Genomic DNA, 218943 nt, shown 5'->3' with positions numbered 1-218943 from the left:
AGATAAGGTATCATCGAGTCGTGGTAGACCACCACGTTGATAGGCCGGGTGTGGAAGTGCGGTAACGCATGAAGCTAACCGGTCCTAATCACTCTTATCATGCTTGTAGAATCCACACCCTCACCACCAACCCTGCACAACATGCAGCGGCCAACGGTGACAATCGGACGATCCTCAAGCCAGATCCCAACATCATCGATCTAAACCCCTCATGTGCGCCCGCTCCATTGCCTGGTGACCATAGCGTCTGTGTCCCACCCGATCCCTTCTCGAACTCGGCCGTGAAACCAGTCCGCGCCAATGGTACTAACGCTCAAGCGTTGGAAGAGTAGGTCGTCGCCAGGCATTGAAGCTGGCGCACACGAATAAAACCCATTCACAAAGTCTCTCCTGCGGCCCCGTCGTCATAAACGACGGGGCCGCAGCGCATCGCGGGGTGGAGCAGCCCGGTAGCTCGTCAGGCTCATAACCTGAAGGTCGCAGGTTCAAATCCTGCCCCCGCAACCATATCCGATCATACCATACCGCCTCAGGACGTCCCGAGGCGGCTTTTTTATGCCTGTTTTCCGTGGCTTACCGCCGATTCGCGCCATCTCAAGTCGCCTCTCAAGAAGCCACCAAACGCCAGGACGTCGATTTGCATTTGGGGGTATTTTGTGGGGTAATCGCTGCAATTCCAGCGGAGTACCCCCACATGGCGCTCAAGGAACTCGAAGTCCGCTACGCAACCAAGCGGCAAAAGGACTATAAGCTCGCCGATGGCGAGGGCCTGTACCTTCTCGTTCGGCCCAATGGCTCGAAGCTGTGGCGAATGAAGTATCGGTTCGACGGCAAGGAGAAGCTGCTCTCCTTCGGCCGCTATCCCGATCTCAGCCTTGCCGAGGCGCGGCTGCGCCGCGCGGAGGCCAGGGTGGCGCTGGGGCAGGGCAGGGACCCTGGCGCCAGCAACAGGTCGCCAGCCGGCAAGACGTTCGAGCAGGCGGCACGGGCCTGGCACGAAAACCGCGAGGGCAATCTCGATGAAGGCCATGCCAGGCGGCTGATGACGCGGCTCGAGCGCGATGCCTTCCCAGTGCTCGGCAATCGGCCGCTGCGGTCCATCACCAGCGCCGACGTGCTGGCCATGGTTCGGACGGTGGAAGCGCGCGGGGCGCTCGACGTCAGCCGGCGCATCAAGCAGCATGTGAGTCAAATCTATCGCTTCGCGATCCCGCAAGGCTGGGCTGATCAGGATCCGGCGGCATATCTGTCTGACTTGTTGAAGCCGAAACCGCGGGTTCGCCACATGGCGCGGGTCGGTCTGCAGGAACTGCCCGCGCTGGTTCGGGCAATCGACAGCTACGACGGCGAGGAGAATCCGCGCCGTCGCGCGGTGACGCGTGCGGCGTTGCTGTTCACGCTGCTGACCTGGGCACGGACCAACGAGACCCGCCTTGCTCGCTGGGACGAGTTCGAGCAACTCGATGGGCCCGAGCCGCTTTGGCGCGTGCCAGCTGCGCGGATGAAGATGGAACGCGAGCACCTTGTGCCGCTATCGCGCCAAGTCGTGTCGCTGCTCGGCGACGTCAGAGCCTATTCGACGGGCGCTTACGTGTTTGGCGGTGACAAGCTCGGGCAGCCGATTTCTCAGAACACCATGATCTATGGTTGCTACCGCATGGGATATCGCGGTCGACAGACAGTCCATGGCTTCCGCGGTCTGGCCTCCACCTGGGCCAACGAAGCCGAGTGCTATCGCGCCGATTGGATCGAGATGGCACTTGCCCACGTCGACCGCGACGACGTCCGCAGCGCCTATAACAGCGCGCTGTACTTGTCGCCGCGCCGACGTATGCTCCAGGACTGGGCGGATCACGTGTTCGGCTTGCTGACGCCAATTAGCGACACCCCTCACCTTGAAGGTCTCGAGCTGGCTCGCACGGCCTGACATACGCTTACTGGCAAACTGTGGATCAGCGGTAGGCTACTATACCCGAACATGCCGAAAGGGCGCGGCGGCGCCCGCTGGCCTGCTTCCGCCCCAATAGCCGACGTTTAGGCATCCATGTGCACCCCACGAAAGCCGGCGTTCATTCATGAGCGGGGCGGTGTAGGGCCCAGATGGTGGCGAAGGGTCGGGCTGTTTTCTGGTGGCAAGATGACGGTATCTGTCATCTTACAAGGAATTCTGCACACAGACTGTCCCATGCAGACCGTTTCGGACATCGAACGCGTCAGTTCGACATTCTATTTTTCTGCAAAGTGGTCTTCTTTGGCAAGCAAGTGCCGATCTTTGGCGATCAAGTCAGGCCGGCTCGAACCCGACATGAGATAGGTCCGCCAGAAGTCGGTGGTGAAACGGGCGACGGCATCGACGATATGCGCAGTGGCGCGCATGACAGGCATCCGTTTCGACTGGCCACCCAGCATCATGTGGTTGGCATCTTCGAGAACGAGCAGATACTTGCTCCCGGTCGGCATGGCCGCAAACGGCCGGGTACGATCCTGGGGCGCCACACTGTTGAGGAATGGCAGTTCGTCGCGTGTGCCGGTGATCGAGAAGAAGGGAATGGCGATCCCTCCGAAAGCCGAACGGTCGTCCTGCCCCAGTGCTGGTTGCGGACTGAGCGCAATCGCCGCCTTGATACGCGGGTCGTGCATGATCGCCGCGCCGCCGTAGCGCGCGCCCGACACGGCCAACACCGTCTGGGCGCCAAAGCTGTGGCCCGCCATGCCGACGCGGTCCATATCGAGCCGTCCGAGATCGCATGCCCCTTCACGCCCGCCCTTTGCCAGCCGGTCGAGCACGAAATGGACATCGTCAACGCGCGCTTGTAGCTGCTGGCCATTCATGGCGCTGCGCAGACCCTGCATGGGCCGCATTCTGCCCTTCCAGATCGCTGCATCGCTCCCGGCATGCTCAATATTGACGGTTGCGAAGCCTGCCTCGGCCCAGACCGTCACCCAATTCGTTCCGGCGTCAAGGCTGCCGCCCAGGCCATGGCTGAAAAGAATGACAGGGACTTGGGCGCGTCCTTCGGGCATCCGTATTCGCACCGGAACGGGACGACCGCTTCGTGTCGCGTCGGTCCAAATCGCATTGCAGATGGCGGGCGCGGCGAAGGCCTGAGCCGGAGAAAAAGCGGCGGCGCCTATTGCCACGGCGGCCGCAGCGAAAAGCGGTTTCGTGGCGCCAAATCCTGGGTCTTCCGGTGCTGTAGGACAGTGCCCGGCGGCGAGAGCGCGATGCGCACGGCGTAGCGCAACCCTTGCGCGGTTTTCATATCCTGCAACAGGTCGCGCCATTCGCGAACGGCCAAGCGCACGGGATTGGTTTCAAGCCCCCTGCCCTTGAGCCCGAACACCACCGGTTCCTCGGCTCGCTCGGCACGGAACGTCCCGAACAGGCGGTCGAAGACGATGACCACGCCGCCGTAATTGCAGTCGAGATAAGCATCGTTACAGCCGTGGTGCGCGCGGTGGTGGGACGGCGTGTTGAGCAGCCATTCGAGCGGCCCGAATGACAGCTTCGCCTCGGTATGGAGGAAGAACTGGTAGCGCAGATCCAGCGCCAACAGCAGCACCACGAGCCGGGGATCGAACCCGGCGAACACCAGCGGCACATAGCATACCCATCCCGCCGACAGGAGGTTGGTCCAACCGAGCCGGAGTGAGGAAAGCAGGGTCATCTCCCCGGGTGAATGGTGAACGGCATGCGTCGCCCATAGCCAGCGGACCCGATGGCTGGCGCGGTGGAACCAGTAATAGGCGAACTCGACCGCCAAGAACCCGGCTACCCAAGTCTTCCAGTCGTCGAGCGAAAGATGGACGGGGGCAATCTTCCACGCGGCATCGAATACTGCCCCGATGACCACGCCATTGAGGATGGCGGTCGGAATGTTGCCGACGGCAAGGCCAAGCGTGGTCAGCGCATTGCCGCGATCGTAGCCGCGCCCGCTGCGCAAGCGCCAGACGATCTCGGCGAACACCAGCCCGACCACGACTGCCAACCAAGCCGGTGAACGGGTGAGCAGTGCGTCCACGTCACATCCCTCCCCGCATCGCCCGCGCGTTGGCGCGGAAGGCGGTGAGTTCGGACTGATCGACGAATCCATCGTGGTTGGCATCGGCCTTGTCGAACATCGTGGTCGGCGCATGCGCCAGTTCCTGTCGCGTCACCCTGCCGTCATGATCGGCGTCGGCGCTCGTGATGAGTGCATCCATCTTCGCTTTCGCTGCGGCAAAGGCCGCCAGACGGGGAAAATCGGCGGCACTGATCACGCCGTCGTGGTTGCGATCCAGTTCGGCGAACCGGGCGCTCCGGCCCGCCATGAATTCATCGCGGCTAATGCGGCCATCGTGGTTGGCGTCCGCGCCGGCGAACATGTCGGCAAAGCGGCCACCCCTTTGCGCATGGGCCGTGCCGGCGATGGCAAGGGTGGCGGTCGCGGCGATGAAGAGGGACATTCTCATGATGCTATCCTTGTGAAAGTCGGCCCGGCCTTCTGGGGGGAGAGGGCGAGATGGCCGGGCCGCGTGGCGGGGCGGGCTCAGTTCTGGGGCGGGGTCGAGCTCACCGTTCCCGACACGGTGCCGGTGCGGCCATTCGGGCCGGTCACAGTCGATGAGACGCTGCCTGTACCATTGCCGTTAGCAGTCACACTGGTCGAGCGGCCCCAGGTCTGGCCGTTATTGGTGGTGTGCGTGGCGCCGCCCGAATAGGTGCCATTGACCCAGCTACCACCGCGCGTCGTCGTGGCGCCCATACCCGAATTGGTCTGGATGCCGCGGGTCACACTTGTGTTGCCAGGCTGGCGGTCGACGCTACGCGACAGGGTGCCGCCACGGCCGCCAGTACCCTGGACCGAAACCGCGCCGCCACGCGGCCGCGCTTGCACAGGAACAGCGGCAAGGCTGGCGGCGACGGTAGCGCCGGCAACGAGAGCGATAGCAAATTTCTTCATGGCAAATCTCCAAAAAGTGGATCGGCCGTTCTCGTCCGATACCGTCAATCTGGAATGTCGGTGTAACCCCTTTGCGAGCGGCGGATGAGCGTGTGTGAAGAAATGTAATCATGCCGATCGTCACTTTTCCTCGCCGCGTCCCACAAGCATGATGGGCCTATGGACAGCCAGACCGTCATTGCCGTCGTCGAGGACGATCCCGAGATCGGCCCCCTAGTTGCAGCCCTTTTGCGACGGGAGGGGTTCGAGGCGGAATTGTGCCCGACGGGCGAAGCATTCGACCGCCTGCGCGCGCGACGGCGGGTCGATCTCGTCGTGCTCGACGTCATGCTGCCGGGCGAGGACGGGCTTTCGATCTGCCGCCGGCTCCAGGCGGAGGGCGAAGTGCCCGTGCTGATGGTTACTGCGCGCGGCGATGACATCGACCGCATCGTCGGGCTGGAGATCGGCGCCGACGACTATCTGCCCAAGCCGTTCAACCCGCGCGAGCTGGTGGCCAGGGTCCGCGCGATCCTGCGCCGCACCCGAGACAGGCATCGGGTTGCCCCCATGCCAGCCGCCGAGGAACGCTGGCGTTTCGAAGGGTTCGAGCTCGATCTGGCGCGACGGACGCTGATCGATCCTGCAAGTAGGGAAATCGAGCTCACTGGGGGTGAATTCGACCTGCTTGCGGCCTTCGTGCGCCATCCACGGCGGGTGCTTTCGCGCGATCAATTGCTAGACTGGACGCGCGGGCGCGATGCGCAGCCCTTCGACCGCGCGATCGACGTGCAAGTGGGCAAACTGCGTCGGAAGCTGGAAGCTCATCCGGTTGGAGCAGGCCTGATCAAGACGGTGCGCGGCGGGGGCTATTCTCTTGCCGCACAAGTAGAGCGTGGTTGAGCACCATGCAGCGCGGCACGCTCTCCTTCCGCATCACGGTGTTGCTGGTCGGCAGCTTCGTCCTGCTGCAGCTTGCGGTGTTCGCGCTGACTTGGACGCCAGGAAGGGATGAGCCTTCGGGCGGCGGCGGGCTCCCCAGCGTCGCGCAAGTACGCGCGATGGTCGATCTGATTGCGGCCGTGCCTCCGCCACGCCGCGTCGCGGTCGCGAAGGCGTTCGACGGCGCCCTCTATCACGTGCTGGTGGAAGGCGGGCCGCTACCACCCACGGCTCAAAGCGCGCAGGCCATGAACATCGGTCGCGTCTACAGCAGGGGACTGCCCGGATATCGCCTGTCCGTAACCGGACGTGCGGCACGGTTTCGCAGGCTGGCGCGATTAAACCCCTGGCCTGGATGGATGTCCGATCCGCTTGCCATCCATGTCACACTGGGCGGCGACCAGCCCGCCATGCTGACGATCGAGAGTCAGCCGTCACAGCCGGTTCGCACCCTGCTTCGCCAGCGCGCGGCGCTACTCGGGGTTGGCGGAATCGCGGCGCTGGTGGCGCTTGCCTTCGCGGTGCGCGCGACCACGCAGCCAATGGCACGGCTGGCCCGCGATATCCGCACCTATCGCGGCGAACCGGATTCCCCCGATCTCGCCGTCGCAGGTTCTCCCGAACTGCGCGAGCTGGCGCAGGCCTATAACGAGATGAAGGGCCGTATTACCGAGCTGATGGCCGAGCGCACCCGTGTCCTTGCCGCAATCGCGCACGACATGCGCACCTATATCACTCGCATCCGCCTGCGAGCCGAGTTCATCGACGACGCGGAGCAGCGTGAACGCGCCGCGCGCGACCTCGACGAGATGGCGGCCCTGCTCGAAGACACGTTGCTCCTCGCTCGGGCCGAGGCCAGCAGGGCCGGGATGCGACGGTCCTTGGATCTCGCCGCCGAGTTGCGCCGCGCCGTGGAAATTCACCAGGAAATGGGCGATGCCGTAGTTTTGTCGCTTTCGGTCGAGCGGGCAAGCGTTGTCGCCGCGCCGCTTGCGGTACGCCGTACATTGACCAACCTGATCGACAACGGCCTGCGCCATGGCACGCAGGTTGTCCTGTCGCTGTGCGAGGATCGAGGGCGGTGGCGGATCGACATAAGCGATGATGGGCCGGGCATAGCGGCCGATAAGCTCTCCGGATTGGGCCAGCCGTTCGGCAGGATCGATCCCTCGCGCGATAGGAGTGCCGGTGGCGGAGCAGGGCTTGGGCTGGCGATTGTCCGTGCGCTGATCACCGCCCAGGACGGCGAGATCGCATTCGCCAATCGGGACAAAGGAGGCTTTCTGGTCAGCATTTGGCTTCCGGCCAGCCTTTAGCATCCCTGCTAGACCACCCCACTCACGCCAACATCGGCCAATGGCGTCTCAGCGGCAGAGCCTGTCCCCTCCATAGCCTGAGAACCAATATCTACCGGTCGGAGGCGTGCAGATGAGCCAAGTCGATGTAGGGCAGCTCTGTAGGCATAAGCCTCGCCATCGCGGGCTCCGACCGATCGACCGATAGTCGGCCCTTGGAAAGCATCGATTGATCCCGCATCGACGTGAAATGGTCGCCTGCCCTCGCGTCGATTCATGAGGTTCAAACAGCTGTTCCTTCCAGCTCCCCGTCGTTCGGGCGAGCCCACACGCGAACGTCTTGGTCTGGTCAGAGCTAGCGCTTTTGACCAGTTGCGGGATTGGGGCGCAAACCGCCCTCATAGCGGCTGTTCAGGCGCCTGAGCCCGTACGCCGAAAGCCGTCGTTTATTCATCAATGTCGCTGACCCCATGAACAGCCTGGGTTGGTGGCAAGCGGACGTAGCGACGACGTCTAAGCGAGGTCGTCCCTTACCTTTGTCAAAATAAGTCCGAGCAGATTCTGGCCCCGCCACATTGCCGGCGAGTGACCGGCCGGATTCTCGATTGCAAGTCCACTACCCCAAACCCAATCACGCGGATTTGCTTCTACCAGCAGCGTCTCCGCGGTGTTGCGGAGTTGACGCAGCGCACCATCGTTCTGCGCAAACTTGGCAATATTGCCGCGATAGACGACGTCGATCTTCCAATGATCCCAAGCGCCTTGTTCAAAACTTGTGACTGTTTGCCCCAGACGTTTCTGGGTCGCTGGGTCCTCAGTAGCGATAATTTTATTGGCTGCCGCTTTGTCGCCAAAGAGCATAGCCTTGCAGTACATCATCCATTGCTCTGCAGTAACGAAATTGATCCCCTCGAGACAGAACGGTGTATGATGCCACTGACTGAATACACCCTTTATGAATGGTGTGAACACAGTGAACGCGGATGGGTCCGGTAGGTTTTCAACGCCCAAGCTTGGCACAGAGTGGGGTTCAAAAATGAGCATGCCCCAAAAATACCTGCGGCTGCGAATGTCCGCAAGTAGGCGCGAGCTGTCATTTTGACCATGGCCTCGTCCTCCGCCACGATCGCCCCAGTTGCAGACGTTCGATACTTGGCGCAGAAACGCCCAATGCGCAGAAACCTAGACCTTCAAATGATCCAAATCGTCCTGCATTGGGCTTGGGATCCGATCGGCGTGCGCGGTATCGAGAACGCCGCGGACGAATACGACATGTACGCGCCTCAAGTGCTGAAATTGCTCGAGGCCGATGCGCCGACGGATGAAATTGCCACCTATTTGACAAGGGTAGTCCGCGATCGGATCGAGCTTCCCAGTAATCCGGATCGAGATCACGACGTCGCAGCCATGCTACGACAACTTTACGCCATCGATCGATAGCTGCGAATGACGGCAATACACCAGTTTGTCGCCCAAACCGGCTGTTCCGGACACGAGCGCATGCCCCACGCCATGCGCATCCGACGACGAACTGTCGAACACGTATTCGGCACGATCAAGGACTGGATGGGAAGAAGTCACTTCAAGACCAGGACCCTGGAGAAGGTCAGCACCGAAATGAGCCTCCACGTCCTCGCTTACAATTTAAAGCGCGCCATCAACATGCTCGGCGCCCCGAAAATGATCGCAGCGATGAAAGGCTGAGCCGAAGTAGCCATCATGCGCCTGCTCCTTCAAAACAGCCAAAGCGTTTTTACACAGCCTCGGTGGAAAGCGGACGTTGCGACGAAAGCTGCCGGTGATAGAGTGCCGAGCCTCGAAGTGGGGAATTTATGTCGCTGGAGCGATTTGCCGAACTGTGGGCGTCTAGTAGCTACCCTCCTGATCCAGTCACCGAGGCGGACATCCGCATCGTCGAACAACGCTTCGGCTTTTGCCTTCCTAACGAATATCGCCATGCCGTTCTGCAGGTAGGCCTACCACGCCCAACTATTGCGCTACTTGATGCAATCGTTGATCGAGAACTTTACTTAAGAGACCTTAGCAATTTCCTTAATCCGTCTGAGATTGTATCTGTTACAGACGATTGGCGATATTTGGGCTTGCCTGAGGATCTTGTCGCTTTCGCCACCGACTGCATGGGAAACCTATTCTGTTTTTGCAATGCGAACGATGGTGAGGAAGCGGCACCGGTGTTCTTCTTTGATCACGACGACCAGACCGTGGACGTGATCGCCCCCTCATTCAACCAATGGATCGACGAGTTCTGCGGAGTAGCGCCGCACTGATCAATAGTCGCATTTTGGGCGCGTGCTGCCGGTACCAGCGGCACCCAATCGGGCGCCGTGACCCGCCCTCATAGCGGCCGTTCAGGCCCCTGAGCTCGTACGCCGGAAGCGATAGTTTGTTTATCGATTGTTCGGCGTTAGCGCCTATGGCCGAGAAATGGGGTTGCGGATATATCATCTCGTGGAAGCTGTGCTCCACGATGACGGCGGGCGACGTGACCGACACGCTGGATCTGGCGCTGGCCACCTCAGGTTGTGGCAGCGCCACCGTGCTGCACAAGCCGCGCCTGCTGTCGGACGATGATCCCAGCTATGTTGTGGGCGAATTGGCCGCCTATATCGAGGCGCAGGCCATGAGCCATGTGCGCGTTGCGCCCTTCCATTCCCAGACACAGGCCAAGATTGAGCGCTGGCACCAGACCTTGAAAAACCGCATCCTATTGGAAAACTACTATCTGCCCGGCGACCTTGAAGCCCAGATCGAAGCCTTCATCTAGCACTACAACCACCAGCGCTATCACGAGAGTCTGGGCAATGTGATGCCCGCCGACGCCTACTTCGCCCGCGATCAGCAGATCCATGCCCAGCGCGCCGCCATTAAGAAGCAGACCATCGAACATCGGCGCTTGCAGCACCGCAAACTTGCCGCCTGACAGCTATCCCCAGACGAGGCCTGCTCTCCGTTACCGCGCCACCAACTTTGCGCCAAATGTTTCGACGACGGACACCGACACCTCAATCATAATCAGGATCGGCTGAATTGAACGCGGCAACGAGGGCCTGCGCGCGCGCCGCCAGCGGGCCACCGCCAGCACCAAGCGTCGCAGTCCGCGCGCGAGCCTCGTCGAAGTCCAGGAAACTCTCAAGATTGTTGCGCTTCAGGACCGAGTACCTTCCCCGATCGCTGCTCATGACATACGTGGTCAGCTTTTCCAGCGTATCGATCAAGCCTTCATCCTCTGCAATGCACCCTGCGATGAGTTTTCTCGGGCCGTCTGCGTCACAGCCCTGTGACCATGCAAACAGCACGTCGAGCGGATCAACCAACGCAAACAGGTCATCTTTCGTGAGCGCTTGATAGCGCTGGAGCATGATAGCCGTAACCTGATCCAATTCCGCGTCACTCAAAATCCAATCTTGTTCCGGTCTCCTGCGGTCGCCATAGCGCCCGTGTCCGAAGGTCTCCCTGCGGAACAGTTTGGACAGCCAACTGATGGCGTTGCCTTGCTCGAACATAGTGGTGATCGTCGCCTGACGCTGCTCGGGACTGAGCTTTTCTAAGAGGATGGGAACTAAGCGATCCGCCCGATCCCAAAGCGAACTCATCCACACTATATCGAACGGCCGGGCGCGATAGGCATCATCGAGAACATTGGAAAACGCCAATAGCAGGTGCTGGCTTTGGTTCGCCGAAAGCCCTTCGTGTGCGGTTTTGAAGCGTTCCAGCAGAACGTCCGCCTGTCCCATGGCGCTCGTGCCGATGCGCTGCTTATGTAACTCTACGAGAATATGACCGATCTCGGCGCTGCTCGCTTCCGCCGCCGCCGCAATTTCATCCGCACTGAAGCCTGTCACGGTATGGGCTGGAGCCGCCAAGGCAAAATAGAGTCGGTAATGGTCGGGGCTGGCAAGACGGCGGTCACGGATGGCCGCTGCCCGAACATCCTCACCGTCCCGCTGAAAAAGCTCGAACGTGCCATTTTCGTCAATGTCAGCCTCCATTCCCGGGAGGTGCTCCGCGAAATAGAAGCGATAGATCGAATCTGCGAAGAAGTCATCACCAGCCGCATCGAGTAGCTTGGTGAGCTGTTGAGCCTTTTCACCATCGCTAATGGTCCCCGTACCAAGCGCGAGTACGGTTACTTCAGTCGAATAGTTTTCGATCCAACGATAAAGCGTAGGATTTCCGTCCTTAATGAGTTGCAGCCAAACCAAATCAGCAAGATCGCCGCCTGCCTCGCGCAGCGGCGGCCAAAAGAAACGGATGGAATCGAGGGCGCGCACTACGGCGCGGGGCGTCTTGAGCAGACGACCGCCTTCGTAATCGATTACGGACCGTAACCGCGAAAGCTCATCCTCGCTTTTGGGTGTTGCAATTGCATGCAAGTCATCCGTGAACCACTGGCGCAACTCGAAGGCTTCAGGTGTCGGCACCATGACAGTGAGTTGGACGATCTTCTCCAGATAGGCCTGTCCGCTCTTAACTTTGGCCGCCTTCTTGATGCTGTGAGCGAGAATCTGGCTGTCATAGCAGAGCAGGTAAACGACGTTCGGGAAGTCCGCGACCGAGCGGACGAGGCGCAGCACCTCAATCACTTCGGACGGTTCAAGGCGATCCACATCGTCAATGGTGACAATGAAGCGGTGCCCGAGATCGTTTAGCGCCCGAACGAGTTTGTCCTTCAATTCAGGCAACGATCGAGCTTCAGATTTTTTACCTATTCCTTTGACGGCTTTCAGCCCTTTGCCAGCCCACGTTGCCCAAACAAACCCACTTGCATCACCGGCGAACTCGACAAAGGACCCAACCCGGCTCAGCCCCTCGGTGAACATGCGAAGCGCGTCGGCGGCAGCCTTTGCCTTTGCGACCGATACTCCTGTGACGTTACCCGCTTCGGCGGCGACGTTATTGATTTGCGTGGATAGCGTGCTGAACAAACTGGCGAGCAGCGTGTCACGCTGGCCGACCAACCAGGGGCGAAAGTTGATGACGGTAGGACGCTGTTTAGTGTCAAGCTTGCTCAGTTCATCCTCGATGAGGAAAAGCAGGCTCGATTTTCCCGTGCCCCATGCACCGTCGATGCCGATGACGAGGCCACCATCCGATGCGTGGTCAACCAGTGATGTGGCGATACGTGCCGCGATCTGTCTGAAACCCAGACGATCTTCGTCGCCCGGCTGTAGCGCGCGATCTCCCTTGATCCCACTCTGCTGGCTCTGACTCATATTAGAGCTGCCTTCTAGAAGGGCCGCCTTCGACATGCCCCGGCACGTCAAAGGCCAGTACGGTAAGCTTCAGCTTGCGGCTCGCGTCGTCGGCGCGCGCGAACGTGAACGTAAACTCCGTTTCACCGCGCTGACCATCGAAGCTGGTACATTGCGGGTGCTTTTCCATCGTCGGTCGAATCTTCGCCAGCACATCCGAGAAAGAACGGTTGCGGTTGAATAGCAGGATCGCCGCCTTAGTATCCCGCCAGCTAAGATAGCCCAGCACCTGATCGATGGCCTCGGACAAGGCTTTCTCGCCTTTCCAGATTTTGCATTCGCCGATGAATATGTTGCGCCCTTGCGAGGTAATCAGGATGTCCGTCTTGCCGCCATAATTGAAGGCCTCGCCGCGTGCCTCGCCCTCGAATTTTGCATTGAGCGGCACGAGGAACTGGAAGCGCAGCGTTTCCTCATCCATGTCGGCATAAGCATGAGGGCTGCGCTCCATGACTTCTGCCATTTGCTGCAAGGTGTCGAGAATATCACGGTAGATGGCATCACTCAGGGCTGGCTCCGGCGGTGCGGCCGGCCGTGCCGCCGGAAGCTGCGGCGCGATCTTCTTGCGTGCAGCAACTGGTGCACTGAAGGTTGCAGCGCGGTCAGTACGTGGTTTCAAAGCGAATTTGAGGCCAGATGCGACGGCCCCGGCCTGGTCGGCGCGCGCGCGCCTCGCCTGCACATGGCCACCGACGACCTCAGCGATGGACTCGTTCCAACGCACCACATCGGGGCGCAACCAGCCAACATGATCGTCGAGATCCTTCAGGAACCGCTCAAACGTCGCATTGATCTGGTCTGCGGTAGGCTGGCGTTCCACGAGTGTGGTCGAAATTGTTTGGCCGCTGACGGTCCCGCTCGGCGGATTCATGTTGTAGGTCGAACCCCGGCAAAAAAACAACCCCTTGTCCCCGGAGAAGGGTATTTCGAGGGTGTAGCGCTGGGCATCCACAGAAACGGAGCCGCCATCATCGTAGCCACTAGGGAAGCCGCCATAGCGTCCGACCTGCATCTTCGTGCGCCCCTCATCGACGCTGGGCTCCCCCAACTCGATCATCTCCAATTGGTATTTTTGCAGAGCGTAGGCCTGAAGCTCGGCCAGATCGGTATTGAGCAGGCGGCTGTCCGCCATTGCATCAAGTTCCTTCAGCAGTTTCGTCCGCTGGTTCTCGATCACCCGCGACAAGTCAAATTTACGAAACAGTAGTTCGTCGGCCATTACTTATTGCCTCCTACCTGGACAATATCAGACCATGTAGAAAACACGAAGTGCATAGATTGAGCGGATGCCTAAGTTTGCGATCTGAGATGTCTGCTATTCCGATCTGCCACCCTAAGAGGAGACTTTCCGGTCAGTCCGCCGAATCTGCGTATGGCGACTACACCAAAAGGGCGCATTTACAGGTTTAGACCACCACGCCCCGCGTAGGAAACACCGGCCCCCGCACAGCCATAGCCGCAACGTCATAAGGTCGCTGCAGCGCGACGATCTCTTCATAGCTCCCCCGCAGCCAGGTGTCATGGTCCTCGGGCCGCAGGATCGTGACCATCGCCTTGGGGTGGATGGGCGCAACCAGCCCATTGGGATCGCAGGTCACCATGGTAAAACCATAGCCCTCGGCTGTCGCCTGCCAAAAACCAGCCACGGCAAAGATCGGCTGATCCGTAACCGAGAACCACATCTCGCCCTTGAGCGGCGGCTTGCCGTCGCCCAGATCATGCTTGTCGGGCGTGAACTCCGCGAACTCGGTTAGCGGAACGAGACAACGGTTGGCTTGCTTCTCGGCGAGCTTGCGCCACTGCGGTAGACCAAGCTGACGCACATTGGTCATCGGCCAGGCCGCCTTGCCGCCCCGAACATCCCAGGTCATCACGTCCCAACCACGCTCACCATTATCGCGCTCACGGATCACATAATTGCGGCTCTTGGGTCGAAGCTCCTGGGGATTGAAGCGATTGTCGCGCGGTCGCTCGCCAAACAGCTTATTGGCGGCCCCGAACAGGGCTTCCGGCTCACCAGCGAAACGGGCACGATTACACATGGGCCAATCCTATCAGCGGGCAGGGAAGGACAAGCACCCCACCTCATCGAAAGTCACGCGTTCTCACCTTGATCCCCTCGGTCGGCTGCCCCGGGATGATCCCGGAGCCAAGAGCAAGGTCGGGATCAAACATATTCCGGGCGGGGCGCCCAAGCGGTCGTTCCTCGGGATCGCGGCGATCTGGCCCGCTACCATGTTTGACCACATCGGCGCGGCCTACGGGATAGATCCCGCCAGCGTCTCCACGCCCGCCAACGCTTGCGAGCAGCGGGGAGAGATCATCGAGCCGCTGCGCCACGACATGGATGACATCGCCCTCGCGCTGCACCTGGCCGCGCACGCCGATCATGCTGGCACCCAGCACGACCTGGCGGTGCTTTTCGAAGAGGCTAGGCCAGACGACGAGATTGGCCACGCCCGTCTCGTCCTCCAAGGTGATAAACATGACGCCCTTGGCCGAGCCGGGCTTCTGACGGATCAGAACGATGCCAGCGAGATTGATCCAGCGCCCGTCTTTCAGATGGACAAGATCTCCGCAGCCTACCATCTTAAGCGCCTGAAGGTCGGCGCGCAGGAAGGAAACCGGATGGGCTTTGAGCGACAGGTTGGTGGTGCGATAGTCTTCCACCACTTCTTCCCCCTCCCGCATCGCCACTAGCTTAACCTCAGGCTCGATCGCTTCCCCGCGTAGCTTGCCCGCCCGTTCATCACTGGCCACAAAGAGGGGGAGGGGCGCATCACCCAGCCCCTTGACCGACCACAGGCCTTTGCGCCGTGAGAGGTCGAGCGAGCCGAAACCGTCGGCCTGCCCGATGCGCTCCAGCGCCCGCCCGCTGACCAGCGCCCGGCGCTGAATTTCCTCGACCGAGCCATAGGGCTCATCGCGCCGCGCCAGCACGATGGCCGCCCCATCGGCGTTCTTGAGGTCACGCACCATGCACAGACCGAGGCGAACGGCCAGATAGCGCTTGCCGGTGGGCTCCAACGTGCAGTCCCATCGGCTGTGGTTCACATCGACAGGCCGGACCTCGACGCCATGCTCGCGCGCGTCGCGCACGATCTGGGCCGGGGCATAGAAGCCCATGGGCTGGGCATTGAGCAGCGCTGCGCAGAACACATCGGGATGGTGGCATTTCATCCAGGCGCTGGCATAGGCGATGAGCGCGAAAGAGGCGGCATGGCTTTCGGGAAAGCCGTAGGAGCCAAAGCCCTCGATCTGGGTAAAGGTCTTTTCCGCGAAATCGGCGGTGTAACCGCGCGCCACCATCCCGTCGATCAGCTTGTCCCGGAAATGCGAGACCCCGCCCGTCAGTTTGAAGGTCGCCATCGCCCGGCGCAACAGGTCGGCCTCGCTGGCGGTAAAGCCCGCACATTCGATGGCAACGCGCATCGCCTGTTCCTGAAACAGCGGCACGCCCAGCGTCTTTTCCAGCACCCGGCGCAGTTCCTCGGTAGGATAGGTGATCGTCTCCTTGCCTTCCCTACGCCGCAGATAGGGATGGACCATATCGCCCTGGATCGGGCCGGGCCGGACGATGGCGACCTGCACCACCAGATCGTAGAAGGTGGTCGGCTTGATCCGGGGCAGCATCGCCATCTGCGCCCGGCTCTCGATCTGGAAGGTGCCCAGCGTATCGGCCTTGCGGATCATGGCATAGGTCCTGGGGTCTTCCCGTGGGATGGTGGCAAGATCCAGCGTGATGCCCTTGCTGTCCTCAAGCAGCACGAAAGCCCGGCGCATACAGCCCAGCATGCCGAGGCCGAGCACGTCGACCTTCATCAGACCCAGCGCGTCGATGTCATCCTTGTCCCATTCGATGATCTGCCGGTTTTCCATGGCGGCAGGCTCGATGGGCACCAGCTCGTCGAGCCGGTCATGGCTCAGGACAAATCCGCCGGGATGCTGGGAGGTATGGCGCGGCGTGTTGATGAGCGCGCTGGCAAGCTCAAGCGTGAGTTGAAGCCGCCGGTCCTCAAGATCGAGATTGAGCGCCTGCGCGTGCTTCTCCTCCACGCCATCCCGACTCCAGCCCCACACCTGGCCTGAGAGGGCGGTGCAGATGTCTTCGCTCAGGCCCAGCGCCTTGCCCACGTCGCGCACCGCGCCCCTGGCCCGGAAACGGGTGATGACGGCGGTGAGGGCAGCCCGATCACGGCCATAGGTCTCATAGATCCACTGGATGACCTCCTCGCGCCGCTCATGCTCGAAATCCACATCGATGTCGGGCGGCTCGCGCCGCTCGGCGCTGACGAAGCGCTCAAAGAGCAATTCGGACTGCACCGGGTCGATCGAAGTGATGCCCAACACGAAGCACACCGCCGAATTGGCGGCGCTGCCGCGCCCCTGACACAGGATGCCCCGGCTGCGCGCGAAACGGACGATCGAGTGGACGGTGAGGAAGTAGGGGGCATAGGCTAGTTCGGCGATAAGCTTCAGCTCATGCAGCAATTGCCCGCGCACCTTGTCGGACACGCCCTGCGGATAGCGCTCCGGGGCCTTTTTCCAGGTCAGCCGCTCCAACTCCTGCTGCGGCGTCAGACCCTGATCGCCCACCTCGTCGGGATAGGTGTAGGTCAGTTCACCCAGATCGAAGCTGCAGCGCCGGGCGATCTCGACGCTGCGATGCACCGGGGTAACATCGCCCAGATAGCGGCGGAAGAGTCGCTCCATCTCATCGGCCGTCTTGAAATCACGATCAGCGAAGCGCTCGCGCCGCTTGCCCAGTGTGTCGATCGTACAGCCCTCGCGGATGCACGTCACCACGTCCTGCAACATGCGCCGGTCCGGGCTGTGATAAAGCACGTCGCCGGTCGCCACCGTGGGCACGCGCGCGGCGGCGGCCTGCGCCGCCAGATCGCGCAGGCGAATGGCATCCTTCGGGCGTCGCCGCAGCGTCAACGCCATATAGGCCCGGTTTCCGAAAAGCCGGGCCAGGCGCTGGAGCGCCTGCTCATTGGCAGCATCGGCGCCATCGGGCACTAGGATGGCGATCAGCCCTTCGTGCCAGTCCTCCAGATCCGCCCAATGGAGATGGCAGGCGCCCTTGCCGGCACGACGCTTGCCGATCGTCAGCAGCCGCGAGAGGCGGGCATAGGCCGGCTTGTCCGTCGGATAGATCAACAGGGAGGTGCCGCAGACCAGATCGAGCCGGGCGCCCGGCATCGTGCGGATGCCAGTCACCTTCTGCGCATCCCAAGCCCGCACCAGTCCGCCAAAACTGTTGCGGTCGGTGATGCCGATCGCAGGCAGGCCGAGATTGGCTGCGGCGGTGGCCAATTCCTCGGGCGAGGAGGCGCCGCGCAGGAAGCTGAAATGGGTGGTGACCTGCAACTCGACATAGCGGGCGTCGGCCAATGGATCGGCACCTTCGCTCATGCGAAGGCGCCATGGATGAACCAGCTCATAGGACCTGTGACGGCCTGGGTGCCGTCACCGAGGCGATAGATCCAGTACCGACCGCCCTCGGTGGTCTCGACCTGGAAATAGTCGCGCACCGACAGCGGCGTCTCGACCTCCAGTCCGCCCGCCTGCCACCACTCGCCATGCAGGCGCTCGGGGCCATCGGCGCGGGCGACGCGGTAACGCTTGCCGCGCCAGATGAACATGGCGGGCGGATGATCGGGCAGCATGGCCGTGACCTCAACCCGCTCGGGCGGCACGATCATGCGCGAAGGGCGGGGCAAGGCGGCATCCCAGCCTTCGGGCGCGGCGCGACTGAGCGGCGGCACAAGGTCGATCTCGCGCTCGGGCATGCTGCTGGCGCGCGCGGTGGCCTGATAAAGCTGGCGGGCGCCAAAGCGATTGGCCAGCGCATCGATCAGCGCCGGAAGGTCGGGGCCGCGCCGGGCCGACAGCGCATCGGCCTGCGCCCCCGCCAGCGGCTCGGTCAGCGGCGCCACCAGCGTCATGGCCTCGACCCCCAAGCCGGGCTCAATGGTGTCGATCTTCTGGCCGAGCAGCTTGGCCAGATGCTCTGGATCGCGAGAGGGCTTGGCCGTGCCGATGCGGATCGCTTGCCAATGGCCATCGACCCGCTCGCAGAGCAGATCGAGATGGCGCGCGCCGAGCCCGGCGCGCAGCAACACGGCGGCAAGATCACGGCTCAAGTCGCCCATGACATGGGCAAAGGCGTCGGCGGTGCCGATGGGTTCGAGCAACGAGCGCCGCACGCGCGGGACGCTGGGTGCGAAAATCGGTTCGATCGGCTCGGGCAGATGGCCCAGCGCCTGATCGAGTCGCTTGTGGAGCTGAAGCCCGAAGCGTTTGGCCAGCGGCGCGCGGGCCGCCGCGATCAGCTGTTCGATCCGCTCGAACCCCATGCGCCGCAGCTCATCGGCCACACCGCGCTCAAGCCGCAGCGCATGGACGGGCAGGATCGCCAGCACCGCGCGAGTCTTGCCCCGCTCCACAATCGTCGGACGCCCTGATGGGACCTGTCGCGCCACGGCGTGAGCGCAGCCAGCAGTGTCCGCGACCGCAAGCTGAGCATGCAGGCCTGAGGCGAGCACCCGGCGATAAAGGTGCTTCACCAGCAACGCTTCGCCGCCAAAGCGCTCGGCGCAGCCGGTGATGTCGATCCAGATGCCATCGGGCGGATCGGACGCGGCAACTGGCGAGTAATGCCGCGTTGCCCAAAGCGCCAGGCGCTTGAGCCCTGCGAAATCGCCTTCCAGATCGGCGTCGACCACGACCAGCTCGGGCGCAAAGCCGCGTGCTTTGGTCAAAGTCATGCCGGGACGGATACCCAGCGCCAGCGCAGCCGCGTCAACCGCTGCAATCACGCGGCGGCCATGATCGGGGAGCGCGGTAACGAGCGGGGCTGTTGCCAAAGACGTGGGCTGGTCAGGCTGCTGCCTGAGCTTCCTGACGATCCGATCGGTCGACCAGTTCGGCAGGAAGAGCGAGACGACCCGTCGCATCGCAGCCCTCCATGATCCAAAGATGGGGTTCGCCGCCGCGTACCCGTTCCAGCGCCACTTCCCAGCGCGGGCGGGCAAGGCTCGGAATGTCCAGCGCTTCGCTGGGATGGGCGCGCACGCGCCAGCGCGTGACAGCGGCTGAGCCGGAAGCCGGGGCATCGAGCGGGAGCGCGCGGCGAAACACAAAGGCGGGGACGCCCGACTTTTCGGCAGCGAGCTGGAGACGTTTCGAAGCCGTGGTCGAGAGGGCTTTGACCTCGCCTACGACGCCGCCGAGGCCCGAATGGCGCAGGCATTCCTCCATGGCGGTGAGCACATTCACATCGCTGCCCGCCTCGACATAGATCACCCTGTCCGGGGTCAAGCCCGCCAGATCGAGGGCTGGGGCGAAGAGATCGCGCCAGCGCAGGCACCAGAAGACCGGCCCCTGCACACGCGCAAGGATTCCTGCGAGAAAGACAGTCGCCGCAGCGTCATCAGCAAGGGCATGGCTGCCCGCCATTTCGTGCAGCGCACCGCTGGACAGCCCGCCGCCCGGCAGGTGACGGTCAATGGTATCGAGTCCAAACGGCAACACCGTTCCGGCCACTGCTTTGCCCTCGATTGTGGCGATTTGTTCGCGCAATTGGTCAAGGATTGTGGACGGACGCATGGCACGATGAAGACTCTGAAGCGTGACGTTGTTCCTCTAATGTTCTATTCGGCGCCGACGTAAGTCAAGGCCCGCAACGTCGGCCTTGTTCTATTTATGTTCCAATGCTAGGCAAGCCGCTCCCAAAGCGTGGCAACGGGCTTAGGCAACTCCTGACTATCCTGTTGATTTCTTCGGAGGCTTGGTGATCAGCGGGGAGGTGATGTGAGATGGCAGACTTATCCACGGATCTCTTCGGGTTGCCGCTGCTGCCGGGCCTCACCGCCGCCAATGCCTTCATCTCGGCTGAGGAAGAACGCGCGCTGATCGATCACATCGATGGCCTGAGCCTCACGCCTTTCCGGTTTCAGGGTTGGGAAGGCAAGCGCCTTACCACCTCGTTTGGCTGGAGCTACGATTTCGACAAAGGCATGGCTGCCGCTGCCCCGCCGATGCCCGACTGGTTGCTGGCCATCAGGGAGCGGGCGGGCGACTTTGCGGGTCTTCCTCCAGAGGATCTCGTGCAGGCCCTGCTGATCCGCTACGATCCGGGAGCCGGCATTGGCTGGCATCGCGATCGCCCGATCTTCGAGCACGTCATCGGCATTTCGCTCGGCGAGCCGGCCGTGATGCGGTTTCGTAAGCGTCTCGAAAAGGCCTTTGGCCGGGTGTCCGCCCCGCTGGCGCCGCGCTCGATTTATCATCTGAGCGGGGAAGCGCGCCATGGCTGGGAGCACAGCATCGCCGAGATGGAAAAGACGCGCTGGTCGATCACCTTGCGCAGCCTATCGGAGAAAGGTCGACGGGAACTCTCCCTGCGGCCCTGATCCGTCCTGCCAGATCGCGGCTGTTCAGGTGTTCTGCGGCCCAGCCCACGGACCGGCGCCTGGTTCACGCGGTGCGTGCGTCGCGCCGACCGGCGGATTGGCATCCAAGCAGCGTTTGAATTGTTTAGTCCCTATGGTCAACAAACGCGCACTGAAGGTTTTCCGTACCTCTGCGGGCTTCGAGGACGTCTATATTGCCGCCCCCAGTCAAAAGGCGGCGCTCGAGGCGTGGGGCGCCAGGCGCAACCTCTTTGCGCAGGGGGCGGCCGAGATTGTGACGGACCCTGAACTGGCGAAGGCGGCGCTGGCTCATCCAGGCCAAGTGCTGCGCGTCTCACGCGGCACAACCGCCGAACATCTGGCGGCGGCAAGAACGTCCAGCTCAACTAAGGCTAAAGCAACTCCGCCGGAGAGGGCGAAGGAAAAGCAGAGCCCGCCCAAGCCAAAGCCTCGGCCCAATCGCGAAAAGCTGGACGCGGCCCGCGCCGGGTTGGAGCGCAGGCAGAAGGAGTTTGAAACTGCAGAGACGAAGCTGGTGAAGGAAATTGAGGTGCTCAAAGCGCAGTTGGCTGAACGGAAACGCGAGAACGGCAAGGAGCTTGCTCGCCTGTGTGAAGGCGTCGAGGAACAAGAGCGCCTTTACCGCAGGGCCTTGGCGGACTGGGAGAGATAGGCCAGTTGTGGACGTTCAGCGCGTCACGGCCTCGTATGTCAGACGAACGCCGTCGATTTGGTCAGCTCTTTCGAATACGCGAGATTTGCCGGCGTATCTGACATGCAGGTGGTCTGCTGCCAACCACTTCATCTCAGCCCAAGGGCTGCCCCATTTGCCCGCTGCGGCTGCCCCATGATCATCATCTGCACGGAATGCATTGCCAGCGCTGCTGGGCTGATTTCCGGAAGCAGATACGGAAATCTGTGTCGAAAAGTCGGTCGTCGCTCCGCAGTCACGTTGGAATAATGCAGCGCTGTGTCGCCCATCCGGAGCGATTGCCCTTGTGACAAGGGTGCTTGTGCATGATTCCGAGCATCCGCCAACTAGCAGTGGCAGCGCAATGAGGAACAATTTCATCTGGCTAAGCTACTCGAAGGCACTCCTCCGTCAACGACCGTTTTCCACCCAAATCGAGCCATTGCTGGCCCGCAGGGCCTGCGATGGCGGCTCGCGCCCAAAAGCAGCGGGCTTGGCGCATCCTCAACGCAAACCCTCGGCGCGCTATTCGTCGGATGGATCGCCTTCGTAATCGGCAAGAGCTGCCTCCACCATCGCCCGCCAGACCACGGCATTGCCGGCATTGGCCATCACGATATCGGGCTCGCGCAGCGTTTTGAGGATGGCGACCGCCTGGCCGATGTAGAGATGCCATTCCCTTTCGACCTCATCGCCCGCAGAGGCTTCGTAGCCTTCCCCGTTCACGCTGAGGCGCTCGGCGGCAAGAACCCGGGCAATCCGTTCCACCGCGCTCAATTTCGAAATGGGCATGTCACCTTCCTTTGCGCTGTCGACCTTCTGCGGCCGGTCCCGATGAAATGGTCAAAGCGTCGCCTTGTTTCCCTGTCGATTGAGGGACGCAGACGTTGTGACATGGCCGTGGGGGCTGGTCCAGGACCACGCAGCGGCCGCGTGAGCGGGGCGTGGGGGGCCGAAATCCACAGGATTTTGGGGGAACCGCGCATCCTTGACGCGATCGGCCGAACCCATGTCATCCTGAAAAGACCCGAGTAAGCAGGACCCCGCAATGCCGCCTAAGAAGGCTCGAGCCGGGCTCGATGCCCGGTTTGGGCCTCGCGGCGGGCGGCGCGCGGCCATCGTCTATTCGCTGATCCAGACCTGCAAGCTCAACGATGTCGATCCGCAAGCCTGGCTCGCCGATGTGCTGGCCCGCATCGCGGAATGTCCGGTTAGCAGACTGCCGGACCTGCTTCCGTGGAACTGGCAGCCACAGAGGGCCTGACTTCGCCTTTGTAAGCCGTCCTGTCAGCAAGATCCGTACTGGAACAGACATCCTTGCGGACATAGCAGAGTTCGATCAGATTGATCTCATGAAACTGCCACAACATCGCGACGACGAACCCGAATGGATTCAGGTCCAACGTCGTCGCATGTTCAATGATTCTGGACGAGAAATCTGGTTCGCACGGGTTATGTGGAGCTACATGCCCGCGCATTGGAAGGGAGTGGTTTATCCCGTCGCATCGATCGCAACTGTAGCGCCGCTGTGCATTTTTTTGTCAAAGCAATACGGCGACTTCGGCTTCGTCCCGTTGATCTTGGCATGGGCCTATTTGATGTGGTTTTGCGAACGTCATTCTCCCACGCGACATTAGGCCACCGAGGCGAGTACAGCCAAAGCGGCCTTCACCGTATGGCTACCTATCGGACGTCGTCGACCCGATAGAACATGGGATTGCGCATCCATTCACGGATGGCGGATTCGCGCCAGCCTGTGCAGCGCGTGGCGATGCGGACCTGCTTAGGAAAAGTACCCGCCTGGATCTTGCGGTAGAGAGTGGCGCGGGTCAGGCCGGTGCGATCGAGCACGGCGTTGAGACGCAGGATGCGGTCCGGGGGCTGTTCAGTCATGGCTTGGTCTTCCTGTGCTGTGGTTGGTTTTCTTGCTCCTTCCTCGTGAGATTTGCTGGTCTGCGGTTTGCGTCAAGAGTGCCGAAAACGGTGCCAATGCGCCGATTTTACGCCAGTTGACCCCGGGGTGTCCGTTCCTACCCCAGGCTGCGAAAAAGAAATTTTGGGGCTCGTGCAGATTATGTCTCAGGCCGTCTCGGCCTGATCGCGCTCTCCTTCCGCTGCGCTCCAGCCGAGCCGGCTGCGCCGTCTCGTCGGCAGAGCCGGTACGATCGCTGACACCTGGCTCGGCCTTTGCTGGCCGTGCCTGTCGGTCCGCTTTTGCGGCCCTCCGATCGTCGCCGCGCTTTGGTTGCGCGGCGGTGTCTGCCTCGGCTCCGAGGTGACGGGGGGCGTCACGGCCCTGTAGCCCCGCCGCGACGGGGTGCAACCCGGCCCGCTGCGCGGCTCCGGGTGCTCCACGCTGTTGCGCCCTTCGGTGCACCCCGCCGCCTGATGCGGGGCTCTTGGTCCGCTCCTGCCGCCCCCCGCCACCCCGGCGCCGGGCCATGGCGGTTTAAGGAGCTTGAAGATCATGAGCACCGTGAACACGAGCGAACGCCAGTCCCTCTATGTCGAGGTGACCTACCGCATCATTGCCGAACTCGAAGCCGGGCGCCTGCCCTGGGTGCAGCCGTGGGACGCCAGCCGCTGTCCTTGCACGCTGCCCCACAATGCCGGTTCGGGCCGGACCTATTCAGGCATAAACATTCTCATTCTCTGGACCTCTGCCATTGAGCAGGGCTTTTCCTCGCAGCGCTGGCTGACCTATCGCCAGGCCGAAGCGGCCGGGGGCCATGTCCGGCGCGGCGAGAAGGGCACGGTGGTCTGCTATGCCGATCGCTTCACCCCGCGCGAGGAAGCCGCCAAGGCCAGGGACGAAGACCGCGAAGCGCGCACGGTGGCCTTTCTCAAGCGCTTTACCGTGTTCAACCTCGACCAGTGCGAGGGCTTGCCCGACGATATGATTGCCCCGGTGGCGCCGATCGCGCCCGAGCTGGCGATTGCCGGCACGGATCGCGTGATCCAGAACAGCGGGGTAACCTTTCGCATCGGTGGCGGGGAGGCGTTCTATTCCCCCACGCATGACGTGGTGCAGGTGCCGCCCCAGGCTGCCTTCCTCGAGCCGATCAACTGGTTCCGCACGGCATTGCACGAACTCGGTCACGCGACAGGCCACAAGAGTCGGCTGGATCGGGACCAGACCGGCGAGTTCGGTTCCGCGTCCTACGCAAAAGAGGAACTTGTCGCGGAAATGGCCAGTGCCTTTGCCTGCGCGGCGCTGGGCATTGTGCCGACCGTGCGGCACGCCGACTATATTGGCGCATGGCTGGAAGTGCTGTGCGCCGACGAGAAGGCGATCTTCCGGGCTGCCAGTGCGGCCAGCAAGGCGGCCGACTTCCTCCTGGCCTGTGGGGAGGACCGGCCATGAGCCGGCCTCTCCCGCCAGAATGGGGCACGCCCGTCCTGCCGACCCTGTCGCCGCGCGCGTTCTGGCGCCGAGGGCAACGCGGTCTGCGTCGGATGACCAAGCGGCAGCGGGATATTTCCCGAGCCGTGCGCTTCGAGGGCGCCAGCTATGCCGAACTGGCCACGCGCCATGGCATCAGTGTCGAGGCGGTGCAGGCCGAGCTGGCCAAGGCCCTCTCCACGCTGGCCCGCGCGGTCTATGGGCACTGGTGGCAGCGCTGGTGGCCATGGTGAAAAATTCAGGCCGCCCGATGACTTGCCATCGGGCGGCCATCGCGACAGGGTGCCACGTCATGCGCAGCGATCTCGACCATCTTCCCGCCAACAAGCAGCGCGAGCTGGAACGCGTGGTGCAGATCGTCTTCGAGGAATTCGAGGACGCGCTGGCCCTGGCTTCGCACGAGTGGAAGAAGAAGGGCCGCATTCTCAAGGTCATTCTCTACGGCAGCTACGCGCGCGGCGGCTGGGTCGACGAGCCGCACACCGCCAAGGGCTACCAGTCGGACTATGACCTGCTGATCATCGTCAACGACAAGCGGCTGACCGACCGGGTCAAGTACTGGGCCAAGGTCGATGACCGGCTGATGCGCGAGTACGGCATTGCCGGCACGATCAAGACGCCGGTCAACTTCATCGTCCACACCCTGCAGGAGGTGAACGATGGGCTGGCCCATGGGCGCTACTTCTTCATGGACGTGGCCCGCGATGGCATCGCGCTCTACCAGAGCGATGATACCGAATTGCATCAGCCCAAGCCCAAGACGCCGCATGCGGCGCTAGCCATGGCCCAGGAGTATTTTGAGGAGTGGTACCCAACGGGCGGCGAGTTTTTCGATAACTTCAGGTTCAATCTTGAGCAGCAGCGCGTTAACAACGCCGCGTTCCAGCTGCATCAAGCGACTGAACGTCTTTATCATACGGTTCTGCTGGTTGTGACCTTCTACACCCCGCACGTCCACAATCTGGCGTTCCTGCGCACCCAGGCCGAGCGGCTGGACGTCCGGCTTGTCCACGTCTGGCCCAGCGACAACCGCAAGCAGCGGGCGATGTTCGAGAAACTCAAGGAAGCCTACGTCAAGGCACGCTATTCCAAGCACTACCGGATCACCGAAGAGGAACTGGCTTGGCTGGGCGAGCAGGTCGAGGAACTCGGCCGCGTGGTTCACGCCATCTGTTCGGAACGCATCGCCCAGTTGGAGGCGACGGCGCGGCAGGCGGGCTAGCGGCCGGCATTTGAAATCGGCGGTCTTGTTGCGGGCGCATCTAAACAAGCGGGGTGAACGATGGAGCAGGCCCTTGTCGCGTCACTCGAAGCGGTGGCGGATGTCATGGAGAACGCCCAGGATCCCTGGTGGATTATCGCGAGTGCGGCGGTCGCGTTGCATGGCGCCGATCCCGGGCCTGTCGGGGACGTCGATGTCCTTCTCAGTCTTCGCGATGCACGGCGCATAATACCCACGTTGGGACTTGCCCTGCATCAGGGCTCTCATCATGCCGAATTCCGCTCGACCATTTTTGCAACGTGGCGCGAGCCGCCACTGCCGGTTGAATTCATGGCCGGCTTCCATCACTGCCAGGGTGGTCGCTGGCGCGCCATCGTTCCGGCAACGTGCCAGCGGATCGCGTTGGACGGCAAGACTTTGTTCGTTCCCGATCGCGCCGAGCTGGGGAGTATCTTGCAGTCGTTCGGCCGCCCCAAGGACCTCGCACGGGCAGCTCGTCTCGCTGCGCTTTCTGCGTGAGGCCTGCCGTCCGCAGTTGCACCGGCAGTCACAAGACGTGTCGCGTAACCTGTGACTGCCGGTACAGCAAAAGCTATAGCAGATCGTGCGCGTCTGTGAATTGGTTTCCTCCGAAATGGCGATACCGGGAAGAGGCTTGCCGAGCTGTCTATTACAGCAATCCATTTAACGCCCAATCGAATGACGACGTCCCATATGCCCGTCTTGTCTGTTGATCAGAATTGGTTCGACGCCCCTTTATAAGTCGGCGAAGAGTTACGGTACGTGATGGTGATTTGAGCGGGCGAGGTTCTGCCTGATCTCGGGCTGACATTCAGCAAGCCGTGCGGTCGTCAGCACTGCTATCCGCCGCCACCGTCGCTGCCTTATAGGATGTGCCGATGCGGGGTGGCTGCTTGGTTGGCGCTGCTATTCAGTCGTCCGCCGCCTGACTTACTCCGATTGCATCGACCAGCATTGCGGCCAGCGCTTCTTCTGCGCGGGCGCGTGCCGCCGGATCCTTGGCCGCCAGATCGTTGCGAAGCCACTGCGGTGCGCGTTCGATCACGCCGAGAATGCGGGTCTTGGTCTTGTCGTCCATGCATGTCCCTATGGCGACGCGGCTGGCGCGGGGCAATGCGCTGGAGACGGGTTGTGGAACGCGCGTTGCCGGCTGCTCAGTCTTGGTTCTCGGTATCGGCAAACGCCCGCTGTCCGCGCCGCCGCCACAGCGTCAGTTGGTTGCCGGTCTCGTCGGTTCGCAGCTTCGCCGCTGCCTCGACCAGCAGGCCGAAGATGACGGCGCGATCATCATCGGTCAGTTCGACGAGGCCCGCCTTGGCGATCAGCCCGCCCAGCTCAATTAATTGCCGCGTGCGCTCGCGGCGCTTCATCTGCCACGCCCTTGTGTCATGTCGCGCCTGTTTCAGGGTCAGGCGATGGTGGGCGCTGGTCGTGCGGCGCTGCTGGTTGCGCGTTGCCACCAGCGCGTTGGCCAGTCGCCTGTTCGGCCCGCTCGCCAGAAAAGAACGCGGCGCCGCGTTTGCGCCATGCCTCCCGTCGTTGCGGATCAGTGATGGCGGCGATCGACAGCAGCGCGCCGGCCAGTTCCTCGATGGTGAGGTTGTCGGCGCCGGTCGCCTCGACCAGTTCGCCAAGCTGGCTCTGCTTGCGAGCCTTGAGTTGCTTGGCCTTGGCCGTGAGCGCCTTGAGGTCCTCGTCATAGTTGCGGGGCTTGCGCATGTCTGGTGTCCTGTGACGGCGATCTGTTGCACCGCGAGGCCCTCCAGTTATCGGTCTTGACGATCAATGCCAATTCCCTGAAACCTCATGGGATTCCGCCGTCCCGAGAATGATGAAATCTTTTGAGGGCGCGCTTATACGTCGTGCCGACGTGCGCTTTTAGGCGTATCTGGTGTGTCGCCATGGCGATCTACCACTTCTCGGCCAAAGTTGTTTCGCGCGGTGGCGGCTCGAGCGCCGTGGCCGCCGCTGCCTATCGCTCGGCCGATCGGCTCTATGATGCGCGGCTCGATCGGCACCACGATTTCTCCAACAAGACCGGCGTCGTGCACAGCGAAGTCATGCTGCCCGACGGCGCGCCCGAGGAATGGCGCGACCGGGCGAAGCTGTGGAACGACGTCGAAGCGGTGGAAGTGCGCAAGGACGCGCAACTGGCGCGCGAGATCGAGTTCGCCATTCCCCGCGAGATGAGCCAGGCCGATGGCATCGCGCTGGCGCGGAACTTTGTGCAAAAGGAGTTTGTCGACCGGGGCATGGTTGCCGATCTCAATGTGCACTGGGATGTCGGACCGGACGGCCTCGCCAAGCCGCATGCCCATGTGATGCTGTCGATGCGCGAAGTTGGATCGGATGGCTTCGGCGCCAAGGTGCGCGAGTGGAACAAGACCGAGCTCTTGACCCACTGGCGCGAAGCCTGGGCCGAACACGTCAACGAACGGCTGGCCCAGCTCGATATCGACGCGCGGATCGATCACCGGAGTCTGGAGGCGCAGGGCATCGACCTGGAGCCGCAGAACAAGATCGGCCCGGCCGCTGCGCGCATGGCGCAGGAAGGCCTGGTGCGCGAGCGGCTGGAAGAGCATTTTGCCATCGCCAGGAGCAATGGCGAGAAGATCCTCGAAAACCCCGGCATCGCGCTCGATGCCATCACCCACCAACAGGCCACGTTTACCGATCGCGATCTCGCCAAGTTCGTGCACCGGCACAGCGAGGGCAAAGACCAGTTCGACGCCGTGCTGGCGGCGGTGCGGGGCTCGCCCGATCTGGTGCGCTTGGGGCCAGATGGACGCGGCGAGGAGCGCTTCACTTCGCGCGCCATGCTCGAGACCGAACAGCGGCTCGAGGTGGCCACGGCGAGGCTCGACGCTGAGCGCTATCATGGCGTGCCGGCGCGTCATCTGAATGCCGCGCTGGATCGCGCTGAAGCGCGCGGCCTGGTGCTGTCGGTCGAGCAGCACCATGCGCTCAAGCATGTCACCGGCGGTAGCGGTATTGCCAACGTGATCGGCTATGCCGGCACCGGCAAAAGCGCGATGCTGGGCGTTGCGCGCGAGGCCTGGGAGAAAGCCGGCTACGATGTACGTGGCATTGCCCTCTCCGGTATTGCCGCCGAGAACCTGGAAAACGGCTCGGGCATTGCCTCGCGCACCATTGCCAGTCTCGAGCACCAGTGGGCGCAGGGACGCGAGACCCTTGAACCCAATTCTATCCTGGTGATCGACGAAGCCGGGATGATCGGCACGCGCCAGATGGAACGTGTGATCAGCACGGCCCAGCAACAGGGCGCCAAGGTCGTGCTGGTCGGCGATCCTCAGCAACTCCAGGCCATCGAAGCCGGCGCGGCCTTCCGTAGCTTGGCCGAGCGGCATGGCGCCGTCGAGATCACCGAAGTGCGGCGGCAGGCCGAGGAATGGCAGCGCGATGCCACGCGGCAGCTGGCAACCGGAAGAACTGGTGAGGCGATCGAAGCCTATCACGCCGCCGGTCTGGTGGTGGAATCACGCACCCGCGAATCGGCGCGCGATGCGCTGATCGAGCGCTGGGATGCCGATCGGCAGGCCCATCCCGAGGCCAGCCGGCTTATTCTCACCCATACCAATGCAGAATGCGATGAACTGAATGCGCAGGCCCGGGACCGCCTGCGCGATCATGGCACGCTGGGTACCGATGTCGCGGTCGAGACCACCCGTGGCACGCGCTTGTTTGCCGAGCAGGACCGCATCATGTTCCTGCGCAACGAACGCGAACTGGGTGTGAAGAATGGCATGTTGGGCACCATCGAGCGGGTTGATCGCACCGGCATGGCGGTGCGGCTCGACGATGGCCGCGCCGTGGCGTTCGACCACAAGGACTATGCTGACCTCACCCACGGCTACGCGGCCACGGTGCACAAGGCGCAAGGGGCCACGCTTGACCGGGTCCATGTCCTGGCCACGCCAGGGCTCGATCGCCATGGCGCCTATGTCGCGCTCTCGCGGCATCGTGATCATGTCGAGCTCCATTACGCCAGGACCGACTTTGCTTATCGCGAGCGGCTGGCCGCGCTGCTGTCGCGCGACCGGTCCAAGGACATGGTGCGGGATTATGCCGGCAAGGAACAAGAACAACGAGCACGCAAAGCCGAGCCGGCGCTACAGCCACCCGCCAGCACGGAGCAAGCCGAACGCAAGCAGGGTCGCTTTGCCGGGCTGCGGCTCAGCGTGCCCAGTTTTGCCAGGCCGCTTGCCCAGGACCAGCAGGCACAGCGCGATCCAACGAAGCCGGCCCTGGCAGCAGCGCAGCAGATCGATCCGAAGCCCAGCCTCGAGCAGGCGGTCGAGCGCTATGCCCGCGCCACGGCGGAGATCGACCGCATGACCAGACAGCAGCTCCCCGCGCTCGAATACCAGAAGACCGCGCAGGTCCGCGCCGCCCAGGCGCTGGATGCACTGCACGGCGGCAGTGCGCGCGATCTCGACACGGCCTTCCAGCGTAATCCGAGCCTCATGGTCGAGGCCTCGTCGGCCGCACCGGCAGTGCCGTTCGCGCCATGCAGCTCGAAGCCGAGATTCGCGCCAATCCCGAACTGCGCGCCGATCGCTTCGTTCAGTCCTGGCAGCAGTTGCAGGACCAGCGCGGCCGTCTCACCGGCAGCAGCAACCACGAGGCGCGCCAGCAGGTGGAAGGCCAGATGCGCGCCATGGCCAAGGGCCTGGAGAAGGACCATGAACTGGGCAATGCCCTCAGCAAGCGCGGGAACCAGCTGATCGGCAGGCAATGGTCGCGGGAATGGTCGCCAGGCGTCAGTGGCCATGACATCAGCGAGGCCGCTCGGACCAGGTCGATCGCCCAGCAACTGACCCACTCGCTTGACCGTGGGCGTGATCGGGGGATGGGGCTATGACCGACAATTCTGCCAACCACGCAAACGCCCAGGTCGGCCTCGACCGTCCCGAAGTCGCGTTCGAGGAGAATTCCTGTACTTGTAATGAGGAAGCTAAGTTGAGTCGTTTTTTAAAAATTTCAAAGCAGAATTATTCTGAGGCCCCGATGCCCGTTCCGCTACATGAGTAAAAATACCTTCTTAAAGGAGAATCAGCAGATCCCGGAATCCGAGTAGCGCCATCCACACTTGAACGGGCTCAGAGTGCTCGTCTTTTGAAGTTAAGGTGGCTTGGTGAGGACGCAAAACTGTCGTAGATCTGTATCGCTGGGATGACGCGGATCTCGACGACCAGGCTAGAGCCGAATGGCATCAGCTTATGCCACGGTTCATTCCCACATTTGGCAAGCCGAGCCTGAACTGCAACGTACTGGTATCACTATGCGAATTTCGGATCGGGATCTGAGGTTAAAACGTTGACCACTTACGCGCATTCGAGACAGGGCGAGCCAGATGCAAACTGGGAGCCTCTGGAGCATCATCTCTCGGCCGTCGGACAGCGAGCCGAGCGTTTCGCGGCGTGGTTTGGCGGCGGCGTCTTGGCCCGGGCCATGGGATTGCTACATGACATCGGCAAGTCTTCGGCGGCCTATCAGGCCTATATCCGGCGGCCTGCCGATGCGGGTGGGGCCAAAGGTCCGGATCACAGCACGGCCGGCGCGCAGCAGGCATGCGCGCTATACGGGCCTGCCTATGGGCGGTTGCTCGCGTTCGGGATTGCCGGCCATCACGCCGGGCTGATGAATGGCAGCGGATATGAAGGGGTAACCTTATCCACCCGGCTCGCCAAGACAGTTGAGAATTACGCTGGCTGGCAGGATCACATTATCGGCTTGCCCTCTGCCGAGGAACTGAAGCAGTCATTCGTGGCGCCGCGCGAGAACGGCATCGACAAGGGGTTTTCCGCCCCGTTTCTGGCGCGCATGCTGTTTTCCAGCCTGGTCGATGCCGACTTTCTGGAAACAGAGGCCTTTTACGCCAATGGCCAACCGCCGCAGCGGGGCGGGTGCTTGCAACCGGCGCATCTCGCCACGCTGCGCGCCTATCTGGCCGGGCATCGCCGCGACGATAGCGAAGTCAACCGGCTGCGCTCGCGCATTCTCGACCATGCCAATGCCAAGGCCGAACTGGCGCCAGGCCTGTTTACCCTGACCGTGCCGACCGGCGGCGGCAAGACGCTCACCTCGCTCAGCTTTGCCATGGAGCATGCCGCGCGGCATGGTCTGCGCCGGATCGTTTATGTCATTCCCTTCACCTCGATCATCGAGCAGACCGCCGCGATCTTTCGCGATGACGTGGGCCTTGGCGATGCCGTGCTTGAGCATCACGCCAGCTTCGACTGGGACCAGCGCCGCCCGCCCAGCGATGACGAGGACGGCGAAGGCGCGGGCGGCCTCGCCAAGTTGCGCCTGGACGCGGAAAACTGGGATGCGCCGGTGGTGGTGACCACGGCGGTGCAGTTCTTTGAAAGCCTGTTTGCCGCGCGCACCAGCCAGGCGCGCAAGCTGCACAATCTGGCCCACAGCGTGATCGTGCTGGACGAGGCGCAATCCATCCCCGTTCATCTGTTGCGCCCGTGCATGGCCGCGATCGAGGAACTGGCCCGCAATTATGGTGCCAGCGTGATCCTGTGCACGGCCACGCAGCCTGCGTTGCGGGTGCAGGATGGCGCTTTGCCGTTGCGCGACGATAAATCCCTTGATGGCCTGGATATTCCCGAAGACCGCGAACTCGCGCCCGATCCGGCCGATCTCTATCGCCGCTTGCGCCGCGTGGCGGTGGACTGGCGCCAGGCTCCCGTGGCCGACGAGGAAATCGCCGCCCGCTTTGCCCAGGCGCCGCAGATGCTCTGCGTGGTCAACAGCCGCGCCCATGCGCAGGCCCTGTTCGCCCGCTTGCGCGCGGAAGAGCAGGAGGGGGCCGCGCACCTGACCACGCTGATGTGTGCGCGCCATCGGCGGAAAGTGCTGGCCCGTCTGCGCGAGGATTTGCGGCTGGGCAAGCCGGTGCGGCTGGTTTCGACCAGTCTGATCGAGGCAGGGGTGGACATCAGCTTTCCCGAAGTGTGGCGCGGGGCAGCCGGGCTGTTCAGCGTGGCGCAGGCCGCCGGCCGCTGCAACCGCAGCGGCGAACTGGGCGCTTTGGGCGAAGCGTTCGGCAAAGTGGTGCTGTTCGAATCCGCTGACCATGCCACGCCCCGGATGATCGAGGCATTCTATGCCCCGGCGCGCATGGTGCTGCGCCGGGGGCCGGACGATCCGCTCGGCCTTGATGCGGTGCGCGCCTATTACGAGGAACTGTATTTTCGGAAGGGCCATGCTGCGCTTGATGCCGCGCTGCTGGATGGGGCCGCGTATCCCATTGTCGAAAAGCTCCGGCTGGGCGGGCGTGGGCAGACTTGGCCATTTGCTGATGTAGCCCGGGCCTTTCGCATGATCGACGATGCGATGGACCCCATCATCGTTCGGTTCGATGATGCTGCCAAGCAGGCTGTTGACTCCCTCTATCATGCTCCGGTGCCCCCAGCGGGCGTGTCGCGGTTGTTGCAGCAATATGTCGTGCCTGTTCCCGCGCGAGTTCGAGCCGCTATGATCGCGCTGGGCGCGGTGCAATGCATCCGGCCGGAAGACTATGGCGACCGCTTTGCCGTGCTGGAAAACCGCGCGCTTTATGATGATGAGCACACAGGGCTGCGGCTGGATGATCCGACCTGGCGGGATGCAGAGGTGAATATCATGTAAAGTTCCAAAATGGATGTTTTATCAGGCCTAAAATTCAACTATATCCAATCAAGTCATTTGGTTGCATTGATGGGATGGGTATAGTCGCTCTGTCATCTTCAAAATGAAGATATTCCGGCGCGAAGGGGGCACATGGGAATTCGGCTGCATGTCTGGGGCGAGCGGGCCTGTTTCACGCGCCCGGAACTCAAGGTTGAGCGTGTCAGCTATGACGTGATCACCCCTTCGGCGGCGCGCGGCATTCTCGAAGCCATACACTGGAAGCCGGCGATCCGCTGGCATGTCGATCGCATTCACGTGCTGCGACCGATCCGGTTCCAGTCGTTCCGGCGCAACGAGGTGGGCGCCAAGATCAGCGCCCGCAACGCCGCCAGCGCGATGGAGCGGGGCACCACGCAGGGGCTGGGCCTGGCCGTGGATGAAAACCGCCAGCAGCGCGCCACGCTGGCGCTGATCGATGTGGCCTATGTGATCGAGGCGCATTTCACCCTCACCGACCGCGCCGGGCCGGAAGACAGCGCGGCCAAGCACATCTCCATGTTCAACCGCCGGGCCGAGCAGGGGCAGTGCTTTCACCGCCCGTGCTTGGGCACGCGCGAATTCGCGGCAGACTTTGCGCTGGTGCCTGAGGGGGGCGCTTTGCCGGTGTGCGAACTGGCGTCGGACAAGCGGGATCAGGACTTCGGCTGGATGCTGCACGATATCGATTTCGACCACGGCAACACCTCGCGCTTTTACCGCGCGATGATGCGCGATGGCGTGATCGACGTGAACGCCTGCCTGGCAGAAGGATCGGCGCGATGACCATGCTTCAGGCGCTGGATGGCTATTACCATCGCCTGGCCGCCCGCAACCTGGTGACGGCACCGGGGTGGAGCGCGGAAAAATTCGGCTGGTGCATCGTGATCGATGCCGATGGCGAGCCGGTGGATGTTTACGATCTTCACGACGTTTCGGGCAAGAAAGCGCGACCGACGCTGCATTCGGTACCCGCCGCGATCAAGCGCACGGTAGGCATCGCGCCCAATTTCCTGTGGGACAAGACCGCCTATGTCTTGGGCTGCACGGCGGGGGAGGGCAAGCGCACCGCGCAGGAACACGCTGCGTTCGTGCAGCATCACCGCGAACGACTGACCGAGCAGACGGACGAAGGCCTGGTGGCGCTGCTGCGCTTTCTGGAGCGGTGGACGCCCGAGCGGTTTGATGCTGCGCCGTTCAAGGCCGGTATGCTGGATGCCAACGTGTTGTTCCGCTTGCAGGATGACACGGATTACATCCATCAGCGCCCGGCGGCGCGGGCCTTAGTGGGCACCGGTGCGGCAGCGGCTGACGAGGGGGACGGCATTGTCTGCCTCGTCACAGGCGAGCAGGGCGCGCTGGCCCGGCTGCACCCCACCATCAAAGGCGTGGAGGGCGCGCAAACCGCTGGTGCGTCGCTCGTCTCGTTCAATCTTGATGCCTTCACGTCGATGGGCAAGGACCAAGGGGCCAATGCGCCGACCAGCGAGGCGGCGGCGTTCCGCTATGGCACCGCGCTAAACCACTTGCTCACGCGCGATGGCCCCAACCGGGTCAAGCGCCCGATCGGCGATGCCACCGTGGTGTTCTGGGCCGATGCCAGCGATGCAAGGGTGGCCGAGGATGCCGAAACGCTATTCGGCGGTGCGCTCGATCCGCCCGAGGATGCCGTAGAGGCCGAGAAGATCGGCAGGACAATGGCCGCTGTTGCCCAGGGACGCGCCATAGCCGAATTGCGCCCCGAACTGTTGGAAGGCACCCGGTTCCATGTGCTGGGCCTGTCGCCGAATGCCGCGCGGCTGTCTGTGCGGTTTTGGTTGGCCGACGATTTTTCGTTCTTTGCCGAAAACCTCGCTCGGCATTTTGCTGACCTACGGATCGAACCCTTGCCCCATGGCTGGAACGGGGCGCCGGCTGTCAACCGCTTGCTGGCGCAGACCACCGCCTTGCAGAGCAAGTTCGAGAATATCCCGCCCCTCCTGGCCGGCGAAGTCATGCGCGCGGTGCTGACTGGCACGCGCTATCCGCAAAGCCTGCTTGCCGCGGTGATCACGCGGCTGCGCGCTGGGGAGGCGGCCAACATCGGCTGGCACGCGGCCGTGCTTCGGGCCGTCCTCGTCCGCGCGCGGCGCTTATCCCACCCCCATCGTGCCATTTCCGCAAAAGGAGAAGTGCCTGTGGCGCTCGATCGAGAGCATCGCAACATCGGCTATCTGTTGGGCCGATTGTTTGCCGTCTATGAACTGGCGCAAGTCGCCGCGCTGGGGCGCGGGGTCAAGGCGACGATGCGCGACAAGTATTTCGCCAGCGCCGCCGCCACGCCCGCCACGGTGTTTCCGATGGTGATCGCCCATGGCCAAAACCACCTGTCCAAGGCGCGCAAGACGCCCAAATCGGCGGGCTGGGCCTATCTGATCGAGCAGGAACTGAACGCGATCATCAATCAGATTGAACCCGCCCAGCCGCACAGCCTGCCCCGGTCGCTGCGGCTGGAGGACCAGGCCGAATTCGCCATCGGCTATTACCACCAGCGCAGCGCCAAGCTGAAGAGCGACAAGGGCGAGGAAATCAGCCTAGCGGACGCGGACTCCGCTGCCGGCGAAGAGGGGGATGAAGGATGAGCACACCCGTTACCAACCGCTATGAATTCGTCCTGTTCTTCGATGTGACGAACGGCAATCCCAATGGCGATCCCGATGCCGGGAACATGCCCCGGCTCGATCCGGAAACCAACCAGGGGCTGGTGTCGGACGTGGCGCTTAAGCGCAAGGTGCGCAACTATGTGGCGCTAGCCTCTGGCAATCGGATCTACATGACCGAAGGATCGACGCTCAATCTGCACCATGATGAAGCGTGGAAGGCGGTCATGCCCGAGGTAACCAAGGCAGACGAGAAGAAGAAGCTGCCCAAGGAAGAGGCAAAGGCGCGGGCATTGACGCAATGGATGTGCGCCAATTTCTGGGATATCCGCACGTTCGGCGCGGTCATGTCCACCGGGGTTAATGCCGGGCAGGTGCGCGGGCCGGTGCAGTTTTCGTTCGCGCGCTCGGTGGAGCCGATCCTGCCGCTGGAAGTGTCGATCACGCGCATGGCCGCCACGACCGAGGCCGATGCCGAGGCCAAGGGCGGACGCACCATGGGGCGCAAGCATATCGTGCCCTATGGCCTCTATCGCGCGCATGGCTATGTCTCGGCGCCCCTGGCTTCGCACCCCAGCAAGGGCACGGGCTTTTCCGAGGATGACCTCGAATTGCTGTGGCAGGCGCTCGACCAGATGTTCGACCATGATCGCTCTGCCGCGCGCGGGGAAATGGCCACGCGCAAGCTGATCTTGTTCCGCCACGACAGCGCCCTGGGCAATGCCCGTGCGCAAAGCCTGTTCGACCGGGTGAGCGTGGAACGGATCTATCAGGGGCAGCCTTATGTGATCGGCAGCGAGGGCACCGGAAACTTGCCGCCCGCGCGCCACTGGTCCGACTATCGCGTGTCGATCGATCGCGCCGATCTGCCGCAGGGCGTGGAAATCATCGAGCGGTGAAAAATGGGCTTCGGATCAATGATCCGGAGCCCATAAGCTCTTTCAAAGGAGCAATAAGATTTCAATCCACACCCACAAATCGTGGGCGACAAGAGAAGCTATGGAGGTTCCCACTCCACTTTTACAACAAAGCTTCCGATCGAGATGCTCAGCCTCCAAGCTCGCTTGTGCATTTTGCTGCCCTGTTCCGCCCTCGTGGGGGAGCTATAAGGAAGGGGATGATGGGAGTCAACGCTCGGCTTGATCCGGCGGCGGAAGACCGCCTGATACCGCTTTCGGCCTTGCAGCACTATCTGTTCTGCCCGCGCCAATGCGCGCTGATCCATGTGGAGCAGATGTGGGCGGAGGACGGCGCCACGGCGGAAGGGCGACTGATGCACGAGCGCGTGGACAGCGGTGGGCCAGACCGGCGCGCCGGCGTGCGCACGGTACGCGGGCTGGCGATCCGCTCGTTCGCGCTGGGCGTGGCGGGCAAGGCCGATGCGGTGGAGTTTCACGGCACGGGGCCGGATGCGGCGATTTTCCCGGTGGAATACAAGCGCGGCCGCCCCAAAGCCCATCGCGCCGATGAAGTGCAGCTTTGCGCCCAGGCCATCTGCCTTGAGGAAATGCTCGGCCGCCCGGTGCCCGAAGGCGCCTTGTTCTATGGCGAGACCCGGCGGCGCCTGGTGGTGGATTTCGATCCAGACCTGCGCGCCCTGACCGCCGATGTGGCGCGCCAGGCGCAGACCATGATCGATGCGGGCATAACCCCGCCGCCGCATCTTCAACCCGGATGCCGCAAGTGCTCGTTGCAGGATCTGTGCGCGCCGAATGCCCTGGAAAAGCCGCGCAAGGTTGCCGCGTGGCTGGCGGCGCAGATCAACACCAGCCTGGGTCAGGAGTGAACCATGCGACGGCTGCTCAACACGATCTATGTCACCAGCGAGGATGCCTGGCTGCGCAAGGACCGCGAGAATCTCGTGATCGAGATCGACGGGGCAGAGAAGGGCCGCGTGCCGCTGCACATGGTGGAAGGGCTGGTGTGCTTCAACCGCGCCGGGGTTTCGCCCGGCGCCATGGCGGCTTGCGCGGAAAAGGGCATCGCGCTGTCGTTTCTTCAGCCCAACGGGCGTTTCCTGGCGCGGGTGGAGGGGCAGCGCAGCGGCAACGTCCTGCTGCGGCGGGCGCAATACCGGATCGCGGATGATCCGGCGCGTGCCTTGCCGGTGGTGCGAGGGATCGTGGCGGGCAAGGCCGCCAACCAGCGCACCGTGATCATGCGGGCCCTGCGCGACCATGGGACAACGGCTTCGGCACCGGCCAGGGACGCGCTTCAGGCCGCTGCCCTGCAACTGTCCCACGCCGCTCGGCGCACGCTGGCGGCGGCCGACGTGGCCGAATTGCGTGGGGTGGAAGGGGATTGCGCGCGAATCTATTTCGCCGCCCTGCCGCATCTGATCCGCCACGACGATCCGGCCTTTGCCTTCACCGGCCGTTCGCGCCGGCCACCACTTGACCGGGTCAATGCCTTGCTCTCGTTCCTCTACGCAATGCTGGGGCACGATTGCCGATCGGCGCTGGAAGGCGTGGGGCTCGATCCGCAAGTCGGCCTGCTCCATGCCGATCGTCCGGGGCGGGCCAGCCTGGCGCTCGACCTGATGGAAGAGATACGCCCGGTTCTGGCCGATCGCCTGGCGCTCAGCCTGATCAATCGCCGCCAGCTCGCCCCGCGCGATTTCATCGTGGAGGAAAGCGGCGCGGTGCGCATGACGGACGATGCGCGCAAGGCCGTGCTGGTCGCCTGGCAGGAACGCAAGAAGGAAGAATTGCGCCACCCCTTCCTGGGCGAAGCCGTGTCGATCGGGCTGATCGCGCATGTCCAGGCGCAATTGCTGGCCCGCCACTTACGCGGCGATCTGGATGGCTATCCGCCCTTCATCTGGAAATAGGCGATGCTGGTTTTGATCACCTATGACGTGAATACCCAAGACACGGCCGGCAAGCGCCGCTTGCGCCGCGTTGCCAAGGCATGCCAGGATTTTGGCCAGCGGGTGCAGAATTCGGTGTTCGAATGCGAAGTGAACCCGGCGCAATGGGCTGGTCTGAAAGCGGCGCTGGCCCGCGAAATCGCGCCGGAAAAAGACAGCCTGCGCTTCTACCAACTCGGCGCGGCTGGCAAGCGCCGGGTGGAACATATCGGCGCCAAGCCAGCACTCGACCTGGATGGGCCGCTGCTGTTTTGAAAGGCGGACGGGACAAGCTTGGGCATCGGCGCGAACCTCTAGCTGCCCGCAAAACACTGGCATGTTCGCGGAAGCGTAACTGCATGAAATATAGGAATGCGCCCGGTTTCCGCCAGTAGCAGGCTGTTTCGACGCTCCTGCGGTCGAGTGGTTCGCGGAACACGGGCATTTTCCTGTTCTTTGTCATCGTGTAACGCAAACCCAGTCGCCCCCTGCGCGGGGGCGTGGGTCGAAACACCACGATCTCGGCCAGCGAGTGGGAGTCGAGCCGTCGCCCCCTGCGCGGGGGCGTGGGTCGAAACGTGGCTCCAGCGCCGCCAGAACGCCGCCAAGCGCGGTCGCCCCCTGCGCGGGGGCGTGGGTCGAAACCCTGCTGGCCTGGGCGTCGTCGTCGGCGCTGTGTCGTCGCCCCCTGCGCGGGGGCGTGGGTCGAAACATCATCAGTGAGACGGGCCATAATCAGGCGTGTGGGTCGCCCCCTGCGCGGGGGCGTGGGTCGAAACAGCCCCTGACCCTAACAACCTTGCCTTGCACCCCGTCGCCCCCTGCGCGGGGGCGTGGGTCGAAACGTCTATGTGGCGCTCGCCGCAAACCGGACAGGTAGTCGCCCCCTGCGCGGGGGCGTGGGTCGAAACGGCGCACAGGCGGTGGATCCAGTCACCCATGGCGTCGCCCCCTGCGCGGGGGCGTGGGTCGAAACCTCAACCCGCCCGCCACCGAAGAGGTCGCGGGCGTGTCGCCCCCTGCGCGGGGGCGTGGGTCGAAACGTCACGCCGTGCTGGCCGTTCCCACGCTACGACTTGTCGCCCCCTGCGCGGGGGCGTGGGTCGAAACCGGCTGGATCCGGGGTGCAGAAAGTGGGCGGCCTCGTCGCCCCCTGCGCGGGGGCGTGGGTCGAAACGGTGAACTGGGTGCCGACATAGCCGACCTGCACGGTCGCCCCCTGCGCGGGGGCGTGGGTCGAAACCCGTTCTACACGCTGCCGTTGTCTGCCCAGGTGAGTCGCCCCCTGCGCGGGGGCGTGGGTCGAAACGATTACGAAGCGCCCGAAACCACCACCATGACGGTCGCCCCCTGCGCGGGGGCGTGGGTCGAAACCGCGACCTGGCGACATGCCGCGCACCAGACGGCCCGTCGCCCCCTGCGCGGGGGCGTGGGTCGAAACATAGAGCATGGCAATCGCCCCGTCGGCATCTTCGTGTCGCCCCCTGCGCGGGGGCGTGGGTCGAAACACCTCGTCAATCACCGCGCTATAGTCGTCGTCGTGTCGCCCCCTGCGCGGGGGCGTGGGTCGAAACTTCAAGGCGTTGCCCAACTATATGTTCGACCCCCGTCGCCCCCTGCGCGGGGGCGTGGGTCGAAACGTGTCCGGGATCGTGGACGCTGCCGCCGCGCGAGGTCGCCCCCTGCGCGGGGGCGTGGGTCGAAACGTTGCGGGGGAGCTGGGGCAACCTTCCCCACCCCGTCGCCCCCTGCGCGGGGGCGTGGGTCGAAACCTGGTGTCGGGCAGCATCGGAATCGAGGCCAAGGTGTCGCCCCCTGCGCGGGGGCGTGGGTCGAAACGAGGGCAAATGCGCCTATTGCCCAAACGATGCCAGTCGCCCCCTGCGCGGGGGCGTGGGTCGAAACACGACATAACTGGGGGAGACCAGGCCTATCGTTTTGTCGCCCCCTGCGCGGGGGCGTGGGTCGAAACAGCTTTCAGCCCGACCGCTGGCTGGGCGACGTGGCCGTCGCCCCCTGCGCGGGGGCGTGGGTCGAAACACTTGCGAGGCAAAAGGTTCTGCGCGCGTCACCTTGTCGCCCCCTGCGCGGGGGCGTGGGTCGAAACCACTTTTGATGGGGCTGCGTTTCGGCAAGCGGCAGTCGCCCCCTGCGCGGGGGCGTGGGTCGAAACGGATAAAGGGACAAGGCGGCGTTTGGCCGTCATCGTCGCCCCCTGCGCGGGGGCGTGGGTCGAAACAAGAACAATATGCGGTTTAGCGGCATCCTCTCGAGTCGCCCCCTGCGCGGGGGCGTGGGTCGAAACGACGATCAGCGCATGCGCGGCGATGTGATCGAGTGTCGCCCCCTGCGCGGGGGCGTGGGTCGAAACTGGGAGAAGCGGGCCGATCCGGTCATCACCCTGGAGTCGCCCCCTGCGCGGGGGCGTGGGTCGAAACTGCGATTACCCAGCGCGTGGAGAATTTCGAGCAGCGTCGCCCCCTGCGCGGGGGCGTGGGTCGAAACTTCATTGGCTTGGGCGTCGGCCACGATGCGCTCAGTCGCCCCCTGCGCGGGGGCGTGGGTCGAAACATCGAAATCGACGAGGACAACAACGTCTCGATAAAGTCGCCCCCTGCGCGGGGGCGTGGGTCGAAACGGCAAGACCGTCGCGATCACGTCTGGCCTGACGCCGTCGCCCCCTGCGCGGGGGCGTGGGTCGAAACTTGGCGTCCTGCGTGATCGCGGGGCGGCCGGCGCGTCGCCCCCTGCGCGGGGGCGTGGGTCGAAACACGCGCAGTGATTGCAGGGATACGGCGCGATGGCGGTCGCCCCCTGCGCGGGGGCGTGGGTCGAAACACGGCGTGGTGTTGCGCGGGCCTGGTCTGCGCGGGTCGCCCCCTGCGCGGGGGCGTGGGTCGAAACAGCGCGTCGTCAATGCGCTGCCACAGATCGGGGCGGTCGCCCCCTGCGCGGGGGCGTGGGTCGAAACCTGTTGCTCACACCCGCACCCCCGACCCCCTGCTGTCGCCCCCTGCGCGGGGGCGTGGGTCGAAACATCGTCGGGTTGGCGATCAGGAATGCCACGAAGGCAGTCGCCCCCTGCGCGGGGGCGTGGGTCGAAACTCCCGCTCCGCGTAGGCCTGTGTGAGGGACGCCATGTCGCCCCCTGCGCGGGGGCGTGGGTCGAAACCTGTGCAGGAAAAAGGTGGGAATAGTCGGGGTAAGTCGCCCCCTGCGCGGGGGCGTGGGTCGAAACGTCACGCCGTGCTGGCCGTTCCCACGCTACGACTTGTCGCCCCCTGCGCGGGGGCGTGGGTCGAAACCCGCTGGATCCGGCGTGCAGCAAGTGGGCGCCCTCGTCGCCCCCTGCGCGGGGGCGTGGGTCGAAACGGTGAACTGGGTGCCGACATAGCCGACCTGCACGGTCGCCCCCTGCGCGGGGGCGTGGGTCGAAACCCGTTCTACACGCTGCCGTTGTCTGCCCAGGTGAGTCGCCCCCTGCGCGGGGGCGTGGGTCGAAACGATTACGAAGCGCCCGAAACCACCACCATGACGGTCGCCCCCTGCGCGGGGGCGTGGGTCGAAACCGCGACCTGGCGACATGCCGCGCACCAGACGGCCCGTCGCCCCCTGCGCGGGGGCGTGGGTCGAAACATAGAGCATGGCAATCGCCCCGTCGGCATCTTCGTGTCGCCCCCTGCGCGGGGGCGTGGGTCGAAACACCTCGTCAATCACCGCGCTATAGTCGTCGTCGTGTCGCCCCCTGCGCGGGGGCGTGGGTCGAAACTTCAAGGCGTTGCCCAACTATATGTTCGACCCGCGTCGCCCCCTGCGCGGGGGCGTGGGTCGAAACGTGTCCGGGATCGTGGACGCTGCCGCCGCGCGAGGTCGCCCCCTGCGCGGGGGCGTGGGTCGAAACTCGTACATCGTAAAGCCCCCAGCCCAGCAGGATCGTCGCCCCCTGCGCGGGGGCGTGGGTCGAAACGCGCCCGAAAGGCTGCGCAAGTGGAGCGAGAACAAGTCGCCCCCTGCGCGGGGGCGTGGGTCGAAACTACCGCGTGCAGGTGGAAGACTTGACGATTACCGGGTCGCCCCCTGCGCGGGGGCGTGGGTCGAAACCGCCACATGATTGCCGCCGCGCCCCGCGCCCGGCGTCGCCCCCTGCGCGGGGGCGTGGGTCGAAACAAATTGAGTTGCAGCGCTCACTGCTGGGGGAAGTGTCGCCCCCTGCGCGGGGGCGTGGGTCGAAACGTGGCCAGGGGCTGAACGATCTCGAAATCAATCGTCGCCCCCTGCGCGGGGGCGTGGGTCGAAACTTCGGACAAGACGCCGCGAACCGCAGCATCAATTGGTCGCCCCCTGCGCGGGGGCGTGGGTCGAAACACGCTCAACACGGGCGTGGTTGATCCCCTCACGCAGTCGCCCCCTGCGCGGGGGCGTGGGTCGAAACCATTTTCGACGATCGGCATAATTGGGTGAGGGCGTCGCCCCCTGCGCGGGGGCGTGGGTCGAAACTGCAACTCAACTGGTTGCTGAAAAGTTGGCAAGGTCGCCCCCTGCGCGGGGGCGTGGGTCGAAACTGATCCGATTGCACGGCGCCTTGTATCACGTCCGGTCGCCCCCTGCGCGGGGGCGTGGGTCGAAACACGCAATTTGTGGCGGCGTTTGAAATGGTGGGGAGGTCGCCCCCTGCGCGGGGGCGTGGGTCGAAACTTACTATCCGGGGTTATGCGGGTCCGAACGATACGTCGCCCCCTGCGCGGGGGCGTGGGTCGAAACGTCAGCCAGCGTTGTGCGCGCGGCCTGAGTGGCTGTCGCCCCCTGCGCGGGGGCGTGGGTCGAAACAGAAATGGGTTCGTCCGCTGCCGCGTGCCAAAGTGTCGCCCCCTGCGCGGGGGCGTGGGTCGAAACAACGGCAACGGAGAAGTTGCACACTTGATCGTCGTGTCGCCCCCTGCGCGGGGGCGTGGGTCGAAACTGCGCCCAATGCAGGCGAGCGTTCGGGCTCAGTCGTCGCCCCCTGCGCGGGGGCGTGGGTCGAAACGGGATGTGGAGCATTTAGGCCTCCACCGGTTCGGGTCGCCCCCTGCGCGGGGGCGTGGGTCGAAACTCACACCTCAAACGCCCAACGAGGCAGCATGACCGGTCGCCCCCTGCGCGGGGGCGTGGGTCGAAACGAGCGACTGGCGCGCGCCAAACGTGCGCTGATGCGTCGCCCCCTGCGCGGGGGCGTGGGTCGAAACTGCCTGATGCTGAGCCCGAGGGCGTCAAGCCCAGTCGCCCCCTGCGCGGGGGCGTGGGTCGAAACCACATCCTGCGTGGCCTGGCCGAAGTGTTCTGCGGTCGCCCCCTGCGCGGGGGCGTGGGTCGAAACACCGCGCCCGATCGCGGGCTTACCATCCGCAAGTGTCGCCCCCTACCGACAATGCCCTGGCGAGCCTCGTCGCCCCCTGCGCGGGGGCGTGGGTCGAAACCCGCAACGGCGTCTCGTCGTGCTCAAGGACTACGTCGCCCCCTGCGCGGGGGCGTGGGTCGAAACCAGCGCCTCGACGTGGTTGCGCAGGCGATCATCAGTCGCCCCCTGCGCGGGGGCGTGGGTCGAAACATTTGCAAGACCGTAGCGAATTTGCCGGCCATAATGTCGCCCCCTGCGCGGGGGCGTGGGTCGAAACGCGCGGGAGTATCAACGCCTGCATGCCAATTTCGCGTCGCCCCCTGCGCGGGGGCGTGGGTCGAAACATGCGCTTGATGCCGGCAACGAACCGGCTGATGCCGTCGCCCCCTGCGCGGGGGCGTGGGTCGAAACCAGACCTGTGTCGAGGTGATCGATCCCGACCGGCTGGTCGCCCCCTGCGCGGGGGCGTGGGTCGAAACGAGCAGTGGCAGCGCAGCCTTCTCAGCCTGCGCGCCGTCGCCCCCTGCGCGGGGGCGTGGGTCGAAACACAGGCTCGATCAGCGGGACGACCTTGACCGTCACGTCGCCCCCTGCGCGGGGGCGTGGGTCGAAACTGCGCATAGGCCAGCGCCCGGGCAGGGCCTTCATGTCGCCCCCTGCGCGGGGGCGTGGGTCGAAACTCCTCGGGTGGCGCTAGTAAGGGGATCGACCACCGTCGCTCGTCAAGGAGGTGGCCGCAACCGGCTGACCGGTCGTCTTTTGTGTGGGGCGCGAATCGAAACCGGTTCGTCTGCTGAAAACCACACCAGGGTAGAGCAGTCAGCCAGTCGTCGCCGCACCACTGCCGATGAGGCAGAGCGCAACAAGGCGGTCATCGACGAAAACTGACCCGTAATAGGAGCAAGTAGCCAAGAGCCTGCCCGGCGCCATTGGTTTTGCTACCCCGTTGATATCGTCGACTGCTGCATCGCATCAAGCCGCTGCGAAACGGAGGTGCCCTGTTTTTACTGTCAACCGCAAGCAGTTCGTCGTGAATCTCGAGCGTCACATCGATCTAAGGAATATTGGGGGTACAATTAGGGGTGTCACTAAACTGTCTATAAAAATTACAAATAAATTTAATTGTTTAAGTGGTTCTGAATTGCTACCCAGATCCTGCCCCCGCAACCATCTCTCAACACAGCCTAACACACAACAGCCCCGGCCAAACAAGGCACGGGGCCTTCCTGCGTTCAGCTCACGCAGCCCGGCTGATGCCCGCGCAAGACACGCCAGTGCAGAGTAAGCGGGGTCGCGGCCCCACCTTGCGTGCATGAAGCGCAGCGCCGAGTCTTCGCGCCCTAATCGGGCTGGAGTGCGCTGCTACTATGATAATCTCGGGTGACGATCCTGTGAGCAAGGGAGCGCAGCGGTTCGAGGTATTCACGGGCGCGGGCAAGCGGCGCGAGTGGCCACCAGAGGTGAAGGCGTCGATTGTTGCCGAGTGCTATTCGGGCGGTGAAGGTGTCAGTGCCGTTGCTCGCCGGCATGGACTTGATCCTTCACAAATCTATGCCTGGCGTAAAAGCCTGCACCAACAACTGGTGGATCAGGGATTGGCGCCGCCGGTAGCAGCGCCGGTCGCTGTCGCGTTCGTACCGGCCGTCATCGAGCCGAGCGCTCCGCCGGCCCCCACGGTTGCGCCCGCGCCGGTACGCAAGGTCAAGCGGCGACGACGCCCGCCAGCGGCGGCCATGGAACTGGAGATCGATGGCGTTGCGGTGAAGATCGCGCGTGGTGCCGATGCCGGGATGATCGCGGCCGTGATCGAAGCGCTCAAGGGGGCGCGATGATCGGACCTGGCGCCGGCGCGCGGGTGATGGTCGCCACGCGCCCGGTCTCCGCAAAGGACCGGACGCTTTGGCCGCGCTGGTCGGTGCCGAATATGGCGGGGATGCCTATTCCGGCGTGATCTATGTGTTCCGGGCCAAGCGCTCCGATCGGGTCAAGCTGGTCTGGTGGGACGGCACAGGCCTGTGCCTGATGGCGAAGAAACTCGAACAAGGCGGTTTCAAGTGGCCCGGGATCCAGGACGGCGTCATGCGCCTGACAGCAGCACAGCTTGGTGCTTTGCTAGAAGGGCTGGACTGGCGCCGGGTGCATGGCGGGCGCCGCCCGATCGCCCCGAAAATCGCCGGTTGACGGGACTTTGCCTGGCTGATTCACTATCCCCATGTTGATGGAAACGGATCTGCCCGAAGACATGGACGCGCTGCGCGCACTGGTCATCGAGCAGTCCCGCAAGCTGGCCGAGATAGCCGCCGCCAAAGGCGAAGCCGATGCCGAGATCGAGCGCCTGCAGTCGATCATCGATGCCTTCATGCGGCATCGTTATGGCGCTCGTTCCGAACAGCTCGATCCCGACCAATTGCAACTGGGCCTCGAAGATGTCGAGACAGCGCTCGGCCAGGCCCGTGCCGCGCGCGAGGCCGCGGCAGGACATGCCGGGTCCGACCGGCCGCGCAAGACCAACCGGGGTTCGCTGCCCGCGCATCTCGAACGGATCGAGCAGATCGTGGATGTCGAGAGCGTCGATGGCATCCGGCCATGCCCATGCTGCGGCGGCACACTCCACCAGATCGGCGAGGACGTGTCCGAACGCCTGGACGTCGTGCCGACCACGTTCCGCGTGCTGGTTACGCGCCGGCCGCGTTATGGTTGCCGCTCATGCGAGGGCGCGGTCGTGCAGGCTCTGGCGCCGGCCCGGATCGTCGAAGGCGGTATCCCCACCGAAGCCCTGATCGCGCAAGTGCTGGTCGCCAAGTACGCCGATCACCTGCCATTGTACCGCCAGGCGCAGATCTACGCCCGGCAGGGCATAGATCTCGATCGCTCGACCCTGGCCGACTGGGTCGGGAGGGCCGCCTGGTATCTGCGACCTTTACGCGATCATACCCTCGAACGACTGCGACGATCCGAGCGGCTGTTTGCCGACGAATCGACAGCACCGGTGCTCGATCCCGGGCGCGGTCGGACCAAGACCGGCCAGCTATGGACCTATGCCCGCGACGATCGGCCATGGGGCGGCGGCGATCCGCCAATGGTCGCCTATGTCTATGCCGCCGACCGCAAAAGCGAGCGAGCCGAAGCCCATCTTGGCGACTTCGCCGGCATCCTGCAGGTCGATGGCTATGGCGGTTATGCCGCACTCGCCAAGCGTCGCCAACAGGTGAGCCTGGCGTTCTGCTGGGCACACGTGAGACGCAAATTCTTCGAACTGGCCGACACGTCCCCGGTCGCGACCGAAGTGCTGCGCCGCATCACCCTGCTCTATCTCGTTGAGAAGGAAGTGCGCGGCCAATCGGCCCACCAGCGCCGAGACGTTCGCAACGAGCGCAGTCGCGTCATCATCGACGATCTACACCGACACCTCGAGGCCCGCGCCTGCCAGGTCAGCGCCAAGGCCAAGCTCGGCGAGGCAATCCGCTATGCGCTCACCCGTTGGGAGGGCTTGTCCCGCTTTCTCGACGACGGCCGTATCGACCTCGACAGCAACTCTGTGGAACGCAGCATCAGGCCCCTGGCCCTCAATCGCAAGAACGCCCTGTTCGCCGGCTCCGATGAGGGCGGCGACAATTGGGCCGTCATCGCCACGCTCATCGAGAACTGCAAGCTCTCCGGCATAAATCCTCACACCTGGCTGACCAAAACCCTCACCAAGCTGGCCAACGGCCATCCCGCAAACAGCGTCGGCCAACTCATGCCATGGACCGACGTGGGCTGAGAACACCGCTTACCGATTGCCGACCACTCCATGATATCGTATACGATCTGGTAGCTAAGCAGGATCAGGACGACGATAGATGGCAATCGGTTGGAAGGGCGTGTTCCCGGCAGTCACCACGCAGGTTCGCGAAGACCTGTCGATCGATTTGGCCGACACCCAGCGCGTGGTGGACGACCTGATCCGCGACGGGGTTACCGGGGTGATCGCGCTGGGCACCGTGGGGGAAAACAACTCTCTCGAATTCGACGAGAAGGTCCAGGTTCTTTCCGCCATCGTGGAAGTGGTCGATGGCCGCGTGCCGGTGATCACCGGCTGTTCGGAATACGACACCCGCCGCGCCGTGCGCTATGCGCGGGCTGCGCAGAAGGCTGGGGCGGATGGCGTGATGCTGCTGCCGCCGATGGTCTATGTGCCCAAGCCGCACGAACTGGTCGCCCATTTCCGGGGCGTTGCGCAAAGCATGGATCTGCCGATCATGCTCTACAACAACCCCCCGGCCTATCGCACCGTGATCGACAAGGACGTTCTGGCGGCCCTGGTCGAGGTGGACAACATCGTGGCGGTGAAGGAATCGGCGCCCGATACCCGTCGGTTCACCGATTTTCGCAATGCCTTCGGCGATCGCTACGTGCTGTTTGCTGGCTTGGACGACGTGGCGCTGGAAGGCCTGTTCCTGGGCGCGCAGGGCTGGGTTTCTGGCCTGACCAATGCCTTTCCCAAGGAATCGGTCGAACTGGTCAATGCCTTTCAGCGTGGCGACCATGCCAAGGCCTTGGAAATCTATCGCTGGTTCATGCCGTTGCTGCATCTCGATGCCGAACATGACCTGGTCCAGTCGATCAAGCTGGCCGAGCAGGTGATGGGCCGTGGTTCGGAACGGGTGCTGCCGCCGCGCTATGTGCTCGAGGGTGCACGCCGCGCCGAAGTGATCGCCATGGTCGAAAAGGCGGCCGCCACCCGGCCCGATCTGACCCCGACGCGCGCCGAACCCGTGCTGGCCTGAGCGGGCGACGATGCGCCACACGTTCTTTTGCATCGATGGGCACACGGCCGGCAATCCCGTGCGCCTGGTGGCGGGCGGGGCGCCGTTGCTCAAAGGCGCGTCCATGTCGGAACGGCGGCAGGATTTCCTCGCCCGGTTCGACTGGGTCCGTACCGGGCTGTGCTTTGAACCGCGCGGGCATGACATGATGTCGGGCGGGTTTCTCTATCCGCCGGTCGATCCGGCCAACGATATCGGTATCCTGTTCATCGAAACCAGCGGATGCCTGCCGATGTGCGGCCATGGCACGATCGGCATCATCACGTTCGGACTGGAACATGGCCTGATCCAGCCGGCAGTGCCCGGCCGCCTCAAGGTGGAAGTGCCAGCCGGCACGATCGAGATCGCCTACCAGACACAAGGCGCCAAGGTCACGTCGGTGCGGATCACCAATGTGCCATCCTATGTGGCGGCGCGGGGCATTGCCGTGGAGGTGGAGGATATCGGCGCGCTATCGGTCGATGTGGCCTATGGCGGCAACTATTACGCCATTGTCGAGCCGCAGGGCGCCTATACCGGCCTGGACGACCTGGGCGCGGCGCGGATCGTGGCGCTGTCGCAACGCGTGCGCGAGGCCGTGCGCGCGCAGTTCGAGCCGGTGCATCCGCTCGATCCCACCATTCGCGGTGTCAGCCACGTGTTGTGGACCGACCAGCCCAAGCATGACGGCGCCGATGGGCGCAATGCCGTGTTCTATGGCGACAAGGCGATCGACCGCAGCCCCTGCGGCACCGGCACCTCGGCGCGCCTGGCGCACCTGGCGGGGCAGGGCAAGCTGGGCGTGGGTGACACTTTCGTGCACGAAAGCTATATCTGTTCGCGTTTTACCGGCCGGGTGGAGCAGGCAGTGACATTGGGCGATCAGCCCGCGATCATCCCCTCGATCGAGGGATCGGCCGTGGCGACGGGCTTCAATACGATCTGGATTGACCGCGATGATCCGTTCTGGGCTGGTTTCCAGGTTACCTGAGTGAATGTGCCTGGCGCGGGATGCGCGCAAGGGGGAGTGGCGTCGTCGTGGCAGCGATCGGAATTGTCGGTGGCGGCGTGGTCGGCCTCTGTGCGGGGATCGCGCTGGTCGAGGCCGGGCACAGCGTCACCATCATCGATAACGATCGCCTGGGCCAAGCCGCATCGTGGGGCAACGCCGGGCATATCGCGACCGAACAGGTCGAGCCACTTGCGTCGCCTGTCACCATCCGCGCCTTGCCCGGCCGGCTGTTTTCCCGGGGCGGGCCGCTGGCCTTTCCGCCGGGCGCCATCGGGCGATGGCTGCCGTTCGGCCTGCGGCTGATGGCAGCGGCGCGCTCGGCGCGCTTTCATGCCGGCTGCGCGGCCATGGCGCCGCTGATGGCGCAGGCCCTGCCGGCCTGGCGTGACCTGGTGGCGCGCCTTGGCGCCCCGGACCTGCTGCGCGAAGAAGGGCATCTTGTCGCCTGGCATGATGCCCACGCTGCCGCTGCCGGCCGTGCCGCATGGCAGGCGGCCCAGACTGGCACGGCAAGGGTGGCGCGAGCCACCTACGAGGATGTCGCGCGCCTTTCCGCCCTGTGTGGGCAGCCGGTGGCGGGCGCTGTGCGCTTTGCCGGTACGGCGCAGATTGCCGATCTCGATGCGCTGCGCCAGGCGCTGCGCCATGCCTTTGTGGCGCGCGGCGGACGCCTGCACGCCGAGCGCGCGCAAGTGACGATCGCGCATGGTCGGGCAGACATACCGGGGCTGGGGGCTGACACCGTGCTGGTTTGCGCTGGCGTGCGTGCCGCGCCCATCTTGCAAGGCTTGGGCCACGCGGTGCCGATGATTGCCGAGCGCGGCTATCACATCCGCGCCGACGCGCGCGCTTGGCCGGCCGATCTGCCGCCGGTGGTGTTCGAACAGCGCGCGATGATCGTCACGCGGTATCGCGACAGCGTGCAGGCGGCGAGCTTTGTCGAACTGGGCGACCCCGATGCCCCGGCCGATCCGCGCAAGTGGGAAAGGCTGGAGCGTCATGTGGCGGAACTCGGCCTGCCGATGGCCGGGCCGTTCCGGCGCTGGATGGGCTGCCGGCCGACGCTGCCCGATTACCTGCCGGCGATCGGCCGTTCAGCGCGCGCGGCCAATCTGTTTTATGCCTTTGGCCACCAGCACCTGGGGCTGACGCTGGCGCCGGCCACCGCGCACCTGATCACGGCGCTGATCGACAAAACGGCGCCAGCTGTGTCGCTGGCGCCGTTCGATCTTTCCCGTTTTGGCTGAGGATCAGGCGCGCCTGGCTCAGCTCAACGTGCCGATGGGCAGGGTGCGCACGCGCTGGCCGCGCAGGCGCGACACGGCATTGGCCACCGCCGGTGGCACCGCGGGCAGGCCGGGTTCGCCGATGCCGCCCATCTTCTCCCCGCTTTCGACAATGCGCACGTGCACGCGCGGCATGCGATCGGGGGTGAGGATAGGATAGCCATCGAAATTGCGGGCGACGCGTTCGCCGTTCTTGTAGGCGGCTTCCTCGATCAGGGCTTGCGACAGGCCGAGCGCCACGGCGGAATTGACCTGCGCGGTGATGATGGCGGGGTTGACGATGCTGCCCGGATCGATCGCCTGCCACACATCGTGCACCTTGACCTGGCCATCGGCGATCGAGACTTCGGCAATGGCCGCCGTCTGCGTGCCGAAGGGCGAGGCCATGGCCATGCCGCGGGCGCGGGTGGTGCCATCGGGCGCGGTGAACGGGCCGCGCTTCCAGCCGCCGGAAAGATCGACCACCGCCTTGAGCAGGGTGGTCAAGCGGGCGTTGCCCGAGAGCAGGTGCAAGCGCACGGCATAGGGATCCTGCCCGCCCTTGTCGGCCAGTTCATCGAGGAAGGCTTCATAGAAGAAGTCATTCATCGAATTGCCGACCGACCGCCAATAGGCCACGGTGGTGGGGCTTTTGACGAAGATCTGGGCAATGCGCTTGTTGGGCAGGGCGTAGCTCTTGCCCGCCAGCCCTTCGAGCGCGGTGGGATCGATTTCTCCGCTGCGCTTGTCGGCAATGCCCTCCCTCGGGCCTTCGGTGGCGCTCACCGCCTCGACAGCCAGGGGCATGCCATTGGCATCGACCGCGCCGTGAAACCGCACGGCGGCCATCGGCCGCAGCGGATCGCGCAGGAATTCCTCTTCGCGCGTCCAGATCAGCTTGACCGGGGCGTTGACCCGCTTGGCCAGTTCGATCGCCTGGGGATAGGGATTGCCCTTGGGATAGAGGAAGTGGCGGCCAAAGAACCCGCCGAGCAGGGGCGAGTGGATGCGGATTTTTTCCGGCGGCAGCCCGGATACCTTGGCCACTTCGGCCAGGAACATGTCGGGCGCCTGGTTGGGGAACCACATGTCGAGCGTGCCATCGGCGTTGAACCGCGCCAGGGCCGAGGGCGGCTCAAGCTGGGCATGGTTCAGGTATTGGCTGTGATAGGTGGCGCTGAGCGTGCCCTTGGCGCCGGCCTCGGCAAAGGCTTTGGCAACATCGCCGGCGGTTTCGGCCACTTCTTGCGTGCCCTGCACCGTAGCGAGGTGGGCGGCGTGGTCTGCCGTGGAGAAGGTGGCCGGCATTGGGCGATAGCTGGCCCCGGTGGGCTCAACCCAATCGACCTGGGCGGCTTCCACCGCGCGGCGGGCGTGCCAGAAACGCAGCGCGACAACGGCGACCGCGCCATCGAGGACATGCACCGAATGCACGCCCTTCATCGCCTTGACCGCAGCCTCGTTGCGGATCTCGCCCACGGTCATGCCCAGGCGCGGGGCATGCTGGACGGCGGCGTGGAGCATGCCGTCGACCTTGCTGTCGATGGCGAACTGCGCCTTGCCGGTCGATTTGGCGCGCACGTCGAGTCGGGCCTGCGGCTTGCCGATCCAGCGGAAATCCTTGGGGTCCTTGAGCGCGGGCGGCGTGGTCGGCGCCGGCAGGTCTAGCGCATGGGGTGCCAGTTCGGCATAGCTCAGGCTGCGGCCCGAGGCCTGGTGCACGACGCGACCGGGCTGGGTGCTGAGCGCGCTGGCCGGCACCGACAGGCGTTGCGCGGCGGCCTGGATCAACATGGCGCGGGCCGATGCGCCAAGGCGGCGCATGGTGTCGTAGCTGCTGCGCACCGACATCGATCCGCCGGTGATCCGCATCTTGCCATTGATGACCTGGTAATCCGGCCCGGTGGGCGCGTTTTCCACCACGAAGGTGGCGGGATCGGCATCGAGTTCTTCGCCCACGATCTGGGCCATGGCGGTCCACACCCCCTGGCCGCCTTCGGCGAAGGGGCTTTGCAGGCGGATCGTGCCATCGGGGTTGATCGCCAGGAATGCCGGCACGCGGGTGCCGGGCACCACCGCCGGGGCAGCGCCGGCTGCCTGCGCGCGGGCTGCGCCCACCGGCAGGCCAAAGCCGATCACCAGGGCGCCGGCGCTGGCGCCGCCGAGGAAGCCACGGCGCGACACATTCACCGGTTCGCCGGTGGGCAGCACCTTGGCCAGCGCGGGATCAAGCGGGGTCCATTCGGTCATGCGCCGTGCTCCTGCGTGGCAGCCAGGCCAGCGACATCGCGCACCGCCGCCTTGATCGCGTTGTAGGTGCCGCAGCGGCACAGGTTGGTCATTGCCGCCTCGACATCGGCATCGCTGGGCTTGGCCTTCTGCTTGAGCAGCGAGGTGGCCGCCATGACCTGGCCCGATTGGCAATAGCCGCACTGCGGCACCTGGTGCTTGACCCAGGCTTCCACCACGCGGGCGCCCACCGGATCGGCCTCGACCGCCTCGATCGTGGTGATCTGTGCGCTGGCGACCGATTCCACCGGCGTCACGCAGCTGCGCGTCACGGTGCCGTCGATCATGACCGAGCAGGCGCCGCACTGGGCGATGCCGCAGCCGTATTTCGTCCCGGTCATCCCCAGGTCGTCGCGCAGCACCCACAGCAGGGGGGTATCGCCATCAGCGTCGATCTGACGCTTCTGGCCGTTGACGGTCAATTCGATCATGAAAGGCAGCCCATTCTTCGCAAAGCACGTATGCTTGGGTTTCATATCGCAATCTAATCGCCGTGGCACGATGAATATCGGGCAGGGCGCCATATTTTCCGGGCTTGAACTCGGCTTGGCGGGCGCACACCTAAGACACCTATTGCATTGTCTTGCCAAACAGAGGGAGCCGAGCCCACCGATGACCGCCGACGTTCTGGACGATACCGCCGCCAGCCCGCAGACCCACGCCTTCGAGGCGGATGTGGCCAAGCTGCTGCACATGATGGTCCACTCCGTCTATTCGGACAAGGATGTCTTCCTGCGCGAGCTGATTTCGAACGCGGCCGATGCCTGCGAGAAGCTGCGCTATGAAGCGATTGCCCAGCCCGATCTGCTGGGTGACGATCCGGCCCCGCGCATCACCATCACTGTCGATGCCGATGCGCGCCGCCTGACGATCGAGGACAACGGCATCGGCATGACCGCAGCCGACATGGCCGAAACGCTTGGCACGATCGCGCGCTCGGGCACCAAGGCGTTCATGGATCGCATTGCGGCGGCGCAGGGCGGGGAAGATACCCAGCTGATCGGCCAGTTCGGCGTTGGGTTCTATTCCGCATTCATGGTCGCGGCCAAGGTTGACGTGATTTCGCGCCGGGCCGGGCAGGATGGCGCGGCGATGTGGTCTTCCGATGGCCTGGGCACTTATACCATCGGCGCGGTTGCGGCGCAGGATGCACCGGCGCGCGGCACGCGCATCGTGCTGCACCTGCTGGAAGACGCCGCCGACTATGCGCAAGCGCCGCGTATCGAGCAGATGGTGCGCGCGCAATCGGGCCATGTGCCGGTGCCGATCACGGTCAAGGACAAGCCGGATGCCGAAGGCACCCAGGTGGCCGATGGCACCGCGCTGTGGACCAAGCCGAAGAGCGCGATCACGCCCGAGGAATACAAGGATTTCTACCGCAGCGTGGCCGGGCAGTGGGACGATCCGGCGCTGACCCTGCATTACCGTGCAGAAGGGCGGCACGAATATTCCGTGCTCGCCTTCGTGCCCGAAACCCGTCCGTTCGACCTGTTCGATCCCGATCGCAAGGGACGGATGAAGCTCTATGTCCGTCGCGTGTTCATCACCGACGAGGCAGAACTGCTGCCCCGTTACCTGCGCTTCGTGCGCGGCCTGGTCGACTCCGCCGATCTGCCGCTCAACATGTCGCGCGAGATGATCCAGGACAGCCCGATCCTCGCCGCGATCCAGAAGGGTCTGACCGGCAAGGTGCTGGGCGAACTGGAAAAGACCGCCAAGGACGATCGGGCGGCCTATGCCAAGCTGTGGGACACGTTCGGCGCCGTGCTCAAGGAAGGGCTCTACGAGGATTTCGAGCGGCGCGAGGCCCTGCTGCGCCTGGCGCGGTTCAAGACCACGGCCTCGGGCGGGGAATGGCGTTCGCTGCAGGACTATGTCGCGGCGATGAAGGAAAACCAGACCGCGATCTATTACGCCACCGGCAGCGATCTGGATCGCATCGCCAGTTCGCCGCAGCTGGAAGGATTCCGCGCGCGCGGCGTGGAAGTTCTGCTGCTGCCCGACCAGGTGGACAGCTTCTGGGTGCGCGGGGCGATCGACCTGGATGGCAAGCCGTTCAAGTCGGTCACGCAAGGGGCAGCCGATCTCAGCCTCATCCCCTTGCCCGAAGGCGCCGACGCGCCCCAGGTCGAGCCGAGCGATGCGGTCGGCGCGTTCCTGGCGTTCGTCAAGGATACGCTGGGCGATGCGGTCTCCGAAGTGCGCGCGTCTGACCGGTTGACCGACAGCGCGGTGTGCCTGGTGGCCAGCGAAAGTGGCCTCGATCGCCAGCTGGAAAAGCTGCTGGCCAACGCCGGGCAGCTTCCGGCCGGCGCGGCGCCGGTGCTGGAGGTGAACCCGGCGCACGCGCAGATCGCGGCGCTCGCTGCTCTGCCGGAAGGCGACGCGCTGCGCGCCGACGCTGCCGAACTGCTGCTGGACGAAGCGCGCATCGTCGATGGCGAGCCGCCGCGCGACCCGCGCGCCTTTGCGGCGCGCCTGGCCCGGCTGATCGCCCGCGCCACCATGGCCTGATCGGGCCTTGCGGATAGGTGGGGCAGCCAGCGCGCCCATTTGCGGTTGCAAGTGCGGCGCGCGGCTGCCACGCCGATGGCAATGATGCAGGCCTGTGCAGGGACGATACGATGATGCGGCGCGCGTTTTTCTGGGGCATATCCGCAGCCTTGGCGGCGTCCAGCCCGGCTCTGGCTGCGCCAGCGGACAAGGTCAGCATCGATATCTATGCCATCCCCTCGCGCCCGATCGTGGCCGCGGTGGACCAGGCCAGCGCCGATCTGGCGCAACTGGGCATGACCACGTTTCGTCAGCGCGGGCAGGCGGTGCATGCCACGCTTTATCTGACCCAATATCCCGCCAGCGCGCTGCCCCGCCTCAAGGCCACGATCGCGCGGCTGGCGCGCGGCCACAAGCGCTTGCCCCTGGCAATCGACGGCACCGAGCGCACGCCCACCAACTGGCTGTTCCTGCGCGTGGTGCACAACCCTGCGCTGCAACGCCTGGCCGATGAAGTGACCCTGGCGGCCGAACCGCTGCGCGACCATGACCTGGCGCCGCCGGCCTGGATGAAGGACTATCCGGCCAAGCTGCCCGCGTTCCAGCGCTATGGCTCGCCCAACGTGTTCATGCAGTTCGATCCCCATCTGACCCTGCTGGCCAACGAGGCCAATCCCGCGTTGGCCAGCTATATGACCAAGACCGGGCAGCAGCCGCCGCGCGCCCAGGGTGAGGTCGATGGAATCGGCATCGCGCTGGTCGATGCCAATGGCCAGATCGTCAGGACTCTCGCCGAATATCATTTCCGCTCGCGCTGACGCGGTAGCGGACGGTCAACGCAAGCAGCCACGGGTCAGCGCTGTGCTGGTCGCGTTGGCGCGCGCGCCGCGTTGGCGGCATTAGCCAGCGTGATCGCCGGCGCATCACACCCGGCGGTTGATCTTCATTTCCTATCTCCGTCGCCTCCTCGACGCGTCGCGCCGGTCTGCACGCATCGGCAGCTGGCGGGCGTCGTGTGCGCGGCGATCGGGCGAAGCCGCTTGACATGGCGCCCGACGGAAAATATTGGCGACTTTAATCGGTGATTAAAAATGTATCGCCTAACGCAGGACGCCGGAGGAAAGACCGATAATGCGCGCACGCCCGCAGTGGCGAAAGGGCGCCTTGGGTCTCTTTCTGGTGCTTCACGACATGGAGAGGGAGGCCATCATGATCAGAACGTCCATCCACACTGCGCTGTTCGTCGGCGCTGCATTGGCCCCGCTGGCCGCCGCATCGGCGCAGGACGCCGCGCCGGTTGCGCAGGGCCAGGTTGCGGCCCCGGCTGCCTCTGACGGCCTTGGCGAAATCGTCGTGACCGCACAGCGCCGGTCTGAAAACGTGATGAAAGTGCCGCTCAGCGTTTCGGTGGTCACCGCCGAAACGCTGGTGAAGCGCGGCGTCAACGACCTGAGCGCCGTCACCAAGCTGGCGCCCAGCCTTCAGGTGGCGCAGGACAACACCTATTCGATCCGCGGTGTCGGCACGGCGACGTTTGCCACGACGGTGGAATCGAGCGTTTCGCAGATGGTCGACGACGTGGTGCTGGGCAATGGCGAGTTTGCCGCCAACGCGTTCTACGATCTGGAGCGCGTCGAGGTTCTCAACGGGCCGCAGGGGCTGCTGTTCGGCAAGAATGCCTCGGCCGGCCTGATCAATATCACCACTGCCAAGCCCAAGATCGGCAAGCTGGAAGGCAATGCCGATCTGGAACTGGTCACCCGCGACCGCCCGGTGAAGAACGGCCACGGCATCCAGGGGCGGGCCACGTTGAACCTGCCGGTCAGCGAGAACAGCGCGCTGCGCCTCAACGCGATCTACAGCGGGCAGGATTCGGTGACCTGGCCTGAAGTAAATCCCAAGGTTCGCAATGACATGGGCCTGCGCAGCCTGGGCCTGCGCGCCAAGTACCTGTGGGAGCCGGACACCGCGCTCAGCGTCTATATCCTGGGCGATTACAACCGCCAGCGCGGCGTGACCGGCCGCTATGACATCACCTATCGCGAGCTTGGCACCGGCAGTGCCTATACGGGCTTGGGCCTGCCGTCTGGCACCACCAATCGTATTTTCCAGGCCGATGCCCCCAACTTCCGCGACACTGAAACCGGCGGTGCGCAGGCCAATATCAGCTACACGTTCGATAGCGGCGTCCAGCTGATCAACATTGCCGCGTGGAAGCACATGACAACGGGCTTCTCGTTCGATTCCGACGAAACCCAGTACAACTTCTTCAACACCAATTCGGCACATCAGAACTATAACCAGTTCTCGGAAGAACTGCGCCTGGCGCTGCCCTCGGGCAACCGCCTCACCGGCCAGGCCGGGCTGTATTACTTCCACTCGCAGCTCAACCAGCAGAATCTGCTGGGCGGCAACAACGGCCTGCCTTCGTTCCTGCTGCCGACCTTCCCGTTCTGCGTTGGTGCCACCCAACTTGGCGCGCCGCCGGCGGCTTGCCCGGTCAGCAACACCTCGTTCCTCGGCCAGGACTCGCGCTTTACCCTCAAGCAGAACAGCTTCGCCGGTTATGGCCAGGTCAGCTATGGCCTGACCGACACGCTGAAGGCGACCGCCGGTGGCCGCGTCACGTATGACAAGGCCAGCATCGACCTGCTCGAAAACACCGGCCAGTATTTCGTCACGCTGGGCATCCCCAACAACCACTCGGTCCAGAGCACCGATGCCACCAACTTCAGCTACAAGGTCGGCCTCGATTGGCAGGCAACGCCCACGACGCTGGTCTATGGCTTCTACGGCCGTGGCTACAAGGGCCCTGGCTTCTCCAACACCGCGCCGGCGCCGGGCGCCAACCTGGCGGTGCGCCCGGAAATCTCGAAGGGCGGCGAAATCGGTATCAAGACCCGGTTGTTCGACAATCACCTGACGCTCAGCCTTTCGGGCTTCTACACCCGCTACACCGACCTGCAGGTGCAGTCGTGGATCACCGTGCTGCGCACCTTCGTGCTCGCCAATGCGGCAACCGCGACGACCAAGGGTGTGGACGCCTCGTTCACCGCGCGCGTCGCACCGGGCCTTACGCTGTCTGGCTCGGCCACGTATGCCGACGCCAAGTACAACGATTTCCCCGGCGCGCAGTGCTACCCGACGCAGACCACCGGCGGCTGCTCGGCGACGCAGAGTTCGTTCAATGCGGCGGGGTATCAGATTCCACTCTCGGCCAAGTTCAGCACCTCGCTTGGCGCTGATTACCAGCATGCGCTGACCAACACGCTCGATGGCCTGGTTTCGTTGAGCTATTACCACCGTTCGTCGCTGTCAGCCGGCTTTGGCCCGGCGTTCCAGATCCCGAGCTGGGATACGCTGGATGCCAGCCTGGGCCTTAAGGCGGCAAACTGGACGCTGTCGGTGTTCTGCAAGAACTGCACCAATGCCATCCGCCCGATCTCGATCGGTTCGGACGGCGGCGATGCGTCGCTGAGCCCCGCAGTGCTGACGCTCAACCAGCGCTTCAGCTTCAACTCCGTTCGCACCATCGGCGTGCGGGCAGGGATCAACTTCTGATCTCTCTCGATCGGAAGTGATGCAAGGCTTCGGAGCGTGGGGGCGCTTCCGAAGCCTTGTTTTTGGGCCGGCGCTCAACCCCGGCATGTCCACCGGGCGCGTCAGGGATGCGGGATAGGCAGCCGCGCGATGGCGGAATGACCGCTTGCCAGAAATTTGATCACCGATTAAATCGTAATTAGAATGTAGTTCCTGTTCTGGCTTTTGCAGCAGGCCAGGAACGCAGAACGGGCCGGATGGCCCGATCCACCACGGGATTGACAGAACAGGGAGTTGAGCATGTCCGGGCAGTTCAAATACGGGGTATCGCTCTACAGCTATACCGAAGACTTCGGCAGCATCATGACCCTTGAGGATGGCTTTGATCACGCCGCCGATACCGGGGCCACGGGGATCGAGATCCTGGGTGAGACGCATGTGGAGTGCTATCCCGAACCCAGCAAGGAATGGCTCGACACGTGGTTCGGCCTGCTTGACCGCTACCAGCTTGAGCCGACCAACATGTGTTCGTGGGTGGATACCAAGCTGCGCCTGGGACGACAGCTGACGGTCGAGCAAGGTGCCGGAGAGCTTGAGCGTGATTTGCGCCTGGCCCACCGGCTTGGCTTCAAGTTCCTGCGTCCCAAGTTCGGCGTGATCGACGCGCAGCTCACCCCCGATCCGATCTGGTCGGGCGCGGTCGAGCGGGTGCTCGATCTCGCCCATAAGTTCGACATCGTGATCTGCCCCGAAATCCATTCGCCCACGCCGATCAGGCACCCGGCGGTGGAAGGCTACATCGATTTCATCGAGCGCACCGGAACCCCCAACTTCCGCCTGCTGATCGATACCGGCATCTTCCAGAACCGTCCGCTCAAGGGCTGGCAGCATGAAGTGCCCGAGGGTGATAGCGATCACGCCAAGCTGATCAACGGCATCGCGGTCGATCCCGAAGAGTTCCTCGACATCGCCAAGTACGTGGCGTTCATCCAGGCGAAGTTCCACTACATCAACGATGATCTGCAGTGCGAAAACATCCCCTGGGACAAGGTGATACCGGTGCTCAAGCGCGCGGGCTACAGCGGTTACCTATCTTCGGAATACGAAGGTGCGCGCGAGCCGTGGGTGGCGATCGACCAGGTCCGCCGCCAGCACGTCATGATGCGCCAGCTCGAGGCGCAATACGATGCCGCGCTGGCCGACGCCTGATCCGCTCGCACCCTAGACCGCCATTTTCCAGGAACATGCCATGTACGAATATCAACTTATCCAGGCCACCGGCTTCCGCAACTACGGCCCCGAAGATGCGCGCGAGGGGGTGGAAGTGCGCCTGCGCCTGCCCAACTATCGCGGCATGCGTCTGTCGCTGCTCGACGGCGTGGACGTGACGCTCGACGACGAGTTCTTCAGCTATGAAATCACCAAGCTGCGCCTGCATGGCGAGGTCTATGATCTGGACGCCATGCGCGACGCCACGACGGTGCGTTGGGCGATGGGCGACTTTGGCAGCGTGATGGTGCCCAAGGCGGGTGGGCTGGCCCCCGGCATCCATCGCGTCAAGGTGGCGGCCCGCGTCCGTTCGCCCTATTTCCCGCCGCACCTGCAGCCTCTGCCGGTGAACGGGGAGCGCCTGGCAACGATTGTCCTGCCCTGAGCGGGCAAAAGCGCGCCGCGCCTTGCAGGGCCGGCGCCAAAAGCAATGGCCTCCGGTGCGCGCGCACCGGGGGCCATTGCTTTTCCATGACGGCGCAAGTCAGAGCTGGCGGATCTTCACGTTGCGGAACATGATTTCCGCAGCCTCGATCTGCAGCAGGATGCGGCCGCGCGTGAGGGGGATGTAGCGCGAGCGATCGGCTGGGTCCTGGCGTTGCAGGCCGTAGAGCGCGGTCACGATGCGGCCGTTGACGATATGGGCGGCCTTGTCACCCTGGGCGATCAGTTCGACCGTGTTCCACCCCTCCAGCGTGTCAAAGCTGCCATCGGCGCGGATCCACTGGCGCAGCGATCCGCCGGCATCGACTTGCGGTGCGTATTGCGTATTGCCGGGAAGGTCTTCGGGCCAACCGGGCAGCCCGCCTTGCGAGATGGCCGGAATGGCGCGGTGGTTGATCGGCAGGGCATCGCCGGTGTTGCGCTCCATGATCTGGTATTCGATGGAATCCGGCCAGAGCAACTCGCGGCCAAGGGGATTATGATAGAGGATGCCGCTGTCCCGCTTCCACAGTGTGCGCGGTTCGTAGCGGCGCGTGCCCCACTGGTATTCGAGGCTGAGGTGATAGTTCTCGTACTCGCGATCGGTGGCGAGGTAGCCCATGCCCGCCTTGGCCGGGCCGCGATAGCGCGGGCCGAGCAGGTGCAGCATGCCATCGTGGACATCGACCACGCCATCGCGATCCTGCTGGCCCACTCCATCCTGGAAGAACGTAAAGCCGGCCATGTCGCGGCCATTGAACAGCGGCTGCCAGCCGTCAGCCGCGGCCCCGGCGGGCGCTGCGGCTGGTGCCCGGCTGGCGGCGGATGCCACGTGCGGCAGCGCGGCGGTGGCAACGCCGGTCGCGGCCAGGCGCGTCAACGCGCCGCGTCGGGTGGTTTTCATGCATATCTCCCTGGATTCCATACCGTCTGATCGGCGGATACCCTGTGTTTTTAATCAGCGATCAAATTATCGCAAGCGGTGATTGCGAGTACTCACACCGTTGCCCAGCCACAGTGCGCTGTTCACGTTTTGACATCGTCTGGCGCGCGGTACAAAAGGCAAGGCGCTGGATGCCAATGCCGCTGATGCAGGCGGAGCGGGGCGGCTATTGCCCGCCCCAGGCAACCGGCACATCACCGGGCGGGAACGAATGAGCGACAAGAAGCAGTATCACCGGGACAAATTGCGCAACAGCCTGCTTGATGCCGGTCGTGCCTACCTGAAGCAGCACGGGCACAACGGGCTTTCCATCCGCACCCTGGCCCAGGAGGTCGGGGTGTCGCCCGGCGCGCCCTATTATCATTTTCCCGACCGGCGTTCGCTGCTGCTGGCGCTTGCCACCGAGGGGTTCAACGAAATGCTGGCAGGCACCGAGCAGGTTCTTGCCGGCAAGGCCAGCCCGGCCGACAAGCTCCGGCGCATGGGTTTGCTGTTCATCCGCTTCGCCGAAGAGAACCCGCATCTGCTCGATCTCATGTACGAAAGCGAGCTGACCACGCCAACGCTTGATCCCACGCTGCTGGAATTCCAGCGCGCGGGCCATAATGCCCTGCGCGAACAGGTTGTCGGCGCGCTCGACGGCGTGGACAAAACCCATGCCGACGTGCGGGTCGTGGCCTATTGGTCAGCGATCTATGGCTTTGCCACGATGCGCAAGAAGGGGGTGTTGCGCCCCAGCGATGATGGTGCCTTGCCCAGCGTGGATATTGCCGAAACGATCGTCGATATCACCTTGCGCGCCGTGCTCGCTCCCGACTGACCGCGCGCCGGAGATGGCGGGGCAGAGATGCTGTTCCGCAACGTGATGATCCGCCAACTGGATGCCGCAGACTTTGCCGACATCCGCAAGGGATAAGTCGTCCTGGCGCCGCGCTATTGCCAGTCGCGCTGCCGGCTCGTTTGGCCAATGCCGGGATTGAGGCGGTTGCCGGGATCCAGCGCCCGGTAATGCGCCGCCAGCGCCGGCTTGGCCGGATAGAGGTGGCCAACGTTGTGCTCTGCCGGATACTCGGCACCGCGCGCGTCGAGCAGGTCCCACATGCGGTGCTCCAGCGCGAGCGGGTCGACGCCTTTCTTCAGGATATAGTCCTGGTGGAACACGTGGCAGAAGAAATGGCCGTAATAGAGCCGGGCCTCGATCGCATCGGCGATGGCCGAGGGCAGGACTTCCAGCCAGTCCTCGTCATTGCGGCGCAGGGCGATGTCGAGGGCAACGATGTCGCCAACCCGATCCGCGTGGATAGCTCGGTAGCGGATTGCCGCGCCGGCCACGGCAAAGCGGTGGAGGAAGGCCTTCTGCGCTTCGTGCGGGGTGCACTCGAACATGTCGCCCGTGGCACTGGGAAACATCTGCGCCAGCAGGGTGCGTGCCTCGTCCACGCCATCGCGTGGCATCTTGAGGATCAGGTGGTGGGTAAAGCGATCGCGCCACGCCCGCATGCGCGGCGGAAGATGCTGCGGCAGCAGCCGGCTTGCGGCCTGCATGACCCGGTCGGAGAGGTTGGCCGGCAGGATGCGCCAACGCCGTGCCACTGCGTCGATCCGGTTCTTCAACGCAAAGAGGCGGGGCAGGCGGTCGGTACCGAACCGCTCGATCGCGACAAACACGTCCTTGCCATAGACCGCAGCGATATCGAACGCGTCGCGGTGGATATATTCGCCCGAGATCGGCAGTTCGCGAAATTGCGCCAGGATCGTGCGGCGCAAGCGGGTGAGTTCTGCGGTATCGTTGGTACCGATGTAGAACGTTGCCGTCTGTTCCTCGCGCGGGAAGGTGTCGAGCCGAACGGCAAAGACCATGACCTTGCCCGCGCTGCCTGACGCCTCGAACAGGCGCTCTGGGTCGGCGTTATAGCGAGCGGGCGAGGGGGCGGCGATGTCGCGCACCCGCGCGGCATAGTCCTGGCACGAGGCAGCGCAGGGGGCCGCGCCGGCCTCACCGGTGACGGGCAGGCGCCCTTGGCCGATGCGGCCGAGAATGTCCTCGGGCGTGGTGCCGAGGTCCAGGCCGAGATGATTGACCAGTTCGACCGTGCCATCGGCCATGACCCGGGCAAACAGCGCCATTTCGGTATAGGCGGGGCCACGCCGGATCAGGGCCCCGCCCGAATTGTTGCAGATGCCGCCGATTACCGATGCACCGATGCACGACGATCCGATGACCGAATGCGGTTCACGGCCGAGCGGCGCCAGCTCACGCTCGAGATCATAGAGCGTGGCGCCGGCCAGGCAGACCACCTGCGTTCCGCCGGCCAGGGCGTGGACGCCCTTGAGGCGCAAGGTGTTGATGATCACCACCGGACGGTCATAGTGCCCGTGCGGCGTGGAGCCGCCGGTGAGGCCGGTATTGGCGGCCTGCGCAATCACGATCACATCGGCGGCGATGCAGGCGCAAAACGCGTGATACTGTTCCAGCGGCGTGCCTGGGCGCACCACGGCAAGAACATCTCCGTTTCCATAGCGATAGCCGGTGGCAAAGGCGCGGGTCGCATCGCAGCCGGTAAGGACGTGGCGCGCGCCGACAATGGCGCGCAAGCGATCGAGCAGCGGGGTAGTGGTAGAGAGCATCAAGCAAGCTCTTACTGCTGGTACGGCCAAGGTGCACGGGGGAAAACACCCCCATCGACCCACAGTGTCTGCCCGATGACGAATGCCGCAGCCGGGCTGGCGAAGATCAGCACCGGTCCGGCGACGGCTGACGACACGACCGATCCGGCTTGCTTTCCATTTGATCGCTGATTAAAAATGGCGTGGTGCCACGGTCGGCGCCGTTGACGACGCTGCGCTGCCATCACCGATGCCAGGGGCCGATGTCAGGGAGAGAACAATTGCCTAGACGTTTCGTGGGCCTTTCCCGCGCCGCCGGCCCGATGCTTGCCCATGGCGCGGGCAGGTCCATCCGGCGCCCGACGCGCTTGCCGACCCGCCGGTTACGGCGCAGCCGCGGGTGTGGTGGCTCTGGATGAACGGCAACATCACCAAGGACGGCATCGCCAAGGACCTCGCCTGGATGAAAGCCGTCGGCATCGGCGGCGCACTGCTGAAAGGACGAGCAACATGAGTACCGCAACCGATATTGGCGCACCACGCCAGGCGGGCCTGCCCCAAGGCATCGTCGTGGTGATCGCCAGCTTTCTGCCCATCCTGGCGATCGTCGCCCTGGCGCCAGCAGTGCCGCGCATGATGGCGCATTTCGCCGGTGTCCCCGGGGCGAGCCTGTGGGTGCCGCTGGCGGTCACCGCGCCGGGCCTGATGGTCGCGCTGCTGTCGCCGGCGATGGGCTGGCTGGTCGATCGCCATGGCCGCAGCCGGCTGCTCGTCGTCGCCACCGCAGTCTATGGCCTGGTCGGTATCGCGCCGGTGTTCATCGACGGCCTGCCCGCGCTGTTCGCCTCGCGCCTTTTGCTCGGCGTGTGCGAAGCGGCGATCCTGACGGTGACCAATACGCTGGTGGGTGACTATTTTGACGAAAGCCGGCGCCGTTTCTGGTTGACCGTGCAGTCCGCCGCGCAGCCGTTTTTCGGCGTCTCGCTTTTGGTGCTGTCGGGCATGCTGTCAGGGGTGGGGTGGAACATTCCGTTTCTGGTCTATGCCTGCGCCATCCCGATCGCGGTGGCGATGGCATTCCTGCTGTTCGAGCCGGCAAAGCGCAGCCAGACGCTGTTGGCCGGGGCGGTGGCCGGCTTTCCCACCCGCCATGTCCTGATCACCAGTGGCGTGACCCTGCTCGCTTCGAGCATCTACTACGTCTATATCGTCCAGGTTGGCCTGCTGTTTCCCGGTGTCGGCGTCACGTCGCCCGATACGATCGGCATGCTGATCGGACTAGCGAACATTGGCGTCTTCTTCGGTGGGCTGATGTTCAAGCCCGCATCGAGCCGGCTTGGCACCGGCTGGCAGATCGGCATCTTCTTTGCGCTCATGGGCGCTGGCCTGCTCGGCATCGGCGCCAGCGCTTCGGCCGCCCAAATGACTGCGTTCTGCACCGTCCAGCAACTGGGCGCCGGCCTGTGCATTCCCACGCTGCTGTTGTGGACGATGCGCGGGTTGAGCGATGAGAACCGCGGCCGCGGCATGGGCTTCTGGAGTTGCGCATTCTTCGTGGGCCAATTCGTCAGCCCGGCGCTGGTCTCGCTGGTTACCGTGTTCAGCCACGGCCTGCCCCTGACGTTCGTGGCCATCGGCGCGGGCAGCATCGCCCTGGCAATCATTGTCGGCATGGCCCTGAGCGCCAGCGCCCGCCCGGCACCGGCCCGTGCCTGAACCGCAAAGCGCCGCCGCCATTGCCGCCTTTCAGCAAAAAACGCCCGGGTGACCATCGTCATCCGGGCGTTTTTAAGCCGTGTGCGGTCAGAACATCAGGCCGGCTCGCACCGGTGGGTGCGTTGCGGCTGGGATGCGCGTTCGATGGGGATCGCCATATGCATGATGTGGCGGAGACGGAGGGATTCGAACCCTCGGTACCGGATTTACCAGTACGACGGTTTAGCAAACCGTTGGTTTCAGCCACTCACCCACGTCTCCGGATCGCAGCGGCGAGGGCGGCCTATAACGGGGGTTGTGGGGCGGGGCAAGCGCTGTCTTGTGATTTTTCCCCAGGCTGGCGCAGGGGCTGTGGACAGCTTTGTGTGGCGGTGTGATGCCGCCCTTTCGGCTGGCTGGCGCGGTGCGTGGCCGGTTGGGCGCAATTTCGACTCGGCTCATCGCCCGTTCATTGTGGTGGGGCAAACCTGTGGCGGATGGAAACAATCGGATTGCCGTGGCGCCACCTTGGCGCCATGTCGAACCACCATTGAGCCGGGTCACTGCCGCAATCGGCGCTCGCAGTTAGGGGACGGGAAACAAGATGAAGCGTGCCATCCAATATCGCCTGGCCCTGGGGCTGGCGGGTCTTTCCCTGCTTGCCGCCCCGCTGGCCCAGGCGCAGGTCCAGACGATCGATCCCAATTCGGCGATCGACAGCGATCTGGCGCCACAGCCCGGCACCACGCCGGCCGCACCGCGCGCCACGCCGGTGCAACCCAACCCGGCCCCAGCCCCCGCCACGCCAGCGCCCTACACCCCGCCGCCAGCGACACCGCCGGCAAGTGGCGCGCCCTATGCCAGCCCCGCGCCGATGGGCGCCGCCCCGCCGCCGGCCGGCACTGCCGGTGCACAACCGGGCGCGGCCGGGCAATCTTGGCATGAAGACGATCTGATCGGCGCGGCCGAGGGCGTGTTCGGCAAGGGCGCCAAGGGCCTGGCCATGATGATCCGCGACATCCTGAAAAAGCAGGGTGAGCCGGTGGGCTATATCACCGGGCGCGAAGCCGGCGGCGCCCTGGTGGTCGGGCTGCGTTATGGCTCGGGCACGCTGCACCACAAGGTGGAGGGCGACATGCCGGTCTATTGGACCGGCCCTTCGGTGGGATTCGATGCCGGGGCCAATGCCGGCAATACCTTTGTGCTGGTCTATAATCTTTATGACACGGCCGACATGTACCATCGCTTTGGCGCGGGCGAGGGGCAGGCCTATCTGATCGGCGGCTTCAATGTCAGCTATCTGCGCCGCGGTGATGTGGTGCTGATCCCGGTGCGCATGGGCGCGGGCCTGCGCCTGGGCATCAACGCGGGCTACATGAAGTTCAGCCGCAAGCAGACGTGGATGCCGTTCTAAGGGGGATGCCATTCTGATCGTCTGACGCCTTGGCGCGGCGGGGTGCAAACCCTCTTGCGCCGGGGCGCTGGCGGCGGCATGGGGGCGGCGTTCCTTTCAGTCAGCCGTGAAAGAAAATCCCCATGCTCGAAAACCTGGCTCCGCAACCGGCCGATGCCTTGCTGGCGCTGATCAAGCTGCACAATGCCGATCCGCGCGATACCAAGATCGACCTTGGCGTGGGCGTCTATCGCACCGCCGATGGCGCAACCCCGGTGTTCAAGGCGATCAAGGCCGCCGAAGCCAAGCTGCTCAACGAGCAGGACTCCAAGGCCTATCTTGGCCCTGAAGGCGACATGGGCTTTGTCAACGCGCTGATTCCCTATGTGTTTGGCGCCGATTTCGATGCCGCCAAGGTAGACGGCATGCAGGCCCCGGGCGGCACCGGCGCGGTGCGGCTGGCGATCGAAGTGGCCAACCGCACGGGCGTGAAGCGCGTGTGGATGGGTACCCCTTCGTGGCCCAACCATGCCCAGATCGTGGCCGCCGCCGGGCTTGAACTGAAGACCTTCAAGCACACTGCCGCCGATGGCACGGCCGATCTGGCTGCGCTCAAGGCCGCGCTGGAAGAGGCCGAGGCGAGCGACCTGGTGCTGCTGCACGGCTGCTGCCACAACCCCACCGGCGTGGATTACACCCCGGCGCAGTGGGACGAAATCGCTCCGTTGCTGGCGGCCAAGGGCGTGCTGCCGCTGATCGACCTGGCCTATCAGGGCCTGGGCGAGGGCATGGAAGCCGATGCCTATGGCCTGCGCAAGGTGCTTGCCGCCGTGCCCGAGGCGCTGGTCGCCTATTCGTGCGACAAGAACTTTGGCCTCTATCGCGATCGCGTTGGCGCCTTCTATGCCGTGACGGCAGACAAGGACGCCCTTGCCAAGGCCATGTCGAACGGTGCCACCATTGCCCGCGCTTCGTGGTCGATGCCGCCCGATCATGGTGCGGCTGCCGTGCGCCTGGTCCTGTCGGATGCCGAACTGACCAAGCTGTGGCTGGCAGAGCTGGACGAAATGCGCGACCGCATGCGCTGGGTGCGTGACCAGCTGGCCGCCGCCGGCCAGGTTGGCCCCATCGCCATGAACGTGCTGGGCACGCAGAACGGCCTGTTCTCGATGCTGCCGCTGTCGAGCGAGCAGATCCTGACGATCCGCGAGCGCCACGGCGTCTATATGGCTGGCACCGGCCGCATCAATATTGCCGGGCTCACCACCGGCAATATCGGCCAGTTCATCGAAGCCCTGCGCGACGTCGCCACGGCCTGATGCAACCGATGGCGGGCCGGGAAGCTGCAACACACCTGTGGCAGCGTCTCGGCCTGCGCATTCCCCTGATCCAGGCGCCGATGGCGGGTGTATCCACGCCGGCGCTGGCGGCGGCGGTGTCAGATGCCGGGGGCCTGGGATCGATCGCGGTGGGTGCCACCGATACCGCTGGCGCCCGCGCCATGATCGCGGCGCTGCGCAACGCCACAGCGGCCGCCTTCAATGTCAACGTATTCGTTCATGCCGCCCCGCGCGTGGATACGGTGCGCGAGGCAGTGTGGTGTACGGCGCTGGCGCCGCAATTCGCCGCATTTGGCGCGGAGCCGCCGGCCGAACTGGCCACCATCTATCGCAGCTTTGCCGACGATGCCGCCATGCAGGCGCTGTTGGTGGAACTGGCGCCGCCGATGGTCAGCTTTCATTTCGGGCTGCCTGCCGGCGATGTACTGGCGGCCCTGCGTGGCGCAGGGTGCGTGCTGGCGGCCACGGCGACCAACGTGGCCGAGGCCCGCGCGATCACCGATGCGGGCCTTGACCTGATCATTGCGCAGGGTTGGGAGGCCGGCGGCCATCGCGGCATGTTCGATCCTGCGGCGCCCGATGCCAGGCTGCCGACACGCGACCTGGTGCGTGCCGTGCGCCGCGAAACCGCGCTGCCGGTGGTGGCAGCGGGCGGCATCATGACCGGGCAGGGCATGCGCGCGGCGATTGCCGATGGCGCGATGGCGGCGCAACTGGGCACCGCGTTTGTCGCCTGCCCGGAAAGCGCGGCACGGCCCGGCTATCGCGCCGCCCTGCTGGCAGCGGACCAGACAGTGATGACGAGCGCCATTTCCGGCCGCCCGGCACGGTGCCTGGCCAACCGCTTTACCGCGCTGGGCAACCTGCCACAGGTGCCCGATTATCCCCGTGCCTATGCCGCCGGCAAGGCGCTGGATGCCGCCGCCCAGGCGCACGGCGAAGACGGCTTTGGCGCGCAATGGGCCGGCAGCGGCGTGACCCAGGCGCGGGCCATGCCCGCCGCAGACCTGGTGGCGCAACTGGTGCGCGAGATGGCTCAGGCCTGACGCGACAGGCTTTGCATGCGCTGCAGATAGCGGGCCAGAACATCGATCTCGAGGTTGACTTGGCGCCCAGGCGCAAACTGGCCCAGCGTGGTGATCTGCGCGGTGTGGGGAATGATGTTGAGCGCGAAATGGCAGGTGCCGTCGCTCTGATCGGCCACCTCGTTCACCGTCAGCGACACGCCATCGACAGTGATCGAGCCCTTGGGCGCGATATAGGGTGCAAGGGCTGGTGGGGCGGCAATGATCACGCGCAGGCTACCGCCTTCGGGGGTAATGCTGGCGATCTCGCCCAGGGCATCGACATGGCCGGTCACGATATGCCCGCCCAGTTCATCGCCCAGGCGCAGCGCCGGCTCCAGATTGATCGGTGCGCCGGCCTGCCATTGTGCCGGGGCAGTGCGGCTGACGGTTTCGCCCGAAACGTCGACGGCAAACCAGGCCTCGCCGGCAACGCCGCCCTTTTCCACCACGGTGAGGCACACACCCGAACAGGCGATCGAGGCGCCGATGGCGATGCGCGCCGGGTCCATCGCACAGGAGATCGTCACGCGCTTGTCGCCCTTGTCGGCAATGGCAATCACGTTGCCCACTTCGGTGACGATCCCGGTAAACATGGCGCTTGGCTTTCCTTATGCGTTAGCGGCGGCGGTGGTAGACGGTGAGGGTGTCGCTGCCAAGCCGGCATGCGGGGCCCATGTCCCATCGGCCATGGGCGGCGGAGAGGGTTTCCAGCCCGAGATCGCCCACAGCGGCAAGGCCGGGACCAACCAGGATCGGCGCGCGATAGAGCAGCAGGCGATCGACCATGTCGGCTTTGAGGAACGCGGCGGCAGCGCCCGCGCCCCCTTCGACGAACAACCACTGCGCATCACCAAAGGCGCCGGGCGCGGTAATATCGGCCGCGGCGCGCCAACCCTGCGGCGCGGAGCCACGGGTCAAGACCCAGCGCTGCGGGCTGCGGGCTTCCAGCCCTGGCAGCCGCACATCGAGCCGAGGAACATCGGCGCGCAGCGTGCCGCCGCCCACCAGGATGGCGTCGGCCCGCGCGCGCTCGGCATGGCAATGGGCGCGCGCCTCTGGCCCGGTAATCCACTGGCTTTGCCCGTTGGCAAGCGCGATCGCGCCATCGAGCGTCAGCGCGAGCTTGAGCGTGACGTGCGGGCGGCCCGCCGTGGTGCGCAGCAGGAAGCCAGCCAGCGCCGCCGCACACGGCGCGGATGGCACGAGATCGGTGGCAATGCCCGCTGCGCGCAGCCGCGCGATGCCGGCGCCAGCGGTGCGCGGATCGGGATCGGTCTGCCCCACCACCACCCGCGCCGGGCGGGCGGCCACCAGCAGATCGGCGCAGGCCGGTCCGCGGGCAGAAGTGTGGGCGCAGGGTTCAAGGCTGACATAGACGGTGGCGCCCCGTGCATCGCTACGAAGCGAGGCCAGCGCTATCGCTTCGGCATGGGGGCGGCCGCCGGTCTGGGTCCAACCACGCGCGATCACGCGGCCGGCGCGCACGATGATGCAGCCCACGGCGGGGTTGGGCGCGCTCAGCGGGCGGCCACGGGCAGAGAGCGCGGCGGCCGTTGCCAGCCAGCACGCATCGTCTTCAGGGCTTGGTGGCATCAGGCGCGGGCGTGGGGACGGTCGGCACCGGCTTGCCCGTGATCTGGCGATAGAGCGCGGCGTTCTTTTCGGCCTCGGCCTTCTTTTCGGCGGCACGTTCCTTGGTGCCGTCGTCATACATCTTTTGCGTGTCGATGCCGGTGGCGGCGCCGACCGCCTTGTACATCTTGCGGATGTCTTCCTGACGCTGCTCTTCGGCGGCTTCCTCGGCGTCAGCCTTTTTCTGCGCGGCGATGTTGCCCTTGATGATATCGGCATCGCTGCGATCGGCCCGCCAGGATTCGAAATAGATGATCGTCGGTGGGCGCGGCAGGCCGCGGCCTTCCTGCTGGGTCATCAGATAGAAGATGCCCCCTGTCACCAGCCCGGCCATAATCAGCGCGCGCGTGCGGTATTCGCTGGGCGCGCCAAGCACCTGCCAGAAATCCCGCACTGCGCGCAGCGGGGAGACATTGCGGAAAAAGCCTTTCATCGCGCTTCAGATAGGGATCAGAACGGCGGAAGGCAAATGAGTCGCCGGTTTTGCCAGGCCAGCTTATCCGAACAAGCGATAAAGCCCGCGCCCTTCGGCCTTGAGCCAGCGGTTGGCGGCCGTGACGCTGCCTTCGAACAACTGCGCGAGCAGGGCATGGAATGCCGGGCTGTGGTCGAAATGGACAAGGTGGGCCACCTCGTGCGCCACGACCGAGCGGCGCACGGCATCAGGCGCCATGATCAGGCGCCAGTTGATGCGGATCGTGCCGTCGGACGCGCAGCTGCCCCAGCGTCGCTTGGCGCTCGACAACCCGAGCGGCGGCACGGCCACCCCGGCGCGCGCGCAATAGTGCGCCAGGTCTGCGGTGCACAGCCGCAGCGCTTCTGCCGCCAGCCAGCGCTGCACCCGCGCGGGCAGTTGCTCCACCGGGCCGCCCACCAGCAAGGCGCCGTCGTCCACCACCGGGCGGCGCGGATTGCGGGTGTCCCACGACACCGTGAGCACGTCGCCGCGAAAGGGCAGGGTGCAACCCGGCGCCAGGTCCAGCGGCGGCGGCAGGCGATCGAGCTGGGCGGCCAACCAATCGGCCCGCTCGCGCACAAAGGCCAGGGCATCGGCGGTGCGTGCCCAGGTGGGCATCGAGACGCGTGCGGCGCTGCCATCGGGCGCCAGCCGCAAGGTCATCCGCCGGGCCTGGCGCAGGCGGCGCACTTCCACGGCCAGGGCGCGGCCGGCCACGTTGACCACCGGCGCAGGTGCCTGGGCCGCTTCCGGTTCGGCAGCGCGGCGCAGCCAGTCGATCACGGCAGGCGAAAGCCGATCGGCGCACGCGGGCTGCCAGGCGCGTCGCCATCCCATTCCACATCGCTGACGATGTGGTTTTCCAGCGGGCCGGCCACCACTTCGCTGATCGCCTTGCCCACCACCGAAACCCCGGCGCGGTGCACGGCCTGGCGATCGCCGCTTTCCAGGTAGTGCCAGGCGGGCAGCGGCTCGCCGGCGGCGCGCAGGCGATAGGCGCAGGTTGCCGGCAGCCAGGCCACTTGCGCCACCAGGCGCGGGGTCAGCCGCAGGCAATCGGGCACCATCGCGCGGCGGTGGCGATAGTCGCTGCAGCGCGCGGTCTTGGTGTCGAGCAAGCGGCAGGCGACGTTGGTGTGATAGACTTCGCCGGTGTCTTCGTCTTCCAGCTTGTGCAGGCAGCACTTGCCGCAGCCATCGCACAGCGCTTCCCATTCATCGCGCGATAGCGTTTCGATCGGGCGATCCCAGAAGCGGTCCTGCGATGCGCCGGTATCGGGGGGCGTGGCCATGTCTCAGCGCACCCAGCGCGTCAGTTCGGCGGCCACGGCCTCGCCGTTCTGTTCCACCGGCAGCAGGGCAATCGGCTTGCCATCGGGCCCCATCAGATAAGCCGCGCGGCTGTGGTCCATCAGATAGGCCTGTGGCGCGGCGCCCTTGGGTGCGGCGCGCTTCTGGTAATAGACGGCAAATTCCTTGGCTACGGCGGCAATCTGGTCGGCACTGCCGGTGAGCCCGACCAGTTCCTTGCCGAAATTGCCGGTGAACTGCGCCAGCACTTGCGGCGTATCGCGGGCCGGATCGATCGAGACGAAGATCGGCACGAGGCGGGTGGCCTTGTCCGGGTGCGCCTTGGCAAAGGCGTGATAGCCCTGCATCAGGTTGGCGGTGTCGAGCGGGCAGACATCGGGGCAATAGGTGTAGCCGAAATAGAACACGGTATATTTGCCGGCGAAATCGGCGGCATGCACGGTCTTGCCGGCCTCGTTCACCAAAGTGAAATCGCCCCCCAGCTGTGCCCCGGCCAGCGGCGCATCCGATGCCGGCGCGGCATTGTTGCAGGCCGCCAGCGGCAGGGTGAGGGCGGTGGCCAGCGCCAGTGCCGACAGGCACTTGCGGGCAATAATCGGCAAGAACGAGGGGTGATCCATGGCGTGGCGGTTCATGCTCTGCTAACAGCGCGCTTGCAAGGGCCACGTGCACCGTGGCCACGCCAGAGGAGGAATGCAGCCGTGTCGATCAAGAGGGCCAATTCGCGCCGCATCGCTCTTGCCCTGTGCGCCCTGGCGCCTGCTGCGGTGCTGCTGCCGGCCGGCCCGGCGCTGGCCCAGTTCTCGGAAAGCTACAAGTTCCTTGATGCCGTGCGCAAGAAGGACGGCGACAAGGTGAACGAGGCGCTGCAAAATCCTGCCAGCCAGATCGTCAACACCAAGGACGTATCGACCGGCGAAACCGCGCTGCATATCGTGACGCAGCGGCGCGACCTGCTGTGGATGCAGTTCCTGGTGGGCAAGGGTGCCAACGTCAACGCGCGCGACAACAAGGGCGTCACGCCGCTGGTGGTGGCCGCCAACCTTAATTTCCTGGAAGGCGTGGACTTCCTCATTTCGGTGGGCGCGCGGGTGGATGATCCCAACAACACCGGCGAAACGCCGCTGATCACGGCGGTTCACGGCCACAACCTCGCCATGGTGCGCGCGCTGCTCAAGGCCGGCGCCAACCCCGATCGGCCCGACAATTCCGGCCGATCGGCCCGCGACTATGCCACGCTCGACCATGCGGAGGCGATTTCGGACGAGCTTGAGGCCGCCGCCAAGAAGCGCCAGACCGGCAAGGCGGCGCAAACCTATGGCCCCACGTTCTGATCACTGATGCGTTGATGTTCCAACCCGGAGACTTGCCATGATCGCCATGCCCGATGCGGCCACGCTGGAAACGCTCGATCTCGATCAGCTGCGCATCGAACTCGCGCCGTTGGTGGCCGAAGCGGCGATGTTCGACGGCTGGACCGGCGCGGCGGTGGACAGTGCCGCGCTCGCCGTTGGGCTCGATCCCGCGGTGGCGCGCCTGGCCTATGGCGTGGGCGAAAGCGGCGCGGCGATGACGATGATCGCCGCGTGGATCGCGCGGATCGATGCCGACATGGCCCGTGCCCTGCCCGCCAGCGAACTGGCCACACTCAAGATTCGCGAGCGTATCCGCCGCTTGGTGCAGTTCCGCCTCGATGCCCTGTCGGGCATGGAAGAGGCGCTGCGCCGCGCCCTGATCGAGATGGCCCGCCCGCGCAACAGCGCTCAGACGCTCAAGCTGGGCTGGCACAGCGCGGACGCCATGTGGCGCCTGGCGGGCGATACCGCCACCGATCTCAACCATTACAGCAAGCGCGCGACGCTGGCCGCGCTCTATGCCGCCACGCTGGCCGTCTTTGCCGAGGACCGCAGCGAGGACCATGCCGACACGCGCGCGTTCCTTGATCGCCGGATCGAGGGCGTGATGCGCTTTGAAAAGCTGAAAGCGGGCCTGTTCAAGCGTGAGGGCGAGCGGTTCAGCCCGGTGCGCATGCTTGGCCGGCTGCGCTATCCCGCCCGCTGACCCGTTCGCTCACCCATTCGCGCGTGCCGCCAGGCCGTTTGATGAATTGACCGCGATCAATCTTCTTGCGAACGACTTGCATAAGCGGCTGGGCTATGGCAGCGGGGCTGCTGTGACGCTCGATGAACTACCGCTGGGCCACGATGCCCGAATCGCCTCGGTCGATTGGGCCGCGCTGGTGCCTGAAGAGGCGCAGCGCCTGCGCGCGCTGGGCTTTGACGAAGGGGCGCAGGTGCGCCTTGCCTATCGCGGGGTGTTCCTGGGCCGCGATCCCCTGGCGATCGAGATCGGGCGGATGACCGTGGCGCTGCGCCGCATCCATGCCCGCGCGATGCACGTGGAAGAGCTGGCGGCATGAGCAGGGGGCCATTTGTCGCCGCGCTGGTGGGCAATCCCAATGCCGGAAAATCCGCGCTGTTCAACGCGCTGACCGGCGCGCGCCAGAAGATCGCCAACTATCCAGGCGTGACGGTGGAGCGCAAGGCCGGGCGCCTGCTGCTGCCCAGCGGCGAGCCGGTCGAACTGGTCGACCTGCCTGGCTCCTATGGTTTTGCCGCCACCAGCCCTGACGAGGAAGTGACCCGCAAGGTCATCATGGGCGAGCAGGTTGGCCAGGTGCGTCCTGACGTCCTGGTCATTGTGCTCGATGCCTCCAACCTCGAACAGCATCTGGTCTTTGCCCAGGAAGTGCTGGAACTGGGCCGGCCCACCGTGGTCGCGCTCAACATGGTCGATCTGGCCGCGCGCGATGGGTTGACGATCGATGCTGCCGCGCTCGCTGCCGAACTGGGCGTGCCGGTGATCGAAACCGTGGCGGTGCGGCGCAAGGGGCTGGCCGAGCTGGCCGCGGCCATCGCCGTGGCCCGCGACACTGCCGCTGGCGATGAAACCCCGGCGGCGCGCGTGCATGTGACGCTGCCCGAACGCCGGCTGCTGGCGCGGCAGATGGCGCAGGGCGCTACGCTTTCCGAAACCGCGCGCCATCGCATCCATGCGCGCATGGACCGGGTGCTGTTGCACCCCTGGCTGGGGCCGCCGGTGCTCTTTGCCCTGCTGTTCGTGGTGTTCCAGGCCATGTTTACCTGGGCCAAGCCGTTTCAAGACGGGCTGGATGGCGCCGCCTCTGCCCTGCAGGATCTGGTGCGCAGCGAATTGCCCGCCTCGTTGCTGCGCGATCTGCTGGCCGACGCGATCATTGGCGGGGTGGGCGCGGTGATCGTGTTCCTGCCGCTGATCCTCATCCTGTTCTTCTTCATCCTGGTGATGGAGGCGACCGGCTATATGGCACGCGCCGCGTTCCTGATGGACCGCATGATGGCCGGCGTGGGCTTGTCCGGGCGCAGCTTCATCCCGCTGCTGTCGAGCTTTGCCTGCGCCATTCCCGGCATTATGGCCACGCGCAGCATCACCGATCCGAAGGACCGGCTGACCACAATCCTGATCGCCCCGCTGATGACCTGTTCGGCGCGGTTGCCGGTCTATGCCGTGATCATCGCGGCGTTCATTCCCAACACGCGGGTGCTGCCGGGCGTGGGCCTGCAGGGGCTGGTGCTGTTCGGGCTCTACGTTGCCGGCATCGTCGGTGCCATGGTCGTGGCGCTGGTGCTGCGCCGCTCGATCACCAAGGGCGCGGCCTCGGGCTTCATCATGGAGCTGCCCAAGTATCAGCTGCCCACGGTCAAGGATCTGGCGCTGGGCCTGTGGCAGCGCGCCTGGGTATTCCTGCGCCGCGCCGGCACGATGATCTTTACCGTGACGGTGGTGCTGTGGCTGCTGCTCAACTTTCCGCGCGCCGAGCCGGGCAAGAGCCAGGTCGATGCCTCGATCGCCGGGCACATTGCCAATGGCCTCGCCGTGGTGGTCGAACCGATCGGTTTCAACCGCGATATCGCGCTGGCCCTGATCCCGTCGATGGCCGCGCGCGAAGTGGCGGTGTCCTCGCTCGCCACCAGCTATGCGGTGGACAACAGCGACGAGGATGCGCAGGGCCGCGCCCTGGGTGACGAGCTCAAGCACCACTGGAGCCTGGCGACCGCGCTGGCGTTCCTGGCGTGGTTCGTGTTTGCGCCGCAGTGCATGTCGACCATTGCGGTGACCCGGCGTGAAACCAACGGCTGGAAGTGGCCGGGCTTCATGCTGGGCTATCTCTTTGCGCTAGCCTACGCCTTTGCCGGGATCACCTATTGGACCGCGGTGGCGTTCGGTCTGGGGTAGTTTCCCCGCCTTTCTTGTGCGACAGACTCGCACAGCAAGTTCGGGATGCGCTAACGTCCGCGCCTGAATTCCATAGGGACGAGATTCGATGGCAGGCAGCGTCAACAAAGTCATTCTGATCGGCAACCTGGGGGCCGACCCGGAGATCAAGTCGTTCCAGAACGGCGGCAAGATTGCGAACCTGCGCATTGCCACCTCGGAAAACTGGAAAGACCGCAACACCGGCGAGCGCAAGGAGCGCACGGAATGGCACAGCGTCGTGATCAACGGCGATGGCCTGATCGGCGTGGTCGAACGCTTCCTGCGCAAGGGCAGCAAGGTCTATATCGAAGGCCAGCTGCGCACCCGCAAGTGGCAGGACCAGAGCGGCAATGACCGTTACAGCACCGAAGTGGTCGTGGCCGGTATCGGCGGCGCGCTGACGATGCTCGACGGCCCGCAGGGCGGTGCAGGCGGTGGTGGCGGCGGTCAGCGCTCTGGCGGCGGCGGTTGGAACGAGGGCGGCTCGAGCAGCGGCGGTTCGCGTGGTGGCGGCAGCGGTGGCTTTGGCGGCGGTTCGTCCTCGGGCGGCGGCAGCACCTGGAACCAGGGCGGCGGCGGCGGCGGCTTCGCCGACGATCTGGACGACGATATCCCGTTCTGATCGCGCCATCTGTACGCGATGACCGGCCCCCTCCTTGGTTCAAGGAGGGGGATTTTTTATGCCGGCGTCAGCGGCCGCAGGCGTCGTAATAGCCGGCGCGGCAATCGGACACAGCCTGGCGCCAGGCGGCCAGGTCGCGCTGGTATTGCGCCTGCGCCTGGGCATAGCCGCCATCATTGTCATAGCCATATCCCGCGCCATAGCCGTTGCTCTGGCTGCGCGAGGCTTGCTGGCGATATTCGCGGGCCCAGCGGGCATCGCGCTGGCGCACGTAGTCCAGCTGGGCCTGGTTCATGCGGCGGATCGCCTCATGATCGCGCATCCGCGCGGCGCTGCTGCGCATCGACGGATCAGCAGGATCATCGGCGCGTGCTGCACCGGGCAGCGCTGCGGCGATCAGCGCCGCAGCCAGTAGTGGAGTGACCCTCATGGTTCTTGTCCCTTTGCGTATCCCGGCAAAGGCATAGCAAGGCGGGGAACCGGCGGGCAGGGCGCTTGCGACGAATGGTTCCGCAGTTGGTCTCAGGTTCCGCGCGTGTCGCCGTAGAGGTGAATGTGCAGCCGGTCAGTCATGCGCCAGCCGTGCTCCAGGGCGAGCGCAGACAGCCACTTCTCGCGGTCGCGCAGGGTTGCGCTGTCAGTGCCCTCGGGCATCACGAACAGCCGCTCACCGGGAATGGCGTAGTGGGCCTGGAGCGCGGCCACTTCGGCGCAGTCTGCCGGGCTGGCCACCACGAACTTGAAGAATGCGCGCGGGTCAGCCGCCCATGCGGTCAACCGCTCGGGGATCAGGGCCAGTTCCGCCGGATTGCCCGAATGCGCCAGCTTGGGCGAGACGTTGAACTGGTCGATCAGCGGATCGATCGCGGGCGTGGGCGCTACGGTGCCGTTGGTCTCGATCTCCACATGCAGGCCGGGCCGCGCCTGTTTGAGCGCGGCCAGCACGCGGGCCAGCGCGGCGGCCTGCAACAGCGGCTCGCCCCCGGTCACCACCACACGGTCTTGCGGAAAGGCCAGCAGACGGGCGACTACCTCGTCTTCGGGCAGGATCAGCTGGTTGCTGCTGCGCTCGAACGCCTGGTCATCGCGGTGGGGGCGATTGTCGCCGGTGAATCGCCAGGTATAGGCCGTGTCGCACCACTGGCAGGCCAGGTTGCAGCGCGACAGGCGGATGAACAGCGACGGCCGTCCCGCCGATGGTCCTTCACCCTGCAAAGAGGCGAAGATTTCCGGCTCACCGGGGGTGGTGGTGGCGAGGGCGATGGTCATGGGCGTTGCTGGTGGCTTCGCACCACCCCCCGACCCCCTCCTCTGAAGAGGAGGGGGAGCACCGAGGTCAAAGCCCCCTCCTCTTCAGAGGAGGGGGTTGGGGGTGGTGCGAGGTACAGCACGATGGTTTGTTACCCCAGCCGCGCCAGCGCGGCGGCCAGGCGCTGGCTTTCCGCGCTGTGGTGGGCGTGGTCGGCGCGGGCCTTTTCCACCGCTTCGGGCTTGGCGCGTTCGACGAACGAGGGGTTGCCCAGGCGGCCTTCCAGGGCCTTGGCTTCCTTTTGTGCGGCGGCCAGGGCCTTTTCCAGGCGGGCCTTTTCCGCGGCGATGTCGATGATCCCTTCCAGCGGCACGACCAGCGTGGCATCGCCCGCCACGATCTGCATGGCAGCGCCGGCCGGCGCCGGGGCAAAGTGGATCGCCGAAAGGCGCGCCAGGCGTTCGATCGCGGCCGGGTTGGCGGCGATGATCGCGGCGGTGCGTTCGCTCGGCGCAGCCAGATAGGCATCGAGCCGGGCGCCAGGCGCGATGCCCAGTTCGTTCTTGGCGGTGCGCAGCGCGGACACCAGCGCGATCAGCCATTCCACTTCGGCCTTGGCATCAGCGTCGACGCTGGCCTGCGGCGCGGGCCAGCGGGCAACGATCAGCTCGTTGTCGCGGGCGCCAAGTGCGTGCCACAGTTCCTCGGTCACGAAGGGCATGAACGGGTGGAGCATGACCAGGATCTGGTCGAGCACCCAGCCGGCCACGGCGCGGGTTTCATCGTCGAACGAACCCTTGATCAGCTCGATGTACCAGTCGCAGAACGTGTCCCACACGAAGTGGTAGATCGTGTTGGCTGCCGCATCAAAGCGGAGGTCGGCCATCGCCTGGTCGAGCGCAGCAACGGTTTCCACCACTTCGCCCACGATCCAGCGGTTGACCGCGCTGGTCGCCTGTGGGGCTTCCAGCGTGGTGGAGGCGGCAATACCGTTGGCCTGGCAGAAGCGCGCTGCATTCCACAGCTTGGTGGCGAAGTTGCGATAGCCCTCCACCCGCTTCTCATCCATCTTCACGTCGCGGCCCTGGCTTTCCATTGCCGCCATGAAGAAGCGCAGCGCATCGGCGCCGTACTTGTCGATCAGGCCGAGCGGATCGACCACGTTACCCTTGGACTTGGACATCTTCTGCCCATCGGCCGCGCGCACCAGCCCGTGCAGGTAGAGCCGCTTCCACGGCACTTCGTTCATGAAGTGCAGGCCCTGCATGGCCATGCGGGCATCCCAGAAGAACAGAATGTCAAAGCCCGAAACCAGCAGGTCGTTGGGATAGTGGCGCTGCACCAGCGTGGTATCGTCGGGCCAGCCCAGCGTGGCGAAGGGCCACAGCGCGGACGAGAACCAGGTGTCGAGCACGTCTTCGTCGCGGGTGAGCGGCTTGTTGCCGGCAAGGGCCTGCGCCTCTTCCTCGGTTTCCGCGACATAGGCCTTGCCGTCGGCATCATACCATGCCGGAATGCGGTGACCCCACCACAGCTGGCGCGAGACGCACCAAGGCTGGATGTTTTCCATCCAGTTGAAGAAGGTCTTTTCCCACGACTTGGGCACGATTTCGATGGCGCCTGAACGCACTGCCTCGATCGGCTTGCGGGCAAGGAATTCGGCATTCACATACCACTGGTCGGTCAGCCAGGGTTCGATCACCACGCCGCCGCGATCGCCATAGGGCGTCTGGATCGTCCGCGGTTCGGCGTCGTGCTCGGTTTCGTTGCCTTCCTTGTCCTTGGTGACATGGGGCACGAGCAGGCCTTGCGCCTTGAGCGCCTCGACCACGGCCTTGCGTGCATCGAAACGATCGAGGCCGACGAACGCCTCGGGGATCAGGCCATCGACGGTCTGCACCACCTTGGCCTCGGCATCGAGCATGTTGAGCATGTCGCGTGCTTCGATGCCGGCGCGCTTGCCCACTTCAAAGTCGTTGAAGTCATGGCCGGGCGTGATCTTCACCGCGCCGGTGCCCAGCGCCGGATCTGCGTGTTCGTCGGCCACGATCGGAATGCGCCGGCCCGTCAGCGGCAGCACGACATGCTTGCCGATCACGCTCTTGTAGCGTTCGTCGTCGGGGTGCACGGCCACGGCCATGTCGGCCAGCATGGTTTCCGGGCGCGTGGTGGCCACCACGATATGATCGGCCCCGCTGTCGAGCGTCACGCCATCGGCGAGGGGATAGCGGAAGCGCCAGAAGTGGCCCTGCACCTCGCGCGTTTCCACCTCGAGGTCGGAAATCGCGGTCTTGAGCTTGGGGTCCCAGTTGACCAGCCGCTTGTCGCGGTAGATCAGGCCCTGGTTGTGCAGATCAACGAAGACCTTGACCACCGCGCGGGTGAAGTGCGGGTCCATGGTGAACTGCTCGCGGCTCCAGTCCATCGAGCAGCCCAGGCGGCGCAGCTGGCGGGTGATGGTGCCGCCGCTTTCCGCCTTCCATTCCCACACCTTGTCGACGAACTGCTCGCGCGTGTAGTTGGTGCGCTTGTCCTGGTTCGCTTCCAGCTGGCGTTCCACCACCATCTGCGTGGCGATGCCGGCGTGGTCGGTGCCTACCACCCACAGCGCATCCTTGCCCTTGAGGCGTTCGTGGCGGATCACGATGTCTTGCAGCGTGTTGTCCAGCGCATGGCCGATATGGAGCGAGCCGGTTACGTTGGGCGGCGGGTTCACGATGGTGAACGGGGTGGCATCGGGGCGTTCCGGGCGGAACAGGCCCTTGCCTTCCCAATGGCCATACCAGCGCGCCTCGATAGCGCCCGGTTCGAACGTCTTGGCCAGCTGGTCCTGGCCCGATTCCTGCTGCGTAATGGTCTCGCTCATGGCTGGCGCCTTGCCAGTTGCCGCCCGCTATCGCAAGCGGCCGCGGGAACGGAAAAGCCGCTTCCCGCGTTTCGCCGCACGTGATGCACTTGTCGCCCCCTCCATTTTCGCCCATGAAGTGGGCAGGATGAGAGCCTTAGCCGATTTCACGATAGAGCCGGGCCAGGGCGGTGGCGGCAATGTGCTGCACTTCAGCGGCCCGATGGTGGTATCTTCCCTGGGTCTGGTCGACCGGCGCCTGCGCCAGATCGCCGATCCGGTGGACGAGATCGACGTCAGTGACGTGGAGCGGATGGACACCGTTGGCGCCTGGACGGTGTGGCGCCTGTCACAGCAGCTCGGCGCCAAGATCGTCAATTGCCGCGACGAGGCCGAACGCCTGATCAACGCGATCAGCAAGACCGACGAGAACCGCGAAAGCATCCGCGCTCCGCGCCTGCCGCTGATTGAGCGCGTGCCCGATGAAGTGGGCAAGATGGTCATCGCGCTGGCAGTGGGCTTCTTGCAGATCATCGGCTTCCTGGGCCAGGCGATTTCGGCGATCGGCATGACGCTGCGCCATCCGCGCCGCTTTCGCGGACTCGCGCTTGTCCATCAGATGGAACTGGTGGGCGTCAACGCGCTCGGCATCGTCGGGCTGATGAGCTTTTTGGTAGGCGTGGTGATCGCCCAGCAGGGGGCGGTGCAGCTGCAGCAGTTCGGCGCGGAAATCTATACGATCAACCTCGTCGGCCGCCTGACCCTGCGTGAGCTGGGCATCCTGATGACCGCGATCATGGTCGCCGGGCGATCGGGATCGGCCTTTGCCGCGCAGCTGGGCACGATGAAGCTGACCGAGGAAGTGGACGCCATGCGCACGATCGGCGTCTCGCCGACCGAGGCGCTGGTGTTGCCGCGCATTCTGGCGACGATGATCATGCTGCCCCTGCTGGGCATCTATTCGTCGGTGCTGGGCATCATCGGCGGCGCGTTTCTGGGCTCGGTGTCGCTGGGCATTCCGTTCCTCACCTTCCTGGCGCGCATCCAGGAAGTGGTGCCGATCCACGACGTGTGGGTCGGGCTGGTCAAGGGGCCGGTGTTCGGCCTGATCGTCGCGCTCGCCGGCTGCTACCAGGGCATGCAGGTCAAGACCAATGCCGAGGAAGTGGGCACGCGCACCACCTCTGCCGTGGTGCTGGCGATCTTTACGGTGATCGTGCTCGACGCCTTCTTTGCGGTGTTCTTCACCAAGATCGGCTGGGGGTGAGCCATGCATGATCCCCAGGCGCATCTGGCGCCGATCCCCGACGAATTCGAAGGCGATTACCCGATACGCGTGCGTGGGCTGGTCAATCGCTTTGACGACCATGTGATCCACGACGGTCTCGATCTCGATGTGAAGCGGGGCGAAATCATCGGCGTGGTGGGTGGCTCGGGCACCGGCAAATCGGTGCTCATGCGCTCGATCATCGGGTTGCAGATCCCGCAGGAAGGTTCGATCGAGGTGCTCGGCCGCTCGATCACCGACGCGCGCGACGATGACGATATCGATATCCGCAGCCAGTGGGGCGTGCTGTTCCAGGGCGGCGCGCTGTTTTCCACGCTGACCGTGGCGGAAAACGTCGAGGTGCCGCTGCGCGAGTTCTATCCCGAGATCACCGACGAACTGCGCCACGAAATCGCGCGCTACAAGGTGCTGCTGTCGGGCCTGCCGGCCAATGCCACCAGCAAGTATCCGTCAGAGCTTTCGGGCGGCATGAAGAAGCGCGCTGGCTTGGCGCGCGCGCTGGCGCTCGATCCCGAACTGCTGTTTCTGGACGAGCCGACCGCCGGGCTCGATCCGATCGGGGCTGCCGCGTTCGATACCCTGATCCGCAGCCTGCAGGAAACCCTGGGGCTGACCGTGTTTCTGATCACCCACGATCTCGATACGCTCTATGAAATCTGCGATCGGGTGGCAGTGCTCGCCGACAAGAAGGTGATTGCCGTGGGCACGATCCCCGAACTGCTGGCGCTGGATCACCCATGGATCCAGGAATACTTTAACGGACCGCGCGGCCGGGCGGCCAAGGATGCGCAAGATCGCGAAGCGGCCCATGTGGTAAAACCCAATCCCGAGGCGGCCACCTCCGCGATGGAACAGGAATAAGCGATGGAAACGCGGGCAAACCATATCTGGGTCGGGGCCGTCACGCTGCTGCTGCTGATCGGCGCGGCGGTGCTCACCATCTGGATCGCGCGGCTGAACCAGAACGCGCAGAACGAATACGACATCTTCTTCAAGCAATCGGTCGATGGCCTGGCCAAGGGATCGGAAGTGTCGTTTTCGGGCGTGCCCTCGGGCCAGGTCAAGGATATCGAGCTGTGGGAGAAAGACCCCGAGTTCGTGCGCGTGCGCATCGCCATCGACAAGCGCGTGCCGATCCTGATGGGCACCACCGCCAGCATTCAGGGCAGCTTTACCGGCGTTTCCACGATCCAGCTGGCCGGCGCCGTCAAGGGCGCGCCGCCGATCGACCAGCCTGGGCCGGAAGGGGCGCCCGTGATCCCGACCAAGCGTTCGGGCCTGGGCGAAATCCTGTCCAACGCGCCGCTGCTGCTGGAGCGCCTGGCCACCCTGACCGAGCGCCTGACCATGGTGCTGTCTGACAAGAACCAGAAGTCGATCGAGAACATCCTGGCGCATACCGACAAGATGACCGCGAACCTGGCCGATGCCTCGCCCCAGGTGCAGCGCACCCTGGCCGAGCTGCAGTCCACGCTGCGCCAGGCGACCTATACCCTGTCGGCCTTTGAAAAGGTTGCCGGTTCGGCCGACAACCTGCTGAACGACCAGGGCAATGGCCTGGCCAAGCAGCTGCGCGATACGCTCAAGTCTGCCCAGGCGGCGGCCGATGCGCTCAATGATACGGCCAAGTCGGCGCAGCCGGGGCTCAAGCGGTTTGACCAGCAGACGCTCCCGGCAGCCGATGCGGCGCTGCGCGATCTTCAGGCCACCACCCGGTCCTTGCGTGAATTGACCGATCGCATCAACGATCGCGGCGTCAGCAGCGTGGTCGGCAGCCCCAAGCTGCCCGACTACAAGCACTGATCGTTGCGCCATAGATCTCCACTGGGGGAATTTGACATGCCGTTTCGCCCGCTCATCCCCGCCTCGCGCCCGGCCATCGGTGCGCTGCTGGTGGCCGCTCTCAGCCTGTCGGGCTGTGTCAGCATCGGTGGCAAGGCGCCTGCCACGCTGCTGGCGCTCAGCTCTGATGCCACGGTTCCAGCCGGGCAGGGCGCCTCGGGCACACTGGCCAAGTCTGTCGTGGTGATGGAGCCTTCGGCCGATGCGCGCGTCTCGGTGCTGCGCGTGCCGGTGCAGATCGATGCCAGCAACGTGGCCTACATCAAGAAGACACAGTGGGTCGAACGCCCGGCGCGCCAGTTGCAGCACCTGATCGCCGAAACCCTGCGCGCCAAGGGCGGCCGCCTGGTGGTGGAAAGCGATATCGACCAGTGGCAGCAGCGGCTTTCGGGCCGCCTGCTGGCCATGGGCTATGACCTGCCCACTCACAGCGCCGTGGTGCGCTTTGACGCGGTGAAGGAAGCCCCGGGCGGCCAGATCGAGACCCGCCGCTTCGAGGCGCGCGTGCCCAATGTCAGCGACGATGCCGCCGCCATCGGCCCGGCGCTGAATCAGGCTGCCAACGACGTGGCGCGCCAGGTGGTCGACTGGCTGGGGTGATCGGGCGCCGGGGCGCGGCTGTGGTCAGCCGTGCTTGCGGCCCGAACCCGATTTGTTGCCGCCGCCGTCCTGCTTGTTGACGGTGGCCCAGGCGCGCGCTTCGGCTTCCTTGGGTTCTACGCCGCGCGCTTCATAGCTCTCCTCGATGTGCTCCGCCTTGCGTTTCTGCTTGTCGGTATAGGCGTCTTTGCTGCCCTGCGGCATCGTCGTTCTCCTGGGCCAAAGTCATCGGCACTGTCTGCCAGTTCCTGATCAAGGGGTGGCGCGCACGATGGTTCCGGCAAATTTGCGCCAATTGATCTATCGCACCGACACCGCCGCCAGCGCATGGCACATCCGGCCTCACCCAAGGGGGATCGCGCGATAGTCCGCCGCGCGGCGTTCCTTCCGGGGCGTTTGACCCATGCGTCCAAGGAGGCTCGACCAATGTTGCCCACGTTTCCCCGCCTGATCCTGGCCTGTGCCATGGCCTGTGTTACCGTGCCGCTGGCGTCCGTGCCGGCCCAGGCTGCCGCCCATGCCGGATCGGCCGATGCCCAGGCGCTGCTCTCACGCGCGGTGGCCGAAGTGAAAGGCGTTGGCGCGCCCAAGGCCTTTGCCGAATTCAACGATCCCAACGGCCCGTTCCACACCCGCGAGCTGTACGTCTTCGTGTTCAGCATGACCGGCCGCTATGAAGCGTCGGGTGCCGATCCCAAGCTCGCCGGTAGCGATGTCAGCGCCATGACCGATGCCGAAGGCCGCCCCTTCGTGCAGGACATGATCGCGCTCGCCAAGGCTAAGGACGGCGGCCGGGTGGACTATGTGTGGCTCAACCGTGTGGACAACCGGGTGGAGCACAAGCGCTCGCTGGTTCAGCGCGTGGGCGACCATATCGTTGGCGTGGGGTACTATGCCGGCTGATAACCAGGGCTGATCGGGCTTGGCCGCGTGCGGGGCACGTTTGGCCGCCTGACGGGTTTGACATCCACGGCCCCGCCGCGTTCATCGCGTGGCGGGGCGTCGATGCAAGGATGTCAGCGCCCGTGTTCCAGGAAAGCCAGTCGTTTGCCGATACCCGTGTCCGCACTTCGCGTGCGATCGGCCTGGCCCGCGTGCTGTGCATCCTGGGTATTGTCTATGTCCACGCCTGGACCGGGCTCTATGGCCCGGCGCTGACCGCGCTCGACCACACGCCGCAGGGCCTGTTGCGCTGGGGCCTGATCGAACTCTTGGCGCGCTCGTCGGTGCCGCTGCTCAGCCTGGTGTCGGGCTGGCTGGTGGGCCCGTCGCTGGCGCGGCGCGGCGCGCGGGCATTCCTTGCCGGCAAGGCGCGCACCGTGGTCGTGCCGATGCTGGCATGGAATGCCATTGCCATCGTCGTGGTATCGGGCGCTGCCTACCTTGGGTTGCTCTATGCGCCGCAGCCCACGTCGTGGGGCTGGTTGGCCAACGAGTTGACCGGCCTTGCCCACCCGAACGAGATCAACGTGCAGATGCCGTTCCTGCGCGATCTGTTCGTCTGCCTGCTCGCCGCGCCGCTGCTGGTGCGGCAGGGCGATCGCACGCTGGCGGTGGTGGCGGTCGCCGCCCTGGCGTGGAGCCTGGCGCCGCCGGTTTTCCCGCTGTTGCAGCGCCCGTCCATCCTGGGTTTCTTTGTCCTGGGCATGCTGGTGCGCCGGCACGATGCGGCTGCACGGATTGCCGGCGCGCCGCTGGTGTTGATCCTGGCACCCTATCTGGCGCTATCGGGGGTGAAAATCTGGCTGGAACTCTATGGCGATGCGCAAGGGCTTGCCTCGCCCTTGCTCATGGCAGCGGTCGATCTGGCGATGCGCTGCGCCACGGCGCTGTGTTTCTGGGCGTTGGCCTGGCGCCTTGCTGCCACGCGGGCCGGGGGCGTGCTGCTGCGGCTGGAGCCGGCGATGTTCCTGCTGTTCTGCTGCCACCTGATCCTGATCTGGTGCGCCGGCCCTGCCATCGGCCGCCTGACTGGCCCGCTGGGAGCGCCGGCCTATCCCATGTTCCTGCTGGCCCAGCCACTGCTGGCGCTGGGCGCCACGCTCTTGCTGGGCAGGCTGCTTGTGGCCATCAGCCCGCCGCTGGCGCAATGGCTCAGCGGCGGGCGTCTGGCCTTGCAGCGTTAGTCTTCGTCTTCGTCGGCGAGCAGGCCTTCCTCTTCCTCTTCCTCCCAGCCCTTTTCGTCCTCTTCCTCCTCGTCTTCCTCCAGCGCATCGATCAGCGCCTGGGCAAACATCGGGATGTCATCGGGCTTGCGGCTGGTGATGAGGTTGCCGTCGATGGCCACGGCCTGGTCGACCACATCGGCCCCGGCGTTTTCCAGGTCGGTGCGGATCGAGGGCCAGCCGGTTACCGTGCGGCCATCGATGATGTCGGCTTCCACCAATAGCCAGGGGCCGTGGCAGATCGCCGCGATCGGCTTGTCCATGTCGTCGAATTCCTCGACCAGCTCGATCACGCGGGATTCGAGCCGCAGCGCATCGGGGTTCATCTGGCCGCCGGGCAGCAGCAGGGCGTCGAAGTCATCTGCTTCCACCGCGTCGAGGCGCATGTCCACCTTGACGCTTTCGCCCCAGTCGGTGTGGTTCCAGCCCTTGATCGAGCCGGTCTTGGGGCTGGCGACTACGGTTTCGATGCCGGCCGCTTCCAGCGCCTTTTTCGGTTCAAGCAGTTCGGATTGTTCAAAGCCGTCGGTGGCTAGGATCAGCACGCGTTTGGCCATGGTCATTCTCCGTCAAATCGGGGGGATACTTGCCCACAATGGCCCGCCGTGATGACAGTTCCGGAGGTTTCGTTTTGTTCACGGTATTGCTACACGGATTCGGCCATGGCCGATGATTTCAAAGATCCGTTCGACGCTATCGTCGATGCCCCCTTCGACTCCGCCCTGTCGGAGCGATACCTGGTCTATGCGCTGTCCACGATCACGGCGCGATCGCTGCCTGATCTGCGCGATGGCTTGAAGCCGGTGCACCGCCGCCTGCTGTGGGCGATGCGGCAGTTGAAGCTCGATCCCAACGGCGCGTTCAAGAAATCGGCGCGTGTGGTGGGCGATGTGATCGGCAAGTATCACCCGCACGGCGATGCCAGCGTCTATGACGCGATGGTCCGCCTCGCCCAGGATTTCGCGCTGCGCTATCCGCTGGTCGAGGGGCAGGGCAATTTCGGCAATATCGATGGCGATAACGCGGCGGCCTATCGCTATACCGAAGCGCGGCTGACCGCGACGGCGATCCGGCTGATGGCCGGGCTCGACGAAGGCACGGTCGATTTCCTGCCGACCTACAATGGCGAGGAGCAGGAACCGGAAATCTTTCCCGGGCTGTTCCCCAACCTGCTGGCCAATGGTGCCAGCGGCATTGCCGTGGGCATGGCCACCAACATTCCCAGCCACAACGTGGCCGAGATCGTCGATGCCACGCTGATGTTGATCGACAATCCCCACGCCGAACATGCCCAGTTGATGGAGGTGTTCCACGGCCCCGATTTTCCCACCGGGGGCGTGGTGGTCGATAGCCCGGCGGCGATTTCGGCTGCCTATGAAACCGGGCGCGGTTCGATCCGCGTGCGCGGGCGCTTTTCGACCGGCCGGGCCGAGGATGGCGCCTGGGAAGGCAGCGGGATCGAGCGGCTGGGCAGCGGCCAGTGGCAGCTGGTCATCTCGGAAATCCCCTACATGGTGCAAAAGGGCAAGCTGATCGAACAGATCGCCGCCCTGATCGGTGACAAGAAGCTGCCGATCCTGGAAGACGTGCGCGATGAAAGCGACGAGCAGATCCGCATCGTGCTCGTGCCCAAGAGCCGCAATGTCGATCCCGAGCTGCTCAAGGAATCGCTCTACCGGCTGACCGACCTGGAAACGCGCTTTGGCCTCAACCTCAACGTGCTGGATTCGCAGCGCACGCCGGGCGTGCTGGGGCTGAAACTGCTGTTGCAGGAATGGGTGGTCAGCCAGATCGACATCATGCTGCGCCGCACGCAGCACCGGCTGGACAAGATCGCCGCGCGGCTCGAGCTGCTCGAAGGCTATATCATTGCCTATCTCAACCTCGATCGGATCATCGAGATCATCCGCACCGAGGACGAGCCCAAGCCGGTGATGATGGCCGAATTCGGCCTGACCGATCGCCAGGCCGAAGCCATTCTCAACATGCGCCTGCGCAGCTTGCGCAAGCTGGAAGAGATGGAATTGCGCCGCGAGCACGACGCGCTGCTGGCCGAGCAGGACGATCTCAACAAGCTGCTGGAAAGCCCGGCGCGCCAGCGCACCCGGCTCAAGCGCGAACTGGCGGCGCTGCGCAAGGAATACGGCCCGGAAACCGCGCTGGGCCGCCGCCGCACCACGATTGCCGAAGCCGCGCCGACGCGCGAGTTTTCGATGGATGCGATGATCGAGAAGGAGCCGGTCACCGTGGTGCTTTCGGCGCGCGGCTGGATTCGCGCGGCCAAGGGCCACCTGCCGCTCGATACCGAGTTCAAGTTCAAGGAAGGCGATGGCCCGGCCTGGGTCTTGCACGCGCAGACCACCGACAAGCTGCTGGTCGCGCTCGACAATGGCCGGTTCTACACGCTCGGCGCCGATAAGCTCCCCGGCGCGCGCGGCTTTGGCGAGCCGATCCGCACCATGGTCGATATCGATCCCGATGCGCATATCATGGCGCTGGTGGTCTATCGGCCCAAGGGCCAGTTGCTGCTGGCCGCCAACACCGGGCGCGGCTTTGCCGCCGAGATGGACGAACTGCTGGCCGAAACCCGCAAGGGGCGCGGCGTGGTATCGACCAAGCCCGGCGTCAGCCTCAAGATCGTGCGCGAGATCGCGCCCGAACATGATCACGTTGCCGTGGTGGGTGAAAACCGCAAGCTGGTGATCTTTGCCCTGTCGGAAGTGCCGATCCTGGCCAAGGGGCAGGGGGTGACGCTGCAACGCTATCGCGATGGCGGCTTGTCGGACGCCATCACGCTCAAGCTGGAAGACGGCCTCACCTGGGCCATGGGCGGCGAAACCGGCCGCACCCGCGTGGAAAAGGACCTCCTCCCGTGGAAGGTAGCGCGCGGCGCCGCCGGGCGTTTGCCACCCGTGGGCTTCCCGCGGGATAATACGTTCTAGGGATCAGCCCCTCCACCACCGCTGCGCGGCGGTTCCCCTCCCCGTCGGTGACGGGGAGGATCAATCCCGCCACATCGGCGTCAGTCGTGCTTGCCGAAAGGCGTCGCGGCGGCATTTCTGGCGCGCTGAACACTGTCCAGAAAGCTCGCCGCTTGCGCCGTGCGATGTCCCTGCCCGAAGTGCTGTTGTGGCAGGCACTGCGGCGGCGTCAGGGTGGTGTGAAGCTGCGTCGACAGCATCCGATCGGGCCTTACATTCTGGATTTCTGGTGCCCGGCAGCCCGTCTCGCCATCGAAGTGGATGGTCAAGCGCACGACATGGGCGAGCGGGCGCAGCACGATATGCGCCGTAATGCCTGGCTCGCCACGCAAGGTGTTGAGGTGCTGCGCTTGCCAGCGGTTGAGGTCTTGCGCGATCCAACAGGCGCCGCTCAGGCCATCGCGCAAACTTGCCAAGCGCGGATCGAACAGATCCTCCCCATGGAATGGGGAGGTGGCAGGCCGCAGGCCTGACGGAGGGGCGCCGTCTGCTATTGGCGCATCAAGCCGCGCCCTGTTCCTTGGCCGCGTCGACCAGCCAGTCGTGGAATTTGACGAGGCCGGGGTGATCGCGCCAGTCGGGGCGCAGGACGAGGTAGTATTGCCCCTCGTCGACCAGTGCGGTGGCGAACGGGGTGACGAGCGCGCCTGATTGCAGTTCCGGTTCGATCAGGAAGCGGGGGAGCAGAGCGGCGCCCGATCCGGCGGCGGCGGCCTGGGCCAGCATCAGGAAGTGTTCGAAGGTCGCGCCTTTGAGTGGCGGCAGGCCATCGATGCCGGCCAGCGCGAACCAGCGGTTCCAGGCGTTGCGGCGCGAGATCTGGAACAGCAGTGGCTTGCTCAGGAGGTCGGCGGGCTGCTGCACCCCTTCGGCCGCCAGCCACGATGGCGCGCAGGCCACCACCGCCTGTTCGGTGAACAGCGGGATCATCTCGGCATCGTCCCAATCGGCCGCGCCGAAGTGGATCGCGGCATCGAACCGTTCCTCGCGCAAGTCGAACGGAAACGAGCGTGCGGCAAAGTTCACCGTGAGTTCGGGGTGTCGCGCGGTAAGGCCGGGCAGGCGCGGGGCGAGCCAGCGCATGCCGAAGCTGGGCAGGGTGGCGATGGTCAGGTCGCGGCGGCTGCCCCGGTCCATGGCCTTCGCGGTGGCCATGCGGATGCGGCGCAGTGCCGGCTCGATATCCTCGGCATAGGCGCGCCCGGCCTCGTTCAGGGTAACGCGGCGGCCATGGCGCTGGAACAGCGGGGTCTGCAGGCTTTCTTCTAGCAAGGCGATCTGGCGGCTGACTGCGCTTTGCGTCAGGCCCAGCTGCGCGCCGGCGCGAGAGAAGCCGCCTTCGCGCGCGGCGGCCACGAAGCAGGCCAGCGCGGTCATGGAGGGAAGCTCGCGGCGTGATTCACTCATTCCAAAACCCGATCAACAGATGATGCTTACCCGTTTTGATACCCGGCTTTCCTATCATAAATTGCGGCTTGGGACGATATTAGATCGAAAGAGCGCATGATGCAGAACTTGGCAACCATCGAACAAACCGGTGCTGCGGATCTTGTTGAAAATGTCCTGGGCCATGCGGCTGCGGCAAAGATTCGTGCGCTGGCTGCCCCGATGGTGCCCACCGGTGGTCATGCGCCGGTCAACGGTATCGATGCCTTGCGTTTTGCCGAGGCGCTCAATCTCGTGCTCTTTGCCGATCTTTTGAAGCGCGTGCCCGAAGGCGCCGAATATGTGGATGAATGCGTGGCCCAGGGCCGCCGCATCGTGCTTGACCACGGCGCGCTGCGCACGGTGCTGCTGCCGCAGGGCGCGCGCTGCGCCATGCCGCAGGGCGTGGAAGCGTTCCGCCGCGTGCTTGAACCGCTCGGCTATATCGAAGTGGGCATCTATCCGCTGCCGCGTCTCAAGATGACCGGCCATGTGTGGTGCCATGCCAAGCTGCCCGAAACCATGCCGCAGTTCTTTGTCAGCGAATTGCACGTCGATCAGTTCTCGCCCGCTTTTGCCAAGGCGGCGGTGCGCGTGTTCGGCCCGGCGCTCGATCGCCTCGATGCCGCCACGGCGCAGGTGCTGTCGCGCTTTGCCCCCGGTGGCAGCGTGCCGCAGGACGATGCCGTGGCCGCCCTCAAGGTCGTGATGGGCCTGTTCGATCGCCAGCACCCGGTGCCGTTCGAAAGCGACTATGAGATTCTGCGCGCCGAAAGCGCCGAGGCCGCCTGGATCGCCACTGAAGGCAATGCCTTCAACCACGTGACCGATCGCGTTGCCGATGTCGAGGCAACCGCGCAGGGCGAGCGCGTGGCAGGCCGCAGCATCAAGGACAAAGTGGAGGTTTCCGCCTCGGGCCGCGTGCGGCAGACCGCGCTGCGCGCCGCCCAGGTCAAGCGTTCCTTCCGGGCCGAGGATGGCACGCTGACGGCGCAGACCGTGCCGGGTTCGTTCTTCGAGTTCATCACGCGCCGGGCCGATCCGGCCACGGGCAAGCTCGACCTCACCTTTGACAGCGGCAATGCCACCGGCATCTTCAAGATGACGGCCGCCGCCTGAGAGTTTGCCCCCGTGCCATGGCGCGGGGGTGGTCCATTCATAACAACAACACCAGTTCCGCATCTCGATTGCGGGGAGAAATCGTCATGTCTCAAGCCCTGATGCCGCTCTATGCCCGTGCCCAGATCGAAGTGGAGCGTGGTGAAGGTGTGTGGCTGGAAGCGCGCGACGGCCGCCGCTTCCTCGATTGCGTGGCGGGGATCGCCACGTGCAGCCTGGGTCATGCCCATCCCGGGCTGGTCGCCGCGCTCACCGCGCAGGCGCACAAGCTGTGGCATGTTTCCAACATCTTCCGCATTCCCGGCCAGGAAGAGCTGGCGGAAAAGCTGACCGGCGCCACCTTTGCCGATCTGGTCTATTTCGCCAATTCCGGCACCGAGGCGGTTGAAGCCGCGCTCAAGACCGCGCGCCGCTATCACTTTGCCAAGGGCAATCCCGAGCGGATCGACGTGATCGGCTTTGCCGGGTCGTTCCACGGACGCACCTATGCGGCGATCAACGCCTCGGGCAATCCCACCTATCTCGAAGGGTTCGGCCCGCGCCTGCCCGGCTTCCACCAGATGTCGGTGGATGACCTGCCTGCGCTCGCCGAAGCGATTGCCCGCCCCACCACGGCGGCGGTAATCGTCGAGCCAGTGCAGGGTGAGGGCGGTGCCCGCGCGCTGTCGGGCGAATTCCTGCTGGAACTGCGCCGCCTGACGCGTGAGCACGGCGTGCTGCTGATCCACGATGAAGTGCAAAGCGGCATGGGCCGCACCGGCAAGCTGTTTGCCCACCAGTGGTTCCCGGGCGCCGAGCCCGACATCATGGCGATTGCCAAGGCGCTGGGTGGCGGTTTCCCGATCGGCGCCTGCCTGACTACCGCCGAGGCGGCGAGCGGCATGGTCACCGGCGTGCATGGCACCACCTTTGGCGGCAATCCGCTGGCCATGGCCGTGGGCCTGGCCGTGTTCGACGTGATTGCGCAGGACGCTGCCCTGGCGCATGTTGGCGCCATGTCAGATCGCTTCTATTCCGGTTTTGCCGCCTTGGCGGCGCGCTATCCCGATCAGATCGTGGAAACGCGCGGCAAGGGGCTGCTGATGGGCCTCAAGCTTCATGCCAACAACCGCGAGGTCATGGCCCTGGCCCGCGAGCATGGCCTGCTGGTGGCCGGCGGCGGCGAAAACTGCGTGCGCATGTTGCCTTCGCTGTTGATCACGGCGGAAGAAGTGGATGAAGCGCTTGCCCGCCTCGATGCCACGCTGGCTGATGCGCGTGCACGCGGCTGGGGCCAGGTCGACGCTGCCAGCGCGGTAGCCGCCTGATGCTGGTGGTGCGGCCGGCCGGGCCGGCCGATATCGACGCGCTGCTCGATCTGGCGTTCCTTTCGGGCAAGGGCTTTACCAGCCTGCCCGAAGACCGCGCCGTGCTGGCCGAGCGGCTGGCGCTTTCCGCGCAAAGCTTTGCGCGGGAAGTGTCGCCGCAGCATGCCTGGTACACGCTGATGCTCGAAGACACCGAAACCGGTGTGATCGAGGGCGTGGCCGGCATCAAGGGTGCGGTAGGGCTCGACCGGCCGCACTTTTCGTTCCGGGTGATGACTCTGGCGCAATATTCGTCGGCCACCGGCACGCGGTTCGATCACCAGGCGCTGGTCTTGGTCAACGAATGCACCGGATCGTCGGAAGTGGGCTCGCTGTTCCTGCGCCCTCGCAAGCGGCAGGGCGGGGCGGGATCGCTGTTGGCCCGGGCGCGCTATGCGCTGATCGGTGCCAACCGCGATCTGTTTGCCGCCACGATCATGGCCGAACTGCGCGGCTGGTTCGACGAGCGCGATGAAAGCCCGTTCTGGCACGGCATCGCCGCCAAGTTCTTTCGCCTGCCGTTCGAGGACGCGGATCGCATGATCACCGCCACCGACGGGCAGTTCATCCTCGATCTGGCGCCGCGCCATCCGATCTACCTGGAACTGGTCGATCCCGCCGCGCGCGAGGCAATCGCCAAGGTTCATCGCCACGGCGCGCGCGCGCTGGCGATGCTGGAAGACGAAGGCTTTACCCGTTCGGGCCTGATCGACATTTTCGATGGTGGCCCCACCGTGACGGCGCCGCGCGACCAGATCCGCACCGTGCGCAATGCGCAGACCCTGCCGGCAGCGGCCGGCGTGGTGGAACCGGCGGCCGACGAGCGGCTGCATCTGGTGGCGGTGCCCGGCCTTGCCACGTTCCGCGCCACGCTGACTCCGGCCCGCATCACCGATGATGCCCTGGTCGTTCCCGAAGCAACCCTGGCCGCCCTGGGCATTCGCCCGGGTGACCCTCTGATCGTGAGTTGATTGCCGTGACCCAAAGGCTCCAGTCGTTCGATCCGGCCCATGGCCGCGTGGTGTGGGAAGGCGAAGTGGCAGACGAGGCGGCCTGCGCTGCTGCGCTGGCCAAGGCCCGTGCCGCGTTCCCGGCCTGGGCACGTACCCCGCTCGAAGAGCGCGTGGCGATTGCCGAGCGTTATGCCACGCTGGTCAAGGCCAGCCCGGCGCTGGCCGAGCTGATTTCCGCCGAAACCGGCAAGCTGCTGTGGGAAACGCGCGCCGAGCAGGCCTCCATGGCCGGCAAAGTGGCGGTGTCGATCGCGGCGCAAGCCGAACGCACCGGTTCGCGCAGTGCGGACATGCCGTTCGGCAGCGCCACCCTGCGCCATCGTCCGCACGGCGTGATGGCCGTGCTTGGTCCCTACAATTTCCCCGGCCACCTGCCCAACGGGCACATCGTGCCCGCGCTGCTGGCGGGCAATACCGTGGTGTTCAAGCCTTCGGAACTGACTCCGGCCACCGGCGCTGCCATGGTGGGCCTGTGGCGCGAAGCCGGGCTGCCCGATGGCGTGCTCAATATCGTGCAGGGTGGGCGCGAAACTGGTGAGGCGCTGCTCAAGGGGCGGATCGATGGGCTGCTGTTCACCGGCTCTGCCGCCGCCGGGCAGATATTCCGCCGCCAGTTTGCCGATCGCCCCGATGTGATCCTGGCGCTGGAACTGGGCGGCAACAATCCGCTGGTGGCCTGGGATGGCGATCCGGCGGCGGTGGCCAGCCTCATCGTCCATTCGGCCTTCGTGACCAGCGGGCAGCGCTGCTCGTGCGCGCGGCGCCTGATCCTGCCCGAGGGGGCATGGGGTGACGCAGTGATCGCGGCGCTGGTCGACCTGGCGCAGCGCCTGCCGATCGCGGCGTGGGACGAGCCCGGTGAGGCTTTCATGGGCCCGCTGGTGGGCGATGCCCAAGCCCGCGCAGCGCGTGCGGCGGTGGCAGACCTGGTGGCCGCCGGCGCCCGGCCGATCTTGGCCGAAGCGACGCAGGAAGGACGGCGCGAGGCATTCTTTGCGCCGGTGATCCTCGACGTGACTGGCCTGGCCGTGCCCGATCGCGAGGTTTTTGCCCCGGTGTTGAGCGTGCGGCGCGTGGCCGATTTCGCCGCCGCGCTGGGCAGTGCCAATGATACCGCGTTCGGCCTGTCGGCGGGGCTGGTATCAGCCGATCCGACGCTGTGGGACGAGTTTCGCCTGATGGTTCGTGCCGGCGTGGTCAACTGGAACCGCCCGACCACGGGCGCTGCGGCCAACATGCCGTTCGGTGGGCTGGGTGACAGTGGCAACCACCGCCCCAGCGCCTACTACGCCGCGGATTATTGCGCCTGGCCGATGGCCAGTTTCGAGGCGCCGACGATTGCGGCACAGCCGGTGCCGGGCATTCCGTCATAAATTGCAAAAGGTGCCGAAAATTTTCGGCACCTTTTTTTTCATGGTGCGTTATCTGCGCTACGGATGACCAACCATACTGAATCGAGCGGCCAGGTTCCTGCCGAGCAGGCGGAAGCCTTTGCTGTAGATCTCAGCAATTGCGATCGCGAGCCGATCCATATCTTGGGCATCATTCAGCCCTTTGGATTTCTCGTCGCCATCACGCCCGATTGGATGGTTGCGCGGGTCTCTGAAAACATTGATCAATTTACCGGCATGGCTGCGCACGACGTGCTGGGCCAGCCGCTTACCCATCTACTCGACCGCGAGGCAATCCACACCATCCGCAACCGGCTGACCACGCTGCGTGGCGCCGATGCGGTAGAGCGGATTTTCGCCCTGCCATTGCTGGCTGGGCAGCCGCCGTTCGACGTGGCGCTGCATTTCGCCGGGCGCGAGATCGTGATCGAGGCCGAGCCGGCAGCGCTGGAGCCGATCGAGGCGACCTCGGTGGTGCGCAGCATGATCGGCCGGCTGCAACAGGTGGAAGGCCTGCCCGCGTTTCTGCGGGAAGGCGCGCGCCAGGTGCGGGCGATCACCGGGTTTGACCGGGTCATGGTCTATCGCTTCGATGCGCAGGAATCGGGCGAGGTCGTCGCTGAATCCGCGCGGCATGGCATCGACAGCTTCCTGGGGCTGCACTATCCCGCCAGCGATATTCCGGCCCAGGCGCGCCAGCTCTATCTGCGCAATACGTTTCGCGTGATCGCTGACGTTGGGTCTACACCGGTGCCCCTGGTGCCGCAGCGCGATCCCGATGGCCTGCTGCTGGACCAGTCGCTGTCCGTGCTGCGCGCAGTGTCGCCAATCCACATCGAATACCTGCACAACATGGGCGTATGCGCGTCGCTGTCGATCTCGATCGTGGTGGGCGGCAAGCTGTGGGGGCTGTTTGCCTGCCATCACTATTCCCCGCGCCTGCCCAGCATGGCCGCACGCAGCGCGGCCGAACTGTTTGGCCAGATGTTCTCGCTCATGCTCGACGCGCGGGAAAACGCCCAGGCTCGCGAGTATGAAGCGCGCGGTCGCGCCGTTACCGATCGCTTGCTGGCCACCGTGGCGCAGGACAATGACCTGCTCGACAATCCGCAATGGCTGGCCGACGTGATCGGCGATGCCATTCCCGCCGATGGCATCGGCGTGCATGTGCGCGGCCAGACCTCGCTGGTGGGGCTGACCCCCAATGACGACCAGTTTGACAGCATCGTGCGCCTGCTCAACCGGGTCTCTTCCGGGCAGGTCTTTGCCACCGAGACGATTGCCAAGATGCTGCCAGCCGCGGCCGATCACGCCGACGTGGCGGCCGGCATGCTGGCGATTCCGCTGTCGCGCGAGCCGCGTGACTATATCGTGCTGTTCCGGGCAGAACGCCTGCGCGAGGTGCGCTGGGGCGGCAAGCCTGAAAAGGAAATGGTGCACGGCCCCAACGGCCCGCGCCTGACCCCGCGCAAGAGTTTCGAGGCCTGGGCGCAACTGGTAAAGGGCACGTGCCAGCCGTTTACTCCGGCCGAGCGCCGCGTGGCCGAAGCGCTGCGCGTGGGCATGCTGGAAGTGCTGGTGCGCCTGGCGGAAACCGCCGGGGTGGAGCGCGCCCGCGCGTCGGAACGGCAGGAACTGCTGATTGCCGAACTCAATCACCGCGTGCGCAATATCCTCTCGCTGATCCGTGGCCTGATCGCGCAGACCCGCGATGGCGCCGCCGATGTGGCGGGCTTTATCGTCACGCTCGATGATCGCATCCGCTCGCTCGCCCGCGCGCATGACCAGATCACCGCCGATCGCTGGGGGCCGGCGCGGCTGGCTGACCTGGTAGAAGTGGAAGCCGGCGCCTATTTGCGCGCGCAATCCGAACGCGTGGTGGCGCAGGGCGAGAACGTGCTGCTTTATCCCACCGCCTACGTCACGATTGCCCTGGTCATCCACGAATTGATGACCAATGCCGTGAAGTATGGCGCGCTCGCCGGGCAGGGCACGGTGCATATTTCGTGGGAGCGTGACGGCAGCGGCGGGCTGGTGCTCGATTGGCAGGAACGCGATGGTCCGCCCGTGGCGCCACCCACCCGGCGTGGGTTTGGCAGCACGATCATCGAACGCTCGATCCCCTATGACCTGGGTGGCACGGCCAACATCGCCTATCTGGAACCGGGCGTGCATGCCCGCTTCACCCTGCCCGAACACTGTGTGGCGGGGGTAACGGCGGCGCGGCACAGCGGTCCCACGCCGATCAGCCTGGGCGGGGCGACCACGCCGCTGGACGATTGCAACGTGCTGCTGGTGGAAGACAGCATGATCATCGCGCTCGATGGCGAAGACGCGCTGCGCGAACTGGGCGCGGCGGCGGTCAGCACCGCGCCGACCGTGCGCGATGCGCTGCGCCTGCTGGAGCGGAACGAGTTTGCCTTTGCCCTGCTGGACTTCAATCTGGGTGTGGATACCAGCGCGCCGATCGCCGATCGGCTGACCGAACTGGGTGTGCCCTTTGCCTTTGCCACCGGCTATGGCGAAGGCATTGGCAACGAACGCTGGCCCGGCGTGCCGGTGATCAACAAGCCCTATGGTCTCAAGGAACTGCGTGCTGCCGTGGGCCAGGCCCAAGCCGTGCGGCGATCACCCCACGCGGGCACTTGACCGGCAGGGGCAGGGCCGGGCACACCGCCCCGCGATGCGGCGCATGGGGCGCTGCACCGGGAGAAGAGACGCCCATGTTCAGCCACCTGATGATCGGCACGAACGATATCGACCGTGCCAAGACCTTTTACGATGCCACCTTCGCCACGTTCGGTGGGCCCCAGGGCATCGTCGATCCCAAGGGGCGGCTGATCTATGTGCACAACGGCGGCATCTTCATCCTGACCAAGCCGATCGACGGCGAGCCGGCGACGTGCGCCAACGGCTTTACCGTGGGCTTTGCCATGACTCCGGAACAGGCCGACGCCTGGCATGCCGCCGGCATCGCCCATGGCGGCAGCGCCTGCGAAGACCCGCCCGGCGTGCGCAATGGCACCCCCTATTACCTGGCCTATCTGCGCGATCCTGATGGCCACAAGATCTGCGCGCTGCACAACTATGGCGCCGTGCAATGACGCTGGAAACGGTTTCCACCACCAAGGCCCATGGTGGCGTGCTGGGCGTGTACAAGCACGCCTCGGCCGCCACGGCCACGCCGATGACCTTTTCGGTGTTCGTGCCGCCCCAGGCGCAGTCTGGGGCGAAGCTGCCGGTGCTGCTCTATCTTTCGGGGTTGACCTGCACCCACGCCAACGTGACGGACAAGGGCGAATATCGCCGCCTCTGCGCCGAACTCGGGCTGATCTTCGTGGCGCCCGATACCTCGCCGCGGGGCGAGGACGTGGCCGATGATCCGGCCGGTGCCTATGACTTTGGCCTGGGCGCGGGCTTTTACGTCAACGCCACGCAAGAGCCTTACGCCGCTCATTACCGCATGTGGGACTATGTCTCGCAGGAACTGCCGGCCCTGCTTGCCGCGCATTTCCCGGTTGATATCGCGCGGATGGGCATCACCGGCCACTCGATGGGCGGTCATGGTGCGCTGACGCTGGGGCTGACCTATCCCGAAACGTTCAAGTCGCTTTCGGCCTTCGCGCCGATCGTGGCGCCGGGGCAGGTGCCCTGGGGCCACAAGGCGCTGGGCGGCTATCTGGGTGACGATCGTGCCGCATGGCGCGCGCATGATGCCACCGCGCTGGTCGAAGACGGCAAGCGCCCGGCGGGGGCCATCCTGATCGACCAGGGCGATGCCGATAGCTTCCTGGCCGAGCAATTGCGGCCCGACCTGTTCGCCACGGCGTGCGAAGCGGCGGGCGTTGACCTCACGCTGCGGCTGCAGCCGGGCTATGACCACAGCTACAACTTCATTTCCACGTTCATGGACGATCACCTGCGCTGGCACGCAGCGCGGTTGTAAATTGCCCTGCAACCCCTCCCCATCGGCGATGGGGAGGGGACGGGCGTATTACTTGCGCACGTCCTTGGCCACGGCGTCGAGCACGCCATTGGCAAACTTGGCCTCGCGCGCGTCGAAAAAGGCATGGGCCACGTCGAGGTATTCGCTGATCACCGTGCCCACGGCAATGTCGGTGCGGGCCAGCAATTCATAGGTGCCGCAGCGCAGGATCTGCAGCATGGTCTTGTCGAGGCGGGCCAACGACCAGCCCTGGGCCAGGCGGCCCTGGATCAGCCCATCGACTTCCTCGCGGCGGGCGATCACGCCCTTGACCACGTCATCGAAGAACTCCACGTCAGCCGCGGCATATTCCACGTCTTCGATTTCCGCGCCCAGCCGGTGCTGGTGGAACTCGTCGAGCAGGAAGCGCAGCTCGGTGCCTTCCATATCTACTTGGTACAGTGCCTGGACAGCGGCAAGCCGCGCGGCAGAGCGGGCCTGGCCCTTGCTATTCGTCATATTCCCAATCTCAGTTCGATCGAGCGGGCGTGGGCGGCAAGCCCTTCCGCATCGGCAAGCGCAATGGCCGCCGGGCCAACTGCGCCAATGGAAGCATCGCTCACGGCAATGAAGCTGGTGCGCTTCATGAAGTCGAGCACGGAAAGCCCCGAGGAAAAGCGTGCACGGCGCCCGGTGGGCAGCACGTGGTTGGGGCCAGCGACATAGTCACCAATCGCCTCGGGCGTCATGCGGCCCAGGAACACCGAGCCGGCATGGCGGATCTGGGCAAACAGGGCATCGGGATCGTCAGTGGCGATCTCCACATGCTCGGCCGCCAGCGCATTGGCGAGGGCGGGGGCCTCGTCCAGCGATTCCACCACGATCACCGTGCCGTGGGTTTCCCAGCTGGCCTTGGCCACGCGGGCAGTGGGCAGCAGGGCGATTTCCACGCCGACCATGTCGACCACCTGATCGGCAAAGGCGGCATCGTCGGTGATCAGGATCGCCTGTGCGGCCGGATCGTGTTCGGCCTGGCTCAGCAGGTCGGCAGCGATCCACTGCGGATCGTTCTTGGCATCGGCGATCACCAGGATTTCCGATGGCCCGGCCACCATGTCGATCCCGACCACGCCGTAAAGCTGGCGCTTGGCTTCGGCCACCCAGGCATTGCCCGGGCCGGTGATCACGTCCACCGGGCGCATCGTCTTGGTGCCATAGGCCAGCGCGGCCACGGCCTGCGCCCCGCCCACGCGCCACACTTCGTCCACCCCGGCCAAGTGCGCGGCGGCCAGCACCAGCGGGTTGATCTCACCCTTGGGCGTGGGCGTGGTGACAACCAGCCGGCCAACGCCCGCCACCTTGGCGGGGATGGCATTCATCAACAGCGACGAGGGATAGGCGGCGCGGCCGCCCGGCACATAGAGCCCGGCACCATCCACCGCGCGCCACTTGGCGCCCAGGCGCACGCCGGCCGCGTCGGTATAGTCGCGGTCCTGCGGCAGTTGTGCCTCGTGATAGGTGCGGATGCGCTGCGCGGCCAGTTCCAGCGCGGCGCGCAGATCGGGCGCCAGGGCATCGAACGCCTCGCGGCAGGTGGCGGCATCGATGCGCCAGCCATCGCCCTGCGGCAGGTGGCCATCGAAGCGCTGGGTATATTCGGCCAGAGCTTCATCGCCGCGCAGGCGCACGTCCTCGATGATCGTCTGCACATCACGGCTGACATTTTCGTCGCTCTCGCGGCGGTCTTTTACCAGGCGGGCAAAGCGCGTGGCGAAATCGGCATCGGTCGTCTTGAGGCGGAGCATCAGGCGGCGGCCTTTCGTGCGGCAACTTGCGTGCGGAACGCATCGACCAGCGCGCCCAGGCGGGCGCTGTCGGTCTTGAGCGCAGCGCGGTTGACGATCAGCCGCGCCGAAATCTGCATGATCTGGCTGGTTTCGACCAGGCCGTTTTCCTTGAGCGTGCGGCCCGAGGAGACCAGATCGACGATGCGGCTGGCCAGGCCCAGCGACGGCGCCAGTTCCATCGCGCCATTGAGCTTCACCACTTCGGCCTGCACGCCCATTTTTTCGAAATGGCGGCGGGTAAGGTTGGGATACTTGGTGGCGACGCGGGCATGGCTTTCGCGCTGCCAATCGCCCTGGCCCAGGCCGCCCACCGGCTCTGCCACCGACAGGCGGCAATGCCCGATATCGAGGTCAACCGGCGCGTAGAGATCAGCATAGTCGAACTCGTCGATCACGTCGGATCCCACGATGCCGGCCTGCGCGGCGCCATGGGCGACGAACGTGGCAACGTCGAACGCGCGCACGCGGATCAGCGTGACATCGGCCCGGCTGGTGGCAAAAGACAATGCGCGCGAGGACTTGTCGAAGAACGCAGCCTCGGGCACCACGCCTGCCTGTTCCAGCAAGGGCAGCGCCTCATCGAGAATGCGGCCCTTGGGCAGGGCGAAAACGAGCGGGGTGGCGGTGGTCATGACGCTTTCGCCCCTATGGCAAGCGCGGGAAAAGGGCAACCTCATGGCGTCGATCATGGATATCGCTTCTGTCGAACAGGCCATCGCCTGGCAGGCAGACCACGCCGCGGCCAATGGCGCCCCGGCCACGGGCCGCGTGGTGCGGGCCCAGTTGCCCCTGTTGGCATCGGGCGGCGCGGTGGGCGCGCGCATGGCGGCCTGGCCGGGCAAGCCGTTGGAAGACGCGCTGCCACTGCGCCTGGCCGGAGGGTTGCACAACCTGGTGCTGACCGGTGCCGACATGCGGCTGGGGGCGGTCTATCGCGGGGAATTGACCGACCAGGCCGCGATCGATGCGCTGGTCGGCGATCTGGTGGATCGCTTTGCCACCCGCCTGCTGCCCTGGCTCGACGGGCCACCCCAGACCAACGAAGCCGGCCGTTCCGCTTCGATCATGGCCGGGCTGCTGTGGCTCTCGGCACGGGTGGGCCCGCGCTTCGTGCTGCACGAACTGGGCGCGAGTGCCGGGGTCAACACGATGATGGATCGCTTTGCCTTTGATTTGGGTGGCACGCAGGCCGGCCCGGCTGATTCGCCGTTGCATCTCGCGCCCGAATGGCGCGGCACCGGGCGGCCGCCGCAAGTTCCGGTCGATGTGCTGGCGATCGCCGGATGCGATCGTGCGCCGATCGATCTGGTTGATCTCGAGCAGGCGCTGCGGCTCAAGAGCTATGTCTGGGCCGAGATGACCGAGCGCATTGCGCGGCTGGACGCGGCAATTGCCCTGGCGCAGGCACGGCGGCCCGATCTGGTGGCGATGGATGCGGCCGACTATGTCGATGCCGTGCTGGCCGCGCCGCAGCCGGAAGACAGCACGCGGGTGATCTATCATTCCATCGTCTGGCAATATCTGCCGCCCGCCACGCAAGCGCGCATTACCGCCGGGATCGATGCCGCCGGCCAGCGCGCCACGATGGGGCGGCGCCTGGCCTGGCTGTCACTGGAAACCGATCGTGCCACGTTCCGCCACGAATTGACCGTGCGGCTGTGGCCCGATGGCGGCGCACCGGTGTGTCTGGCCGCCGCCCACGCCCATGGCGCCTGGGTGGAATGGCTTCAGCCCTGATCCTCGGCCAGGGCGCTGCCGTGGTGATGGTATGATGCCCATTCCCATACCGCCACCACCAGCAGCGCCAGGACCGTGGCGCCCACGAACACCGGCGCGGGCAGGGGAAAGGCCAGGGTCAGTGCCGCCAGCACGATCAGCAGGCCACCGCCCACCCAGTGTGACAGCGGAAAATTGCCGTGCGGGCTGGATGGCCGCTTGAACAGCCCGGTGCCGGCCAGGAACACCAGCAGCCCCCCGGCCTGGGTGGCAACCAGCGGCAGCTTGGCCGCGGCCAGCGGCGCGTCGAGCAGCAGGGCATCGGCCACGGCGGTGATCACGATCCCGCCCACGATCGGCATGTGCAGATAGGTATAGACGCTGCGCGCCACGCGGCCGGGCTGCGCATGCTGGGCAATGTGCCGCGCGCCGCGTTCGGCACCCAGATCGAAATAGATCCACCACATCAGGGCAGACCCGGCAAAGGCCAGCACGAAGGCCAGGCTGCGGGCAAGGTCGGCGGTTTCCTGCGCAAAGCTGGTGCCGGTTACCACCACGCCTTCGCCCAGCGCGATGATGATGAACAGCGCGCAGCGTTCGGCCAGGTGGCTGCCGGAAATGTCCCAGTCTTCCGGCTGCGATCGGCCCATGCCGGGCACGGCAAAGCCCATGAACGGCCCGCCATAATCGACCGCCAGCGCCAGCGCCCACAGCCCGAGCCGCACGAGCGGGGCATCGACCAGCGCGCCGGCCAGCCATAATGGGGCCGAGGCGACGAACCACAAGGTTATGCGGATCATGTTGCGCGCGCCGCTGCCACGCCAATGTTCCTGCCGGCTCTTAGCCATGGCCCATGCGACAAACCCGCTGCGCCCGATCTGCACCAGGCAATAGCACGCGGCAAACAGCATGGCATCGCCACCGCCGCCAGCGTCGAATGCGCGCGGCATGGCCACGGCCAGCCCCAGGCTGGCCAGCATCGACAGCAGCAGCATGATCCGCACCGGGCCCCTTTCGGGATTGGTCCAGTTGGCGGCCCAGGCGGTGAACATCCACGCCCACCACACCGCCAGGAACAGCACCAGTGCCTCTGCCAGGCCAGCCGCGCCCATATGGTGCAGCACATGATGGGAAAGCTGCGTTACGGCAAAGACATAGACCAGGTCGAAAAACAGCTCGAGATAGCTGACCGGGGCGTGTCCGCCCTCGTGATTGCGCAAGAGCGTGGCTGGCGCGGGCACCCCATCGGTCTCGGCCTTGGGGGCGGGCTTGCCAGCCTCGGCAATCGCCTCGGCTTCCTGCTTGGCCTGCTCGCTCATTCGCCCGGCGCGCGGGCGCGAATCGCTAGGGCGTGAACCCGCTGGCCCGGCAGATCGCCCAGGGCCTGGTTGACCAAGCGCTGGCGTTGCAGGCGCGACAGGCCGGCAAAGGCGGCGCTTTCGATCTCCACCGTAAAGTGCGATTCGCCGGTGCCATCGTCACCCAGATGGCCGCTGTGGCTGGCCGAATCGTTGATCACCGCCAGATGCGTTGGGGCAAGGGCGTCCACAAGTTTACGTTCAATTTCCTGGGCGATCGGGCCGGTCATCTCTTTCCTTTCGGGTTGGCACGCACCATGTGCAATGGCGTGAAGCATGACAAGTTCCATGGCCGCGTCACGGATACCGGGCGCCAGTGCAGTGCCCCGGGGTGCGATGCGCCGGGGGAATTTCGTGCGCCCGGCGTGCGGCCTTCCGGGTTTGACGGGCCTGGCGATTACCGCTGGTTCTGCCTTGACCATATTCGCGCGTTCAACGCCGGCTATGATTTCTTTGAAGGCATGAGCGCCGATGAAATCATGGCCGCGCAATCGCCGCTGGCCGGATGGGATACCCACACCCGCGCGTTCCGTCCCGACGCCGGCATCGACCAAGCGCCACGCTGGGCCGATTTTGCCGATCCGCTCGAGGCGATCGCGCAGCGCGCCCGTGCCCGCAAGATGGATCACCAGGCTGCCCAGGAAGCCGCCCGGCGCGGCCTGACCCCGGAAGACCGCACCGCATACGAGGCGCTGGGCCTGGGCTTTGACGCCGATCGCCACGCCCTGCGCCGCCGCTACGCCGATCTGGTGCGGCGCTATCACCCCGATCGCAATGGCGGTGATCGCAGCCTGGAAGACAAGCTGCAGCGCGTGGTGGCGGCCTATGATCACCTGCGGCAATCGGCGGCGTTTCGCTAGTAGCTGGTTGTGAAAACGCGCTCAGGCCGGCTTTTCCAGCATGGCCAGCGCCTGCCAGAACTCGGGGTGATTGCTGTCGTCCAAGCCGCTGGTGAAAACCGGCGGGAGAAAACCCGCGTCTTTGGCGAAGCGGGCGATCCAGTCCCGATGCAAAAAGCAATCCAGTTGTTCCGCGCGTTCCCCACGGCGCACGCGATCCACGCAGGCATTCCAGATCCGGTCATGGGCCGGTTCGGCCAATTCCAGGAATGAAAACACCAGTTTGCCGCCAGGTTTGAGCGCACGAAAGCTATCTTCGATATAAAGATATGATTCGGTTGGATAAAGATGGGTAAAGACCGACCAGTTGAACGTCATGTCCAACGATGAATCCGGCGCCACGATCGTTGGCTGGTAATGGATGATGGCCTGATAGGTGGGGCACTGCCTTTGCAGCTCTTGCAAAAGCTCGGGAACGACATCGGCGCCGGTATAGTCGCCCTGCCATCCAGAGCGTTGCAGTGCTTGGGCGGTTCGCCCGCAGCCACAGCCCAGATCATAAATGGCCATGCCATCGCTCAGGCCATAATGACGCAACACCGCGACTTGGCCATCGCCCTGTGAGGCGAAATTTTCCATCGTTTCTGCGCCGATGGCCTGGGCAAGAGCAAGGGAGCGCTCTTGTGGCATGGCCTTCAGTTTCTTCCGCACCACCCTTTGATAATCGCGAATCGAATGGCTGGGTTGCGGTTTGGAACGTGACCGAAACAGCAATCGCATCTTTGTACTGTGCCCCCAAAATCAGTTTCGGGACACTGGCCCAAGTTGCGCTTTGTGCAAAAGAAAATCTTTGGGATTGAACAAATAACACACCGCAAAGGCTTCAATCTTGGCGGGAACACATAAAGGTTAGCCTGCGCAGAGCGGGATTGTCGTCAATCCGGTGCCTGGTGAGCCACTTCGATCAGCGACGGGCCGCCGGCGACCGGGGTAAGCCAGACGGCGAGATCGGCCACGATCAGGAATGCCATGCCGAGCATCAGAGCTGGCCGCTTGCGCTCGCCGCGGCGCCAGAAAAACACTGCGCCACCGATCAGCGCCACGGTGGCAAGCACCAGCAGGGAAAGAACCGTATCCATCATGGGATTTAGCTGAACAGTCCCTTGGCCAGGCCGGCGATGTCGTTGAGCGGGTTGCCATCACCATCCTTGTCGAGGAACTTGCTGACCTGGCCCAGCGCATCGGGATGATCACCCAGGATCGTGGCGAACTGTGACAGTGCGCCTTCGCCGCCGATGTGGCCGACGATCTGCTGCAGCAGGCCTGCATCAAGCCCGGTATTGGCCGCTGCGGTTTCGATGGTGTCGCCCTTGGCCTGATGGCCCGCGGCCAAGGCGGCGATGGCGGTTTCGGCCTGAGCGGGATCGATGCCCAGCTTTGCCGCCATGTTCTTCACGTCCACCACGCTGCTCACCTGGCCCAGGATGCTGTCGAACACGCTCATCGCTTTGGTCCCTCTGCTTGGCGCGCCCATACGGCGGCCCATGGCGCAGGGATAGCGCGCCATGATGCCCGCTTGCCAGAAAAAACGCCCTGCCGTGGCAAGCCATGGCAGGGCGCAAGGGTGACACGCAGCCAGGGCGGCATGCCCCAGCGCGGGGCGATCAGATCGCGACGGTATCGTCGGCGATGATGTGGCTGAGCGTGAGGGCCTGCTGATGGCCGAGCCCATCGTTGAGGACGAACGTGGTGCCGTCGAACCCGCTGGTGTTGACGAAATAGGTGCCCGCATCGGGATGCGCCTTGAGGTAGGCGGCCAGCTTGTTCACGTCGTCCTGCGAATCGATATAGGCAGAGCCGGTGCCCTTAACGGTCAGGCCGATGGCGTTGAAGATGCTGTCGAACCCGGTGATACGCACCACGTCATGATCGGCAAAGTTGAGATCTTCGACCGTCACCCACTGGTAGACGCTGTTGACGCCATGGCCGCCGGTGAACGCGAACGAGGAAAACCCTTCGCCCGAGCGGAACACGAACTGGTCTGCCCCGGCGCCGCCGGTCAGCGCGTCCTTGCCGCCGCCACCCTTGAGAATGTCGTTGCCGTCGCCACCATAGATCGCGTCGTTGCCGCCGCCGCCGTAGAGCACGTCGTTGCCATCGCCGCCGCTGATGATGTTCTTGCCCGAGCCGCCGGTGACAACGTCATCGCCAGCCCCGGCGTTGATGATGTTGTTGCCCTTGGGCGCGGCGATGGTGTCATCGCCACTGGTGCCATTGATCACTGCCATGTTCATTCTCCTTCATTCCACCGTGTGGGCGGAAAGTTGATCCACAAGTATTTTGCGAAGATACTGTGTGGTCGGGAAGAACAGAGGCGTTCCTCGGCCACGCAAGCCATGATTGCGACCTGACTTGTCTTATGGGTAATTGCACAAACACCCTGGCGGCCAAGGTGTGAATCGCTGCCGATCCTGCCTGGTTATAACGCGATATTGCGGTGCAACGTGCCGGTGTTTCCCGTTCATATTGGCGCTTTCACGCAGTAACAGCGGCAAGACCGGTTCAATCTGGAGCAAGTTTGAATCTGCGCGCAGCCTCCCCGCGTCAACCATGGTGGATGGTCGCCGTCTGGCGAGGGCGCCGCGCCGTGTGTTCAAGCCATCGCGTCAGCGCGGCACGGCACGGTTCGTCGATCCGCGTCAGAACCAGCCACGCGGCCAGTAGCAGGGGCGGGACCAGGGCAATGCCCCAGGCGCCCAGCGGCTCACCCTGCAGCATGCGCTTGGCTGCGCCCGATACGATGGCGAGCATAGGCACGTGAATGCCATAAAGCGGATAGGAAATGCGGCCCAGCCAGGTGCCGCCGGGCATGGCGCGATGGCTGCCGGCGGCCACTGCCACCACCAGCACGCAGGGCAGAAAGGCCATGGCCATGAACAACGTCCACGGCAGGTGCTGCACCGGCAGCGCCAGGGCATAGACCAGCGCCAGCGCGGCCAAGGTTGCGGCGGCCCGGTTCATTACCGGGAGCGCGTGGCGCAAGCGGTGGAGCAGCAGGCCGCAGCCGAACCCGAAGCAGACCCGGGCCAGACCGCCGTCCAGCGAACTGGCCTGCCAGCCCAGATCGACTGTGCCATGGCGCAGCGCGCAGGCAACCAGCGCCAACCCCGCGAGCGCGACGCCGGCCGCGAGCAGCGCCGTGCTGCGCCGTACCAGGAATGCTGCCCAGGCGAGGTTGGCGAGGATTTCGAAGAACAGCGACCACAGCGGGCCATTGGCCGGGAACAGTTCCCACCCCGTCGCCGCGCCATGCCATAGCTTGGGCAGGATCAGCAGATTGAGGGCATTGGCCAGCAGCACCTGGTCCAGCGGATCGGACCGATCAGGGGAAACCAGGCAACGCGCGACGAGATAGAGCCCACCCAGCCCGGCGCCCAGCACCGCCACCGGCGCCATCCGCACCAGCCGCCGCCGGGCAAAGCCGGCCCAGTCCATCACGGGTGCACGATCCGGTGCATCGGCAACCAGGCGCGCCTCATAGGCTTCGGCGAGGACAAAGCCGCTGAGCATGAAAAAGAAATCGACGGCAAGATAGCCGTTGGGAAACAACTGGATGCCCGTGGCCCGCGTGCCAATGTGAAACAGGCATACCGCCAGCGCCGCGATGCCGCGCATCTCATCGAGCAGGGCATAGCGCCCGCCCTGCCGGGCCTGCTGCGTGGCCGTGTTCATGCGCTGTGCCCCCATTGCCAACGGGCGCGGCCCGCTGGCGTTTCTGCCCGAATTGGTGCGCCGCGATATCGCGGTGCACCGCAAGGGCAGGGCATGCGTGATCGTGACTAACGCATGATTAACCAAACTATCGACGGGGACTCATACGGATTACTGCTTAGTGAAAACCGTATTGCGCGCTGCGGCGTAGAATATCCTTTGCTGCCAGCCGCCTATTCCGGGCGGGCGCGCAGCGTGGCCAGCCGGGCGGCGCCTTCTGCACCATAGATCTGTGGCACATCGCGGCCGGCGTAAAACCCGTCGAACGCGGGAATGCCATCGGGCAGCGTGATCCATGGCAGCCGGGTGCGCACATAGATGTGCACGGTTGGCGGGCACAGCGCGGGCGAATCGAGCGTGCCGGCGCGCACGAACGCAGCCTTTTGCCCCAGGCTGCCATAATGACTCCATACCGCTGTCTGGCACGCCGTGCAGCGCATGATCGTCTGCCCCCGCCCGCTGTGCGTCGGCACGGCGACCGGTGCCACTGTGCCAGCCAACAGCGTGAGGCACTCTGTCTCCACCACGGCATTGATGGCAAAGGCGCTGCCGCTCAGTACCTGGCACTCGTGACAATGGCAGCAGTGGACCACATAGGGCGCCCGCGCGAGGGCATAGCGTACCGTGCCGCAACGGCATCCGCCGGTGGCAAAGGGATCGGCGGGGCCGGCGATTGGCGCCGCATGCGCCTTCGGATTCGCGTCATTCATGCTGTACAGCCTTGCCCAGGGAGGGCCCAGGTCATCCGGCGGCGGCCTTGCGCGAGACCAGCCCGAAAAAGGCGCCGGCAGGATCGCGGGCCTGGATCATCAGGTCGTCGCCAGGCACTTCGTGCACATCGCCTTCCAGCGTTCCGCCCAGATCCCGCACCGCCTGGGCAGCCGCGCGCACGTCTGCCACGCGGAAATAGGTGCGCCAGCCCAGCGGCGCATCGGCGCTGGGGCGGGCCATCATCGCCCCGATGCGGCCCTGCAGGGGATGGGCGATGAATTGGTAATCGCCAAAGGCGCCCATCGGCATGGCATCGGGATAGGTAAAGCCGAAATGCCGCGCATAAAATGTCCGCGCGCCGGGCAGATCGGTGGTGAACAGCTCGTTCCAGGTTACTGCCTGAGTAATGTCCAGTGCAAAGACCGGCGGTGGCGGCGTGTCTTGCCCCGGCGGCGGGGTTGGATCGATCAGGTAGAACGGCGCGCCCCACGGGTCTGCCACCATGGCAAAGGTGCCCTCGGCAATGGTCGTGGGAGGCATCCACACGCGCGCGCCATCGGCCGTGATCGCGGCCAGCGTGTCCGGCACGCTATCGACCATCAGATAGGGCACCCACCATGGGCGCGCGCCGGCCGCGATCATCTCGGGGCGCAGGACCAGCATGCCGCCCTGTCCGGCGCCATCGGCACGGTAGATATGGCGATAGTCGATCGCGGCGGTTTCGTGGCCGGGCGAGGGATCGGCGATCCGCCAGCCGATCACGCCTTCGTAAAAGGCGCGCACCGCATCGGGAGCATCGGTTGTCACCTCGTACCACACGAACAGGCCTTGGGGCATGCTGGCATCCCTCCTGCGGGTTGGCCGGTCGATCGCGGCCCACGCACCATTCTCTCGATTCGCGCGTTGTGGCCGGCAGCATAGCAGCTTGGCCACCCAGGCCCACTGCGCATGGGCTCGGCCGGCGCAAATGCAAGCCGGGCCAAAAGCGCATGCCAAAGCATGTTGCAGCGCGGCGCCCGCGCGGATAGGCAGGTAAATGATGAGCGACACTTCCAATCTCGTGGCCCACGCTGGCACCACCACCGTCCTGCCCGCGCCCGATACCCAGGTTTCGGTGCGTGAGGTGTTTGGCATCGACATCGACATGACCGTGCCGGCCTTTTCCCAGGCCGACGAGCGCGTGCCCGATACCGATGACAACTATGTCTTCGATCCCGATACCACGCTCGCGATCCTGGCCGGCTTTGCCTACAACCGCCGCGTCATGGTGCAGGGTTATCACGGCACCGGCAAATCGACGCATATCGAGCAGGTGGCTGCGCGCCTGAAGTGGCCGTGCGTGCGCATCAACCTCGATGCCCACATCAGCCGTATCGACCTGATCGGCCGCGACGCCATCGTGCTGCGCGATGGTCTGCAGGTGACCGAATTCCGCGAAGGCCTGCTGCCCTGGGCGCTGCAGACCCCGACCGCGCTGGTGTTCGACGAATACGATGCAGGCCGCCCCGACGTGATGTTCGTGATCCAGCGCGTGCTGGAAACCGAAGGCAAGCTGACGCTGCTTGACCAGAACCGGGTGATTCGCCCCAATCCGTTCTTCCGCCTGTTCGCCACGGCCAATACCGTGGGCCTGGGCGATACCTCGGGCCTCTATCACGGCACGCAGGCGATCAACCAGGGCCAGATGGACCGCTGGAACCTGGTCGTCGCGCTCAACTACCTGCCCGCGGAAACCGAAATCGACGTGGTTTCCAAGAAGGTGCAAGGCCTGGATGCCCAGGTGATCGCGCAGATGGTCCGCGTGGCCGATCTGACCCGCAAGGGCTTCATGGCTGGCGACATTTCCACGGTGATGAGCCCGCGTACCGTGATCAGCTGGGCGCAGAACAGCCAGATCTTCAACGACGTCGGCTTTGCCTTCCGCCTCTCGTTCCTCAACAAGTGTGACGAGGCCGAGCGCGTGCTGGTGGCCGAATATTATCAGCGGGTGTTTGCCAAGGACCTGCCAGAAAGCGTCGCGCACAAGGCGTGATGCTGGGCGCTTGACGCCCTTCGACAAGCTCAGGGCGAACGGATGCAGCCGAAGTTGAAATCCGTTCGGGCTGAGCTTGTCGAAGCCCCCCGCGTGCGAACTCAATCCTTGCCGGGATACACCGCCTTCACGAAATAGAGGCCTTCGGGCGGGGCATTGTGGCCCAGCTTCTGGCGATCACGGGCGTGGAGCGCGGCCACCAGATCGGCACGCGTCCAGTGGCCCTGGCCGATCAGGCCCAGGCACCCCACCATCGAGCGCACCTGGTGGTGCAGGAAGCTGCGCGCCGCCGCCTCGATGATCACCATGTCCCCTTCGCGGCGCACGTCGAGCCGGTCGAGCGTCTTGACGGGGCTGGCCGCCTGGCAATGGACCGAGCGGAACGTGGTGAAATCGTGGTTGCCGACCAGCTCCTGCGCTGCCTCGTGCATCGCGGCCGTATCCAGCGGCCGCGCGATGCGCCAGGCGCGGCCGGCATCGAGCGTGAGCGGCGCGCGCCGGTTGGCGATGCGATACTCATAGGCGCGGCCAAGGCAGGAAAAGCGCGCATGCCAGTCATCGGGCACGATCCGGCAATCGAGCACGGCGATCGGATCGGGCTTGAGCCGAGCGTTGAGCGCCTCTGACAGGCGGAACGGATCGAACGGCCGCGCCACATCGATATGCGCGCGCATGCCAAGCGCGTGAACGCCGGTATCGGTGCGGCCTGCGGCATGCAGAATGACGGGATGCCCCACCACGCTTTGCGCCGCTTCCTCCACTGCTTGCTGCACCGATGGGCCGTGCGACTGGCGCTGCAGGCCCATGAACGGGCCGCCATCGAATTCCAGCGTGAGGGCATAGCGCGGCATCAGGCGAGCACCGTGCCCGCCGGAATGGCGCGGCCGCGCAGCAGGGCGGCGGTATCCATCGCCGGGCGACCGGCGCGCTGCACGGTCAGCGGGCGAATGGCGCCTTGCCCGCAGGCGATCGTCAGCGCCTCGTCCAGCACCGTGCCGGGCGTTCCGGCAGCATCATCGGCCACCTGCGCCGCCAGCACGCGATAGCGTTCGCCATCCAGTTCGAAAAAGGCACCGGGGGCAGGGGCAAAGGCGCGCACCTGGCGCTCCACCTGTTCGGCCGGTTGGGCGAAATCGAGCCGGCTTTCCGCCTTGTCGATCTTGGCGGCATAGGTCACGCCAGCTTCGGGCTGAACCTCTGGCGTAAAGCTGGCCAGATCGGCCAGCACGCGCACCATCAAGTCTGCGCCCAGCGTGGCGAGTTCAGCGGTCAGCGCGCCGGCGGTCTTGCCGGCCACGGGCGTGGCCACGGTCGCCAGCATCGGCCCGGTATCGAGCCCGCGCTCCATCTGCATGATGGTGATACCGGTGTGCACATCGCCCGCCAGGATCGCGCGCTGCACCGGCGCCGCCCCGCGCCAGCGTGGCAGCAACGAACCATGCACGTTGAGGCAACCCTTCGCAGGCGCCGCCAGAATCGCTGCCGGCAGGATCAGGCCATAGGCGGCCACCACGGCCACGTCGGCACCGTGCGCGGCAAAGGCGGCTTGCTCGTCTGCCCCCTTGAGGCTGACGGGCGTGAGCACGGGCAAGCCATGCCGCTCTGCCGCCAGATGCACGGGCGAGGGCTGCAGCTTTTTGCCCCGGCCGGCCGGGCGCGGCGGCTGGCTGTAGACCGCCACCACATCGTGGCCGGCGGCCACCAGCGCATCGAGCGTGGGCACGGCAAATTCGGGTGTGCCCATGAAGACAACGCGCATGGTGCAATGGGTCCTTTTCCAATCCTGCGCGCGGCCCTATCTGTCGCGCCATGGCATCGCAAGAGATCGAGGCGCTGGCGAGCGCACTGGCCCGTCTGCCCGGCCTCGGCCCCCGCTCGGCGCGGCGGGCTGTGCTCTGGCTTATCAAGCGGCGTGAAAGCGCGCTGCCGCAACTGCTGGCCGCGCTTGATACCGTGCGCCAGAACCTGGTGGAATGCCAGACCTGCGGCAATGTGGACACCACCGATCCGTGCGGGATCTGTGCCGATCCGCGTCGCGATGCGCGCGCGCTGTGCGTGGTGGAGGATGTGGCAGACCTCTGGGCGCTTGATCGCGCGCGGCTGTTCACCGGGCGCTATCACGTGCTGGGCGGGCGGCTTTCCGCGCTGGAAGGGGTGCGGCCGGAAGACCTGACCATCGGCCGGTTGCTCGATCGGGTTCGCGCCGGCGGGATTGATGAAGTGGTCCTGGCGATGAACGCCACGCTCGAGGGGCAGACCACGGCGCACTACATTGCCGAGCGGCTGGAAGACTTGCCCGTGCGCGTGACGCAACTGGCGCATGGCCTGCCCGTGGGCGGGGAGCTGGACTATATGGACGAGGGCACCCTGGCCCAGGCCCTGCGCGCGCGGCGGCCGGTTTGACCCGCGGGTGTCGCGCTGGGCCCTTCGACAGGCTCGGGGCGAACGGAGGTGGAAAGTCCCTCCCCGAAACCCGTTCGGGCTGAGCTTGTCGAAGCCCCCTTGCGCCGAACTCAGCCTTCCAGGCTTGCCAGCACCTCATAGGCCAGCACGGCGCCAGCGACGGCAGCGTTGAGGCTGTCGGCGCGCCCCTTCATCGGCATGGTCACGCGCAGGTCGCAGGCCAGCTCATAGTCTTCGGGCAGGCCGCGCGATTCGTTGCCCACCATGACGAAGCAGGGACCGGTATAGGGGGCGCCGCGATAGGGCACGGCATCGCGCAACGATGCAGCCACCAACTGGCCGGTGCCGGTGCGCAGCCAGGGCAGGAATTCGTCCCAGCGCGCCTGGGCGAGGCGCTGGGTGAAGATGGCGCCCATGCTGGCGCGCACCGCCTCTACCGAAAAGGGATCGACGCAATCATCGATCAGGATCAGCCCGCCTGCGCCCACGGCATCGGCGGTGCGCAGCATCGTGCCCAGATTGCCGGGATCGCGCATGGCCTGCGCCACCAGCCAGAGCGGGGCGGAGTGGCGATCGATCTGCGCGAGGCCCGTGTCCCATTCGGCAAAGACGCCGGCCACGGCCTGCGGGTTATCCTTGCCGGTCACCTTGGCCAGGATATCCACCGGCAACTCGATCACATCGCCCCCGGCGGCCGAAACCGCGCTTTCCAGGTCTGACAGCAGCGGATGCGCCTCGCGCCCCTGGGCCATCAGCAGGATTTCGGGCAGGCGCCCGCCGGCGCGGGCATCGGTCAGCAGGCGCAGGCCTTCGGCCAGAAAGCGCTGCTCGCGCTTGCGGTGCTTCTTGTCGCGCAGGCTGCGGACGAATTTGACGGTGGGGTTGGAAAACCCGGTGATCGTGCGGCGGGACATGGGGCGGTCCATGCGTCAGCCAGCCGCGATGGGCAAGACTTTCAGTCTTCGCCGAACCCGTCCTTGACCAGGCCCGCCAGCTTGAGCAGCACCGAGTCTGCCTCACCCTCAGGGCCGGACACCACCACATCGATGGTATCGCCCTTGGCCGCGCCCAGCATCATCAGGCCCAGGATAGAGCCGCCGGCTGCCTCGGTGCCGTCCTTGAATACCGTCACGTCAACGCCCGAGGGCAGCTTGGCCACGGCATTGACGAACTTGGCGCTGGCGCGGGCATGAAGGCCGCGCTGGTTGACGATGGTGATCGTCTCTCGGGCAACGTAGCTTTGGCTCGACATCGGCTTTCCTCTTCCCCTGCCCGTCGTTGTCGGATGCGTCGCTTTGTTCGGGAAACCCTCGGGCGTGGGGTTTATGCGTCCTGGCCCAGGAATTCCGAAGCGATCGTGATATAGTTGCGGCCGGCATCGCGCGCGGCGGCCGTGGCATCGCGAACATTCATGCATCCGCGCGCCTTGGCAAGACGGATCAGCATGGGCAGGTTGATCCCGGCGATCACTTCCACCCGGCCCGCCTGCATCAGCGAGATCGCGAGGTTCGAAGGCGTGCCGCCGAACAGGTCGGTGAGGATAATGACGCCTTCGCCGCTATCGACCCGGCGGATGGCATCGGCGATCTCCTTGCGGCGACGCTCCATATCGTCATTGGGGCCGATACAGACGCCGATGACGTCCTGTTGTCGGCCCACGACATGTTCCATCGCATGGATGAATTCGTCGGCAAGGGCACCATGGGTGACGAGAATAAGACCGATCATGAAGGGAACGGGCTCCGAAATACAGCCTGACAAGATGCCACAACCAAGCTTAACAGAGCCTTGGCGGACACATGTGGGCTGCCAGAATGCTGGCATTCACAAGGCATGTCTTTCAGAACCGTCCCATCCCCCGAGCGCAGGATATTCGCTGCCCGCGCTATCGTTATCATTGGCATTGTCACTGGCATCATTGTCATACCTGAACCGCCTGGGCGCCTTCCAGCAGGTTGGCGCCGCGGGCGGCAAGGTTGCGGTGCAACAATGTGGGTGAAAAACCGGAGTTGCGCAAGCCTTGTGCGATCTCTTCGGCCATGAAGACCGAGCGATGGCGCCCGCCGGTACAGCCGAAGGCGATGTGGACATAGGCTTTGCCCTGGGCCGCGAAGCGGGGAAGGAGCAGGCGCAAAAGCCCCAGAATCCGGTCAAAAGCCTCGGCAAAGGCAGGGTCGTTGCGGATGTAATCGCCCACCGGGGCGTCCTTGCCGGTCATCGGCCGCAGCGCTTCATCCCAGTGCGGATTGTTGAGGAAACGCATGTCGAAAACCAGGTCGGCGAGCGGCGGGGTGCCGCGGGAAAAGCCGAAGCTGCTGATCGTGACCGTGGTGCGACTCGGTGAGATCGCACCGAACTGCTGGCGGATGGCCTGCTGCAGGTCGTTGGTGGTGAAATCGGTGGTGGATATGACCACGTCGGCCCAGCGGCGCAGTGGGGCGAGCAGATCGCGCTCGGCAGCGATGCCGCTGGCGGCGGGCTTGTCCTCGCTCATCGGATGACGCCGGCGGGTTTCGTTGTAGCGGCGCTCCAGCTCTGCCCCGCTGCAATCGAGAAACAGGGTGGTGACAGAGAGGTTGGGCCGCGTGCTCAGCGCCTTGACCCGCTCGATGATCGTCTGCGGATCAAACCCGCGGGTTCGGGTGTCAAACCCGATGGCGAGCGGCGTTCCGGCATCGATCCCACCGCTTTCGCTGCGGGCCTGGCCCGGTTCGGTTTCCAGCAGGCGATCGAGCAGGCGGATCGGGAAATTGTCGATCGCTTCCCAGCCCAGGTCTTCCAGCGTGCGCAGCGCCGTGGTCTTGCCTGCGCCGAGCAGGCCAGTGACCAGCAGGATGCGTTGCGGCGAATCCGGATCGGGCAGAGCGGAACTATCGGTGGCGACCATGCACGACCTTTTGCGCGCATTGGCGGGCAAAGAAAAGTGCGGTTACGCGACGGCCAGGCCTGATCTTGTCCCAGGCATGGCGCTCAGCCCAGGCCATAGTGTTCCAGCGCGAGCGTGGCGCGCAGGGCCAGCATCGGGGTTTCTGGCCATAACTGCACCATCGGCACGGCTATTCCGGCGCGCTCAACGCGACCTGCCGCATCGATAAAGCGCGGCGCATCTGCGTCGAGGCGCAGCACCAAGGCCACCGGCGCCTGTGCCAGGTGGGGAAAACGCAGCAGCCCCAGGTTGCGCACTTCCAGCAGGCCGGCGATGCGGGGATGGGGTTGGGCCAGCAGCCGTGGCGCGTTGCCCGGCGCGATATCTGGCAGGAGGAGCAGCCCGTCATCGCCCACCAGCTGCGCACCGCGATCGATCAGCGCCAGCGCCAGACTGGACTTGCCGCTGCCCGGTTGCCCCTCGATCATCACGGCGCGCCCGCCGATCGCCACTGCCGTGGCCTGGTGCGTCTGGCCCGCCGCGGTCATGCGCGCAGTTCCCCGGCATAGGGCAGGGTCAGGACCAGGCAGGCGCCATGTGCGCCATCGGGGCGGTCGATGATCGCCAAGCGGCCATCGTGGGCTTCGGCAATGGTGCGGGCGATCGCGAGGCCCAGGCCGCTGTGCGCGCCAAACGCCTCCTCGGCCGGTCGCACCGAATGGAAGCGCTCGAACACCTTGCCGCGCTCGGCCTGGGGGATGCCGGGTCCCTCGTCGGTCACGCTCAGCATGACGCGGGCGTCTTCACCCTCGCGCGGCCCCTGTGTCCACACTGCCACGTCCACCGCGCCGCCGGGCGGAGAGAACGACACGGCGTTGTCGAGCAGGTTTTCCAGCACGCGCTCCAGCCGCATGGCATCGCCCAGCACCAGCGGGGCGTAAGCGCCGGGATCGGGCTGGCGCAGGCGGATCACCGCGCCGCCGCGCGTTTCCCGGGCGCCGCGTGCCCCCACCACCTGCGCGGCAAGACCGCCCAGGTCGAGCCGCACGAACGTGGCGCGGCTCAGCTCCGCATCGATCCGGCTGGCATCGGCGATTTCGGTGATCAGGCGATCGATCCGCTGGACATCGTGGGTGGCGATCGCGGTGAGTTGCCGGCGCAGCGTGGCATCTTCCACCCGGTCGAGCGACTCGATCGCGCTGGCCAGGCTAGCCAGCGGGTTCTTGAGTTCGTGGGCGACATCGGCGGCAAAGCTTTCCACCGCGTCGATGCGATGGCGCAGAGCCATGGTCATGTCGGAAAAGGCGCGGGCGAGCAGGCCGATCTCGTCCCCGCGATCGGGCAGGCGGGGCACCACCACTTCGCGGTCACGGCCCAGCCGCACCCGCACCGCTGCGCGCACCAGCGCGCGCAACGGCTGGACTATGGTGCGCGCCAGGAACAACGACAACTGCACCGACAGCATCAGGGCAAGGCCGATGATGATCACCAGGGTCTGGCGCGCATCGCGCACCGCCTGGGTGATATCCACGGCATTGCGCATGGCCAGCAGCATCTGCCCATCGCTGTCGCTCCCCACGGGCGTCGCGGCGGTCAGCACCGGGGTGCGATCGGGGGCATAGCGCAGATAGACCTGGGTGGAATGGGCGGCACGGGCGCGCACCACTTCGGGCCAGTTGCCGGCTCCCGGATCGGCCGGCTCGGCATAGCGTTCCACCGGGGGCGCGCCGACGATGAAATCGACCCCGCGATCGAGCAGGCGCGCGGCATGTTGGTACCATGGCTCGCCCGTGGGATCGACCAGGGCGAAGCTGGGTGGCGCCAGGGCAAAGCTGTCTGCCACCAGGCGGCCTTCGCGATCATAGAGTCGCAGCCGCAGGCGCTGTTCCTGGCCGATGCGCACCAGCAGCGTCTTTTGCTGCGCCAGGCTGGCGCCATCGAGCGCATCGGCGGCAATTTCCGCCTCGGCCCGGGCCAGCTTGAATCGCTCGCCCAGCAGCTGCGAACGGTAGCTATCGAGATAGAAGAAGCTGCCTGCCAGCAGCGCCAGCGCGATGACGTTGACCGCCAGGATACGTGCGGTGAGCGAGAGGCCGCGCGGCCGCAGCGCACGTGGCACCAGCATGCGCGCGGTGCGCTCTGGCGCAGGTGGGGCAGAGTTGGCCGGCGTCATTCGTCGCTGTAGCTGTAGCCCGCGCCATAGAGCGTCTCGATCGCGGAAAACTGCGGATCGACGGCGCGGAACTTGCGGCGCAGGCGCTTGATATGGCTGTCGATCGTGCGATCATCGACAAAGACGTCGTCGTGATAGGCCGCGTTCATCAGCTGGTCGCGGGTGCGCACCACGCCGGGGCGCACGGCCAGCGCTTCCAGGATCAGGAACTCGGTGACGGTCAGCGAAACCAGTTTGTCTGTCCAGGTCACCAGGTGGCGCGCCGGGTCCATCGCCAGGCGGCCGCGGCGGATCGGATCGGGCAGGTTTTCGGCCGGCTCGGCATCGGCGGCAACCGGATCGCGGCGCACGATTTCGCTGCGCCGCAAAATGGCGCGAATGCGGGCGAGCAACAGGCGCTGGCTGAATGGCTTGGCGATGTAATCGTCGGCGCCCATGGCCAGGCCCAGTGCCTCGTCGGCCTCGTCGTCCTTGCTGGTCAGGAAGATCACCGGCAGGTCGCTCTGCTCGCGCAGGCGGCGCAGCAATTCCAGGCCATCCATGCGCGGCATCTTGATGTCGCACACCGCCAGGTCGGGCGGATTGTCGAGCAGCGCTTTGAGCGCGGTATCGCCGTCGTTGTAGAGCCGGGTGACAAAGCCCTCGGTCTGCAGCGCGATCGATACCGTGGTCAGGATATTGCGATCATCATCGACCAGCGCGATCGTGCGGCGCGGCTGGCTCTGCCCTGCCGGGGGCGTACCCGTGCCTTCGGGCTGGGGGGCAGGGGCATTATGCATAGGCGTTGCGGCGATCCTGCTCGAGTGGGCCTGCTCGGGTGTGGCCTACCAGGGTGGCGGGCTAGATTAGGGCGCGCAGGCGCGGCTGGCAAGAAACCCCCAAGGACGTTGGATTTGGTCGTGTGGGGACAAGCTGCGAAAGGGCGGCAGTTGAAAATTGTGCAACTTGCTGCGCAAAAATCTTGGGTCGATCCGGTTTGACGCGGGGCGGGTGGTCAACTATCCGAACAGGGAATCGCGCATTCGTATTCGGCATTCGTATGCGAAGCCGGAAAACAACGGCAATGCGGCTGTGCGATCATGCTTGATACCGCGCTTTTGCAATCAGTGGCCTGCCTTTTTGCCCACGGCTCCAGACAGTCCGGGGTGCAGCATGGCCCACCAAACGGGAGGCTTGTGATGTCCGCCAACAGCCTGAACATTTCCTTGTCCGCGCAGGGTTTTCCTGAACCTGCCGAGCTGTTTGCCAACCTCGGCACCGCCCCGCTGGTGGAACATGCGGTGAAGAACGGGGAAGGCGTCCTGGCCAAGGACGGTCCTTTCGTCGTCGCCACCGGCAAGCACACCGGCCGCTCGGCCAAGGACAAGTTCATCGTCCGCGACGCCGAAACCGAAAACACCGTGTGGTGGGGCAAGACCAACGTGGGCATGAGCCCGGCGCACTTTGCCGCGCTGAAGGAAGATTTCCTTGCTGCGCTCGCCACCAAGGACAAGCTCTACGTCGCTGACCTGTTCGGCGGCTCGCAGCCCGAACACCGCGTCAACGTGCGCGTGATCAACGAGTTTGCCTGGCACAACCTGTTCATCCGCACGCTGCTGGTGCGCCCGACGACCGATGAACTGGCCGGCTTCGCCCCCGAATACACGATCATCGACCTGCCCAGCTTCCGCGCCGATCCGGCCCGCCACGGCTGCCGCAGCGAAACCGTGATCGCGGTCAACTTCACCGAAAAGCTGATCCTGATCGGCGGCACGGCCTATGCCGGCGAAATGAAGAAGTCGGTGTTCGGCATCCTCAACTACCTGCTGCCGGTCAAGGGCGTGATGCCGATGCACTGCTCGGCCAACATCGGCCCCAATGGTGACACCGCCGTGTTCTTCGGCCTTTCGGGCACCGGCAAGACCACGCTGTCGGCTGACGCCAGCCGCACCCTGATCGGGGACGACGAACATGGCTGGTCGGATACCGCCGTGTTCAACTTCGAAGGCGGCTGCTATGCCAAGATGATCCGCCTCTCGGCCGAGGCCGAGCCGGAAATCTTTGCCACCACCAAGCGGTTCGGCACGGTGCTGGAAAACGTGGTGATCGATCCGGTCACGCGCGAAATCGATCTGGACGATGCCAGCCTCGCTGAAAACAGCCGCGGTTCTTATCCGATCGATTTCATCCCCAATGCCTCGGAAGAAAACCTCGGCCCCGTGCCGCAGAACCTGATCTTCCTGACCGCCGATGCCTATGGCGTGCTGCCGCCGATCGCCCGCCTCACGCCCGACCAGGCGATGTATCACTTCCTCTCGGGCTATACCGCCCGCGTGGCCGGCACCGAGATCGGCGTGACCGAACCGGAAGCGACCTTCTCCACCTGCTTCGGCGCGCCGTTCATGCCGCGTCACCCCTCGATCTATGGCAACCTCCTCAAGGAACGCATCGCCAAGGGCGGGGTGAAGTGCTGGCTGGTCAACACCGGCTGGTCGGGCGGCAAGGCCACGCAGGAAGGCATCAAGCGCATGCCGATCAAGGCCACCCGCGCGCTGCTCAATGCCGCGCTCGATGGCAGCCTCAACAGCGCCGAATTCCGCGAAGATCCCAACTTCGGCTTTGAAGTGCCGGTGGAAGTGCCGGGCGTCGATACCAAGCTGCTCGATCCGCGGGGCGCCTGGGCCGATGCCGGCGAATACGACAAGACCGCCCAGGAACTGGTCAAGAAGTTCATCGACAACTTCGAGCAGTTCATGGAGCATGTGGACGAAAGCGTGCGCAAGGCGGCGCCCGTCTCGGCCTGATCATCCGCGCTGCCCACGCAGCGTCTGCAAGACCCCCGGTGCGCCCTGGCGTGCCGGGGGTTTGCTTTTGGCGGCAACGTCGCGCCTGTTAACCATGTCGTTACGGGCGATGCGCCATGGTCACGACCAGCAGGCTGGGGGGTGAGTAACGTGGCGAGTGTGGTGGCGTGTAACGAGATGACAACGCGCACGATGCTGCAACGCCCGGCGTTTCATTGGCTGGCTGCGGCCTGGCCCTATGCTCTTATCGGGTTGGTGACGCTGCTCGTCCGCTCGCCGACATTCGGCAATCCCATTCTCGATTTTGATGAGCAACTTTACCTGCTGGTTGGCGATCGCATGCTGCATGGGCATTTGCCCTACGTAGACTTGTGGGATCGCAAGCCGGTCGGCCTGTTTGCCCTTTATGCCGCCATACGGCTGCTGGGTGGCAGCGGAATCATCCAATATCAATTGATTGCCACAGCGTGTGTAGTAATCGCGGCCTGGTTTGTTCGTGCCATCGTGCGGCGGCACATGGGGGAAATCCCTGCGATTGTCGCGGCGGTAGCATATGTTCTGATGCTCAATGTTCTCCACGGGCTCGGCGGGCAGACGGCAATCTTCTATAACGCATTGACTGCCTTTGCCGCCTGGTGCGCTTGCAAGGCCAATGACGCGAACACCCCCGGCCGCATCGCGGCCCTTGCCTTGGCGGCGATGCTTGCGTTGGGCTTGGCGATCCAGATCAAGTACACCGTCATTCCTGAAGGCATCTTCTTTGGATGCTGGTTCGTGTGGCGGCTGTTTGCTGCTGGAGAGCGGTTGCGCCAGCTATTGGGCATGGCAATTGCCATGGTGCTGGTGGCGCTGGCACCTACCGGGCTGGCGCTGGGTGCGTACGCGCTGGCGGGGCATTTAGACGAATTTTTATTTGCCAATTTCACCTCGATTTTCCTGCGCCAACCCTTTCCAGCCCAAGTCCGTAACGATCAGATTTCCCAGGTCGTTGCATGTTGCATGGGGCTGCTCACCACCGCTGGTGTCGGGCTGTTCCAACTGCGCACCCATGCACACGGGCGGGTCTACGCAGATTTTCCACTTCTGGCGGGATGGTGGGTCAGTGCGTTCGCCGGATTCGGCATGCTCGGCGACTTCTATGATTTCTATTTTCTGCCGGTGGTTCTGCCCAGCGTCATTGTCGGCGCTTTTGCGCTTCGCGGCGAGCGGCGCGGCTTCACGTTTGGTTGCCTGCTACTGCTATGGCCCTGCATTTTTATCCCGGCCAATTACTTTTCGAGGCACCAAGGCATTTTGCAGACGTCACGAATGGTTTCGGCGATTTCGCCTTATGTCAGGGGGCACTGCCTATACATTTATGATGGACCAACGATCCTCTACTATCTTACCAATGCCTGCATCCCGACGCGGTTCGCCTTTCCCGACCATCTTACCAATCCCATCGAAACCCGCGCACTGGGAGTCGATCCGGTGGAAGAAGAGCGACGCGTGTTGGCCAGCCAGCCGGGCGCGATCGTCACTGCGAGCAGGTCTGTCGTGCCGCGAGTGGCGCCGGCAACGCAGGCCTTGGTCCGCGAAGCCCTGGTGCGCGATTATGTGCTGATTGCGCGGACACCAACGATCGACCGCACCTATTACATCTGGGCACGCCGCGACCTTCATCCGGGGCCAGCGCCGCTGGTGGACCCACGCGCTGCCAATCCGCAATAGTCACACAAAAAAAGCCCCGGCAGCGCGCGCTGCCGGGGCCTTTCCTGATACCGAGCCTGCGCCGATCAGCGGATCGGGCAATCGGGCGACAGGCGGAAGTCGAGGTAATTGTCCACCGACTTCATCATCTCGTCCAACTCGTTTTCATAGAAGTGGTTGGCGCGCGGGATTTCGTCGTGGTGGATGGTGATGTGCTTTTGCGTGCGCAGCTTGTCGACCAGCTTTTGCACGGCATTGGGCGTCACCACCGTATCGGCAGACCCTTGCACGATGATGCCCGAAGCCGGGCAAGGCGCGAGGAAGCTGAAATCATACATGTTGGCGGGCGGCGAGACCGAGATGAAGCCGCGGATTTCCGGGCGCCGCATCAAGAGCTGCATGCCGATCAGCGCGCCGAACGAATAGCCGGCGATCCACGTGGCCGAAGCTTCGGGATGGATCGACTGCACCCAATCGAGCGCTGCAGCGGCATCGGACAATTCGCCCACGCCGTTGTCAAAGCTGCCCTGGCTGCGGCCCACGCCGCGGAAGTTGAAGCGCAGCGTGGCAAAGCCGCGCGCCACGAATGTCTTGTACAGCGCCTGGGTTACACGGTCGTTCATCGTGCCACCGGCCTGCGGGTGGGGATGCAGGATCATGGCGACAGGCGCGCGGCTGCGCGTGGCGGGCTGGAAGCGGCCTTCGAGGCGACCTTCGGGACCGGGGAAGATGACTGCGGGCATCGTTGACCTGATGAACCTGTTGGCTGGCCCTGAAGACCGGCGGTGCAAGACCCTGTTTCAAGGGCAATGCGCGGTCGGGGCTGGGCATGGAACTGGTCGCTATATAGAAACGAACCCCGTAAACGCAACTTTTCCGGGATTTCTCGTTGTCGCTCTCGCTTTATTTCGATCACGCGGCCACCACGCCGCTCCTGCCGCAGGCGCGTGACGCGCTGTTGGAGGGGATGGCGCGCTGGGCCAATCCCTCCAGCCCGCATGCCGCCGGCCGTGCGGCGCGGGCGGCGCTGGAAGATGCCCGCAACCGGATCAAGGCCGCGCTGGGCTGGCCGGGCGAGGTGGTCCTGACCAGCGGCGCCAGCGAGGCGCTGGCCCTGGCCATCGGCCGGGCGAAGGCGCCGCTGATGGCGGTTTCGGCGGTTGAGCACGAGGCGGTGCTGCGCCTGGCCGGCGATGCCGCGCGCCTTGCCGTCGATGGCCGTGGCCAAGTCGTTCCTGCTTCATGCGCGCTTGCCGGGCTGGTGGCGGTGCAGCAGGTCAACAACGAAACCGGGGTGATCCAGCCGTTGGCGGCGGTGGCCCAGGCGGTGCGTGATGCCGGCGGCGTCTTGCTGGCCGATGCGGCGCAAGGCGCGGGCAAGCTGCCGCTGCCAGAGGCCGACCTGATCGCCATTTCGGCACACAAGTTTGGCGGGCCGATCGGGGTGGGCGCCTTGCTGGTGCGCGATTGGGCGCTGCTCCATCCCACTGGTGGGCAGGAGCGCGGCTATCGCCCCGGTACCGAAAACCTGCCTGGCGCGCTGGCCATGGCCGCGGCGCTGGAGGCGGGGAACGCGTGGCTGGCTGATGTGCAGGGTCTGCGCGATCGGCTAGAAACCGCGCTGCTGGAAAGTGGTGCCGAGGTGATCGCGGCAGATGCGCCGCGCCTGCCCGCGATTGGTGCCTATCGCATGCCGGGCAAATCGGCCACGGCGCAGCTGATCCGGTTTGACGGGATGGGCATGGCCGTTTCGGCGGGCAGTGCCTGTTCTTCCGGCTCGCTGCGCACCAGCCACGTCCTGGATGCGATGGGTGTGGCGCAGCCGAACGAAGTGATTCGCGTTTCGCTCGGTCGGGAGACCACGGTGGACGCCGTGGGCCGTTTCGTTGCTGCCTGGCGCGCGATTGCGGGGCTGGCGTGATCTACCTCGATTACCAGGCGACCACGCCGCTCGCCCCGCAAGCGCGGGCCGCGATGTTGCCGTGGCTGGCCGGCCCCGAGGACGTGCGCGCCGGCTTTGCCAATCCACACAGCCCGCACCGCCCGGGCCGCGCGGCTGCAGCGGCGGTGGAGGTGGCCCGTGCGCAAGTGGCCGCGCTGCTTCCGCCAGGCGGGCGGGTGATCTTCACCTCTGGCGCGACCGAGGCGCTCAATCTGGCCATCGCGGGCGGGGGGAAACGGCATTTGGCGGTGTCTGCCATCGAACACGCGGCCGTGCTCGACACGGCGCGGTTCCACGATCCCGCGCTCACCGTGCTGCCGGTGGACGGGGCCGGGCTGGTCGATCCTGACGTGACCATTCCCGCCGGCACCGGCCTGGTCGCGGTGATGCAGGTGAACAACGAGATCGGCACGGTGCAGCCCGTGGCCGAGCTGGCCGCGCGGGCGCACGCCATGGGCGCGCTGTTCCTGTGCGATGCGGTGCAGGGCGCCGGCAAGCTGGCGGCGCCCGAAGGGGCCGATCTGGTCGCGATTTCGGCGCACAAGCTGCACGGGCCCAAGGGCATCGGCGCGCTTTGGGTGCGCGATGGGCTCGAACTGGCGCCTCTCGTCCATGGCGGCGGGCAGGAAGGTGGCTTGCGGTCCGGCACGCTCAGCCCGGCGCTATGCGCGGGGTTCGGTGCGGCGGCAGCGCTGTGCACCAGTCTGTGGAAAAGCGATGGACAGCATGTTGAGACGCTGTGGGAGCAGGCACTTGGCCTGTTTGCCGGATGGACGCTCAACGGCAGCGCCACGCAGCGCTGGCGTGGCAACCTCAACTTGCGCAAGCCGGGGCTTGATGTGGCCAGGCTGTTGTCAGAATGTCGCAATGTTGCGTTTTCTGCCGGATCGGCCTGTGCCAGCGGCTCGGGAAGGCCCAGCCATGTCTTGCGCGCCCTGGGACTTTCCGACAGGGATAGCAAAACCGCGATCCGCATCGGTTTCGGACGTTATACCACGGGTGAGGAACTGAAGGAGGCTGCTGCCGTGCTGAATGCGGCGGCGCAGATGCAGGGAGTCTAGTGCCTATGGTTCGCGTCACCTTCCTCACAGCCGATGGCCAGCGCGTGGCGGCCGAGGGCGAGGCAGGGCAACGCCTGCTGGAACTGGGCCAGAACGCCGGCATGCCGCTCGAAGGCACGTGCGAAGGTCAGATGGCCTGCTCCACCTGCCATGTCGTGGTTGCTCCCGACTGGTTCGACCGCCTGATGCAAGCCAGCGAGGACGAGGAAGACATGCTCGACCTTGCCGTCGGGGTCACCCGCACCAGCCGCCTCGCCTGCCAGATCGTGCTTGACCCCGCGCTGGACGGCCTGGAAGTGCGCGTGCCGGCAGAGGCCCGGGATATGCAGCCGCGCTGAGACGCTCCTCCTACACATTCGTCATGCCGAACTCGTTTCGGCATCCGGCTCGCTCATTACTGGTGGGTTTGTAGCACAGCGTGAGGCTGCGGCCTGGACCCTGAAACGAGTTCAGGGTGACGGTGGGAGAAAGCCCGCTGTGCATATTGGCAAATACTGATGTAAATTTCGCGCAGAGGCGCAGAGGATAAGATTTTCTCTGCGTCTCAGCGCCTCTGCGCGAATTCGATTTTGCGGAGCGTCTGAATAGGATGGCGCCCGGCATATTCCCCTCAATCCCCCGCCACCAGCGCGCTGATATGCCAATCATCACCCTTGCGTTCGGCGATGATCCGGCGGGCGAGCAGGCTGCGCAGGCGGGCGGTTTCGATCCAGCCCTTGCGTTGCGGCTTGCCGGTGATCACGGCGGTGTAGCGCGCGGCGGGATTGTAGGAAGGGCTCGTGGCAATGGTGACAAGCGACCAGTCCAGCCGGTCGACTTCTGGCGCCGTGTCACTGGGCTTGGCGCGAAGTGGTACGCCTTGCCCGGTGACCAGCATCGTCATACCCGGATCGACCTCATCAGGCACGTTCCAGAAGAACCACGGCATGACCACCAGATCGCCCTGCACGGCGCAGCCCAGCGGCAGGATGCGCGCGAGATCGGCCCATATGGCGGCGCCGGCCGGCGCGGCCAACCGCTTTTGCAGTTGGGCCGGGCCATGGCCGCCGCCATAATCGAGCGTCACATCGGGGGATGAAAGTGCGGCGAGTGCGGCAGCGTCGCGCGTCTTGACGGCGGCGGCAAGGCGCGTGGCAAAGGCGCTCCAGCCCGGCAGCGCGGCGCAATCGTCGCGCGGGGGCAGGGCGATCGCCGGGAGGGCAGAGGCGGTATCGGCCGGGGTGAGCGGCACATCGGGCGTGGGCTTGACCGGAAGCGCCAGCGTCGGGCTGGGGCTTGGCGCGGGCGGCGTGGGGGTAGGCTCGGGCGTGGCGCTGGCGCTTGGCGTTGCCGTTGGGCTGGCGCTTTCCTGCGGCGCCGGCTCGCGCTGGCAGGCAGCAAGCGCAAGGCTGGCGAGCGCCACTGTCCAAGCTGCGCTGCGCATGGGCAAGCCCTTGTTTGCCTGTCGTGCCATCATGCCCATCGTTACCCTGCAGCCGTTTCCCCTTCAACGCCAACGCCGGTTGGCGCGGGCAGTTCCGTGGCTTTGTCCTCGGCAATGTCTGGGGAAATGTCCGTAGCGACATAGCGCGGCGCGGTTTCCACTAAAGGCACTTCTTCCACCTCGCGCTTGCCGATCTCGATATGCTTTTCGCGCAGGCGGCGTCCGGCCGAAAGCACGTTGCGCTCAAAGCTGCCGACGAACTTGTTGTAGTTGGTGACCGCGCTTTCCAGGCCAGAGCCGACACGCTTGAGGTGATCGGCGGCGACCGCCAGGCGATCGTACAGTTCGCCGCCCATGCGGCCAATCTCGCGCGCCTCGCGGGCCAGGCCATCCTGCCGCCAGACCTGGGCCACGGTGCGGCAGATGGCGACGAGGTTGGTGGGCGAGGCGAGCAGCACGCGGCGGTCGAAGGCGAAGTCCCACAACTGCGGATCGCGTTCCAGCGCGGCGGCGATGAAGTGTTCGCCCGGGACGAACATCAGCACATAGTCGGGCGCTTCCTCGAACTGGCTTTGATAGGATTTGGCGCCCAGCGTCTGAATATGGTTGCGCATGGATTGCACGTGCGCCGCCAGGGCCACGCCGCGCGCGGTATCGTCGGCGGCTTCGAAGGCATCCTGATAGGCGTTGAGCGAAACCTTGGCGTCGATCACCAGCAGCTTGTTGCCGGGAATGCGCACGATGGCGTCGGGACGCAGACGGCCTTCGTCGGTATCGATCGAATGCTCGGTGACGAAATCGGTGTGCTCGGCCAGGCCACACTGTTCCAGCACGTTGCGCAGTTGCTGTTCGCCCCAGCGGCCGCGCGCCTTGGGGGCATTGCGCAGCGAATTGCCCAGCCGCGCTGCTTCGGCACGGACTTGCTCCTGCCCGTCGCGCATCGCCTGGATCAGCCCGGTGAGATTGCCGAACGCATCGACGCGTTCCTTTTCCAGCTTGCCGACCTGCTCTTCATAGCTTTTCAGGCGCTGATCCACCGGGGCGAGCAGGGCCCGCAGCGATTGCGCCGCCTTTTCCTCGCTCTGGGCAAAGCGCTCCTGTGCCCGGGCCATGAAGGCCTCTTGCGCGCGTTCCAGCACCTTGTTGCCGGCATTCTCGAATTCGCGGCGCAGCGCTTCCTGCGCCTCGATCAACAGGCGCTTCTGTTCGGCAAAATTGGCAGCGTCGGCTTTCATTCGGGCCAGTTCCGCACGCAGGTCCTCGCGCGATTGGCGCGCCTCGTGCAGCGCATCGCGCAGCGCGTCGGCTTCGGCCGCGCGCTCGCTGGCGGCGGCGAGGTGGGTGGCCAGGCCATCACGCTCGGCGCGCAGGGCATCGCGCTCGGCGCCAAGCTGCTCTGCCTGGCGCGCGCGCTCAGCCATGGTGGCAAGGTCCACAGCCATGGCCTTGATCGTGCCTTGCGCCTCGCGCGCTTCGTTCTCGCGGGCAGTGGCGCGGCCTTGCGCCTCTGCCACCGGGCGGCCGCCCAGGAACCAGCCCAGGGCCAGGCCGATCACCAGCGCCACGATTACCAAAACCACCGCCAAGGTCCGCCTCCACTCAAGAACAGAGCGGGAACGTAAACGAAGCGGCCCGGCAACGCAATGTGCCGGGCCGCTTTATCCTCAACTGTCAGGGGCGATCACGCCACCTTGCGCAGCTTGTCCAGCTTCTTGAGCGCCATCTGGCGCTTGAGGCGCGAGAGGTGATCGATGAACAGGATGCCTTCGAGGTGGTCCATCTCGTGCTGCAGGCAGGTGGCCAGCAGGCCGTCGATCGCTTCCTCGTGGACCGTGCCGTCAAGATCCTGCCAGCGGGCGCGGATGCGCGAAGGGCGTTCCACTTCGGCATAGATTTCCGGCACCGAGAGGCAGCCTTCGCGATAGATCGTGTGCTCTTCGGAAGGATCAAGGATTTCCGGGTTGATGAACACGCGCGGTTCGCGCCGCACCGGCTGGTGGCTGTGGCCACAGCCGTGATCGTGGCATGCTTCGGGCTCGGCATCCTCGTCATCGGGCTGCAGGTCGATCACCAGCACGCGCAGGGGCACGCCCACCTGGATCGCGGCAAGGCCGATGCCGGGGGCATCGTACATCGTATCGAACATGTCGGACACGAGGGTGCGGAGTTCGTCGTCGAACGTTTCCACCGGAGCCGAGACCTGCTTGAGGCGCGGATCGGGAACTTCAAGAATTTCGCGGATAGCCATGGGGCCAAGATAGGCGGAGCGGCGCACCGGCGCAAGGCAGGCGATTCGATCAGGGTGATCGCTTTTGCCGTGCCAACGGGGCGCCGCGCCGCGTTACAGCAGCTGGGCGAACCGCGCGGCCGTGGCAAAGGCTTCCCCGCGCAAGGTGCGGCGGGCTTGGGCCATCTCGTCCTTGCCCCACAGCTCTGCCTGCCAGTCTTCCTCCACGCAGGCCGCATCCCACAGCGCGGCAACGTCTGCGCCGGGATCGAGCGCGGCAAGGCCGATGATCAGCGAGCACGACAGCGTGGCGGTGTTGCGCAGGGCAGCCAGGGCAAAGGGCGAAAGTTGCTCCAGCGCGGCGGCAAGTGCCGCAAGCGTCGGCGCGGGCTGGGGCTTGTGCATGATGCCGGACACGCGCGTGAAAGCCACGCCATAGCGCGCCTCGGCCATGGTAAGCAGGGGCTCCCACAGCAGGCGCTGGCGCGCGGCGAGCGGCTCGTCCGGCTCGGCGCGATAGCACAGCGTATCGGTCTCGGCATAAGGCAGCAGATCGGCGCGCGCGGCGGCCGGGGCGGGCGCCACCACGTCGATCGCATAGTCGGCCATGTCGCGAAAGGCGAAGGCGGCGGTGTCGATCGTCTCGCCCTGGTTGGCCCATTCGCCGGCCATGGCCTGGGCGAGAGCGGCGGTGGGCACGATCTGCGGGCGGCCGCCCTGGGTGCGGATGCCGCGCCCATCGAGGCACACGCGAAAGCCAGTATCTTCAGGCGAAACCGTAACGTCTTGATAAAAGCGCTTCATGATGGCCTTTTCCAGCGCCGCGCCAGCCAGCGCGGCGCGCCAAAGAACAGGGTGAGGCCGGCAAAGGCGAGCACGAACGCGCCCCATTGCGGCACGCGCGCCAGCCACGGCACATTGCCCGACGCCACCATGGCGCCGATCAACACGATCAGCGTGCCCGCCAGGCGCAGCAGTTGCAGCAGGGCAAAGCGCCCCATCGCCGGATCGCGCATCGCCTCAGCCTACCGCGTGGAGCAGTTCGGCCAGCTCTGCCACGGTGCCGGCGACGGCATGGGCGCCGGCAGCGAACAGTTCGGCCCGCTCGTGATAGCCCCAGTCCACGCCGATCGCGCGCACCCCGGCATTGCGGGCCATGGCCATGTCATAGGCGGTATCGCCGATCATCACGGTCAGCGCGGTGTCTGCACCAGTGGCATCGAGGCAGGCCTCGATCATGCTGGGATGCGGTTTGGACGGGTGGCGATCGGCGGTTTGCAGTGTCACGAAGTGGCGCGACAGGCCATGCGTGGCCAGGCAATGCGCCAGGCCCCTATCGCTCTTGCCGGTCGCCACGCCCAGCAGCCAGCCGCGCCGCGCCAGGTCTTCGACCAGCGCGGCGATGCCGTCATACAGTGGCTCGCCCACCATCCCGGCCTCGCGCCGGGCGCGGAACGTGTCCTTGTAGGCTTGGGTAAGCATGTCGTGCGCCTGCGCGTCACCTTCCGGATGGAGGCGGCGCATCGCTTCCACCAGCGACAGCCCGACGATGCGCCGGGTTTCGCTGCGCGGCGGCGGCACCAGGCCCATGGCATGAAACGCCCCGTCCATCGCCGCGCCGATATCGGCCTGGCTATCGACCAGGGTGCCGTCGCAATCGAAGATGGCGAGGCGCAGGCTCATCGCTTGCCCGGGCTCCGCGGGCCGGGAGCCTTGGTGCCAGGGGCCTTGGGCGCGGCGCGGCGCGGGGCTGGCTTGGCGCCGGGCTTGGCAGTTGTGGTGCGCGTGGCAGGCTTGGCCCCCGGTTTCGCTCCAGGCTTTGCCCCAGGTTTCGCGCCAGCCTTTGCGGGCGCCTTGCCCGCAGCGGCGCCGGCCACGCGGGCGCGCTGGCCAGTGGGCTTGCGCGCGCCGGTGGTTGCCGGGCCATCGATGCGCTTGCGGCGCTCGCCCCGGCGCTCCTTGCGGTATTGCTTGGCGTGGGCCTTGGCGGCGCGCTTTTCCAGGGTCTTGGGTTCGACCAGCACCGGCGCTTCGAGCGGCAGATCGCCTTCGGTTTCGGTGAAGCCGAGTTGTTCCAGGCTCTTGGAAAAGTGCTCGGGCAGCGGCGCGGTCACGTCCAGCAGATCGCCTTCGGGATGCTCGATGCGCAGGCGGCGGGCATGCAGGTGCAGCTTGCGGCTGATGCTGCCCGACAGGAACGCGCCCTGGCCGCCATACTTGCCATCGCCCACGATCGGGTGGCCGATCGCGGCCATGTGCACGCGCAGCTGGTGGGTGCGCCCGGTGAACGGCTGCAGTTCCACCCAGGCGGCGCGGTTGCCGGCGCGATCGATCACACGATAGCGCGTGCGGGCCGGCATGCCGTGCTCGGTTTCATCGACCATCATCTTCTCGCCACCGGTGCCCGGCTGCTTGGCCAGCGGCAGTTCGATCATGCCATCGTGGATATCTGGCACGCCCATCACTAGCGCCCAATAGATCTTGCGCGCGGTGCGGCCGGAGAAGCGCCTGGAAAAGAAGGCTGCGCTGCCCGGCGTGCGCGCCACCAGCAGCACGCCCGAGGTATCCTTGTCGAGCCGGTGGACCAGGCGCGGGCGTGGATCGCCATCGCCGGCATAGGCATCGAGCAGGCCATCGACATGCTCGTAAGTGCCGCTGCCGCCCTGGGTGGCCAGGCCCGGCGGCTTGTTGATCACGATCGCGGCGCGATCCTGTTCCAGCACGATGTCTTCGGCCAGGTGGAGCTGTTCTTCGGTCAGCGGCTTGCGCACGCGGCCGCCCTTGCCGCCGCCGGCCAGCGGCAGTGGGCCGCCCGCCGGGGGCACGCGCAGGGACTGCCCGGCGATCAGGCGGGTGTCGACATCGGCGCGCTTGCCATCAACGCGAATCTGGCCGGTGCGCGCCCAGCGCGACACCATGGCAAAGCTCACCTCGGGGAGGTTGCGTTTGAACCAGCGGTCCAGCCGCACATCGTTGTCATCAGGGCGAACTGTGAACTGGCGCACGGCATCTGCATTGCCGGCGGCTTTGCCATTCGAAGCTTTGCCATTAGAGGCTTTTGAAGAGGTCATGGTCGCGCCCATAAGGCCTTTGCCCGCAAATTGCACGACATTGCTTGCCTTTCGCCGGCAGAATCACTATTGAGCGCCCGGTTCGAGCCGGTCCTGATCGGATTCGGCACGCTTTGTGTTCCTGGTATCTGGTGACCCCCGCGCGGCCGCGGGCTCTCGCCCGAAGCTGTTGAGGTATGTCGGTTTATGCAGATTCTCGTTCGCGACAACAATGTTGATCAAGCTCTTCGTGCCCTGAAGAAGAAGCTTCAGCGCGAAGGTGTCTATCGCGAAATGAAGCTGCGTCGTCACTTTGAAAAGCCGTCGGAAAAGCGCGCTCGCGAAAAGGCCGCCGCTGTGCGTCGCGCCCGCAAGCTTGAGCGCAAGCGCCAGGAGCGCGACGGCGCGAAGTAAGCTTCAATCGTGGCGGGACTATCCGTCACATTGAGCACTTGCGATAGGCCCTGTGCTGGGCCAAGAGGGCGCCGTGAATCACGGCGCCCTTTTCGTTGGGTCGAGCATCCCGGCTCGAATCGACGGGCAGGCACCGGCCGGGCGGCCGTTCCTTTGGGCGCTGCCTGATCAGGGAAAATCCAGAGGGAAACCCCAGAGGGAAACCAATGTCGGAAATCACCCGCGTTCCGTTGCAGCCCGTTGCCAAGGGCTCGCTCGCCAAGGTTTGGCTCGGCGTGATCGTTGCCGTGCTGGTGGGCATCGGCCTGGCCTGGGCGGCGCGCCCGGTGCACTTCAGCGAAGTGCGCGTGATCGCGCTCAAGGAAGGCACGGGCAAGTCTCCCACCACGTCTGACGTGGCGCTGATCAACTATGTTGGCCGCATCGCCAGCACCGGCAAGGAATTCGACCGTGGCGAAAACGCCGCGATGCCGCTGCAAGGCGTGATCCCCGGCTTTGCCCAGGGCCTGCAACAGATGAAGGTGGGCGGCAAGTACCGCCTCGAGATCCCGGCCGCGCTCGCCTATGGCAGCCAGGCTATGCCGGGCCGCGATGGCAGCGTCGCCATCCCCGCCAACAGCGACCTGGTGTTCGAGGTCGAGCTGATCGAGTTCCGCTCCATGGCCGAACTGCAGCGCCAGCAGGCCGCGATGCAGGCGCTGCAGCAGCAGATGCAGGCGCGCGGCGCGGGTGGTGCAGCTGGTGGCGCAGCGGGTGATCCGGCGGCAGCACCGGTGGTGCCCGCCAACTGATCCGGCTTTATGCCAGGGGGCTGTCGGCCCCCTGGCTTGCCCCAGCGGCTTGAAGGACACCGCGCGCGATGGTAGCGCGCGGTGTTCTTGTTTTTGGCAAACCCTGCACGAAAGGGACGGCATGTCCGTGAATACCGCCGACGTGGCGAAGATCGCCAGTCTTGCGCGCATCAAGGTGAGTGAGGCCCAGCTTGAAGCGATGGTGCCCGAATTGAACGGCATCCTCGCCTGGGTTGAGCAATTGGGCGAAGTCGACGTGACCGGGGTGACCCCGATGACCGCCGTGATCCCCAATACGCTGCGCCTACGCGATGACGTGGTCAACGCCGATCCGCTGACCGGCGGCGACATCCGCGATGCCGTGCTGTCCAATGCCCCGGTGGCCGAGCATGGCTTCTTCGGCGTGCCCAAGGTGATCGAGTAATCCTTGGCTGGCCTTGCGCTGGCCGTGCTTCGACAGGCTCAGTACGAACGGATGTGGGTTTTGGATCAATGCCCCGTTCGCCCTGAGCTTGTCGAAGGGCAGGCGCAGTACCGCCTTCCAGTTTCCCACGCACGAACCCCGATCGGTTCATGCGCAACAATCGGTCCGAACGGATGACTGACCTTACCGAACTTGGCGTTGCCGCGCTCCGTGATGGGGTGGCGAGTGGCGCTTTCACCGCCACGGAAGTGGCCAGCGCCTTCAACGCCGCGGTCGAAGCGGCGCAGGGCGCGCTCAATGCCTTTATCGTCACCACCCCGGATGCGGCGCTTGCTGCTGCGGGCAAGGTGGACGCGGCGCGTGCCGCCGGGCAGCCGCTGGGCAAGATGGCCGGCGTGCCGATCGGCATGAAGGATCTGTTTGCCACCAAGGGCGTGCAGACCACGGCCGCCAGCAAGATCCTGGAGGGTTTTGTCCCGCCGTATGAAAGCACCGTCTCGCAGAAGCTGTGGGATGCTGGTGCCGGCATGCTGGGCAAGCTCAACCTCGATCAGTTCGCCATGGGCTCGTCGAACGAGACCAGCGGTTTTGGCAATGTGATTTCGCCCTGGCGCAAGGGGGATGACACCACCCCGCTGGCACCGGGTGGTTCTTCGGGTGGCTCGTCAGCCGCAGTTGCCGCGCGCATTGCGCCGGCGGCCACGGGCACCGACACCGGCGGCTCGATCCGCCAGCCTGCCGCTTTCACCGGCATTTCCGGGATCAAGCCCACCTATGGCCGCTGCTCGCGCTGGGGTGTGGTGGCGTTTGCCTCCTCGCTCGACCAGGCCGGGCCGATGGCGCGCGACGTGCGCGACTGCGCGATCATGCTCGAAGCCATGGCCGGGTTCGATCCCAAGGATTCGACCAGCCTCGATCTGGCGGTGCCGGCGTGGGAAGCGGGCCTCAATGCCGATATGCGCGGCAAGAAGGTGGGCATTCCGCGCGAATACCGCGTCGATGGCCTCGATGCCGATGTCGCCAAGAGCTGGGAAGATGGCATCGCCTGGCTCAAGGATGCTGGCGCCGAAATCGTCGATATCTCGCTGCCGCATACCAAGTACGCGCTGCCCACCTATTACATCATTGCCCCGGCCGAGGCTTCGTCGAACCTCGCCCGCTATGATGGCGTGCGCTACGGCCTGCGCGATCTGCCTGATGGCGCCAACCTGCAGGACATGTACGCTGCCACCCGCGCTGCCGGTTTCGGCGACGAGGTGAAGCGCCGCATCCTGATCGGCACCTATGTGCTCTCGGCCGGGTTCTATGACGCCTATTACACCCAGGCGCAGAAGGTCCGAGCGCTGATCGCGCAGGATTTCGCCAAGGCATTCGAGACGGTGGACGTGATCCTGACGCCCACCGCGCCCTCGGCTGCCTTTGCGCTGGGCCAGAAGAGCACCGATCCGGTGGAGATGTATCTCAACGACGTGTTCTCGGTGCCGGCCAGCCTCGCCGGTCTTCCGGCCATGTCGGTTCCCGCTGGCCTGTCGCGCGATGGGCTGCCGCTGGGCCTGCATGTCATCGGTCGGCCGCTCGATGAACAGGGCGTGCTGAACGCCAGCCTTGCGCTTGAACAGCGCGCACAGTTTTCGGCCAAGCCGGGTAAGTGGTGGTAAGATGAGCAGCTATCGTATCCAGGGCGCCACGGGCGAGTGGGAAGTGGTCATCGGGCTGGAGGTTCACGCCCAGATCACCACGCAGGCCAAGCTCTTTTCGGGCTCTGCCACCGCATTCGGCGCCGAACCCAACACCCAGGTCAGCCTAGTCGATGCGGCGATGCCGGGCATGCTGCCCGTGCCCAACCGCGAGTGCATCCGCCAGGCGGTGCGCACCGGCATGGCGATTGAAGCGCAGATCAACACCTGGTCGCGGTTCGATCGCAAGAACTACTTCTATGCCGATCTGCCGCAGGGCTATCAGATCAGCCAGCTCTACCACCCGCTGGTGGGCGAAGGGTCGATCGAGATCGCGCTGGATGACAAGAACCCCGAGGCCGGCACCAAGGTCATCGGTATCGAGCGCATCCATGTGGAGCAGGACGCGGGCAAGCTGATGCATGATCAGCACCCGACGATGTCCTACGTCGATCTCAACCGCTCGGGCGTGGCGCTGATGGAAATCGTCAGCCGGCCTGACATGACGTCGCCGGCCGAGGCTGGGGCATATCTGACCAAGCTGCGCCAGATCCTGCGCTATGTCGGCTCGTGCGACGGCAACATGGACCAGGGCTCGATGCGGGCGGACGTCAACGTTTCGGTGCGCCGCGCGGGCGAGCCGCTGGGCACCCGCACCGAAACCAAGAACGTCAACTCGGTGCGCTTCGTCATGGCCGCGATCGAGCACGAGGCGAGCCGCCAGGTCGACGTGCTGGAAGCCGGTGGCAAGATCGTGCAGGAAACCCGCCTGTTCGATCCGGGCACGGGCACCACGCGGTCGATGCGCAGCAAGGAAGACGCGCACGACTATCGCTATTTCCCCGATCCCGATCTGCTGCCGCTGGTGCTGGACCAGGCATTCCTGGATGAATGCCGCGCGTCCCTGCCCGAGCTGCCCGATGCCAAGCGCACGCGCTATACCGATGCGCTGGGCCTGTCGGCCTATAACGCGGCCGTGCTGACGGCAGACGTGGATACGGCTGCCTGGTTCGAAACCCTGATTACGGCGAGCGCTGCCAAGCAGGGCAAGGATGAAGCCGCCGTGGCCAAGCAGGCTGCCAACTGGCTGACCAGCGAGCTGTTCGGCGCGCTCAACAAGCTGGGCAAGGGCCTGGAAGACAGCCCGGTTTCGCCGACAAGCGCAGCGGAACTTCTGGCGCTGATCGGCGATGGCACGATCTCCGGCTCCATCGCCAAGCAGGTTCTGGAAAAGATGCTGGAAACCGGCGACGGCGCGGCTGCCATCGTCGAACGCGAAGGCCTCAAGCAGACGACCGACACCGGCGCGATCGAAGCGGCAGTGGATGCCGTGCTGGCCGCCAATGCCGACAAGGTGGAACAGTACCGTGGCGGCAAGGAAGCCCTGTTCGGCTTCTTCGTGGGCCAGACGATGAAGGCCATGGCTGGCAAGGGCAATCCGCAGCTGGTCAATCAGGTGCTGAAGGCCAAGCTGGGGTGAGGGACGCGCCCTGCGGTCTTCGCACCGCTAGGGCCAGACTTTCAGGACATAAGAAAGCCCCCTGTCCGACGAAGGACAGGGGGCTTTTCTCTGGGAAGTCGATTGCCTGTCAGCTCTTTACGGGCGTGCGCGTCGCTTTGGCTTCGTTGCCGGCATATTCCTCGAAATTCTTCTTGAACACGGCGACCAGTTCATCGAGCGCAGCCACGGCGTCATCGCCTTCCTTTGGCGGGAAAAGCTTGAGGCCATTGCCGCCCCACGCTTTGTATTCGAAGTCGATTTTCTGATCGTCGCCAAATTCCCGCACCATGAACAGTGTGCGCAGCGAGCGGCCGTAAATTGCGGCTTTCTGGTAGAATACGTCCGCCACGACGAGTTCTGAATAGCACTTGGCCTGAGAATCCGAGCGGCGCGTTTTAACGGAATTCATGGTCTTGCGCACCAGCGGCGTGGCATGCGTCACGATCGTGGTGCCCGGAGTAAGCTTGAGCATGCCGCGCAGGTCGAGCGTCTCAAGAGCATCGAGCTGGCTGGGACTGTCCAGCGCGCTGGCCATCAGCGTGCGATTGGTGGCATCGCGATTGCCGTGGATGGCAGCATCAAGCAAGCCGCCGCCCAAGAGTCCGGTCGTCATCGACGCCATTCGTTCGGCCGGCCAGATATGGAGTTCGCAGCCATCGGGCGCAGCGGCCGACGGTGCATGCACGACGACCTCCGGACTAAGTGACTTTGCGGCTTCGGCAGGCGCTGCTTGAGACGCGGGCGCCGTCGTGTCTTGCGCCTGGACGGTGCCAACCGTGGCCAGCAAAGCCACGCTAGTTGCAAGGAAGGTCTTGAGCATTTCCATAATCCCCATCTGGAATGGCCCCGTTTGGGCTGTGCTTGGGTTAATTTTTCTTACGCGGCGGCGCTGCTAGCTGCCTGCCAAACGTTTCCACGCTTTCTGCAAACGCGTGGCGCAATTCGCCTAGCGCAGCCTGCGGATCGTCTTCTGGCTTTGCGGGAGGAAACAGTGTGAGCTTTTCCGTGGCAATCGTGCCAAAGCTGCGGGTGGGCGTTTCGCTGCCGTCGAACCGCTTGAAGCGGTAGATCACCTTGAGATAGCGGCCGGAAAAGCTGTCTTCCTGAAAGAACACGTCATCCACGGCCAGTTCGGCATGGCACGGTCCGCCTTCGGCCGTGTAGCGACCCGGCGTATTGCGCAGGGTGCGACTGTCGAGCGTGTCAGCATGGACTGTGACTTGATACCCCGTCAGGCCGAGTATAGTCGGAAGGTCGAGGCTCGCCAGCACGGCCTGTTGGGTGGCCGTGTCCAGCGGTGCTCGCGGCAGCTTTGGATAGCCCTGCCGCCCGTTAACAGCCCCATCAACGATTCCGCCGTGGAGCCAGCCGTAAAAAGTAGACCGCAATGGGCTGCCAGGCCAAATGTGAAGCGTGCAAGGTGATGTGGATGTGACCAGGCTTGCCGTGGCATCCTGCGCAGTTGCTGTCCACGGCACACTAACGGCCAGCGCAGCAAGCAAACCAAACGGCGCCTTGCGCAGTCGCCCCCACCCGATCTTTTCTGTCATGCCTTCCCCGGGACACCCAGACGTAGTTTGCGCAACAATTTGTTGCGCAGTCTGCGTCTAGGCTAAACCGGTATAGCTCGGCAAGGCTTCATCTGGAACCTTGCCGAGCCAGTGCTGCCAAAATGGCAAAATCGGGTTTTACTTCCCCTGTACGCTCGTCACCTCAACCGGCAGGCCGAGCTTGTCGAGCTGCGGCTTGATCTTGGTGGCGTCGCCCACGACAACCCAGGTCAGTTTGCTCGGATCGAGCGCGCTGCGGGCGGCCTTGTCGAGTTCGGCGGCGGTCAGCGTGGGATAGCGCACGGCGAGGCGCGTGTAGTAGTCGTCCGGGCGCTGGAACTGGACGATCTTGACCAGGCCATCGAGCACGGCAGACGAGGTTTCGAACGCGCCCGGCAGTTCGCGCGCAGCGCCCTGCGTGGCCCAGCCCAGTTCGTCGGGGGCAACGCCCTTGTCCTTGAGGAAGGCAGTCATGTCACCCTGCATCGCCGCAATTGCGGGGCCAGTCTGGTCGGTCTGGACCGGCGCGACGAGGCGATAGATCACGCGATCCTGGCGGTCGCTCACCGCGCTGCCCACGCCATAGCTCCAGCCCTTGCTTTCGCGCACGTCCATGTTGAGGCGCGAGAGGAAGCTGCCGCCCAGCACTTCGTTGGCAGTGCGCAGCGGCACGAGATCGTCGCGGCCGGTGGCGGCGAGAACTTCGCCGGCCATGATCATCGACTGTGGCGAGGCCGGCCGATCGACCAGCAGGATGCGCGGGCTGGCCGCGGGGATCGTTGCCGACAGGTTCTTGACCGGGGCAGCGCCCGCCGGTTCGGCCCAGCTGCCAAAGCTGCGCTCCAGCAGCGGCTTGACCGCGGCCAGCGTGGTATCGCCGACCACGAAGATCGTCGCCTTGGACGGGCGCAGCCAGGCCTGGTGGAACGCAGCGAGGTCTGCTGGAGTCAGGCGCTTGACCACGGCCGGATCGCCGGTGCCGGTGGGCGGCGTGCCATAGGGGTGCTGCGGCCCATAGAGCGCGGGATAGAGCACGCGCGAGGCCATCGCCGAGGGATCGCGCAGTTCGGCATCGATCGCGGCGAGTTGCTGGGCGCGCACGCGTTCCAGGTCATCGCTCTTGAGCGCGGGATTGCGGATATAGTCGGCCAGCAGCGCCAGCGAGCCAGCGAGGTTGGGCGCCACGGCATCAAGCTGGAACGCCGTGCTGTCGGGCAGGGCGGCGTTGCTGATGTTGGCGCCCAGGTTTTCGCGGGCACGGGCAAAGGCGGCGGCATCCAGGGTCTTGGTGCCCTGGTCCATCATCTTGAGCAGCATGGCCTGCGTGCCCAGCGCCTGGCGCGGATCGGCGGCAAAGCCGGCGTCAAACGCCACCTGCACCGAAACGACAGGCACGGCGGCGCGGCGGGCGAAGACCACCTTCACCCCGTTGGACAGCGTTGCCCGCTCGATCTGCGGGAACTGCAGCGCCGCCAGGCTGCCGATTGGCGGCAGCTCGCTGCGATCGGGGCCGGCTGCTGCGGCCGGCACCGCCGGCTGCGGCGCCGGGTCTTGGCCGGGCTGGTGCCAATAGGCGGGATGGGCAGCGCTACCGTGGCCTCCACCGACCTTGGTATCGTTGTTGGCCCAGCCGCCGTGGGATTCGCCGCCTTCGGTGCGGGTGCCCGGCTCCACCGTCAGGGCAAAGACCGGGTGCGTCAGCCACTTTTGCAGCGCGTCACGCACCTGCGCCGGCGTGAGCGCGGCCATGGCCGCCAGTTCCTTGCGATAGTGGTTGGCATCGCCGTTGTAGAGCAGGCCTTCGGCCAGCGTCGGTGCCTTGCCGCCAAAGCCGCCGACCGATTCCAGCTTGCGGATCTGGTCGCTGGCGGTGACGGTGGCGGCGCGGGCGAGTTCGTCGGCCGTCGGGCCTTCGGTCACCAGGCGCTTGATCTGCGCGTCAAGCGCGGCACCCACGGCGGCGGCATTCTGGCCCGGCTTCACATCGGCCTGAACCACGAACTGCCCGGCCTGGGCATAGATTTCGGCGTTGGCGCCGGCCGCAACCGCCAGTTGCTGGCCACGCACCAGGTTGTCGTCGAGCCGCGAGGAAGCAAGCCCGCCCAGGATCACCGCGCCGATCTGCAACGGCAGGTAATCGGGGTTGTCGTAGCCCGGGATCGCCCACATGCGGTAGATGCGGGTGGTGGCGACTTCATCCTTGATCGTCTTGGAAACCGGCGCGGGCAGGGTCGGCACCGGGGCCGATACCGGTTGCACCTTGGGCCCGGCGGGAATGGCGCCAAACCACTTGGCGACCTTGGCCTTGGCCGTGGCGAGATCGACGTCACCGGCCAGGACCAGCACGGCGTTGTTGGGGCCATAGTGATCGGTGAACCACGCTTTCACATCGGCCAGGCTGGCGCTGTCGAGATCGGCCATCGAACCGATCGTGCTGTGGTGATAGGGGTGGCCGACGGGATAGAGGTTTTCGAGCTGCTCGTATTCCACCAGACCATAGGGCTGGTTGTCGCCCTGGCGCTTTTCGTTCTGCACAACGCTGCGCTGGTTATCGAGCGTTTCCTGCGTCACTGCACCCAGCAGATAGCCCATGCGATCGGATTCCAGCATGAGGAAGCGATCGAGCGCGGCCGTGGGCACGGTTTCGAAATAGTTGGTGCGATCGAACCAGGTGGTGCCGTTGTAATCAGTGGCCCCGGCATTCTGCAGCGGGGTGAAGAAATCGCCCTTGTTGTGTTCCGACCCGTTGAACATCAGGTGTTCGAACAGGTGGGCAAAGCCGGTCTTGCCCTTGGGCTCGTTCTTGGAACCCACGCCATACCACACCGACACGGCCACGACCGGCGCCTTGCGATCGGTATGGACCAGCACGCGCAGGCCGTTGGGCAGGGTGAACTGCTCGTAGGGAATGTTCACTGCCGAAACCAGGTTGGCCAGCGGCGCCGGGGCGGGCACTGCCGGGGCCGATGCCGTGGCGGCAAGCACGGGCGAAGGCGCGGCCGAGGCGATGGCCAGGGCCAGGAGAGAGGCGTTGAGGAAGCGCTGCATGGAGGGGGGCTTGTCCTGTCTCGAAAAGTCTCTGTGGCGATGTGTAAGGGCATGTTCGGCGGAGTCAAAGCTGAACCATCGTGAGGACTTGCGCCGTGGCACTGGTTTTGATTGCAACCGGTGGCGCAAAATTTGATCCACGTCCTTGTGTTGCCCAAAAGTCACACTACCTTGTGGCGGTCAGGAGAGCGAGAGACCGTTATGAACCTCGAAAAATTCACCGATCGCGCCAAGGGTTTCCTCCAGGCGGCCCAGACCCTGGCGATCCGCCTGAGCCATCAGCGCATCACCCCCGAGCACGTGCTCAAGGTGTTGCTGGAAGACCCTGAAGGCATGGCCAGCGGGCTGATCCAGCGGGCCGGCGGCAACCCCGCCGTGGCCCAGGCCGAAGTGGACAAGGCGCTGGGCAAATTGCCGGCGGTCTCGGGTTCGGGCGCGCAGAATTCGCCCGGGCTCGACAACGATACCGTGCGCCTGCTCGACCAGGCCGAACAGGTTGCCGCCAAGAGCGGGGACAGCTTTGTCACCGTGGAACGCATGCTGCTGGCGCTGACGCTGGCTGGCACCACGGCGGCTGGCCAGGCGTTGAAGGCGGCCGGCCTTTCGCCCCAGGCGCTGGAAGCGGCGATCACCGCGCTGCGCGGCGGGCGTTCGGCCGATAGCGCCGGCGCGGAAAACGCCTATGACGCGATGAAGAAATATGCCCGCGACCTGACGGCTGCCGCGCGCGAGGGCAAGCTCGATCCGGTGATCGGCCGCGACGAGGAAATCCGTCGTACCGTGCAGATCCTGGCGCGTCGCACCAAGAACAACCCGGCGCTGATCGGCGAACCCGGCGTGGGCAAGACGGCGATTGCCGAAGGCCTGGCGCTGCGCATCGCCAATGGCGACGTGCCAGACAGCCTCAAGCATCGCCGGCTGATGGCGCTCGACATGGGCAGCCTGATTGCCGGCGCCAAGTATCGCGGCGAGTTCGAAGAGCGGTTGAAGGCCGTGCTTGACGAGGTGAAGGGCGCCGAGGGCGAGATCATCCTGTTCATCGACGAGATGCATACCCTGATCGGCGCGGGCAAGACCGAAGGCGCGATGGACGCGTCCAACCTCTTGAAGCCGGCGCTGGCGCGGGGCGAGTTGCACTGCATCGGCGCTACCACGCTGGATGAATACCAGAAGTACGTGGAAAAGGACCCGGCCCTCCAACGCCGGTTCCAGCCCGTGTTCGTGGGCGAGCCGACGGTGGAGGACACCATCTCGATCCTGCGCGGGATCAAGGAAAAGTACGAGGTGCACCATGGCGTGCGCATCGCCGATGCCGCGATCGTGGCCGCCGCGACGCTGTCCAACCGCTATATCGCCGACCGTTTCCTGCCCGACAAGGCGATCGACCTGATGGACGAGGCCGCCAGCCGCATCCGCATGGAAGTGGAAAGCAAGCCCGAGGAGATCGAGAACCTGGATCGTCGCATCATCCAGCTCAAGATCGAGGAAATGGCCCTGGCCAAGGAAACCGACCAGGCCAGCCGTGATCGGCTGGATACCCTGCGCGAAGACCTGGCCAACCTGGAACAGCAATCGGCCGAGCTGACCACGCGCTGGCAGAACGAGCGCGACAAGATCCATGCCGAAGGCAAGATCAAGGAGCAGCTCGACAGCGCGCGCGTGGAACTGGAGCAGGCGCAGCGCGTGGGCGATCTGGCGAAGGCCGGGGAGCTGGCCTATGGCCGCATCCCCGAGCTGGAGCGCCAGCTGGCCGATGCGCAAGGCGCCAGCAAGAATGCCCTGCTGCGCGAGGAAGTGACGGCCGAAGATATCGCTGGTGTCGTCAGCCGCTGGACCGGGGTGCCGGTCGACCGGATGATGGAAGGCGAGCGGGAAAAGCTGCTCAACATGGAAGACGTGCTCGGCAAGCGGGTAATCGGCCAGCGCGACGCGGTGGTGGCCGTGTCCAAGGCGGTGCGCCGCGCGCGGGCCGGGTTGCAAGACCCCAACCGTCCGCTCGGCAGCTTCCTGTTCCTGGGCCCCACGGGCGTGGGCAAGACCGAACTGACCAAGGCGCTGGCGGGTTTCCTGTTTGATGATGACAGTGCGATGGTGCGCATCGACATGTCGGAGTTCATGGAAAAGCATGCCGTCAGCCGTCTGATCGGCGCGCCTCCGGGCTATGTCGGCTATGACGAAGGCGGCGTGCTGACCGAGGCGGTGCGGCGCCGGCCCTATCAGGTCGTCCTGTTCGACGAGGTGGAAAAGGCTCATCAGGACGTGTTCAACGTGCTGTTGCAGGTGCTCGATGATGGGCGCCTGACCGACGGCCAGGGCCGCGTGGTGGATTTCACCAACACGCTGATCATCCTGACCTCCAACCTGGGCAGCCAGTACCTGGCCAACCTGGGCGAGGGCGAAGATGCCGCCAGCGTGGAGCCGCAGGTGATGGATGTGGTGCGCGCGCACTTCCGGCCGGAATTCCTCAACCGGCTGGATGAAATCATCCTGTTCCACCGCCTGGGCCAGGAACACATGGCCCCGATCGTGGACATCCAGGTGGCACGCGTGGCCAAGCTGCTCAAGGATCGCAAGATCACGCTGGACCTCACCGAGGCGGCCAAGCGCTGGCTGGGCCGGGTGGGCTATGATCCGGTCTATGGCGCGCGGCCATTGAAGCGGGCCGTGCAGCGCTATCTGCAAGACCCGCTGGCGGAGCGGCTGCTGGCAGGCCAAGTGCCCGACGGCAGCACGGTGACGATCGATGAAGGCGACGGCGCGCTGGCGTTCCACGTCAGCTGAGCCGCGCAGGCCATTGCGGAAAGGGAAGGGGAGCGCATGTCGCTCCCTTTTCTGCATCGGCGGGCCGGCAGCCCGCGGGCGTCAGACCAGGCCGAGCTTGGCCAGTTCGCCGGCGATCGCGGCGGGCAGCACGTCACCGGCTTCCCCATGGCCAAGATCGGCCGGGGCATCGGCTGCTTCCAGATAGCGCCAGCCCTGGTGGGCGCGGCGCGGCATCGGCACCACGTCGATCAGGCGGGTGGAGACCAGGATATTGGTGCGTCCGCCCTCGGCCTCTTCAAAACCCAAGATTTCGCTGCGCGCGACCAGCTGGTGCTTGAGAATCCAATACAGCGAGCCGCCGATCATTTCGGCATGGCGGCGCGGGCAGTTGCGCGTGGTCAGGCGGGCGACGCCATCGGCACCGTGGCGCCGGCCGGTGGAAAACCATTCGTGGACTTCCGCCAGCGACTGCGCGCCATAGGCCACTTTGGTCATGTTGAGCGGCATTGCAGGTGTTCTTTCAATCCGAATCAGGCGGCAAGCCCGGTGACGACAGCCAGCCCCAGGAACGAGAAGAACCCCATGACATCGGTGGCCATCGTCACGAATACGGCCGAAGAGACAGCCGGATCCACCCGCAGGCGATCGAGGCTGACCGGAACGAGGATTCCAGCCAGGCCCGCCACCAGGTTGTTGATCACCATGGCCGCGCCGATCACCGCGCCCAGGTGCGGGTTGCCAAAGATCAGCGTGGTGCCCACCCCGATCAGCACGCCCAGCGAGAGCCCGTTGGCCAGCGCGATGCGCAATTCGCGCAGGATCATGCGCACGGTGTTGGAACTCGTCAGCTGGTTGGTGGCAATCGCGCGCACCACCACTGCCAGCGTCTGGGTGCCGGCATTGCCGCCCATGCCCGAAACGATCGGCATCAGCACGGCGAGCAGGGCAAAGCGCGCGATGGCGCCCTGGAACAGGCCGACCACCGAGGCGGCAATGATCGCCGTGCCCAGGTTCACCACCAGCCACGACAGGCGCGTGCGCACGGTCAGGCCGATCGGCTCGTTGATGTCGCCATCGCCCGCGCCCGACAGGCGCAGGATGTCCTCGCTCGCCTCTTCCTGGATAATGTGGACCACGTCGTCCACCGTGATCTGGCCGACCAGCCGGCCACTGTCATCCACCACGGCGGCAGAAATCAGCGCGTACTTCTGAAAGCGGAGCGCGACCTCTTCCTGGTCCATGGTGACGGGAATCAGCGTCTGGTCGCGCTTCATCACATCGGCCAGGGGCACGCTGCGCGGTGCGCGCAGCAGCCAGGAAAGCATGCAGGTGCCAACCGGGCGATGCTTTACGTCGACGATGAACACTTCCCAGAATTCGGTGGCAAGGTCATCGTCGTCGCGGCGCAGGTAATCGATCAGGTCGCCCACGGTCAGGTGTTCGGGCACCGCGATCACGTCGCGGCTCATCAGGCGGCCGGCGGATTCTTCGGGGTAGGACAGCGCGCTTTCGATCGCGGCGCGGTCTTCCGGCTCCATTTCTGCCAGGACGGCGGCCTGGTCTTCCTCGTCGAGGTCTTCGATCAGGGCGACGGCGTCGTCCGTCTCCATCTGCTCGGCGAGGTCGGCAACCTCTTCGGGTTCGAGCTGATCGACCAGGTCATCGCGCACCCAGTCGTTCAACTCGGCGAGCACGTCTGAGCCGAGCAGGTCGTTGATCGCGCGGGCCAGCGGCGCACGGTATTCCTGGCCGATCAGCTCGAACAGGTCGGCGATGTCGGCCGGGTGGAGCGGCTCGACCAGGTTATAGACCGCTTCCTGGTTTTCCGCGTCCAGCGCCTCGGTCACCCGGCGCAGGAACGAGGGGCGCAGCGTGTTGTCTTCCTCGTCCAGTTCCTGCGAATTGCGCGCAGGTTCGGGCGCCGCCACCGTCATGGTGTCAGTGTCCACGCCGTCGTCCATCCGCAGGTCGTGTTCATGGGGCGCGCCTTGTTCCATCAAGGCGGGGATAGGCGATCATCCGGCAAATGCAATGATGCAGTGCAGCGTGACTTTGTCCGAAGATTGCCTATATCGACGACATTCTTTGCCAAGGAAGAGTGGTCGATGTCTGAAGAAAAACTGGTCCTGTCGCTGGATTCGGGCGATGTGGTGATCAAGCTGCGTCCCGACCTGGCCCCCGGCCACGTGGAACGGATCAAGGAACTGGCTTCCGAAGGGTTCTATGACGGGGTGAAGTTCCACCGCGTGATCCCCGGTTTCATGGCGCAGGGCGGCTGCCCGCAGGGCACCGGCATGGGTGGTTCGAGCAAGCCCGACCTCAAGGCCGAATTCAACGATCAGCCGCACGTGCGCGGCGTGTGCTCGATGGCCCGCACCAGCTATCCGCACTCGGCCAACAGCCAGTTCTTCATCTGCTTTGATGATGCGCGTTTCCTCGATCGCCAGTACACCGTGTGGGGCGAAGTGGAGAGCGGCATGGAACTGATCGACGCGCTGCCCAAGGGCGAGCCGCCGGCAAACCCGGGCGTGATCCGCAAGGCGACCGTGCAGGCTGCCTGATTACGACTGGCTGATCGGGTCGCTGTCTCGCTATCGAGACAAAACCTGTATCATATCAGGGAAAAGGCGGGGCTGGTCCCCGCCTTTTTTGCTGTAGGACAAGGCGCATCGGCTTAGGGGCAGGGTAGATCGAACCCGAGAGGAGCCCCCCATGAACGCCCCCGTTTCGTCACCGTCCGTGTCTCCTGCGCGGATTGCCCATCCCGATTATCGCGCCAAGCTGATGAGCGCAGACGATGCCGCCAGCCTGATTGGCCCCGGCGCCGTGGTGGGGATGAGCGGGTTTACCGGGGCAGGCTATCCCAAGGCGGTGCCCCAGGCGCTGGCGCGGCGGATGGAGGCGGCCCACGCCGCCGGCAATCCCTATGCCATCAAGGTGTGGACCGGCGCATCGACCGGCCCCGAACTCGACGGCGCGCTGGCGCGGGCCAAGGGCATCGATTTCCGCCTGCCTTACAACTCCGATCCCCTGGTGCGCGAGCAGATCAATGCCGGCACGGTGCAGTATTTCGACATGCACCTCAGCCAGGTGGCGCCCATGGCGTGGCAGGGCTTTCTCGGCCCGCTCGACGTGGCGCTGGTCGAGGTTTCGGCGATCCTGCCCGATGGCAGCGTGGTGCCGTCCTCGTCGGTGGGCAACAACAAGACCTGGCTCGATCGCGCCGGCAAGATCATCCTGGAAGTCAATTCCTGGCAGCATGAAGCGCTGCACGGCATGCACGATATCTATTATGGCACCGCGCTGCCGCCGCATCGCCGCCCGATCCCGCTGGTCCATCCCAATGATCGCATCGGCCAGCCCACGTTCCGCATCGATCCGGCCAAGGTGGTGGCGGTGGTGGCCACCGACACGCCCGATCGCAACGCCCCGTTCAAGGCGCCCGACGATGCCGCCCGCGCCATTGCCGGGCACCTGCTGCAGTTCTTTGGCCATGAAGTGAAAATGGGCCGGCTGCCGGCTTCGCTGCTGCCGATCCAGTCGGGCGTGGGCAATATCGCCAATGCCGTGCTCAACGGCCTGATGGACAGCCCGTTCGAGCCGATGACGGCCTATACCGAAGTCTTGCAGGACGGCATGCTCGATCTGCTGGCGGCGGGCAAGCTGGCGATGGCCTCGGCGACGGCGTTTTCCCTCAGCCCCGACGCGGCAGAGGCGCTGAACGGCGAAATGCACCGCTATCGCGATCGCATTGTGCTGCGGCCGCAGGAGATTTCCAACCACCCCGAACTGGTGCGGCGCCTGGGCTGCCTGGCAATGAACGGCATGATCGAGGCCGATCTCTATGGCAACGTCAATTCCACCCACCTGATGGGCTCGCGCATCCAGAACGGCATCGGCGGCTCGGGCGATTTTGCCCGCAATGCCTATATCTCGATCTTCATGGCGCCCTCGCTGGCCAAGGGCGGGGCGATTTCCACGATCGTGCCACAGGTGAGCCATGTCGACCATATCGATCAGGACGTGCAGGTGATCGTCACCGACCAGGGCCTGGCCGATCTGCGCGGCCTGTCGCCCAAGCAGCGGGCAGAACAGGTCATCGCCAACTGCGTGCACCCGATCTATCGCGACCAGTTGAGCGACTACTATGCCCGCGCCCTGCGCGATTCCTATGGCAAGCATTCGCCCTCGCTGCTCGACGAGGCGCTTTCCTGGCATCAGCGCTTTGTGCAGACGGGCACCATGCGGGCGGGGTAATCAAGGGCCCCTCCACCACCGCTCCGCGGCGGTTCCCCTCCCCATCGGTGATGAGGAGGACCTAGGATCCTCCCCATCACCGATGGGGAGGTGGCGGCCGGAGGCCGACGGAGGGGCTGCCTCTACAAGCCCGCCTTCAGCATCCAGTCGTGGAACAGGCGCACCGGCCGCGATTGCAGGGCGCGGGGGCGGCAGACGAACCAATAGGAATAGGGGCTGTCCACTTCGATGTCATAGACGCGCGCCAGCCGGGGATCGTGGCTGCGGCTGAAATGGTCATCGTGCATGATGGCAATGCCCAGACCCTGCGCGGCGGCTTCCAGAATCAGCTGGCCGGAATCGAAATGGTCGATCGCGGCTGGCTCCAGCGCTTCCAGGTGTAGCGTGCGCTTCCAGGCTTCAAAGCTGGCGGGCAGATCGTTGTGAACCAGGAACGTCTGCTTGGCGAGCTTGGCCATGTCGGGCCGGTTGCCCAGCTCTTCGGCCAACTGCTTGCTGGCAATGGCATAGACCCGGTTGTGATCGAGCCGCACGGCATGCAGCGCGGCGTCCGGCCCTTCCGACAGGATAATCGCCGCATCGATCGTGTCACCCAGCTTGGTTTCCGCAGCGGCCGAGCTGTCGATATCGATATGCAACTGCGGGTGCAGCTTGCGCAGTTCGCCCAGGCGCGGGAACAGGCGCTGGCTGCCGAACAGCGGCAGCACGCCCAGGCGCAGGCGCATGACCTTGCCGGTATCGATCATGCGGTCGATCCGGTCGGCCATCTCGTCGATCAACGGGGCCACCGCATCATACAGCGTCTGGCCGTCCTCGGTCAGCTTGAGGGCCTGGTGCTTGCGCTCGAACAGCGGCTTGCCGACGAACTCTTCCAGCGCCGCCAGCCGGCGCGACAGGGCCGAAGGGCTGAGTGCCAGTTCGGCCGCCGCCGTCTTGGCCGAGCCGGCGCGCACCACGCGAATGAAAGCTTCCAGCGAGCGCAGTGGTGGCAGGCGGCGGATCATCAGGCGTCTTCTTCTTCGGCAAGGGCGGTGGAGGGGGCATGCAGGCGCAGGCGCGTGAGGCGGCGTTCGTCGCCACCGGTCACTTCCAGGCGCCAGCCGGATTCGTGTTCCAGCACCCGGCCAACCGGCGGCACTTCGCCGGCAAGGACCACGGCCAGGCCGCCCAGGGTGTCGACGTCTTCCTCCACCTCGGCCAGGCGCGGGTCGATGATGCGGGCGACGTGTTCCAGTTCGGCGCGGGCATCGGCATCCCAGGTATCGGGATCGAGCCGGTTGAGCAGCACTTCGGGCGCGTCATCGTGCTCGTCTTCCACGTCGCCGACGATTTCCTCGACCAGATCCTCGAACGTGATGATCCCGTCGGTGCCGGAATATTCGTCCACCACCACGGCCAGATGGGTGCGGCTGCCGCGCATGTCGGCCAGAACATCGATCGCGCCGCGCGCCTGGGGCACGAACAGCGGCTGGCGCAGCAGCACGGTCCAGTCCTCTGGCGCGGGCGCACCTTTGAGCGCCATGTCCGCCAGGAACGGGAACACGTCCTTGATGTGCATCATGCCCTGCACTTCATCGAGCGATTCGCCATAGACCGGCAGGCGGCTGTGGCCATGCTCGGCAAAGGCGGCAACCACCTCGGCAAACGTGGAGGAGGCGGGGATGGCGATGATCTGGCCACGCGGTATGGCCACGTCATCGGCATCGCGTTCGCTGAAATGGAGCAGGTTCTTGAGCATCTGGCGTTCCACCGGCACCAGGTCGCCATCGGCGCCCAGATCATGGCCGGGTTCGTGCTCGTGCTCCTCGATCGCTTCCTCGATCTGCGCCCGTAGAGACTGGTCATGGTCAGGCCCCTTGAAAAAGGCCTTTATCACGCGCCAAAGCGCCCCATTACTGTCGCCTTCGCCCGAGCGATTTTCACCGCCGGACCCATTGCCCTCGGGCACTGACCTTGCTCCTTAGCTGTTACTGTCGATATTCATGCATATGGGTCGGCCAGGCCCAGCAAGGCAAGCGCCTTCCGCTCCAGGTCTTCCATTTCCTCGGCCTGGGCTTCGCCTTCCTCGTGGTCATAGCCGGCCAGATGCAGCAGGCCGTGGATCACCAGGTGGGTGGCGTGGTTTTCTACCGAGATGCCCTTTTCCGCCGCTTCGCGGGCACAGACGCCCTGCGCCAGGATCAGGTCGCCCAGCATGCCCGGCGCGCCCTCGTCGGCTGCGGCGCGCAGCACGTCTTCGCGGGCAAGCATCGGGAAAGACAGCACATTGGTGGGCTTGTCCTTGGCCCGCCACTGCTTGTTGAGGGCGTGCACCTCGTCATCGTCGGCCAGGACCAGGCTGACCAGCAGATTGGGATGCGCAAGTTCAGTGGCAACCTGGGCGGCCGCTTCGGCGGCGCGGTTGGCCAGTGCCTCCCAATCGGTGGTATCTCCCCAGATGGGATCGATGTCGATTTCCAGAATCGGCGCGGTCATGCGGGGGGCCTGTGCAATTGGGGGACGAATCGCTTTGGCATGGCGACGCGACCCGCGCCACCCGCCATGTGCAAAAAATGCAAGGTCAGGGTCAGTGCAAGGTTTCCACCACCCCCCGCCCCCTCCCCTTCAGAAGAGGGGGTTGGGGGTGGTGGAGTCACCGTGCAAGGTCAGGCCTCGTTCCCTTCATAGGCTTCAACGATACGGCCCACGATAGGATGACGCACCACGTCGGCGCGGCTGAAATGCACCACGCCGATGCCGTCCACGCCTTCCAGCCGGCCGACTGCGTCTGCCAGGCCACTGGCAGCCACGCCGCCGGGAAGGTCAACCTGCTTGGGATCGCCGCACACCACCATGCGGCTGTTCTGGCCAAAGCGGGTGAGGAACATCTTCATCTGCGCCGGCGTGGTGTTCTGCGCTTCGTCGAGGATGACAAAGGCATCGGCCAGGGTGCGCCCGCGCATGAAAGCGATCGGGGCGATCTCAATTTCGCCGCTGGCGATGCGCCGCTCCACCTGTTCGGGCGGCATGCAGTCATAGAGCGCATCGTAAAGCGGGCGCAGATAGGGATCGACCTTTTCCTTCATGTCGCCAGGCAGGAAGCCCAGGCGCTCGCCAGCTTCCACCGCCGGGCGCGACAGGATCAGCCGCTGAACCGAACCGGTCATCAGCTGGGCCACCGCCTGGGCCACGGCAAGATAGGTCTTGCCGGTACCCGCCGGCCCCAGGGCAAAGATCACGTCGTTCTGCACCAGCGCCTGCATATAGGCGATCTGCGTGGCCGAACGCGGCACGATGGTTTTGCGGCGGGTGCGGATCATGATCGGCGGGGCATTGCCCGGCGTTCCGGTGATGATCCCTTCGAGCGTGGGTTCCGCGCTCATCGCGATAAGCGATTCCAGGGCGCCGCTGTCGATCTCGTGCCCGGTGTTGAGGCGCTGGTACAGGCCCTTGAGCACGTCACGGGCGCGGGCCACGGCGTCTTCGGGTCCTTCGATCAAGACCTTGTTGCCGCGTGCGGAAATGAACACGCCGAGGCGGTTTTCGATCTGCACCAGGTTGGTGTCGAACTGTCCGAACAGCGCGCCCAGCATCGTCTGCTCTTCAAATTCCACTTCCACGCGGGCGCGACGGGGTTGGTCGGGCCGAGGCCCGGTCCTGACCCCGCCATCGCCCTGTATTCCGGCACGGTGTCCGGGGCGGTCGAAGGTCATGTCGCGATGTGCCTCGTCGTGGGCACGGGGGAATTTGCGAGCCATGGGATGGGGTTTTCGCGCTCCTTTCATCGAACCACTTTATCCAAGTGTAAGGCGTGATTGCCCTTGTGCAAGGGAGACTGGCGGCAAAATGCACAACGCAGGTAACAATTGCGCGACACTTTGCTGCCGGGGCACGACAAACCTGAGCGGTTTCTTGCAAGGTGCTTCGGCAGGCATTCAGCCGGGCAGGGCCATAACCGTTTCATGGCCGAACGAGACCCCCGGGCAAAACGCTCAGGTCCGGCCGGAACAAGGAGTTACCCCCATGCGCAAGTTCGTCCTCGCCCTCGTCGCCGCCGCCCTGGTTGCCCCCGTCATGGCGCCGGCCATTGCCAATGCCCAGCCGGTCAACACCCCGGCCGTGGCCGCCGCCCGCCACGAAGTGCGCCGTGATCGCGCCGAAGTGCGCCACGATCGCCGCGAAGTGGCCGTGGCCCGCGCCCATGGCAACGAACGCGCGGTGCGCATCGCCAAGCACGAGCTGCGCCATGATCGCCGTGACATGCGCCACGATCGCAAGGTGATGCATCACAAGATCCGCCACGCCTATCGCCATCACCACGGCTAAGGCCAGGCGCCCAAACGAAAAGGCCCCCGTCGCATGGATCGCGGCGGGGCCCTTTTTGTGTCTGCGTGATTGGCAATGCTGGACGAGATCAGGCGACCAGCTGGCCAGCGAGCGAATTGGGCCCGGCCTGCACCAGGTCAACCGTCACCAGATCGCCTATCGCCACATCGCCAGTGAAGTGCACCGATTGCAGCCAGGGCGATTTGCCCAGCCATTGGCCGGCAAGGCGCCCGCGCCGCTCGACCAGCACCTGGCAGCGCCGGCCCACGCTGGCCTGGTTGAACGCCGTGGCATCGCGTGCCAGCGCAGCCTGCAGCCGCTTGAGCCGCTCGTCCATCACCGCCGGCGCGATCTGATCGTCCATCGTGGCCGCTGGCGTGCCGGGGCGGGGCGAATACTTGAAGCTGAACGCCTGGGCATGGCGCACCGTACCCACCAGATCGAGCGTGTCCTGGAATTCGGCCTCGGTCTCTCCCGGGAAACCGACGATGAAATCGCCCGACAGCGCGATATCGGGCCGGGCGGCGCGCACGCGATCGAGGATCTTGAGATAGCTTTCCACCGTGTGGCTGCGGTTCATCGCCTTGAGCACGCGGTCGTTGCCGGCCTGCACGGGCAGGTGCAGGAACGGCATCAGCTTGTCGATCTCGCCATGGGCGGCGATAAGCCCATCGCTCATGTCGTTGGGATGGCTGGTGGTATAACGGATGCGCGCCAGATCTGGCTCTGCCGCCAGCACCCGGATCAGCCCATCGAGTCCGATGGCGCGGCCCTTGTCGTCCTGGCCGGTCCAGGCATTCACGTTCTGCCCCAGCAGGGTGATTTCGCGCGCGCCGCCGGCAACCAGCAGCTTGGCTTCTTCCACCAGATCGGCAAACGGGCGCGAGATTTCCGCGCCACGCGTATAGGGCACCACGCAATAGGTGCAGAACTTGTCGCACCCTTCCTGCACCGTCAGGAACGCGCTGGGGCCCGACCGGCGGCGCTTGGGCAGCGCGGCAAACTTGGCTTCGGCCGGCATGTCCGTCTCGGTGCCGCGCTTGCCGGCGGCGGCGTCGGCCACCATTTCGGGCAGGCGGTGATAGGCTTGCGGCCCGACCACGACCTTGACCGACGGCGCGCGCGCCATGATTTCCTCGCCCTCGGCCTGGGCCACGCAACCGGCCACCGCGATCAGCGGCGTGGTGCCATCGGCACGGCGCAGGCGGCCAATATCGGAATAGACCTTTTCCGTGGCCTTTTCGCGGATATGGCAGGTGTTGAGCACGACCAGATCGGCGCCATCGCGCTCGTCGGCGGCGGTCATGCCTTGGGCGGCAAGCAGCTCGGCCATGCGCTCGCCGTCATAGACGTTCATCTGGCAGCCGAAGCTCTTGACGTGAAACGTCCGGGGGGGATTCTCTGCGGGCATAAGCCGCGCCCCATAAGGCAATCGGGCGCGGATGGAAACCGCCTTGCGCAGCGCCACCGCCCAGGAAAAGGCCCGCCGCGCAAGGCATGCGCGGCGGGCCTTGGCATGGCAGGCAGCGTTGGTTCAGGCCAGGATCTGGCTCAGGAACCACACGCGCTGCTGGGCCTGGTCGGTCCAGTCATCGGCCGCGCCTTCGGTGGCGTTGTCGCCGGCTTCGGTTGCCGCGGCCTTCACCTTGCGGATGGTTTCGACCAGCGCGGCATTGTCGTCGCGCAGGGCCTTGACCATGTCCATCGCATCAACCTTGGCGCGGTCATCATCCTTTACGCTGGCCTTGGCGCCGATCGCGCCGATCGAGGTGAGCGTGGCGCCGCCGTTCTTGCGCACGCGCTCGGCCACGATGTCGGTCAGGGCGAACAGTTCGGTGGCCTGCTCGTCAAACAGCAGGTGCAGATCGCGGAACTGCGGGCCGGCCACGTGCCAGTGATAGTTCTTGGTCTTGATATAGAGCGCGAAATAATCCGCGAGCAGCCCGTTCAGGCTATCGATCAGCGCCTTGTTTGCGTTGTCGCCCGGCATGGTAAACCCCTTTCCTTTGCTTGGCTTTGCGCTTTCATACGCCACAACGGCGCCAAAGTTTCACGCAAATGGTGGCTTGAATAAATCGGTTTTGTCGATCAATCGGCAGGCTTTGGCGCCAGTCGCAAGACGATCGCGCCGCCGAGGGCGGACAGCAGCGATCCGCCCAGGATGCCGATCTTGGCCTGCTCGACCAGATCGGGCTGCGCTGGAAACGCCAGCGCGGCAATGAACAGGCTCATGGTAAAGCCGATACCGCACAGCAGCGCCATGCCCCACAGATGCATCAGCCGCGCGCCGGCCGGCCGTGGCGCCAGGCCCAGCCGTTCGGCACCCAGAACCGCGCCCAGCACGCCGGCCTGCTTGCCTACGACGAGCCCGGCCGCGATTGCCATGGGCAGCGGCGCGAGGATGCCGGCCAGGCCCGTGGCGCGCAGATCGACCCCGGCATTGGCCAAGCCGAACAGCGGGACGATCACGAAGCCATTGATCGGTACAAGCAGATGTTCCAGGCGCAGCAGCGGGCTGTCACCCCGGGCATTGAGCTTCATCGGCACGGTCAGCGCCGCCAGCACCCCCGCCACGGTGGCGTGGACGCCCGATTGCAGCACGCATGCCCAGAGGGCCACGGCAAAGACCGCATAGGTCGACGCCCGAGTCGCACCGGCGCGGTTGATCAGAATCATCGCGCCAAACACGGCGGCCGCCGCCGCCAGCCAGGCCCAGGCCACCCCGCTGGTGTAAAAAATGGCGATCACCACCACCGCGCCAAGGTCATCGACCACGGCCACGGTCAGCAGGAACAACCTGATCGACCGGGGGGCACGGCGCCCGATCAGGGCCAGCACACCCATGGCAAAGGCGATGTCGGTTGCGGCGGGAATGGCCCACCCGCGATGCAGCATGGGAAAATCACGGCTGACGGCCAGGAACACCAGCGCGGGCAGCGCCATGCCTGCCAGCGCCGCCAGCACCGGCAGCCGCCGCCGCCGTGAATCGGCCAGTGCGCCGCTGATGATTTCGCGTTTGATCTCAAGCCCCACGACAAAGAAGAACACGGCCATCAGGCCGTCGTTGATCCAGGCATGCAGGCTGTCGAGTTGGGGCGCCACGATCACCGGAAGGGCATGGTGCAGTGCGGCATGATAGGCATGGTGCAAGGGCGAATTGGCCAGTGCGATGGCCAGCGCCGCGCAGACCAGCAGCAGCACGCCCGGCGCTGCTTCGTGGCGCATCAATCGGCGCAATGTCGATTGCGGCTGATGAGGGGACACGCGCATTTCCGCCATATTCGATTCATTCCTGAAGGTTGCAAGCGTTGCCACGCGCCACGGCCAGCCGTAATTTGCCAGTGGGGGTGTTTGCCGTCAAACGGGGGTGAGGGCAAATTGGGAATGATGTCGCTGTCCACAGTCTGGCTGTGGCTGGCCATGTTGCAGCGCGAACTTCTGCTTTTCGCTGCAACATGCCTGGCCGTGGGTGCCTGCCAAGAACGGCGGCTGGACGGACTGTGGGCCTGGCTCCGGATCACGGGCCGGGCTTGCACACTGCATCTGGCTTCGGGCTTTGCGGCAAGGCACGATTGGCAGGCGCGCGTTGATCATGGCACGGGGCGCCAGCCGGGTGCGGCAGCGGTGCTGGTGCCGGTCTGGTCGGAAGCGCCGGGTGTGGCCGCCGTGATCGAGCATTGCCTGGCGGCTTGGCCAAATGCGGACCTGCGGTTGTATGTCGGCTGCCATCGCAACGATCCCGCCACGCTGGCGGCGGTCATGCGCTGCGCCACCGATCCGCGCCTGCGCATCGTGGTGCATGATCGCGACGGCCCGACGACCAAGGCCGATTGCCTCAATCGGCTTTATCTTGCGTTGCAGGCCGATGAGGCGCGCAGCGGCAGGGTCGTGCGAAGCGTAATCGTGCACGATGCCTCGAAACCGCGCGATGACGAATATAGTCAACCGCCGCTTCCGGCGCTGTGGGCATAGCTTTCGCATGTAGTGCCGATCGCCCTTTTGCTGCCGCGGCGCAGCCGTGCGGGGCAACCGTGGCATTGCGGAATTGGCCTGCGCCGCCTAGGACAAGTGGCGATGGATGTGTACCTTCCCATCGCCAATCTGGCGGTCAACGGCTTGGTGATCGTGGGGCTTGGCGCCTTGACCGGGCTCTTGTCTGGTATGTTCGGCGTGGGTGGTGGTTTTCTCACTACTCCGTTGCTGATCTTCTATGGCGTGCCGCCGACGGTGGCCGCCGCATCGGCCGCGAGCCAGGTGACCGGGGCCAGCGTTTCGGGCGCATTTGCCCACGCTCGGCGCGGCGGCATCGATTATCACATGGGCGCGGTGCTGGTCGCCGGCGGGGTGCTGGGCACCGGGGTGGGGGCACTGCTGTTCCGCCTGCTTCAGGCGCTCGGCCAGATCGATACAGTGATCAACATCCTCTATGTCGTGCTGCTGGGCGGCATCGGCGGGCTGATGGCGCATGAAAGCATCACCGCCCTGCGTGCACAGCGGCTTGGCCTCGCCCAGCCGGCGCGGCGCCGCCGCCATCATCCCCTGGTAGCCAGCCTGCCGCTGCGCTGGCGGTTCTATCGCTCGGGCCTTTACATCTCGCCACTGGCGCCGCTCTTGCTGGGCATGACCACCGGCATCCTGACCATGCTGATGGGGATCGGCGGCGGGTTCATCCTGGTTCCCGCGATGCTCTATATCCTGGGCATGAGCACCAACGTGGTGGTGGGCACCTCGCTGTTCCAGATCCTGTTCGTAACGATGGCGACAACGATGATGCACGCGCTGACCACGCATGCGGTGGATATCGTGCTCGCGGGTCTGTTGCTGGTGGGATCGGTTTCGGGCGCACAGATCGGCGCGCAGTTTGCACAAAAGGCCAAGCCCGAGCAGTTGCGCCTGATCCTGGCGGTGATCGTGCTGGGCGTGGCACTGCGCATGGCGCTGGGCCTGGGCTATCGACCCGACGAGATTTTCACCGTGGTGCCGCTATGACGCCGCGCTGGGTGCTGGCGCTGCTGGCGCCGGTGGCGGTTCTGCTGGGCGGGGCGCGTGCACCAATCCTGGTGCCCGAAATCTCGCAGCATCGGGTGGAGGTGCGCCAGGGCTTTACCGGGGCCGACCTCTTGCTGTTTGGCGCGATCCTCGATCCGGGTGGCACCCGCGCCGCGCAGGATTACGATATCGTCGTCGTGCTCAAAGGCCCGGTGCAGTCCATCGTGCTGCGGGAAAAGCGCAAGGTGGCGGGCATCTGGGTGAATGCCGCCAGCAGCGAGCTGCGCTCTGCGCCCAGTTTCTTTGCCATCGCCTCGTCCCGCCCGGTCCGCGAGATCGTGGATGACAAGACCGCAGCGATCTATGAACTCGGTCTCGATCGCCTGCAGTTGTCCCCGATCGGGGCGATCGACCCGGCGCGGCAACGGCACTTTGCCGATGGCCTGGTGGATCTGATGCAGAGGCAAGGTCTTTATCGCGAAGACGGCCACGGCGTAACGATCAGCGGGCAGGTGCTGTATCAGGCGCGCATCACGCTGCCTTCGCAAGTGCGCACCGGCACCTATACCGCTGAAACCTTTGCCATCCGCCAGGGCCGGGTGATCACCTCTGCGGTCACGCGGGTTGACGTGTCGAAGCAGGGTTTCGAACGCTTCGTGGCCGACCAGGCCGATGGCAACGGCTTGCTTTATGGCCTGTTTGCCGTGCTGGTATCGGTGGGCATGGGCTGGATCGCCGGGCGCCTGTTTGCGCTGGTGTGATGCGGGGCACTGCTTAGCCCAAAATTAACCCTGCCAGTTCTAGCGTTTGGCGCGACAACGGGCTGGGGCAAGAACAGGCATGACGGACATGAGCAGGCAGGTATTCATTTCGGCAGACCCTGCCCGGCCTGGAGATCTTGCCCCGCACGGGCCGATGCCATCTGCCGCTGCGTTGCCCGATATTGTCCTTGAACCGCGCGATCTGCCGCCGTCCGATTGCGCGCTCAGCCCGATCGGAGTGGTGGTGGATGTGGCCGGATCGGGCAGCGGCATCGCGCTCGATCTGCACCGCCTGGAAGACTGCATGGACGATGCCGATCCCACCGTGGCGCTGTCGGGCCAGGTGGGCAGCCAGATCAAGGTGCGCGTGGGGCGCGGCTGGCTGCTCGGCTCGGTGCGCAACCAGCGCCGCGATGGCAAGGTGGATGGTGGCGCACTGGCCCAGCTCGATTTTCTGGGGGAGGGCGAGGAAGACCCCGCCACCGGCCGCATCTTTGGCTTTCGCCGCGGCGTTACCCGGTTTCCCGTGCCCGGCGCGCTGGTCTATCCGGCCACCAGCGCCGATCTGCGCCAGATCTATGCCAGCGACGGCCGCGCGCATGTGACCGTGGGCACGGTGTTTCCCACGCAGGATATCCGCGCCGGCCTCTATATCGATCCGCTGCTGGGCAAGCATTTCGCGCTGCTGGGATCGACCGGCACCGGCAAATCGACCGCCGCTGCGCTGATCCTGCACCGCATCTGCGACATGGCACCCGAAGGCCATATCGTGATGATCGACCCGCATGGCGAATATCTTTCGGCGTTTCGCAACACCGGGCAACTGTTCGACGTGTCGAACCTGCAGATGCCCTATTGGCTGATGAACTTTGAAGAACACTGCGAGGTGTTCCTCACCGCTACCGGGGCAGAACGCCAGATCGACGCCGATATCCTGGCCAAGTGCCTGCTGATGGCGCGGCAGAAGAACCGTCTGGCCGAACAGGTGGGCCGCATCACGCAGGATTCGCCGATCCCCTACCTGCTGTCCGATCTGTGCAACATCCTGCAGAACGAGATGGGCAAGCTCGACAAGGGGCACAGCTCGATCCCCTATATGCGGGTGAAGAGCAAGATCGAGGAAATCCGCAACGATCCGCGCTATCAGTTCATGTTCTCGGGCATGCTGGTCAGCGATACGATGGCCGAATTCGTCGGGCGGCTGTTCCGCCTGCCGGCACATGGCAAGCCGATCTCGATCATCGACGTGTCGGGCGTTCCGTCCGAAATCACCTCTACCGTGGTTGCCGTGCTCAGCCGCCTGGTGTTCGACTATGCCATCTGGTCGCGCCAGGAAACCACGCGGCCGATCCTGCTGGTATGCGAAGAAGCGCACCGGTATGTGCCCAACGAGCGCAATTCCAACGGATCGTCGGTCGGTCGTATCCTGTCGCGCATCGCCAAGGAAGGCCGCAAGTATGGCGTGTCGCTGGGCCTGATCACCCAGCGCCCGTCTGACCTGGCCGAAGGCGTGCTGTCGCAATGCGGCACGATCATCTCGATGCGCCTCAACAACGATCGCGACCAGCAGTTCGTGCGCGCGGCCATGCCCGAAGGCGCGCGCGGGTTCCTCGATTCGATTCCCGCGCTGCGCAACCGCGAATGCATCATCTGCGGCGAAGGCGTGGCGATTCCCATCCGCGTGGCGTTTGACGACCTCGACGAAGCGCGCCGTCCGGCATCGGCCGATCCCTCGTTCAGCCAGCTATGGGGCAAGAGCGGCGGCGAAACGGAAAGCGTCGCGCGCACCGTGCATCGCTGGCGCGCGCAAAGCCGGTTTTGAGGGGGGCGGCGCGTGCCTGCGGGGGGCTTCGACAGGCTCAGCCCGAACGGAATTCCGAGGAATTGTTACCGGACTCCGTTCGCCCTGAGCTTGTCGAAGGGCGGCTTGCACAACGCTCAATCCGCTTTCAGCGCATCCTCAAGCCAATGCGGGACGTGGGTAATCGCTTCTGTCCGCAGATGATCCACCGCCAGGCCGAGGTCGGGATAGGCGGCGCGCTGGCGGGCCGGGTCTGACTGGGCGAGGGGAACGACCGTCAGGCGGCGGTTGACCTTTTGCCGCCAGTTCATCCGCGCGGTGTTTTCCTGGCCAACATAGCAGCCCTTGGTAAAGCTCACGCCGTTGAGTTCGGCCGCATTGGTTTCCAGCCACAGCGTCTGGTCGCTGCCCAGTTCGGCCTGTCCTTCGGGCACGCCCAGCTTGAGGCGGTGTTCGCGCCATGGCGCATCGACCGCCACGTCATCGTCAGCCACCGCGGCGATCCAGCGCTGGCCCAGCGCGGCAAGGCGCGGATCGGCGGCGCCGCCATCGCCCATGTGACCTTCCCAATAAACGCCAAGTTCGGGCGCAATGGCGATCGCGATCTTGCGGCGCAGGCGATAGAGCGAGAGGCGCTTGACCAGCGCCTCGGCCACGGCGGCCTCGCAATCGATCAGCAGCGCGTCCTTGCCATCGGGCCAGACCAGGAAATCGAACAGCGCCTTGCCCTGCGGGGTCAGCAGCCCGGCCCACACCGGCAGCGGCCCTTGCACGTCGTTGGTGACAAGGCCCTGGAGGAACGCGGCCACGTCTTCTCCTGGCTCAGTGGGGGATAGCCGGATCAGGGCGCGATCGAACAGGCGGGGATTGCTCATGGGTGACAGATAGGAGCGCTTGGGCTTAAGGGGAAGCCATGAGCACGCAAACGACTCTCACGATCCGCCGCCCGGATGACTGGCACGTTCACCTACGCGATGGCGCGATGCTGGAAGGCGTGGCGCCCTATACCGCGCGCCAGTTTGCCCGTGCGATCGTGATGCCCAACCTGTCTCCGCCGATGACCGACGTGGCCGGCGTTGCCGCCTATCGCGACCGTATCCTGGCGGCCTTGCCGGCGGGCAGCGATTTCACCCCGTTGATGACGCTTTACCTGACCGACCACACCGATCCTGACGAGGTCGAGCGTGGCCACAGCGCCGGCGTGTTCACCGCGGCCAAGCTCTATCCTGCCCATGCCACCACCGGCTCGGCCCATGGCGTCACCAGCGTGGCGACGATCTATCCCGTGCTCGAACGGATGCAGAAGATCGGCATGCCGCTGTTGATCCATGGCGAGGTGACCGATTCCCACGTCGACATCTTCGATCGCGAGGCGGTGTTCATCGAGCGCACGCTGGGCCGCCTGGTGGCCGATTTCCCGGCGCTGAAAATCGTGTTCGAACACATCACTACGCAAGAAGCCGCGCAGTTCGTGGAAAGCGCCGGGCCGAACGTGGGCGCAACGATCACGCCGCAGCACCTGCACATCAACCGCAACGCCATGCTGGTGGGCGGGATGCGCCCGCATGCCTATTGCCTGCCGGTGGCCAAGCGCGAAAAGCACCGCCTGGCGCTGCGCAAGCTCGCCACCTCGGGCCATGACCGCGTGTTCCTCGGCACCGACACCGCGCCGCACGCACGCCACCTCAAGGAAAGCGCCTGCGGCTGCGCCGGGCTGTTCAACGCGCCCTATGCGCTGGAAAGCTACATCGCGGTGTTCGACGAGGAAGGCGCGCTCGACAAGTTCGAGGCCTTTGCCAGCGAAAACGGCCCGCGCTTCTATGGCCTGCCGCTCAACGAGGGCACGGTGACCCTGGAAAAGACCGGCGTTGCCGTGCCGGCCGAAATCGCGGCGGGCGGCACGGTGCTGGTGCCGTTCCACGCCGGTGAAACCCTGGCCTGGCGCCTGGTCTGAGGCTTTTGGCGAGAGATCGCTTCCAGGCGCGCGATTTGTTCGCACAATAGCGAGACCCCGGATCAAGTCCGGGGTGACGAAATCATAAATAATTTAACTATCTGACGTCACCCCGGACTTGATCCGGGGTCCCGCTTACTGTTGCAATTCCCGCTGATCATTTGGCGCCTTGCCGCCGGCGCAGCAGGTCATAGCTGAACAAGGCAATCGCCGCCCAGATCAGCATGAAACACGTCACCCGCGCCGGATCGAGCGGCTCGCCATAAAGCAATGCGCCGAGCACGAAGAGGATGGTCGGCGCGATGAACTGGGCAAAGCCCAGCGTCGAAAGATCGAGCTTGCGCGCGGCGACGGCAAACAGCAGCAGCGGCACAGCTGTGACCACGCCCGATCCGGCGAGCAGCCAGGGCACCACGCCGCCTTGCGACAGGGCAGAGCCGGCCGGGCCGGACGCGGCATGGAGCACGGCGAGCAGCGCCGGCACGAACAGCACCGCGGTTTCCACGGTCAGGCCGATGACCGAAGGCACTACCAAGAACTTGCGCACCAGGCCATAGAGGGCAAAGCTGCCGGCCATCGCCATGGCCACGCCCAGCATTGACAGTGCGCCGGCCATCAGCACGGCAATGCCACCGGCAGCCAGCGCCACGGCTGCCCATTGCAGGCGGTTCAAGCGCTCGTGCAGGAAAAGCACCCCGATCAGCACATTGAGCAGCGGGTTGATGTAATAGCCCAGGCTCGCCGCCAGCACCTGGTGCGTTTCGATCGCCACCAGATACATCAGCCAGTTGCAGCCGATCGCCGCCGCGCTCAGCACCAGCCGGCCAAGCACCGCAGGGGTGGTGAGTGCAGCGCGCAGGGCGGGGCCTTGGCCGCTGAGCCAGACCACGGCAAGGCACACCGGCAAGGTGAACACCACGCGCCAGCTCACCAGCTCGATCGCCGGAACGCCGAGCAGCGGATGGAAATAGATCGGGAAGAATCCCCAGATCACATAGGCCAGCACGGCCGCGCCCAGGCCGCCCGCGGCCTTGGACGTGCCGGGGTTGTTCAGGTTGCTCGCTGTTGCGCTGTCTATCCTCTCGCTCATGGCCGGGCCTGTGGCAGGCACATCGCCTTGCGCCAAGGCCCTTTTGCGCGCGGCGTGCGGGCCGGTCCGAACTTTTTTCGTTTCTGACCAATTCTGACAGTCGCGTTGCATGTCGTTCAGCTTGAAGCCTGTAAACATGAACCAACACGACGGATCAGGAGACCGAACATGATCGCACTTCGCAAGACTATGCTGGGCCTGGCCGCAACGGCCGCTCTGGCTTCCGGCATCGCCCCGGCTTCGGCGGCGATTGAAGTTGCCCCCCAGCCCACGCTGGTTGCCCCGGTGGCGCACGATGGCTGGGACCAGGGTTGGAACCACAACCGTGGCGGCTGGCGCGATCGTGACGATTGGCGCGGTGGCTATGGCCGTGGCGGCAACGACTATCGCGGCTATGACCGCCAGGATTATCGCGGCAACGACCGTGGCTATTACGGCGATGTTGCCTATCGCGGCCAGAGCTGGCGCGGCAACGACGGCCGCTATTACTGCCGCCGCAATGACGGCACCACCGGCCTGCTGGTGGGCGGCGTGGCCGGTGCGCTGATCGGCCGGGGCATTGCCGGCAACGGTGATCGCACGCTTGGCGCCCTGCTGGGTGCAGCCGGTGGCGCGCTGCTGGGCAAGTCGATCGACCAGAGCAACGCCCGCTGCCGTTAAAACGAATACGCTAGATCCTGCCCGACCGGAGGGACCAGTCGGGGATCGGGCGGGACCGGGGCCTGCATGCGTGGTGGCGTGCAGGCCCCCTTTTGCGTCTGGTTTTGCCGGGCCGTTAACGCACCGCTAACCACGGCCGGTTCAGGAATGGCCATGGCCAAGCCCTTTGCCTCATGCCTTTTTGCGCTGCTTGCCAGCTTGGCCGTGACGGCCTGCGCGCAGGATGATGCGCCCAAGCGCAAGGCTGATCACGATCCCGCAATGAGCGCCGCGCTTGAAGGGCAATTGCTGGTTGATCCTGATCTGTCGCAGCAGAACATGCGCAACGCGGCGGTGGTGCCGGGCGGCCCGGTCGATCCCGCCACGCCGCCCCCCGATTCGCCCTAGCCAGACAGCCCGATGCCGATCGAGGCGCGCGGCTGTTCCATTTCGGCCGAGGCGACGGGATAGGCGCAAAAATCCGCCGCATAGAACGCGCCCGGCCGCTGGTTGCCGGAAAGGCCCACCCCGCCCAATGGTGCTGCGGGTGAGACGCCGTTGGTCGGTCGGTTCCAGTTGACCGCGCCGGCCCGCACATTGGCCCAGAACCGGTTGTAATCCTGCGGGGTGCCGCCGATTAGCGCGGCACACAGGCCAAAGCGCGTGGCGTTCGCCTCGGCCAGGGCCTGGTCGAAATCATCCACCTTGATCACCTGCAGGATCGGGCCGAACAACTCCACATCGGGGCGCTGGGCCATGGCAGTCACATCGATCATCGCCGGGGCCAGAAACGGCAGGTCGCCGCGCGGCCGGGTGAGATGGCGGATCGGCCGCCCGCCGTGCGACAGCAGATAGACAAAGCTTTCGGTCAGGCCATCGGCGGCGGCATTGTCGATCACCGGCCCCATGAACGGCGCGGGATCATCAAGCGGCGCGCCCACGATCAGGCGATCGGCCAGAGCCTTTACCTCGCCAACCACGGCATCATAGAGATCGGCCTTGACGATCAGCCGGCGCGCGGCCGTGGCGCGCTGCCCGGCAGTGGTAAACGCCGATTGCACGACGAGCGCGGCCGCATCGGCGATCTTGGGCGTATCCCACACCACGATCGGGTTGTTGCCGCCCAGGTCCAGCGCCACGATCTTGCCCGGCTGCGCCGCCAGGCGGCGGTTGAGCGTAAGGCCAGTGTGGCTCGATCCGGTGAACAGCACGCCATCGACGCCTTCATGCGTGGCCAGCGCCTTGCCTTCCTCGGCCGCGCCCACCAGCATCTGCGCCAGGGCGGCCGGCACCCCGGCGCGGTGCAGGCACTGGATCAGGGCCTGGCCGGTGGCGGGCGCCTTTTCCGATGGCTTGAACACCACGGCATTGCCGGCGATCAGCGCGGGAATGATATGGCCGACAGGCGCTTGCGCCGGCAGGTTGAACGGGCCGATCACCGCCATCACGCCGTGTGGCTTGTGGCGCAGCGCGGCCGTGCCCTGCAGCGCGCTGTCGAGCCGGCGTTGCGCCGTGCGTTCGGCGTAGCTGCGCACCGCGATTTCCACCTTGGCCAGCACGGTATCGACCTCGCCCTTGGCTTCCCACAACGGCTTGCCGGTTTCGCGCGCGATCAGGGTGGCTAGGCTTTCGGCATCCTTGCGCACTTCGTTGGCAAAGCGCCGCATCAATTCGATGCGGGTGGACAGCGGCTGCGCTGCCCAGGCCGGCCACGCGCGCCGCGCACGCGCCACCGCCGCATCGACATCGCCCACGGCCCCGCGCCAGAGTTCAGCACCGGTGGCCGGCTCTGTGGAAATGATTTCTCCGGCTGCCACGGGGTGGGCGTCGATCCTTTGGGTGAGGCTTGCTGTCACAGAGCGGGATAAACCAAAAGCGTTACGAATGGGTCAGCGATCGGCCCAGCAGCCTGTCGCATTGCTTAATGATCGTGGCCGGCCGGCACCGGCGGCTGGCCGAGTGCCTCGCCCAGGCGACGGATGGCCGCGATCTTGGCATCGAGCGCGCTCCAGTCATTGTGTTCGGCGATCGGCGCCCAGATGCTTTCCACTTCATCGATCAGCAGGCTGGGCGGGGCGTCTTCCTGCCACAGCGGATGGTCGCTGCCGGTCGGGGCATAGCTCGCCAGTTCGGGCAAGGCATCGGCGCCGCGCCCGCCGCGATGGGCGTGGAAAAACGCGTCCGGTCCGGTCCCGCTGGCGCGCATCGCCGCCTCGCAGGCAGCGATCAGGGCGCTATCGCGTTCCAGCCCTTGCGATGCCACGCCCAGGCGCCAGCACCAGCGCCGCGCCATGGCCGCCTGATAGAGCGGGCCAAAGCGTTCGAGCGCGGCGATCAGCGGCGGCGCTTCCTCCACCAGGCGCAGCGCCACGGCCAATTGGCCGCAGTTCCAGCCGATCACCTCGGGCTGGCGGCCAAAGGCATAGCGGCCAGCCTCGTCGAAATAGGCCGCGACAAACCCTGCGTCCCAGCGCGGCAACCAGCGCCACGGGCCATAGTCAAAGCTTTCGCCCGTCACGTTCATGTTGTCGGTGTTGAGCACGCCGTGGACAAAGCCTGCGACCATATAGCTTGCCGCCATATCGGCCATGCGCGCCACCACCTGGTGCAGCAGCGTGGCCGCCGGGCTGGATCCGGCAGGCGCCGCATCGGGCGCGCCGGGAAACTGCGCCAGGCAATAGGCGATCAATTCGTGCATCTCGGCCGGCTTGTCGAGCGCGAGCAGGCGCTGGAACGTGCCGATGCGGATGTGTCCATGGCTGAGCCGCACCAGCACCGCCGAGCGGGTGGGCGAGGGCTCATCACCGCGCCACAGATTTTCGCCGGTCTCGATCACCGAAAAGGTGCGGCTGGTGTTGACGCCCAGCGCTTCGAGCAGCTCGGTCGCGAGGATTTCGCGCACCGCGCCTTTGAGTGTCAGGCGCCCGTCGCCCCGCCGGCTCCACGGCGTCTGCCCCGAACCCTTGGTGCCCAGGTCGAGCAGGCGGCCCGCGCCATCGCGCAACTGGGCAAAGGTAAAGCCGCGCCCATCGCCCAGGTCGGGATTGTACACCCCGAACTGGTGCCCGTGATAGCGCAGCGCGAGTGGCCCGGGCAGATTGCCGGGCAGCGGCACGAAGCGGCCGAAGTGGGCGAGCCACTCGTCATCGCTAAGGCCATCAAGCCCCACCTGCGCGGCGGCGCGATCATTGCGCCAGCGCAGCACGGTCTGCGGAAAATCGGCCGCCGCCACGCTATCGCCCAGCCAGGGCGCCAGCGCCGCCAATTGCGGATCGGGGCGATAGGGAATGGCTTGACCCGGCAGCGGGCGATCCGACACGGCTTGCGGGACAGGCTCCATTCTTCCATTAGTGGGGTGCTTGCACGCCACAGGCAAGGCGCCTTGTGGCTTAACAGTGATACAAGACACGGGAAAACGCGTTTGCCCATCGCCACATTCGAGATTCGCAGTTGGGCCAGCACCGATGGTTTGCGCCTGGCCTATCGCGCCTATCCCGGCGATGCGGCGCGTCTTCCGGTGATCTGCTTGCCCGGCCTGACGCGCAATGGCCGCGATTTCGAGGATCTGGCGCCGCATATCGCCGCCAGCGGCCGGCGCGTGCTGTGCCCCGATCTGCGCGGGCGGGGGGAAAGCGACTATGCCCGCGATCCGATGACCTATCAGCCGCCGGTCTATGCCCAGGATCTGGCGGGCCTGCTCGCCGCCGAAAAGATCATCCGCTTCATCGCCATCGGCACGTCGCTCGGCGGCATTCTCACCATGGCGCTGGCGGCCGGCCAGCCCGGCCTGGTGGCGGGCGCCGTGCTTAACGATATCGGCCCGGTGATCGATCCGGCCGGCCTGGCGCGGATCACCGACTATGTCGGCCAGGGGCGCAGCTATCTGACCTGGATGCACGCGGCACGCGGCCTGCGCGAGACGATGGGCGATATCTATCCCGATTTCAGCATCGAAGACTGGCTGCGCCTGGCCAAGCGGCTGATGGCCCTGGGCACGGGCGGGCGCATCGCCTTTGACTATGACATGAAGATCGCCGACCCGATCGAGGCGGCAGAGCAGGCGCGCGACGATGCCGCGGCCAAGGCCAAGGCAGAAGGCACCGCCCCGCCGCCTGAGGCCGATCTGTGGCCGCTGTTCGCTGCGTTGACGCCGGTGCCGCTGGTGGTGGTCCACGGTGCCACGTCGGACATTCTCTCGGCTGATACCGCCGCCGCGATGGCGCAGCGCCATCCCGATTGCACGCTGGTGACCCTGCCGCGCGTGGGCCATGCCCCGACGCTGGACGAACCCGAGGCACGCGCGGCGATCGATGCCCTGCTGGCGCGGCTCGACTGATCGCGGCGGTTGCAGGAACCTTGACCATGGATCGCCAAGCCGGCCCGGCCCGCCGCCTGCATGTGCTGCACCTGCATTCCACGTTCGATGCCGGGGGCAAGGAACGCCGCAGCGTGGCGCTGATGAACCGCTTCGGCAATGCGCTCGATCATTCGGTCGTCTCGGCGCAGCCTGGCGCGCTGGGCGCGCGCAGCCTTTTGGCACGCGGGCTTTCGGTGCATTTTCCGCTGGGTTTTCCCCCGCTGGCGGGCAAGCTCGGCGTGCGTCGCCTCCAGACCCTGGCACGCGGCATGCAGGGGTTTGACCTGATCTGCACCTACAACTGGGGGGCGATGGATGCGGTCATGGCCCATGCGCTGTTCGCCCCACTCTATGGCCTGGCGCCGCTGGTCCACCATGAAGACGGCTTCAATGCCGACGAGGCAGAGCGGCTCAATCCCCGGCGCAACTGGTTCCGGCGCGTGGCCCTGGCCCGGGCCAGCGCACTGGTGGTGCCCTCGCGCCGGTTGGAGGCCGTGGCGCGCGATGCCTGGCACCAGCCGGCCGGCAAGGTCCACCGCATTGCCAACGGGATCGATACCACCGCCTATGCCCGCAAGGCGCGCCCCGACGCCCTGCCGCGCGTGATCAAGCGGCCGGGGGAAAAGTGGGTGGGCACGCTGGCCGGCCTGCGTCCGGTCAAGAACCTGCCCCGCTTGGTGCGCGCCTTTCGCGCGCTGCCCGAAGAATGGCACCTGGTGATCCTGGGCGAAGGGCCAGAGCGCGAGGCGATCCTGACCCAGGCGATGGATCTCAACATCGGCCACCGCGTGCATCTGCCCGGCCATGTTCCCGATCCGGCGCTGGCAGTGGGGCTGTTCGATTTCTTTGCGCTGTCGAGCGATAGCGAACAGTTCCCGCTTTCTGTGGTTGAGGCGATGGCCGCAGGCCTCGCCGTGGCGAGCCCGGCCGTGGGCGACGTGGCCGAGATCGTTGCCGCTGACAACGCGCGGTTCATCGCGCCGGTCGGTGATGAAGCGGCGCTGGCCCAGGCCATGCTGGACCTGGCGACGGACGAACTGGCCCGCCGCCGCGCCGGGGCGGCCAACCGCGTTCTGGCCACGCGCGAGTATGATGAAAGCGTGATGGCCGGCCACTATGCCCGCGTCTATGCCGATGCGCTGGGACTGACCCAATTCCCGTGAAGCATCGTTCGTTGTCGCGATGTTGCAGGCGGTTGGCCGCTTAACCATCGGTTCAGCGGGGGACAGCCAGCATCATAGGCGTTGAAAAGGTGGCTCCATCCGCTAAACACCGCGCCCATTCCGTGCAATTCTTGCCCATCCCTTGCTCTCAATCGCCGAAAGCTTAGCCTTGGCCCTTAGACCGAACCGTCCGCAAAACCCGTCCGATCCGCGTGCCGTTGCGCGCGCCGCCGAAGGCAATGTCTTCGCCCGCGAAGTGGACGATGCCCTGCGCCAGGACGAGGCGCTTTATGCGCTGCGCAAGTGGGGCAAGCCGGTTGGCGCGGCCGTGGTGCTGGGCCTGGCCGGGCTGGGTGGCTGGCTGTGGTACAGCAATCACCAGGATACGCTGCGCGGCCAGCAGGGTGAACAACTGACCCAGGCACTCGACAATTTCGAAGCCAAGAACGACAAGGCCGCGCAAGCCCTGCTCGATCCGCTGGCCAAGGACGGCACCCCGGGCAACCGCGCCGCCGCGCAGCTGCTGCTGGCTGGCAAGGCGCAGGACGATGGCAAGGCCGATCAGGCCGCCAAGGGCTTTGCCGCCGTTGCCGCCGACAGCAATGCGCCGCAGGCCTATCGCGATGCCGCCACGGTGCGTGAAGTGGCCATCACGTTTGACAAGCTGCCTCCGCAGCAGGTGATCGACCGCCTCAAGCCGCTGGCCGTGCCGGGCAACCCGTGGTTTGGCAGCGCCGGCGAACTGGTTGGCCTGGCCTATCTCAAGCAGGGGCACAACGATCTGGCCGGGCCGCTGTTTGCCGCCATCGCCAAGGATAAGGACGTGCCCGACACGATCAAGCGCCGCGCGCGCCAGGTTGCCGGCAGCCTGGGTGTCGACGCGGTTGACGATGTTTCGGCAGTTATCGGGCAGGCCCAGTAAGGCTGCCACGGTTTCCCGATCGATCGGGTTTGCATGCATTGCGCGCCGCCGCCCCGCATCGGGCCGCCGGGGCATGACAGGACAAGGAAGACAGGCATGATCCGCATTCCCAGCCAGGGCCACATGGCCCGCCAGCCAGGCGCCGGCACCGATCGCCGCCGGATTGCGGCGCTGGCCCCCGCGGCGGTGCTCGGCCTGGCGCTGGTTCTGGGCGGTTGCGCCGGGCACAAGGGCAAGGTCAAGGCCACGCCCACCGTGGGCGAACGCATTCCCGTGCTGTCGCGGATCGAGGCCGGCACCAAGGTCGATCCCACGCTTGCCAGCATGGACGTGGTCGTGCCCGCGCCCGTGGTCAACACCGAATGGGCCCAGGGCGGCGGCACTGCCAGCAAGTCTTCGGGCCATCTCGCGCTTGCCGATGCCCCGCAAAAGCTGTGGTCCACGCGCATTTCCGGGTCTTCGCCCAAGCAGCGCCTGGCCGCATCGCCGGTGGTGGGCAATGGCACTGTCTTCGTGATGGACACCGAAGGCGTGGTGCGCGCGCTCGATGAAAACAACGGCCACGAAAAGTGGAAGCAGGGCTTCCGTCTGCCCGAAAAGAACGATTCGATCTTTGGCGGCGGCGTCAGCTTTGATTCGGGCAACGTCTACATCACCACCGGCCTTGGCGAAGTGGCCGCGCTCGATGCGGCCGATGGCAAGATCAAGTGGCGCGTAAAGCCTGCCGGCCCGCTGCGCGGCGCGCCCACCGTGGCGTTCGGCGCGGTCTATGTGATGACGCAGGACAACCAGATCTTTGCGCTCAACACTGCCGATGGCACCAATCTGTGGAATCAGTCCGCCTCGGTCACGCAAAGCGGCGTGTTCGGCGTGGCGGCTCCCGCCGCTGGCCAAGGCACGGTGATCGCCGGCTACAGCTCGGGCGAACTCGTGGCCTATCGCTATGAAAACGGGCGGCAGCTGTGGTCCGATGCGCTGGCGCGTACCTCGATCGCCACGAGCGTTTCGACGCTGACCGATATCGATGCTGATCCGATCATCGAACGTGGCCGGGTCTATGCCCTGGGCCAGGGCGGCCGCATGGCCGCCTATGAACTGGTCACCGGCCAGCGTATCTGGGAACTCAACCTCGCGGGCATTTCCACCCCGGCAGTGGCTGGGGAGTGGATCTTTACCCTGACCGACGAAGACAAGCTGCTGTGCATCGCCAAGTCCACCGGCAAGGTCCGCTGGATGAGCCAGCTGCCCCGCTATCTCAAGCCCAAGAAGAAGGAGAGCCCGATCTTCTGGACCGGGCCGGTCTTGGCAGGCAACAAGCTGTGGGTGGCCAATTCGCGTGGCGAGATTTCCACCATCACCGTGGGTGATGGCACGCTGGCCCGCGTGACCAAGGTGGCAGCGCCCGTTACCCTGCCGCCGATCGTGGCTGACAAGACCCTGATCGTGCTGGATGACAGCGGCGAAATCACCGCCTGGCGTTAACCTTCTTCACCGAATTTCCACTTCTGCGCGTATAAGCGGGCGGGTATGACCAAGTCGCCCGCCCACGCCGTTTCGCCCCGCCCTGCCAGCGATGTGTCCGTCTGGGTAGGCTTGGTGGGCCTCGCTGGCCTGCTGGCATGGGTGGCGGTGTGCCGCGCCTGGCCGCAGATCGTCGATGCGCTGGGCTTGCCAGGGCCGCACGCGCGGCTGGCCGGATCGAGCGCGGCGGTGCTTGCCCTCTTGTTTTCCGGCACGCCGATGGTGGCCTGGTCGCTGCTGGTCGACAAGGTTCATCGCCGGCCCTCCACCGGCATCGACTGGACGGCGCCGCGCCCGTTGCGCAGCGTGCTCGATATCTCGATCACCAAGCTGGCCGGGCTCTGGGCCACCTGGGCGCTGATCGCCTTCGTCTATTGCCTGGGGCGCTGGTATTGGCGCGGGCAGTATCTGTTCGCCATGGACCTTTTGGAACAGGCCGCGCCGTTCCTGTTCCTGGGCGCCATTCCCTATGTGCTGTGGCTCGATCGCGTGCTGGTCAACCCGCGCGACGGGGCCTGGCATTTCGGTGCCATGCTGATCGGGCGCGAAGCCTATGACGTGGACCAGGTGTGGCACCACTTGCGCGCCTGGACGGTGAAAGGCTTTTTCTGCGCCTTCATGATCTCGATCCTGCCCGGTGGTTTTGCCGCCGTGGTCGAGGCGGACTGGACCGGGCTGTGGGCCGATCCGGTACGCTGGTCGAACACCGCGATCGAGGCGATGTTCATGATCGACGTGCAGATCGCCATGGTCGGCTATCTGCTGACGATGAAGCCGCTCGATGCGCATATCCGCACGGCCAATCCCTATCTGGCGGGCTGGGTGGCGGCGCTGATGTGCTATCCGCCCTTCGTGCTGATGGGCGGCGGCGGCGTGCTGGACTATCACCAGAACACTGCCGAATGGGCCTATTGGTTCGATGGCCATCCGGCGCTGCTGTGGGCCTGGGGCCTGGCGCAGGTGGTGCTGACGGCGATCTATGCCTGGGCCACGATTGCCTTCGGCTTGCGCTTTTCCAACCTTACGTATCGCGGCGTGCTGACCAACGGCCCCTATGCCTTTACCCGGCATCCCGCCTATCTGTCGAAGAACCTGTTCTGGTGGCTGGTGACGATGCCGTTCCTCGCCACCACGCATTCCAAGGTTGATGCCGTGCGCAACACGGTCACCCTCGCGCTGGTCAGCGCGGTCTATTTCTGGCGCGCCAAGACCGAGGAAAAGCACCTGCTGGGCGAAGACGCCAAGTATCGCGAATACCATGCCTGGATGACCCAACATGGGCTGATCACGCGGCGTCTGGGACGGTTGGTGCGGATGGTTTTTGGTCGGTCGGGCGCGGGTGTCCACTACCCCCCGACCCCCTCCTCTAAAGAGGATGAGGAGGATAAAGCATTAATTTAAAATCCCCCTCCTCTTCAGAGGAGGGGGTTGGGGGTGGTGGGAACCCTAGCGCTGAGCGCTCAAACCGCCACGCCTTCATCGCTTTCGAACACGCGGATGTTGCGCTCGGTCAGGCCCAGGCCGGCGCGCTGCTGTGCCCAGGTGGCCATGTGCGCGGTCTGGAAATGGGCGTCGAGCGCGGCGCGGTCGCGCCACTTTTCGCTGACGTGGATCACTTCGGGATCAAGCGCATCGTGCGAATAGGCATAGGCCAGGCACCCGTCTTCGGCGCGGGTGGCCTCGATCACCGCGCGCATCATTGGCGCGGCGGCAGCGAAGGCGGCGGTCGGCAGGCGAAACGTGCCCATTACCAGGATCATGGGGTGCTATCCTCTCAAAAGCTCTTGGCGGCATAGACCTTGGACAGGTCACCGCCCCAAGCGCCGTGGTACAGATCGAGCAAGCGCTCGGCCGGGGTCTTGCCCGAGGCGACGATCTCGTCCAGCGGCAGGAGATAGCCGGTTTCGTTGTCTCCGGCTGCGTTGAGGCGCCCGCGCGCGGCCAGGCCCGAGCGCGCAATGTCGAGCACGCGGCCGGCGATGTCGCGCAGGGTGCCGCCACCGGGCAGCGGCGCATCGAGGCCCAGCTTGGGCACGCTGGCGCGCAGGATCTCGCGCCCTTCCATGTCCCAGTCCTTGACCAGATCCCACGCCGCATCAAGCGCGCCCTGATCATAGAGCAGGCCCACCCAGAACGCGGGCAGGGCGCAGATCCGGTTCCACGGGCCGCCATCGGCGCCGCGCATTTCCAGGAACGATTTCAGCCGCACTTCGGGGAAGGCGGTGGAAAGATGGTCGATCCAGTCGCTCTTTCGCGGCTTTTCGCCGGGCAGCGCGGGCAGCTTGCCATCAAGGAAATCGCGGAACGACTGGCCGGCGGCATCGATGTATTTGCCATCGCGGAACACGAAATACATCGGCACGTCGAGCATGTAGTCGACATAGCGTTCATAGCCAAAGCCGTCTTCGAACACGAAGGGCAGCATGCCCGTGCGCGCGGGATCGGTGTCTGACCAGATGTGGCTGCGATAGGACAGGAAGCCGTTGGGCTTGCCTTCCAGGAACGGTGAATTGGCAAACAGAGCGGTGGCCAGCGGCTGCAACGCCAGGCTGACGCGGAACTTCTGCGCCATGTCGGCTTCGCTGGCATAGTCCAGGTTGGTCTGGATCGTGCAGGTGCGCAGCATCATGTCCAGCCCCATCGTGCCCACGCGGGGCATATGGCGCAGCATGATCTCATAGCGGCCCTTGGGCATGATCGGCAGATCGCCGCGCGCCTTGTCGGGCCACAGGCCAAGGCCGAGGTAAGCGAGGCCAAAGCGATCGCCGATGGTCTTGACCTGGGCAAGATGGCGCCCGGTTTCCGCGCAGGTTTCGTGCAGGCTTTCCAGCGGCGCGCCCGACAGTTCGAGCTGGCCGGCCGGCTCCAGGCTGACCGCGCCATCCGGGCCGGACATGGCAATGACCTTGCCGCCTTCCATCACCGGCTCCCAGCCGAATTCGGTCAGCGCCATCAGCAGATCGCGGATGCCACCTGGCTCGTCATAGGACGGGGCGGCATGATCGGCCGTGCGATAGACGAATTTCTCGTGCTCGGTGCCGATTCGCCATGCCTCGCGCGGCTTTTCGCCCTTCTGCATGGGGGCGACAAGCTGGTCCCGGCTCTCGATGAGAGGATCGTTGCTATCTGAAACCTGTCTCGTGCTCATGCCCGCATCCGTTAGTGGCCAAACGGACTTTGCGCCAGCGATAAACGTGGGATGAACGATTGCAGGGCGGCAATAATCCCAGGGGTGTGGGCGCGGCGCAAACCCTCACGCGGCAGCCCAGTCCCCCGCAACCCCCATCCACAATCCCAGGCCCGCCACGGCTGCCGTTTCGCCCCGCAGGATGCGCGGCCCCAGGGTAATGGCGTGGGCGGCAGGATGAGCGCGGATCGCGGCGCGCTCCGCTTCGTCAAAGCCGCCCTCGGGCCCAATCAGCAGTGCCGCTGGGCCCTTGTGCGCGGCAAAGGCAGCGGCAGCGGGCGCGCCGCCCTGCTCATCGGCAAAGAACAGCGCGCGCCCGGTTGGCCAGTCGCGCAGCATTGCGTCGAGCTTCACCGGATCGAACAGCGCGGGCAGGGCAGTGCGCGCGCATTGCTCGGCCGCCTCGGTCACGATCGTCGCGGCGCGCTCGGCATTGAGCTTGTCGGCCACGCAGCGCCGCGTGATTACCGGGCGGATCTGGCCAGCGCCCAGTTCGGTGGCCTTTTCCAGCACCCAGTCGAACGCCTGCTTCTTGAGCAAGGCCGGGCACAGCCACAGGTCGGGCACCGCCTCCAGTGGGCGCAACTGCCGCTCGAGCGTCAGCATCATGTCACGCTTGCCGGCGTGTGCCACGCGGGCCACCCATTCGCCGGTCTGGTTGTCGCACAGGATCACCGCGTCGCCCGGCCCAGCGCGCATCACCTTGCCCAGATAGTGTGCCTGCGCGCCCTCGATCGCCAGGCTGGCGCCGTCTTCCAGCCGTTGTTCCACGAACAGGCGCGGGGCAGAGCGGGGCGGCCAGGCGGGGGTGGCGGGCAGATGATCGGTCATGGGCAGCGTTCATAGGCAGCGCCGCGCGCGGCGGCAACACGCGGGCGATCTGTCCCCTTGCGGGCCCGACCAAACCGGCGCAGGAGCATGGCAGCATGACCACGGCAACCGATCAGATCGTCCCTGACAGCGAACATCGCGGGCTGGTGGCCCGCCTGCCGCAGCCCTTGCGCGATTATGCGCTGCTGGCCCGGCTGGACCGGCCGATCGGCTGGTGGCTGCTGTTCTGGCCCTGCGCCTGGGGCGTGTTCCTGGCCGGCGGCGCGCGGCAGTGGCACTTGGTGGCGTGGATGCTGCTCGGCTCCATCGCCATGCGCGGGGCGGGGTGCGTCTATAACGATATCGTCGACGCTGATCTCGATGCGCGGGTCGCCCGCACGGCGCAGCGCCCGGTGGCCAGTGGTCGCGTGCGCAAGAAGGCGGCCTGGGCCTGGCTCGTGGTGCTCGCTGCGGTGGGGCTGGTCGTGCTGCTCCAGTTGCGCTGGCAGGCGCAGATCGTCGCGCTGGGCAGTCTGGCGCTGGTCGCCGCCTACCCGTTCATGAAGCGCATCACCTGGTGGCCACAAGCCTGGCTCGGCCTCGTCTTCACTTGGGGCGCGCCGACCGGCTGGGTGGCGGTGCACGATGGCGACCTCGGCGCACTCGCCGCGCTCTATGCCGGGGCGATGTGCTGGTGCATCGGCTATGACACGATCTATGCCCTGCAAGACCGCGAGGATGACGCCATGGTCGGCATCCGTTCCAGCGCCCGCGCGCTGGGCAGCAAGGTGCGGCCCGGCGTGACTGCATTCTACGCCGCTGCCGTGGCGCTATGGGCGCTGGCGTTCTGGCTGATCCATCCCGATCCCCTCGCGCTGCTCGCGCTGCTGCCGGTGGCGCTGCACCTGGCGTGGCAGGCGCTGAGCCTGGATGTGGACGATGGCGACAACGCCCTGGCACGGTTCCGTTCAAACCGCACGGCGGGTTTCCTGATGGCGCTGGCATGCCTGGTGGTGGGGAGCGCGGGGTAGGCGGACTGAGAGGCTTGGCGAACATGCCCTCCCCCAGCCCCTCCCGCAGGCGGGAGGGGAGCTTGGCGCCAAAAAGCCCCTCCCGCGTGCGGGAGGGGTTGGGGAGGGCATGTTACAGCGCGCGCCCAATCAGTTCGGCCGTGGTTCGACCGGATAAACGATGAAGTCCGGCCGCACAGCCTTCACGGGCGTGTCGCCCATGGCATCCACGGTCTGAACCAGGTCGGCAATCGCGGCGGGCGGCAGCGCCAGGCCGTGTTCGGTCGGGTGCGTGGGCGCTTCCATCGGATAGTCCTGGCCCGGCGTGGTGGTCATCTCGATATGGGTGCCGAGCAAGGCGCGGATCGGGTGTGTCTGGGCAAAGGCGGCCAGGCGATGGGCGCTGGCGCGGAATTCGGCGAAGTGGTTGCTCGGCACGTAGAGACGGCCGGGATAGAGCATGTCACCCGACAAGAGCAGGCAGGTTTGCGGGTCGTAGATCATGACGTGGGCGCTTTGATGACCTGGCGTCGGGATGGCGCGCAGCACGCGGCCGCCAAGGTCCAGCGTGCCCAGGCCGTTGGGCCAGTCGGCCACGTGAAACGCGCGGGCGACATCGGCTGGGGCAAGGCCTACCACGGTGGTATCCGGCCGATCAGCAAATTCGCTGTCGCCGGCATGATGGTCGCCGTGGCTGTGCGAATGGGCCACTGTCAGGTGCAGCGGGCGGTTGCCATGGGCCTGGCGCCACTGCGCGATCACGCGTTCCACTGTGGGCCGCACCATGAGGCCGCCAGCGCCGGTATCGACCAGCAGCGCGCCCTTGCGTCCGAACAGCAGATAGAGGAACGGCGCCTCGAAATTGGTCTTCACCGACTGGCGGATGACGAAGGTATCTGCGTCAACCTGTTGCACCTGCATCTCCGGCTCGCTGGCCGTGGTGCCATCGATCCAGTGCGCGAAGGGCGGGGGATCGAACGCCGGGGCCGCGCCGATCAGCAGCGGCGATCCGGCCATGAGGGCAAGGGGAAGGGCGAGGCGAAAGCGGTGTCGACCAGTCATCCTGCCCGAATGGCACGCGCGGGCGCGCGCGACCATGACGGCGCGCGCCCGCGTTTTTGATCCTGCGCGCCTAAACGGCCGATGCCAGCAGTTCTTCGGCTCCGCCCAGGTCCACGCTGACCAGGCGCGAGACGCCGCGCTCCACCATGGTCACGCCGAACAGGCGGTGCATGCGGCTCATCGTCACGGCGTTGTGCGTGACGATGAGATAGCGGGTCTGCGTTTCGGCCACCATGGCGTCGAGCAGGTCGCAGAAGCGTTCGATATTGGCATCGTCGAGCGGCGCGTCCACTTCGTCGAGCACGCAGATCGGCGCGGGATTGGTGAGGAACAGGCCAAAGATCAGCGCCACTGCCGTCAAGGCCTGTTCGCCACCCGACAGCAGCGTCAGCGATTGCAGCCGCTTGCCTGGCGGCTGGGCCATGATTTCCAGGCCTGCTTCCAGAGGGTCGTCGCTGTCGACCAGCGCGAGATGGGCTTCGCCGCCGCCGAACAGGCGGGTGAACAGGCGGCGGAAATGCCCGTCCACCGCCTCGAACGCGGCGCGCAGGCGCTCGCGCCCCTCACGGTTGAGGTTGCCGATCGAGCCGCGCAGGCGGTTGACCGCTTCGGCCAGTTCGGCCTGTTCGGCCAGGCTTTCGGCCTGGCGCGCCTCGGCCTGGGCGAGTTCGTCTGCCGCCACCAGGTTGACCGGGCCGATCCGCTCCCGCTCGGCCAGCAGCCGCTCGTGCGTGGTGCTTTCGCTGGCGGCATCGCCCACCTCGGCCCCGGCAAAGGCAAAGCGTTCGGGCAGCAGGGGCGGCGGGCATTGAAAGCGCTCGCCGGAAATGCTGGCCATTTCCTGGCGGCGCTGGTCTTCGTGGCTGGCCTGGGCGCTGGCCGTGGCGCGCGCCTCACGCGCGGTGGCCAGGGCTTCGGTGGCCTGGGCGAGGGCCGTATCGGCGGCCTTGCCGGCGGTCTCGGCCTGGGCCAGCGCGGCTTCGGCCTGGGCGAGATCGGTGGAGAGGCGGTTGCGGATCGCTTCGCCCTGTTCGATTTCGGCGATGAGGCCGGCCGGCTTGGCGGCACTGATCGCGCGTTCGGCGGCCAGGTCCTGGGCGCGTGTCGCCATTTGCGCCAAGCGCTTGGCCGCGTCGCCGGCGCGGGCCTGCCAGTTGCGCATGTCGGCCTTCATGCCGCCCAACCGCTCGCGGCCGACGGCCAAGGCCTGTTCCAGGGCGGCATGGGCTGCCATGGCCTGTTGCAGGGCGGTGCGTGCTGTCTGGTGCTGGGCCTGCGCCGTGGCAACGGCGGCGCGGCCTTCCGCCGGATCGGGTAACGCGGCATGGCGGGCTTGGGCGCTCTCTGCCTCGGCCTGGGCTGCCGTGATCTGTTCGGCGAGGGCCGCTTCTTGCCGGGCGAGGTCAGCGGCGCGGGCATCCTGCTGGGCACGTGCCGCTTCGGCCTGATCCACCGCGCGCAGGGCGCTGCGTTCGGCCTCGGCCGCCTGGCCGATCAAGCGTTCCACCCCGCTCCATTCCGCCTGGGCCTGGGCCAGGCCATCGCGCGCCGCATCATGGGCGGCCTGCGCGGCCGTTACCGCTGCGTCGAGCATGGGACGGCGCGCTTCCAGGTCGGCCAGGCGGTTGTCGGCTTCCAGGGCGGCGGCCTCGGCCGCGCCTTCGCCGCGCGCAACAAAGCCGTCCCAGCGGCGCAAGTGGCCGGCGCGGGTGACCAGCCATTCCCCTGGGTTGAGCGCCTCGCCGCTGTCGATTTCGACGGCACGGACCAAGGCAAGCCGCGCCGCCAGTTCCGCAGGGCAGGCGGGCAGGTGGTGCAGCAAGGCATCGGCCAGAGGCGGCGGCGGCGGCCCCCCGGTCCAGAACCGCCCCTCGCCAGCCTCTGGCGCCGGGCCGAGCGGTGCGGTGGCATCGCGGCCCAGCACGGCAGCGAGCGCGCGTTCCCAGCCGGGCGCCACGCGGCAGCCCGACAGCGCCGATGGCCCGCGCCCGCGCGCCGCGGCGGCCTTGGCCCGCGCCGCCTTGTCGCGCGCCAGGGCTTCTGCCTCGCGCGCGACACCGGCGAGTTCGGCGCGCGCGGTGGCGAGGGCATTGGCAGCGCCGTCGCGGTCCTGAGTCAAAGCCTCGCGCGTGGTGGCCAGTTCCTCGCGGCGCAGGCGCTGGGCGGCCAGGGTTGCCGCAGCCTCTTCCCGTCGGCGTTCCGCCTCGGCCAGGGCGAGTGCGGGATCGGGTTCGGCAGCCAGGGCCGCGCGGCGCCCGGCGAGGCGCTGGGCCTCGCTGTCCAGCCGCGCCAGCGCGGTTTGCGTGGCCGCCAGCGCGGCCTGGGCCACGCGCCACTCGGCCTCGACGCCGGCTTGTTGCGCCTGGGCCTGTGCCTGGGCCAGTTCGGCGGCGCGGGCGGCGCGTTCCGCCTCGTCCAGCGCGCCGGCCAACAGCGGGCGGCGTGCTTCGTCGGCCAGCAGGGTGGCTTCGGCGCTGGCCAGGTCGCTTTCCAGCCGGGCCAGGGCCTGTGCCGCCTGCGCGGTCAACTGGTCGGCCTGGGCGCGGTCTTCCTCGATCGCGCGCAATTGCCGATCGATATCCGCCACGCGCTGCTCAGCTGCCTCGAGCTGTGCGGAAAGGGCGGCCATGCGCTGCCCGTGGGCAGAGGCATCCTGGCGGCGATCGAACAGCTCTTCGCGCGCTTGGGCGAGGGCCGTGGCGGCGCTGTGCTGCGCGCCTTGCGCGGTGACGGTGGCGGCCTGGGCGCCGGCGACGGCCGCCTCGGCCCGGGCGGCAGCCTCACGCGCGGCCTGGGCAGCGGCGGCGGCATCGCGCCAGCGGGCAAAGACCAGCCGCGCCTCGGCCACGCGGATCTTGTCGGATACGGCGCGATAGCGCTCTGCCGCGCGGGCCTGGCGGCGCAGCGCGGCGATCTGGCCATCGAGCCCGGCCATGAGGTCTTCCAGCCGTGCCAGATTGGCCTCGGTCGCGCGCAGTTTTTGTTCGGCATCGCGCCGGCGCACGTGCAGGCCGGCAATGCCCGCTGCTTCTTCCAGCATCACCCGCCGCTCGGCCGGCTTGGCGGCGATGACTGCGGCAATGCGCCCCTGGCTGACCAGTGCAGGGCTATGCGCGCCGGTGGCGGCATCGGCAAAGATCAGCCCCACGTCCTTGGCGCGCACGTCGCGGCCGTTGACGCGATAGGCGGAACCGGCGCCGCGTTCGATCCGCCGCACCACTTCCAGTTCGCCGCCCCACTGGCCGTCAGGGTCGGTCTGGGCGGTCAGGGCCACTTCGGCAAAGGCGCGGGCCGGGCGGCTGGTGCTGCCGGCGAAGATCACGTCGTCCATACCCGCGCCGCGCATGGCCTTGGCCGAAGCCTCCCCCATGACCCAGCGCAGCGCTTCCAGCAGGTTCGACTTGCCGCAGCCGTTGGGGCCGACCACGCCGGTCAGCCCCGGTTCGATGCGCAGTTCGGCCGGTTCGACAAAGCTCTTGAAGCCCGAAAGCTTCAACCGCTGGAAATGCATCGCCCCGGCCCCCCTGGCCCCATCCCCGGAACGGGGATCAGCGCGCGCCGGCGCGCTGCAGGATCGGCTCCAGCTGTTCCCAGGTGGCCACGTCCACGTTCTTGCCGTTGACGATGAAAGTGGGCGTGCCGCTGATAGTGTACTTGTCACCGGCGGTCTGGGTGTCGCTGGCCAGGGCTTCGGCGGTCTTGGAATTGGCGAGGCAGGCCATTGCCTGATCGCGCGCAATGCCGCGCGCGCCGAAGAAATCGATCAGGCCGCCCTTGTCGGCCATCACGCCGAACATTTGCGCGGGCGGCAGGTTCATCGCCTGGATTTCCTTGGCGGCGGGCTGCAGCTTGGCAAAAATGTCCTTCTGGTTGGCATAGACCTGCTGGGTCAGCGCAAAGAAGCTTTCCGGCGAGCCGCAGTGGGTCAGCATGGCCATCGTCGTGTCGAACGGATCGCGCACGAAATTGCGGAATTCCAGGCTGACGCGGCCGCTGTTGACATAGGTGTCACGCAGCTTGGGGAAGCCCTTTTCCTCGAACTCGGCGCAGTGCGGGCAGGTGAGCGAGCCGAACTCGATCAGCTTGATCGGCGCGTCGGGATTGCCCATCACATAGCCGCCATCGGCATTCTTGCTGACCACATCGCTCCAGGCCTTGCCGGCGGGCGGGGCCACGGTGGGCAGGGCAGCGGCAGACTGGGCGGCCGGGCCGCCGGCATCGTCCTTCTTGCCGCAGGCAGCAAGACCCAGGGTTAGCGGCAGGGCCAGAAGCGCAAGGCGTGTGGTGGCAAATTTCATCACAGGTTTTCCCGTTGCATGGGGCGGTAAAGGGAGGGGCGTGCCGATCAGTTGATACGCGCTTCAAGCTGCGGCTTGAGCGCGGCCCAGCTGGCCGTGCCGGCCAGCGGCAAGCCGTTGATCATGAAGGCCGGCGTGCCTTCGACATAGTCCTTTTCGGCGGCGTCCTTGGTGCCGGCGGCCAGGCGGTTGGCCAGGCCTTCGTCAGCGAGGCAGCGATCGGCCGCGGTACGGCTGACCCCGCGCGAGGCCATCATGTCATAGAACTTGAAATCGCTGGCGATGGCGCGGGTGCGGCTGGCCAGCGGGCCGGTGATCCAGCGCTGGCGCTGGGCCGGGCTGGCGGTCATTTCCAGGCCGATCCAATCGTCCTGGCGCGTCAGGAACATCAGGTGCGTCTGCCAGAACTGCGCGGGCGGCACGCAGTGGGTGAGCAGCGCCACGGTCAGGTCGATCGGGTCGCGCACGAAATTGCGCACCTCGATCGAACCCTTGCCCGGGGCGATGAAGCCCAGGCGCAACTGGGCATCGGCTTCCTGGGTGAAATGGGCGCAGTGCGGGCAGGTATAGCTGATGTATTCCACCAGCTTGACCGGGGCATTGGGATTGCCGAGCAGGAAACTGTCGCGCGCGGTGCGCACCACGGTCTGGTTCCAGTTGCGGCCGGCGGGCGCGGCAGGCGCCTTTTTCGGCGGAGCAGCCTGGGCGGGATTGGCCACCAGCGTGGCAAGCATGGCAGCAAGCGAAAGGGCCATGGCCCTGGCAGTGGAACGAAGTGTCGTGGTCACGTTCGGAATGGTCACTTGCGGATATCCCTGTTGTCCCAGTTTGGCTTTGGTTCTGGTTTGGCGCTGGCTTCGCCCAGCGAGCGGGCGAGCGATTCCAGCACGGCCCGCAGTTCCGGGTCTCCCACGGCGCGCAGGCTGTCGCCCAGGTCCATCGGCACCGGTTTCAAGGCCGGCGGCGCCAATGGCGCAGGGCCTGTCGGGCGTGGCGCCTGAACCACGCCTTGACGCAGCTTGACCTTGGCCACGGCGCGATAGCCGAAGAAGCGGTTCACCCGCTCGATGATCTCAGGCACCACGTGCTGGATCAGCGGGGCATGGGCTGGCGTCACCACCAGTTGCAGGATGCCGTCGGCCTTTTCGCCCGGGGCAAAGCGGATCGATTCGGGCATGCAATGGCGGGCATGGGCGGTGCCGACGATTTCGGGCCAGCGGGTGACGACCGAGCTTTGCACAAAACCGAAGCGGCGAAACGCGGTGCGGCCAATCGCCGGCATCAGATCGGCAATCTGCCGTGCCTCTCCGCCGCGCTTGCGCTCAAAGCCCTTGGGCGCGGCCTTGGTTGCCGCCGTGCTGGCCGGCTTGGCGGCACCCTTTCGGGCAGGACGGGGTTTGGCCTGATCGCTTTCCATGATGGCGCCTGCCATGCCATAGCGGCGCCATGCAAGCCAGTGGCCATCCTGACGATTTCCCCGCCCAACGTGATGAAACCGCAAGCGTGCCGGCCAGCCATGGCGTGGCCGCGGCCCTGCTGGCCTGGTACGATGCCCATGCGCGGGTGCTGCCCTGGCGCAGCCGGCCGGGAACGCCAGCCCCCGATCCCTACCGCGTGTGGTTGTCGGAAGTGATGCTGCAGCAGACCACCGTGGCAGCGGTCGGCCCCTATTTCGAGAAATTCACCCGCACCTGGCCCACCGTGCATGATCTGGCCGCCGCCGACGACGCGGCGGTCATGGCGGCCTGGGCGGGGCTGGGCTATTATGCCCGCGCGCGCAATCTGCTGGCCTGCGCGCGCGCGGTTTCCGCGCTGGGCGCTTTTCCCGATACCGAGGAGGGCCTGCGCGCGCTGCCGGGCCTTGGCGCCTATACCGCAGCGGCAGTGGCGGCGATCGCGTTTGGCCGGCATGCCGTAGTGGTCGATGCCAATGTCGAACGGGTGGTGGCGCGGCTGTTTGCCATCGATGTGCCGTTGCCTGCGGCGCGGCCTGCCATTCGCGCGGCCACCGCCACAATCACGCCCACGGCGCGCGCGGGTGATTTCGCCCAGGCGATGATGGACCTGGGCGCCACCATCTGCACGGTCAAGGCGCCGCGCTGCCTGCTTTGCCCACTGCGCGGCGCCTGCCGGGCAGAGGCGGAAGGCCGGGCCGAGGCGCTGCCGGTCAAGGCGCCCAAGAAAGCCAAGCCGCAGCGCCAGGGGCATGCCTATTGGATCGAACGGGTCGATGCCGATGGCCAGGCGCAGGTGCTGGTGGTGACGCGGCCGGGCAAGGGCATGCTGGGCGGCATGCGCGCGCTGCCCGACGATGGCTGGAGCGCGCGGGCCGATGGCCATGGCCAGCCGCCGGTGTCCGGAGCCTGGCAATCCGCCGGGGTGGTGCGCCATGCCTTTACCCATTTCGATCTCGATCTGCATTTGCTGGTAGGCGCAGGATTTTCTCCCGCTAATATCCCCGGCGCCGACATTCCCGGTGCGCAGTGGTGGCCCCGCAGCGATATGGAAAATGCCGGGTTGCCAACGGTTTTTGCCAAGGCGGCACGCCTGGCATTGGCCGGTGCGCACGAAGGGTGAAAGCGCCGTCGGCGCAACGATGAACAGGCGTCTTGGAAAGGTTTGGCTGCAATGCACGATCGCATGACACTTCCGCAAACCCCGGCGCTCAGCCGTCGTGGCCTGCTGGGCGGGGCAGGGCTGCTGGGCGGGGGGCTGCTGTTGCAGCGCTGGGCCCATGCCGCGCCGACAGACCCGCGCCTGCCGGCCATTACCGGCCTGCTCGATGACTATGTCAGCAGCGGCAAGCTGGCCGGCGCGGTTGCCACGCTGGGCTGGGGCGATGCCCCGCCCGAGGTGGTGGCGCGCGGCACTGGCACGCGCGGCGATGCCCGGCCGCTGGATGAAAACGCCCTGTTCCGCATCTATTCGATGACCAAGCCGATCACCGGCATGGCCGCGATGATCTTGATCGATGAAGGCAAACTTGGCCTCGATCAGCCGATCGCCGATTTCCTGCCGGCCTACGCCCGCATGAACGTGCTGGTCGATCCGGCCGGCCCGGTGGACAAGGTGGTGCCGGCAACCGCGCCGATCACCGTGCGCCAGCTGCTCACGCACACGGCCGGGCTTGGCTATACCATTATCCAGACCGGCCCGATCCGCGATGCCTATGCCGCCGCCGGCATTATGCCCTATCGCGCCACCCGCGTGCCGCTGCCGGGCTTTGGCGAAGTGCATACCGCGCCCAGCCTGGCTGCCTTTGCCGACAATCTCGCCCGCCTTCCCCTGGTCTATCAGCCGGGCACGCGCTGGTCCTATTCGGTGGCGCTCGATCTGATGGGCCGGATCATCGAACTGGCTTCCGGGCAAGAGTTCAGCGCCTTCCTGAAAGCGCGTTTCTTCGATCCGCTGGGCATGGACAGCACCACGTTCCAGCTGGCCCCGGCCGATGTGCCGCGCTTCACCACCAACTATGTCGTGGCCGATGGCCGCCTGCTGCCGATCGATGGCGCGACCAATTCGGTCTATCTCGATCCGCCGGCCTTTCCGTTTGGCGGCGCAGGCCTGATCAGTTCGCCGCGCGATTATGACCGGTTCCTGGCCATGCTGCTGGGCGGCGGGGTGTTTGCCGGCAAGCGGGTGATGAGCCAGCGGGCGGTCGACATGGGCACCAGCAACCTGTTGCCGCCCGGCGCCAGCACTGCAGGTACGTGGATTGCCGGCCATGGCTTTGGCGCGGGCGGCCGCGTTGGCCTTGGCGATTCGGCGGGCACCTATGGCTGGTCGGGCGCGGCTGGCACGATCGGCTTCATCAGCAAGGTGGGCGGCGTGCGCGGCGGGTTCTTTGCCCAGTTCATGCCCAGCACCGCCTATCCGTTCGATACTGCATTCCCCCAGGCCGTGCGCAGCGATGTGCGGGCGCGGCTGCTGGCCCAGCACAAGGTTGCCGCATGACCCATACCGACACGCTGCCCCGCACCTTGGCCCGCGCGCTGCCGCCGATTGCCTATGCCGGCAATCCGCTGGACCGGGCCGATGCGGTGCGCACCGATCCGGCGCGGCTGGCGGCGGTGCAGGCCGCGCCCGACGCGCAGTTGCTGGTGCTCGATGGTCTGGCGCCGGAATTTGGGGCCGATGGCGGGCTGACCTGGGCGCCGCTGCAATCCGCGCCGGATGGAGCGGACCTGGTGTTCCTGGGGTTGGATGAAGCGGGGCGGGGCTGCTTTGCCGCCGCCGCGCCTGGCCTTGGCGGCAGCACGGCGCCGGCCGCGCCCAATCTGCGCGCCCTGCTCGATGCCATGCCGGCGCGCGACCTGGCGATTTATGGCGGCGCGCGCAGCCTGGTCGATTGGCACGCGCGCCACCGCTTTTGCGCGCGCTGTGGCCATGCCACGCAGGCGACCAAGGGCGGGTGGCAGCGCTCGTGCAGCAATGCGGACTGCGGCGCCGATCACTTTCCGCGCGTCGATCCGGTCACGATCATGCTGGTCGAACATGATGGACGCCTCTTGCTCGGGCGCCAGCCGCGCTTTCCCGCCGGGCGCTATTCCGCGCTGGCCGGCTTTGTCGAGCCGGGCGAAACGGTGGAAGAAGCCGTGGCACGCGAAGTGCTGGAGGAAGCCGGCGTGCGCGTGCGCGACGTGCGCTATGTCGCCAGCCAGCCCTGGCCCTATCCCTCGTCGCTGATGATCGCCTGCCATGCCCTGGCCGATGATCCCACCATCACAATCGATCAGAACGAGTTGGAAGACGCGCGCTGGTTCACCCGCGAAGAAGTCAGCGCCGCGCTGGAGGGCCGGCCCGATGCGCCGTTCGGGGCGCCGACCCATACGGCGGTGGCGCGGCACCTGCTGGAATGGTGGATGGCGCACAGGGGCTGAACCGGCGTTGGCTGTACCGGCGTTGCGCATGCCCGCGCCGCTCGGGTTTCCAACGCCCCACAAATTCGCTATCGGCCCGTGCCATGACGACCGATAGCCCCGTTGCCGCCCAGACGCTGTTCGCTGCCTATGCCGGCGTGATCGATGCCGCGCTCGATGCCCTTGTCGCCAAGGGCGCGCTGCCCGCCGGCCTGCCGCGCGGCGCCGTCACGTGCGAGCCGCCGCGCGATGCCGCGCATGGCGATCTGGCCACCAATGCGGCGATGGTCCTGGCCAAGCCCGCCGGCACCAACCCGCGCGCGCTGGCCGCGCTCCTGGTAGACGAACTGGCCGCCCATCCGCGTGTCGTCAGCGCCGAGATCGCCGGTCCGGGCTTCATCAACCTGCGCCTGTCCGATGCCGCGTGGACCGACGAGCTGGCCCTGATCGGCCAGGCCGCAAACAGCTATGGCCGCTCTACCCTGGGCGGTGGCAGCACGGTGAACGTCGAATATGTCTCGGCCAATCCCACCGGGCCGATGCACATGGGCCATTGCCGCGGCGCGGTGGTGGGCGATGCCCTCGCGGCCCTGCTCGAATTTGCCGGGCATAAGGTGATCAAGGAATATTACGTCAACGATGCCGGCGCGCAGGTCGATGTGCTCGCCCGCTCGGCGCACGTGCGCTATCGCGAGGCGCTGGGCGAAGACGTTGGCGGCATTCCCGAAGGCCTCTATCCGGGTGAATACCTGATCCCGCTGGGCCAGGCCCTCGCGGCCGAATTTGGTGATCGCTATGTCACCGCGCCCGAAAGCGAATGGCTGGTGCTGTTCCGCCAAAAGGCGGTGGCCGCGATGCTGGTGATGATCAAGGAAGACCTCGCCAAGCTCGGCATCGTCCACGATCTCTTCTCGTCCGAGGCGGAACTGCAGGCCGCCGGCAAGCCCGAGGCGGCCGAAGCCTGGCTGCGCGCGCACGATCTGGTCTATGACGGCCATCTCGAAGCGCCCAAGGGCAAGACGCCCGAAGACTGGGAACCGGTCGAGCTGCCGCTGTTCCGCTCCACGCGGTTTGGCGATGACCAGGATCGCCCGATCAAGAAGTCTGACGGCAGCTGGACCTATTTCGGCGCCGACCTGGCCTACCACTTCCAGAAGGCGGAAACCGCCGACGCGCTGGTGGATATCTGGGGTGCAGACCATGCCGGCACGGTCAAGCGGATCAAGGCCGCCGTCGCCGCGCTGACCGGGGCAGAGGGCGCCAAGCCCAAGCCGTTCGAAGTCAAGCTGGTGCAGATGGTGCAGCTGCTGCGCGATGGCCAGCCGGTCAAGATGTCGAAGCGCGCGGGCAATTTCGTGACGCTGGCCGACGTGGTCGAGGAAGTGGGCAAGGACGTGGTGCGTTTCACCATGCTGACCCGCAAGCCCGACGCGCAGATGGACTTCGACTTTGCCAAGGTGGTGGAAGCGTCGAAGGACAATCCGGTGTTCTATGTGCAATATGCCCATGCCCGGATTTCCTCCACGCTGCGCAAGGGCGCCGAACTGGGCTGGGCGCCCAGCGCTGCCCATCTCGCGCTGCTGGGCCAGGAAGAACTCGCCGTGGTCAAGCAGGCCGCGCAGTTCCCGCGCATGGTGGAAGGCGCCGCAGTTGCGCGCGAGCCGCACCGCATCGCGTTTTTCCTCTATGACCTGGCTGCCGCGTTCCACGCCTATTGGAACGTGGGCAACGACAAGCCTGAAAAGCGCTTCATTGTGGCACAGGATCAAGCCCTGACCGAGGCGCGCCTTTTCCTGGCCGCGCAAATCGGGCAGGTATTGAAGAACGGGCTGGCCATCTTGGGGGTTGAGGCCGCGCAGGAGCTTTGAAGGCAATGGTGAACGGGGATCAGCACGACAACGCCGCATTGGGCGAACATGGCCAGGGCACCGGCGCGCAGGCGCTGGACCTGGGCAGCGAAGAACGCCTGCCCTGGCTGGAAAGCGCCGACGATGTCGATCTGGAAGAGGAAGGCCCCGACAACGGGCGCCTGATCGGCTTTGGCGTGCTGGCGCTGATCCTGCTCGCCGCGATCGTCGGGGCGATCTACTGGGCCACGCACCGCAACGCCGCCCCGGCCGCTGCCGATGGCAGCTTGATCGAGGCGAGCAAGGAACCCTACAAGGTTGCGCCCAAGGATCCGGGCGGCAAGACGTTCCAGGGCACTGGCGATTCCAGCTTCAAGGTCAGCGAAGGCGAACGCCCGACTGCGGCCCTTGCTGCCAAGGACGCGCCGGCGCCCGCGGCCAGCCCATCCGCCACGGCCAAGCCGGCAGACAAGCCCGCTGAAAAGGCCGCGCCCGCCGCTGCGCCGGTCAGCGGCGTGGGCGTGCAGGTTGGCGCGTTTTCGAGCCAGGCCCTGGCCGAAGCCGGGTGGAACAAGCTGGTCGTCGCGCATGAAAGCCTCAAGGGCGTCAGCCATCGCATCATCGCCGGCAAGGCCGATATCGGCACGGTCTATCGCCTTCAGGCCGTGCCCGGCGACGCGAGCGCTGCCAATTCGCTGTGCAACACGCTGCAGGGCGAAGGGGTGAAGTGCCAGGTCAAGCACTGATCTGCCTGACAGCCTGACCCCGGATGGCTTCATCCGGGGAATGCGGAAATGCGGATGGGGCGGCAAGGCCTGCGTGGCTTGTCAAAGGCACCGAATTGCGGGAAAGCTTCCCCGATGCTTCCAGCCATTTTCGGCCTTTCCGGCCCCGTTCTCACCGCCGACGAGCGCGCCTTTTTCCAGGACGCCGATCCTGCCGGCTACATCCTGTTCGGCCGCAATGTCGAATCGCGCGAACAGCTGCGAGAGTTGACCGATTCGCTGCGTGACCTGCACGGGCGCGACCGGCTGCTGATCTCGATCGACCAGGAAGGTGGCCGCGTCGCGCGGATGAAGCCGCCGGTCTGGGCTCCCTATCCCGCTGGCGAGGCGTTCGACCGGCTCTATGACGTGGCGCCCGCGAGCGCGATCGAGGCGGCGCGCGCCAATGCGCAAGCCTTGGGCATCGATCTGGCCGAAGCCGGCATCAGCGTGGATTGCCTGCCGCTGCTCGATGTGCGCCAGCCCGGCGCGCACGACGTGATCGGTGATCGCGCCCTGGGCAAGGAACCGCAGCGCGTGGCCGCGCTGGGCCGCGCCACGCTTGATGGCCTGGCGCGCGCCGGGGTGATGGGCGTGATCAAGCACATGCCCGGCCACGGCCGCGCCATGGCCGACAGCCACAAGGAACTGCCCACGGTCACTGCCGGGGAAGACGAACTGGCCGCCGATCTCGCCCCGTTCCAGGCCCTGTCTGGCGCCGCCATCGGCATGACCGGGCACATCCGCTTCACCGCCTGGGATGCCGATTTGCCGGCCACGCTGTCTCCTTTCATCATTGCCGAGGTGATCCGCCGTCGCATCGGCTTTGACGGGCTGCTGCTAACCGACGATCTCGACATGGCAGCGCTTGAGGGCACCGTGCCGGAACGCGCGGCGCGCGCGCAGGCCGCCGGGTGCGATATCGCGCTCAACTGCTGGGCCAGGATGCCCGACATGATCGGCATTGCACAGGCGCTGGCGCCGATGAGCGCGCAGACCGCCGCGCGGCTGGACCGCGCCTTGGCGCCCACGGCACCGGTGGCCGTGCCGCGCGACGTGGCCTTGCAGGCAGAGCTTTTCGCCCGGCGCGACACGCTGCTGGCCCTGGCCTGATCCGGCATGGCCGAGGGGGCAGAGCCGCAGGACGACGCGCTGTGGGACGGGCTGCCTCCGGCTGTGGCGACCGGCGACGCGCTCTATCTCGATCTCGATGGCTGGGAAGGCCCACTCGATCTGCTGCTCGATCTGGCGCGGCGGCAAAAAGTTGATCTGCGGCGGATTTCCATCCTCGAGCTGGTCGATCAATACCTTGGCTATATTGACCGGGCCGAGGCGCTGAAGCTGGAACTGGCCGCCGATTACCTGGTGATGGCCGCCTGGCTGGCCTATCTCAAATCGCTGCTGCTGCTGCCGCGCGATCCGGACATGCAGCCCAGCCCGGAAGAAATGGCGCTGCGTCTGCAACTGCGCCTGCAGCGGCTGGGCGCCATGCGCGAGGCTGGCGCCCGGCTGATGGCGCGCGATCGGCTGGGGCGCGACGTGTTCACGCGCGGCGCACCCGAAGGGATTACCCTGGCCCGCCGGTCGCTGTGGCAGGCTGATCTGTTTGGCCTGATCCAGGCCTATGGCCAGATCCAGCACCGCAACCGGCCGGTGGTGCACATGGTGCGCGAGCGGCCGGTGATGACGCTGGACGCAGCCCTGGCGCGCATTTCCGCCTTGCTTGGCACCAGCCTGGAATGGCGCGATCTGCGCGCCTTTCTGCCTCCCATGGCGATCAACGGCGCGGCCGATCGGCAATTGGCGCGATCGGCCCTGGCGTCGAGTTTTCTGGCGGCGCTGGAACTGGCCAAGCAAGGGCGGGTGGAACTGGTGCAGAACGAATGCTTTGGCCCGCTGTTGATCCGGCCGCTGCAGGGCGCCAGGCCATGAGCGCGCCCGACGATCTGGTACGCGCGGTGGAAGCCACGCTGTTTGCCGCGCAGGAACCCCTGCGTGCTGATGAGATTTCGCGCCATCTGGGCGGGGCAGACGTGCGCGCGGCGCTGGCCCTGCTGGCAGAGCACTATGCCCCGCGCGGGGTGCATCTGGTGGAGCGCGGCGGGCGCTGGCATTTCCAGACCGCGCCCGATCTGGCGCACCTGTTGCGGCGGGAAAAGGAAGAAGTGCGCCGCCTGTCGCGCGCGGCGACCGAGGCCCTGGCGATCATCGCCTATCACGAGCCGGTCAGCCGCGCCGAGATCGAGGCGATCCGCGGCGTGCAGACCGCCAAGGGTACGCTCGATGTGCTAATGGAAGCGGGCTGGGTGCGCATGGCTGGGCGGCGTGAAGTGCCAGGCCGGCCCACCATCTATGCCACCACGCCGCAGTTCCTCAGCCATTTCGGCCTTTCCAGCCGGGCAGACCTGCCCGGCATTGGCGAGTTGCGCGCCGCCGGGCTGCTCGATCCGGTGGACGAAGCCTATGCCGTGCTCACCGGCAACCGGGAGGAGGCCGGGCCAGAGGATGCCGACGCGCCAGACGAACAGGGCGAGGCGGACTAAACGACAAGAATCGGCTTTGCCCGCTGGCGAAGTGCGGGAACATCCCCTATCTGGGCAGGCAAAGGAGAATTTGAAATGGGTGGCCTTTCTCTACCGCACCTGATCATTCTGGCGCTGGTCGTGCTGATTTTGTTCGGGCGTGGCCGCATTTCTGAAATGATGGGCGATTTCGGCAAGGGTATCAAAAGCTTCAAGCAGGGCATGAACGAGGAAGCCAATCCTCCGGTCACGCCGCCGCCGGCCCAGATCCAGCAGACCCCGCCGGTTCCCCCCGTTGCGCCGCAAGCGCCGGTTCACCCCGCTCCGGTCCAGCAGCCGGGCGATCATCCGCAGGGGCCGCAGGCCTGATCGGCCCGATAACGCAGGGCTGACCATCGATGTTCGATATTGCGCCGTCCGAATTGCTGCTGGTCGTCATCGTGGCGATCGTGGTGATCGGGCCCAAGGATCTGCCGCTCGCACTGCGCACCGCCGGCCGTTGGATCGGCAAGATGCGCCGTGTTTCCAACCACTTTCGCGCCGGTATCGAAACCATGATCCGCGAGGCGGAACTGGCTGACATGGAAAAGAAGTGGCAGGAGCAGAACGCGCAGATCATGGCGCAAAGCGCGGCTGCGAGCGCGGCGGAAACGCCCCACGCCGCCACCGCCGAAGCGCCGGCTCATCCGGTCGATCCGGTGCTTGCGCCCCATGCGCCGACCGATCCCGCGCCGCTTCCGCCGCCGCCTGAAAAGTTGCTGCCGGTGGAAAGCAGGGGCGAGCGTCCGCGCGGTCCGCAGCCGGCCGATGAAGGCCATGCGGCAGTGGCGCCTGCCGTTCACCCCCACACCGAGCCTGGCCAACCGTGATCCAGATACGCGATATCGATGAAACCCAGGCCCCGCTGCTCGATCACTTGATCGAGTTGCGCACCCGCCTGTTGCGCTGTGTCTATGCCTTGGCGCTGACCTCGGCGATCAGCTATTACTTTGTCGACGCCATCCTGGCGATCCTGGTCCACCCGCTCAGCCTGGCATTTCCGGCTGGGCATGGGCGGCTGATCTATACCAAGCTCTATTCGGCGTTCTTCGTGAACCTGAAAGTGGCGCTGTTTTCCGGTTTCCTGCTCAGCTTCCCGGTGGTCGCCAACCAGCTGTGGGCGTTTGTCGCGCCCGGGCTCTATGCCCGGGAAAAGCGCGCATTCCTGCCGTTCCTGATCGCCACGCCGATCCTGTTCGGGATGGGCGCCAGTTTGGCCTATTTCGTGGTCATGCCCACGGCGTTCAAATGGTTCGTCGGGTTCCAGGGCAACAAAGGCGGCCTGCAACTAGAAGCATTGCCGGGGATCGAGGAATATCTCGCGCTGGTGATGCAGTTCATCCTGGCGTTCGGCGTGTCGTTCCTGCTGCCGGTGCTGCTGATGCTGCTCAACCGCGCGGGCATCGTCAGCCGCGATGCGCTGGTCAAGGCGCGGCGTTATGTGATTGTCGGCATCGTGGCGCTGGCTGCGCTGATCACCCCGCCTGACGTGGTGTCGCAGCTGATGCTGGCGATCCCGTTGCTGATCCTGTTCGAAGGCACGCTGATCGTTATGCGCTTTGTCGAAAAGGCCGATGCCGAGGAAAAGGCCCGCCTGGCCGCCGAAGAAGCCGCGGCAGAAGCGGCCCAAGCGGCGGCTGATGCGGCCGCTGCGGCCCAGCAGGCCAGCGGCAATCCTACGCAATTGCTGCCCTGACATGGCTATGCGGTGGGGGCCATCACTGGCCCCCACCGCCTGCGCAGTCTTGAGGGAAATTGCATGCGCGGCGGGATTTTTCCGCTGCCCGCATGGCCGTGCCCGGGTGCGAGGGGAGAACACCATCAAGGCTTGGCAACGCAGCGCCGGGATGAGGGGGGAACCCGGCGCCTTCCGCGTCGCGCCATCTAACGGCTCTCAGCCTTTTTGGTTTCCATCCTTTTTGGCCGCCCCGTTTTCGGCATCATCCGGCCACGCTTTGCCGCCACCCACCCAGGTTTCGCGCACGCGGGTGTGGCGGATGGCATCGGCCGTGGCGGTCAGCGGATCGGTATCGACTAGGATGAAATCGGCGCGCAGGCCCGGTGCCAGGCGGCCAAACCGACCTTCGGCAAAGCCGGCATAGGCGCCACCGGTGGTATAGGCGGCCAGCGCCTGCACGGGTGAGACCTTTTCCTGCGGCTGCCAGCCACCGGCCGGTTGGCCATCCGGGCCCTCGCGGCTGATTGCAGCCGCGATCCCGGCAAAGGGATCGGGCGCTTCCACCGGCGCATCCGAACCGAACGCGAGCCGGGCGCCTGCCTTGGCGATCGATTGCCAGGCATAGGCCCCGGCCAGCCGCTGCGGCCCAAGGCGCGCTTCGGCCATCACGCGATCGGAGGTTTCGTGCACCGGCTGCATCGACGCGATCACGCCGTTGCGGCCAAAGCGGGCGATATCGGCCGGATCGACGATCTGGGCATGTTCCACCCGCCAGCGGCGATCGCCTTTATAGGTGGCGGAAAGATCCTCGATGCTGGACAGCACGGCGGCATTGGCCCCGTCGCCGATGGCATGGACCGCCACCTGGAACCCGTCCATCGCCGCCCGGCTCATCAGGTTACCCAACTGGGTATCGGTCATGCGCGGCAACCCGCGCGTGTTGGGCGCATCGGCATAGGGCGCCTTGAGCCAGGCCCCGCGCGAGCCCAGCGCGCCATCCATGAACAGCTTTACCCCGCCCATACGCAGCCTGTCGGCATAGAGCCATGGTGTCGGCTCACCCCCGGCGATCAGGGCCATCTGCTCGGTGCCCATGGCATAGGCCATGATCCGCACATAGAGCTGGTTCTTGTCACCGGCGCGGCGGAAGGCCTGCCAGTCTTCGATGCTGGTGCCCATGTCGGCCACGGCGGTCACGCCGCGCTGGAACAGGATCGACTGCGCCTTGGCCAGCGCGGCATCGCGATCGGCTGCACGCGGCGCGGGCAGGCGCGGCGTCAACAGACCCATCGCCGCATCGACCAGCACACCGGCGGGCGTGCCATCGGGCCGGCGATCGATCGCGCCTCCATCGGGCGCTTTGGTGGCGGTGGTGATCCCCGCGGCCTTGAGCGCGGCATTGTTGGCCCAGCCGGCGTGACCATCGACGCGCTCAAGCCAGACCGGGCGATCGCCTACCACCGAATCGAGTTCGGCCGCGGTGGGATAGCGGCTGTGCCCGCTGCTGTCTTTCAGGCCCCATTGCTCCTGATTCCAGCCGCGACCAGTGATCCAGGTGCGATCGGGATGCTGCGCGGCATAGGCGCGGATCGCATCGAGCGCCTCGGCCAGCGTGCGCGTTGACGACAGATCGAGCGTCAGGGCGGCGAGGCCCAGCTCCATCACGTGGACGTGCGCGTCGATCAGGCCGGGCAGGATCACCTGGCCCTGGCCATCGATGTGATAGCCAAAGCCCTTCTTGGGCAGCTTGTCGCCAGGGTGAAAGACCTGGCGGATCACGCCAGAGCGATCGAACAACAGGCCGATGACCTGTTCGGGCTGGCCATCGGCGCCGATCGTTTCGCCATGGACATTGTCCACCAGCGTATCGGTCGAGGGTGCCTGCGCGGCATGCCCGGCAACCGGCAGGGCTGCGGCGGCAAGCAGGGCGGCGATGAGGGCGGGGCGGGCCGCCGGACGCAGGCTGATCATGCCGGCTTCTGGCCACGCAGGGGCAGGCGGCGAATCAGCGCGCTGGTATCCTGGCGGCCGGCGCCCAGGGCCTGCACTTCGGCATAGAACTGGTCGATCAGGGCGGTGGTCGGCACGCTGGCGCCCAGGCCGCGCGCTTCCTCGATCGCCAGGCCCAGGTCCTTGCGCATCCAGTCGACGGCAAAGCCGAAATCAAAGGAATCGGCTGCCATGGTGTCCCAGCGGTTGTCCATCTGCCACGATTGCGCCGCGCCGCCGGAAATCGCCTCGAACACCTTGGCAAGATCGAGATGCGCGGCCTGGGCAAAGCGCATGGCTTCGGAAAGGCCGGCGATCGTGGCGGCGAGGCACATCTGGTTGACCATCTTGGTGGTCTGCCCCGCACCCGATTTGCCCACGTGGACCACGCGCTTGGCATAGGCCGACAGGATCGGCCGGGCTGCTGCGATCGCCTTGTCGCTGCCGCCGCACATGATCGACAGGGTGCCGCTTTCCGCGCCGGATTGGCCGCCGGTAACCGGCGCATCCACACACAGGATTTCCTTGTCGCGACCTTCCACGGCAATCTGCCGGGCTATGCGCGCCGAAACCGTGGTATGATCGATCAGCACGGCGCCGGGGCGCAGCGTGGCAAAGGCTCCCTGCGGGCTGAGCACCACATCAGCCAGGTCATCATCGTTGCCCACGCAGGTGATCACCGCATCGGCGCCTTCGGCCGCTTCGGCCGGGCTGGCGGCAATGCGCGTGGCCAGGCCCGGATTGGCGGCCATCCAGGCCTCGCGCCGGGCATCGCTGCGGTTGAAGATGGTCAGGCGGTGGCCGGCCTGGCTCAGATGGCGGGCGATCGGCCCGCCCATGGTGCCAAGGCCGATGCATGCGATGGTGAGTGGTTCGGTCATGCCCGCTGTTTAGCCGCTTTGTGCACCCGCGCCAGCCCTCCCTTGGGGCTGATCGCTGGATGCGGAAACGGTTTCTTTGCTGCCCCCTTTGCATTAGGGGGTGGCTCACTATGGAAAACCTTGTCCACAAGCTCGCCCAACAGCCGGCGCATGCCCTGCTGTCCCTTGCCGACGTTCACGCGGCGGCCGGGCGAATTATGGGCAAGGTGGTGCGCACCCCCACGCTGCATAGCCAGACGCTGAGCCGGATCACCGGCGCAGAAATCTATCTTAAGTTCGAAAACCTGCAATTCACCGCCGCCTACAAGGAACGCGGCGCGCTCAATGCCCTTCTCCTGCTGACCGAAGAACAGCGTTCGCGCGGGGTGATCGCGGCCTCTGCCGGCAACCATGCCCAGGGCCTGTCGTATCACGGCACGCGGCTCGGCGTGCCGGTCACGATCGTGATGCCGCGCACCACGCCGGCGGTGAAGATCATGCAGACCGAAAGCGTGGGCGGCAACGTCGTGCTCGAAGGGGAAACGTTCGACGAAGCCTACGCCCATGCTCGCCTGCTTGAGGCGGAGCGCGGGCTCACGTTCGTGCATCCGTTCGATGATCCGGCCGTCGCGGCCGGGCAGGGCACCGTGGCGCTGGAAATGCTCACCGACGTTCCGGAGATCGACATGCTGGCCGTGCCGATCGGCGGGGGCGGGCTGCTTACCGGCATGGGCACCGCTGCGCGCGCGATGAAGCCGGGGATCGGCTTGGTCGGCGTGCAGGCAAAGCTGTTCCCCTCGATGTATGACAAGCTGAAGCACCAGAGCCTGCCGTGCGGCGGAGACACGCTGGCCGAAGGCATCGCGGTCAAGGAACCGGGGGCGTTCACCTCGGCCGTGCTGGCGACGCTGGTGGACGATATCGTGCTGGTCGATGAAGCCGCGCTCGAATCCGCCGTGGCGCTGCTGCTGCAGATCGAAAAGACCGTGGTCGAAGGGGCGGGCGCTGCTGGCCTGGCCGCCGTGATTGCCAACCGCGCCATGTTCGAAGGGCGCAAGGTGGGCATCGTGCTGACCGGCGGCAATATCGATACGCGTCTGCTGGCCAACGTGCTGCTGCGCGATCTCGCCCGCTCGGGCCGGCTCGGGCGCCTGCGCATCGTGCTGCAGGATCGTCCTGGCGCGCTCTACAGCGTGGTGGAAGAGTTCAACCGCCACCAGGTCAACATCCTGGAGGTGTGGCACCAGCGCATCTTCACCTCGCTGCCGGCCAAGGGCCTCACCGCCGAGATCGAGTGCGAAGCGCGCAACCGCGAGCAGATCGATCTCCTAGTGCGCGCGCTGCGCAACCGTGGCTATGACGTGACCCAGGTGGAACTGGCGTGACGCGCTGATCCGTTAACCCGTGCCGGGCAGGGTGTCCTGCCATGGCACGGGATCGCGCGGCGGCATGGAAATACACTCCGAAATGACCGGGCAGGCTTGTCGGCGGAACGGATTTCGTGGTTAACATGCTTTAACCCAGGGCCATGCCGGGGCACGGTGATGGGCACGACGCGCGCCGGATGGGCCGGCCAGCGACAAGGAACTGCTCTGGCTGTGACTGCGCCTGTCCGTTTTCCCCGCTTTTTCGTCACCAGCCCGGCGCCTTGCCCCTATCTGCCCGATCGGCAGGAGCGGAAGGTGTTTACCGAGCTGAAGGGGCCGGGCGCCGAAGAACTCAACGACGCGTTGAGCCGGATCGGTTTTCGTCGCAGCCAGACCGTGGCCTATCGTCCTTCATGCATTGAATGCACCGCGTGCGTTTCGGTGCGGGTGGTGGCTGGCGCGTTCCGCCCTTCGGCCACGCAACGCCGCGATCTGCGCCGCAACGGCGATCTGGTTGTCACCGCATGCAAACCGTGGTCCACTGCGGAACAATTCGACCTCTTGCGGCGTTACCTCGCTGCCCGTCATCCGGGTGGCGGCATGGCGACCATGGACGAAATCGATTTCGCGGACATGGTGGAACATACGTCGGTGAAAAGTTATGTGATTGAATACAGGGAGCCCACTGCCGATGGCAGCCCGGGCAAACTGGTGGGGGCCTGCCTGACCGATCAGCAGGGTGATGGGCTCTCGATGGTCTACAGTTTTTACGATCCACATCACGAAACGCGCGGCGGGCTTGGAAACTTCATCATTCTCGATCACATCCTCCACGCACAGAGGATCGGCCTGCCCTACGTCTACCTCGGCTATTGGGTCGAGGGATCGGCCCGGATGCAGTACAAGGTTCGCTATCGCCCGATGGAGCGATTGGGCCGGGATGGCTGGCACGCCTTTGAGCCCGATGCCCAGGCCGACGCGATTGACCGTCTTGGCCGCAGCGATGGCGGCAATGCCATGCCGGCCAAGCCTGAACTGGCGTCCCAGCCGGTGGGGCATGGCGCGGCAAGGGTGGTCGGCACTGGCTTGGCCGAAGGTTTCCCTCCGCTCTGACATCTTCTGCCTGTCAGGCCTGGCGCGGGCTCTGGCCACGCTTGGGCTGGGCCTGGGTGCAACGCTCGGTCCGCTGCCGGCGCTGGGCCAGTCGCGCAACGCCGATCCCGCGCTCGAGGCGTTGATCCCGGATTCGGCGATCGACAACCCGCAGGCATGGGCGCGCGACACCGATGCGGCGCACACCACCGTGCCGGATGTTTCCACGCTGATCAGCCCCGATCCGCTGCCGGCCCTGCTGCCCATGCCGGGCATCACCCTGGAATGGCCGGACAAGGCCGATCTCCCCGCGATTGAGCCGCTTAGCCCCGATCCCGACATCGCCGATGCCCAGGAACAGGCCAAGGCCGCCGGCGTGGCGCTGGAAACCGATGATTCGGCACAAGGGCTGCGCATCGCCAACGCAACGCTGGTGCATGTGGCCAACCAGGTAGAGCTGGCGTTCCCGCCTGATGTCACGCTGCCCGATCGCGATGCCATCGTTGCCCGCTTCAAGGGGCTGTCCGCGCTCGCCACGCTCAAGGACGATGAAGACAACCTGGCGCAGTTGACCCGGCGCGCCAAGAGTGACGCTGATCTGCTGCAACAGATACTGCGCGTCTATGGCTATTACGATCCCGACGTGATCCAGACGATCGAGCGCCCGACGACTACGCCCGTAGCGGCTGGAACGGCCGGCGCTACAACCGGTGCGGGTGCTGCCCCGGCCAAGGCGGAAACCGCTGAAGAGGCGCGGGCGCGGCGCCAGGCGAGCCTGGCCAAGGCCGTGGTACGGTTCGATATCCAGCCCGGCCCGCAATACCGTTTTGCCCATATCGCGCTGGGCGATATCCAGGCCGCAAGCGACGCGCAGGATCTGCGCGCGGCGTTCCACCTCAATGTTGGCGATCCGATCAATTCCGACAAGATTCTGACGGAAAAGGACAGCCTCAACAAGGAAATGGGCGAGCGCGGCTATGCCTTTGCCACCGTGGGCGAACCCGATCTGGTGATCGACCACGAACCGCGCACCGGCGATCTCAACCTGCCGGTCACCACCGGTGGCAAGTATCGCTTTGGCCACGTCAACAGCAACCTGCCGGCCTATCTCAGCTCGCGCCACCTGGAACGCATCGCCCGCTTCCGCCCCGGCGACATGTACCAGCGCAGCGACATGGACGATCTGCGCGAGGGCATCCTTGCCACCAGCCTGGTGTCCACCGCCACGGTCAAGGCCCGCGAAGTGACCCCGCCCACCAATGGCCAGCCGGGCGTGGTGGACGTGGATGTTGACCTGACCAAGGCGCCGCAGCGCACGCTCGCGGGCCTGATCGGCTATTCCAGCGGGGAAGGCGCGCGGCTGGAAGGCAGCTGGGAACACCGCAACTTCTTCCCGCCCGAAGGGATGATCCGTTTCCGCGGCGTGCTCGGCACGCAGGAGCAGCTCGCCGGCTTCACGTTCCGCCGCAACAATTTCCACGAGCGTGACCAGGTCCTCACGGCCGATCTCTATGCCCAGACGATCCAGGTTCGCGCCTATGACGCCAATACGCTGTCGGCCACGGCCAGCCTGGAAAAGCAATCCACGCTGATCTTCCAGAAGCCGTGGACCTATTCGTTCGGCATCCAGCTGATCGGCACGCAGGAAACCACCAGCACCACGCCGCGCACCACCTATTTCATCGCCGCGTTGCCGTTGCGCGGCGCCTATGATGCCAGCGACAATCTGCTCGATCCCACCAAGGGCTGGCGCCTGTCGCTGCGCGTTTCGCCGGAACTTTCCACCACCGATGGCACGAAGTCCAGCTATGTCAAAACCCAGATCGATGCGAGCGTGTACCAGCACATCAGCAGCCGGGTAATCCTGGCGGCACGCACCCGGCTCGGCGCCATCGTCGGCACGCAGGTTGACAATATCGCGCCGTCGCGGCGGTTCTATGCCGGTGGCGGCGCGTCGGTGCGTGGGTATTCCTATCAGCGGGTGGGGCCGCTCGATGCCACCGGAGAGCCGACCGGCGGCCGCTCGCTGACTGAATTCTCGCTGGAAGCGCGGGTCAAGACCGGGCTGTTCGGCGGGGCCGTGGGCCTGGTGCCGTTCGTTGATGCTGGCACGGTGGGCACCAATGCCACGCCCACGCTGTCGGGCATGCGCCTGGGCGCCGGGCTTGGCCTGCGCTATCAGACCAACTTCGGCCCGATCCGCATCGACGTGGGCACGCCCATCAATCCGCGCCCGGGCGACAGCCGCCTGGGGGTCTATATCGCGCTGGGGCAAGCCTTCTGATGGTGCAGGAAACGGAAGATACCGGCCCGGCCGGCGCACCCGCGCCTGCCCCTGTTCCGCCCCGCGCCACGCCGCGCCAGCCCGGCTTTGCCGCCCGCTGGGCCCGGCGCCTGGCCACGGGCCTGCTGCTTCTGGCAGCGGGCCTTGGCGTGCTGTTCCTGATCCTCGATTCAGCGATCGGGCATCGCTTCGTCATCGATCGCATTGCCCAGGTCACGCCGGGCTCGGGCCTGCGCGTCAAGATCGGGCGGATCGATGGCTCACTGTTCGGCGCCTCTACCCTGCGCGATGTGGTGATCAGCGATCCCCACGGCCGCTTCATGACCGTGCCCGAGGTAGAGCTGGACTGGCGCCCGCTGTCTTGGCTGCACAGCGGCCTCGATATCCGCACGCTGGTGTTCCACCACGGCACCTTGTGGCGCACGCCCAAGATGAACCCGGGCGATCCCAACGCTCCGATCCTGCCCGATTTCAACATCCGCATCGATCGCTTTGCGCTGGATGACCTGACGATCGCCAAGGGCATCGTCGGCGATCGCCGCCACATCGACGTACAGGCGCGCGCCGATATCCGCAACGGTCGCGCGCTGGTCGATGTGACCGGCAAGCTCGGCGGGCGCGATCGCCTGGTGCTGCATCTCGATAGCCAGCCCGATCGTGATCGCTTCGAACTGGGCGGCATCTATGATGCGCCGCGCGATGGCCTGCTGGCCGGGCTTTCCGGCTTTCGCCGTGATGTGCATCTGCGCGTCGCCGGGCGCGGCAGCTTTGCCGATTGGCACGGGTTTGGTTGGGCGCAGCAGAATGGCAAGACCATGGCGGCCTTCCTGCTCGACAATCGCAGCGGCATCTATCGCCTGGCTGGCCAGCTGTTTCCGGCCGACCTGCTCAAGGGCAGCGCAGCGGCTGCGGCCGGTGGCAAGGTTTCGCTGCTCTATCAGGGCACCTTTGCGCAAAGCCATGCGCAGGGCACGGCTTTTGCCGTCACCCCCACGCTGCGTGCGATGGCCCAGGGCGGCCTTGATCTGGCCAACAATCGCGCCGAAGCGATCGCGGTCAAGGCGCAAGTCCTGCGTCCGGAAAAGCTGCTGGCCAATCCGCAAGCGGATGGCGTGGCGCTGACCGGCACGCTCGATGGCGCATTTACCGATCTCTCGTTCCAGCACGTCCTGACGATCCGCAATCTGCGGTCGGGCCAGATCACTGCACAGGGCCTGCGCACCGCCGGCACCGCGCGCTGGGATGGCAAGGCACTGGTCCTGCCGCTCGATGTAACGGCGCAGGTTCTGCGCAGCGGCCAGGCCATGGTCGATCAGCATCTGTCGGGCGCGCGCCTGCAGGGCAGCCTGGTCTTGCGCGGCAATGCGCTTTCGGCCGATCCGCTGGCGCTGCATCTCAAGGGCCTCGATGCGCGGCTGACGCTGCGCGGCGATATCGCCCGCGGCGGCTATGCCCTGGCCGGGCCGATCGTGGCGCGCGGCTTTGCCGTGCCCGATGTCGGCATGCTCGATGGCACGGCGAAGGTCTTGATCAAGGTGGGTGACAACCTGCCATGGTCGATCCAGGCCAATGCCGCCGGGCGCCTCTCGCGCCTCAGCAACGCCACCCTGGCCAATCTCGCCGGTGGTGACGTGCGCTTTACCGGCAGCGCGCGCATGGGCGGCAATATCCCGCTCACGCTGCGCAAGGTGGCGGTCAACGCGCCCAAGCTGACCCTGACCATGGATGGCCAGGTGGGCCAGGACGGCACCGCCAGCGTGGTCGGCCAGGGCCGCTCCACCGATTACGGCCCATTCACCGTCGACGCGCGCATGGCCAAGGATGGTCCGCATGCGGAACTGGTCTTTGCCAGCCCGCTGCCGGCCGCTGGCCTCAAAGACGTGCGCGTGGGCATCAGCCCGATTGCCGATGGCCTGGGCATTACCGCGCAAGGCCAGTCGCGCCTGGGGCCGTTCAACGGCTCGATGGGGCTGTTCTCGCCCAAGGGCGGGCCAACCCGGTTGCAGATTCAGTTCCTGCGCGTGTGGCAAACCGACGTGAGCGGCGGCGTCACACTGGGCAGCGATGGGGTAACCGGTGATCTCGCGCTCAAGGGCGGTGGGCTCGACGGCACGATCCATCTCGCGCCGCAGGATGGCGGGCAGATGGTCAAGGCGCTGATCCTAGCGCGCAACGCCAGGTTTGGTGGCGACACGCCGCTTGCCATCGGCAATGCCAAGATCGACGTGGACGGCCTGTTCGCCAAGGGCAACAGCACGCTGACCGCCAACGTCACGGCGCAGGGGCTTGCAGCGGGCAAGGTGTTCATCGGCCGGATGGCGGCCAGCGCCGCACTGGTCAACGGCTCGGGCAGCGTCACCGCGTCCATCGCCGGGCGCCGCGGCACGCAGTTCGCGCTGCAGGGCACCGCCGCGTTCGAACCGGACAAGATCGTGGCCTATGTTGCCGGCAACTATGCCGGCCGCACGGTGGATATGCCGCGCCGCATGGTGATGGAGCGCGAGGGCGAGGGCTGGAAGCTCAATCCCACGCAGGTCACCTTTGGCCGCGGCATCGTCATCGCCGAAGGTCATGTGCTGGGCGGGCCGACCAAGATCGACCTCAAGGTCGCGCGGATGCCGCTGTCCGTGCTGGATATCGCCGTGGCCGATCTTGGCCTGGGCGGCCTGGCATCGGGCCTGATCGATTATAGCGACGATGGCACCGGCGCCCCGCAAGGGCACGTGGCGATCCAGGTGCGCAACTTCTCGCGCTCGGGCCTGGTGCTTACCTCGCAACCGGTCGATCTCTATCTGATTGGCCAACTCGATGCCGCGTCATTGCAGACGCGCGCCGTGGTCAAGGACCAAGGCGCGGTGCGCGGGCGCTTGCAGGCGGCGATCGCCGATCTGCCGCGTGGCGGCACGCTGGCCGAACGCCTGCGCGGCGGGAAGCTCAATGCGCAGGTGCGTTATAGCGGACCGGCCGAATCGCTGTGGCGATTGGCAGGGGTGGAAGCGTTCGACTTTACCGGCCCCTTGGGCGCGACTGCCAACATCACCGGCACGATCGATGCCCCGGTGCTGTCCGGCGCGCTGGCGGCCAAGGGCTTGCGCGTGCGCTCTTCGCTGATCGGGGCCGATATCCAGAATGTCGAGGCTGCGGGCAGCTTCGATGCCTCGCACTTGGCGTTGCAGCACTTTGCCGGCACCACCAGCAATGGCGGCAAGGTGGAAGGCAGCGGCACGATCGACCTCTCGGCCATCGCCACGAAGGGCGTGGGCATCGACCTGCGCCTGGCAGCCAACAACGCCCAGTTGATCCGGCGCGACGATATGTCGGCCACGGTCACCGGGCCGCTGCGGGTGATCAGCACCGGCAACGGTGGCACCATTGCCGGGCGCGTGCGGATTGACCAGGCCAGCTGGGCGCTGGGCAAGGCCAGCGCGGCGGCCGATCTGCCGACGATCAAGACGCGCGAAATCAATGCCCCGGCCGATGCCGCCCCGGCCAAGGTGCCTTCGGCGCCATGGCAGTTCATGATCGATGCCGTCGCCGCCAATCGCGTGGCGGTGCGCGGCATGGGCCTCGACAGCGAATGGGGCGCCGACATTCACTTGCGCGGCACCACTGCTGCGCCCGAGATCACCGGCACCGCCGAAGTGATCCGGGGGGCCTATGAATTTGCTGGCAAGCGCTTTGACCTGACGCGCGGCAAGATCCGCTTTACCGGCTCCACGCCGATCGATCCGCAGCTCGACATCGTCGCCACCGGCGATGCCAACGGGGTGACGGCCACGATCAGCATCACCGGCACGGCGGCGCATACCTCCATCGCGTTCAGCTCAACCCCGGCGCTGCCCGAGGAAGAATTGCTCAGCCGCTTGCTGTTCGGCACGTCGATCACCCAGATTTCCGCGCCGGAAGCGGTGCAGCTGGCCTCGGCGCTGGCCAGCCTGCGCGGCGGCGGGGGCGGCGATCCGATCAACAAGGTGCGCAACGCCATCGGGCTCGATCGCCTGCGCATCGTGGGGGCTGATGCCACCACCGGGCGCGGCACGTCGATCGCGGTGGGCAAGTACCTGGGCCGCCGGTTCTATCTGGAACTGGTGACCGACGGACGCGGCTACAACGCCACCTCGATCGAATTCCGCATCACCCGCTGGCTGGCCCTGCTCGCCACGATCTCCACGATCGGGGACGAACAGATCAGCGTCAAAGCGAGCAAGGACTATTGAGTCGAAGGTCCGGCGCCCGCACATATGGGCGCCGGACCACCGGCTTCATGGTAATGGAGATGGTGCCAGTGCTCAGCGCGTGATGGCGGCGGGGCGCAGGCGGCGGGTGGCAATGCCCTGGACCCAGGCCAGCAAGGCCACGCGCTTGCGCACCAGCACATAGGCCGCCCCAGCCACGGCGGCGCCCACCACCATGTCGACCAGGTAATGCGATCCCTCGATCGGGGTGGCGGCCAGCAGCACGAGGTTGAGCGGCACGATCAGCGGGCGCAGGTGCGCGATCCGCCAGGAAAAGGTGATGAACAGCAGGCCGCACACAGTGTGGAAGCTGGGCGCGGATACTAGGCCAGTGACCGAAGACAGTTCGATTCCGGCCAGGCGATGGGCGCGCAGGGCGGCGATCACCGTGCCCTGGTCCAGCCCGTTGCTGGGGGCATAGGGCACCGCGCCGTGCCACAGGTGCGATAGCGCGCCGCGTGCCGGGAACAGCGGAAACAGCACCAGCGTGATCACCGCGGCCAGCCAGAAGGTGAGCAGGAACTCGCGCGCCTTGTCGCGCTCTCCCTTCCAGCTGTGCCAGATCAGAATGGCCCAGGGGTAGAGGAACACGGCGTTATAGGCCGCCGATCCGGTATATTGCAGCACCGGATGGCGCACCACCAGGGCATAGAGGCCGAGCCAGTCGAAATGCAGTGCCTCGTCCCACCGTTGCAGAGCATCGTCACAGAACCCGCGCGAAATCGCTGCCACCTGATAGCTGGCCACCGCGCCAAGCACGCCGATCGCGATCAGGATCAGGCCATATTCGCTGAGGTTGCGCAGCCGGGCCTGCAACGGCGTGGTGGCGCGGGCACAGTGGCGCCAGGTGGCCAAGAACAGGGCGACAATCAGGGCCAGCACCGCGAAGGACGGGCTCGCCACCACGACTGGAAGGCGATTGCCCACCATCATGGCCATGACGACCAGCGCCGAACCGCCGACCAGTGCCCATAGGCAGCGATCGACCGGCGGCGCGGCGCGTACGGGCGCCAACGATGTTTCAGGCGTCATCGGCTGGAAAGGGTGGGCCGTGCCGCTGGGCGGTGGAACGGGCATCGGGCGCGGCCGCGAAGGACCAGGGTGTGGCGGCGGCGCAAGAGACCGGGGCTGGACAGCATCATCGCAAAGTTCTCGTTCGATCTGCGGGCGCATCAGGCCTGGTCCCTTGTGGTCTGTCGCGCCGCAGGTGAGAGAAACGCGATGGGCGCTGTCGCCAAGCTGAACCGGGCGGGCGTGTGTCCCAGAATGTCGCCGTCGGCCTGGATCGGCACGGCGTCCTGCCCCGTCACCGTGACGGTCTGCGCCGAAAATCGCTGCCAGGCCGGATCGGCAAAGCGGGGGCTGACCATGGCCGCCAGGGCCAGCCGCGCAATGTCGCGCCGGCGCGCGCGCGGCAGCAGCAGCACGCGAAATTCGCGGCAACGCAAGTCTGCCTGGGGATCGAGAGTCCACGGCCCGGCATAGAAGCGGCCCTTGAGCACGAAAACCGCTTCGGCGCGGTGGGCTGCGCCGTCGATCGTCACGGCCAGGGCCGGGCGAGGCCAGCGCCAGAGCTGGGCAATCAGCGCCAGGCCATAGGCGGCGCGGCCCCACCGCCGCTTGGCCTCAGGCGTCACCCGCGCCACCACGGCGCTGTCTGGCCCGACCGAGGCGCAGCACAGGAAGGCCGCGCCATCGAGCAGCCCATGATATTGCAGGGCAGGGGCATCATGCTGCGCCAGTGCCGCCACCAGCCCTGCCGGATCGGTGCCGCAGCCGGTTTCACGGGCGATAAGGTTCACTGTCCCGGCCGGTAGCAAGGCGTGGCGCACGGCTGGCGCGGGCGTGATGCGTGGCGCGTGCAGTTCGGCTTCCACCACCAGCCGTGCGGTGCCATCGCCGCCGACGATGCACACGACATCGGCGCGGTGGCGCTGCGGCGCGCGGGCATAGTCAAGGCTGTCGACCAGGCGCGTGGCGTGGCCGGCGGCGGTCAACGCGGCGCGCCAACGTTCGAGCGTGCGCGCGCAAAAATTCCCGGCATGGGGATTGTAGACCAGCGCGACAGACGGCGCTCGAGCAGGAGAGGGGGCAACAGGCAGGGCGGAAAGCAAAGGCGCCGGGGCTTGTCTTGCCAGGGCGCGATCAGCCATCGGCCGTCCCGCCGTCCCGGCCAAGCCATCGATATACGCGCAACAACCCCAACCTCCAATCGTCCCCGGCGCGCGGCAATAGCTGTTTGACGCTGGTATAACAACGCCGATTGCGCCCGCATTGGGTCAGGTCGGTCCCGCTTCCGCACGAAACGGGGGGCCCGCGTGCTCATGGGCAGGCTGCTGGAGACAAGCAGCGCGCTGTGCGCAAGAGCAAGATCTGGCGGATTTGGAGGGTGCTCTGCCCGCGCCGGTTGGCTTCATGGACAGCAAATCTGGCTGGGGCGGCAGGATTCGAACCTGCGAATGCCGGTACCAAAAACCGGTGCCTTACCACTTGGCGACGCCCCAGCAGAGCGCGCGCTTATAGCGGGCCAATCGTGAATGGGAAGGGGGTAGCTGGGGATAACTTGGCGATGCCTGCGCCCCTCCCGAAGGGGAGGGGGCAGGTGCCGCGGACCAGTGTCAGGGCGGTCAGAAACCCTTGACGATGCCCTTGAGCTTTTCGGGTGGCAGGCTGTCGAAATCGGCAGCGCTGTGGCGTTCGGCGATCCCCTTGGCGCTGTTCACCAGGCGCCCGCGCAGCACGGCGGGGCGCTGGTCGATCTCGCCCACCCAGCGACCGACGTGCTCGTATTCGTGCATCGAAAGGAATGTGGCCGCATCGCCATAGGCTTCGCCGCGATAGAGATTGCCCATCCAGGTATAGGCGGCAATGTCGGCGATGGTGTAGTCTTCGCCGCCCAGGTAGCGGCTTTCCGCCAGGCGGCGGTTGGCCACGTCGAACAGGCGCTTGGTTTCCATGGCATAGCGATCGATCGCATATTCGATCTTGATCGGGGCATAGTTGTAGAAGTGGCCAAAGCCGCCGCCCATGAACGGGGCAGAGCCGATCTGCCAGAACAGCCACGACAGGCATTCCGCCCGCGCCGGGTTTTGCGTGGGCAGGAACTTGCCGAACTTTTCGGCCAGATGCATCAGGATCGCGCCGGATTCGAACACGCGGAACGGGGTGGCGCCGCTGTGATCCACCAGCGCGGGAATCTTGGAATTGGGGTTGATATCGACAAAACCCGATGAAAACTGGTCACCTTCAAAGATTTTGATCAGCCAGGCATCGTATTCGGCTTCGGCGATGCCGGCTTCCAGCAGTTCTTCCAGCATGATCGTGGCCTTCTGGCCATTGGGCGTGCCGAGCGAATAGAGCTGGAACGGGTGATCGCCTACCGGCAGATCCTTGTCGTGGGTGGGGCCGGCCGTGGGGCGGTTGACGCTGGCAAAAGCACCACCGTTGGCCTTGTCCCAGGTCCAGACCTTGGGCGGCGTATATTCTTCGGACATGGTCGTTCCTCTGCAACGGAAGTTTGTTAGGTTGCCTATCATTCTGACGAGGCGCCGGGGGAACTGCAAGACATGTTGTGGCGTTGGCCTGTCGGAGAGGCAAGCCTTGAACAGGAAAGCCGTTTTGCAGGAATCGGGCAAGAGCCGACTGGTCTATGTGGACGATAGTGCACCGGGCATCACGCGGCGGCGCGCGGGGCGCGGATGGTGCTATCGCGATCATGCCGGGCAGCGCATCGCCGACCGGACAGAGATCGACCGCCTCAATGCGGTGGCGCTGCCGCCGGCCTATCGCGACGCGTGGTTCTGCCCGATGCCGCATGGCCATATCCTGGCGACCGGTGTCGATGCGCGCGGCCGCAAGCAATACCGCTATCACCCCGATTTCCGCGCCGCGCGCGAGGCGGAGAAGTTTGATGGCTGCGGGGCATTCGGCGCGCTGCTGCCCAAGATCCGCGCCCGCGTCGAAGCAGCGCTATCGGGCCGGGGGCTCAGCCAGGAACGCTGCATCGCCTCGGTGGTCCGCCTGCTCGACACCGGTGCGATTCGCATCGGTAACGAGGCCTATGCCCGCGCCAACGCCAGCTTTGGCGCCACGACGCTGCGCATGAAGCATGTCGAACTGCGCGGGCAAAGCCTGCGGCTGCGCTTTCGCGCCAAGTCGGGCGTGGAGCGGGACATGCGCCTGACCGATCGCGCCCTCGTGCGTTTCGTGCGGCGAATGCAGGATCTGCCCGGCCAGCACTTGTTCCAGTACCTGGGCGAGGATGGCGCGCCATGTCCGGTCGGCTCAGCCGACATCAACGCTTGGCTGCGCAGCGTGACCGGGGCGGAATTCACCGCCAAGCATTTCCGCACCTGGCATGCCAGCGTTCTGGCATTTGGCGCGCTGGCCCATGCCGAACAGAACGTGCCGCTCAAGGAACTGCTGGCGCAGGTGTCCGATCGGCTGGGCAATACACCCACGATTGCCCGCAAGAGCTACATCCATCCCGCCGTGCTGGCCCTCGTGCCCGATCAGGCGGAATGGCGCGCAGGGCTGCGATTGCCCCGCGCCACGCAATGGCTCTCGCGCGACGAGCGTGGGCTGCTCGCGCTGCTCGATGCTCAGCCCAGCGCCGTCAGCGTTGGCACCAGCGCATCGAAGTGATCGATCACCGCGTCGGCGCCCAGAAGCGGCGGCGGCAGGTCATGGAACCCAAAGCTGACTGCCACGACCGGCAGACCGGCTGCGCGCGCCGCGCCAATGTCGAACGTGGTATCGCCCACGAACGCGGTCCGCCCGCCACCGCAGCGCGCGATCATTTCCTCAAGCATGTCGGGCGCCGGCTTGGCCTTGCCCGGCCCCAGGGTATCGCCGCCGATTATCGTGGCAAAGCGGGGTGAAAGGCCCAGTTCGTCCAGCAACTGTCGCGCGAATTCCTCGCGCTTGTTGGTCGCCACCGCGACAGTGACGCCGCGCGCCGCCAGTGCGTCGAGCATTTCTGCCCCGCCAGGATAGAGCCGGGAATGCACCGCGATCGCCTCGCCGTAATAGGCGAACAGGCGATCCTGCAGCGGCTTGAACTCTGCCTCGTCATAGCCGCCGCTTTCGGCCAGGGCATTGCGCAGCATCTGCCCCGATCCCCCGCCGATGAAGCGGCGCACCACATCGAGGGGGAAGGTCTGCCGCCCGGCATATTCCAGCGTGCGGTTGAGCGCGTTGCCCAGGTCAGCGGCGGTATCGCATAGGGTGCCGTCCAGATCGAACCCAACGATGGAAAATGGAAAATCGGTCATGTTGCAAGCCAGTGCCCACCCGTTCTGGAAACTGCAAGCATAAGCTGGCAAGGATGCAGCCATGACCACGCAAACCCAGTCGCCCTCGGCCACCGCTCCTCTCGCTCTTGTCATCCTTGCTGCAGGCAAGGGCACCCGCATGAAAAGCGATCTGCACAAGGTGCTGCATCCGGTCGCCGGGCGGCCGATGCTGCTGCATCTCATGGCCAGCGCGGCGCAACTGGCGCCGGCGCATCAGGTGGTGGTGGCCGGCCATGGTCGTGACCAGCTGGAAAAGGCGCTGGGCGGCAGTGCCACGATTGCGGTGCAGGAACCGCAACTGGGCACCGGCCACGCCGTGCAGCAGGCCCAAGATGCGCTGGCCGGTTTCGCTGGCGATGTGCTGATCCTCTATGGTGACGTGCCGTTTGTGCGCGCGCAGACGATGCAGGCCATGCTCGATCGGCTGCATGCGGCCGATGCCCCGGCCGTGGTCGTGCTCGGCTTCCGCCCTGACGATGCCCTGCAATATGGCCGGGTCATCGCCGAGGGTGACCGCGTGGTGAAGATGGTGGAGCACAAGGATGCGAGCGAGGCGGAGCGCGCCTGCACGCTGTGCAATTCCGGCCTGATGGCGGTGAAGGGCAGCGACCTTTTTGCCCTGCTGGCGCAAGTGGGCAACGACAATGCCCAGGGCGAATATTACCTCACCGATATCGTCAACGTGGCCAATGCCGCGGGCAAGACCTGCGCCGTGGTGGTGACCGACGATCCCGACGAAGTGGCCGGAATCAACAGCCGGGCAGAACTGGCCCAGGCCGAAGGCCGCTGGCAGCAGCGCCGCCGCCTGGCGGCAATGGCCGACGGCGCCAGCCTGGTCGCGCCCGAAACCGTGTGGTTCTCGCATGATACCGTGCTCGGCCGCGATGTGACGGTGGAACAGAACGTGGTGTTTGGTCCAGGTGTCACCGTTGCGAACAATGTGGTGATCCACGCGTTCTGCCATCTCGAAGGCTGCACCGTGGAAAGCGGCGTGTCGGTGGGGCCGTTCGCCCGCCTGCGGCCCGGCGCCACGCTGGAGCAGAACAGCCGCGTGGGCAATTTCGTGGAAGTGAAGAACGCGCGCCTGGGTGCCGGTGCCAAGGCCAACCACCTGACCTATCTGGGTGATGCTGACGTGGGCGCCGGCGCCAACATCGGCGCGGGCACGATCACCTGCAACTATGACGGCTATTTCAAGTACCGCACGGTGATTGGCGAGCGCGCTTTCATCGGCTCCAACTCGGCCCTGATCGCCCCCGTGCGCATTGGCGCCGATGCCATCGTGGCGGCGGGCAGCGCGGTGTCGCGCGATGTGTCTGATGGAGAACTGCGCCTGGTGCGGGCCGAGCAACTGGTCAAGCCGGGCTGGGCTGATCGCTTTCACGATGCGATGAAGAAGAAAAAGGCCGAAGGCAAGAAGTAGGCCCCTTTGCCTGACCCGGCCGCGATCATGTCCGCGAATTCATCTGCCGGTTCACCCGGTCGAAAGCAGGCAGGTCGCAAGAGGCCGGACAGACACGAAATACCAAGAATTACCCGGCCATGATGCCGGCCATTCGCGTTATCTCCCAATCCTGAAGAAAGTGTGGGCCCCAATCCATGTGCGGAATTATCGGAATCGTCGGCAAGGAAGAAGTCGCGGACCGGCTGGTCGATGGCCTGCGCCGCATGGAATATCGCGGCTATGACAGCGCCGGGGTCTGCACCGTGTTCGACGGGCAGCTCGTGCGCCGCCGCGCCGAGGGCAAGCTCAACAACCTGGTCAAGGAACTGGCGGTCAATCCCGCGCCGGGCCTGATCGGCATTGCCCACACCCGCTGGGCCACGCACGGCGCCCCCACCACCAGCAACGCGCACCCGCATGCGACCGGCGAAGTGGCGCTGGTCCACAACGGCATCATCGAGAATTTCCGCCCCTTGCGCGAGGCGCTGCTCGCGCGCGGCCGCACGTTTGAAAGCGAGACCGACACCGAAGTGGTGGCGCACATGGTTTCGGAACTGGTCGAGGCCGGCAAGAGCCCGGCCGAGGCGGTCAAGGCCGTGCTGCCGCAGCTGCGCGGCGCCTTTGCCCTGGCCATTGCGTTCCGCCAGCATCCCGATCTGCTGATCGGCGCGCGCCTGGGCTCGCCGCTGGTGGTTGGCTATGGCGACGGAGAAACCTTCCTGGGCTCCGATGCCCTGGCGCTCGCGCCGCTGACGCAGCGGGTGTCGTACCTGGAAGAAGGCGATTGGGTGATCGTGCGCCGCGACGGCGTCGAGGTGTTCGATGTGAACAACCAGCCCGTCACCCGGCCGATCGTTGCTTCGGGCGCGACCGCCGCCGCGATCGAGAAGGGCAACTATCGCCACTTCATGCAGAAGGAGATCTTCGAGCAGCCGATCGTGGTGGCGCAGACCCTGCGCTCCTATCTGCGCCGGGTGGAACAGACCGTTTCGCTGCCGCAGATCGATTTCGACCTGGCCAGCATCAACCGCGTGACCATCGTCGCCTGCGGCACCAGCTATTACGCCGGGATGGTGGCGAAATACTGGTTCGAACAGTTTGCCCGCCTGCCGGTCGACATCGATGTGGCGAGCGAGTTCCGCTATCGCGATCCCGTGCTGGAGCTCGGCGGTCTGGCGCTGTTCATTTCGCAATCGGGTGAAACCGCCGATACCTTGGCGGCGCTGCGCCACTGCAAGGCGGCTGGGCAGACCATCGCCGTGGTCGTCAACGTGCCGACCAGTTCGATGGCGCGCGAGGCAGATCTGCTGCTGCCCACCCATGCCGGGCCGGAAATCGGCGTCGCCTCGACCAAGGCGTTCTCGTGCCAGCTTGCCGTGCTCGCCGCGCTGGCGGCGCATCTTGCGGTCAAGCGCGGGCGCCTGTCGCGCGAAGAGGAAGCGCTGATCGTCAACCAGCTGGCCGAAACGCCGGCCGCGCTCAACGCCGCGCTGTCGCACGACGAAGAAATCGCGGCGATGGCCCCGCTGATCGCTCCGGCGCGTGACGTGCTCTATCTCGGCCGTGGGCCGGACTATCCGCTGGCCCTGGAAGGCGCGCTCAAGCTCAAGGAAATCAGCTATATCCACGCCGAAGGCTATGCCTCGGGCGAAATGAAGCACGGGCCGATCGCGCTGATCGACGAAGCCGTCCCGGTGATCGTGCTCGCCCCGTCGGGGCCGCTGTTCGAAAAGACCGTGTCCAACATGCAGGAAGTGCGCGCGCGCGGGGGCAAGATCGTGCTGATCTCTGACGCGGAAGGGCTGGCGGAAGCGGGCGAGGGCTGCCTTGCCACGATCGAGATGCCCAAGGTCCACCCGCTGATCGCGCCGCTGGTCTATGCCGTGCCGGTGCAGCTGCTGGCCTATCACGTCGCCGTGGCCAAGGGCACCGACGTGGACCAGCCGCGCAACCTGGCCAAGAGCGTGACGGTGGAGTGAGCCTTTAACACGCCCTCCCCCAACCCCTCCCGCAAGCGGGAGGGGAGTCTAGAGTTTGATGACATTACATTGACGCATAGCCTGAGTTTCTGAGGTAGTTTGCGCATTCGTCTGGCGTGAAGGCGTCGAGTAGTGAGCCGATG

General features: G+C 65.7%; 192 protein-coding genes, 3 tRNA genes, 2 rRNA genes, 7 pseudogenes and 2 CRISPR repeat arrays. Of the genes and pseudogenes, 111 read left to right on the top strand and 93 right to left on the bottom strand.

Translation table 11 applies throughout. The annotated features are described in order from the left end of the window. The 4 genes from FHW97_RS17680 to FHW97_RS17665 all read left to right on the top strand — a co-directional run. Nucleotides 1–107 (top strand): 23S ribosomal RNA (locus FHW97_RS17680); the annotation flags it as partial. 123 nt (nucleotides 108–230) lie between these two features. Further along, a 5S ribosomal RNA gene (gene rrf, locus FHW97_RS17675) occupies nucleotides 231–345 on the top strand. Between the two features lie 85 nt (nucleotides 346–430). Beyond that, a tRNA-Met gene (locus tag FHW97_RS17670) sits at nucleotides 431–507 on the top strand. A 187-nt stretch (nucleotides 508–694) separates the two neighbouring features. Next, the gene (locus tag FHW97_RS17665; protein WP_168353097.1) at nucleotides 695–1927 is read left to right on the top strand and encodes an integrase arm-type DNA-binding domain-containing protein; all 1233 of its coding nucleotides are present in this window, start codon (nucleotides 695–697) and stop codon (nucleotides 1925–1927) included. A 299-nt stretch (nucleotides 1928–2226) separates the two neighbouring features. Here FHW97_RS17665 and FHW97_RS17660 read toward each other — a convergent pair whose 3' ends face one another. The 4 genes from FHW97_RS17660 to FHW97_RS17645 all read right to left on the bottom strand — a co-directional run bounded on the left by FHW97_RS17660 (nucleotide 2227) and on the right by FHW97_RS17645 (nucleotide 4943). Next, nucleotides 2227–3141, bottom strand: a complete 915-nt coding sequence (locus FHW97_RS17660) for a dienelactone hydrolase (RefSeq protein WP_168353096.1) — start codon at nucleotides 3139–3141, stop codon at nucleotides 2227–2229. Further along, complete coding sequence (locus FHW97_RS17655; RefSeq protein WP_370525461.1) at nucleotides 3132–4022, bottom strand: sterol desaturase family protein; 891 nt, start codon at nucleotides 4020–4022, stop codon at nucleotides 3132–3134. Before FHW97_RS17655 ends, FHW97_RS17660 begins: the two co-directional genes overlap by 10 nt. A 1-nt stretch (nucleotide 4023) precedes the next feature. Beyond that, nucleotides 4024–4446 (bottom strand): EF-hand domain-containing protein, encoded by a 423-nt coding sequence (locus tag FHW97_RS17650; protein ID WP_168353095.1) that lies wholly within the window; start codon nucleotides 4444–4446, stop codon nucleotides 4024–4026. An 83-nt stretch (nucleotides 4447–4529) separates the two neighbouring features. Then, nucleotides 4530–4943, bottom strand: coding sequence for a hypothetical protein (locus tag FHW97_RS17645; protein ID WP_168353094.1), 414 nt, complete (start codon nucleotides 4941–4943; stop codon nucleotides 4530–4532). A 159-nt stretch (nucleotides 4944–5102) separates the two neighbouring features. Between FHW97_RS17645 and FHW97_RS17640 the strand changes: the two genes are divergently transcribed. Both FHW97_RS17640 and FHW97_RS17635 read left to right on the top strand, forming a co-directional pair. Continuing rightward, nucleotides 5103–5825, top strand: a complete 723-nt coding sequence (locus FHW97_RS17640; RefSeq protein ID WP_168353093.1) for a response regulator — start codon at nucleotides 5103–5105, stop codon at nucleotides 5823–5825. A gap of 5 nt (nucleotides 5826–5830) precedes the next feature. Beyond that, nucleotides 5831–7180 (top strand): sensor histidine kinase KdpD, encoded by a 1350-nt coding sequence (locus FHW97_RS17635; RefSeq protein WP_183555627.1) that lies wholly within the window; start codon nucleotides 5831–5833, stop codon nucleotides 7178–7180. A gap of 492 nt (nucleotides 7181–7672) precedes the next feature. On the opposite strand, the gene FHW97_RS17630 is transcribed toward FHW97_RS17635, so the two are convergent. After that, nucleotides 7673–8203 (bottom strand): NADAR family protein, encoded by a 531-nt coding sequence (locus FHW97_RS17630; RefSeq protein ID WP_168353091.1) that lies wholly within the window; start codon nucleotides 8201–8203, stop codon nucleotides 7673–7675. 150 nt (nucleotides 8204–8353) lie between these two features. On the opposite strand from FHW97_RS17630, the gene FHW97_RS17625 reads away from it, so the two are divergent. From FHW97_RS17625 to FHW97_RS17610, 4 genes and pseudogenes are all read left to right on the top strand, one after another. After that, the gene (locus tag FHW97_RS17625) at nucleotides 8354–8599 is read left to right on the top strand and encodes a hypothetical protein (RefSeq protein WP_168353090.1); all 246 of its coding nucleotides are present in this window, start codon (nucleotides 8354–8356) and stop codon (nucleotides 8597–8599) included. A 54-nt stretch (nucleotides 8600–8653) separates the two neighbouring features. Continuing rightward, nucleotides 8654–8863, top strand: a pseudogene (locus FHW97_RS17620) (transposase); the annotation flags it as partial. 128 nt (nucleotides 8864–8991) lie between these two features. After that, complete coding sequence (locus FHW97_RS17615; protein ID WP_168353089.1) at nucleotides 8992–9447, top strand: SMI1/KNR4 family protein; 456 nt, start codon at nucleotides 8992–8994, stop codon at nucleotides 9445–9447. Between the two features lie 170 nt (nucleotides 9448–9617). Then, a pseudogene (locus FHW97_RS17610) lies at nucleotides 9618–10100 on the top strand (integrase core domain-containing protein); the annotation flags it as partial. Nucleotides 10101–10182: 82 nt separating this feature from the next. Here the strand turns inward: FHW97_RS17610 and FHW97_RS17605 are convergent. From FHW97_RS17605 to FHW97_RS17580, 6 genes are all read right to left on the bottom strand, one after another. Beyond that, nucleotides 10183–12429 (bottom strand): P-loop NTPase fold protein, encoded by a 2247-nt coding sequence (locus FHW97_RS17605; protein WP_171799361.1) that lies wholly within the window; start codon nucleotides 12427–12429, stop codon nucleotides 10183–10185. Next, entirely contained in the window at nucleotides 12395–13651 is a 1257-nt protein-coding gene (locus FHW97_RS17600) for a hypothetical protein (protein ID WP_168353087.1), read from the bottom strand. Before FHW97_RS17600 ends, FHW97_RS17605 begins: the two co-directional genes overlap by 35 nt. A gap of 187 nt (nucleotides 13652–13838) precedes the next feature. Next, the gene (locus tag FHW97_RS17595; RefSeq protein ID WP_168353086.1) at nucleotides 13839–14474 is read right to left on the bottom strand and encodes an SOS response-associated peptidase family protein; all 636 of its coding nucleotides are present in this window, start codon (nucleotides 14472–14474) and stop codon (nucleotides 13839–13841) included. Between the two features lie 43 nt (nucleotides 14475–14517). Then, entirely contained in the window at nucleotides 14518–17850 is a 3333-nt protein-coding gene (locus FHW97_RS17590; protein ID WP_168353085.1) for an error-prone DNA polymerase, read from the bottom strand. Further along, entirely contained in the window at nucleotides 17847–19394 is a 1548-nt protein-coding gene (locus tag FHW97_RS17585; protein WP_168353084.1) for a DUF6504 family protein, read from the bottom strand. The genes FHW97_RS17590 and FHW97_RS17585 overlap by 4 nt, the downstream gene beginning before the upstream one ends. Continuing rightward, nucleotides 19318–20046, bottom strand: a complete 729-nt coding sequence (locus tag FHW97_RS17580) for an ImuA family protein (RefSeq protein ID WP_168353083.1) — start codon at nucleotides 20044–20046, stop codon at nucleotides 19318–19320. The genes FHW97_RS17585 and FHW97_RS17580 overlap by 77 nt, the downstream gene beginning before the upstream one ends. A 209-nt stretch (nucleotides 20047–20255) precedes the next feature. Here FHW97_RS17580 and FHW97_RS17575 point away from each other — a divergent pair, with 209 nt between their 5' ends. Beyond that, on the top strand, nucleotides 20256–20852 hold the full coding sequence (locus FHW97_RS17575) for an alpha-ketoglutarate-dependent dioxygenase AlkB (protein WP_168353082.1): 597 nt from the start codon (nucleotides 20256–20258) through the stop codon (nucleotides 20850–20852). Between the two features lie 133 nt (nucleotides 20853–20985). After that, the gene (locus tag FHW97_RS17570; RefSeq protein WP_168353081.1) at nucleotides 20986–21525 is read left to right on the top strand and encodes a hypothetical protein; all 540 of its coding nucleotides are present in this window, start codon (nucleotides 20986–20988) and stop codon (nucleotides 21523–21525) included. Between the two features lie 543 nt (nucleotides 21526–22068). Here FHW97_RS17570 and FHW97_RS17565 read toward each other — a convergent pair. Continuing rightward, nucleotides 22069–22335: a hypothetical protein gene (locus tag FHW97_RS17565; RefSeq protein WP_168353080.1), complete on the bottom strand. Its 267-nt coding sequence runs from the start codon at nucleotides 22333–22335 to the stop codon at nucleotides 22069–22071. Between the two features lie 304 nt (nucleotides 22336–22639). On the opposite strand from FHW97_RS17565, the pseudogene FHW97_RS17560 reads away from it, so the two are divergent. Beyond that, nucleotides 22640–22807: pseudogene (locus tag FHW97_RS17560) on the top strand (transposase domain-containing protein); the annotation flags it as partial. Nucleotides 22808–23226: 419 nt separating this feature from the next. Here FHW97_RS17560 and FHW97_RS17555 read toward each other — a convergent pair. Then, on the bottom strand, nucleotides 23227–23436 hold the full coding sequence (locus FHW97_RS17555) for an AlpA family transcriptional regulator (protein WP_028657410.1): 210 nt from the start codon (nucleotides 23434–23436) through the stop codon (nucleotides 23227–23229). A gap of 574 nt (nucleotides 23437–24010) precedes the next feature. Between FHW97_RS17555 and FHW97_RS17550 the strand changes: the two genes are divergently transcribed. Genes FHW97_RS17550 through FHW97_RS17535 form a run of 4 tightly spaced genes read left to right on the top strand, consistent with a single transcriptional unit; the run spans nucleotide 24011 to nucleotide 26687 of the window. Continuing rightward, a complete protein-coding gene (locus FHW97_RS17550) occupies nucleotides 24011–24907 on the top strand; it encodes an ArdC family protein (RefSeq protein WP_168353079.1) in 897 nt (298 codons plus the stop codon). Then, the gene (locus tag FHW97_RS17545) at nucleotides 24904–25179 is read left to right on the top strand and encodes a sigma factor-like helix-turn-helix DNA-binding protein (RefSeq protein WP_168353078.1); all 276 of its coding nucleotides are present in this window, start codon (nucleotides 24904–24906) and stop codon (nucleotides 25177–25179) included. Before FHW97_RS17550 ends, FHW97_RS17545 begins: the two co-directional genes overlap by 4 nt. Before the next feature lie 59 nt (nucleotides 25180–25238). Next, nucleotides 25239–26168, top strand: a complete 930-nt coding sequence (locus FHW97_RS17540) for a nucleotidyltransferase and HEPN domain-containing protein (RefSeq protein ID WP_168353077.1) — start codon at nucleotides 25239–25241, stop codon at nucleotides 26166–26168. Between the two features lie 60 nt (nucleotides 26169–26228). Continuing rightward, a complete protein-coding gene (locus FHW97_RS17535; protein WP_168353076.1) occupies nucleotides 26229–26687 on the top strand; it encodes a hypothetical protein in 459 nt (152 codons plus the stop codon). Nucleotides 26688–27099: 412 nt separating this feature from the next. Here the strand turns inward: FHW97_RS17535 and FHW97_RS17530 are convergent, their stop codons facing one another. The 3 genes from FHW97_RS17530 to FHW97_RS17520 form a co-directional block, all read right to left on the bottom strand. Further along, the gene (locus FHW97_RS17530; protein WP_168353075.1) at nucleotides 27100–27267 is read right to left on the bottom strand and encodes a DUF6771 family protein; all 168 of its coding nucleotides are present in this window, start codon (nucleotides 27265–27267) and stop codon (nucleotides 27100–27102) included. A gap of 76 nt (nucleotides 27268–27343) precedes the next feature. Next, on the bottom strand, nucleotides 27344–27559 hold the full coding sequence (locus FHW97_RS17525; protein WP_168353074.1) for a conjugal transfer protein TraD: 216 nt from the start codon (nucleotides 27557–27559) through the stop codon (nucleotides 27344–27346). Nucleotides 27560–27575: 16 nt separating this feature from the next. Beyond that, nucleotides 27576–27908: a conjugal transfer protein TraD gene (locus tag FHW97_RS17520; protein ID WP_168353073.1), complete on the bottom strand. Its 333-nt coding sequence runs from the start codon at nucleotides 27906–27908 to the stop codon at nucleotides 27576–27578. A gap of 182 nt (nucleotides 27909–28090) precedes the next feature. Here FHW97_RS17520 and traA point away from each other — a divergent pair. The 14 genes and pseudogenes from traA (at nucleotide 28091) to FHW97_RS17450 (ending at nucleotide 51779) form a co-directional block, all read left to right on the top strand. After that, nucleotides 28091–31071, top strand: a pseudogene (traA, locus tag FHW97_RS17515) (Ti-type conjugative transfer relaxase TraA). 455 nt (nucleotides 31072–31526) lie between these two features. After that, a complete protein-coding gene (locus FHW97_RS17510; protein ID WP_168353071.1) occupies nucleotides 31527–33851 on the top strand; it encodes a CRISPR-associated endonuclease Cas3'' in 2325 nt (774 codons plus the stop codon). 132 nt (nucleotides 33852–33983) lie between these two features. Then, nucleotides 33984–34655 (top strand): type I-C CRISPR-associated protein Cas5c, encoded by a 672-nt coding sequence (gene cas5c / locus FHW97_RS17505; RefSeq protein WP_168353070.1) that lies wholly within the window; start codon nucleotides 33984–33986, stop codon nucleotides 34653–34655. Next, nucleotides 34652–36490, top strand: coding sequence for a type I-C CRISPR-associated protein Cas8c/Csd1 (gene cas8c, locus FHW97_RS17500; protein ID WP_168353069.1), 1839 nt, complete (start codon nucleotides 34652–34654; stop codon nucleotides 36488–36490). The genes cas5c and cas8c overlap by 4 nt, the downstream gene beginning before the upstream one ends. Continuing rightward, on the top strand, nucleotides 36487–37407 hold the full coding sequence (gene cas7c / locus FHW97_RS17495; protein WP_168353068.1) for a type I-C CRISPR-associated protein Cas7/Csd2: 921 nt from the start codon (nucleotides 36487–36489) through the stop codon (nucleotides 37405–37407). Before cas8c ends, cas7c begins: the two co-directional genes overlap by 4 nt. 221 nt (nucleotides 37408–37628) lie before the next feature. Then, nucleotides 37629–38294, top strand: a complete 666-nt coding sequence (gene cas4 / locus FHW97_RS17490; RefSeq protein WP_168353067.1) for a CRISPR-associated protein Cas4 — start codon at nucleotides 37629–37631, stop codon at nucleotides 38292–38294. Between the two features lie 3 nt (nucleotides 38295–38297). Further along, nucleotides 38298–39338 carry a type I-C CRISPR-associated endonuclease Cas1c gene (gene cas1c, locus FHW97_RS17485; RefSeq protein ID WP_168353066.1) on the top strand — a complete coding sequence of 347 codons (1041 nt, stop codon included), beginning with the start codon at nucleotides 38298–38300 and terminating at the stop codon, nucleotides 39336–39338. Between the two features lie 3 nt (nucleotides 39339–39341). After that, nucleotides 39342–39632 carry a CRISPR-associated endonuclease Cas2 gene (gene cas2 / locus FHW97_RS17480; protein ID WP_168353065.1) on the top strand — a complete coding sequence of 97 codons (291 nt, stop codon included), beginning with the start codon at nucleotides 39342–39344 and terminating at the stop codon, nucleotides 39630–39632. A gap of 204 nt (nucleotides 39633–39836) precedes the next feature. Further along, nucleotides 39837–44778: direct repeats of the CRISPR family, unit length 32 nt; unit sequence GTCGCCCCCTGCGCGGGGGCGTGGGTCGAAAC. Nucleotides 44779–44780: 2 nt separating this feature from the next. Next, a CRISPR array of direct repeats spans nucleotides 44781–45413; the repeat unit is 32 nt; unit sequence GTCGCCCCCTGCGCGGGGGCGTGGGTCGAAAC. Nucleotides 45414–46124: 711 nt separating this feature from the next. Continuing rightward, a complete protein-coding gene (locus tag FHW97_RS17475) occupies nucleotides 46125–46565 on the top strand; it encodes a transposase (protein ID WP_370525458.1) in 441 nt (146 codons plus the stop codon). A gap of 58 nt (nucleotides 46566–46623) precedes the next feature. After that, a pseudogene (gene tnpB, locus FHW97_RS17470) lies at nucleotides 46624–46914 on the top strand (IS66 family insertion sequence element accessory protein TnpB); the annotation flags it as partial. Nucleotides 46915–46945: 31 nt separating this feature from the next. Beyond that, entirely contained in the window at nucleotides 46946–48496 is a 1551-nt protein-coding gene (locus tag FHW97_RS17465; protein ID WP_171799358.1) for an IS66 family transposase, read from the top strand. 79 nt (nucleotides 48497–48575) lie between these two features. Next, entirely contained in the window at nucleotides 48576–49502 is a 927-nt protein-coding gene (locus tag FHW97_RS17460; protein WP_171799357.1) for a dihydrodipicolinate synthase family protein, read from the top strand. Nucleotides 49503–49512: 10 nt separating this feature from the next. Continuing rightward, nucleotides 49513–50511, top strand: coding sequence for a 4-hydroxyproline epimerase (locus FHW97_RS17455; protein ID WP_171799356.1), 999 nt, complete (start codon nucleotides 49513–49515; stop codon nucleotides 50509–50511). A gap of 47 nt (nucleotides 50512–50558) precedes the next feature. Beyond that, nucleotides 50559–51779, top strand: coding sequence for an NAD(P)/FAD-dependent oxidoreductase (locus tag FHW97_RS17450; protein ID WP_370525457.1), 1221 nt, complete (start codon nucleotides 50559–50561; stop codon nucleotides 51777–51779). A gap of 18 nt (nucleotides 51780–51797) precedes the next feature. Here FHW97_RS17450 and FHW97_RS17445 read toward each other — a convergent pair whose 3' ends face one another. Continuing rightward, nucleotides 51798–54047, bottom strand: coding sequence for a xanthine dehydrogenase family protein molybdopterin-binding subunit (locus tag FHW97_RS17445; RefSeq protein ID WP_171799354.1), 2250 nt, complete (start codon nucleotides 54045–54047; stop codon nucleotides 51798–51800). After that, nucleotides 54044–54517 carry a (2Fe-2S)-binding protein gene (locus FHW97_RS17440; protein WP_168352729.1) on the bottom strand — a complete coding sequence of 158 codons (474 nt, stop codon included), beginning with the start codon at nucleotides 54515–54517 and terminating at the stop codon, nucleotides 54044–54046. The genes FHW97_RS17445 and FHW97_RS17440 overlap by 4 nt, the downstream gene beginning before the upstream one ends. Nucleotides 54518–54698: 181 nt before the next feature. Here FHW97_RS17440 and htpG point away from each other — a divergent pair, with 181 nt between their 5' ends. The 5 genes from htpG (at nucleotide 54699) to FHW97_RS17415 (ending at nucleotide 61773) form a co-directional block, all read left to right on the top strand. Further along, a complete protein-coding gene (htpG, locus tag FHW97_RS17435) occupies nucleotides 54699–56600 on the top strand; it encodes a molecular chaperone HtpG (protein WP_171799353.1) in 1902 nt (633 codons plus the stop codon). A 110-nt stretch (nucleotides 56601–56710) separates the two neighbouring features. Continuing rightward, nucleotides 56711–57397, top strand: a complete 687-nt coding sequence (locus FHW97_RS17430) for a 2'-5' RNA ligase family protein (protein WP_253941855.1) — start codon at nucleotides 56711–56713, stop codon at nucleotides 57395–57397. Between the two features lie 391 nt (nucleotides 57398–57788). Next, on the top strand, nucleotides 57789–60140 hold the full coding sequence (locus FHW97_RS17425) for a TonB-dependent receptor (protein WP_168352731.1): 2352 nt from the start codon (nucleotides 57789–57791) through the stop codon (nucleotides 60138–60140). 279 nt (nucleotides 60141–60419) lie between these two features. Beyond that, nucleotides 60420–61328 (top strand): sugar phosphate isomerase/epimerase, encoded by a 909-nt coding sequence (locus FHW97_RS17420; RefSeq protein ID WP_171796494.1) that lies wholly within the window; start codon nucleotides 60420–60422, stop codon nucleotides 61326–61328. A 40-nt stretch (nucleotides 61329–61368) separates the two neighbouring features. After that, nucleotides 61369–61773, top strand: coding sequence for a DUF6379 domain-containing protein (locus FHW97_RS17415; RefSeq protein WP_171793662.1), 405 nt, complete (start codon nucleotides 61369–61371; stop codon nucleotides 61771–61773). Between the two features lie 99 nt (nucleotides 61774–61872). Here FHW97_RS17415 and FHW97_RS17410 read toward each other — a convergent pair whose 3' ends face one another. Then, a complete protein-coding gene (locus FHW97_RS17410; RefSeq protein WP_171799352.1) occupies nucleotides 61873–62715 on the bottom strand; it encodes a DUF1080 domain-containing protein in 843 nt (280 codons plus the stop codon). A gap of 250 nt (nucleotides 62716–62965) precedes the next feature. On the opposite strand from FHW97_RS17410, the gene FHW97_RS17405 reads away from it, so the two are divergent. Continuing rightward, complete coding sequence (locus tag FHW97_RS17405) at nucleotides 62966–63574, top strand: TetR/AcrR family transcriptional regulator (RefSeq protein ID WP_054132728.1); 609 nt, start codon at nucleotides 62966–62968, stop codon at nucleotides 63572–63574. A 113-nt stretch (nucleotides 63575–63687) separates the two neighbouring features. On the opposite strand, the gene dld is transcribed toward FHW97_RS17405, so the two are convergent. Then, nucleotides 63688–65382: a D-lactate dehydrogenase gene (dld, locus tag FHW97_RS17400; protein WP_171799351.1), complete on the bottom strand. Its 1695-nt coding sequence runs from the start codon at nucleotides 65380–65382 to the stop codon at nucleotides 63688–63690. A 364-nt stretch (nucleotides 65383–65746) separates the two neighbouring features. Between dld and FHW97_RS22130 the strand changes: the two are divergent. Then, nucleotides 65747–65875: pseudogene (locus FHW97_RS22130) on the top strand (glycosyl hydrolase); the annotation flags it as partial. Beyond that, nucleotides 65872–67077 (top strand): MFS transporter, encoded by a 1206-nt coding sequence (locus tag FHW97_RS17390; protein WP_171799350.1) that lies wholly within the window; start codon nucleotides 65872–65874, stop codon nucleotides 67075–67077. The pseudogene FHW97_RS22130 and the gene FHW97_RS17390, both read left to right, overlap by 4 nt. 168 nt (nucleotides 67078–67245) lie before the next feature. On the opposite strand, the gene FHW97_RS17385 is transcribed toward FHW97_RS17390, so the two are convergent. Next, nucleotides 67246–67338: transfer RNA gene (locus FHW97_RS17385), tRNA-Ser, on the bottom strand. Between the two features lie 322 nt (nucleotides 67339–67660). On the opposite strand from FHW97_RS17385, the gene FHW97_RS17380 reads away from it, so the two are divergent. The 3 genes from FHW97_RS17380 to FHW97_RS17370 all read left to right on the top strand — a co-directional run bounded on the left by FHW97_RS17380 (nucleotide 67661) and on the right by FHW97_RS17370 (nucleotide 70835). Then, nucleotides 67661–68470 (top strand): DUF1134 domain-containing protein, encoded by an 810-nt coding sequence (locus FHW97_RS17380; RefSeq protein WP_107717046.1) that lies wholly within the window; start codon nucleotides 67661–67663, stop codon nucleotides 68468–68470. A gap of 122 nt (nucleotides 68471–68592) precedes the next feature. Further along, nucleotides 68593–69768 carry an amino acid aminotransferase gene (locus FHW97_RS17375; protein ID WP_171799349.1) on the top strand — a complete coding sequence of 392 codons (1176 nt, stop codon included), beginning with the start codon at nucleotides 68593–68595 and terminating at the stop codon, nucleotides 69766–69768. Then, nucleotides 69768–70835, top strand: a complete 1068-nt coding sequence (locus FHW97_RS17370; protein WP_370525456.1) for an NAD(P)H-dependent flavin oxidoreductase — start codon at nucleotides 69768–69770, stop codon at nucleotides 70833–70835. The genes FHW97_RS17375 and FHW97_RS17370 overlap by 1 nt, the downstream gene beginning before the upstream one ends. Here FHW97_RS17370 and FHW97_RS17365 read toward each other — a convergent pair. The 6 genes from FHW97_RS17365 to FHW97_RS17340 all read right to left on the bottom strand — a co-directional run bounded on the left by FHW97_RS17365 (nucleotide 70826) and on the right by FHW97_RS17340 (nucleotide 74891). After that, complete coding sequence (locus tag FHW97_RS17365; protein WP_169049191.1) at nucleotides 70826–71449, bottom strand: riboflavin synthase; 624 nt, start codon at nucleotides 71447–71449, stop codon at nucleotides 70826–70828. The two genes, FHW97_RS17370 and FHW97_RS17365, sit on opposite strands and share 10 nt — an antisense overlap. Nucleotides 71450–71471: 22 nt before the next feature. After that, nucleotides 71472–72449: a bifunctional diaminohydroxyphosphoribosylaminopyrimidine deaminase/5-amino-6-(5-phosphoribosylamino)uracil reductase RibD gene (gene ribD / locus FHW97_RS17360; protein WP_171799348.1), complete on the bottom strand. Its 978-nt coding sequence runs from the start codon at nucleotides 72447–72449 to the stop codon at nucleotides 71472–71474. Further along, on the bottom strand, nucleotides 72433–72921 hold the full coding sequence (locus FHW97_RS17355) for a hypothetical protein (RefSeq protein WP_183533829.1): 489 nt from the start codon (nucleotides 72919–72921) through the stop codon (nucleotides 72433–72435). Before FHW97_RS17355 ends, ribD begins: the two co-directional genes overlap by 17 nt. Nucleotides 72922–72984: 63 nt before the next feature. Then, nucleotides 72985–73728 (bottom strand): M48 family metallopeptidase, encoded by a 744-nt coding sequence (locus tag FHW97_RS17350; RefSeq protein WP_054132163.1) that lies wholly within the window; start codon nucleotides 73726–73728, stop codon nucleotides 72985–72987. Next, nucleotides 73725–74237 (bottom strand): YcgN family cysteine cluster protein, encoded by a 513-nt coding sequence (locus FHW97_RS17345; RefSeq protein WP_171799347.1) that lies wholly within the window; start codon nucleotides 74235–74237, stop codon nucleotides 73725–73727. Before FHW97_RS17345 ends, FHW97_RS17350 begins: the two co-directional genes overlap by 4 nt. Nucleotides 74238–74240: 3 nt before the next feature. After that, the gene (locus FHW97_RS17340; RefSeq protein WP_171799346.1) at nucleotides 74241–74891 is read right to left on the bottom strand and encodes an SCO family protein; all 651 of its coding nucleotides are present in this window, start codon (nucleotides 74889–74891) and stop codon (nucleotides 74241–74243) included. A 66-nt stretch (nucleotides 74892–74957) separates the two neighbouring features. Here FHW97_RS17340 and FHW97_RS17335 point away from each other — a divergent pair, with 66 nt between their 5' ends. From FHW97_RS17335 to ssb, 5 genes are all read left to right on the top strand, one after another. After that, nucleotides 74958–75590, top strand: a complete 633-nt coding sequence (locus FHW97_RS17335; protein WP_022677229.1) for an ankyrin repeat domain-containing protein — start codon at nucleotides 74958–74960, stop codon at nucleotides 75588–75590. A 46-nt stretch (nucleotides 75591–75636) separates the two neighbouring features. Continuing rightward, nucleotides 75637–76317, top strand: a complete 681-nt coding sequence (locus tag FHW97_RS17330) for a COQ9 family protein (protein ID WP_171799374.1) — start codon at nucleotides 75637–75639, stop codon at nucleotides 76315–76317. 112 nt (nucleotides 76318–76429) lie between these two features. Next, nucleotides 76430–76675 carry a FeoA family protein gene (locus FHW97_RS17325; RefSeq protein ID WP_062785299.1) on the top strand — a complete coding sequence of 82 codons (246 nt, stop codon included), beginning with the start codon at nucleotides 76430–76432 and terminating at the stop codon, nucleotides 76673–76675. Then, nucleotides 76672–78531 carry a ferrous iron transporter B gene (locus tag FHW97_RS17320; RefSeq protein WP_171799345.1) on the top strand — a complete coding sequence of 620 codons (1860 nt, stop codon included), beginning with the start codon at nucleotides 76672–76674 and terminating at the stop codon, nucleotides 78529–78531. The genes FHW97_RS17325 and FHW97_RS17320 overlap by 4 nt, the downstream gene beginning before the upstream one ends. 88 nt (nucleotides 78532–78619) lie before the next feature. Then, nucleotides 78620–79174, top strand: coding sequence for a single-stranded DNA-binding protein (ssb, locus tag FHW97_RS17315; RefSeq protein ID WP_107717053.1), 555 nt, complete (start codon nucleotides 78620–78622; stop codon nucleotides 79172–79174). Between the two features lie 67 nt (nucleotides 79175–79241). On the opposite strand, the gene FHW97_RS17310 is transcribed toward ssb, so the two are convergent. The 3 genes from FHW97_RS17310 to FHW97_RS17300 all read right to left on the bottom strand — a co-directional run bounded on the left by FHW97_RS17310 (nucleotide 79242) and on the right by FHW97_RS17300 (nucleotide 83289). Continuing rightward, complete coding sequence (locus FHW97_RS17310) at nucleotides 79242–79604, bottom strand: hypothetical protein (protein ID WP_022677225.1); 363 nt, start codon at nucleotides 79602–79604, stop codon at nucleotides 79242–79244. Between the two features lie 92 nt (nucleotides 79605–79696). Continuing rightward, the gene (locus tag FHW97_RS17305; RefSeq protein ID WP_171799344.1) at nucleotides 79697–80443 is read right to left on the bottom strand and encodes a 7-carboxy-7-deazaguanine synthase QueE; all 747 of its coding nucleotides are present in this window, start codon (nucleotides 80441–80443) and stop codon (nucleotides 79697–79699) included. 131 nt (nucleotides 80444–80574) lie between these two features. Next, nucleotides 80575–83289: a valine--tRNA ligase gene (locus FHW97_RS17300; RefSeq protein ID WP_171799343.1), complete on the bottom strand. Its 2715-nt coding sequence runs from the start codon at nucleotides 83287–83289 to the stop codon at nucleotides 80575–80577. Between the two features lie 127 nt (nucleotides 83290–83416). Here FHW97_RS17300 and FHW97_RS17295 point away from each other — a divergent pair, with 127 nt between their 5' ends. The 4 genes from FHW97_RS17295 to FHW97_RS17280 are packed head-to-tail and all read left to right on the top strand — an operon-like array spanning nucleotide 83417 to nucleotide 86998. Beyond that, nucleotides 83417–84535 carry an ABC transporter permease gene (locus tag FHW97_RS17295; protein WP_028658108.1) on the top strand — a complete coding sequence of 373 codons (1119 nt, stop codon included), beginning with the start codon at nucleotides 83417–83419 and terminating at the stop codon, nucleotides 84533–84535. 3 nt (nucleotides 84536–84538) lie between these two features. Continuing rightward, the gene (locus FHW97_RS17290; RefSeq protein WP_022677221.1) at nucleotides 84539–85417 is read left to right on the top strand and encodes an ABC transporter ATP-binding protein; all 879 of its coding nucleotides are present in this window, start codon (nucleotides 84539–84541) and stop codon (nucleotides 85415–85417) included. Between the two features lie 3 nt (nucleotides 85418–85420). Continuing rightward, nucleotides 85421–86359 (top strand): MlaD family protein, encoded by a 939-nt coding sequence (locus FHW97_RS17285; RefSeq protein WP_022677220.1) that lies wholly within the window; start codon nucleotides 85421–85423, stop codon nucleotides 86357–86359. Between the two features lie 36 nt (nucleotides 86360–86395). Continuing rightward, nucleotides 86396–86998 carry an ABC-type transport auxiliary lipoprotein family protein gene (locus FHW97_RS17280; protein ID WP_171799342.1) on the top strand — a complete coding sequence of 201 codons (603 nt, stop codon included), beginning with the start codon at nucleotides 86396–86398 and terminating at the stop codon, nucleotides 86996–86998. Between the two features lie 36 nt (nucleotides 86999–87034). Here the strand turns inward: FHW97_RS17280 and FHW97_RS17275 are convergent. Further along, nucleotides 87035–87202, bottom strand: a pseudogene (locus FHW97_RS17275) (plasmid stabilization protein); the annotation flags it as partial. Between the two features lie 222 nt (nucleotides 87203–87424). On the opposite strand from FHW97_RS17275, the gene FHW97_RS17270 reads away from it, so the two are divergent. Beyond that, complete coding sequence (locus FHW97_RS17270) at nucleotides 87425–87901, top strand: cache domain-containing protein (protein WP_171799341.1); 477 nt, start codon at nucleotides 87425–87427, stop codon at nucleotides 87899–87901. A 110-nt stretch (nucleotides 87902–88011) separates the two neighbouring features. Continuing rightward, nucleotides 88012–89124 (top strand): acyltransferase, encoded by a 1113-nt coding sequence (locus tag FHW97_RS17265; protein ID WP_171799340.1) that lies wholly within the window; start codon nucleotides 88012–88014, stop codon nucleotides 89122–89124. On the opposite strand, the gene FHW97_RS17260 is transcribed toward FHW97_RS17265, so the two are convergent. Then, the gene (locus tag FHW97_RS17260; RefSeq protein ID WP_051146397.1) at nucleotides 89121–89720 is read right to left on the bottom strand and encodes a type 1 glutamine amidotransferase domain-containing protein; all 600 of its coding nucleotides are present in this window, start codon (nucleotides 89718–89720) and stop codon (nucleotides 89121–89123) included. The genes FHW97_RS17265 and FHW97_RS17260 overlap by 4 nt on opposite strands. 105 nt (nucleotides 89721–89825) lie before the next feature. On the opposite strand from FHW97_RS17260, the gene parC reads away from it, so the two are divergent. Then, nucleotides 89826–92105, top strand: coding sequence for a DNA topoisomerase IV subunit A (gene parC, locus FHW97_RS17255; protein WP_171796479.1), 2280 nt, complete (start codon nucleotides 89826–89828; stop codon nucleotides 92103–92105). Between the two features lie 86 nt (nucleotides 92106–92191). Further along, a complete protein-coding gene (locus tag FHW97_RS17250; protein ID WP_370525455.1) occupies nucleotides 92192–92617 on the top strand; it encodes an endonuclease domain-containing protein in 426 nt (141 codons plus the stop codon). A gap of 28 nt (nucleotides 92618–92645) precedes the next feature. Here FHW97_RS17250 and FHW97_RS17245 read toward each other — a convergent pair whose 3' ends face one another. Next, a complete protein-coding gene (locus FHW97_RS17245) occupies nucleotides 92646–93551 on the bottom strand; it encodes a LysR substrate-binding domain-containing protein (RefSeq protein ID WP_022677213.1) in 906 nt (301 codons plus the stop codon). 96 nt (nucleotides 93552–93647) lie between these two features. Here FHW97_RS17245 and FHW97_RS17240 point away from each other — a divergent pair, with 96 nt between their 5' ends. From FHW97_RS17240 to fghA, 7 genes are all read left to right on the top strand, one after another. Further along, nucleotides 93648–94688, top strand: coding sequence for a DUF1338 domain-containing protein (locus tag FHW97_RS17240; protein ID WP_253941853.1), 1041 nt, complete (start codon nucleotides 93648–93650; stop codon nucleotides 94686–94688). 86 nt (nucleotides 94689–94774) lie between these two features. Continuing rightward, nucleotides 94775–95995: an aspartate aminotransferase family protein gene (locus FHW97_RS17235; RefSeq protein ID WP_216647762.1), complete on the top strand. Its 1221-nt coding sequence runs from the start codon at nucleotides 94775–94777 to the stop codon at nucleotides 95993–95995. Further along, on the top strand, nucleotides 95995–97005 hold the full coding sequence (locus FHW97_RS17230) for an arginine N-succinyltransferase (protein ID WP_022677210.1): 1011 nt from the start codon (nucleotides 95995–95997) through the stop codon (nucleotides 97003–97005). Before FHW97_RS17235 ends, FHW97_RS17230 begins: the two co-directional genes overlap by 1 nt. A gap of 5 nt (nucleotides 97006–97010) precedes the next feature. After that, nucleotides 97011–98420 (top strand): succinylglutamate-semialdehyde dehydrogenase, encoded by a 1410-nt coding sequence (astD, locus tag FHW97_RS17225; RefSeq protein WP_171799338.1) that lies wholly within the window; start codon nucleotides 97011–97013, stop codon nucleotides 98418–98420. A 63-nt stretch (nucleotides 98421–98483) separates the two neighbouring features. Beyond that, complete coding sequence (locus FHW97_RS17220; protein WP_171796475.1) at nucleotides 98484–101087, top strand: HWE histidine kinase domain-containing protein; 2604 nt, start codon at nucleotides 98484–98486, stop codon at nucleotides 101085–101087. 74 nt (nucleotides 101088–101161) lie between these two features. After that, nucleotides 101162–101542: a VOC family protein gene (locus FHW97_RS17215; protein WP_062785189.1), complete on the top strand. Its 381-nt coding sequence runs from the start codon at nucleotides 101162–101164 to the stop codon at nucleotides 101540–101542. A gap of 2 nt (nucleotides 101543–101544) precedes the next feature. Then, nucleotides 101545–102384 carry an S-formylglutathione hydrolase gene (fghA, locus tag FHW97_RS17210; RefSeq protein ID WP_305082210.1) on the top strand — a complete coding sequence of 280 codons (840 nt, stop codon included), beginning with the start codon at nucleotides 101545–101547 and terminating at the stop codon, nucleotides 102382–102384. 48 nt (nucleotides 102385–102432) lie between these two features. On the opposite strand, the gene nusB is transcribed toward fghA, so the two are convergent. The 3 genes from nusB to hisG are packed head-to-tail and all read right to left on the bottom strand — an operon-like array spanning nucleotide 102433 to nucleotide 104842. Then, nucleotides 102433–102882, bottom strand: coding sequence for a transcription antitermination factor NusB (nusB, locus tag FHW97_RS17205; RefSeq protein ID WP_054132157.1), 450 nt, complete (start codon nucleotides 102880–102882; stop codon nucleotides 102433–102435). After that, nucleotides 102879–104168, bottom strand: coding sequence for a histidinol dehydrogenase (gene hisD / locus FHW97_RS17200; RefSeq protein ID WP_171799337.1), 1290 nt, complete (start codon nucleotides 104166–104168; stop codon nucleotides 102879–102881). Before hisD ends, nusB begins: the two co-directional genes overlap by 4 nt. Continuing rightward, the gene (gene hisG / locus FHW97_RS17195; RefSeq protein WP_022677203.1) at nucleotides 104168–104842 is read right to left on the bottom strand and encodes an ATP phosphoribosyltransferase; all 675 of its coding nucleotides are present in this window, start codon (nucleotides 104840–104842) and stop codon (nucleotides 104168–104170) included. Before hisG ends, hisD begins: the two co-directional genes overlap by 1 nt. On the opposite strand from hisG, the gene FHW97_RS17190 reads away from it, so the two are divergent. After that, a complete protein-coding gene (locus FHW97_RS17190; protein WP_253941852.1) occupies nucleotides 104841–105947 on the top strand; it encodes a DUF2332 domain-containing protein in 1107 nt (368 codons plus the stop codon). The genes hisG and FHW97_RS17190 overlap by 2 nt on opposite strands. Here FHW97_RS17190 and FHW97_RS17185 read toward each other — a convergent pair. Then, nucleotides 105938–107245, bottom strand: a complete 1308-nt coding sequence (locus FHW97_RS17185) for a low temperature requirement protein A (RefSeq protein WP_171799336.1) — start codon at nucleotides 107243–107245, stop codon at nucleotides 105938–105940. The genes FHW97_RS17190 and FHW97_RS17185 overlap by 10 nt on opposite strands. Then, nucleotides 107242–107514: a BolA family transcriptional regulator gene (locus FHW97_RS17180; protein WP_062785183.1), complete on the bottom strand. Its 273-nt coding sequence runs from the start codon at nucleotides 107512–107514 to the stop codon at nucleotides 107242–107244. The genes FHW97_RS17185 and FHW97_RS17180 overlap by 4 nt, the downstream gene beginning before the upstream one ends. Before the next feature lie 39 nt (nucleotides 107515–107553). Here FHW97_RS17180 and FHW97_RS17175 point away from each other — a divergent pair, with 39 nt between their 5' ends. Then, nucleotides 107554–108144 carry a J domain-containing protein gene (locus FHW97_RS17175; protein WP_309805459.1) on the top strand — a complete coding sequence of 197 codons (591 nt, stop codon included), beginning with the start codon at nucleotides 107554–107556 and terminating at the stop codon, nucleotides 108142–108144. Nucleotides 108145–108165: 21 nt separating this feature from the next. Here the strand turns inward: FHW97_RS17175 and FHW97_RS17170 are convergent, their stop codons facing one another. The 7 genes from FHW97_RS17170 to FHW97_RS17140 form a co-directional block, all read right to left on the bottom strand. Next, nucleotides 108166–108903, bottom strand: coding sequence for a bifunctional 2-polyprenyl-6-hydroxyphenol methylase/3-demethylubiquinol 3-O-methyltransferase UbiG (locus FHW97_RS17170; RefSeq protein WP_171799335.1), 738 nt, complete (start codon nucleotides 108901–108903; stop codon nucleotides 108166–108168). Nucleotides 108904–109058: 155 nt separating this feature from the next. After that, nucleotides 109059–109265, bottom strand: a complete 207-nt coding sequence (locus tag FHW97_RS17165; RefSeq protein WP_168352757.1) for a hypothetical protein — start codon at nucleotides 109263–109265, stop codon at nucleotides 109059–109061. Between the two features lie 5 nt (nucleotides 109266–109270). Continuing rightward, nucleotides 109271–109690: a hypothetical protein gene (locus FHW97_RS17160; protein WP_370525454.1), complete on the bottom strand. Its 420-nt coding sequence runs from the start codon at nucleotides 109688–109690 to the stop codon at nucleotides 109271–109273. A gap of 97 nt (nucleotides 109691–109787) precedes the next feature. Beyond that, the gene (locus FHW97_RS17155) at nucleotides 109788–110411 is read right to left on the bottom strand and encodes a calcium-binding protein (RefSeq protein WP_158442000.1); all 624 of its coding nucleotides are present in this window, start codon (nucleotides 110409–110411) and stop codon (nucleotides 109788–109790) included. A 316-nt stretch (nucleotides 110412–110727) separates the two neighbouring features. After that, nucleotides 110728–111855 (bottom strand): acyltransferase, encoded by a 1128-nt coding sequence (locus FHW97_RS17150; RefSeq protein WP_171799334.1) that lies wholly within the window; start codon nucleotides 111853–111855, stop codon nucleotides 110728–110730. A gap of 212 nt (nucleotides 111856–112067) precedes the next feature. Then, nucleotides 112068–112604 (bottom strand): GFA family protein, encoded by a 537-nt coding sequence (locus FHW97_RS17145; protein WP_169049214.1) that lies wholly within the window; start codon nucleotides 112602–112604, stop codon nucleotides 112068–112070. A 31-nt stretch (nucleotides 112605–112635) separates the two neighbouring features. After that, nucleotides 112636–113442, bottom strand: coding sequence for a VOC family protein (locus FHW97_RS17140; protein ID WP_171796471.1), 807 nt, complete (start codon nucleotides 113440–113442; stop codon nucleotides 112636–112638). Nucleotides 113443–113644: 202 nt separating this feature from the next. Here FHW97_RS17140 and cobS point away from each other — a divergent pair, with 202 nt between their 5' ends. Then, entirely contained in the window at nucleotides 113645–114637 is a 993-nt protein-coding gene (gene cobS / locus FHW97_RS17135; RefSeq protein WP_107717070.1) for a cobaltochelatase subunit CobS, read from the top strand. Between the two features lie 101 nt (nucleotides 114638–114738). Here the strand turns inward: cobS and truA are convergent, their stop codons facing one another. Then, nucleotides 114739–115488 carry a tRNA pseudouridine(38-40) synthase TruA gene (truA, locus tag FHW97_RS17130; protein ID WP_171799333.1) on the bottom strand — a complete coding sequence of 250 codons (750 nt, stop codon included), beginning with the start codon at nucleotides 115486–115488 and terminating at the stop codon, nucleotides 114739–114741. Then, a complete protein-coding gene (gene fmt, locus FHW97_RS17125) occupies nucleotides 115488–116396 on the bottom strand; it encodes a methionyl-tRNA formyltransferase (protein ID WP_171799332.1) in 909 nt (302 codons plus the stop codon). Before fmt ends, truA begins: the two co-directional genes overlap by 1 nt. 50 nt (nucleotides 116397–116446) lie before the next feature. Between fmt and recR the strand changes: the two genes are divergently transcribed. Next, nucleotides 116447–117040, top strand: a complete 594-nt coding sequence (gene recR, locus FHW97_RS17120) for a recombination mediator RecR (RefSeq protein WP_022677187.1) — start codon at nucleotides 116447–116449, stop codon at nucleotides 117038–117040. A 110-nt stretch (nucleotides 117041–117150) separates the two neighbouring features. Here recR and FHW97_RS17115 read toward each other — a convergent pair whose 3' ends face one another. The 7 genes from FHW97_RS17115 to FHW97_RS17085 form a co-directional block, all read right to left on the bottom strand. Then, the gene (locus FHW97_RS17115) at nucleotides 117151–117954 is read right to left on the bottom strand and encodes an RNA methyltransferase (RefSeq protein ID WP_171799331.1); all 804 of its coding nucleotides are present in this window, start codon (nucleotides 117952–117954) and stop codon (nucleotides 117151–117153) included. 41 nt (nucleotides 117955–117995) lie between these two features. Next, on the bottom strand, nucleotides 117996–118292 hold the full coding sequence (locus FHW97_RS17110; RefSeq protein ID WP_022677185.1) for an HPr family phosphocarrier protein: 297 nt from the start codon (nucleotides 118290–118292) through the stop codon (nucleotides 117996–117998). Between the two features lie 71 nt (nucleotides 118293–118363). Beyond that, nucleotides 118364–118768 (bottom strand): PTS sugar transporter subunit IIA, encoded by a 405-nt coding sequence (locus tag FHW97_RS17105; RefSeq protein WP_022677184.1) that lies wholly within the window; start codon nucleotides 118766–118768, stop codon nucleotides 118364–118366. A 193-nt stretch (nucleotides 118769–118961) separates the two neighbouring features. Further along, complete coding sequence (rapZ, locus tag FHW97_RS17100; RefSeq protein ID WP_171799330.1) at nucleotides 118962–119927, bottom strand: RNase adapter RapZ; 966 nt, start codon at nucleotides 119925–119927, stop codon at nucleotides 118962–118964. 83 nt (nucleotides 119928–120010) lie between these two features. Further along, complete coding sequence (locus FHW97_RS17095) at nucleotides 120011–120454, bottom strand: HPr kinase/phosphorylase (RefSeq protein ID WP_171799329.1); 444 nt, start codon at nucleotides 120452–120454, stop codon at nucleotides 120011–120013. After that, nucleotides 120451–122079 carry a stimulus-sensing domain-containing protein gene (locus FHW97_RS17090; RefSeq protein ID WP_370525453.1) on the bottom strand — a complete coding sequence of 543 codons (1629 nt, stop codon included), beginning with the start codon at nucleotides 122077–122079 and terminating at the stop codon, nucleotides 120451–120453. Before FHW97_RS17090 ends, FHW97_RS17095 begins: the two co-directional genes overlap by 4 nt. Continuing rightward, nucleotides 122076–122858 carry a response regulator transcription factor gene (locus FHW97_RS17085; RefSeq protein WP_022677180.1) on the bottom strand — a complete coding sequence of 261 codons (783 nt, stop codon included), beginning with the start codon at nucleotides 122856–122858 and terminating at the stop codon, nucleotides 122076–122078. The genes FHW97_RS17090 and FHW97_RS17085 overlap by 4 nt, the downstream gene beginning before the upstream one ends. Nucleotides 122859–123257: 399 nt before the next feature. Between FHW97_RS17085 and FHW97_RS17080 the strand changes: the two genes are divergently transcribed. After that, nucleotides 123258–124862: a phosphoenolpyruvate carboxykinase gene (locus tag FHW97_RS17080; protein ID WP_171799328.1), complete on the top strand. Its 1605-nt coding sequence runs from the start codon at nucleotides 123258–123260 to the stop codon at nucleotides 124860–124862. Nucleotides 124863–125039: 177 nt separating this feature from the next. After that, nucleotides 125040–126572: a glycosyltransferase family 39 protein gene (locus FHW97_RS17075; RefSeq protein WP_253941851.1), complete on the top strand. Its 1533-nt coding sequence runs from the start codon at nucleotides 125040–125042 to the stop codon at nucleotides 126570–126572. 65 nt (nucleotides 126573–126637) lie between these two features. Here the strand turns inward: FHW97_RS17075 and FHW97_RS17070 are convergent, their stop codons facing one another. Next, complete coding sequence (locus FHW97_RS17070; protein ID WP_022677177.1) at nucleotides 126638–127294, bottom strand: alpha/beta hydrolase; 657 nt, start codon at nucleotides 127292–127294, stop codon at nucleotides 126638–126640. 146 nt (nucleotides 127295–127440) lie between these two features. On the opposite strand from FHW97_RS17070, the gene FHW97_RS17065 reads away from it, so the two are divergent. From FHW97_RS17065 to FHW97_RS17055, 3 genes are read left to right on the top strand one after another with little or no spacing between them, the layout of a single operon-like run. After that, on the top strand, nucleotides 127441–128472 hold the full coding sequence (locus tag FHW97_RS17065) for a cysteine desulfurase family protein (protein WP_171799327.1): 1032 nt from the start codon (nucleotides 127441–127443) through the stop codon (nucleotides 128470–128472). Next, nucleotides 128469–129554: a cysteine desulfurase family protein gene (locus tag FHW97_RS17060; RefSeq protein ID WP_171799326.1), complete on the top strand. Its 1086-nt coding sequence runs from the start codon at nucleotides 128469–128471 to the stop codon at nucleotides 129552–129554. Before FHW97_RS17065 ends, FHW97_RS17060 begins: the two co-directional genes overlap by 4 nt. Nucleotides 129555–129559: 5 nt before the next feature. Then, complete coding sequence (locus tag FHW97_RS17055; protein WP_022677954.1) at nucleotides 129560–129892, top strand: 2Fe-2S iron-sulfur cluster-binding protein; 333 nt, start codon at nucleotides 129560–129562, stop codon at nucleotides 129890–129892. Between the two features lie 272 nt (nucleotides 129893–130164). Here the strand turns inward: FHW97_RS17055 and FHW97_RS17050 are convergent, their stop codons facing one another. From FHW97_RS17050 to FHW97_RS17020, 7 genes are all read right to left on the bottom strand, one after another. Further along, nucleotides 130165–130977, bottom strand: coding sequence for a hypothetical protein (locus FHW97_RS17050; RefSeq protein WP_157088928.1), 813 nt, complete (start codon nucleotides 130975–130977; stop codon nucleotides 130165–130167). A gap of 41 nt (nucleotides 130978–131018) precedes the next feature. Next, nucleotides 131019–132563, bottom strand: a complete 1545-nt coding sequence (rmuC, locus tag FHW97_RS17045) for a DNA recombination protein RmuC (protein WP_062785155.1) — start codon at nucleotides 132561–132563, stop codon at nucleotides 131019–131021. 95 nt (nucleotides 132564–132658) lie between these two features. Beyond that, nucleotides 132659–133225, bottom strand: coding sequence for a peptide deformylase (def, locus tag FHW97_RS17040; RefSeq protein ID WP_028657624.1), 567 nt, complete (start codon nucleotides 133223–133225; stop codon nucleotides 132659–132661). Nucleotides 133226–133318: 93 nt separating this feature from the next. Next, nucleotides 133319–134008, bottom strand: coding sequence for an ATP12 family chaperone protein (locus FHW97_RS17035; protein ID WP_062785153.1), 690 nt, complete (start codon nucleotides 134006–134008; stop codon nucleotides 133319–133321). Continuing rightward, nucleotides 134005–134220, bottom strand: a complete 216-nt coding sequence (locus FHW97_RS17030; RefSeq protein WP_062785151.1) for a hypothetical protein — start codon at nucleotides 134218–134220, stop codon at nucleotides 134005–134007. The genes FHW97_RS17035 and FHW97_RS17030 overlap by 4 nt, the downstream gene beginning before the upstream one ends. A gap of 4 nt (nucleotides 134221–134224) precedes the next feature. Next, nucleotides 134225–134887: an HAD-IA family hydrolase gene (locus FHW97_RS17025; protein WP_062785149.1), complete on the bottom strand. Its 663-nt coding sequence runs from the start codon at nucleotides 134885–134887 to the stop codon at nucleotides 134225–134227. After that, nucleotides 134884–136275, bottom strand: a complete 1392-nt coding sequence (locus FHW97_RS17020) for an RluA family pseudouridine synthase (RefSeq protein ID WP_062785236.1) — start codon at nucleotides 136273–136275, stop codon at nucleotides 134884–134886. The genes FHW97_RS17025 and FHW97_RS17020 overlap by 4 nt, the downstream gene beginning before the upstream one ends. 186 nt (nucleotides 136276–136461) lie before the next feature. On the opposite strand from FHW97_RS17020, the gene rpsU reads away from it, so the two are divergent. The 5 genes from rpsU (at nucleotide 136462) to gatB (ending at nucleotide 141039) form a co-directional block, all read left to right on the top strand. Further along, entirely contained in the window at nucleotides 136462–136668 is a 207-nt protein-coding gene (gene rpsU, locus FHW97_RS17015; protein ID WP_011446475.1) for a 30S ribosomal protein S21, read from the top strand. A 206-nt stretch (nucleotides 136669–136874) separates the two neighbouring features. Further along, nucleotides 136875–137459 carry an FKBP-type peptidyl-prolyl cis-trans isomerase gene (locus FHW97_RS17010; RefSeq protein WP_169049232.1) on the top strand — a complete coding sequence of 195 codons (585 nt, stop codon included), beginning with the start codon at nucleotides 136875–136877 and terminating at the stop codon, nucleotides 137457–137459. A gap of 121 nt (nucleotides 137460–137580) precedes the next feature. Next, the gene (gene gatC / locus FHW97_RS17005) at nucleotides 137581–137883 is read left to right on the top strand and encodes an Asp-tRNA(Asn)/Glu-tRNA(Gln) amidotransferase subunit GatC (RefSeq protein WP_171799325.1); all 303 of its coding nucleotides are present in this window, start codon (nucleotides 137581–137583) and stop codon (nucleotides 137881–137883) included. A gap of 173 nt (nucleotides 137884–138056) precedes the next feature. Beyond that, on the top strand, nucleotides 138057–139541 hold the full coding sequence (gene gatA, locus FHW97_RS17000; RefSeq protein ID WP_171799368.1) for an Asp-tRNA(Asn)/Glu-tRNA(Gln) amidotransferase subunit GatA: 1485 nt from the start codon (nucleotides 138057–138059) through the stop codon (nucleotides 139539–139541). A gap of 1 nt (nucleotide 139542) precedes the next feature. Next, the gene (gene gatB / locus FHW97_RS16995) at nucleotides 139543–141039 is read left to right on the top strand and encodes an Asp-tRNA(Asn)/Glu-tRNA(Gln) amidotransferase subunit GatB (RefSeq protein ID WP_171799324.1); all 1497 of its coding nucleotides are present in this window, start codon (nucleotides 139543–139545) and stop codon (nucleotides 141037–141039) included. Nucleotides 141040–141148: 109 nt separating this feature from the next. On the opposite strand, the gene FHW97_RS16990 is transcribed toward gatB, so the two are convergent. From FHW97_RS16990 to FHW97_RS16980, 3 genes are all read right to left on the bottom strand, one after another. After that, nucleotides 141149–141880: a hypothetical protein gene (locus tag FHW97_RS16990; RefSeq protein WP_133726818.1), complete on the bottom strand. Its 732-nt coding sequence runs from the start codon at nucleotides 141878–141880 to the stop codon at nucleotides 141149–141151. Between the two features lie 46 nt (nucleotides 141881–141926). After that, nucleotides 141927–142610, bottom strand: a complete 684-nt coding sequence (locus FHW97_RS16985; RefSeq protein ID WP_171799323.1) for a hypothetical protein — start codon at nucleotides 142608–142610, stop codon at nucleotides 141927–141929. A 138-nt stretch (nucleotides 142611–142748) separates the two neighbouring features. Further along, nucleotides 142749–145658, bottom strand: coding sequence for a pitrilysin family protein (locus FHW97_RS16980; RefSeq protein ID WP_171799322.1), 2910 nt, complete (start codon nucleotides 145656–145658; stop codon nucleotides 142749–142751). 201 nt (nucleotides 145659–145859) lie between these two features. Here FHW97_RS16980 and clpB point away from each other — a divergent pair, with 201 nt between their 5' ends. Continuing rightward, entirely contained in the window at nucleotides 145860–148439 is a 2580-nt protein-coding gene (gene clpB / locus FHW97_RS16975; RefSeq protein ID WP_107717089.1) for an ATP-dependent chaperone ClpB, read from the top strand. 81 nt (nucleotides 148440–148520) lie between these two features. Here clpB and FHW97_RS16970 read toward each other — a convergent pair whose 3' ends face one another. Together FHW97_RS16970 and mgtE are read right to left on the bottom strand one after the other, a co-directional pair. Then, nucleotides 148521–148928 carry a DUF1489 domain-containing protein gene (locus tag FHW97_RS16970; protein ID WP_022674998.1) on the bottom strand — a complete coding sequence of 136 codons (408 nt, stop codon included), beginning with the start codon at nucleotides 148926–148928 and terminating at the stop codon, nucleotides 148521–148523. 23 nt (nucleotides 148929–148951) lie between these two features. Next, entirely contained in the window at nucleotides 148952–150355 is a 1404-nt protein-coding gene (gene mgtE / locus FHW97_RS16965; RefSeq protein ID WP_253941858.1) for a magnesium transporter, read from the bottom strand. A gap of 171 nt (nucleotides 150356–150526) precedes the next feature. Between mgtE and FHW97_RS16960 the strand changes: the two genes are divergently transcribed. Next, on the top strand, nucleotides 150527–150982 hold the full coding sequence (locus tag FHW97_RS16960) for a peptidylprolyl isomerase (protein ID WP_022675000.1): 456 nt from the start codon (nucleotides 150527–150529) through the stop codon (nucleotides 150980–150982). A 151-nt stretch (nucleotides 150983–151133) separates the two neighbouring features. Further along, complete coding sequence (locus tag FHW97_RS16955) at nucleotides 151134–152678, top strand: acetyl-CoA hydrolase/transferase family protein (RefSeq protein WP_171799321.1); 1545 nt, start codon at nucleotides 151134–151136, stop codon at nucleotides 152676–152678. 122 nt (nucleotides 152679–152800) lie between these two features. On the opposite strand, the gene FHW97_RS16950 is transcribed toward FHW97_RS16955, so the two are convergent. The 4 genes from FHW97_RS16950 to FHW97_RS16935 form a co-directional block, all read right to left on the bottom strand. Further along, a complete protein-coding gene (locus tag FHW97_RS16950; RefSeq protein ID WP_171799320.1) occupies nucleotides 152801–153682 on the bottom strand; it encodes a LysR substrate-binding domain-containing protein in 882 nt (293 codons plus the stop codon). Further along, a complete protein-coding gene (locus tag FHW97_RS16945; RefSeq protein WP_107717091.1) occupies nucleotides 153682–154626 on the bottom strand; it encodes a hemolysin family protein in 945 nt (314 codons plus the stop codon). The genes FHW97_RS16950 and FHW97_RS16945 overlap by 1 nt, the downstream gene beginning before the upstream one ends. A gap of 32 nt (nucleotides 154627–154658) precedes the next feature. Next, nucleotides 154659–155153 (bottom strand): rRNA maturation RNase YbeY, encoded by a 495-nt coding sequence (ybeY, locus tag FHW97_RS16940; RefSeq protein ID WP_022675004.1) that lies wholly within the window; start codon nucleotides 155151–155153, stop codon nucleotides 154659–154661. A 170-nt stretch (nucleotides 155154–155323) separates the two neighbouring features. Beyond that, nucleotides 155324–156415 carry a PhoH family protein gene (locus FHW97_RS16935; RefSeq protein WP_084390904.1) on the bottom strand — a complete coding sequence of 364 codons (1092 nt, stop codon included), beginning with the start codon at nucleotides 156413–156415 and terminating at the stop codon, nucleotides 155324–155326. A gap of 265 nt (nucleotides 156416–156680) precedes the next feature. On the opposite strand from FHW97_RS16935, the gene FHW97_RS16930 reads away from it, so the two are divergent. Next, nucleotides 156681–156983: a hypothetical protein gene (locus FHW97_RS16930; RefSeq protein ID WP_022675006.1), complete on the top strand. Its 303-nt coding sequence runs from the start codon at nucleotides 156681–156683 to the stop codon at nucleotides 156981–156983. 88 nt (nucleotides 156984–157071) lie between these two features. Here FHW97_RS16930 and miaB read toward each other — a convergent pair whose 3' ends face one another. The 3 genes from miaB to nhaA all read right to left on the bottom strand — a co-directional run bounded on the left by miaB (nucleotide 157072) and on the right by nhaA (nucleotide 160253). Further along, nucleotides 157072–158394, bottom strand: coding sequence for a tRNA (N6-isopentenyl adenosine(37)-C2)-methylthiotransferase MiaB (gene miaB, locus FHW97_RS16925; RefSeq protein WP_171799319.1), 1323 nt, complete (start codon nucleotides 158392–158394; stop codon nucleotides 157072–157074). Between the two features lie 123 nt (nucleotides 158395–158517). Then, on the bottom strand, nucleotides 158518–158973 hold the full coding sequence (locus tag FHW97_RS16920) for a Dps family protein (protein ID WP_022675008.1): 456 nt from the start codon (nucleotides 158971–158973) through the stop codon (nucleotides 158518–158520). A gap of 98 nt (nucleotides 158974–159071) precedes the next feature. Further along, nucleotides 159072–160253, bottom strand: a complete 1182-nt coding sequence (gene nhaA / locus FHW97_RS16915) for a Na+/H+ antiporter NhaA (protein ID WP_171799318.1) — start codon at nucleotides 160251–160253, stop codon at nucleotides 159072–159074. A 117-nt stretch (nucleotides 160254–160370) separates the two neighbouring features. Here nhaA and FHW97_RS16910 point away from each other — a divergent pair, with 117 nt between their 5' ends. The 4 genes from FHW97_RS16910 (at nucleotide 160371) to FHW97_RS16895 (ending at nucleotide 164555) form a co-directional block, all read left to right on the top strand. Then, nucleotides 160371–160955, top strand: a complete 585-nt coding sequence (locus FHW97_RS16910) for a glycosyltransferase (RefSeq protein ID WP_171799317.1) — start codon at nucleotides 160371–160373, stop codon at nucleotides 160953–160955. A gap of 102 nt (nucleotides 160956–161057) precedes the next feature. Then, nucleotides 161058–161972 (top strand): sulfite exporter TauE/SafE family protein, encoded by a 915-nt coding sequence (locus FHW97_RS16905; RefSeq protein WP_107717096.1) that lies wholly within the window; start codon nucleotides 161058–161060, stop codon nucleotides 161970–161972. Next, the gene (locus FHW97_RS16900) at nucleotides 161969–162733 is read left to right on the top strand and encodes a TIGR02186 family protein (RefSeq protein WP_171793615.1); all 765 of its coding nucleotides are present in this window, start codon (nucleotides 161969–161971) and stop codon (nucleotides 162731–162733) included. Before FHW97_RS16905 ends, FHW97_RS16900 begins: the two co-directional genes overlap by 4 nt. Before the next feature lie 154 nt (nucleotides 162734–162887). Next, on the top strand, nucleotides 162888–164555 hold the full coding sequence (locus tag FHW97_RS16895) for an ATP-binding protein (RefSeq protein WP_171799316.1): 1668 nt from the start codon (nucleotides 162888–162890) through the stop codon (nucleotides 164553–164555). A 116-nt stretch (nucleotides 164556–164671) separates the two neighbouring features. On the opposite strand, the gene FHW97_RS16890 is transcribed toward FHW97_RS16895, so the two are convergent. After that, the gene (locus FHW97_RS16890; RefSeq protein WP_169049243.1) at nucleotides 164672–165409 is read right to left on the bottom strand and encodes a folate-binding protein YgfZ; all 738 of its coding nucleotides are present in this window, start codon (nucleotides 165407–165409) and stop codon (nucleotides 164672–164674) included. A gap of 38 nt (nucleotides 165410–165447) precedes the next feature. Here FHW97_RS16890 and pyrC point away from each other — a divergent pair, with 38 nt between their 5' ends. After that, entirely contained in the window at nucleotides 165448–166488 is a 1041-nt protein-coding gene (gene pyrC / locus FHW97_RS16885; RefSeq protein ID WP_171793614.1) for a dihydroorotase, read from the top strand. 157 nt (nucleotides 166489–166645) lie between these two features. On the opposite strand, the gene rarD is transcribed toward pyrC, so the two are convergent. Continuing rightward, complete coding sequence (gene rarD, locus FHW97_RS16880; RefSeq protein WP_171799315.1) at nucleotides 166646–167578, bottom strand: EamA family transporter RarD; 933 nt, start codon at nucleotides 167576–167578, stop codon at nucleotides 166646–166648. Nucleotides 167579–167746: 168 nt separating this feature from the next. Between rarD and FHW97_RS16875 the strand changes: the two genes are divergently transcribed. Continuing rightward, entirely contained in the window at nucleotides 167747–168238 is a 492-nt protein-coding gene (locus FHW97_RS16875) for a glycine zipper 2TM domain-containing protein (RefSeq protein WP_028657508.1), read from the top strand. Nucleotides 168239–168391: 153 nt separating this feature from the next. Then, nucleotides 168392–168625: a hypothetical protein gene (locus FHW97_RS16870; RefSeq protein ID WP_022675018.1), complete on the top strand. Its 234-nt coding sequence runs from the start codon at nucleotides 168392–168394 to the stop codon at nucleotides 168623–168625. Here FHW97_RS16870 and FHW97_RS16865 read toward each other — a convergent pair. Both FHW97_RS16865 and FHW97_RS16860 read right to left on the bottom strand, forming a co-directional pair. Then, nucleotides 168622–170034, bottom strand: coding sequence for a succinylglutamate-semialdehyde dehydrogenase (locus FHW97_RS16865; protein WP_107717102.1), 1413 nt, complete (start codon nucleotides 170032–170034; stop codon nucleotides 168622–168624). The two genes, FHW97_RS16870 and FHW97_RS16865, sit on opposite strands and share 4 nt — an antisense overlap. 104 nt (nucleotides 170035–170138) lie before the next feature. After that, nucleotides 170139–171557: a protein adenylyltransferase SelO family protein gene (locus FHW97_RS16860; RefSeq protein WP_171799314.1), complete on the bottom strand. Its 1419-nt coding sequence runs from the start codon at nucleotides 171555–171557 to the stop codon at nucleotides 170139–170141. Between the two features lie 87 nt (nucleotides 171558–171644). Between FHW97_RS16860 and FHW97_RS16855 the strand changes: the two genes are divergently transcribed. The 5 genes from FHW97_RS16855 to FHW97_RS16835 all read left to right on the top strand — a co-directional run bounded on the left by FHW97_RS16855 (nucleotide 171645) and on the right by FHW97_RS16835 (nucleotide 177581). Then, entirely contained in the window at nucleotides 171645–172553 is a 909-nt protein-coding gene (locus FHW97_RS16855) for an alpha/beta fold hydrolase (protein ID WP_171799366.1), read from the top strand. A 26-nt stretch (nucleotides 172554–172579) separates the two neighbouring features. Further along, nucleotides 172580–173737, top strand: a complete 1158-nt coding sequence (locus FHW97_RS16850) for a glycosyltransferase family 4 protein (RefSeq protein WP_253941849.1) — start codon at nucleotides 172580–172582, stop codon at nucleotides 173735–173737. Between the two features lie 169 nt (nucleotides 173738–173906). Then, the gene (locus tag FHW97_RS16845; protein ID WP_022675023.1) at nucleotides 173907–174659 is read left to right on the top strand and encodes a tetratricopeptide repeat protein; all 753 of its coding nucleotides are present in this window, start codon (nucleotides 173907–173909) and stop codon (nucleotides 174657–174659) included. A gap of 123 nt (nucleotides 174660–174782) precedes the next feature. Further along, the gene (locus tag FHW97_RS16840; protein ID WP_022675024.1) at nucleotides 174783–176141 is read left to right on the top strand and encodes a PQQ-binding-like beta-propeller repeat protein; all 1359 of its coding nucleotides are present in this window, start codon (nucleotides 174783–174785) and stop codon (nucleotides 176139–176141) included. 45 nt (nucleotides 176142–176186) lie between these two features. Then, nucleotides 176187–177581 (top strand): isoprenylcysteine carboxylmethyltransferase family protein, encoded by a 1395-nt coding sequence (locus FHW97_RS16835; protein WP_171799313.1) that lies wholly within the window; start codon nucleotides 176187–176189, stop codon nucleotides 177579–177581. 59 nt (nucleotides 177582–177640) lie between these two features. On the opposite strand, the gene FHW97_RS16830 is transcribed toward FHW97_RS16835, so the two are convergent. The 3 genes from FHW97_RS16830 to FHW97_RS16820 form a co-directional block, all read right to left on the bottom strand. Continuing rightward, nucleotides 177641–177940 (bottom strand): putative quinol monooxygenase, encoded by a 300-nt coding sequence (locus FHW97_RS16830; protein ID WP_171799312.1) that lies wholly within the window; start codon nucleotides 177938–177940, stop codon nucleotides 177641–177643. 14 nt (nucleotides 177941–177954) lie between these two features. Continuing rightward, a complete protein-coding gene (locus tag FHW97_RS16825) occupies nucleotides 177955–179328 on the bottom strand; it encodes a glutamate--cysteine ligase (protein ID WP_107717106.1) in 1374 nt (457 codons plus the stop codon). A gap of 105 nt (nucleotides 179329–179433) precedes the next feature. Then, nucleotides 179434–180186, bottom strand: a complete 753-nt coding sequence (locus FHW97_RS16820; RefSeq protein WP_171799364.1) for a 16S rRNA (uracil(1498)-N(3))-methyltransferase — start codon at nucleotides 180184–180186, stop codon at nucleotides 179434–179436. Between the two features lie 107 nt (nucleotides 180187–180293). Here FHW97_RS16820 and ubiA point away from each other — a divergent pair, with 107 nt between their 5' ends. Then, nucleotides 180294–181208 (top strand): 4-hydroxybenzoate octaprenyltransferase, encoded by a 915-nt coding sequence (ubiA, locus tag FHW97_RS16815; protein WP_022675029.1) that lies wholly within the window; start codon nucleotides 180294–180296, stop codon nucleotides 181206–181208. Nucleotides 181209–181337: 129 nt separating this feature from the next. Here the strand turns inward: ubiA and FHW97_RS16810 are convergent, their stop codons facing one another. From FHW97_RS16810 to FHW97_RS16790, 5 genes are all read right to left on the bottom strand, one after another. Further along, nucleotides 181338–182204 carry an MBL fold metallo-hydrolase gene (locus FHW97_RS16810; RefSeq protein ID WP_253941848.1) on the bottom strand — a complete coding sequence of 289 codons (867 nt, stop codon included), beginning with the start codon at nucleotides 182202–182204 and terminating at the stop codon, nucleotides 181338–181340. A 115-nt stretch (nucleotides 182205–182319) separates the two neighbouring features. After that, nucleotides 182320–185760 (bottom strand): chromosome segregation SMC family protein, encoded by a 3441-nt coding sequence (locus tag FHW97_RS16805; RefSeq protein WP_171799311.1) that lies wholly within the window; start codon nucleotides 185758–185760, stop codon nucleotides 182320–182322. A gap of 37 nt (nucleotides 185761–185797) precedes the next feature. Further along, entirely contained in the window at nucleotides 185798–186547 is a 750-nt protein-coding gene (locus FHW97_RS16800; protein WP_062785098.1) for a thioredoxin domain-containing protein, read from the bottom strand. A 47-nt stretch (nucleotides 186548–186594) separates the two neighbouring features. Continuing rightward, the gene (locus FHW97_RS16795; RefSeq protein ID WP_370526622.1) at nucleotides 186595–187350 is read right to left on the bottom strand and encodes a thioredoxin domain-containing protein; all 756 of its coding nucleotides are present in this window, start codon (nucleotides 187348–187350) and stop codon (nucleotides 186595–186597) included. Further along, nucleotides 187347–187979 carry a DUF721 domain-containing protein gene (locus FHW97_RS16790; protein ID WP_171799310.1) on the bottom strand — a complete coding sequence of 211 codons (633 nt, stop codon included), beginning with the start codon at nucleotides 187977–187979 and terminating at the stop codon, nucleotides 187347–187349. The genes FHW97_RS16795 and FHW97_RS16790 overlap by 4 nt, the downstream gene beginning before the upstream one ends. Nucleotides 187980–187993: 14 nt before the next feature. On the opposite strand from FHW97_RS16790, the gene FHW97_RS16785 reads away from it, so the two are divergent. The 11 genes from FHW97_RS16785 (at nucleotide 187994) to tatC (ending at nucleotide 198274) form a co-directional block, all read left to right on the top strand. Further along, nucleotides 187994–189124: an A/G-specific adenine glycosylase gene (locus FHW97_RS16785; protein WP_171799309.1), complete on the top strand. Its 1131-nt coding sequence runs from the start codon at nucleotides 187994–187996 to the stop codon at nucleotides 189122–189124. A 63-nt stretch (nucleotides 189125–189187) separates the two neighbouring features. After that, nucleotides 189188–190501 carry a serine hydrolase gene (locus FHW97_RS16780; RefSeq protein WP_171793602.1) on the top strand — a complete coding sequence of 438 codons (1314 nt, stop codon included), beginning with the start codon at nucleotides 189188–189190 and terminating at the stop codon, nucleotides 190499–190501. After that, complete coding sequence (gene nudC / locus FHW97_RS16775; protein WP_171799308.1) at nucleotides 190498–191427, top strand: NAD(+) diphosphatase; 930 nt, start codon at nucleotides 190498–190500, stop codon at nucleotides 191425–191427. Before FHW97_RS16780 ends, nudC begins: the two co-directional genes overlap by 4 nt. A gap of 83 nt (nucleotides 191428–191510) precedes the next feature. Further along, nucleotides 191511–193274, top strand: a complete 1764-nt coding sequence (argS, locus tag FHW97_RS16770; RefSeq protein WP_171799307.1) for an arginine--tRNA ligase — start codon at nucleotides 191511–191513, stop codon at nucleotides 193272–193274. Nucleotides 193275–193279: 5 nt separating this feature from the next. Then, nucleotides 193280–193999 carry an SPOR domain-containing protein gene (locus FHW97_RS16765; protein ID WP_107717116.1) on the top strand — a complete coding sequence of 240 codons (720 nt, stop codon included), beginning with the start codon at nucleotides 193280–193282 and terminating at the stop codon, nucleotides 193997–193999. Nucleotides 194000–194113: 114 nt separating this feature from the next. Next, the gene (gene nagZ, locus FHW97_RS16760; protein WP_171799306.1) at nucleotides 194114–195130 is read left to right on the top strand and encodes a beta-N-acetylhexosaminidase; all 1017 of its coding nucleotides are present in this window, start codon (nucleotides 194114–194116) and stop codon (nucleotides 195128–195130) included. 6 nt (nucleotides 195131–195136) lie between these two features. Then, nucleotides 195137–195949, top strand: coding sequence for a ScpA family protein (locus tag FHW97_RS16755; protein WP_171799305.1), 813 nt, complete (start codon nucleotides 195137–195139; stop codon nucleotides 195947–195949). Then, nucleotides 195946–196560, top strand: coding sequence for an SMC-Scp complex subunit ScpB (scpB, locus tag FHW97_RS16750; RefSeq protein WP_171799304.1), 615 nt, complete (start codon nucleotides 195946–195948; stop codon nucleotides 196558–196560). Before FHW97_RS16755 ends, scpB begins: the two co-directional genes overlap by 4 nt. Before the next feature lie 75 nt (nucleotides 196561–196635). Beyond that, nucleotides 196636–196908, top strand: a complete 273-nt coding sequence (locus tag FHW97_RS16745) for a Sec-independent protein translocase subunit TatA (RefSeq protein ID WP_022676853.1) — start codon at nucleotides 196636–196638, stop codon at nucleotides 196906–196908. Between the two features lie 29 nt (nucleotides 196909–196937). After that, nucleotides 196938–197408, top strand: coding sequence for a Sec-independent protein translocase protein TatB (tatB, locus tag FHW97_RS16740; RefSeq protein WP_022676854.1), 471 nt, complete (start codon nucleotides 196938–196940; stop codon nucleotides 197406–197408). Continuing rightward, nucleotides 197405–198274, top strand: coding sequence for a twin-arginine translocase subunit TatC (tatC, locus tag FHW97_RS16735; RefSeq protein WP_168352809.1), 870 nt, complete (start codon nucleotides 197405–197407; stop codon nucleotides 198272–198274). Before tatB ends, tatC begins: the two co-directional genes overlap by 4 nt. Nucleotides 198275–198472: 198 nt before the next feature. Here the strand turns inward: tatC and FHW97_RS16730 are convergent, their stop codons facing one another. Together FHW97_RS16730 and FHW97_RS16725 are read right to left on the bottom strand one after the other, a co-directional pair. Beyond that, on the bottom strand, nucleotides 198473–200227 hold the full coding sequence (locus FHW97_RS16730; protein WP_171799303.1) for an amidohydrolase: 1755 nt from the start codon (nucleotides 200225–200227) through the stop codon (nucleotides 198473–198475). Beyond that, nucleotides 200224–201126: an NAD(P)-dependent oxidoreductase gene (locus FHW97_RS16725; protein WP_022677646.1), complete on the bottom strand. Its 903-nt coding sequence runs from the start codon at nucleotides 201124–201126 to the stop codon at nucleotides 200224–200226. The genes FHW97_RS16730 and FHW97_RS16725 overlap by 4 nt, the downstream gene beginning before the upstream one ends. A 110-nt stretch (nucleotides 201127–201236) precedes the next feature. Here FHW97_RS16725 and FHW97_RS16720 point away from each other — a divergent pair, with 110 nt between their 5' ends. The 4 genes from FHW97_RS16720 (at nucleotide 201237) to FHW97_RS16705 (ending at nucleotide 210065) form a co-directional block, all read left to right on the top strand. Further along, nucleotides 201237–202490 (top strand): threonine ammonia-lyase, encoded by a 1254-nt coding sequence (locus FHW97_RS16720; protein WP_022677647.1) that lies wholly within the window; start codon nucleotides 201237–201239, stop codon nucleotides 202488–202490. A 213-nt stretch (nucleotides 202491–202703) separates the two neighbouring features. Next, the gene (locus tag FHW97_RS16715) at nucleotides 202704–203585 is read left to right on the top strand and encodes an arginyltransferase (protein WP_082350178.1); all 882 of its coding nucleotides are present in this window, start codon (nucleotides 202704–202706) and stop codon (nucleotides 203583–203585) included. After that, the gene (locus tag FHW97_RS16710; RefSeq protein WP_171799302.1) at nucleotides 203530–205848 is read left to right on the top strand and encodes an autotransporter assembly complex family protein; all 2319 of its coding nucleotides are present in this window, start codon (nucleotides 203530–203532) and stop codon (nucleotides 205846–205848) included. Before FHW97_RS16715 ends, FHW97_RS16710 begins: the two co-directional genes overlap by 56 nt. After that, on the top strand, nucleotides 205848–210065 hold the full coding sequence (locus FHW97_RS16705) for a translocation/assembly module TamB domain-containing protein (protein ID WP_171799301.1): 4218 nt from the start codon (nucleotides 205848–205850) through the stop codon (nucleotides 210063–210065). Before FHW97_RS16710 ends, FHW97_RS16705 begins: the two co-directional genes overlap by 1 nt. 72 nt (nucleotides 210066–210137) lie before the next feature. Here the strand turns inward: FHW97_RS16705 and FHW97_RS16700 are convergent, their stop codons facing one another. The 4 genes from FHW97_RS16700 to yghU form a co-directional block, all read right to left on the bottom strand. Continuing rightward, nucleotides 210138–211115: a phosphatase PAP2 family protein gene (locus tag FHW97_RS16700; protein WP_169049266.1), complete on the bottom strand. Its 978-nt coding sequence runs from the start codon at nucleotides 211113–211115 to the stop codon at nucleotides 210138–210140. A 140-nt stretch (nucleotides 211116–211255) separates the two neighbouring features. Beyond that, the gene (locus FHW97_RS16695) at nucleotides 211256–212236 is read right to left on the bottom strand and encodes a diacylglycerol kinase family protein (RefSeq protein WP_171799300.1); all 981 of its coding nucleotides are present in this window, start codon (nucleotides 212234–212236) and stop codon (nucleotides 211256–211258) included. A gap of 276 nt (nucleotides 212237–212512) precedes the next feature. Then, nucleotides 212513–212587 (bottom strand) — tRNA-Gln (locus tag FHW97_RS16690). Between the two features lie 123 nt (nucleotides 212588–212710). Further along, on the bottom strand, nucleotides 212711–213577 hold the full coding sequence (gene yghU, locus FHW97_RS16685) for a glutathione-dependent disulfide-bond oxidoreductase (protein WP_107718223.1): 867 nt from the start codon (nucleotides 213575–213577) through the stop codon (nucleotides 212711–212713). A 106-nt stretch (nucleotides 213578–213683) separates the two neighbouring features. Between yghU and FHW97_RS16680 the strand changes: the two genes are divergently transcribed. Then, entirely contained in the window at nucleotides 213684–214727 is a 1044-nt protein-coding gene (locus FHW97_RS16680) for a DNA topoisomerase IB (protein WP_253941847.1), read from the top strand. Here FHW97_RS16680 and FHW97_RS16675 read toward each other — a convergent pair. Beyond that, a complete protein-coding gene (locus FHW97_RS16675) occupies nucleotides 214685–215356 on the bottom strand; it encodes an HAD-IA family hydrolase (RefSeq protein WP_171799298.1) in 672 nt (223 codons plus the stop codon). The two genes, FHW97_RS16680 and FHW97_RS16675, sit on opposite strands and share 43 nt — an antisense overlap. A gap of 61 nt (nucleotides 215357–215417) precedes the next feature. On the opposite strand from FHW97_RS16675, the gene glmU reads away from it, so the two are divergent. Together glmU and glmS are read left to right on the top strand one after the other, a co-directional pair. Further along, complete coding sequence (gene glmU / locus FHW97_RS16670; protein ID WP_171799297.1) at nucleotides 215418–216800, top strand: bifunctional UDP-N-acetylglucosamine diphosphorylase/glucosamine-1-phosphate N-acetyltransferase GlmU; 1383 nt, start codon at nucleotides 215418–215420, stop codon at nucleotides 216798–216800. Nucleotides 216801–216976: 176 nt separating this feature from the next. Next, entirely contained in the window at nucleotides 216977–218800 is a 1824-nt protein-coding gene (gene glmS, locus FHW97_RS16665; RefSeq protein WP_171799296.1) for a glutamine--fructose-6-phosphate transaminase (isomerizing), read from the top strand. The last annotated feature ends 143 nt before the right edge of the window (nucleotides 218801–218943 follow it).

It is taken from the genome of Novosphingobium sp. SG754, from assembly GCF_013149315.1.
Classification (GTDB): Bacteria; Pseudomonadota; Alphaproteobacteria; order Sphingomonadales; family Sphingomonadaceae; genus Novosphingobium; species Novosphingobium capsulatum.
Note: the sequence above shows the minus strand (reverse complement) of the source record. Positions and strands in the feature narration are given on the sequence as shown.

Excerpts from the sequence above, each read along its gene's own strand:
- FHW97_RS17665 (WP_168353097.1), top strand. The coding sequence starts at position 695 with ATGGCGCTCAAGGAACTCGAAGTCCGCTACGCAACCAAGCGGCAAAAG.
- FHW97_RS17650 (WP_168353095.1), bottom strand. The coding sequence starts at position 4,446 with ATGTCCCTCTTCATCGCCGCGACCGCCACCCTTGCCATCGCCGGCACG.
- FHW97_RS17645 (WP_168353094.1), bottom strand. The coding sequence starts at position 4,943 with ATGAAGAAATTTGCTATCGCTCTCGTTGCCGGCGCTACCGTCGCCGCC.
- FHW97_RS17640 (WP_168353093.1), top strand. The coding sequence starts at position 5,103 with ATGGACAGCCAGACCGTCATTGCCGTCGTCGAGGACGATCCCGAGATC.
- FHW97_RS17635 (WP_183555627.1), top strand. The coding sequence starts at position 5,831 with ATGCAGCGCGGCACGCTCTCCTTCCGCATCACGGTGTTGCTGGTCGGC.
- FHW97_RS17630 (WP_168353091.1), bottom strand. The coding sequence starts at position 8,203 with ATGCTCATTTTTGAACCCCACTCTGTGCCAAGCTTGGGCGTTGAAAAC.
- FHW97_RS17625 (WP_168353090.1), top strand. The coding sequence starts at position 8,354 with ATGATCCAAATCGTCCTGCATTGGGCTTGGGATCCGATCGGCGTGCGC.
- FHW97_RS17615 (WP_168353089.1), top strand. The coding sequence starts at position 8,992 with ATGTCGCTGGAGCGATTTGCCGAACTGTGGGCGTCTAGTAGCTACCCT.
- FHW97_RS17605 (WP_171799361.1), bottom strand. The coding sequence starts at position 12,429 with ATGTCGAAGGCGGCCCTTCTAGAAGGCAGCTCTAATATGAGTCAGAGC.
- FHW97_RS17600 (WP_168353087.1), bottom strand. The coding sequence starts at position 13,651 with ATGGCCGACGAACTACTGTTTCGTAAATTTGACTTGTCGCGGGTGATC.
- FHW97_RS17595 (WP_168353086.1), bottom strand. The coding sequence starts at position 14,474 with ATGTGTAATCGTGCCCGTTTCGCTGGTGAGCCGGAAGCCCTGTTCGGG.
- FHW97_RS17590 (WP_168353085.1), bottom strand. The coding sequence starts at position 17,850 with ATGAGCGAAGGTGCCGATCCATTGGCCGACGCCCGCTATGTCGAGTTG.
- FHW97_RS17585 (WP_168353084.1), bottom strand. The coding sequence starts at position 19,394 with ATGCGACGGGTCGTCTCGCTCTTCCTGCCGAACTGGTCGACCGATCGG.
- FHW97_RS17580 (WP_168353083.1), bottom strand. The coding sequence starts at position 20,046 with ATGCGTCCGTCCACAATCCTTGACCAATTGCGCGAACAAATCGCCACA.
- FHW97_RS17575 (WP_168353082.1), top strand. The coding sequence starts at position 20,256 with ATGGCAGACTTATCCACGGATCTCTTCGGGTTGCCGCTGCTGCCGGGC.
- FHW97_RS17570 (WP_168353081.1), top strand. The coding sequence starts at position 20,986 with ATGGTCAACAAACGCGCACTGAAGGTTTTCCGTACCTCTGCGGGCTTC.
- FHW97_RS17565 (WP_168353080.1), bottom strand. The coding sequence starts at position 22,335 with ATGCCCATTTCGAAATTGAGCGCGGTGGAACGGATTGCCCGGGTTCTT.
- FHW97_RS17555 (WP_028657410.1), bottom strand. The coding sequence starts at position 23,436 with ATGACTGAACAGCCCCCGGACCGCATCCTGCGTCTCAACGCCGTGCTC.
- FHW97_RS17550 (WP_168353079.1), top strand. The coding sequence starts at position 24,011 with ATGAGCACCGTGAACACGAGCGAACGCCAGTCCCTCTATGTCGAGGTG.
- FHW97_RS17545 (WP_168353078.1), top strand. The coding sequence starts at position 24,904 with ATGAGCCGGCCTCTCCCGCCAGAATGGGGCACGCCCGTCCTGCCGACC.
- FHW97_RS17540 (WP_168353077.1), top strand. The coding sequence starts at position 25,239 with ATGCGCAGCGATCTCGACCATCTTCCCGCCAACAAGCAGCGCGAGCTG.
- FHW97_RS17535 (WP_168353076.1), top strand. The coding sequence starts at position 26,229 with ATGGAGCAGGCCCTTGTCGCGTCACTCGAAGCGGTGGCGGATGTCATG.
- FHW97_RS17530 (WP_168353075.1), bottom strand. The coding sequence starts at position 27,267 with ATGGACGACAAGACCAAGACCCGCATTCTCGGCGTGATCGAACGCGCA.
- FHW97_RS17525 (WP_168353074.1), bottom strand. The coding sequence starts at position 27,559 with ATGAAGCGCCGCGAGCGCACGCGGCAATTAATTGAGCTGGGCGGGCTG.
- FHW97_RS17520 (WP_168353073.1), bottom strand. The coding sequence starts at position 27,908 with ATGCGCAAGCCCCGCAACTATGACGAGGACCTCAAGGCGCTCACGGCC.
- cas5c (WP_168353070.1), top strand. The coding sequence starts at position 33,984 with ATGGGAATTCGGCTGCATGTCTGGGGCGAGCGGGCCTGTTTCACGCGC.
- cas8c (WP_168353069.1), top strand. The coding sequence starts at position 34,652 with ATGACCATGCTTCAGGCGCTGGATGGCTATTACCATCGCCTGGCCGCC.
- cas7c (WP_168353068.1), top strand. The coding sequence starts at position 36,487 with ATGAGCACACCCGTTACCAACCGCTATGAATTCGTCCTGTTCTTCGAT.
- cas4 (WP_168353067.1), top strand. The coding sequence starts at position 37,629 with ATGGGAGTCAACGCTCGGCTTGATCCGGCGGCGGAAGACCGCCTGATA.
- cas1c (WP_168353066.1), top strand. The coding sequence starts at position 38,298 with ATGCGACGGCTGCTCAACACGATCTATGTCACCAGCGAGGATGCCTGG.
- cas2 (WP_168353065.1), top strand. The coding sequence starts at position 39,342 with ATGCTGGTTTTGATCACCTATGACGTGAATACCCAAGACACGGCCGGC.
- FHW97_RS17465 (WP_171799358.1), top strand. The coding sequence starts at position 46,946 with ATGTTGATGGAAACGGATCTGCCCGAAGACATGGACGCGCTGCGCGCA.
- FHW97_RS17460 (WP_171799357.1), top strand. The coding sequence starts at position 48,576 with ATGGCAATCGGTTGGAAGGGCGTGTTCCCGGCAGTCACCACGCAGGTT.
- FHW97_RS17455 (WP_171799356.1), top strand. The coding sequence starts at position 49,513 with ATGCGCCACACGTTCTTTTGCATCGATGGGCACACGGCCGGCAATCCC.
- FHW97_RS17445 (WP_171799354.1), bottom strand. The coding sequence starts at position 54,047 with ATGACCGAATGGACCCCGCTTGATCCCGCGCTGGCCAAGGTGCTGCCC.
- FHW97_RS17440 (WP_168352729.1), bottom strand. The coding sequence starts at position 54,517 with ATGATCGAATTGACCGTCAACGGCCAGAAGCGTCAGATCGACGCTGAT.
- htpG (WP_171799353.1), top strand. The coding sequence starts at position 54,699 with ATGACCGCCGACGTTCTGGACGATACCGCCGCCAGCCCGCAGACCCAC.
- FHW97_RS17430 (WP_253941855.1), top strand. The coding sequence starts at position 56,711 with ATGATGCGGCGCGCGTTTTTCTGGGGCATATCCGCAGCCTTGGCGGCG.
- FHW97_RS17425 (WP_168352731.1), top strand. The coding sequence starts at position 57,789 with ATGATCAGAACGTCCATCCACACTGCGCTGTTCGTCGGCGCTGCATTG.
- FHW97_RS17420 (WP_171796494.1), top strand. The coding sequence starts at position 60,420 with ATGTCCGGGCAGTTCAAATACGGGGTATCGCTCTACAGCTATACCGAA.
- FHW97_RS17415 (WP_171793662.1), top strand. The coding sequence starts at position 61,369 with ATGTACGAATATCAACTTATCCAGGCCACCGGCTTCCGCAACTACGGC.
- FHW97_RS17410 (WP_171799352.1), bottom strand. The coding sequence starts at position 62,715 with ATGAAAACCACCCGACGCGGCGCGTTGACGCGCCTGGCCGCGACCGGC.
- FHW97_RS17405 (WP_054132728.1), top strand. The coding sequence starts at position 62,966 with ATGAGCGACAAGAAGCAGTATCACCGGGACAAATTGCGCAACAGCCTG.
- dld (WP_171799351.1), bottom strand. The coding sequence starts at position 65,382 with ATGCTCTCTACCACTACCCCGCTGCTCGATCGCTTGCGCGCCATTGTC.
- FHW97_RS17390 (WP_171799350.1), top strand. The coding sequence starts at position 65,872 with ATGAGTACCGCAACCGATATTGGCGCACCACGCCAGGCGGGCCTGCCC.
- FHW97_RS17380 (WP_107717046.1), top strand. The coding sequence starts at position 67,661 with ATGAAGCGTGCCATCCAATATCGCCTGGCCCTGGGGCTGGCGGGTCTT.
- FHW97_RS17375 (WP_171799349.1), top strand. The coding sequence starts at position 68,593 with ATGCTCGAAAACCTGGCTCCGCAACCGGCCGATGCCTTGCTGGCGCTG.
- FHW97_RS17370 (WP_370525456.1), top strand. The coding sequence starts at position 69,768 with ATGCAACCGATGGCGGGCCGGGAAGCTGCAACACACCTGTGGCAGCGT.
- FHW97_RS17365 (WP_169049191.1), bottom strand. The coding sequence starts at position 71,449 with ATGTTTACCGGGATCGTCACCGAAGTGGGCAACGTGATTGCCATTGCC.
- ribD (WP_171799348.1), bottom strand. The coding sequence starts at position 72,449 with ATGCCACCAAGCCCTGAAGACGATGCGTGCTGGCTGGCAACGGCCGCC.
- FHW97_RS17355 (WP_183533829.1), bottom strand. The coding sequence starts at position 72,921 with ATGAAAGGCTTTTTCCGCAATGTCTCCCCGCTGCGCGCAGTGCGGGAT.
- FHW97_RS17345 (WP_171799347.1), bottom strand. The coding sequence starts at position 74,237 with ATGGCCACGCCCCCCGATACCGGCGCATCGCAGGACCGCTTCTGGGAT.
- FHW97_RS17340 (WP_171799346.1), bottom strand. The coding sequence starts at position 74,891 with ATGAACCGCCACGCCATGGATCACCCCTCGTTCTTGCCGATTATTGCC.
- FHW97_RS17330 (WP_171799374.1), top strand. The coding sequence starts at position 75,637 with ATGCCCGATGCGGCCACGCTGGAAACGCTCGATCTCGATCAGCTGCGC.
- FHW97_RS17320 (WP_171799345.1), top strand. The coding sequence starts at position 76,672 with ATGAGCAGGGGGCCATTTGTCGCCGCGCTGGTGGGCAATCCCAATGCC.
- ssb (WP_107717053.1), top strand. The coding sequence starts at position 78,620 with ATGGCAGGCAGCGTCAACAAAGTCATTCTGATCGGCAACCTGGGGGCC.
- FHW97_RS17310 (WP_022677225.1), bottom strand. The coding sequence starts at position 79,604 with ATGAGGGTCACTCCACTACTGGCTGCGGCGCTGATCGCCGCAGCGCTG.
- FHW97_RS17305 (WP_171799344.1), bottom strand. The coding sequence starts at position 80,443 with ATGACCATCGCCCTCGCCACCACCACCCCCGGTGAGCCGGAAATCTTC.
- FHW97_RS17300 (WP_171799343.1), bottom strand. The coding sequence starts at position 83,289 with ATGAGCGAGACCATTACGCAGCAGGAATCGGGCCAGGACCAGCTGGCC.
- FHW97_RS17295 (WP_028658108.1), top strand. The coding sequence starts at position 83,417 with ATGAGAGCCTTAGCCGATTTCACGATAGAGCCGGGCCAGGGCGGTGGC.
- FHW97_RS17290 (WP_022677221.1), top strand. The coding sequence starts at position 84,539 with ATGCATGATCCCCAGGCGCATCTGGCGCCGATCCCCGACGAATTCGAA.
- FHW97_RS17285 (WP_022677220.1), top strand. The coding sequence starts at position 85,421 with ATGGAAACGCGGGCAAACCATATCTGGGTCGGGGCCGTCACGCTGCTG.
- FHW97_RS17280 (WP_171799342.1), top strand. The coding sequence starts at position 86,396 with ATGCCGTTTCGCCCGCTCATCCCCGCCTCGCGCCCGGCCATCGGTGCG.
- FHW97_RS17270 (WP_171799341.1), top strand. The coding sequence starts at position 87,425 with ATGTTGCCCACGTTTCCCCGCCTGATCCTGGCCTGTGCCATGGCCTGT.
- FHW97_RS17265 (WP_171799340.1), top strand. The coding sequence starts at position 88,012 with ATGTCAGCGCCCGTGTTCCAGGAAAGCCAGTCGTTTGCCGATACCCGT.
- FHW97_RS17260 (WP_051146397.1), bottom strand. The coding sequence starts at position 89,720 with ATGGCCAAACGCGTGCTGATCCTAGCCACCGACGGCTTTGAACAATCC.
- parC (WP_171796479.1), top strand. The coding sequence starts at position 89,826 with ATGGCCGATGATTTCAAAGATCCGTTCGACGCTATCGTCGATGCCCCC.
- FHW97_RS17245 (WP_022677213.1), bottom strand. The coding sequence starts at position 93,551 with ATGAGTGAATCACGCCGCGAGCTTCCCTCCATGACCGCGCTGGCCTGC.
- FHW97_RS17240 (WP_253941853.1), top strand. The coding sequence starts at position 93,648 with ATGATGCAGAACTTGGCAACCATCGAACAAACCGGTGCTGCGGATCTT.
- FHW97_RS17235 (WP_216647762.1), top strand. The coding sequence starts at position 94,775 with ATGTCTCAAGCCCTGATGCCGCTCTATGCCCGTGCCCAGATCGAAGTG.
- FHW97_RS17230 (WP_022677210.1), top strand. The coding sequence starts at position 95,995 with ATGCTGGTGGTGCGGCCGGCCGGGCCGGCCGATATCGACGCGCTGCTC.
- FHW97_RS17220 (WP_171796475.1), top strand. The coding sequence starts at position 98,484 with ATGACCAACCATACTGAATCGAGCGGCCAGGTTCCTGCCGAGCAGGCG.
- FHW97_RS17215 (WP_062785189.1), top strand. The coding sequence starts at position 101,162 with ATGTTCAGCCACCTGATGATCGGCACGAACGATATCGACCGTGCCAAG.
- nusB (WP_054132157.1), bottom strand. The coding sequence starts at position 102,882 with ATGACGAATAGCAAGGGCCAGGCCCGCTCTGCCGCGCGGCTTGCCGCT.
- hisD (WP_171799337.1), bottom strand. The coding sequence starts at position 104,168 with ATGCTCCGCCTCAAGACGACCGATGCCGATTTCGCCACGCGCTTTGCC.
- FHW97_RS17190 (WP_253941852.1), top strand. The coding sequence starts at position 104,841 with ATGACGCTTTCGCCCCTATGGCAAGCGCGGGAAAAGGGCAACCTCATG.
- hisG (WP_022677203.1), bottom strand. The coding sequence starts at position 104,842 with ATGACCACCGCCACCCCGCTCGTTTTCGCCCTGCCCAAGGGCCGCATT.
- FHW97_RS17185 (WP_171799336.1), bottom strand. The coding sequence starts at position 107,245 with ATGAGCGAGCAGGCCAAGCAGGAAGCCGAGGCGATTGCCGAGGCTGGC.
- FHW97_RS17180 (WP_062785183.1), bottom strand. The coding sequence starts at position 107,514 with ATGACCGGCCCGATCGCCCAGGAAATTGAACGTAAACTTGTGGACGCC.
- FHW97_RS17170 (WP_171799335.1), bottom strand. The coding sequence starts at position 108,903 with ATGCGATTGCTGTTTCGGTCACGTTCCAAACCGCAACCCAGCCATTCG.
- FHW97_RS17165 (WP_168352757.1), bottom strand. The coding sequence starts at position 109,265 with ATGATGGATACGGTTCTTTCCCTGCTGGTGCTTGCCACCGTGGCGCTG.
- FHW97_RS17160 (WP_370525454.1), bottom strand. The coding sequence starts at position 109,690 with ATGGCGCGCTATCCCTGCGCCATGGGCCGCCGTATGGGCGCGCCAAGC.
- FHW97_RS17155 (WP_158442000.1), bottom strand. The coding sequence starts at position 110,411 with ATGGCAGTGATCAATGGCACCAGTGGCGATGACACCATCGCCGCGCCC.
- FHW97_RS17150 (WP_171799334.1), bottom strand. The coding sequence starts at position 111,855 with ATGAACACGGCCACGCAGCAGGCCCGGCAGGGCGGGCGCTATGCCCTG.
- FHW97_RS17145 (WP_169049214.1), bottom strand. The coding sequence starts at position 112,604 with ATGAATGACGCGAATCCGAAGGCGCATGCGGCGCCAATCGCCGGCCCC.
- FHW97_RS17140 (WP_171796471.1), bottom strand. The coding sequence starts at position 113,442 with ATGCCCCAAGGCCTGTTCGTGTGGTACGAGGTGACAACCGATGCTCCC.
- cobS (WP_107717070.1), top strand. The coding sequence starts at position 113,645 with ATGAGCGACACTTCCAATCTCGTGGCCCACGCTGGCACCACCACCGTC.
- truA (WP_171799333.1), bottom strand. The coding sequence starts at position 115,488 with ATGCCGCGCTATGCCCTCACGCTGGAATTCGATGGCGGCCCGTTCATG.
- fmt (WP_171799332.1), bottom strand. The coding sequence starts at position 116,396 with ATGCGCGTTGTCTTCATGGGCACACCCGAATTTGCCGTGCCCACGCTC.
- recR (WP_022677187.1), top strand. The coding sequence starts at position 116,447 with ATGGCATCGCAAGAGATCGAGGCGCTGGCGAGCGCACTGGCCCGTCTG.
- FHW97_RS17115 (WP_171799331.1), bottom strand. The coding sequence starts at position 117,954 with ATGTCCCGCCGCACGATCACCGGGTTTTCCAACCCCACCGTCAAATTC.
- FHW97_RS17110 (WP_022677185.1), bottom strand. The coding sequence starts at position 118,292 with ATGTCGAGCCAAAGCTACGTTGCCCGAGAGACGATCACCATCGTCAAC.
- FHW97_RS17105 (WP_022677184.1), bottom strand. The coding sequence starts at position 118,768 with ATGATCGGTCTTATTCTCGTCACCCATGGTGCCCTTGCCGACGAATTC.
- rapZ (WP_171799330.1), bottom strand. The coding sequence starts at position 119,927 with ATGGTCGCCACCGATAGTTCCGCTCTGCCCGATCCGGATTCGCCGCAA.
- FHW97_RS17095 (WP_171799329.1), bottom strand. The coding sequence starts at position 120,454 with ATGACCGCGGCGGGCCAGACGCACCAGGCCACGGCAGTGGCGATCGGC.
- FHW97_RS17090 (WP_370525453.1), bottom strand. The coding sequence starts at position 122,079 with ATGACGCCGGCCAACTCTGCCCCACCTGCGCCAGAGCGCACCGCGCGC.
- FHW97_RS17085 (WP_022677180.1), bottom strand. The coding sequence starts at position 122,858 with ATGCATAATGCCCCTGCCCCCCAGCCCGAAGGCACGGGTACGCCCCCG.
- FHW97_RS17080 (WP_171799328.1), top strand. The coding sequence starts at position 123,258 with ATGTCCGCCAACAGCCTGAACATTTCCTTGTCCGCGCAGGGTTTTCCT.
- FHW97_RS17075 (WP_253941851.1), top strand. The coding sequence starts at position 125,040 with ATGACAACGCGCACGATGCTGCAACGCCCGGCGTTTCATTGGCTGGCT.
- FHW97_RS17070 (WP_022677177.1), bottom strand. The coding sequence starts at position 127,294 with ATGCCCGCAGTCATCTTCCCCGGTCCCGAAGGTCGCCTCGAAGGCCGC.
- FHW97_RS17055 (WP_022677954.1), top strand. The coding sequence starts at position 129,560 with ATGGTTCGCGTCACCTTCCTCACAGCCGATGGCCAGCGCGTGGCGGCC.
- FHW97_RS17050 (WP_157088928.1), bottom strand. The coding sequence starts at position 130,977 with ATGCGCAGCGCAGCTTGGACAGTGGCGCTCGCCAGCCTTGCGCTTGCT.
- def (WP_028657624.1), bottom strand. The coding sequence starts at position 133,225 with ATGGCTATCCGCGAAATTCTTGAAGTTCCCGATCCGCGCCTCAAGCAG.
- FHW97_RS17035 (WP_062785153.1), bottom strand. The coding sequence starts at position 134,008 with ATGAAGCGCTTTTATCAAGACGTTACGGTTTCGCCTGAAGATACTGGC.
- FHW97_RS17030 (WP_062785151.1), bottom strand. The coding sequence starts at position 134,220 with ATGCGCGATCCGGCGATGGGGCGCTTTGCCCTGCTGCAACTGCTGCGC.
- FHW97_RS17025 (WP_062785149.1), bottom strand. The coding sequence starts at position 134,887 with ATGAGCCTGCGCCTCGCCATCTTCGATTGCGACGGCACCCTGGTCGAT.
- FHW97_RS17020 (WP_062785236.1), bottom strand. The coding sequence starts at position 136,275 with ATGACCTCTTCAAAAGCCTCTAATGGCAAAGCTTCGAATGGCAAAGCC.
- rpsU (WP_011446475.1), top strand. The coding sequence starts at position 136,462 with ATGCAGATTCTCGTTCGCGACAACAATGTTGATCAAGCTCTTCGTGCC.
- FHW97_RS17010 (WP_169049232.1), top strand. The coding sequence starts at position 136,875 with ATGTCGGAAATCACCCGCGTTCCGTTGCAGCCCGTTGCCAAGGGCTCG.
- gatC (WP_171799325.1), top strand. The coding sequence starts at position 137,581 with ATGTCCGTGAATACCGCCGACGTGGCGAAGATCGCCAGTCTTGCGCGC.
- gatA (WP_171799368.1), top strand. The coding sequence starts at position 138,057 with ATGACTGACCTTACCGAACTTGGCGTTGCCGCGCTCCGTGATGGGGTG.
- gatB (WP_171799324.1), top strand. The coding sequence starts at position 139,543 with ATGAGCAGCTATCGTATCCAGGGCGCCACGGGCGAGTGGGAAGTGGTC.
- FHW97_RS16990 (WP_133726818.1), bottom strand. The coding sequence starts at position 141,880 with ATGCTCAAGACCTTCCTTGCAACTAGCGTGGCTTTGCTGGCCACGGTT.
- FHW97_RS16985 (WP_171799323.1), bottom strand. The coding sequence starts at position 142,610 with ATGACAGAAAAGATCGGGTGGGGGCGACTGCGCAAGGCGCCGTTTGGT.
- FHW97_RS16980 (WP_171799322.1), bottom strand. The coding sequence starts at position 145,658 with ATGCAGCGCTTCCTCAACGCCTCTCTCCTGGCCCTGGCCATCGCCTCG.
- clpB (WP_107717089.1), top strand. The coding sequence starts at position 145,860 with ATGAACCTCGAAAAATTCACCGATCGCGCCAAGGGTTTCCTCCAGGCG.
- FHW97_RS16970 (WP_022674998.1), bottom strand. The coding sequence starts at position 148,928 with ATGCCGCTCAACATGACCAAAGTGGCCTATGGCGCGCAGTCGCTGGCG.
- mgtE (WP_253941858.1), bottom strand. The coding sequence starts at position 150,355 with ATGACGGTGGCGGCGCCCGAACCTGCGCGCAATTCGCAGGAACTGGAC.
- FHW97_RS16960 (WP_022675000.1), top strand. The coding sequence starts at position 150,527 with ATGTCTGAAGAAAAACTGGTCCTGTCGCTGGATTCGGGCGATGTGGTG.
- FHW97_RS16955 (WP_171799321.1), top strand. The coding sequence starts at position 151,134 with ATGAACGCCCCCGTTTCGTCACCGTCCGTGTCTCCTGCGCGGATTGCC.
- FHW97_RS16950 (WP_171799320.1), bottom strand. The coding sequence starts at position 153,682 with ATGATCCGCCGCCTGCCACCACTGCGCTCGCTGGAAGCTTTCATTCGC.
- ybeY (WP_022675004.1), bottom strand. The coding sequence starts at position 155,153 with ATGACCGCGCCGATTCTGGAAATCGACATCGATCCCATCTGGGGAGAT.
- FHW97_RS16935 (WP_084390904.1), bottom strand. The coding sequence starts at position 156,415 with ATGGCTCGCAAATTCCCCCGTGCCCACGACGAGGCACATCGCGACATG.
- FHW97_RS16930 (WP_022675006.1), top strand. The coding sequence starts at position 156,681 with ATGCGCAAGTTCGTCCTCGCCCTCGTCGCCGCCGCCCTGGTTGCCCCC.
- miaB (WP_171799319.1), bottom strand. The coding sequence starts at position 158,394 with ATGCCCGCAGAGAATCCCCCCCGGACGTTTCACGTCAAGAGCTTCGGC.
- FHW97_RS16920 (WP_022675008.1), bottom strand. The coding sequence starts at position 158,973 with ATGCCGGGCGACAACGCAAACAAGGCGCTGATCGATAGCCTGAACGGG.
- nhaA (WP_171799318.1), bottom strand. The coding sequence starts at position 160,253 with ATGCGCGTGTCCCCTCATCAGCCGCAATCGACATTGCGCCGATTGATG.
- FHW97_RS16910 (WP_171799317.1), top strand. The coding sequence starts at position 160,371 with ATGTCGCTGTCCACAGTCTGGCTGTGGCTGGCCATGTTGCAGCGCGAA.
- FHW97_RS16905 (WP_107717096.1), top strand. The coding sequence starts at position 161,058 with ATGGATGTGTACCTTCCCATCGCCAATCTGGCGGTCAACGGCTTGGTG.
- FHW97_RS16900 (WP_171793615.1), top strand. The coding sequence starts at position 161,969 with ATGACGCCGCGCTGGGTGCTGGCGCTGCTGGCGCCGGTGGCGGTTCTG.
- FHW97_RS16895 (WP_171799316.1), top strand. The coding sequence starts at position 162,888 with ATGCCATCTGCCGCTGCGTTGCCCGATATTGTCCTTGAACCGCGCGAT.
- FHW97_RS16890 (WP_169049243.1), bottom strand. The coding sequence starts at position 165,409 with ATGAGCAATCCCCGCCTGTTCGATCGCGCCCTGATCCGGCTATCCCCC.
- pyrC (WP_171793614.1), top strand. The coding sequence starts at position 165,448 with ATGAGCACGCAAACGACTCTCACGATCCGCCGCCCGGATGACTGGCAC.
- rarD (WP_171799315.1), bottom strand. The coding sequence starts at position 167,578 with ATGAGCGAGAGGATAGACAGCGCAACAGCGAGCAACCTGAACAACCCC.
- FHW97_RS16875 (WP_028657508.1), top strand. The coding sequence starts at position 167,747 with ATGATCGCACTTCGCAAGACTATGCTGGGCCTGGCCGCAACGGCCGCT.
- FHW97_RS16870 (WP_022675018.1), top strand. The coding sequence starts at position 168,392 with ATGGCCAAGCCCTTTGCCTCATGCCTTTTTGCGCTGCTTGCCAGCTTG.
- FHW97_RS16860 (WP_171799314.1), bottom strand. The coding sequence starts at position 171,557 with ATGGAGCCTGTCCCGCAAGCCGTGTCGGATCGCCCGCTGCCGGGTCAA.
- FHW97_RS16850 (WP_253941849.1), top strand. The coding sequence starts at position 172,580 with ATGGATCGCCAAGCCGGCCCGGCCCGCCGCCTGCATGTGCTGCACCTG.
- FHW97_RS16840 (WP_022675024.1), top strand. The coding sequence starts at position 174,783 with ATGGCCCGCCAGCCAGGCGCCGGCACCGATCGCCGCCGGATTGCGGCG.
- FHW97_RS16835 (WP_171799313.1), top strand. The coding sequence starts at position 176,187 with ATGACCAAGTCGCCCGCCCACGCCGTTTCGCCCCGCCCTGCCAGCGAT.
- FHW97_RS16830 (WP_171799312.1), bottom strand. The coding sequence starts at position 177,940 with ATGATCCTGGTAATGGGCACGTTTCGCCTGCCGACCGCCGCCTTCGCT.
- FHW97_RS16825 (WP_107717106.1), bottom strand. The coding sequence starts at position 179,328 with ATGAGCACGAGACAGGTTTCAGATAGCAACGATCCTCTCATCGAGAGC.
- ubiA (WP_022675029.1), top strand. The coding sequence starts at position 180,294 with ATGACCACGGCAACCGATCAGATCGTCCCTGACAGCGAACATCGCGGG.
- FHW97_RS16810 (WP_253941848.1), bottom strand. The coding sequence starts at position 182,204 with ATGGCCGGATCGCCGCTGCTGATCGGCGCGGCCCCGGCGTTCGATCCC.
- FHW97_RS16805 (WP_171799311.1), bottom strand. The coding sequence starts at position 185,760 with ATGCATTTCCAGCGGTTGAAGCTTTCGGGCTTCAAGAGCTTTGTCGAA.
- FHW97_RS16800 (WP_062785098.1), bottom strand. The coding sequence starts at position 186,547 with ATGAAATTTGCCACCACACGCCTTGCGCTTCTGGCCCTGCCGCTAACC.
- FHW97_RS16790 (WP_171799310.1), bottom strand. The coding sequence starts at position 187,979 with ATGGCAGGCGCCATCATGGAAAGCGATCAGGCCAAACCCCGTCCTGCC.
- FHW97_RS16785 (WP_171799309.1), top strand. The coding sequence starts at position 187,994 with ATGCAAGCCAGTGGCCATCCTGACGATTTCCCCGCCCAACGTGATGAA.
- FHW97_RS16780 (WP_171793602.1), top strand. The coding sequence starts at position 189,188 with ATGACACTTCCGCAAACCCCGGCGCTCAGCCGTCGTGGCCTGCTGGGC.
- nudC (WP_171799308.1), top strand. The coding sequence starts at position 190,498 with ATGACCCATACCGACACGCTGCCCCGCACCTTGGCCCGCGCGCTGCCG.
- argS (WP_171799307.1), top strand. The coding sequence starts at position 191,511 with ATGACGACCGATAGCCCCGTTGCCGCCCAGACGCTGTTCGCTGCCTAT.
- FHW97_RS16765 (WP_107717116.1), top strand. The coding sequence starts at position 193,280 with ATGGTGAACGGGGATCAGCACGACAACGCCGCATTGGGCGAACATGGC.
- nagZ (WP_171799306.1), top strand. The coding sequence starts at position 194,114 with ATGCTTCCAGCCATTTTCGGCCTTTCCGGCCCCGTTCTCACCGCCGAC.
- FHW97_RS16755 (WP_171799305.1), top strand. The coding sequence starts at position 195,137 with ATGGCCGAGGGGGCAGAGCCGCAGGACGACGCGCTGTGGGACGGGCTG.
- scpB (WP_171799304.1), top strand. The coding sequence starts at position 195,946 with ATGAGCGCGCCCGACGATCTGGTACGCGCGGTGGAAGCCACGCTGTTT.
- FHW97_RS16745 (WP_022676853.1), top strand. The coding sequence starts at position 196,636 with ATGGGTGGCCTTTCTCTACCGCACCTGATCATTCTGGCGCTGGTCGTG.
- tatB (WP_022676854.1), top strand. The coding sequence starts at position 196,938 with ATGTTCGATATTGCGCCGTCCGAATTGCTGCTGGTCGTCATCGTGGCG.
- FHW97_RS16730 (WP_171799303.1), bottom strand. The coding sequence starts at position 200,227 with ATGATCAGCCTGCGTCCGGCGGCCCGCCCCGCCCTCATCGCCGCCCTG.
- FHW97_RS16725 (WP_022677646.1), bottom strand. The coding sequence starts at position 201,126 with ATGACCGAACCACTCACCATCGCATGCATCGGCCTTGGCACCATGGGC.
- FHW97_RS16720 (WP_022677647.1), top strand. The coding sequence starts at position 201,237 with ATGGAAAACCTTGTCCACAAGCTCGCCCAACAGCCGGCGCATGCCCTG.
- FHW97_RS16710 (WP_171799302.1), top strand. The coding sequence starts at position 203,530 with ATGGCGCGGCAAGGGTGGTCGGCACTGGCTTGGCCGAAGGTTTCCCTC.
- FHW97_RS16705 (WP_171799301.1), top strand. The coding sequence starts at position 205,848 with ATGGTGCAGGAAACGGAAGATACCGGCCCGGCCGGCGCACCCGCGCCT.
- FHW97_RS16700 (WP_169049266.1), bottom strand. The coding sequence starts at position 211,115 with ATGACGCCTGAAACATCGTTGGCGCCCGTACGCGCCGCGCCGCCGGTC.
- FHW97_RS16695 (WP_171799300.1), bottom strand. The coding sequence starts at position 212,236 with ATGGCTGATCGCGCCCTGGCAAGACAAGCCCCGGCGCCTTTGCTTTCC.
- yghU (WP_107718223.1), bottom strand. The coding sequence starts at position 213,577 with ATGTCCGAAGAATATACGCCGCCCAAGGTCTGGACCTGGGACAAGGCC.
- FHW97_RS16675 (WP_171799298.1), bottom strand. The coding sequence starts at position 215,356 with ATGACCGATTTTCCATTTTCCATCGTTGGGTTCGATCTGGACGGCACC.
- glmU (WP_171799297.1), top strand. The coding sequence starts at position 215,418 with ATGACCACGCAAACCCAGTCGCCCTCGGCCACCGCTCCTCTCGCTCTT.
- glmS (WP_171799296.1), top strand. The coding sequence starts at position 216,977 with ATGTGCGGAATTATCGGAATCGTCGGCAAGGAAGAAGTCGCGGACCGG.